This window comes from Thalassospira sp. MIT121401, from assembly GCF_047125595.1.
GTDB classification, from domain to species: domain Bacteria; phylum Pseudomonadota; class Alphaproteobacteria; order Rhodospirillales; family Thalassospiraceae; genus Thalassospira; species Thalassospira povalilytica.
In genome coordinates, this window is sequence record NZ_CP138926.1 from 3,001,714 (window position 1) to 3,232,399 (window position 230,686).

At 55.0% G+C, this 230,686-nt stretch carries 210 protein-coding genes, 9 tRNA genes, 1 pseudogene and 1 riboswitch (2 of these 221 running past the window's edge); of the genes and pseudogenes, 103 read left to right on the forward strand and 117 right to left on the reverse strand.

Features of this window, described 5'->3' with window-relative positions:
• From SIB88_RS13840 to SIB88_RS13875, 8 genes are all read right to left on the reverse strand, one after another.
• A protein-coding gene (locus tag SIB88_RS13840) for an adenylosuccinate synthase (RefSeq protein ID WP_068519339.1) crosses the window boundary here: on the reverse strand, nt 1-1,263 show its 5' portion. 33 nt of this gene lie to the left of the window's left edge; the window shows 1,263 of its 1,296 coding nt (coding positions 1-1,263); it begins with the start codon at nt 1,261-1,263; its stop codon lies beyond the left edge, outside the window.
• 49 nt (nt 1,264-1,312) lie between these two features.
• Nucleotides 1,313-2,479, reverse strand: a complete 1,167-nt coding sequence (locus SIB88_RS13845) for an ATP phosphoribosyltransferase regulatory subunit (protein ID WP_068519338.1) — start codon at nt 2,477-2,479, stop codon at nt 1,313-1,315.
• Nucleotides 2,480-2,640: 161 nt separating this feature from the next.
• Nucleotides 2,641-3,831 (reverse strand): phosphoserine transaminase, encoded by a 1,191-nt coding sequence (locus tag SIB88_RS13850; RefSeq protein ID WP_412558292.1) that lies wholly within the window; start codon nt 3,829-3,831, stop codon nt 2,641-2,643.
• Between the two features lie 186 nt (nt 3,832-4,017).
• Nucleotides 4,018-5,889 carry an SLC13 family permease gene (locus SIB88_RS13855; RefSeq protein WP_412558293.1) on the reverse strand — a complete coding sequence of 624 codons (1,872 nt, stop codon included), beginning with the start codon at nt 5,887-5,889 and terminating at the stop codon, nt 4,018-4,020.
• Between the two features lie 272 nt (nt 5,890-6,161).
• On the reverse strand, nt 6,162-6,989 hold the full coding sequence (locus tag SIB88_RS13860; RefSeq protein ID WP_412558294.1) for a PhzF family phenazine biosynthesis protein: 828 nt from the start codon (nt 6,987-6,989) through the stop codon (nt 6,162-6,164).
• Nucleotides 6,990-7,055: 66 nt separating this feature from the next.
• Complete coding sequence (locus SIB88_RS13865) at nt 7,056-8,486, reverse strand: pyridoxal phosphate-dependent decarboxylase family protein (RefSeq protein WP_412558295.1); 1,431 nt, start codon at nt 8,484-8,486, stop codon at nt 7,056-7,058.
• Nucleotides 8,483-9,445, reverse strand: coding sequence for a threonine dehydratase (locus SIB88_RS13870; RefSeq protein WP_412558296.1), 963 nt, complete (start codon nt 9,443-9,445; stop codon nt 8,483-8,485). Before SIB88_RS13870 ends, SIB88_RS13865 begins: the two co-directional genes overlap by 4 nt.
• 109 nt (nt 9,446-9,554) lie before the next feature.
• The gene (locus tag SIB88_RS13875) at nt 9,555-9,839 is read right to left on the reverse strand and encodes a DUF1127 domain-containing protein (protein ID WP_101246434.1); all 285 of its coding nucleotides are present in this window, start codon (nt 9,837-9,839) and stop codon (nt 9,555-9,557) included.
• A 79-nt stretch (nt 9,840-9,918) separates the two neighbouring features.
• Between SIB88_RS13875 and SIB88_RS13880 the strand changes: the two genes are divergently transcribed.
• The 3 genes from SIB88_RS13880 to SIB88_RS13890 all read left to right on the forward strand — a co-directional run bounded on the left by SIB88_RS13880 (nt 9,919) and on the right by SIB88_RS13890 (nt 14,821).
• Nucleotides 9,919-11,376 carry a PLP-dependent aminotransferase family protein gene (locus tag SIB88_RS13880; protein WP_412558297.1) on the forward strand — a complete coding sequence of 486 codons (1,458 nt, stop codon included), beginning with the start codon at nt 9,919-9,921 and terminating at the stop codon, nt 11,374-11,376.
• 218 nt (nt 11,377-11,594) lie between these two features.
• Complete coding sequence (locus tag SIB88_RS13885) at nt 11,595-13,979, forward strand: Lon protease family protein (protein WP_206927483.1); 2,385 nt, start codon at nt 11,595-11,597, stop codon at nt 13,977-13,979.
• Nucleotides 13,980-13,981: 2 nt separating this feature from the next.
• Complete coding sequence (locus SIB88_RS13890) at nt 13,982-14,821, forward strand: SPOR domain-containing protein (protein WP_412558298.1); 840 nt, start codon at nt 13,982-13,984, stop codon at nt 14,819-14,821.
• Between the two features lie 58 nt (nt 14,822-14,879).
• Here SIB88_RS13890 and SIB88_RS13895 read toward each other — a convergent pair whose 3' ends face one another.
• Nucleotides 14,880-15,173, reverse strand: coding sequence for a DUF5818 domain-containing protein (locus SIB88_RS13895; RefSeq protein WP_412558299.1), 294 nt, complete (start codon nt 15,171-15,173; stop codon nt 14,880-14,882).
• 161 nt (nt 15,174-15,334) lie between these two features.
• Here SIB88_RS13895 and SIB88_RS13900 point away from each other — a divergent pair, with 161 nt between their 5' ends.
• The 4 genes from SIB88_RS13900 (at nt 15,335) to SIB88_RS13915 (ending at nt 21,263) form a co-directional block, all read left to right on the forward strand.
• Nucleotides 15,335-16,030, forward strand: coding sequence for a GGDEF domain-containing protein (locus SIB88_RS13900; protein ID WP_101246074.1), 696 nt, complete (start codon nt 15,335-15,337; stop codon nt 16,028-16,030).
• Nucleotides 16,031-16,245: 215 nt separating this feature from the next.
• Complete coding sequence (locus SIB88_RS13905; RefSeq protein WP_412558300.1) at nt 16,246-18,129, forward strand: EAL domain-containing protein; 1,884 nt, start codon at nt 16,246-16,248, stop codon at nt 18,127-18,129.
• Nucleotides 18,126-19,874, forward strand: a complete 1,749-nt coding sequence (locus SIB88_RS13910) for a diguanylate cyclase domain-containing protein (RefSeq protein ID WP_068519326.1) — start codon at nt 18,126-18,128, stop codon at nt 19,872-19,874. Before SIB88_RS13905 ends, SIB88_RS13910 begins: the two co-directional genes overlap by 4 nt.
• 12 nt (nt 19,875-19,886) lie before the next feature.
• Nucleotides 19,887-21,263 carry a DUF2336 domain-containing protein gene (locus SIB88_RS13915; RefSeq protein ID WP_101246073.1) on the forward strand — a complete coding sequence of 459 codons (1,377 nt, stop codon included), beginning with the start codon at nt 19,887-19,889 and terminating at the stop codon, nt 21,261-21,263.
• A 39-nt stretch (nt 21,264-21,302) separates the two neighbouring features.
• Here the strand turns inward: SIB88_RS13915 and SIB88_RS13920 are convergent, their stop codons facing one another.
• Both SIB88_RS13920 and SIB88_RS13925 read right to left on the reverse strand, forming a co-directional pair.
• Complete coding sequence (locus SIB88_RS13920; protein WP_412558301.1) at nt 21,303-21,815, reverse strand: GNAT family N-acetyltransferase; 513 nt, start codon at nt 21,813-21,815, stop codon at nt 21,303-21,305.
• Nucleotides 21,816-21,895: 80 nt separating this feature from the next.
• Nucleotides 21,896-22,147, reverse strand: coding sequence for a sulfurtransferase TusA family protein (locus SIB88_RS13925; protein WP_412558302.1), 252 nt, complete (start codon nt 22,145-22,147; stop codon nt 21,896-21,898).
• Nucleotides 22,148-22,268: 121 nt separating this feature from the next.
• On the opposite strand from SIB88_RS13925, the gene SIB88_RS13930 reads away from it, so the two are divergent.
• The 3 genes from SIB88_RS13930 to SIB88_RS13940 all read left to right on the forward strand — a co-directional run bounded on the left by SIB88_RS13930 (nt 22,269) and on the right by SIB88_RS13940 (nt 24,722).
• Entirely contained in the window at nt 22,269-23,189 is a 921-nt protein-coding gene (locus SIB88_RS13930) for a sulfite exporter TauE/SafE family protein (protein ID WP_412558303.1), read from the forward strand.
• A complete protein-coding gene (locus tag SIB88_RS13935; protein WP_068519322.1) occupies nt 23,189-23,953 on the forward strand; it encodes a TIGR02186 family protein in 765 nt (254 codons plus the stop codon). Before SIB88_RS13930 ends, SIB88_RS13935 begins: the two co-directional genes overlap by 1 nt.
• Nucleotides 23,954-24,218: 265 nt before the next feature.
• A complete protein-coding gene (locus tag SIB88_RS13940; protein WP_068519321.1) occupies nt 24,219-24,722 on the forward strand; it encodes a universal stress protein in 504 nt (167 codons plus the stop codon).
• A gap of 30 nt (nt 24,723-24,752) precedes the next feature.
• On the opposite strand, the gene SIB88_RS13945 is transcribed toward SIB88_RS13940, so the two are convergent.
• Nucleotides 24,753-27,233, reverse strand: coding sequence for a tetratricopeptide repeat protein (locus SIB88_RS13945; RefSeq protein WP_412559413.1), 2,481 nt, complete (start codon nt 27,231-27,233; stop codon nt 24,753-24,755).
• A 257-nt stretch (nt 27,234-27,490) separates the two neighbouring features.
• A complete protein-coding gene (locus SIB88_RS13950; protein WP_068519320.1) occupies nt 27,491-28,573 on the reverse strand; it encodes a saccharopine dehydrogenase family protein in 1,083 nt (360 codons plus the stop codon).
• A gap of 165 nt (nt 28,574-28,738) precedes the next feature.
• Here SIB88_RS13950 and SIB88_RS13955 point away from each other — a divergent pair, with 165 nt between their 5' ends.
• Both SIB88_RS13955 and SIB88_RS13960 read left to right on the forward strand, forming a co-directional pair.
• Nucleotides 28,739-29,176, forward strand: a complete 438-nt coding sequence (locus SIB88_RS13955; RefSeq protein WP_412558304.1) for an Lrp/AsnC family transcriptional regulator — start codon at nt 28,739-28,741, stop codon at nt 29,174-29,176.
• A gap of 45 nt (nt 29,177-29,221) precedes the next feature.
• Entirely contained in the window at nt 29,222-31,060 is a 1,839-nt protein-coding gene (locus tag SIB88_RS13960; protein ID WP_068519318.1) for an adenylate/guanylate cyclase domain-containing protein, read from the forward strand.
• A gap of 157 nt (nt 31,061-31,217) precedes the next feature.
• Here the strand turns inward: SIB88_RS13960 and ykgO are convergent, their stop codons facing one another.
• Entirely contained in the window at nt 31,218-31,343 is a 126-nt protein-coding gene (ykgO, locus tag SIB88_RS13965; RefSeq protein ID WP_007090004.1) for a type B 50S ribosomal protein L36, read from the reverse strand.
• Nucleotides 31,344-31,491: 148 nt separating this feature from the next.
• Nucleotides 31,492-32,532 (reverse strand): methyltransferase domain-containing protein, encoded by a 1,041-nt coding sequence (locus SIB88_RS13970; protein ID WP_412558305.1) that lies wholly within the window; start codon nt 32,530-32,532, stop codon nt 31,492-31,494.
• Nucleotides 32,533-32,716: 184 nt separating this feature from the next.
• Here SIB88_RS13970 and SIB88_RS13975 point away from each other — a divergent pair, with 184 nt between their 5' ends.
• Nucleotides 32,717-34,090, forward strand: a complete 1,374-nt coding sequence (locus SIB88_RS13975) for a DnaJ domain-containing protein (protein ID WP_412558306.1) — start codon at nt 32,717-32,719, stop codon at nt 34,088-34,090.
• A gap of 69 nt (nt 34,091-34,159) precedes the next feature.
• On the opposite strand, the gene SIB88_RS13980 is transcribed toward SIB88_RS13975, so the two are convergent.
• The 3 genes from SIB88_RS13980 to SIB88_RS13990 all read right to left on the reverse strand — a co-directional run bounded on the left by SIB88_RS13980 (nt 34,160) and on the right by SIB88_RS13990 (nt 38,112).
• Nucleotides 34,160-35,620, reverse strand: a complete 1,461-nt coding sequence (locus tag SIB88_RS13980; RefSeq protein WP_412558307.1) for an aminoacyl-histidine dipeptidase — start codon at nt 35,618-35,620, stop codon at nt 34,160-34,162.
• A gap of 214 nt (nt 35,621-35,834) precedes the next feature.
• Nucleotides 35,835-36,344: an N-acetyltransferase family protein gene (locus tag SIB88_RS13985; protein ID WP_412558308.1), complete on the reverse strand. Its 510-nt coding sequence runs from the start codon at nt 36,342-36,344 to the stop codon at nt 35,835-35,837.
• A gap of 136 nt (nt 36,345-36,480) precedes the next feature.
• Nucleotides 36,481-38,112, reverse strand: a complete 1,632-nt coding sequence (locus tag SIB88_RS13990) for a diguanylate cyclase (protein WP_068519313.1) — start codon at nt 38,110-38,112, stop codon at nt 36,481-36,483.
• Between the two features lie 282 nt (nt 38,113-38,394).
• Here SIB88_RS13990 and SIB88_RS13995 point away from each other — a divergent pair, with 282 nt between their 5' ends.
• Both SIB88_RS13995 and SIB88_RS14000 read left to right on the forward strand, forming a co-directional pair.
• The gene (locus SIB88_RS13995; RefSeq protein ID WP_286884782.1) at nt 38,395-39,033 is read left to right on the forward strand and encodes an NUDIX domain-containing protein; all 639 of its coding nucleotides are present in this window, start codon (nt 38,395-38,397) and stop codon (nt 39,031-39,033) included.
• 140 nt (nt 39,034-39,173) lie between these two features.
• Nucleotides 39,174-40,172, forward strand: coding sequence for a cysteine synthase A (locus tag SIB88_RS14000; protein WP_101246065.1), 999 nt, complete (start codon nt 39,174-39,176; stop codon nt 40,170-40,172).
• Nucleotides 40,173-40,253: 81 nt separating this feature from the next.
• Here SIB88_RS14000 and SIB88_RS14005 read toward each other — a convergent pair whose 3' ends face one another.
• Nucleotides 40,254-41,519, reverse strand: coding sequence for an MFS transporter (locus tag SIB88_RS14005; protein WP_242512844.1), 1,266 nt, complete (start codon nt 41,517-41,519; stop codon nt 40,254-40,256).
• Nucleotides 41,520-41,749: 230 nt separating this feature from the next.
• Here SIB88_RS14005 and SIB88_RS14010 point away from each other — a divergent pair, with 230 nt between their 5' ends.
• The 4 genes from SIB88_RS14010 to SIB88_RS14025 all read left to right on the forward strand — a co-directional run bounded on the left by SIB88_RS14010 (nt 41,750) and on the right by SIB88_RS14025 (nt 45,713).
• Nucleotides 41,750-42,661, forward strand: a complete 912-nt coding sequence (locus SIB88_RS14010) for a LysR family transcriptional regulator (RefSeq protein ID WP_412558309.1) — start codon at nt 41,750-41,752, stop codon at nt 42,659-42,661.
• Between the two features lie 106 nt (nt 42,662-42,767).
• Nucleotides 42,768-43,787 (forward strand): LLM class flavin-dependent oxidoreductase, encoded by a 1,020-nt coding sequence (locus tag SIB88_RS14015; protein WP_228195322.1) that lies wholly within the window; start codon nt 42,768-42,770, stop codon nt 43,785-43,787.
• A 191-nt stretch (nt 43,788-43,978) separates the two neighbouring features.
• Entirely contained in the window at nt 43,979-45,553 is a 1,575-nt protein-coding gene (locus SIB88_RS14020; RefSeq protein WP_412558310.1) for an L-lactate permease, read from the forward strand.
• A 1-nt stretch (nt 45,554) separates the two neighbouring features.
• Nucleotides 45,555-45,713 carry a hypothetical protein gene (locus SIB88_RS14025; protein WP_412558311.1) on the forward strand — a complete coding sequence of 53 codons (159 nt, stop codon included), beginning with the start codon at nt 45,555-45,557 and terminating at the stop codon, nt 45,711-45,713.
• 51 nt (nt 45,714-45,764) lie between these two features.
• Here the strand turns inward: SIB88_RS14025 and SIB88_RS14030 are convergent, their stop codons facing one another.
• Entirely contained in the window at nt 45,765-46,397 is a 633-nt protein-coding gene (locus SIB88_RS14030; RefSeq protein ID WP_068519306.1) for a LysE family translocator, read from the reverse strand.
• Nucleotides 46,398-46,736: 339 nt separating this feature from the next.
• Between SIB88_RS14030 and SIB88_RS14035 the strand changes: the two genes are divergently transcribed.
• Complete coding sequence (locus SIB88_RS14035) at nt 46,737-48,377, forward strand: inverse autotransporter beta domain-containing protein (protein ID WP_412558312.1); 1,641 nt, start codon at nt 46,737-46,739, stop codon at nt 48,375-48,377.
• A gap of 137 nt (nt 48,378-48,514) precedes the next feature.
• Nucleotides 48,515-49,612, forward strand: a complete 1,098-nt coding sequence (locus SIB88_RS14040; RefSeq protein ID WP_412558313.1) for a PA0069 family radical SAM protein — start codon at nt 48,515-48,517, stop codon at nt 49,610-49,612.
• 39 nt (nt 49,613-49,651) lie between these two features.
• Here the strand turns inward: SIB88_RS14040 and tyrS (SIB88_RS14045) are convergent, their stop codons facing one another.
• The 3 genes from tyrS (SIB88_RS14045) to SIB88_RS14055 all read right to left on the reverse strand — a co-directional run bounded on the left by tyrS (SIB88_RS14045) (nt 49,652) and on the right by SIB88_RS14055 (nt 52,740).
• Nucleotides 49,652-50,971, reverse strand: a complete 1,320-nt coding sequence (tyrS, locus tag SIB88_RS14045) for a tyrosine--tRNA ligase (RefSeq protein WP_412558314.1) — start codon at nt 50,969-50,971, stop codon at nt 49,652-49,654.
• Nucleotides 50,972-51,288: 317 nt separating this feature from the next.
• Nucleotides 51,289-51,825 (reverse strand): hypothetical protein, encoded by a 537-nt coding sequence (locus tag SIB88_RS14050; protein WP_068519303.1) that lies wholly within the window; start codon nt 51,823-51,825, stop codon nt 51,289-51,291.
• An 87-nt stretch (nt 51,826-51,912) separates the two neighbouring features.
• Nucleotides 51,913-52,740 (reverse strand): hypothetical protein, encoded by an 828-nt coding sequence (locus tag SIB88_RS14055; RefSeq protein WP_412558315.1) that lies wholly within the window; start codon nt 52,738-52,740, stop codon nt 51,913-51,915.
• 271 nt (nt 52,741-53,011) lie between these two features.
• On the opposite strand from SIB88_RS14055, the gene SIB88_RS14060 reads away from it, so the two are divergent.
• From SIB88_RS14060 to rpmF, 5 genes are all read left to right on the forward strand, one after another.
• On the forward strand, nt 53,012-53,722 hold the full coding sequence (locus SIB88_RS14060) for an alanyl-tRNA editing protein (protein ID WP_288349775.1): 711 nt from the start codon (nt 53,012-53,014) through the stop codon (nt 53,720-53,722).
• Between the two features lie 226 nt (nt 53,723-53,948).
• On the forward strand, nt 53,949-54,818 hold the full coding sequence (locus SIB88_RS14065) for a sulfurtransferase (protein ID WP_289078221.1): 870 nt from the start codon (nt 53,949-53,951) through the stop codon (nt 54,816-54,818).
• Nucleotides 54,819-54,895: 77 nt separating this feature from the next.
• A complete protein-coding gene (locus SIB88_RS14070; protein WP_412558316.1) occupies nt 54,896-55,426 on the forward strand; it encodes a GNAT family N-acetyltransferase in 531 nt (176 codons plus the stop codon).
• Nucleotides 55,423-56,109: a GNAT family N-acetyltransferase gene (locus tag SIB88_RS14075; protein ID WP_206927458.1), complete on the forward strand. Its 687-nt coding sequence runs from the start codon at nt 55,423-55,425 to the stop codon at nt 56,107-56,109. The genes SIB88_RS14070 and SIB88_RS14075 overlap by 4 nt, the downstream gene beginning before the upstream one ends.
• 41 nt (nt 56,110-56,150) lie before the next feature.
• Nucleotides 56,151-56,330 carry a 50S ribosomal protein L32 gene (rpmF, locus tag SIB88_RS14080; protein WP_007090029.1) on the forward strand — a complete coding sequence of 60 codons (180 nt, stop codon included), beginning with the start codon at nt 56,151-56,153 and terminating at the stop codon, nt 56,328-56,330.
• A 196-nt stretch (nt 56,331-56,526) separates the two neighbouring features.
• On the opposite strand, the gene SIB88_RS14085 is transcribed toward rpmF, so the two are convergent.
• Nucleotides 56,527-57,483 carry a threonine/serine dehydratase gene (locus SIB88_RS14085; RefSeq protein ID WP_412558317.1) on the reverse strand — a complete coding sequence of 319 codons (957 nt, stop codon included), beginning with the start codon at nt 57,481-57,483 and terminating at the stop codon, nt 56,527-56,529.
• Nucleotides 57,484-57,693: 210 nt separating this feature from the next.
• Between SIB88_RS14085 and metC the strand changes: the two genes are divergently transcribed.
• Nucleotides 57,694-58,878 (forward strand): cystathionine beta-lyase, encoded by a 1,185-nt coding sequence (metC, locus tag SIB88_RS14090; protein ID WP_114112498.1) that lies wholly within the window; start codon nt 57,694-57,696, stop codon nt 58,876-58,878.
• Between the two features lie 81 nt (nt 58,879-58,959).
• Here metC and SIB88_RS14095 read toward each other — a convergent pair whose 3' ends face one another.
• The 3 genes from SIB88_RS14095 to SIB88_RS14105 are packed head-to-tail and all read right to left on the reverse strand — an operon-like array spanning nt 58,960 to nt 61,065.
• Complete coding sequence (locus SIB88_RS14095; protein ID WP_288349782.1) at nt 58,960-59,757, reverse strand: metal ABC transporter permease; 798 nt, start codon at nt 59,755-59,757, stop codon at nt 58,960-58,962.
• On the reverse strand, nt 59,754-60,608 hold the full coding sequence (gene znuC, locus SIB88_RS14100) for a zinc ABC transporter ATP-binding protein ZnuC (protein ID WP_412558318.1): 855 nt from the start codon (nt 60,606-60,608) through the stop codon (nt 59,754-59,756). The genes SIB88_RS14095 and znuC overlap by 4 nt, the downstream gene beginning before the upstream one ends.
• Nucleotides 60,589-61,065 (reverse strand): Fur family transcriptional regulator, encoded by a 477-nt coding sequence (locus tag SIB88_RS14105; RefSeq protein ID WP_068519296.1) that lies wholly within the window; start codon nt 61,063-61,065, stop codon nt 60,589-60,591. The genes znuC and SIB88_RS14105 overlap by 20 nt, the downstream gene beginning before the upstream one ends.
• A gap of 153 nt (nt 61,066-61,218) precedes the next feature.
• Between SIB88_RS14105 and hisI the strand changes: the two genes are divergently transcribed.
• The 4 genes from hisI to SIB88_RS14125 all read left to right on the forward strand — a co-directional run bounded on the left by hisI (nt 61,219) and on the right by SIB88_RS14125 (nt 64,823).
• The gene (gene hisI, locus SIB88_RS14110) at nt 61,219-61,617 is read left to right on the forward strand and encodes a phosphoribosyl-AMP cyclohydrolase (protein WP_068519295.1); all 399 of its coding nucleotides are present in this window, start codon (nt 61,219-61,221) and stop codon (nt 61,615-61,617) included.
• 24 nt (nt 61,618-61,641) lie between these two features.
• Complete coding sequence (locus tag SIB88_RS14115) at nt 61,642-62,781, forward strand: CobW family GTP-binding protein (RefSeq protein WP_412558319.1); 1,140 nt, start codon at nt 61,642-61,644, stop codon at nt 62,779-62,781.
• 337 nt (nt 62,782-63,118) lie between these two features.
• Nucleotides 63,119-63,949, forward strand: a complete 831-nt coding sequence (locus tag SIB88_RS14120) for an aldo/keto reductase (protein ID WP_228195305.1) — start codon at nt 63,119-63,121, stop codon at nt 63,947-63,949.
• A 205-nt stretch (nt 63,950-64,154) separates the two neighbouring features.
• Nucleotides 64,155-64,823 (forward strand): YitT family protein, encoded by a 669-nt coding sequence (locus SIB88_RS14125; protein ID WP_412558320.1) that lies wholly within the window; start codon nt 64,155-64,157, stop codon nt 64,821-64,823.
• Between the two features lie 65 nt (nt 64,824-64,888).
• Here the strand turns inward: SIB88_RS14125 and SIB88_RS14130 are convergent, their stop codons facing one another.
• Together SIB88_RS14130 and SIB88_RS14135 are read right to left on the reverse strand one after the other, a co-directional pair.
• Complete coding sequence (locus SIB88_RS14130) at nt 64,889-66,244, reverse strand: hypothetical protein (protein ID WP_412558321.1); 1,356 nt, start codon at nt 66,242-66,244, stop codon at nt 64,889-64,891.
• A gap of 185 nt (nt 66,245-66,429) precedes the next feature.
• Nucleotides 66,430-68,655 (reverse strand): TonB-dependent siderophore receptor, encoded by a 2,226-nt coding sequence (locus SIB88_RS14135; RefSeq protein ID WP_412558322.1) that lies wholly within the window; start codon nt 68,653-68,655, stop codon nt 66,430-66,432.
• A gap of 279 nt (nt 68,656-68,934) precedes the next feature.
• Here SIB88_RS14135 and SIB88_RS14140 point away from each other — a divergent pair, with 279 nt between their 5' ends.
• The 5 genes from SIB88_RS14140 (at nt 68,935) to SIB88_RS14160 (ending at nt 73,910) form a co-directional block, all read left to right on the forward strand.
• Nucleotides 68,935-69,804, forward strand: a complete 870-nt coding sequence (locus tag SIB88_RS14140) for an ABC transporter ATP-binding protein (RefSeq protein WP_412558323.1) — start codon at nt 68,935-68,937, stop codon at nt 69,802-69,804.
• A complete protein-coding gene (locus SIB88_RS14145) occupies nt 69,801-70,814 on the forward strand; it encodes a FecCD family ABC transporter permease (RefSeq protein ID WP_412558324.1) in 1,014 nt (337 codons plus the stop codon). Before SIB88_RS14140 ends, SIB88_RS14145 begins: the two co-directional genes overlap by 4 nt.
• Nucleotides 70,811-71,875 (forward strand): FecCD family ABC transporter permease, encoded by a 1,065-nt coding sequence (locus SIB88_RS14150; protein WP_412558325.1) that lies wholly within the window; start codon nt 70,811-70,813, stop codon nt 71,873-71,875. The genes SIB88_RS14145 and SIB88_RS14150 overlap by 4 nt, the downstream gene beginning before the upstream one ends.
• 10 nt (nt 71,876-71,885) lie before the next feature.
• Nucleotides 71,886-72,965: an ABC transporter substrate-binding protein gene (locus SIB88_RS14155; protein WP_412558326.1), complete on the forward strand. Its 1,080-nt coding sequence runs from the start codon at nt 71,886-71,888 to the stop codon at nt 72,963-72,965.
• A gap of 66 nt (nt 72,966-73,031) precedes the next feature.
• Nucleotides 73,032-73,910, forward strand: a complete 879-nt coding sequence (locus tag SIB88_RS14160; RefSeq protein WP_250283240.1) for a MurR/RpiR family transcriptional regulator — start codon at nt 73,032-73,034, stop codon at nt 73,908-73,910.
• An 88-nt stretch (nt 73,911-73,998) separates the two neighbouring features.
• Here the strand turns inward: SIB88_RS14160 and SIB88_RS14165 are convergent.
• The 5 genes from SIB88_RS14165 to SIB88_RS14185 all read right to left on the reverse strand — a co-directional run bounded on the left by SIB88_RS14165 (nt 73,999) and on the right by SIB88_RS14185 (nt 76,490).
• Nucleotides 73,999-74,075: transfer RNA gene (locus SIB88_RS14165), tRNA-Arg, on the reverse strand.
• Between the two features lie 147 nt (nt 74,076-74,222).
• Nucleotides 74,223-74,516 carry an ETC complex I subunit gene (locus tag SIB88_RS14170; RefSeq protein ID WP_068519286.1) on the reverse strand — a complete coding sequence of 98 codons (294 nt, stop codon included), beginning with the start codon at nt 74,514-74,516 and terminating at the stop codon, nt 74,223-74,225.
• Between the two features lie 144 nt (nt 74,517-74,660).
• Nucleotides 74,661-74,737, reverse strand: a tRNA-Pro gene (locus SIB88_RS14175).
• A 158-nt stretch (nt 74,738-74,895) separates the two neighbouring features.
• Entirely contained in the window at nt 74,896-75,342 is a 447-nt protein-coding gene (locus SIB88_RS14180) for a DUF192 domain-containing protein (protein ID WP_068519285.1), read from the reverse strand.
• Nucleotides 75,339-76,490, reverse strand: a complete 1,152-nt coding sequence (locus SIB88_RS14185) for an acetoin utilization protein AcuC (protein ID WP_258548140.1) — start codon at nt 76,488-76,490, stop codon at nt 75,339-75,341. Before SIB88_RS14185 ends, SIB88_RS14180 begins: the two co-directional genes overlap by 4 nt.
• Nucleotides 76,491-76,665: 175 nt before the next feature.
• A riboswitch (TPP riboswitch) is annotated at nt 76,666-76,777 on the forward strand.
• Between SIB88_RS14185 and SIB88_RS14190 the strand changes: the two genes are divergently transcribed.
• From SIB88_RS14190 to SIB88_RS14205, 4 genes are all read left to right on the forward strand, one after another.
• Nucleotides 76,768-77,565, forward strand: coding sequence for an ABC transporter ATP-binding protein (locus tag SIB88_RS14190; protein ID WP_412558327.1), 798 nt, complete (start codon nt 76,768-76,770; stop codon nt 77,563-77,565). It overlaps the preceding riboswitch by 10 nt.
• Entirely contained in the window at nt 77,562-78,374 is an 813-nt protein-coding gene (locus SIB88_RS14195; RefSeq protein ID WP_412558328.1) for an ABC transporter permease, read from the forward strand. The genes SIB88_RS14190 and SIB88_RS14195 overlap by 4 nt, the downstream gene beginning before the upstream one ends.
• Before the next feature lie 78 nt (nt 78,375-78,452).
• Nucleotides 78,453-79,406, forward strand: a complete 954-nt coding sequence (locus SIB88_RS14200; protein ID WP_412558329.1) for an ABC transporter substrate-binding protein — start codon at nt 78,453-78,455, stop codon at nt 79,404-79,406.
• Nucleotides 79,407-79,606: 200 nt separating this feature from the next.
• Complete coding sequence (locus SIB88_RS14205) at nt 79,607-80,653, forward strand: MBL fold metallo-hydrolase (RefSeq protein WP_412558330.1); 1,047 nt, start codon at nt 79,607-79,609, stop codon at nt 80,651-80,653.
• Between the two features lie 227 nt (nt 80,654-80,880).
• Here the strand turns inward: SIB88_RS14205 and SIB88_RS14210 are convergent, their stop codons facing one another.
• Nucleotides 80,881-82,194: an NAD(P)/FAD-dependent oxidoreductase gene (locus tag SIB88_RS14210; protein ID WP_412558331.1), complete on the reverse strand. Its 1,314-nt coding sequence runs from the start codon at nt 82,192-82,194 to the stop codon at nt 80,881-80,883.
• Between the two features lie 93 nt (nt 82,195-82,287).
• Between SIB88_RS14210 and SIB88_RS14215 the strand changes: the two genes are divergently transcribed.
• Both SIB88_RS14215 and SIB88_RS14220 read left to right on the forward strand, forming a co-directional pair.
• Entirely contained in the window at nt 82,288-83,442 is a 1,155-nt protein-coding gene (locus tag SIB88_RS14215; protein ID WP_412558332.1) for a trans-sulfuration enzyme family protein, read from the forward strand.
• Between the two features lie 35 nt (nt 83,443-83,477).
• Nucleotides 83,478-84,539, forward strand: coding sequence for a ChaN family lipoprotein (locus tag SIB88_RS14220; RefSeq protein ID WP_412558333.1), 1,062 nt, complete (start codon nt 83,478-83,480; stop codon nt 84,537-84,539).
• 58 nt (nt 84,540-84,597) lie between these two features.
• On the opposite strand, the gene SIB88_RS14225 is transcribed toward SIB88_RS14220, so the two are convergent.
• The 5 genes from SIB88_RS14225 to SIB88_RS14245 all read right to left on the reverse strand — a co-directional run bounded on the left by SIB88_RS14225 (nt 84,598) and on the right by SIB88_RS14245 (nt 87,279).
• Complete coding sequence (locus tag SIB88_RS14225; RefSeq protein ID WP_412558334.1) at nt 84,598-85,140, reverse strand: Panacea domain-containing protein; 543 nt, start codon at nt 85,138-85,140, stop codon at nt 84,598-84,600.
• Between the two features lie 142 nt (nt 85,141-85,282).
• Entirely contained in the window at nt 85,283-85,729 is a 447-nt protein-coding gene (locus tag SIB88_RS14230; protein WP_206927439.1) for a hypothetical protein, read from the reverse strand.
• Nucleotides 85,730-85,835: 106 nt separating this feature from the next.
• Nucleotides 85,836-86,363, reverse strand: a complete 528-nt coding sequence (locus SIB88_RS14235) for an adenine phosphoribosyltransferase (RefSeq protein ID WP_068519277.1) — start codon at nt 86,361-86,363, stop codon at nt 85,836-85,838.
• Nucleotides 86,364-86,524: 161 nt separating this feature from the next.
• A complete protein-coding gene (locus SIB88_RS14240; RefSeq protein WP_228195178.1) occupies nt 86,525-86,770 on the reverse strand; it encodes a hypothetical protein in 246 nt (81 codons plus the stop codon).
• Between the two features lie 245 nt (nt 86,771-87,015).
• Nucleotides 87,016-87,279 (reverse strand): hypothetical protein, encoded by a 264-nt coding sequence (locus SIB88_RS14245; RefSeq protein WP_228195177.1) that lies wholly within the window; start codon nt 87,277-87,279, stop codon nt 87,016-87,018.
• 276 nt (nt 87,280-87,555) lie between these two features.
• Here SIB88_RS14245 and SIB88_RS14250 point away from each other — a divergent pair, with 276 nt between their 5' ends.
• The 4 genes from SIB88_RS14250 to SIB88_RS14265 all read left to right on the forward strand — a co-directional run bounded on the left by SIB88_RS14250 (nt 87,556) and on the right by SIB88_RS14265 (nt 92,025).
• On the forward strand, nt 87,556-89,268 hold the full coding sequence (locus SIB88_RS14250; RefSeq protein ID WP_412558335.1) for a methyl-accepting chemotaxis protein: 1,713 nt from the start codon (nt 87,556-87,558) through the stop codon (nt 89,266-89,268).
• A 185-nt stretch (nt 89,269-89,453) separates the two neighbouring features.
• On the forward strand, nt 89,454-90,224 hold the full coding sequence (locus SIB88_RS14255) for a substrate-binding periplasmic protein (RefSeq protein ID WP_412558336.1): 771 nt from the start codon (nt 89,454-89,456) through the stop codon (nt 90,222-90,224).
• A gap of 302 nt (nt 90,225-90,526) precedes the next feature.
• Entirely contained in the window at nt 90,527-91,321 is a 795-nt protein-coding gene (locus SIB88_RS14260) for a motility protein A (protein ID WP_068519272.1), read from the forward strand.
• Nucleotides 91,322-91,332: 11 nt separating this feature from the next.
• On the forward strand, nt 91,333-92,025 hold the full coding sequence (locus SIB88_RS14265; RefSeq protein ID WP_412558337.1) for a flagellar motor protein MotB: 693 nt from the start codon (nt 91,333-91,335) through the stop codon (nt 92,023-92,025).
• Between the two features lie 87 nt (nt 92,026-92,112).
• Here the strand turns inward: SIB88_RS14265 and SIB88_RS14270 are convergent, their stop codons facing one another.
• The 3 genes from SIB88_RS14270 to SIB88_RS14280 form a co-directional block, all read right to left on the reverse strand.
• Nucleotides 92,113-92,934, reverse strand: coding sequence for an MBL fold metallo-hydrolase (locus tag SIB88_RS14270; protein ID WP_412558338.1), 822 nt, complete (start codon nt 92,932-92,934; stop codon nt 92,113-92,115).
• 88 nt (nt 92,935-93,022) lie between these two features.
• Nucleotides 93,023-93,769: an S-adenosyl-l-methionine hydroxide adenosyltransferase family protein gene (locus SIB88_RS14275; RefSeq protein WP_206927435.1), complete on the reverse strand. Its 747-nt coding sequence runs from the start codon at nt 93,767-93,769 to the stop codon at nt 93,023-93,025.
• A gap of 120 nt (nt 93,770-93,889) precedes the next feature.
• Nucleotides 93,890-95,290 (reverse strand): tetratricopeptide repeat protein, encoded by a 1,401-nt coding sequence (locus tag SIB88_RS14280; RefSeq protein ID WP_412558339.1) that lies wholly within the window; start codon nt 95,288-95,290, stop codon nt 93,890-93,892.
• Nucleotides 95,291-95,656: 366 nt separating this feature from the next.
• On the opposite strand from SIB88_RS14280, the gene SIB88_RS14285 reads away from it, so the two are divergent.
• The 3 genes from SIB88_RS14285 to SIB88_RS14295 all read left to right on the forward strand — a co-directional run bounded on the left by SIB88_RS14285 (nt 95,657) and on the right by SIB88_RS14295 (nt 100,034).
• Complete coding sequence (locus SIB88_RS14285) at nt 95,657-96,919, forward strand: EAL domain-containing protein (protein ID WP_068519267.1); 1,263 nt, start codon at nt 95,657-95,659, stop codon at nt 96,917-96,919.
• Nucleotides 96,920-97,071: 152 nt separating this feature from the next.
• On the forward strand, nt 97,072-98,439 hold the full coding sequence (locus SIB88_RS14290; protein ID WP_412558340.1) for a DNA polymerase IV: 1,368 nt from the start codon (nt 97,072-97,074) through the stop codon (nt 98,437-98,439).
• A 179-nt stretch (nt 98,440-98,618) separates the two neighbouring features.
• The gene (locus tag SIB88_RS14295) at nt 98,619-100,034 is read left to right on the forward strand and encodes a sensor histidine kinase (RefSeq protein ID WP_412558341.1); all 1,416 of its coding nucleotides are present in this window, start codon (nt 98,619-98,621) and stop codon (nt 100,032-100,034) included.
• Between the two features lie 11 nt (nt 100,035-100,045).
• On the opposite strand, the gene SIB88_RS14300 is transcribed toward SIB88_RS14295, so the two are convergent.
• The 6 genes from SIB88_RS14300 to SIB88_RS14325 form a co-directional block, all read right to left on the reverse strand.
• A tRNA-Glu gene (locus SIB88_RS14300) sits at nt 100,046-100,121 on the reverse strand.
• Nucleotides 100,122-100,160: 39 nt separating this feature from the next.
• Nucleotides 100,161-100,236, reverse strand: a tRNA-Glu gene (locus SIB88_RS14305).
• A gap of 35 nt (nt 100,237-100,271) precedes the next feature.
• Nucleotides 100,272-100,347: transfer RNA gene (locus tag SIB88_RS14310), tRNA-Glu, on the reverse strand.
• Nucleotides 100,348-100,583: 236 nt separating this feature from the next.
• Nucleotides 100,584-101,834: an MFS transporter gene (locus SIB88_RS14315; RefSeq protein WP_412558342.1), complete on the reverse strand. Its 1,251-nt coding sequence runs from the start codon at nt 101,832-101,834 to the stop codon at nt 100,584-100,586.
• 140 nt (nt 101,835-101,974) lie between these two features.
• Nucleotides 101,975-102,751, reverse strand: coding sequence for a substrate-binding periplasmic protein (locus SIB88_RS14320; protein WP_170310142.1), 777 nt, complete (start codon nt 102,749-102,751; stop codon nt 101,975-101,977).
• Nucleotides 102,748-102,954 (reverse strand): hypothetical protein, encoded by a 207-nt coding sequence (locus SIB88_RS14325; RefSeq protein ID WP_170310141.1) that lies wholly within the window; start codon nt 102,952-102,954, stop codon nt 102,748-102,750. Before SIB88_RS14325 ends, SIB88_RS14320 begins: the two co-directional genes overlap by 4 nt.
• A gap of 359 nt (nt 102,955-103,313) precedes the next feature.
• Between SIB88_RS14325 and SIB88_RS14330 the strand changes: the two genes are divergently transcribed.
• A complete protein-coding gene (locus SIB88_RS14330) occupies nt 103,314-103,841 on the forward strand; it encodes a hypothetical protein (RefSeq protein ID WP_412558343.1) in 528 nt (175 codons plus the stop codon).
• A gap of 78 nt (nt 103,842-103,919) precedes the next feature.
• On the opposite strand, the gene recJ is transcribed toward SIB88_RS14330, so the two are convergent.
• Together recJ and SIB88_RS14340 are read right to left on the reverse strand one after the other, a co-directional pair.
• A complete protein-coding gene (gene recJ / locus SIB88_RS14335) occupies nt 103,920-105,710 on the reverse strand; it encodes a single-stranded-DNA-specific exonuclease RecJ (RefSeq protein ID WP_412558344.1) in 1,791 nt (596 codons plus the stop codon).
• A gap of 85 nt (nt 105,711-105,795) precedes the next feature.
• Nucleotides 105,796-106,329, reverse strand: coding sequence for a peroxiredoxin (locus SIB88_RS14340; RefSeq protein WP_206927430.1), 534 nt, complete (start codon nt 106,327-106,329; stop codon nt 105,796-105,798).
• Nucleotides 106,330-106,530: 201 nt separating this feature from the next.
• Here SIB88_RS14340 and SIB88_RS14345 point away from each other — a divergent pair, with 201 nt between their 5' ends.
• Nucleotides 106,531-106,854, forward strand: a complete 324-nt coding sequence (locus tag SIB88_RS14345) for a hypothetical protein (RefSeq protein ID WP_412558345.1) — start codon at nt 106,531-106,533, stop codon at nt 106,852-106,854.
• On the opposite strand, the gene SIB88_RS14350 is transcribed toward SIB88_RS14345, so the two are convergent.
• The 5 genes from SIB88_RS14350 to SIB88_RS14370 form a co-directional block, all read right to left on the reverse strand.
• The gene (locus SIB88_RS14350; RefSeq protein ID WP_412558346.1) at nt 106,761-107,795 is read right to left on the reverse strand and encodes an Hsp70 family protein; all 1,035 of its coding nucleotides are present in this window, start codon (nt 107,793-107,795) and stop codon (nt 106,761-106,763) included. The genes SIB88_RS14345 and SIB88_RS14350 overlap by 94 nt on opposite strands.
• A 145-nt stretch (nt 107,796-107,940) precedes the next feature.
• Entirely contained in the window at nt 107,941-108,900 is a 960-nt protein-coding gene (gene glpX / locus SIB88_RS14355) for a class II fructose-bisphosphatase (RefSeq protein ID WP_068519258.1), read from the reverse strand.
• Between the two features lie 147 nt (nt 108,901-109,047).
• Nucleotides 109,048-110,352, reverse strand: coding sequence for a homoserine dehydrogenase (locus SIB88_RS14360; protein ID WP_101246019.1), 1,305 nt, complete (start codon nt 110,350-110,352; stop codon nt 109,048-109,050).
• 122 nt (nt 110,353-110,474) lie between these two features.
• The gene (locus SIB88_RS14365) at nt 110,475-111,716 is read right to left on the reverse strand and encodes an LL-diaminopimelate aminotransferase (protein WP_068519256.1); all 1,242 of its coding nucleotides are present in this window, start codon (nt 111,714-111,716) and stop codon (nt 110,475-110,477) included.
• A gap of 351 nt (nt 111,717-112,067) precedes the next feature.
• A complete protein-coding gene (locus tag SIB88_RS14370; RefSeq protein WP_250283187.1) occupies nt 112,068-113,405 on the reverse strand; it encodes an OmpA family protein in 1,338 nt (445 codons plus the stop codon).
• A 327-nt stretch (nt 113,406-113,732) separates the two neighbouring features.
• On the opposite strand from SIB88_RS14370, the gene SIB88_RS14375 reads away from it, so the two are divergent.
• The gene (locus SIB88_RS14375; RefSeq protein WP_412558347.1) at nt 113,733-115,535 is read left to right on the forward strand and encodes a PHA/PHB synthase family protein; all 1,803 of its coding nucleotides are present in this window, start codon (nt 113,733-113,735) and stop codon (nt 115,533-115,535) included.
• Nucleotides 115,536-115,636: 101 nt separating this feature from the next.
• Nucleotides 115,637-116,509, forward strand: coding sequence for an NAD(P)-dependent oxidoreductase (locus SIB88_RS14380; protein ID WP_412558348.1), 873 nt, complete (start codon nt 115,637-115,639; stop codon nt 116,507-116,509).
• Here the strand turns inward: SIB88_RS14380 and SIB88_RS14385 are convergent.
• From SIB88_RS14385 to SIB88_RS14400, 4 genes are all read right to left on the reverse strand, one after another.
• The gene (locus tag SIB88_RS14385) at nt 116,506-117,801 is read right to left on the reverse strand and encodes a cytochrome-c peroxidase (RefSeq protein ID WP_412558349.1); all 1,296 of its coding nucleotides are present in this window, start codon (nt 117,799-117,801) and stop codon (nt 116,506-116,508) included. The two genes, SIB88_RS14380 and SIB88_RS14385, sit on opposite strands and share 4 nt — an antisense overlap.
• 178 nt (nt 117,802-117,979) lie before the next feature.
• Nucleotides 117,980-118,879 (reverse strand): DMT family transporter, encoded by a 900-nt coding sequence (locus tag SIB88_RS14390; protein WP_068519252.1) that lies wholly within the window; start codon nt 118,877-118,879, stop codon nt 117,980-117,982.
• Nucleotides 118,880-119,038: 159 nt separating this feature from the next.
• On the reverse strand, nt 119,039-119,875 hold the full coding sequence (locus tag SIB88_RS14395; RefSeq protein ID WP_412558350.1) for a substrate-binding periplasmic protein: 837 nt from the start codon (nt 119,873-119,875) through the stop codon (nt 119,039-119,041).
• Between the two features lie 191 nt (nt 119,876-120,066).
• Nucleotides 120,067-120,594, reverse strand: a complete 528-nt coding sequence (locus SIB88_RS14400; protein ID WP_068519250.1) for a gamma carbonic anhydrase family protein — start codon at nt 120,592-120,594, stop codon at nt 120,067-120,069.
• Between the two features lie 203 nt (nt 120,595-120,797).
• On the opposite strand from SIB88_RS14400, the gene SIB88_RS14405 reads away from it, so the two are divergent.
• Entirely contained in the window at nt 120,798-121,631 is an 834-nt protein-coding gene (locus SIB88_RS14405) for a substrate-binding periplasmic protein (protein ID WP_412558351.1), read from the forward strand.
• A 56-nt stretch (nt 121,632-121,687) separates the two neighbouring features.
• On the opposite strand, the gene SIB88_RS14410 is transcribed toward SIB88_RS14405, so the two are convergent.
• The gene (locus tag SIB88_RS14410; RefSeq protein WP_412558352.1) at nt 121,688-122,572 is read right to left on the reverse strand and encodes a DMT family transporter; all 885 of its coding nucleotides are present in this window, start codon (nt 122,570-122,572) and stop codon (nt 121,688-121,690) included.
• A 109-nt stretch (nt 122,573-122,681) separates the two neighbouring features.
• Between SIB88_RS14410 and SIB88_RS14415 the strand changes: the two genes are divergently transcribed.
• Nucleotides 122,682-124,097, forward strand: a complete 1,416-nt coding sequence (locus SIB88_RS14415; RefSeq protein WP_412558353.1) for a PLP-dependent aminotransferase family protein — start codon at nt 122,682-122,684, stop codon at nt 124,095-124,097.
• A 74-nt stretch (nt 124,098-124,171) separates the two neighbouring features.
• On the opposite strand, the gene argC is transcribed toward SIB88_RS14415, so the two are convergent.
• The 4 genes from argC to SIB88_RS14435 all read right to left on the reverse strand — a co-directional run bounded on the left by argC (nt 124,172) and on the right by SIB88_RS14435 (nt 128,755).
• The gene (gene argC / locus SIB88_RS14420; protein WP_068519246.1) at nt 124,172-125,230 is read right to left on the reverse strand and encodes an N-acetyl-gamma-glutamyl-phosphate reductase; all 1,059 of its coding nucleotides are present in this window, start codon (nt 125,228-125,230) and stop codon (nt 124,172-124,174) included.
• 189 nt (nt 125,231-125,419) lie between these two features.
• A complete protein-coding gene (locus SIB88_RS14425) occupies nt 125,420-126,595 on the reverse strand; it encodes a hypothetical protein (RefSeq protein WP_412558354.1) in 1,176 nt (391 codons plus the stop codon).
• 271 nt (nt 126,596-126,866) lie between these two features.
• Nucleotides 126,867-127,640, reverse strand: coding sequence for a hypothetical protein (locus tag SIB88_RS14430; protein ID WP_412558355.1), 774 nt, complete (start codon nt 127,638-127,640; stop codon nt 126,867-126,869).
• Between the two features lie 221 nt (nt 127,641-127,861).
• Nucleotides 127,862-128,755 (reverse strand): GNAT family N-acetyltransferase, encoded by an 894-nt coding sequence (locus SIB88_RS14435; RefSeq protein WP_412558356.1) that lies wholly within the window; start codon nt 128,753-128,755, stop codon nt 127,862-127,864.
• A 382-nt stretch (nt 128,756-129,137) separates the two neighbouring features.
• On the opposite strand from SIB88_RS14435, the gene SIB88_RS14440 reads away from it, so the two are divergent.
• Complete coding sequence (locus tag SIB88_RS14440) at nt 129,138-130,301, forward strand: alpha-hydroxy acid oxidase (RefSeq protein ID WP_101246005.1); 1,164 nt, start codon at nt 129,138-129,140, stop codon at nt 130,299-130,301.
• Between the two features lie 206 nt (nt 130,302-130,507).
• Here SIB88_RS14440 and rpsI read toward each other — a convergent pair whose 3' ends face one another.
• From rpsI to SIB88_RS14465, 5 genes are all read right to left on the reverse strand, one after another.
• On the reverse strand, nt 130,508-130,999 hold the full coding sequence (gene rpsI, locus SIB88_RS14445; protein ID WP_101246004.1) for a 30S ribosomal protein S9: 492 nt from the start codon (nt 130,997-130,999) through the stop codon (nt 130,508-130,510).
• A complete protein-coding gene (gene rplM, locus SIB88_RS14450; RefSeq protein WP_008890948.1) occupies nt 130,996-131,463 on the reverse strand; it encodes a 50S ribosomal protein L13 in 468 nt (155 codons plus the stop codon). The genes rpsI and rplM overlap by 4 nt, the downstream gene beginning before the upstream one ends.
• A gap of 155 nt (nt 131,464-131,618) precedes the next feature.
• Nucleotides 131,619-132,059 carry a PaaI family thioesterase gene (locus SIB88_RS14455; RefSeq protein ID WP_412558357.1) on the reverse strand — a complete coding sequence of 147 codons (441 nt, stop codon included), beginning with the start codon at nt 132,057-132,059 and terminating at the stop codon, nt 131,619-131,621.
• A gap of 269 nt (nt 132,060-132,328) precedes the next feature.
• Nucleotides 132,329-132,616: a hypothetical protein gene (locus SIB88_RS14460; protein WP_068519240.1), complete on the reverse strand. Its 288-nt coding sequence runs from the start codon at nt 132,614-132,616 to the stop codon at nt 132,329-132,331.
• Between the two features lie 367 nt (nt 132,617-132,983).
• Entirely contained in the window at nt 132,984-133,895 is a 912-nt protein-coding gene (locus SIB88_RS14465; RefSeq protein ID WP_412558358.1) for a hypothetical protein, read from the reverse strand.
• Nucleotides 133,896-134,058: 163 nt separating this feature from the next.
• Here SIB88_RS14465 and SIB88_RS14470 point away from each other — a divergent pair, with 163 nt between their 5' ends.
• A complete protein-coding gene (locus tag SIB88_RS14470) occupies nt 134,059-134,853 on the forward strand; it encodes an enoyl-CoA hydratase (RefSeq protein WP_286888811.1) in 795 nt (264 codons plus the stop codon).
• A gap of 158 nt (nt 134,854-135,011) precedes the next feature.
• Nucleotides 135,012-135,647, forward strand: coding sequence for a LysE family translocator (locus tag SIB88_RS14475; protein WP_114112545.1), 636 nt, complete (start codon nt 135,012-135,014; stop codon nt 135,645-135,647).
• Here the strand turns inward: SIB88_RS14475 and SIB88_RS14480 are convergent.
• On the reverse strand, nt 135,619-136,497 hold the full coding sequence (locus tag SIB88_RS14480) for a sulfite oxidase heme-binding subunit YedZ (RefSeq protein WP_412558359.1): 879 nt from the start codon (nt 136,495-136,497) through the stop codon (nt 135,619-135,621). The genes SIB88_RS14475 and SIB88_RS14480 overlap by 29 nt on opposite strands.
• Before the next feature lie 237 nt (nt 136,498-136,734).
• On the opposite strand from SIB88_RS14480, the gene SIB88_RS14485 reads away from it, so the two are divergent.
• Complete coding sequence (locus SIB88_RS14485) at nt 136,735-137,157, forward strand: CoA-binding protein (RefSeq protein WP_101245999.1); 423 nt, start codon at nt 136,735-136,737, stop codon at nt 137,155-137,157.
• A gap of 95 nt (nt 137,158-137,252) precedes the next feature.
• Here the strand turns inward: SIB88_RS14485 and SIB88_RS14490 are convergent, their stop codons facing one another.
• A complete protein-coding gene (locus SIB88_RS14490; protein ID WP_068519234.1) occupies nt 137,253-137,897 on the reverse strand; it encodes a hypothetical protein in 645 nt (214 codons plus the stop codon).
• A 173-nt stretch (nt 137,898-138,070) separates the two neighbouring features.
• A complete protein-coding gene (locus tag SIB88_RS14495; RefSeq protein ID WP_101245998.1) occupies nt 138,071-138,973 on the reverse strand; it encodes an OmpA family protein in 903 nt (300 codons plus the stop codon).
• A gap of 225 nt (nt 138,974-139,198) precedes the next feature.
• Between SIB88_RS14495 and SIB88_RS14500 the strand changes: the two genes are divergently transcribed.
• The 3 genes from SIB88_RS14500 to SIB88_RS14510 all read left to right on the forward strand — a co-directional run bounded on the left by SIB88_RS14500 (nt 139,199) and on the right by SIB88_RS14510 (nt 141,680).
• Nucleotides 139,199-140,185, forward strand: a complete 987-nt coding sequence (locus tag SIB88_RS14500) for a mechanosensitive ion channel family protein (RefSeq protein WP_068519232.1) — start codon at nt 139,199-139,201, stop codon at nt 140,183-140,185.
• Nucleotides 140,186-140,626: 441 nt separating this feature from the next.
• Nucleotides 140,627-141,208 (forward strand): DJ-1/PfpI family protein, encoded by a 582-nt coding sequence (locus SIB88_RS14505; RefSeq protein WP_412558360.1) that lies wholly within the window; start codon nt 140,627-140,629, stop codon nt 141,206-141,208.
• 157 nt (nt 141,209-141,365) lie between these two features.
• Complete coding sequence (locus tag SIB88_RS14510) at nt 141,366-141,680, forward strand: ribbon-helix-helix domain-containing protein (RefSeq protein WP_068519399.1); 315 nt, start codon at nt 141,366-141,368, stop codon at nt 141,678-141,680.
• 120 nt (nt 141,681-141,800) lie between these two features.
• Here the strand turns inward: SIB88_RS14510 and SIB88_RS14515 are convergent, their stop codons facing one another.
• The 3 genes from SIB88_RS14515 to pyk form a co-directional block, all read right to left on the reverse strand.
• On the reverse strand, nt 141,801-142,754 hold the full coding sequence (locus SIB88_RS14515) for a hypothetical protein (protein WP_412558361.1): 954 nt from the start codon (nt 142,752-142,754) through the stop codon (nt 141,801-141,803).
• A gap of 5 nt (nt 142,755-142,759) precedes the next feature.
• Entirely contained in the window at nt 142,760-144,277 is a 1,518-nt protein-coding gene (locus SIB88_RS14520; RefSeq protein ID WP_068519229.1) for a hypothetical protein, read from the reverse strand.
• A gap of 476 nt (nt 144,278-144,753) precedes the next feature.
• On the reverse strand, nt 144,754-146,172 hold the full coding sequence (pyk, locus tag SIB88_RS14525) for a pyruvate kinase (protein WP_068519228.1): 1,419 nt from the start codon (nt 146,170-146,172) through the stop codon (nt 144,754-144,756).
• Nucleotides 146,173-146,459: 287 nt separating this feature from the next.
• Here pyk and SIB88_RS14530 point away from each other — a divergent pair, with 287 nt between their 5' ends.
• The 14 genes from SIB88_RS14530 to SIB88_RS14595 all read left to right on the forward strand — a co-directional run bounded on the left by SIB88_RS14530 (nt 146,460) and on the right by SIB88_RS14595 (nt 156,779).
• On the forward strand, nt 146,460-146,933 hold the full coding sequence (locus tag SIB88_RS14530; protein WP_068519227.1) for a deoxycytidylate deaminase: 474 nt from the start codon (nt 146,460-146,462) through the stop codon (nt 146,931-146,933).
• 282 nt (nt 146,934-147,215) lie between these two features.
• Entirely contained in the window at nt 147,216-147,710 is a 495-nt protein-coding gene (locus SIB88_RS14535) for a response regulator (protein WP_068519226.1), read from the forward strand.
• Between the two features lie 47 nt (nt 147,711-147,757).
• Nucleotides 147,758-148,261, forward strand: coding sequence for a transcriptional regulator (locus tag SIB88_RS14540; RefSeq protein WP_228195980.1), 504 nt, complete (start codon nt 147,758-147,760; stop codon nt 148,259-148,261).
• 267 nt (nt 148,262-148,528) lie between these two features.
• Nucleotides 148,529-148,605, forward strand: a tRNA-Asp gene (locus SIB88_RS14545).
• Between the two features lie 425 nt (nt 148,606-149,030).
• Nucleotides 149,031-149,107, forward strand: a tRNA-Asp gene (locus SIB88_RS14550).
• A gap of 183 nt (nt 149,108-149,290) precedes the next feature.
• Nucleotides 149,291-149,367, forward strand: a tRNA-Asp gene (locus SIB88_RS14555).
• Nucleotides 149,368-149,829: 462 nt separating this feature from the next.
• Nucleotides 149,830-151,419, forward strand: a complete 1,590-nt coding sequence (locus SIB88_RS14560) for an ABC transporter substrate-binding protein (protein ID WP_068518411.1) — start codon at nt 149,830-149,832, stop codon at nt 151,417-151,419.
• Nucleotides 151,420-151,435: 16 nt separating this feature from the next.
• Entirely contained in the window at nt 151,436-152,503 is a 1,068-nt protein-coding gene (locus tag SIB88_RS14565) for an ABC transporter permease (protein WP_101245995.1), read from the forward strand.
• A gap of 2 nt (nt 152,504-152,505) precedes the next feature.
• On the forward strand, nt 152,506-153,429 hold the full coding sequence (gene nikC / locus SIB88_RS14570; protein WP_068518413.1) for a nickel transporter permease: 924 nt from the start codon (nt 152,506-152,508) through the stop codon (nt 153,427-153,429).
• 2 nt (nt 153,430-153,431) lie between these two features.
• A complete protein-coding gene (locus SIB88_RS14575; protein WP_206927409.1) occupies nt 153,432-154,274 on the forward strand; it encodes an ABC transporter ATP-binding protein in 843 nt (280 codons plus the stop codon).
• 8 nt (nt 154,275-154,282) lie between these two features.
• On the forward strand, nt 154,283-155,047 hold the full coding sequence (locus SIB88_RS14580) for an ABC transporter ATP-binding protein (RefSeq protein WP_412558362.1): 765 nt from the start codon (nt 154,283-154,285) through the stop codon (nt 155,045-155,047).
• A gap of 49 nt (nt 155,048-155,096) precedes the next feature.
• On the forward strand, nt 155,097-156,104 hold the full coding sequence (locus tag SIB88_RS14585; RefSeq protein ID WP_412558363.1) for a dipeptidase: 1,008 nt from the start codon (nt 155,097-155,099) through the stop codon (nt 156,102-156,104).
• Nucleotides 156,105-156,249: 145 nt separating this feature from the next.
• Nucleotides 156,250-156,489 carry a type II toxin-antitoxin system ParD family antitoxin gene (locus tag SIB88_RS14590; protein WP_228195975.1) on the forward strand — a complete coding sequence of 80 codons (240 nt, stop codon included), beginning with the start codon at nt 156,250-156,252 and terminating at the stop codon, nt 156,487-156,489.
• Complete coding sequence (locus SIB88_RS14595; RefSeq protein WP_228195974.1) at nt 156,489-156,779, forward strand: type II toxin-antitoxin system RelE/ParE family toxin; 291 nt, start codon at nt 156,489-156,491, stop codon at nt 156,777-156,779. Before SIB88_RS14590 ends, SIB88_RS14595 begins: the two co-directional genes overlap by 1 nt.
• A 69-nt stretch (nt 156,780-156,848) precedes the next feature.
• On the opposite strand, the gene SIB88_RS14600 is transcribed toward SIB88_RS14595, so the two are convergent.
• The gene (locus SIB88_RS14600; RefSeq protein WP_412558364.1) at nt 156,849-157,274 is read right to left on the reverse strand and encodes an acyl-CoA thioesterase; all 426 of its coding nucleotides are present in this window, start codon (nt 157,272-157,274) and stop codon (nt 156,849-156,851) included.
• Nucleotides 157,275-157,567: 293 nt separating this feature from the next.
• Here SIB88_RS14600 and parE point away from each other — a divergent pair, with 293 nt between their 5' ends.
• Both parE and SIB88_RS14610 read left to right on the forward strand, forming a co-directional pair.
• Nucleotides 157,568-159,550, forward strand: coding sequence for a DNA topoisomerase IV subunit B (gene parE / locus SIB88_RS14605; RefSeq protein ID WP_101245992.1), 1,983 nt, complete (start codon nt 157,568-157,570; stop codon nt 159,548-159,550).
• 171 nt (nt 159,551-159,721) lie between these two features.
• Nucleotides 159,722-160,306 (forward strand): hypothetical protein, encoded by a 585-nt coding sequence (locus SIB88_RS14610; RefSeq protein ID WP_412558365.1) that lies wholly within the window; start codon nt 159,722-159,724, stop codon nt 160,304-160,306.
• Between the two features lie 95 nt (nt 160,307-160,401).
• Here SIB88_RS14610 and SIB88_RS14615 read toward each other — a convergent pair.
• Nucleotides 160,402-160,872: pseudogene (locus tag SIB88_RS14615) on the reverse strand (dihydrofolate reductase family protein); the annotation flags it as partial.
• Nucleotides 160,873-160,920: 48 nt separating this feature from the next.
• Between SIB88_RS14615 and SIB88_RS14620 the strand changes: the two are divergent.
• Nucleotides 160,921-161,478 (forward strand): TetR/AcrR family transcriptional regulator, encoded by a 558-nt coding sequence (locus tag SIB88_RS14620; RefSeq protein ID WP_412558366.1) that lies wholly within the window; start codon nt 160,921-160,923, stop codon nt 161,476-161,478.
• Nucleotides 161,479-161,488: 10 nt separating this feature from the next.
• Here SIB88_RS14620 and SIB88_RS14625 read toward each other — a convergent pair whose 3' ends face one another.
• On the reverse strand, nt 161,489-162,250 hold the full coding sequence (locus SIB88_RS14625) for an alpha/beta fold hydrolase (protein WP_412558367.1): 762 nt from the start codon (nt 162,248-162,250) through the stop codon (nt 161,489-161,491).
• A complete protein-coding gene (locus SIB88_RS14630; RefSeq protein WP_068518423.1) occupies nt 162,247-162,807 on the reverse strand; it encodes a hydrolase in 561 nt (186 codons plus the stop codon). The genes SIB88_RS14625 and SIB88_RS14630 overlap by 4 nt, the downstream gene beginning before the upstream one ends.
• Before the next feature lie 211 nt (nt 162,808-163,018).
• Between SIB88_RS14630 and SIB88_RS14635 the strand changes: the two genes are divergently transcribed.
• Nucleotides 163,019-164,944, forward strand: coding sequence for a DEAD/DEAH box helicase (locus tag SIB88_RS14635; protein WP_412558368.1), 1,926 nt, complete (start codon nt 163,019-163,021; stop codon nt 164,942-164,944).
• A gap of 83 nt (nt 164,945-165,027) precedes the next feature.
• Here SIB88_RS14635 and SIB88_RS14640 read toward each other — a convergent pair whose 3' ends face one another.
• Nucleotides 165,028-165,474, reverse strand: coding sequence for an Rrf2 family transcriptional regulator (locus SIB88_RS14640; protein WP_068518425.1), 447 nt, complete (start codon nt 165,472-165,474; stop codon nt 165,028-165,030).
• 3 nt (nt 165,475-165,477) lie between these two features.
• Nucleotides 165,478-165,975 (reverse strand): GNAT family N-acetyltransferase, encoded by a 498-nt coding sequence (locus SIB88_RS14645; protein ID WP_082817773.1) that lies wholly within the window; start codon nt 165,973-165,975, stop codon nt 165,478-165,480.
• A 422-nt stretch (nt 165,976-166,397) separates the two neighbouring features.
• Here SIB88_RS14645 and SIB88_RS14650 point away from each other — a divergent pair, with 422 nt between their 5' ends.
• The gene (locus SIB88_RS14650) at nt 166,398-166,877 is read left to right on the forward strand and encodes an Lrp/AsnC family transcriptional regulator (RefSeq protein WP_068518426.1); all 480 of its coding nucleotides are present in this window, start codon (nt 166,398-166,400) and stop codon (nt 166,875-166,877) included.
• A gap of 233 nt (nt 166,878-167,110) precedes the next feature.
• On the opposite strand, the gene SIB88_RS14655 is transcribed toward SIB88_RS14650, so the two are convergent.
• Entirely contained in the window at nt 167,111-168,454 is a 1,344-nt protein-coding gene (locus tag SIB88_RS14655) for an MATE family efflux transporter (RefSeq protein ID WP_228195969.1), read from the reverse strand.
• Nucleotides 168,455-169,115: 661 nt separating this feature from the next.
• On the opposite strand from SIB88_RS14655, the gene SIB88_RS14660 reads away from it, so the two are divergent.
• The 5 genes from SIB88_RS14660 to SIB88_RS14680 all read left to right on the forward strand — a co-directional run bounded on the left by SIB88_RS14660 (nt 169,116) and on the right by SIB88_RS14680 (nt 175,990).
• Nucleotides 169,116-169,742 (forward strand): LysE family translocator, encoded by a 627-nt coding sequence (locus tag SIB88_RS14660; protein WP_228195968.1) that lies wholly within the window; start codon nt 169,116-169,118, stop codon nt 169,740-169,742.
• Nucleotides 169,743-170,044: 302 nt separating this feature from the next.
• Nucleotides 170,045-170,743, forward strand: a complete 699-nt coding sequence (locus tag SIB88_RS14665; RefSeq protein WP_101245985.1) for an alpha/beta hydrolase — start codon at nt 170,045-170,047, stop codon at nt 170,741-170,743.
• Between the two features lie 316 nt (nt 170,744-171,059).
• Nucleotides 171,060-172,760, forward strand: coding sequence for a methyl-accepting chemotaxis protein (locus tag SIB88_RS14670; protein WP_412558369.1), 1,701 nt, complete (start codon nt 171,060-171,062; stop codon nt 172,758-172,760).
• Nucleotides 172,761-173,000: 240 nt separating this feature from the next.
• A complete protein-coding gene (locus SIB88_RS14675) occupies nt 173,001-174,701 on the forward strand; it encodes a methyl-accepting chemotaxis protein (protein ID WP_206927399.1) in 1,701 nt (566 codons plus the stop codon).
• 566 nt (nt 174,702-175,267) lie between these two features.
• Nucleotides 175,268-175,990 (forward strand): glycoside hydrolase family 25 protein, encoded by a 723-nt coding sequence (locus SIB88_RS14680; protein WP_412558370.1) that lies wholly within the window; start codon nt 175,268-175,270, stop codon nt 175,988-175,990.
• Between the two features lie 265 nt (nt 175,991-176,255).
• On the opposite strand, the gene SIB88_RS14685 is transcribed toward SIB88_RS14680, so the two are convergent.
• The 3 genes from SIB88_RS14685 to SIB88_RS14695 form a co-directional block, all read right to left on the reverse strand.
• Complete coding sequence (locus SIB88_RS14685; RefSeq protein ID WP_412558371.1) at nt 176,256-176,840, reverse strand: YceI family protein; 585 nt, start codon at nt 176,838-176,840, stop codon at nt 176,256-176,258.
• Nucleotides 176,840-177,436: a cytochrome b gene (locus tag SIB88_RS14690; RefSeq protein ID WP_412558372.1), complete on the reverse strand. Its 597-nt coding sequence runs from the start codon at nt 177,434-177,436 to the stop codon at nt 176,840-176,842. The genes SIB88_RS14685 and SIB88_RS14690 overlap by 1 nt, the downstream gene beginning before the upstream one ends.
• 82 nt (nt 177,437-177,518) lie before the next feature.
• A complete protein-coding gene (locus tag SIB88_RS14695; protein ID WP_068518047.1) occupies nt 177,519-178,112 on the reverse strand; it encodes a YceI family protein in 594 nt (197 codons plus the stop codon).
• Nucleotides 178,113-178,147: 35 nt separating this feature from the next.
• Between SIB88_RS14695 and SIB88_RS14700 the strand changes: the two genes are divergently transcribed.
• Nucleotides 178,148-178,462: a hypothetical protein gene (locus tag SIB88_RS14700; RefSeq protein WP_412558373.1), complete on the forward strand. Its 315-nt coding sequence runs from the start codon at nt 178,148-178,150 to the stop codon at nt 178,460-178,462.
• A gap of 135 nt (nt 178,463-178,597) precedes the next feature.
• Here the strand turns inward: SIB88_RS14700 and SIB88_RS14705 are convergent, their stop codons facing one another.
• The 5 genes from SIB88_RS14705 to SIB88_RS14725 all read right to left on the reverse strand — a co-directional run bounded on the left by SIB88_RS14705 (nt 178,598) and on the right by SIB88_RS14725 (nt 181,441).
• Entirely contained in the window at nt 178,598-179,044 is a 447-nt protein-coding gene (locus tag SIB88_RS14705; protein WP_228195963.1) for a DUF2155 domain-containing protein, read from the reverse strand.
• Nucleotides 179,045-179,052: 8 nt separating this feature from the next.
• Nucleotides 179,053-179,295, reverse strand: coding sequence for a hypothetical protein (locus SIB88_RS14710; protein WP_250285006.1), 243 nt, complete (start codon nt 179,293-179,295; stop codon nt 179,053-179,055).
• A gap of 168 nt (nt 179,296-179,463) precedes the next feature.
• A complete protein-coding gene (mlaD, locus tag SIB88_RS14715) occupies nt 179,464-179,916 on the reverse strand; it encodes an outer membrane lipid asymmetry maintenance protein MlaD (protein ID WP_068518050.1) in 453 nt (150 codons plus the stop codon).
• 160 nt (nt 179,917-180,076) lie between these two features.
• The gene (locus tag SIB88_RS14720; RefSeq protein WP_068518051.1) at nt 180,077-180,439 is read right to left on the reverse strand and encodes an NADH:ubiquinone oxidoreductase subunit NDUFA12; all 363 of its coding nucleotides are present in this window, start codon (nt 180,437-180,439) and stop codon (nt 180,077-180,079) included.
• 270 nt (nt 180,440-180,709) lie between these two features.
• Nucleotides 180,710-181,441 carry an enoyl-CoA hydratase/isomerase family protein gene (locus tag SIB88_RS14725; RefSeq protein WP_412558374.1) on the reverse strand — a complete coding sequence of 244 codons (732 nt, stop codon included), beginning with the start codon at nt 181,439-181,441 and terminating at the stop codon, nt 180,710-180,712.
• A 916-nt stretch (nt 181,442-182,357) separates the two neighbouring features.
• On the opposite strand from SIB88_RS14725, the gene SIB88_RS14730 reads away from it, so the two are divergent.
• The 3 genes from SIB88_RS14730 (at nt 182,358) to SIB88_RS14740 (ending at nt 187,057) form a co-directional block, all read left to right on the forward strand.
• Nucleotides 182,358-186,071 carry a vitamin B12-dependent ribonucleotide reductase gene (locus SIB88_RS14730; protein WP_068518052.1) on the forward strand — a complete coding sequence of 1,238 codons (3,714 nt, stop codon included), beginning with the start codon at nt 182,358-182,360 and terminating at the stop codon, nt 186,069-186,071.
• A gap of 103 nt (nt 186,072-186,174) precedes the next feature.
• Complete coding sequence (locus SIB88_RS14735) at nt 186,175-186,744, forward strand: isochorismatase family protein (RefSeq protein ID WP_412558375.1); 570 nt, start codon at nt 186,175-186,177, stop codon at nt 186,742-186,744.
• Between the two features lie 103 nt (nt 186,745-186,847).
• The gene (locus tag SIB88_RS14740; RefSeq protein WP_068518054.1) at nt 186,848-187,057 is read left to right on the forward strand and encodes a DUF3185 family protein; all 210 of its coding nucleotides are present in this window, start codon (nt 186,848-186,850) and stop codon (nt 187,055-187,057) included.
• 463 nt (nt 187,058-187,520) lie between these two features.
• Here SIB88_RS14740 and SIB88_RS14745 read toward each other — a convergent pair whose 3' ends face one another.
• Entirely contained in the window at nt 187,521-188,117 is a 597-nt protein-coding gene (locus SIB88_RS14745) for a DNA-binding protein (RefSeq protein WP_114099998.1), read from the reverse strand.
• A gap of 49 nt (nt 188,118-188,166) precedes the next feature.
• Nucleotides 188,167-188,727 (reverse strand): helix-turn-helix domain-containing protein, encoded by a 561-nt coding sequence (locus tag SIB88_RS14750; RefSeq protein ID WP_114099999.1) that lies wholly within the window; start codon nt 188,725-188,727, stop codon nt 188,167-188,169.
• Nucleotides 188,728-188,816: 89 nt separating this feature from the next.
• On the opposite strand from SIB88_RS14750, the gene SIB88_RS14755 reads away from it, so the two are divergent.
• Nucleotides 188,817-189,191 carry a hypothetical protein gene (locus SIB88_RS14755; RefSeq protein ID WP_147252103.1) on the forward strand — a complete coding sequence of 125 codons (375 nt, stop codon included), beginning with the start codon at nt 188,817-188,819 and terminating at the stop codon, nt 189,189-189,191.
• Nucleotides 189,192-189,244: 53 nt separating this feature from the next.
• Here the strand turns inward: SIB88_RS14755 and SIB88_RS14760 are convergent, their stop codons facing one another.
• Nucleotides 189,245-190,879 carry a tape measure protein gene (locus SIB88_RS14760; RefSeq protein ID WP_114100001.1) on the reverse strand — a complete coding sequence of 545 codons (1,635 nt, stop codon included), beginning with the start codon at nt 190,877-190,879 and terminating at the stop codon, nt 189,245-189,247.
• Nucleotides 190,880-191,232: 353 nt separating this feature from the next.
• On the opposite strand from SIB88_RS14760, the gene SIB88_RS14765 reads away from it, so the two are divergent.
• The 4 genes from SIB88_RS14765 (at nt 191,233) to SIB88_RS14780 (ending at nt 195,146) form a co-directional block, all read left to right on the forward strand.
• The gene (locus tag SIB88_RS14765; protein ID WP_147252105.1) at nt 191,233-191,997 is read left to right on the forward strand and encodes a hypothetical protein; all 765 of its coding nucleotides are present in this window, start codon (nt 191,233-191,235) and stop codon (nt 191,995-191,997) included.
• A complete protein-coding gene (locus SIB88_RS14770; RefSeq protein WP_114100003.1) occupies nt 191,994-193,799 on the forward strand; it encodes a hypothetical protein in 1,806 nt (601 codons plus the stop codon). Before SIB88_RS14765 ends, SIB88_RS14770 begins: the two co-directional genes overlap by 4 nt.
• Nucleotides 193,800-193,910: 111 nt before the next feature.
• A complete protein-coding gene (locus SIB88_RS14775) occupies nt 193,911-194,270 on the forward strand; it encodes a hypothetical protein (protein WP_114100004.1) in 360 nt (119 codons plus the stop codon).
• 627 nt (nt 194,271-194,897) lie between these two features.
• Entirely contained in the window at nt 194,898-195,146 is a 249-nt protein-coding gene (locus SIB88_RS14780; protein WP_412559414.1) for an EamA family transporter, read from the forward strand.
• 32 nt (nt 195,147-195,178) lie between these two features.
• On the opposite strand, the gene SIB88_RS14785 is transcribed toward SIB88_RS14780, so the two are convergent.
• Nucleotides 195,179-196,072 carry an SDR family oxidoreductase gene (locus SIB88_RS14785; RefSeq protein WP_412558376.1) on the reverse strand — a complete coding sequence of 298 codons (894 nt, stop codon included), beginning with the start codon at nt 196,070-196,072 and terminating at the stop codon, nt 195,179-195,181.
• Nucleotides 196,073-196,215: 143 nt separating this feature from the next.
• Between SIB88_RS14785 and SIB88_RS14790 the strand changes: the two genes are divergently transcribed.
• The gene (locus SIB88_RS14790) at nt 196,216-197,157 is read left to right on the forward strand and encodes an AraC family transcriptional regulator (protein ID WP_412558377.1); all 942 of its coding nucleotides are present in this window, start codon (nt 196,216-196,218) and stop codon (nt 197,155-197,157) included.
• A gap of 279 nt (nt 197,158-197,436) precedes the next feature.
• Here SIB88_RS14790 and SIB88_RS14795 read toward each other — a convergent pair.
• From SIB88_RS14795 to cysE, 13 genes are all read right to left on the reverse strand, one after another.
• Nucleotides 197,437-197,513, reverse strand: a tRNA-Met gene (locus SIB88_RS14795).
• 242 nt (nt 197,514-197,755) lie between these two features.
• Nucleotides 197,756-198,901: a tRNA 2-thiouridine(34) synthase MnmA gene (mnmA, locus tag SIB88_RS14800; RefSeq protein ID WP_068518521.1), complete on the reverse strand. Its 1,146-nt coding sequence runs from the start codon at nt 198,899-198,901 to the stop codon at nt 197,756-197,758.
• Nucleotides 198,902-199,018: 117 nt separating this feature from the next.
• Nucleotides 199,019-199,723: a thiaminase II gene (gene tenA / locus SIB88_RS14805; protein WP_412559415.1), complete on the reverse strand. Its 705-nt coding sequence runs from the start codon at nt 199,721-199,723 to the stop codon at nt 199,019-199,021.
• Between the two features lie 150 nt (nt 199,724-199,873).
• Entirely contained in the window at nt 199,874-200,071 is a 198-nt protein-coding gene (iscX, locus tag SIB88_RS14810; protein ID WP_068518522.1) for a Fe-S cluster assembly protein IscX, read from the reverse strand.
• 56 nt (nt 200,072-200,127) lie between these two features.
• Nucleotides 200,128-200,463, reverse strand: coding sequence for a ferredoxin family 2Fe-2S iron-sulfur cluster binding protein (locus SIB88_RS14815; protein ID WP_068518523.1), 336 nt, complete (start codon nt 200,461-200,463; stop codon nt 200,128-200,130).
• A 144-nt stretch (nt 200,464-200,607) separates the two neighbouring features.
• Nucleotides 200,608-202,506, reverse strand: coding sequence for a Fe-S protein assembly chaperone HscA (hscA, locus tag SIB88_RS14820; protein ID WP_412558378.1), 1,899 nt, complete (start codon nt 202,504-202,506; stop codon nt 200,608-200,610).
• Between the two features lie 31 nt (nt 202,507-202,537).
• Nucleotides 202,538-203,158: a Fe-S protein assembly co-chaperone HscB gene (gene hscB / locus SIB88_RS14825; RefSeq protein WP_412558379.1), complete on the reverse strand. Its 621-nt coding sequence runs from the start codon at nt 203,156-203,158 to the stop codon at nt 202,538-202,540.
• A 143-nt stretch (nt 203,159-203,301) separates the two neighbouring features.
• Nucleotides 203,302-203,643: a HesB/IscA family protein gene (locus tag SIB88_RS14830; RefSeq protein WP_068518526.1), complete on the reverse strand. Its 342-nt coding sequence runs from the start codon at nt 203,641-203,643 to the stop codon at nt 203,302-203,304.
• Nucleotides 203,644-203,687: 44 nt separating this feature from the next.
• Nucleotides 203,688-204,086 carry a Fe-S cluster assembly scaffold IscU gene (gene iscU / locus SIB88_RS14835; protein WP_068518527.1) on the reverse strand — a complete coding sequence of 133 codons (399 nt, stop codon included), beginning with the start codon at nt 204,084-204,086 and terminating at the stop codon, nt 203,688-203,690.
• Nucleotides 204,087-204,146: 60 nt separating this feature from the next.
• A complete protein-coding gene (locus tag SIB88_RS14840; RefSeq protein WP_068518528.1) occupies nt 204,147-205,370 on the reverse strand; it encodes an IscS subfamily cysteine desulfurase in 1,224 nt (407 codons plus the stop codon).
• A gap of 28 nt (nt 205,371-205,398) precedes the next feature.
• On the reverse strand, nt 205,399-206,526 hold the full coding sequence (locus SIB88_RS14845) for a cysteine desulfurase family protein (RefSeq protein WP_068518529.1): 1,128 nt from the start codon (nt 206,524-206,526) through the stop codon (nt 205,399-205,401).
• A 49-nt stretch (nt 206,527-206,575) separates the two neighbouring features.
• Complete coding sequence (locus SIB88_RS14850; RefSeq protein ID WP_068518530.1) at nt 206,576-207,058, reverse strand: Rrf2 family transcriptional regulator; 483 nt, start codon at nt 207,056-207,058, stop codon at nt 206,576-206,578.
• An 88-nt stretch (nt 207,059-207,146) separates the two neighbouring features.
• Nucleotides 207,147-207,884, reverse strand: coding sequence for a serine O-acetyltransferase (cysE, locus tag SIB88_RS14855; protein WP_114113630.1), 738 nt, complete (start codon nt 207,882-207,884; stop codon nt 207,147-207,149).
• Nucleotides 207,885-208,129: 245 nt separating this feature from the next.
• Here cysE and SIB88_RS14860 point away from each other — a divergent pair, with 245 nt between their 5' ends.
• Complete coding sequence (locus tag SIB88_RS14860; protein ID WP_068518531.1) at nt 208,130-208,768, forward strand: alpha/beta hydrolase; 639 nt, start codon at nt 208,130-208,132, stop codon at nt 208,766-208,768.
• A gap of 45 nt (nt 208,769-208,813) precedes the next feature.
• Here the strand turns inward: SIB88_RS14860 and SIB88_RS14865 are convergent, their stop codons facing one another.
• Nucleotides 208,814-209,938: an anhydro-N-acetylmuramic acid kinase gene (locus SIB88_RS14865; protein WP_412558380.1), complete on the reverse strand. Its 1,125-nt coding sequence runs from the start codon at nt 209,936-209,938 to the stop codon at nt 208,814-208,816.
• A gap of 187 nt (nt 209,939-210,125) precedes the next feature.
• On the opposite strand from SIB88_RS14865, the gene tyrS (SIB88_RS14870) reads away from it, so the two are divergent.
• Nucleotides 210,126-211,379 carry a tyrosine--tRNA ligase gene (gene tyrS, locus SIB88_RS14870; protein ID WP_412558381.1) on the forward strand — a complete coding sequence of 418 codons (1,254 nt, stop codon included), beginning with the start codon at nt 210,126-210,128 and terminating at the stop codon, nt 211,377-211,379.
• 132 nt (nt 211,380-211,511) lie between these two features.
• On the opposite strand, the gene SIB88_RS14875 is transcribed toward tyrS (SIB88_RS14870), so the two are convergent.
• Nucleotides 211,512-215,063 (reverse strand): AsmA-like C-terminal domain-containing protein, encoded by a 3,552-nt coding sequence (locus tag SIB88_RS14875; RefSeq protein WP_412558382.1) that lies wholly within the window; start codon nt 215,061-215,063, stop codon nt 211,512-211,514.
• Between the two features lie 269 nt (nt 215,064-215,332).
• Between SIB88_RS14875 and SIB88_RS14880 the strand changes: the two genes are divergently transcribed.
• From SIB88_RS14880 to adhP, 5 genes are all read left to right on the forward strand, one after another.
• Nucleotides 215,333-218,314, forward strand: a complete 2,982-nt coding sequence (locus SIB88_RS14880; RefSeq protein WP_412558383.1) for a bifunctional [glutamine synthetase] adenylyltransferase/[glutamine synthetase]-adenylyl-L-tyrosine phosphorylase — start codon at nt 215,333-215,335, stop codon at nt 218,312-218,314.
• 101 nt (nt 218,315-218,415) lie between these two features.
• Nucleotides 218,416-218,880: a thioredoxin-dependent thiol peroxidase gene (gene bcp / locus SIB88_RS14885; protein ID WP_068518536.1), complete on the forward strand. Its 465-nt coding sequence runs from the start codon at nt 218,416-218,418 to the stop codon at nt 218,878-218,880.
• 262 nt (nt 218,881-219,142) lie between these two features.
• Nucleotides 219,143-219,913 (forward strand): response regulator, encoded by a 771-nt coding sequence (locus tag SIB88_RS14890; protein ID WP_068518537.1) that lies wholly within the window; start codon nt 219,143-219,145, stop codon nt 219,911-219,913.
• Between the two features lie 155 nt (nt 219,914-220,068).
• Nucleotides 220,069-220,893 carry a ferritin-like domain-containing protein gene (locus SIB88_RS14895; protein ID WP_412558384.1) on the forward strand — a complete coding sequence of 275 codons (825 nt, stop codon included), beginning with the start codon at nt 220,069-220,071 and terminating at the stop codon, nt 220,891-220,893.
• Nucleotides 220,894-221,030: 137 nt separating this feature from the next.
• On the forward strand, nt 221,031-222,053 hold the full coding sequence (gene adhP / locus SIB88_RS14900) for an alcohol dehydrogenase AdhP (protein WP_228196548.1): 1,023 nt from the start codon (nt 221,031-221,033) through the stop codon (nt 222,051-222,053).
• Nucleotides 222,054-222,112: 59 nt separating this feature from the next.
• On the opposite strand, the gene SIB88_RS14905 is transcribed toward adhP, so the two are convergent.
• The 7 genes from SIB88_RS14905 to SIB88_RS14935 all read right to left on the reverse strand — a co-directional run.
• On the reverse strand, nt 222,113-222,640 hold the full coding sequence (locus tag SIB88_RS14905; RefSeq protein WP_412558385.1) for a methylated-DNA--[protein]-cysteine S-methyltransferase: 528 nt from the start codon (nt 222,638-222,640) through the stop codon (nt 222,113-222,115).
• On the reverse strand, nt 222,637-224,139 hold the full coding sequence (locus tag SIB88_RS14910; RefSeq protein ID WP_412558386.1) for a DNA-3-methyladenine glycosylase 2 family protein: 1,503 nt from the start codon (nt 224,137-224,139) through the stop codon (nt 222,637-222,639). The genes SIB88_RS14905 and SIB88_RS14910 overlap by 4 nt, the downstream gene beginning before the upstream one ends.
• 73 nt (nt 224,140-224,212) lie before the next feature.
• Nucleotides 224,213-224,818: a nucleoside deaminase gene (locus SIB88_RS14915; RefSeq protein WP_412558387.1), complete on the reverse strand. Its 606-nt coding sequence runs from the start codon at nt 224,816-224,818 to the stop codon at nt 224,213-224,215.
• A 117-nt stretch (nt 224,819-224,935) separates the two neighbouring features.
• Entirely contained in the window at nt 224,936-225,190 is a 255-nt protein-coding gene (locus SIB88_RS14920) for a hypothetical protein (protein WP_068518541.1), read from the reverse strand.
• A gap of 277 nt (nt 225,191-225,467) precedes the next feature.
• A protein-coding gene (gene prfB / locus SIB88_RS14925) for a peptide chain release factor 2 (protein ID WP_114113619.1) occupies nt 225,468-226,596 on the reverse strand; the annotation gives its coding sequence in 2 pieces (ribosomal slippage) (nt 225,468-226,526 and nt 226,528-226,596; 1,128 coding nt in all).
• A 196-nt stretch (nt 226,597-226,792) separates the two neighbouring features.
• The gene (locus tag SIB88_RS14930) at nt 226,793-229,216 is read right to left on the reverse strand and encodes a penicillin-binding protein 1A (RefSeq protein WP_068518544.1); all 2,424 of its coding nucleotides are present in this window, start codon (nt 229,214-229,216) and stop codon (nt 226,793-226,795) included.
• 289 nt (nt 229,217-229,505) lie between these two features.
• Nucleotides 229,506-230,686, reverse strand: the 3' portion of a protein-coding gene (locus tag SIB88_RS14935) for an N-acetylmuramoyl-L-alanine amidase (RefSeq protein ID WP_412558388.1). The gene runs 7 nt beyond the window's last position; the window shows 1,181 of its 1,188 coding nt (coding positions 8-1,188); its start codon lies beyond the right edge, outside the window; its stop codon occupies nt 229,506-229,508.

Here is a 230,686-nt window from a genome sequence, read left to right on the forward strand (position 1 = left end):
GTCATCACGTTCCGGGCTGGTTGACAGCAATGCCACCGGCGCTTCGATCAGTTCTTCGATGCGGCGAACATATTTGATGGCTGCTGCCGGAAGATCGGCCCAGCTGCGTGCGCCCATGGTCGTTTCCGACCAGCCTTCGATGGTTTCATAAACCGGCTTTGCCTTGGCCTGAAGGCGCTGGTTGGCCGGAAGATGATCATAGATCTTTCCGTCAATGTCATAGCCGGTGCAGATCTTGATTTCATCAAAACCGTCAAGCACGTCAAGCTTGGTCAGTGCGATACCGGTGATGCCGTTGACCTTGACCGACTGGCGCACCAGAGCGGCATCAAACCAGCCACAACGGCGTTTACGGCCGGTCACAACGCCGAATTCACGGCCACGTTCGCCAAGACGTTCGCCATCTGCATCAAACAGCTCGGACGGGAACGGACCTTCGCCGACGCGGGTGGTATAGGCCTTGGTGATACCAAGAACATAACCGACACCGGACGGGCCCATGCCGGAACCGGCAGCAGCTTGACCCGATACCGTATTTGACGAGGTCACGAACGGATAAGTACCGTGATCAATGTCAAGCATCGTGCCCTGGGCACCTTCAAAAAGGATACGCTTGCCAGCTTCCTTGAACTGGTTCAGCGATTTCCAGACGGTGTCAGAGAACGGCAGGATTTTCGGCGCGATTTCCTTAAGCTGAGCAAGAAGCTCTGCGCCGTCGACTTCCGGCTGGCCCAGACCACGCAGAAGCGCGTTATGGTGGGTCAGAAGGTTTTCAACCTTTGCCTCAAGCAGATCAACATCAGCCAGATCACCAACGCGGATCGCACGACGACCAACACGGTCTTCATAAGCCGGGCCGATACCGCGACCGGTGGTGCCGATCTTGTTGTCACCCGATGCCGCTGCTTCGCGTGCACGATCCAGATTGCCATGCAGCGGCAGGATCAGGCAGGCGTTTTCCGCCAGACGCAGGTTTTCCGGGGTGATATCCACACCCTGCTCTTTCAGGCGGCCGATTTCGGCAAGCAACGCCCAAGGATCAACAACAACGCCGTTGCCGATTACAGACAGCTTGTTCTGGCGAACAATGCCGGACGGCAGCAGGCTGAGTTTATAGGTCACGCCATCGATCACCAAAGTATGACCGGCGTTATGACCACCCTGGAAACGCACAACGACATCGGCCCGTTCGGACAGCCAGTCGACGATCTTGCCTTTACCTTCGTCCCCCCACTGGGAACCGATCACGGCAACATTGGTCATCGCAAAACTCCTTGCGCGATAAAAAGTTCGTTCAGTTAGGGTCCAGACCCTAAGCGTTCAGCGGCACGACCTGGCCGCCAAGATAAATGTAATCACAGCCCATGCGGCGCGCTTCGACGCGCGCACCGTCTTCTGTTTTGGCCTCGGCAGCACCTTCAAGGGCAGCAACCGTGTAATGGCCTTCGGCACGCAATTTGCGGGCTTCTCGCTGCGGGGTACCAAGCGGAAGGTAAACCCGTTCCACCGGTTTCGCATCCGGAAGTCCACGCAAAATACTATCCATATAAAGCGACATGCCGGTCGCTGCTTCACCCGATGCGCCACCGGCCCGGTAACGGCCGCCACGCCCGATCTCACCACGGACATTGCGGGCAAACAGGGTAAAGCTGACACCGGTCTGATAACGGAAACCGGCCATTTCAACCGGATCAATGGTCAGGGCTGCATCAAGATCAGACGCCAGAATGCGTTCCGCAACATCGATCAGACGATAAAGTTCCTCGGATGCGCCCAACGGCAGTTCGAGTTTTTTAAGCTTTGGCAATGCCGTTGTCGCCGGACCGGCCGCCTCAAGCAAGGCAACAAGCACATCGGTAACCTTGCCATCCATCACGCGAAGGGCCGCGACGTCGCGACGTTCAAGCGCCTCGGTCAGGGCTTCGCGATCATCACGCGACACACCGAATGCATCAAACAGGCGTACGGGCAATGTCGGCAGGTTCAGGTCAACCGAGACATCGGCAAGACCAATGGTTTCAAGTGCTTCAAGCGCCAGCAGAACAATCTCGGTATCGGCTGCGGCACTCGAAACGCCAATAAGTTCCGCACCAACCTGTGCGAACTGACGTTCCGGGCGCAGGTGCGATCCCTTGATCCGCAACACATCCCCGGAATAGGACAAACGCAACGGCCGCGGCGCATCGCCAAGACGGGTGGCGGCAATACGACCGACCTGCGGGGTCATGTCCGAACGCAGCCCCATCATTCGGCGCGATTCAGGATCCATAAGACGGAAGGTCTGGGTTGCCAGTTCCGGTGCTGCCCCTTCGAGCAGGCTTTCTTCAAACTCGACCAGCGGCGTTTTCACACGGTCATAGCCTGCATGCGCCAGACTGGCCATCAGCTTTTCGCGGATTTCGGCTTCCCGCGCGGCGGTTCCCGGCAGGACATCCTGCAGGCCGGCGGGCAAAAGTGCTTTCCTGGCGAGTTCGGTCATTTTGTGTGCTTTCCCGGACGAGGCGCGCAAATTCAATCAGGCTCGATAATGCCCCAAGGATTACTCAAGGCTCACTATCCGGTAGCGGTTACTACCGCGTTGTGCCGGACAGGGCAACGGGGAAAACCCCAAAAACGCAAATAATACGTACGAAATGTTTCTCAGGCAGCGGAAAATTCCGCTTTTACCACCGCATAAGCCCAATCAAGCCACGGCAAAAGTGCCTTGATATCGCTTGGTTCCACGGTCGCACCACCCCAAATCCGCAGGCCAGCCGGCGCGTCGCGATAGCCATTGATATCAAGGGCGACATTTTCCGCCTCAAGCAGCTGGGAAATCTTTTTCGGCAGTGCTGCCTGCTGATCTGCGGGCAATGCCAGTGCCCAAGGATCGACAATCTTGATGCACATCGATGTGTTTGATGCGGTTGCCGGGTCCTCGGCAAGATCGGCAGCCCAGTCACTGGTCGCAAGCCAGGCGTCAAGATGGGCGCGGTTTTCGCGGGTACGCGCCAACAGACCATCAAGGCCACCAATGTCTTCTGCCCATTTCAGGGCGTCGATCGCATCTTCGACAACCAGCATCGACGGAGTATTGATCGTTTCACCGCGGAAAATGCCATCAATCAGCTTGCCGCCCTTGGTCATGCGGAAGATTTTGGGCATCGGCCATGCCGGCGTATGGCTTTCGAGGCGCGCAACGGCCCGCGGGCTCAGGATGATCACACCATGGCCGCCCTCACCGCCCAGAACTTTCTGCCAGCTATAGGTCACGACATCGAGCTTGTCCCACGGCAATTCCATGGCAAAAATCGCCGACGTCGCATCACAAATGGTCAGGCCCTTGCGGTCATCTGCGATCCAGTCCCCGTTTGGAACACACACACCGGCGGTCGTACCATTCCAGGTAAAGACAACATCACGATCAAAATCGACAGAACCAAGATCGGGCAGCTTGCCATAATCGGCATCAAGGGTGCGGACATCATCAAGTTTAAGCTGCTTGACCACATCCGTGACCCAGGTCGCGCCGAAACTTTCCCACGCCAGCATATCGACACCGCGTGCGCCCAAAAGCGACCAAAGCGCCATCTCGACCGCACCGGTATCAGATGCCGGGACGACGCCCAACAGATAGTCATCAGGCAGGTTCAGAACGGCGCGTGAACGGTCAATGACTTCTTCAAGACGCTGTTTGCCCAGTTTGGAGCGATGGGAACGCCCAAGAATTTCCGTTTCAAGCGCAGATGCAGACCAGCCAGGACGCTTTTTGCACGGACCCGACGAAAAGTTCGGGCTTGCAGGGCGAAGTGCGGGCTTTGCGAAAGCGGTATTCTCGGCAGTTTGAGCCATCGGCATATTCCTGAGCAGCTGGAACGATCCGGCCGGATCATTCCCGATCAAATTAGGGGGCTGATCCTATTGACACAAAGGCAAAAGTCAAACGCCTTCGACACAGACAAGCCAGCCAATTTTGCATGGCTGGCCATTCTCTGAAAATCATCATGGGCTGATTGCCCATACGGGATCAAAACCCGATCAAAACGGGATGTCGTAATACCACGGCGCAAACAGGCTGAACGCAATCCAAAGCAACACAATCAACGGCGTTCCGGCCTTAAGGAAATCGATAAACCGGTAATGCCCCGGCCCCATGACAAGCAGGTTGGTTTGATAGCCGACAGGCGATGCAAACGAACAGTTCGCCGCCATCACCACGGCAATTGCAAAGACATGCGGCGGCACGCCAAGTTGCTGGGCCATTCCGATTCCAATCGGGGTAAACAGAACAGCACATGCATTGTTCGACAGCACATTGGTAAAGGCCGCCACAATCAGGAAGAACAATGACAGGATGACCGGTGCCGGGGCCCCGCGCGTCACCGTCAACAACTGATCGGCAACGAATTCCGCCCCGCCAGTCAATTGCAACGCATTGCCCAACGCCAATGCTGCTGCAACCAGCAGCACGATCTTGCGATCAATCGCGCGCGATGCCTGCCGCAAATTGAGCGCCCCGGATGCAATCATAAGCCCCGCACCGATGAAGCTTGAAACCATGATCGGAACAATGCCGGTCGCGGCAAGCGCAATCACACCAAGGAAAATGGTTGCTGCGCGGCGGGCATGGAACGGACGCGGCAAGGTGCGCGTCGACCATTCCAGCAACACCACATCACGAATGGTACGAAGTGCCTCGACATCTTCGGAACGCCCCTGCACCAGCAAGACGTCCCCGGCCTCAAGGCGGATTTCCGTCATTTGGGTACGGATCATGCGCGAACGGCGCTGAATGCCCAGAACAAGACATTTGTACTGATAGCGGAAACCGATCTGTTCAAGGTTAAACCCGATCAGACGCGAACCGGGCGGCAACATAACTTCGGCAAGAAGCTGGGTCGATTTCTGTGGCGTTTCTTCGCCATCGCCACTGACGGCAGCAGCATCGGCATGCAGAAGCCCCGGGTCCTTCTGAAGGGCCTCTGTCAGCGCCTTTCGCGTCGCCGCAACAACCAGAACATCGCCCGCCTGAATTTCCATATCACTTTCAAATGGCGGCAATTCGGCATGTTCGCGACGCACGATCATTTGAATGGTGATGTTGGGCAGGTTTTTGAAGAAGCCCGCAACCGGACGGGTTCCGATCATTTGCGATGCCGGGCCGACCGTGATCTGGGCAATGAACTGTTTGCCGCTGCTGTCCGGATTGGCAAGCTTGCTGCGCATTGATGCCAGGGCTGGCAAAAGGCGCGGCGCAATGAACAGAACATAGACAAAACCGGTAATCGCCAGAACACTGCCAACCGTCGTGAATTCAAAGAATTCCAGCCCCGGCATGCCCAGTTCGATCAGGGAACTGGAAACCAGAAGGTTGGTTGACGAACCGATCAGGGTGGTCATCCCGCCCAGAATGGCGGCATAGGAAAGCGGGATCATAAGGGCGCTTGGCGAACGTTCAATCCGCTCTGCCAGGGCCTGAATGATCGGGATAAAGATAACAACAACCGGCGTATTGTTCAGGAATGCCGACATCAGCATAACCACAAACAAGCCGATAAAAATCGCAACGGCTGCGTTCTTGCCGCCATGTTCGGTGATCAGGCCGGCGATATAACTGACACCACCGGTAAGTACCATCCCCTGCCCGACAACAAGCAGGGACAGAACCGTCAACAATGCCGGGTTGGCAAAGCCGGACATAATCGTGTCCGCACCCAGCAGGTTTTCACCATTGCTGTCAAGCAGCGGGAAGAATTCGAAAAACAGCAACAGGGTCGCAATCAGCGCCATGCTGGTCAGTTCAAGCGAAATGCGCTCAAGCCCGTACAGGACAAGCGACCCGGCCACAAGTGCCAGGACCACCCACATCTGCATTGGCGTCGCAGAACTGGCGACAACACTTTCGATCACGATAAATCTACCCCTGTAAAACCAGCACCCTTTGCGGTTTCAGGCACGGAATTTTATCCCTGCGCCCTGCCCGCATTCATCGTATTTTGCCTTTACTTAGACGAAAGCCCTATGGGCCGGTCAATAAAAAAACAGCGTCGCGGCGGTTCAATGCGGATTAATCGGTACGAACCGGCCAATGAAAAACCGCCGTTTTCCATATGGTTTTCGCAAACAAAAAGCGGACAACAATCCTGTTGCCCGCCCCGTGCCTTGAAACTGAATGCCGCATTTTACGCCGGCACGACAATTTCACCCTTAAGATACAAGACGGCCTCGCCCTTCAGTTCGACCCGGTCGCCCGCAACCTTGCATGCAACAACCCCGCCGCGTGCCGATGCCTGATATCCGACGACATCGGCCTGACCAAGCTTGCCTGACCAATAAGGGGCCACCACACAATGCATATAGCCCGTCACCGGGTCCTCATTGATCCCGATCGCCGGCACGAAAAAGCGTGAAATCATATCAAGCCCGGTCTTGTCCCCCGGTGCCGTCACGATCACCCCGCGTCCGGTCAGGCGGCCAAGCACCGACATGTCGGGCGCCATGTCCCGCACGGTTTTTGCATTGTCATAGACGGCAACAATATCGGTGTCACGACTGGCAACGACATAGGATTCAACCGGTTTGGCACCACCAAGCGCCGTCAGCACATCTTGCGGAATTTCATTGGCCTTGATCGGTTGTTTGGGAAAGTCGAGGACGATCGCATCATGATCGCGCCGGGCCGTCAAAATACCGCTTTTGCTTTGCAGTTTGAGCAAATCCGACTTGAAACCAAGATGGTTGAAAATCACAAACGCGCTGGCAAGGGTTGCATGCCCGCAAAGCGGCACCTCCACCGTCGGGGTAAACCAGCGGATGTGAAAATCGGCTTCATCCTTGTCATCACACGGAACAAAGAATGCGGTTTCCGACAGATTGTTTTCCATGGCGATTTTCTGCAAAACATCATCGGCAAGCCAACCCGACAAGGGAACAACCGCCGCCGGGTTGCCGGCAAACAGCATGTCGGTAAAGGCATCAATCTGATAGATCGGCAAAGTCTGGGTGGTCATATCTTGGTATCCTGAAGACGGAAAGTTCTGCTTTTCTCATGTTATCCGAACCTAGAGAAATTCGGATCAAAGAGCCATCTCGATTGCTTGCTTGACGATGGCAAGATCGTGATCCTGCGTCCGCCAGTTTGAAAAGGCCGCGCGGAAACCGAACCGCCCGCCATAAATCGTCGGTGTCAAAAAGGTCTTCGCGCCCGCATTGATCCGGTCAAGCAAGGCACGATTATCATCATCGCTGCCAACGGATGCGAACATCGTGACATTGAGTTTCGGTTCGCGCAGCAACTCAAGTTTTTCATGCGTGCGCACCCACATGGCCAGATCGGCCGCCTGATCGCAATTGGCCCGGATGACAGCCGCCATTCCGTCAATGCCGTAGGCCATCATCGTCATCCAAAGCGGCAAGGCCCGAAACCGTCGGGAATTTTCGACGCCCCGATTGATATAGCTGTTGCCGATTGCCTTGGTCTCAAGATACGGGGCAAAGGCACGGCAGCAGGTTTCCAATACCGAAATATGTCGCGTCAGGAATATCCCGCAATCATAGGGCACATTCAGCCATTTATGCCCGTCAGACGTTATGGAATCCGCACGGTCCAAACCGGACAGAAAATGTGCCCTGCGATCATCAAGTGCGGCAAAGAAACCGAATGCGGCATCAACATGCAACCATGCCCCAAATGCCGCACACAAATCGGCAATCGCATTCAAGTCATCAAAATCAGTGGCATTGACGGTCCCGGCCGAGGCAATGACAATCTTTGCGCGCGCGTCGCTGGCTTCAAGCTTTGCACTAAGGTCAGAAAGATCGGTTTCCTCGGTCCCCGGCAGTGTGGCAACCTTGATAAAACTGCTTCGACCAATCCCGGTTATCGACAGGTCCTTGATCATGCTGGCATGCGGACTTGCCGCTAAGATCGCAAGATCGGGCAAAACCGACGCACCATCCGCATCAATATTGACACCGACCTGCTCGCCGCACCATTGCCGGGCCGTAACCAATCCCAAAAGATTGGAAACCGTTGCCCCGGTGGTCAGCACACCATCAAACCGGGCACGGGGCAGATTGCCGATATCACACAGCCAGTTGATGACCTGTTCCTCGACGGCGGCATTGACCGATCCTTCCGGCCCGGTCGCATTCTGATCGACCGCGGATGCCAGCCAGTCGCCGACAAGGGCCGCCGGGGTGGTACCGCCGGTAACAAATCCAAGATAACGGGGTCCGATTGATGCGGCGAGCAGCGGCAGAATTTCTTCCTTGGCTGCCCGCAACGCATCAAGCGTGCCGCTTCCCTGCCTTGATAAGGGGCGCGAGGGGTCAAAAGCAGAGAAATCGCGACAGGTCACATCCATGTCATCCGCCCCCTGAATAAAGCCATGGGCGGCATCACCGGTTTCCACCAGGATACGACCAAGCTTTTCAAGGTCATCAAACATGAGATGACGCGCGTCCTCAGTGGGGCTGAGTGGCGCACGATTTGAACGATAGGTCATCTTTCGTCTCCCGAAAGGATGCGGGCAAAGTCGGCCCGGTCGATATTGGCTCCGGTCAGGACAAGGGCGACTTTTTTGCCAATATTGCGATCACGTTCGGCAATTGCCGCGGCCAGCGGCACCGCACCGGCCCCCTCGGCCAGTGTGTGACAGCAACTGAAATAAAGACGCATGGCATCTGCGATCTGATCATCACTGACGGCAACAATGTCGGCTGCCCCCTTTGTGATGATTTCAATCACCCTGGGGTCTGGACTTCGACATGCCACACCATCGGCAAATGTATCAGCAACGGGTGTATTGATCACCTTTCCGGCCAGAAAAGACCGACGCACGGCGTCTGCGCCACAGGCAACCACCCCGACAATTTCCGTATCAAGGCCCAACGCATCGCGCACCGCAATCAGCGAACAGATCCCCGATCCCATTCCAACGGGAACGTAAACGCGATCAAGCCCCTTTATATCGTCAAACAGTTCCAGCCCATAGGAAGCAACACCACGCACAAGTTCCGGATGGAAAGGCGGAACCATGACCGCCCCTTCGCTTGCGGCATAGCTATGTGCAAATTCTGCTGCGGCCTGAAAATCGTCGCCATGCTCGATCACCTCGGCCCCCCAGGCGCGCATGGCCGCATTCTTTTCAACAGAATTGCCGTGCGGAACAATAATGGTTGCCGCCATTCCGAAACGACTGGCCGCATGGGCAAGACTTTGTCCGTGATTGCCCCGCGTTGCCGAAACAATACCGCGCGCAGTATCGGGCAGCCGCCCCAGATACCGGCAAAAAGTCAAACCACCGCGAATTTTAAACGCGCCCAGCCGGGTATGGTTTTCATGTTTGACATACAGGGACAATCCCGTCGCCCGATCAAGAAGCGGCCAATGGATTGTCGGGGTCGGCGCAACAAAATTATGAACAAATGCGGCTGCATCACGCAATTCGGTCAGACTGAACATTCACATTGTATCCCTGAATTCGACAGATAAAGACAATTGACCCGAACATCGATCCCGGAACCGGACGGAGGCACGATGGGAGCACGCGCCTCCGTCACGCGCGGGGTGGCTAGCCGCGCGGTGGTAACCCGTTCCAGAATGGCTTTGACAGTTCGGTGTCAATGTCTGCACGCGACAGCCCGACATCCTTAAGCATATGATCGTCAAGCAATTGTATCGCATGACGGTTGCGCGCACGCGATTGCAGACGCGCAACAAACTCGATAGCAGAGATTGCAATACCAGCCATTGCCGCGCGCCAGGTCACAGGCTTGTTGCCCTGCTTGCCCTTGGTCAATGCGCGATCAGTGACATGAATATCGGGAAGCTGGATTGTATCGTTACAATTTACCATCCCCATCTCCTATCGGTTAATTGTCTCGATATTGTTTTGTCATTGACATTGTCATTGTGTCAATTTAAACATTGTCACCATGACAATGTGGCTCCCCAACCTTTCAGAAGCCGGCGGTCCTGTTTATCGACAGATCGCGCAGGCCATTCGCGAAGCAGTCAAGGATGGCTCCCTTAAACCGGGTGACCGACTGCCAACCCACCGCGACCTCGCCTATCATCTGGGCGTGACGGTCGGCACGATTACGCGGTCCTACCGCGAAGCGGAAAGATTGGGACTTGTCGCCGGCGAAGTCGGACGCGGGACCTATATTCTTGATAACATTCAGTCCGAACTCGACATGGCCGCAACTGCGCCTATCCCGATGGCTTTTACCAACAACCTTGCCCAGATGGGCCGCAAACCGGCCTTTGCCCATGGTGCATCTGATGACAGCGAAGACACCGGGCCGATCAATTTTCGAATGAATTGCCCCCTGCCCCCGCAGGAAGGTCACATTCGTCAGACATTGCTTGAAATTGCCGGCACCATGCCGATTGACGATATGGTGTCCTATAAATCGGAATACGGGGTTGCCCACCAGCGCGAAGCATTGGCCCACGCCGCCGGTCGGGTTGGACTTGATGACAACCCCGAACGCGTCCTGCCGACCGCGGGTGTCCAGCACGGCATGACCGTATCGCTTCTGGCAACAGTTCGCCCCGGCGATCTTGTTTTATGCGAAGAACTGACCTATCCGAACCTGCGCAGTTTGGCCAATTTGCTGCAATTCCGTCTGCGCGGTGTCGCCATGGATGATCAGGGCATCCTTCCCGAGGCCCTTGAAAATATCTGTCGCACGCAAAGTCCGCGCGCAATTTACCTGATGCCGACCCTGCACAATCCGCTTTGCAGCACCATGGATCAGCAACGCCGGATCGAAATCGCCGAAATCCTGCGCAAATATGATCTGACACTGATTGAAGACGGCATTTACCATTTCCTTGATCCGGACGCACCGCCGCCCCTGTCGTGCTTTGCCCCGGAACGCAGCATCTATCTTGATGGCGTATCCAAAAGCATCGGCGGCGGTTTGCGGGTTGGATATATCCATGCCCCCGGCGAAATGATCGGCAAACTCGCCAGCGCCATTCGATCGACCTGCTGGATGGTATCGACCATCAATCTGGAACTGGTCACTCGCATGATCATGGATGGCAGCCTTGCCCAATACGAAGCCTGGCACCGCAATGAAGCCGCCCAGCGCCTGGCGGTCATTCTTGGAACCCTTAAGGGATATGACGTCCGCTTCCACCCGACCAACTATCATATCTGGCTTGAACTGCCCGATCATATTGATCCGGGTGAGCTTGTCATGAATGCCGCCAATAGCGGCGTTCTTTTGACCGCAGCCCAACAGTTTTCTGTTGGCCATGTGCCACGCGGGTTGCGTTTGTGTTTCGGGGCTGAACGATCCGCCGAACGGTTGCGTCGCGGCGTGCAGATTGTCGACCGGCTGCTCAAAAGCAGCGACTTCGGCAATGCTGCTGTGATCTAGGGCCCGGACACCGGTTCTTGTTCCATCATCATGGCTTCGATGACGTTTGCAGGCGGCACTATCGCGCGGCAACAGCCGGGTGGTTTCGGGTTTCCTGTCGCCATTTCAACAATTTCCGCACGCAACGCTTGACCACGTGATTGCCTTGCTTCCAAGATATGCTGCGGGGCGCAAATTGCCCCGATGATTTGTTATCTTGGGCAGCAGAAAGTCAGCAGATGCCAGTTTCCCGCCTTGACGCAGAAGATTGCGGTTTTCCGCATTTCCGTATTCGCAGCCCTCATAAAGACCAGCATCCGAAAATCTTTGATTTTTCATCGCACTACCGTGCCGCAGAGGCCCTGAAATTCGGACTTTCCATGTCCGAGCCGGGCTTTAACATCTTTGTTCTTGGTCTGGATCGCGCGGGCCGCATGACCGCGACCCTTGATTATCTGAACAAGGCCATGGAAGAACGTTCAGCCCCGGATGACTGGGTTTATCTGAACAATTTTTCGCGCACCAACCGTCCGCGTCCCTATGCCCTGCCCGCGGGCGAAGGTCGCAAGCTTTTGTCTGCGATGGAAACCCTGATTTCTCATCTGCGCGAAGCATTTGCGTCGGCCTTTAACGCCCCGGCCCATCTGACCGAAACCCAGACCCAGACCGAAGAAGCCCGCACCCAGCTGCGCGAAAAATTCGATGCGCTGCGTGAATATGCCCGTGAACGGGGACTGGATGTTCAGGAAAACGAAAAAGGCGTGATGATCGTCGCCCTGAACGAAGACGGCGAACCGGTATCCCTTGATGAAATCCCCAAGGAACGCCGAAACGAGGCAGAAGACGCCTTTGAAGAGGTCGCCGAAGAAGCCCGTAAAACCCTTCTTTCAACCCGCGACCTTGAAGAACAGATTGCCGATACACTCGACAGTCTGCGTCGCAGTGCCGCCAAAGTCGTTTTGAAACCGCGCATCAAAAAGCTGCGCGACAAGTTCACAAGCCCGGGTCTTAAGGCGTGGTTCGAAGCGCTTGAAAAAGACATCCTTGATAATATCGACGCGTTCGAAGAAGCCAGCGATCAGCCCGCCATCGAAAGCGGCGATGGCAAGATCCCGGAAACCGTCGATGATCGCTATGCGGTCAATCTTCTGATTGATCATTCGCGCGATACCCATCCCGATGTCGTTCTTGAACCAAGCCCAAGCTACGACAATCTTTTCGGGCAAATTCAGTACCGCCCGATGGGCGGCGGCATGCATCCGCATTTCAGCCTGATCAAGCCGGGCGCGCTTCATCGTGCCAATGGCGGCGTTCTGGTTCTACGTGCGGAAAGCCTGCTTGAACATGAAGAATGCTGGGGGTTCCTGAAGGCAGCCCTGCGTGACCGCGAAATCCGCATCGAGGAAACCCACAAGGGCGGCGCCCCGACGGCGGGTGCCCCCGAACCGCGCCCGATCCCGCTTGACCTTAAGGTCGTGATCGTTGGCGCGCCGAAATTCTATTACACGTTCTTTTCGCTCGATGTCGATTTTCGAAACCATTTCCGGGTCAAGGCCGACATTGATGCGGATATGCCAGCCGCTGGCCGCAACATATCGATCTATACCGGCTTGTTGCGCGAGTCCGCCCTCGCCCGGTCGGGCATTCCGGTCGATAACGGTGCAATCCGCCAGCTTTTGGGTCAGGCCGCGCGCTGGGCGGGTGAACGCGACAAACTGACCGCCCAGATCGAACGGGTTGAAGATGTCGCGATCGAGGCCGGGGCCCTTGCCAAGGCCGATGGTCGCGAAAGCATCCGTGCAGCCGACGTCAGACGCGCCATCGAGGAACGCCGTCACCGCAATTCTCGTCTGGAAGACAAATCGCACGAACGGGTCCAGCGCCGCGAAATCCTGATTGACAGCTATGGCGCGGTTGTTGGGCAGGTCAATGCATTGACCGTCCTGGATTATGGGGATCATGCCTTTGGGCTTCCGGCCCGTGTGTCGGCACGGTCTTATGTCGGCAGTCTCGGGGTTCTCAATATCGAACGCATGGTCGATATGTCAGGTCCGCTGCAACAGAAGTCGGTCATGACGATTGAAGGGTTCCTGAAATCGCGCTTTGCCCAGGACTTCCCGCTTTCCTTTGCCTGTAATGTCACGTTCGAACAGAACTATGGCGGCATCGAGGGCGATTCGGCATCAATGGCTGAGCTGTGTGCCATCATATCGGCAATCTCGCACGTTCCGATGCGCCAGAATATCGGCATCACCGGATCGATGAACCAGTTCGGCGAAGCGCAGCCGGTTGGCGGTATTTCGCACAAGATCGAAGGGTTCTATCGCATTTGTGCCGATCAAGGCTTCACCGGGGATCAGGGCGTAATCATTCCGCAGGCCAATGCTGAAAATGTGGTCCTGCGCGAAGAAGTCGTTCAGGCAATCCGCCAGGGCAAGTTCAATATCTGGACCGTCGAACACATCAATGACGCGGTCGAACTTCTGACCGGCATGCCATCCGGCGATCGTCCGGACAGCCAGTATCCGGAAGACAGCGTCTATGGCAAAGCCATGGAACGTCTGCGCAGGAATGACCAGATATTGCGTGACCGGTATGCCTATCCCCCGCGCGCGGAGATGTAACAATGAAAGGACCACTCCACGATCAGCCAGACAATGTGGCAGCCATGCCGCATGCTGCTGGCAATTTTGATCGGCGGGGTGGTCTTTTTTCTTTGATTGGTCTGGTTGCGTTGCTGGCCTTGAATGTCGCTGTCATTTCCGACGTAGCAGCACAAACCAGCGAAATGACCGAATTCCCAACCGGGACGGACATCATCCCGAATGATCTTCCCGCCCATGCATCACAACCGGTCTTGCGTAATCAACCGCTCAGCCTGCTTCCGGGAACGATCCCGGCCAGTGATACCGTCATTGATGACGCGGACATCCCGTCACTTGCCAATCAGTATTATCAAGAACTTACCGGCACAACGCCAAGCAGAGCGCGCCCGGCGACAGTCCGTAAAACACCCGACAAGCCGACGCCAGCAGCCACCACCGTCATGGCCAAGCCACCGGCGGCAACAAACAACACCGTTCCCCCCGCACCCGTGGCAACCAGCCACCAAACAGCGACGACGGCTCCTGCAAAGCCGGTTATAGATACGGTTGTTGCAACACGCGCCGCGCAACCGGCCGTGACGCCGCCTGAAACGGCAAAGCATGATCCAAACGGGCGTTATCTGATCCAGCTGGGTGCTTTTCGTGACACGATTTCGGCTGAAAGTTACTGGGCAAGTTTCCTGGTGCGTTACCCCACCCTGTCAAAATCGCACACCAAACAGATCGTCACTGCCAATCTTGGCGTTAAAGGGGTTTATCACCGGCTTCAACTGACCGGCTTTGCCACCTTTGATGGCGCCAAACAACAATGCCGCCAGCTGAAAGCTGACGGCACCGATTGCTTTGCATCCCATCGCTGAGCGATCAAAAGCGATCGCAGGCACCAATGGTTAGCACAATATTCTGATTTTTTGCGGCTCAGTTTCCTGGCGACAGCATGACGATCTTGTCAACGATCAGGGTCGTTGCTTCGGTACAGGTCGTCATCAATGCCATATGTCCGGTTACACGGACCTTGTCCCCCGGACGGAATCGGCTTGCCTTGTTGGCAAGCGCATAAAGCGTTCCATCTTCGGCACGGAAAGTCACACATTCGTTGCCGTGATCCGTAATTTCACCAACAACGGTAAAATTATCTTTTTGCAGGAATGAGCATGCAGACAGCGCCAGCGCAATGCCAATTACCACAATTTTCTTAGTAAACCCAACCATCAACCGGTTTTGCATCGGTCGTTCTCCTGTGCGTGAACGATTCTCTTTGGACACAAATTCTTTCGTGCCACGTTAAGGTTCTTGTAACGCGATCAACGATACAACGATAGACATCCTTTTAAGGGTTTCACCATCCAATGTCATTGATTACAAGACGGCACATGGAAAAGTCGCAGATAGAATTGCTCATGGAACTTGCCGCTGATTTTCAGCAGCAGACCGCGATTAACAATCGCGCCAGTGAGGTTACCGAGCAAAGTAATGCTCTGTCGACTCTTGTTGATCTGGCGCGTGATATGCAAAACCGCCTGGATCAGCAGCAGAACCGCATTCGTCAACTTGAACTGATGGTCGAAACCGACGAGTTGACCGGCCTTTATAACCGCCGTGGCTTCATGCGGCGTACCCGCGAAGCATTGGCACGCGCAGCGCGCACTGCCGAACGCGGCCTGATGGTGATTGCCGACCTTGACGGGTTCAAGGAAATCAATGACGAACATGGTCATGCCGCCGGTGATGCTGTTTTGCGCCATTTCGGACAGAATTTGCGTACCCATACCCGTTCCGATGACTTTGTCGCACGGTTTGGCGGGGATGAATTCGCCATTCTGATGACCGGAAGCAGCCCGGAAGCAGCCCAGAAACGCATTGCACAGCTTCAACAGGCAACCGTGCGATTCCCGCTGATCTGGCAGGGAAAGGCATTGGCGATCAAGGCAAGCTTTGGCTACACGGTTTATAATGCCAAAAGTGACATTTCGGACCTGATTCGCGCCGCCGATCAGGCGATGTATGTCCAGAAGCATGCCGCACGTGAAAAAGCCATTCCGGCCAAAAAAGACAACGACGCGGCCTAAGCCGCGACTTGTTGCATTCTTTCCAGTCTTTTCACGACTTTACAGCTGTCTCGGGGACCGATTTTTCCCGCTATCGGGGCAATCTTTTGTGCCTGCCCGTTTTTTTTGGCTTATGAAGTGCAAATCCTTCATATCCTTAGTAAGATCGCTATCTAATAATGGCGGCAAATGCTGCAACAAGAATGATCAGGCGGCTTGAGAATGACGGTTCACAAATGACAGACAGCACCAGCTATTCTGCGGAAACAAATGACCAGGACCTTTTGGCCGCCATGGCGTTTTGCTGGGCCGACATGCTGCTGGAAGTGGATGAAAACGGCTATATCCTGTTTGTCGCCGGTGCAACCGAAAGTCTTTTGGGCTGCACGCCGGACCGACTGATTGGCGAGGCACTTGAAAAAATTGTCGTCAAATCGGAACGCCCGCTTCTGCGTGCCTATCTGCATACAAGCAACGGGCTCAAACGCCTCGAAGAACTTGATCTGGATTTCCAGCTTTGCGAAGCCGACGATCAACCCGTTCAGGAAGCGGTGCCGCTGTCGCTAAGCGGTTATATGATCGCCGATCCGTCAAGCCGCTATTACATCGCCGCCCGTCATCGCGCCATTCGCCCCCGTGCAAGATCGGGGATTGACCGCATCATCCTGCAAAACGCGGTTATCCGCCAGAATCAGCAGGCCGAAACCCGGCAAACCGCCCTTCTCAGCAACAAGGATGCCGGGTCGTATCACAGCGAAGCACTGGTGGTTCTTGAAAACCTGGCGGCATCGCGATCACAGGCGGAAACAGCGGCGACCAACGAGCTGGCACGCCTGATCGGCATCGGGGCCAAACGGCTGTCATCACTAAGCGCATCGGACCTTGTTGCCCCTGGCCGGTCGGCAAAAATTCATCCGGTTGACGAGCCGATGATTGAACTTGAACGACGGATTGTTGCCTATGCCAGCGCACTGCGTGCTGATCTTGAAGAACCGGTGACCGGCAGGACACAGGATGACACATCTGCCCCGGCCGGTGGCGGTCTGGCATCCCTGACCAACAATCCCGGTTCTGGCGAAAATACGACCCGGCAAAAGAACGCCAATGACCTGTTTGGCAGCGATTATGAAAGTGCGCGCAACATTCATCATTTCGATACCGACAATGACGAAAATGATCGCGACACCAACCTTACCCGCGCGGTTGCCTATGCGCTTAATCGCATGCAGCGCAAGGCACAGAACGATGTCACTGCCGCGCGTCTCTCGGCCAGCCTGCCGCATCTGATCAATGAAACGCTTAAATCGGTGCGCGCTTTTCGGGAAATTGTCGAAAACGGGTCATTTGCCGTCGCCCTGCAACCGATTGTCCATTTGCGCAGCCAGGAAATGCACCATTTTGAGGCCCTTGCACGCTTCAACATTGGAAACAGTCCGCTTGCGGTTGATCAGATCATCCATTTTGCCGAGGGCACCGGCCTGATTACCGAATTTGATCTGGCGATGTGCGGCAAGGTTCTTGATCATTTGCGCGACAATGCACAAAACATCCCCCATCCGGTTGCCGTCAACCTTTCGGGCCATTCACTTGAACAGGCGGGCTTCCTTCCAGCTCTGGCGGAATTGCTGGATCGCTATGACATCGCGCCGCACCGGGTGCTGTTTGAAGTAACCGAAACATCGCGCATTCGCGCCCTTGATGACGTCAATAACGGCTTGCAGGTGCTGCGCGAACGCGGCCATGAAATCTGTCTTGATGATTTTGGTGCCGGGGCTGCGAACTTTGAATATCTGAGCGCGCTTGACGTCGATATCATCAAATTTGATGGCGGGGCCATGCGCACCGCCCTTGCCAATCCCAAAGGACGTGCTTTCCTTAAGGCGACGGCCCTTCTTTGCAATGATCTTGGCATCCACACCATTGCCGAAATGATCCATGATCAGGCCAGCTATGAGATGGTCCGTGATCTGGGCATTGATTATGGTCAAGGCTATCACCTTGGCCCGCCCGTTACGATCAGCAGCAAAGCGTGTTTTGAAAAACTGCAGTCGGGCAAGTGCGATACCGACGCCGGAGAAAATGATTTGAACATTTCGACTGCAACAGGAGGAAGCCTATGACGCCGCGCCATCCTGTTGATGCCCCCGTTGATGCAAAAACCGCCGCAACCGACCCGCAAGATGATTTGACCAGATATGATGCGGATGTGTTTACCCTTGATCCCAAGGTGATGGCACAGGCCGAGGCACCGGTCATTGTAATGGATTCACATGGTGTGCCGCTTTTTGCCAACAAGAATGCTGTCGGCTTTGCCAAAGGTATCCGTGACGGGCTGTTCCCTGAAATCTATCAGTTGATCCGCCGTACCCTGACCACGCCGGGCGGGGTTGTCGAAATGATGACATTTGAAGTACAGCGGGGCACTGCGACGCTCGAACTGACCGCCCTTCCGACCACCAACAATCAGGTGATGATCCTGCCGCGTGATGTCAGCATGGATCGCAACCTTCGCGAAGCATTGATTGATTCGCGCCAGCGTTACCGCGACATTGTCGAAGTATCATCGGCCTTTGCATGGGAAACCGACGATACAGGGAAATTCATTTTCGTGTCGCCGCGCGGTGCGCTGGGATACCGTGCCGATGATATTGTCGGACGGTTTCCGCAGAACTTTCTTCTCGATACCGCCGATCAGGACAGCGAACATGTGTTTCGCAGTCAGAAGGCCGTGCGCGATGTTCCCGTCTGGTTCCGCCGGTCCAACGGCAAGGATGCCTGTCTTTCGGTATCCTCGACCCCGGTTTATTCGCGCGATGGACGCTGGACCGGGACGCGCGGGCTTGCCCATGACATTACCGAACAGCGCCGCCGCGAAAGCGAAGTCGCAACAGCGCGAAACCGCGACCGCCTGATGACCTATATCGTGCGGACCATGCGTGATGAAATCGATCCGCTTCTGGTTCTTAAGGGCGCGTCCGAGGCCAGCACGCGTGCCCTTGCCTGTTCAAACTGCATCATTTTCAAACGCAATGATGAAACAGATGAACTTGAAATTGCAGCAGGCGACGAAAACCCCGAAGCCAGCCACATTGCAAAACAGGCCTTAAGCCAGTTGCAAAATTCGACCGATACCTTTGATGCCCATATGGGCCAGTATCGTATTCATGCCCTGCGCTGCCATTATCATCAACGCAACAACGGCGCTGTGATTTTCCTGTTTTCCGCAGATCACCCCGAACCGACTGACGGCGAACGTGCCATCATGACCGAAGTATCCGATCAGGTCGGCATTGCCATTGAACAGGCAATCCAGCATGAACGTATCCTGACCCTGTCACGGACCGACGGGATGACCGGGCTTTTGAACCGTCGCGCGTTCTTCGAAGAACTCAAACGACGCCACAGCCGTCTTCAGCGTGAACGCGCCCCGGCTGCCTTGATGTATGTCGATATGGACAACTTCAAGATGGTCAATGACATTCACGGTCACCAGACCGGTGACGAGGCCATCCTCGCCCTGACCCGTGTTCTTCAGGACAATGTCCGCCCGGCCGATCTGATTGCCCGTCTTGGCGGGGACGAATTCGTGCTGTGGCTCGAAGGTGCCGATGTTTCTGCGGCTTCGGGACGCGCACGGCTGTTGATGAAGGAAAGCGCGATCCTTGGCCAGTATTCGGGCGACAAGGACCACCCGCTTGGAATATCGGTCGGGATTGCTGTTCATGAACCAGGTTCGAAAGAAAACCTGCAGCAACTTGTACAACGCGCAGATCAAACCATGTATCAGGTCAAGAAACATGGAAAAGGTCGCTTTGGCATCGCTGCCGCACCCGGCTCGGAAGAGCCGGCAAAGATCGAAGATTAGGAGGAATGCCCAATGAAGGGATTTTTACAGCGGGTATTCACCAAGCGGCGCGAAACCCCGATCACCTATGACGAAGCCAAGGAAATGGCTGCCAGCCCGGATGCCAATGTGCGCGGCAAACTTGCCCAGCGCCATGATACCCGGCCCGAAATCCTGTATTTCCTGGCATCCGACAATGATTCGTCGGTGCGTCGTCACATTGCCGCCAACGAAGCAACGCCGATTCAGGCCGATGTCCTTCTGACTGATGACGTCGATGACAGCGTCCGTGGCAGCCTTGCTGAAAAAATCGCCCATCTTTCGGCGGGTCTGACCCCCAACGAAACCGACAAATTGCGTCGCATGACCTATGAGGCGCTCGACAAACTCGCACGTGACCAGGCCGTGCATGTCCGTCAGGTCATTTCCGAGACGCTCAAGGATATTGCCGAAGCCCCGCAACCAATCATTCAGCAGCTTGCCCGCGATGCCGAAAGCGTCGTTTGCGGACCTGTCTTGCAATATTCCCCAGTCCTGACCGAAGAAGACCTTCTAGAAATTATTGAAGGCAGTTCTGGTCGCGGGGCACTGAGCTTTGTGTCACGTCGGCGCAATGTCGGCGAAAAGCTTGCCGATGCGATTGCCGCAAGCAGCGACAAGGATGCGATTTCGCACCTTCTTGGCAACAAGTCCGCACAAATCCGTGAAGAAACGCTCGATCAGCTGATTGACCGCGCACCGGATTATCCGGAATGGCACCAGCCGCTGGTCAACCGTCCGAAACTGCCTCCGACCGCAGCCGGGAAACTTGCGCGATTTGTCGCCGAAAACCTGATCAGCGTTCTGGAACGGCGCAAGGACCTTAAGAAAGATCAGCTTGAAGCCGTTCGCGAAGTGGTTCAACGCCGTATCGCATCTGGCGAGTTTGAAAAACGCGACGACGCCGCCGAAAACGCACCATCGGTCAAAAACAAAAAGGGCGAAAAAGCCCAACCGGCTTCTGCGGGCGACGCCGCGTCAAACGAAGAAGCAGAAGAAGACGGCGAACCGGCCTTTGAAAAGGCGCTTGCCCTTCATGCAAAGAAAAAACTGACCGATAAGGAAGTCGCCAAGGCCCTTGCGGCCAATGACGTCAAATTTGCCCGCGCATCGCTTGCGGTTCTGGCCGGTATTCCGCCAGAAGCCGTAACCAAGGTTCTGAATACACATTCGGCAAAAGGTGTCGTTTCACTGGCATGGAAGGCCGGCCTGCCGGCTGATCTTGCGGTGAAGATTCAGGTCAAGCTTGGTCACGTACCGCCAAGCCAGACCCTTAATCCACGCAACGGCAACCAATACCCGCTAAGCGAAGATGACATGAACTGGCAGCTTGAATTCTTTACCGGTATGGCGACCACCGGGTTGCGTTAACATCACCCCGTTGCGGATGCTGATTTCCATATGATCTGATTATCGGGACGCCTGGTCCGTGACCGGGCGTTCCATACAGATATGGGGAATGCCGTCTTCTTCATAGACGTCGCCAAACTGAACAAATCCAAGACTTTGATAGAATGCCTTCAGGTAAAGCTGCGCATTCAGATAGATCGGCTTGCCCCCGAATTCCTGCGCGCAAACGTCAATGGCACGGGCCATAAGGCTCCGCCCGATCCCCTGCCCGCGCAGTTTTTCGCTTGTGACCACCCGCCCGATGGCCGGATGGTCGCCCTGTTCGGCATGTCCCGGATCGACACCGGGTGCAACAATGCGTGCGGCAGCCAGAACGTCACGCCCGTTTGCGGCCTTGTCAACAGCCAGAAGATGGGTGCAGAGCGGATCAAGACCATCAATTTCAGGAAAAATGCAGTCCTGTTCGATGATAAAAATCTGCTGACGCAATTGCAGCAGACTGTGAACCTGGTGGGGTGTCATCGCGTCAAAATGGCAAACAATCCATTCCAGATCGCTGGAAGTCCTGGTCATCGATATTTCTTTCAAATGGCAGGGTAAATCAGGTGTGGCATGTGAACGTGGCGCTTGGTGGCAATACCATCAACCCATTGTCAGGAAACCGTTTTTTCAATGAAATAGATAAAGACATCATCTTCCTGATCCGAAGAAATCAGTCGATTGCCGGTCATTTCACAAAAAGACTTCATATCCGCAACGGATCCGAGATCCGTTGCCAGGACTTTCAAAACGCCCCCGTCCGGCACATCACGCAGGGATTTCTTCGCCTTAAGCACTGGCATGGGACAAATCAATCCTCGTGCATCGAGAATTAGATCAAATTTATCACTTGAAGATGACGACATGAACGACCTTATAAAAAAATCGGAAATCGGTCTGATATAGCGCCAATTGGCGATTGTTGCATTTGCACAATATGTTAGACTGAAAAACAACAATCAATCAAACGCTGTTAGCCTGCCCGCAATGCAAATCTATCTCCCTATTGCCGAAATATCGGTAAATATATTTCTGATTTTGGGACTGGGCGGCGGAGTTGGCTTTTTGTCCGGCCTGTTCGGCGTTGGCGGCGGTTTTCTGATTACCCCGCTTTTGATTTTTTATGGCATCCCCCCCGCTGTATCTGTAGCAACAGCCGCGAACCAGATTGTCGCATCGTCGGTGTCCGGCGTATTTGCGCATTGGCGCCGTGGCAATGTTGACATCAAGATGGGCCTTGTGCTGCTGGCGGGCGGTATTGTCGGGTCGACGGTTGGTGTCTGGGTCTTTGCCTGGTTGCGTTCACTCGGTCAGATCGACCTTGTGATTTCTCTTTGCTATGTCATTTTCCTTGGCATTATCGGCGGGATGATGTTGCTTGAAGCAACCCGGGCAATTTTCAGAACCCGGCGCAAAGGCCCGATCCGTCGATCAAAAAAACACCAGCACAGCTTTATCCATGGCCTGCCCTTCAAGATGCGGTTTTATCGTTCGGGCCTGTATATCAGTGCGCTTTTGCCACTGACTGTCGGGTTCTTTGTCGGCATGTTGACCGCCTTGATGGGGGTTGGTGGCGGCTTTGTCATGGTTCCGGCGATGATTTATCTGCTGGGCATGCCGACCGGGGTTGTGATCGGAACATCGCTGTTTCAGATCATCTTTGTCACGGCCAACGTTACCTTCCTGCAATCGGTTCAGACCCAGACGGTTGACGTTGCACTGGCCATCCTGCTTCTGATCGGTGGTGTGATCGGCGCCCAGTTCGGCGCCCAGTTCGGTGCGCGGCTCAAGGCGGAACACCTGCGTGCGCTTCTGGGGCTGCTGGTTTTGTCGGTATGCCTCAAACTTCTGTTTGATCTGGTGATCGAACCTGACGAACTTTATTCCATCATGCCGGGGGATCTGTGATGTCCCTATCGGCACGGTTCATCGCATCGATTTGTCTTTCGGCATTCGCCGTCATTGCGACTAGCACACCAATGAAACGCGCCTTGGCCGATCCGCTTGTCGTGGATTTGTCAAACCATCTGGTGGCGATCACCACCGGCTTTACAGGTACTGATGTGCTGTTGTTTGGGGCCGTCCAGAACGAAGGCGATGTCATCGTGACCGTGCGCGGCCCCGATCAGGACATGGTTGTCCGTCGCAAGGAACGTAAAGTCGGCATCTGGGTGAATGCCGAAAGCGCGCGTTATAAAAATGTCCCGGCCTATTATGCCAGCGCGTCCAATCGACCGATGGATATCATCGCCCCGCAAAACATTCTTCAGGATTACCGCATCGGCCTGGACAACCAGCGTTTTATTGCCGTGTCCGACAATCCTGATGCCGATCAGAAAGTCTATCGCGATGCGCTGGTTCGCAACATGCAGAATGCCGGTTTGTTCAATCAGCGTCCGGCAAAAATCAGCTTCCTGTCAAACCAGCTGTTTCGAACCGACATCCATTTCCCGGCCAACACCCCGACAGGCACCTATACGATCAATGTCTATCTGATCCGTGATGGCCGTATCGCCAGTGTAAAGACCACGCCGCTGGTTGTTTCCAAAACCGGGGTCAGTGCCGAAGTCTATGAATTCGCCCATCGCTATTCGGCGCTCTATGGCATTATTGCGGTGATCATTGCCGTCATTGCCGGCTGGATCGCCAGTGTGGCATTCCGCAAACGCTAGTTCCCGGTTCCACCGGCTCCACCTGCTCCAACGCCGATTTGGGCATTCTCATCTCTGGACTTTCACGGCCTCTCACAACGCAGATGCAGCATGATTTATTGTGCGGATGCACAGTATGAAACTTTCCCGATTGCGATAAAAACCACTTGGAAACCGTGCCGGATTTACGGCACACTTGATGCAACATGCTCTAATATCCGGGTGATCCATTGCCCCACGCAACCATGCATCAGACCCGGCACAGGAAACTATTCAGAGAACCCATATGACGTCATACGATGCCGATCAGGAACTCCGCGCCACGTCCAACCGAACATTTCTTGTTGTGATTGATGACAGCGATGAAATGACCAAGGCGTTGCGCTATGCATGCCGCCGTGCGCAACATACCGGCGGCCGCGTTGCCCTGCTTAGCGTCATTGAACCGGCCGAATTCCAGCACTGGATGGCGGTTGGTGACCTGATGAAGGAAGAAGCCCGCGAAGAAGCCGAATCACGGGTCAATGAACTTGCCGCCTATGTGCATGAACAAACCGGCACAATGCCGCTTCTGTTCATTCGCGAAGGCCGTCTCAAGGACGAGTTGCTGAACCTTCTGGAAGAAGAAGAACAGATTTCCATTCTTGTTCTTGCGGCCGGCACCACATCCGAAGGCCCGGGACCACTGATCACGGCACTGACCAAAAGTGACACTGTCGGTCAGCTCCGCCTGCCCCTGACAATCGTCCCCGCCGCACTGTCCGAAGCCGACATTGACGCGTTAAGCTGATTTATCAGCGCCTGTCGTGGATCGGTAAATTCATCCGACGTTTTCAGCCGGAACGGCAATGCATTCCTCAAGGAACTGCATATAGGCATCAAAGGATGATTTTTGGCCAAACAGGATATGTGACCGGCTTTTGATTGCGTGCGAGACAACGGATCGGCGACGCTTGTCCATTGCGAGTGTCAGGGCGGTATCGACGTAATCCGCGGAATGGTAGGCGACGCAATCAAACACCGATATCTGGCGGTAACAGGTGTGGCTGCGACGCGACCGCGCGGCACTGCCCGGCAATGTCACCAGCGGCACACCAAGCCCCAGACAATCAAAGGCCAGCATCGCGTCATTCCATGCCGGACTTTCAAGAACCACATCCACCGCGCAAAGCAGCGACAGCAAATCGGCGCGGCTGCGCACATTGACAAACCGCATGCGCCCGGCGACATCGGCATAGTTCACCGCAAAACGTCGTCCCCATGCCGCATCCCAGCTGTCGCGTTCCGGTGCAATCAGCAACAGCTCAGCCGTTTCATCAAGACGCAGGATTTCCGCAATCAGCGGATCAAAATCGGCCGTCAAAACATCAAGCGGTTGCGGACAGAGATAGGTATTTCTGTCCTGTGCCAAACGCCAAAGCCGTTGCAGTTCCGTCGGCGTCATATCGACATTTTCGGGCGGTGTCGCATTAACAAACAGTCCCGGCAACCGGATCAGTTTTTCACTGAACCGTTTTTCGCCACCGGCCGTTTCCCAGTCTTCTGCGATCAGGTGATAGTCAATATTTGAAAGACCACTGGTCGCGGCAATCCCGCCACCGGAAATTTGCACCGGTGCCAGACGCCAGCTTGCCAGCAACATGGTATAGGCATCGGCCTGCGGATCGGCATAATGCAACACATCAAGATCAAGCCCGGAAATCACCCGTGCCGAATGCAGCGGATCAAGCGGCAACGGCACGACCAGATCGGCATGTTCGTCAATCCGCGACGTGATATCATCTTCGCCGGTTGGCGGGCGGATCACCGTGACATCAAAGCGGTCACGATCAATCGCATCAACAAGCCCCAAAATCCAGCGACCAATCCCGTTATCACACATATTGGCCGACACGATCCCAAGGCGGATTTTGCCCCCTTGCCGGGGTTTGCCGGGATCAACATTGGGAACATCATAGCCTGAAACCAGACGTTCCCAGTAATGCCCGACGGCGCGCAACTGCTTGTCACCTTCCGGACGCAGGGCCGCACGCCAGACCGGCGGGAACCGCGTCAGGATTGCCGGGTCAATGCGATCGGATGCGACAAAGGCCAAATCGGGTTCAATGGCATCGTCATCAAGTGTGTCATCGAGCAGATCACGAATGACTTCGTCATTCTGGGCCGCAATATTGGTTGGAACCGGCGCAAACAACAAACGACGTGCGGTTCGAAACAGTGCGGTGTTTTCACCGGCTGCGATTTTGCGGTCGATACCGTTTTGCAAAACAGACTGGGCTGATGCGGTGTCGCCTTCTTCGGCAAGTTCGACTGCCAGTCTGAAAACCGCGTCATCACCGCCACCGGCCCCGATGGCCGCCCCGAACCGTTCGACGGCTTCGCTATGACGGCCGACAAGACTTAACGCCTCGCCCATCATCAGCAGCAATTGGGGATCATTCGGATTGGCCGCGACAAGCGGTTCAAGCGCACCGATTGCCTCGGTCCCCTGTCCGACCCGCAAGTTAAGGCGCGCCAGTGTGCGCCGTGCTTTGGCATCATCGGGATCAAGGGCAAGAACCTGACGCAAACAATGCTGTGCACCGGCAAACTGGCCAAGCCGGAACAAGGCATCACCATATGCAGTCAGGGCACGCTGGTTTCCCGGCTCCAGCGTCAGGGCGCGGCGCAAGGGTTCGCTTGCTGATACCGTGCGTCCCTGATCAAGCCGGATCTGGCCGATCAGCACCAGTGCATTGACAATATCGTCGCGCATTTTAAGGGCGGTCAAACAGGATGTCTCGGCACCGGGAATGTCGCCCATCGCATAAAGACATGCGGCATAGTTGGCGTGAATTTCGGCAATATCGGGGGCCAGTTCCAGCGCGTATTCATAATTTTCGCGCGCATCCTGCAATTCATCGAGTTGCCGGTATGTATTGGCGATATTGCAATATAGCGCCGGTGCATCCGGACACAGCCGAATGGCCCGCTTGAAAGCGCCAACAGCTTCGCGCAATTTGCCGATCGCCTTTAAGGCCTGCGCATGATCATGTTGAATTTCCGCACTGTTGGCATCGGCAATTGCCGCCCGCCCCATCCGTTCCGCCGCAAGAGTTTGATTTCCCTGTCGGGCTGCGACCAGGCCTGCCAGATGCATGGCTTCTGCGGCTTGTGGATAGGCATGGATCAGCTTGCGGCAGGCTTCTTCTGCCTCCGCCAGCTGGTCTGCTTCATACAAGCCCAACGCAGTTCGGTAAGGAGCGTCAAAATCAGACAAGGAATACCTGTTGCGATAAAGAGTGCGATTACCGGCCACCATAAGGGCCAAGCGTTAACAAACCACGTCTTTGCCACAAATAATCGGCCCTGACCATGCCCGGCCGATCAAATCTGTAACGCGTTTCAGGAATATGCGTCCCTTTCTGAAGTCGGAATAAACAAGATTAAAATAATCACCTGAAAACAAACAAAAATCCCCCGAACCACAGTCGGGGGATTTTTCTGGAAAATCATCACGCGGTTATCTTTGCGCCTGAAACGGCACTTGAAGCCGTCACTCAAAACCGGAAACGGCCCCTATGCCCGGTTGGCATAATAACGCCCGAACCGGTTCGAAAGCAGATCATCCAGACCGACTTCTTCCTGCCGGACATAACCGGAACCAGGCAATTTGGACGTCATCACCATATCCATCACCGCGCAAAGCCCCGCGGATGTCGTGATCTGGATCGCGGACCATTTTTTGCCACCGATTTCTGTGCCATGCACCTTGCGGATAAAGTTTTCTTCGCACAGCTCGCCATTGCGGGTCCCGACGGCATCGGCAAAGATTACAATGACATCCTGCTGGGTTACCGGCAGGGCATTTTCAAAGATTTCCTTCATCATGTCGGGACGTTCGCCAAGACGCAGATCTTCGATCAGGATTTTCAGGATTTCCTGATGCCCCGGATACCGCACGGTCTTGTAATCAAGGTTATCCACCTTGCCTTCGAGCATGTCACAAAGCGCCCCAACCCCGCCCGATGTGTTGAAGGCCTCATATTCCGTGCCATCAATGGTGAAGCGTTCATAACCTTCAAGCGGCAAGACTTCGACACGCTTGCCATTGAGGATCGCCTCGCACGGATTAAGATATTCATTGATCAGGCCATCAGTTGACCAGGTCAGGTTATATTTCAAACGGTTGGTCGGGTTTTGCGGCAATGCACCGACGCGCAGGCGCAACTTTTTAACCGTATCAAACCGTTTGAACAGATCATGGGCGGCGATTGAAATGAATCCCGGCGCCAAACCACATTGCGGTACGAACGCACCAGCCGCACCTTTGGAAATTTCACGAATAGCACGGGTGGTTTCGACATCTTCGGTCACATCGAAATAGGATGCCCCAACCGCGCGTGCGACGCGGGCAATCGCAACATTAAGATAGAACGGACATGTCGACAAAATGGCGTCGTGCCCGGTTGCCACGTCGGTCAGGGCGGCTTCATCTGTGACATCGACCTTGATCAGGGTTGCCGCATGATCCTGGGCACAAAATTCAAGCATTTCGCCATTGGCATCGGCAAGGGTCACCGCATAGTCGCCACTTTCATTGAGCATGACTGCCGCCATACGGCCGATTTTGCCCGCACCAAGAATCAAAATCTTTTTCATTTTCTCTCACTCCCGACTGAACTGACACCTTTGCGATGGATGTCGTTGCTGCCCTGATAACGTTTTGTTGTTTACCCCTTGATGCTCCGCCGCTGGACTAACGCTTGCAACCCGGCAATACTGTCAAAACAATTGAATAACCCGTCATTTTTATGGGTATCACCGATGAAACGTCGCCTTGATGAAACCGACCGCCGTCTGATCGCCAAATTGCAGGAAAATGCCCGCATTCCGACTGCCGCCCTTGCGCGCGAAGTCGGCCTGTCGCGCAGTGCCGTTCAGGAACGCCTCGAACGGCTGGAACAATCACAAACCATTACCGGCTTTACGGTGCAGCTTGGTGATGCGGCACGACCGGTTCTTCTGGCCGAAGTCATGATCCAGCTTGAACAAAAACAGTCTGCGGGCGTGGTCGGTGCCTTGCAGAAAATACCGCATTGCATTCGGTGTCTGGCGATATCGGGGGAATATGATCTGATTGCCGAAGTTGCCGCCGACACACCGGAAGAACTCGACGGTGTGCTTGACCGGATCGGCGGGCTTAGCGGGATAAAACGCACTTCAAGCTCAATCATCCTTTCAACCAAGTTCGATCGCCGCTAAGATGCCAGTTGAGGTTGGGGAACCTCTTGTCAGAAAGAAAACCGAGTGACATCCAAACGCAGATATTCTGTCCTTTCTGTTCTTCTTGCCAGTTTTATCGGCACCAGTGTCTTTGGCGTTGGCCTTGCCCTTTATGTCGGCCTTGGCACGGCCTATGAAAACACCCGCAATCTTTGGGTTATGCTGGCTGATATCGACCTGACATCGGTTCAGCGCACCATGCATGAACGCATGAGCGAAGTTGACGAACGGTCCAACTGGGTCGCCCGACAGGTTGCCGATGGCAATCTTGATCCAAGCTTCCAGTATGGCTGGACCAACGCCATGCGGGCGCTGGCTGCGGCGGATATGGATGTCATGGCCTATGGGCTGGTGACCGGTGATCGGCAATTTATCGGCTTTAATCCCGATGATATGAGCGAAATACGCCGCACCCTGCCCCAGGATGACATGCTGTTTTCGGAACTGGCGCAAATTCGTGGCCCGGTCGCCAACCGCACCGGCTTTCCGCGCTGGGATCCGTATTTCAATCGCACGGTCCTGACCAGCTGGGTGCCACTTTTTTATGACGGGCACTATCTTGGTACTTTCATACAGTATCTGTCGCTGTCCAATCTGTCGGAAAGCCTGATTCGCGGCCGTGAAGATTTACCCGGAACGCCATTTATCCTGATCGGTGGCAATCGCGTGATGGCCCATCCCGATTTGCGCGACTGGGGTGAAAATACCGCCAACAAGCTGATCAACGGGGCCGATATTGCCCGAAGCCCGATTCCATTGCCGACCATCCATGATATCGGCGATCCGGTTCTGGCAAATATCGGCAAGTCCGAACGCATCAGGACCGACGAAAAGGATGCCCGCCAGAATACCGGGCTGCGTCTGGCAGGGCTTGAAGTTGATGGCAGATACCATCTGATCGTCACCCGTCAGGTTCTCAATGCGCCGATCTCGCCGGTCATCATCGGCATGCATTTCACCGAAGAATTGTTTGACGATGAATGGGACAGGCTTGTTCTGGCCTCGATCCTGGGTGGCGGGGTGTTCATTTTGGCTGTTATTGTGGCGATCATACTGTCCAAACAATTCACCAAACCGATCCGCCGGTTTGCAGCCGCCGCGCGCGCATTTGAAGATGACGACATCGCATCAATCGATGTGCCGCAACTGTCAGGCAGCCGTATCCGTGAATATGACGATGCGGCACGATCGTTCAATCACATGATGATGGCGGTTCATGACCGCGAACGCATCACAAGCCTGTTTGGTAAATTCGTGCCCCAGTCGATTGCCAAAAAGCTTCTGGCATCGGGAAATGATTCCGGGGTCCTGCCGCCGCAACAATCCGAAGCAACGGTTCTGTTCATCGACATTGCCCATTTCACATCCATGTGTGAAAGCCTGCATCCGAACCAGATCATTGCAATGCTTAATGATTACTTTGATTGCGCAACGCAGATTATCGAATCACATGGCGGCATCATCACCCAGTTTCAGGGGGATGCGATCCTTGCGGTCTATAACGTGTTTGATGACCTTGAACATCACGCCGATGCCGCACTCGACAGCGCCATCGCCCTGCAAAACGAAGTCTCGAACCGCACCTTTGAAGGGTTGAACATTCAGGTGCGCTGCGGGGTGAATACCGGAACAATGGTGGCCGGGAATGTCGGGGCAAAGGCACGCCTGTCCTTTACCGTGCATGGGGATGCGGTCAATACCGCATCGCGCCTTGAACAGGAAAACAAGGTGCTGGGCACGCGCATTCTCATTTCAGACAGCACACGCAACCTGCTGACCGATCCGAACCGCGTCATCAAGGCCGGTGATGTTCTGTTGCGGGGCCGTCACAGCAAAACCGAACTGTTCACCACAAACGGGTAAGCACCCCCCCACACACCATCGATAAAAAAGGCGACCGCAATATTGAAACTGCGGTCGCCTTTGATTTTGCCATCGTGACAAACATGAAAAACAAAACGCCGCATTGGATGATCCGATGCGGCGTTTTGTAAAACCTTTGAGAACAAGGTACCGGGAATTAACCCTGGCGTGCCTTGAAACGCGGGTTCTTTTTATTGATCACGTATACGCGGCCACGGCGGCGCACGATACGGCAGCCTTTTTCCCGCAGCTTCGCGGATTTCAATGAGTTCCGGATCTTCATAATCTTAAACCTTAGAAACTTGGCCCCTTCGAGGAAGCCGGAAAATAGAAGTACGACATGCCCCTGTCAACACTAAAAACAGGTTGCGGCGACAGAAATTGGAACAAATCCCGTCAAAGTCGCCTGCAGCAGTCTGAAACCTGAGCGATCAGTTGATCGTTGCGTAGAACCGATAAAAGGCCAGCGAGCCATTTTCAAGCATTTTTACGCGATTCATCCACATTTCCATCTCTGGAAGCAGATAATCCATCACATCGGGGTCCAAACCGCTTTTCTGAATATCCGACAGCATGGTCATCCAGGCCTGTTTGATATGCACAAGATGGGTTTCCGACTCATCCTTGGCGATGCGGATATCAAATTTGAGTTGCCCCAGACGGGATTTGTATTCCTGTGCGGTCCAGGGGAAAAGATCATCCCCTTCGAGCTTGGCCCATTGCGTAAGCCCGTCCTCATCAAGATCGCGGGTTAGGACATAGTCCGTCAAAAGAATCTGACCCTGTTCGCGCAACGTCCCCGCCAGTTCGCCCAGAAACGTCTCTTTGCCCGGCACCTTGTAAAGTTCGCCAAACGAATAGACGACGTTGAAATAGCCTTTGCGCAGTTCGGGTTTTTCGGGATCGAATTTCTGAACGGGGACCTTTTTCTGCACACCGGCATGAACGGATCGCTCCATCCCCAACAGAGCCAGTTCCCCATCCTGCTCATAGGCGGTCACCCAAACGCCAAGCCGGTCCGCCAAAACACGCGCAACCCCGCCAAGCTTTGCCCCGATTTCAAGACAGCTGAGCGTTTCATCCAGTGCAAGCGGCTTTGCCAGTTCAAGGGCGTAATCATGCCCGCCCGGGATCATGATCCCGTGATCAAACAGCTTGTCATACAGCCTGATACGCTCGGGCGGCCACCGCCCGATTTCGTCATCAAGATCAAGTTCGCCCAGTTCCGGTTCAACCGGACGCGCCAGCCAAACACGCATTTTGCGCAACCAGTCGGCATAGGCGTCTATTTCAAGCTGAAGCAGATAATATTCAACCGGGTCGTCATAGCCTTCCCACTTGGCACGCAAACGGGTCCCAAGGCCAAGATGATGCCCGGGCGGCATCTCGAACTCGGACGCAGTCCCCTGCCCGCCATCTTCGGACAGTTCGCCGTCATCGTCGGCTTTGCGTTGCCAAAATTTGAGTTTCAAGACGGCTACCTGCTTATTCGAAATGCGCGCTTACGTGATTCTTGCAAAATATGACAAATAGGCAAAAGTGACAACGTGTTAAGATTTCAATCATATGATTGCACCCGTCACCGCCGGCAGTAAAATCCATGCTGGCTGATCGCGCGCACCGGAACGTTTGTCAGGACAGGAATCTACATAAGACATGAACAAGGATCGTCTTGGCCTCTATTACAGCATGCTGAACATTGCGCCAGGCGCGAGCGCCAAGGAAATCAAGCTCGCCTATCGCAAACTGGCATTTGAATATCATCCGGACCGCAACACCGATCTTGATGCCGAAGAAAAATTCAAGGACATCACCGAGGCCTATGAAATCCTGATTGGTGAACGCAAGCCCCCTGCACAGCCATCGGGCAATAACACCAGTCGGCCTAATGACGGCACAAAGGGCAAAACTGCCGCGTCTGAAAAGCCAACTGCATCCGGCTATGGCCCGAATGCAGCCGGTGCGCAAAATGCGAACCGCACCAGACAAGGCTTTGCCGGAACCGGACGCAAACAGGAAAAGGCCAAGACCGGTACGGACGAAAAAACCGCCCGCGCCAATCAGGCCTATCGCGAACAGCAAGCCAAAACCGGCACGCGCAAAAGCAACATCCATCCCGGCGCCCGGCGCCATAACCGCAAAAAAACCGATAGCAACGCCCAGGGTTTTATCGCCTGTGCGGCAACCGGTGTGGTTTCGGCCCAGCCAAGGCAGGTCGAATTCAAGATCGTCCGCGGCTTCCTGAATTCCTGCAAAACCGAAACGCTTACCGCCAATTTAGCCCCCAAGGGGGCAAAGCGGATGGCGCTTAAGGCAAGTTTCATTACATGGCTTCGCGGATTCTGGGGATGGCGCAGCATCGTCCCGGCATGGAAAGCCATTCTTGGCAACATGCGCGGCGGCACCTTCCCGCCCGAAGGCAACGCCAAAATGCTGTTTGCCCATGCCAATGCCTTTGAACGCGCCGGTAACAAGCCGCTTGCCCGCGCAGTATTGATGCAGGCGCTTGATTTCATCGGCACCAACAGATCGGTTCTTGCCGAGCAAATCCGTGCCAGCTTGCGCCGTCTTGAAGATGGCAGCCCAACCCGGCGTGTCCGCGATGAATGGAAACGCGCAGGGATGCTTGATGCACTTTTGCATCTGAGCCCGTTATTTGTTCTGATTTTTGCAGGCCTTCTGGCATTTGGCCCGGGTCAGGGATTTGTCACCCGCGAGATCCCCGAACTGATGGCAAAACAGGGCAGCCAGATCACCAAGCAGGTCAAACAACTGATCGGTGAGGATCGCGATCCCTATTACGTGGATCGCGAACTTCTCAATATGCGTGACGGGCCAAGTGTGAATAACAAAATCATCCGGCGTCTGACGCGTTTTGAAACGGTTTATATTGCCGGTGACAGTCAGGGTTTCTGGATTGAGGTTGAAACCACAATTGGCGAAAACGGCTTTGTGAACCTTGATGCGCTGGTTCCGGGCAACGGATCGACTGCGCGCGATAACTGGTGTGCTACAAACAAATGCGACTGACCGAAACATTCCGGTCAGTCGCACAACAGACTTCTAATCTGTAGGTCCCGTTTGCGCCCAGGCGGGCACTTACCCCTTGGTCGGGATCGCTTTCAAGGCCGCAAGCAGATAATCCCAGAAACGTGCGACACTGGGCACATGGACACATTCATCCGGGCTGTGTGCGCGCTTGATGGTCGGGCCAAACGAAACCATGTCCCAATGCGGGTATTTCGCACCAAGAACACCGCATTCAAGACCGGCATGGATCACGCGAATTTCCGGATCCTTGCCAAACATGTCGCGATGTACCGACTTCATCATTTCGACAACTTCGCTATTGGCATTGGGTTTCCAGCCAGGATAGGCATCCCCCCACGCCACACTCGCCCCAATCAGCTCAAACACCGCAGTTGCCGCTTCGCGAATGGCATCACGGGCCGAATTGATCGAACTGCGCGCAGACAAGGTCACCTTGGCCGTGCCGTCCGCTACCTTGACAATCGCCAGGTTGATCGACGTCTCAACCACTCCTTCAACCGATGTGCTCATGGCCTGGACACCATTGGGCGCACCGACACAGGCATTGTTGAATTTCTTTGAATCGGCTGGGCTCATTGCCGTTTCCGGCAAATCGGCATCTTTCGATGCAATCGCGAAATTCGGCTCAATCGCGCCAATTTCATCACGGACATCGCCGGCAAATGCCTTAAGCGCGGTATCAAATCCGCCAATCTTACTTTCGGGCAGAACAATGGTGGCAAAGGATTCACGCGGGATCGCATTTCGCGCCGTACCCGCATTGATCGCAACGATCCGGGCATCAAAATCGCGAATGGCCGTGCGCAGGAAACGTGCCATCAGCTTGTTGGCATTGCCCAGACCAAGAATGATATCGATGCCTGAATGACCACCCTTAAGCCCGGTCAGCGCAATGTCGCGGGCCACATATCCGGCACCGATTGCGTCGGGGCTGTAATTGAAGGTCGCAACAAGATCGCCCCCACCGGCACACCCGACACACAGTTCATATTCATCTTCGGTATCAAGGTTCAGAAGGATTTCACCCTTAAGACGCCCCGGCTCCAGATTCATTGCACCGGTCAGGCCGCGCTCCTCGTCGACCGTAAACAGCAATTCAAGCGGTCCGTGCTCAAGCCCGTCTTCGGTCATGAAGCCCATCATGGCAGCAGCACCAATACCGTTATCGGCACCAAGGGTGGTGTTGTCGGCCGTGATCCATTCCCCGTCCATCTGCATCCGGATCGGGTCCGTGTCAAAATTATGGGTCGAACCGGAATTGGCCTGGGTGACCATATCCACATGCGCCTGAAGGATCGTCATTTTGCGATTTTCGTAACCCGGTGTTGCCGGAACACTGATCACAAGGTTCTGGCCACTGTCACGGAAATGCGAAAGCCCCTTGTCATCCGCCATTTTTTCAAGCAGCTGAAGCACTGCTTCTTCCTTGGTTGACGGGCGTGGCGTATCACAAAGTTTCTGGAAATTTTCCCAGATTGCGACCGGCGCAAGTTTGCTGATCTCGTTCACGGTGGCGCTCTCCTGTTTGATCTGTTCAGTGTGTTTGAACTGAATATTGTCGGTTATGCGGTTTCGCGGGTTCTGACTGTTGATTACCCTATCACCGGCCGAATTTAAAGGGCATCTACGTGTTTTTACGCAACGCGCAACCAAACCGGCAAAAGGCCTTGGCCGATCGCAGAAAACCGCTCAAACCCGGCGTTTGGCGCAAATTGCTGCTGTGTTAATCAACACCAACCGTCGTGCTGCGCCGTTGCAACAGCATGACATCGCGCCACTGCCCGGCCATCGGACCGTATCCCATACGGCCGAGTCCGCGACGCAAACCGACTTCGGTAAATCCGTGCCGTTTATGAAGTGCGATACTTGCGATATTTTCCGGAAAAATACCGGCCTCAAGCGACCAGATACCTTGGTCCTCGCTTGCCGCAATCAGGGCACCAAGCAATGCGGTTCCGATCCCCTTTCCTTGGGCGTCGGGATCGACATAGACCGATATTTCGGCAACACCGCGATAAACACAGCGACTTGAAACCCCGGACAACCCGGCCCAGCCAACAACCTGGTCCGTTTGATCACAGGCAACCAGACGGCATTCATTCAAATGTCCGCTATCCCAATCATCCCACGTCCCGGGATGATCCTGAAACGTTGCGTTTCCGGTGCGGATCCCGCGCCCATAAATCTCGATCACTGATGCCCCGTCTTGTGGGGTCATGGCACGGACAATCATGCTTCGCTCTCCTGATCGTCAATGGTGTGGCACCAAAGGACGGGGCAAATCGCAACAACCTGTCGCTGGAAAAGAAAAAGCATCAATCGCGCATGTGATCAAGTCCGCCGTCAAAGGCGTCTGCCCGAAACAGCCCCTAGTTTTCAGGATCACGTTCAAAGGTTTTGAAAATCATGCGATCGCGGCCGGCATCCTTGGCCTCATACATTGCTTCATCGGCCAGTGCCATCGCATCGGCCAGATCAACAGATTTATGCCGGCCTTCACCGCCAACGGTGGCCCCGAAACTTGCCGTCACCTTGACGAGTTCCTTGCTGCCCTTGGATACCGGGACTTCAATCGCGCGGATCATATTCGACAGACGTTCACCGATCCGTTTCGTCACCGCCGCTGTTGCAGATGGCAGAAGAACGGCAAATTCTTCACCCCCGAGACGCACAACAAGATCATCGTCGCGCAGGGCCTGACGCAGGGTTTCGGCCACCTTTTCAAGCACCCGGTCACCAATCGCATGTCCATATGTGTCGTTGATGTCCTTGAAATAATCCAGATCCAGAATGATCAGACCAAAGACCCAGCTTTTATCCTTAAGATGGCGAATTTCGCGCAGGCGACTGACCGCAATTTCAAAGCCGCGCCGGTTAAGCGCACGTGTCAGCGGATCGGTTGATGCAAGGGTATCAAGCATCTGCTCCTTGCGCTTGTGATCGGTGATATCGGTCGCCGACACCATGATCCCGCCGCCATCCATCATATTCATGCGAATGTCGGCCAAACGCCCGGACGGGGTTTGCATTTCATCAAGTGTCGAATGACCGTGCCCGTTCAGCTTCATCCGCGCACAGCATTCATAAAGTGCCGATATATCAAATGCCGGTGCATCGCCATCGGTATTGGGCACACCGAACATCCTGGCAAATTCATAGTTGTGATTGATGACATGCAAATCTTCGTCAAGCATCGCCACCGCCGATGGCACAAGCCGGATCACCTCGGTCACGGCATGTTCAAGACTTGCCTTTGCACGCACAAGTTCGTCATTCATTTCGACTTCGTCGCGCACATCATGCGCTGTCGTCAAAACAGCCGGCTTGCCATCGTGCCACAAAATGCGCTCGTCCGTCAGATCGCGCCAGACGGAACTGCCATCATCAAGAATGTCGCGCACCCGGTGGCGATCGCCGTGGCGTTCCCCGCTCAGGATACCGGCAACATGTTTAAGGGCGCGCGGGCGGTTTTGTTCGGGGATAAACCGCAAAACATTGGGATTTTCCATGAATTTGCTGGCATTTTCCGCCCCCATCAGATGGGCGAACGCATCATTGACATATAACGCCGTCATGTTGCGATGAACCATGACCCCGATAAAGGACCGCCCCAGCATGTGATCAACCTGCATGGCGGTTGTGCCATTGTCGATCATTTGCGCTGTGGTCAGGACTGCATTGCCCTGATCCCATTCCACGGTTTCGTCGCTGATTTCCATCCAGACCGGGGTGCCGTCGGTACGGATGTTATAGACCTTCTTCCAGCCGTGAAATCCGTTGCTTTCCTGGAACCCTTCGGCCAGCTTTTCAGCTTCGTGGTGGAAACTTGGCGGGATATATTGACGCATGTCAGGTTCGCTCATGAAATCCTGGACATCACGGCGCCCCAACATCTTCGCATAGGCATCATTGACATACACAGCCTGCAAGTCCTTGTGTACGACAACTCCTACGCGTGATCGTCCATACAGACGTGCGATTTCTGTTGGCTCGAACCGCATCAACGTCTTGTTTCCCCCGAAACCCTGAAATCCAAAACCACATGATATGCCACCATGCGGCTTGATTGGTGCCTTAAATACTACAACAGTTCAGGTATAATTAAAACCGAGGGATGCCCTACCTATCCCTACGAACACCCCGCAAACAGCAGGTTCAGGCCGCCCACCACCTTGAGATTCACCAAATACATACATAAGAATAAAAAAATATTACCATGAGTTTAGATTGTCTTAGACCACTCTCCTTTTGCATTGTAAACCCTTTAGCCTGATATACGGACAATGACCGAACAAAAACACGCACGCCCACGACAATTTCACATTCTTGACCAAAAACGCGGCTGGGATGGATATTTCAAACTTGATGTCTATCGGCTGCAACATGACAAATTCGATGGCGGCAAAAGCGCGATCCTTGAACGCGAAGTTCTTGAACGCGGTCATGCCGTCGCACTTCTGCCCTATGACCCGGTGCGCGACGAGGTAGTCCTGATTGAACAGTTTCGCCCCGGCACCCTGTCGGTCCAAAACCATTATCCGGACATGCCGGTCTGGCTGACTGAAATTGTTGCCGGCATTATCGAAGACGGCGAAAACGCAGAAGACGTCGCACGCCGCGAAACGATCGAAGAAGCCGGTTGTGAAATCATCGGCCCGCTTGAACTGATTTCGCGATATTATGTCACACCGGGCTGCTCAAGCGAGACAGTGACCATGTATTACGGACGAGTTGACACATCCAAAGCCGGTGGCATTCACGGTCTTGCAGAAGAAGGCGAAGACATTCGCGTTTTTACCGTCAGTGCCGATGAATGCTTTGCCATGTTGCAGAATGGACAACTCTGCAATGCAACAGCGACGATTGCCGTACAATGGCTTATGCTTCATCGCGACCGCATCCGCAGAGAAGCAGGCGTCTAGGGGATTTTCCGGATATTCGGAGATATGATATATTTCACACAAACTTTGCGTTATAATTTTCAAACCATCTTGACTTTTGTGTAATAAAGCCCCAATCAACAACTAATCAAATTTTGAACTCACCACGTTTGGAGTCTGTCATGGACATTCGCAATGGCACCATCGAAGCCATTGGCCGCACCCCGCTTGTGAAACTGAAAAAGGTTTCCGAGCTGACGGGTTGCACCATTCTTGGCAAGGCGGAATACGCAAACCCGGGCGGCTCTGTCAAAGACCGTGCGGCTCTTGCCATCATCCGCGACGCAGAGGCCCGCGGCCTTTTGAAACCGGGCGGCGTTATCGTCGAAGGTACGGCCGGCAATACCGGTATCGGCCTTGCTGTTGTCGGCAATGCCCTTGGCTATCGCACCGTTATCGTCATCCCGGAAACCCAGAGCCAGGAAAAGAAAGATCTTCTGCGTCTTCTGGGTGCGGATCTGCGCGAAGTTCCGGCCGTCCCCTATCGCGATCAGAACAACTATGTTCACGTATCGCGCCGTCTGGCCGAAGAACTGGCAAAAACCGAACCCAATGGCGCAATCTGGGCCAACCAGTTTGACAACGTTGCCAACCGTCAGGGTCATATCGACACCACGGCCCCCGAAATCTGGGAACAGACCGATGGCAAGATTGATGGCTTTATCTGTGCCGTTGGCACCGGCGGCACGCTTGCCGGTGTGTCGATGGGCCTGAAAGAGCGCAACAAGAACATCCAGATCGGCCTTGCTGATCCGATGGGTGCGGCACTTTACAGCCACTATAAATTCGGCGAACTGAAATCCGAAGGCAGCTCAATCTCCGAAGGGATCGGCCAGGGCCGCATCACTGCGAACCTTGAAGGCATCGAGATTGACCACCCGTTCCAGATTTCCGACGAGGAAATGCTGCCGATCGTCTTTGACCTGCTTAAGGAAGAAGGCCTGTGCATGGGCGGTTCGACCGGGATCAACATTGCTGGTGCAGTGCGCCTTGCCCGCGAACTCGGCCCGGGCAAAACCATCGTCACCGTTCTGTGTGATCTTGGTACCCGCTATCAAAGCAAACTTTGGAACCCGACTTTCCTTAAGGAAAAAGGTTTGCCGAGCCCCGACTGGCTCTAGGACCATTTGATGTCTGAAACGCAAAACCCCGCCAGATATTCTGGCGGGGTTTTGTTATAAGTGCGCGATTTTTTTCCGCCATCAGGTCGCATCGACCAGTTCACCCTTTACGGCATTTCCACCGGCATCCTGACCGCGATCACCCGATGCCTTGGCGGCCAGCCGCCACAGATGGATACCGCACAGCAAGGCACAGAACAGCAACGCCACGGCAAATCCCGCCACCGCGTTCCATCCCCCGTGATCCCAGAACCATCCGCCAACCGATCCCATGATGCTTGATCCCAGATAATAGGCCAGAAGATACAGCGATGATGCATGGCCCTTTGACGTTTCGGCAAGACGACCGACCCAGCCACTGGCAATCGAATGGGCAACGAAAAAGCCGCTGGTCAAAACCACAATGCCGCCAATGATCCCGCCCAGACTGTCAAGCATGGTCAGAACAACACCAAGCCCGGCCAGCAGCACACCAACCACCAGCACCGGCCCGCGGCCCAGCCGGTCGGAAAGCGCCCCGGCAATCGACGACATCACCGACCCGCACAGATAGACAACAAAGATCAGGCCGATCTGACTTTGGCTCAGGCTATAGGGTTCATCAGAAAGCCGGAACCCGACATAGTTAAATACCGTGACAAAACACCCCATGGCAAAGGCGCCAATCAGAAACACATAAGGCAGGCCCGCATGTTTAAGATGCCCGCCCCAGGCCCGCAGGTGATAACGCACCTGAAATCCCGGACGCCGGACAAAGTTGCGCGATGCCGGCAACAAAACAGCAAAACCAAGGGCCGCAAGCAAACCGAACGCCCCCATCGCACCAAGGGCGGTATGCCAGCCAAACATGTCGGTCAGAAAACCGATCACAACGCGGCCACTCAAGCCCCCGATTGCGGTCCCGCTGATATAGATGCCCATCGCCATGCCCAGCCCCTTGGGGTCAATTTCTTCGGCCAGATAGGCCATGGCAACCGCAGGCACACCACCAAGAATAAGCCCCTCAAGCGCACGCAACACCAGAAAGGCATGCCAGTCTGACAAAAACGGCGCAATCAGGTTCAGGATCGATGCCACACACATTGACACCAGCATCAATTGTTTGCGCCCGGCGGCTTCCGATACCGCACCGGCCAGCAAAATGGCAAAGGCCAGGAACCCGGTCGTCAGTGACAATGCCAATGAACTTTCCGCCGGTCCGACACCAAAATGACTGGCCAGTTCCGGCAAAAGCGGCTGCACGCAATAAATCAGGGAAAAGGTCGCATAGCCTGCAAGGAAAAGGGCAACACTGATACGGCGGAATGCCGCCGACCCCGGACTGATCCAGACCGGTTCGGATGACATTTGCGCATTGGTGGACGCGAGCGGGCTTTCAGCACATTGGGGGGACGTGCTGTCATTATCCGCCGTATCAGCAGCGACGTTTGAATGTGGCTCAGGTTTTTGATCCCGAGAAACAGACATTTGCGACCTCTTTTGGAAGGGTTCGTGGGGTGTGCTTATGATTGCATTCCACGCGCCATCCGTCCAATATATGAAACAGTCATTTTTGATATGTTTTGGATATACCACCGATGGAACTGCGCCATATCCGTTACTTTCTGGCTGTTGCCCGTGAAGGCAATTTTACCCGTGCGGCTGCGCGGATCGGCATCGGTCAGCCTCCGCTTAGTCAACAGATCCGCGATCTTGAAACCGAAATCGGTACCGCCCTTTTTCATCGTGTGCCCCATGGCGCCGAACTGACCGAGGCCGGGGCAGCATTCCATGACGTGGTCGCCCAATTCCCCGACCTTGCTGAACGGGCCATTCGTGCTGCCCGTCGCGCCGGGCGCGGTGAAACCGGCACCATCCGGGTTGGCTTTACCGCATCGGCGGCCTTTAGCCCGTCGGTTCCCGGTGTCTTTCGCGATTTCAGGCGTGCCTTTCCGGCTGTTGAGATGACGCTCGAAGAAAGCAACTCGGCCCAGCTTGTCACCCGGCTTAAGGAAGAACAGCTTGATGCTGTTTTCCTGCGTCAGGATGCCATTGCCGATGACGGCATTCGTCTGCATGTGATTTCGTCCGGTCCGATGGTTGTGGTGTTGCCTGCCGGGCATCCGGCGGCAAAACGTGATAAAGTCTCACTTTCTCAATTGCGCGATGATGCCCTGATCCTGACCCCGCGCGACGTCGGCCCGACCCATTATGACAAGGTGGTCAGTGCATGCCGCAATGCCGGGTTCGAACCCCAAATGGGCCAGATCGCCCCGCAGCTTGGATCGGTCATCAACTTTGTGGCAGCTGAACTTGGTTTTTCACTGGTGCCCAAACCCATGACGCAGCTTCAGGCCAATGGGGTTGTCTATCGCGAAATTGATGGTGAAGTCCCGATTGCCGAATTGTCGCTGGCCTATCGCAGCAACGACATTTCCATCGCCCTTCGCAATTTCGTCAGCCGCACCCTGGCCGCCCATCGGTCATTTTCCGAACCCGACGATGATTGAGCCATAACAGGACTGGCAAGACGATGATTTCGGGCTAGATTAATGCCAACTGTGAAATCAGGCGCCCCGCAAATGCGATGTCGGCGCCAAACCGAAAGTCTGGCTGATGCTACGATATTCCCTTCTTGATCTTTGCCCGGTGAATGCGGGCGAACATCCCTCTGATGCGCTTCGCAATACACTTGATCTTGCCCAACATGCCGAAAAGCTTGGCTATCATCGCTATTGGCTGGCCGAACATCACAATATGCCCGGTATTGCCAGTGCGGCGACCTCGGTCGTGATGGCCCATGTGGCGGCGGGCACCAAAACCATCCGTGTCGGTTCAGGTGGCGTGATGTTGCCCAACCATGCGCCGCTGGTGATTGCCGAACAATTCGGAACCCTTGATGCACTGCATCCCGGGCGGATTGATCTGGGCATCGGTCGCGCACCGGGTACCGATCAGCGCACCGCCGCCGCCCTTCGCCGTGACATGCACGGGTCCGAAGAACGCTTTATTCAGGATGTATTGCAGGTCCAGGCGTTCCTCGCCCCGCTTGAAGGCAATCCGCCGATCCGCGCCGTTCCGGGCTACGGATCGCAAGTCCCGATGTGGCTTTTGGGAAGCAGCCTGTTTTCGGCTGATCTTGCGGCACGCCTTGGCCTGCCCTTTGCCTTTGCATCGCATTTTGCGCCTGACATGCTGATGGATGCGCTGTCGCTTTATCGTCACCGGTTCGAGCCAAGCGAACAGCTTGATAAACCCTATGCCATTGCCGCCATGGGATTCTTTGCTGCTGACACCGACGAGGAAGGCGAATATCTGGCGACCTCGATGCAGCAGCAATTCCTGAACCTGCGGCGTGGCACGCCGGGCCAGTTACCCAAACCGGTCAAGGATATGGGCGAAATCTGGAACCGGGTTGAAAAGGCCGGTGTTGATCACGCCATGCGTTATGCCGCAATTGGCGGGCGTGACACGGTTCGCAAAAAATTGCGCGAATTTGCCTATATGACAAAGGCCGATGAAATCATGGTTACCGCCAACATCTATGATCAGGCCGCGCGTCAGAAATCCTTTGCCATTGCCGCCGAACTGTTTGGTGAAATGAACGCACAAGGCGACAATAAAGACTGCGCCTGATCACGAATTTACGCAATGCGATCAATCACATCAAAACGCCGGGCTCCTTCCGAACCCGGCGTTTTGATTTCATCATACGAAATACCAGATTTCCACTACTTGCGCTTGCATCATAGCTCGGACAATATGCGCATCCCGTCGACGTCATCGACGGCAGCCCCATTTTTTCAAAAGGTTATGGTGCGCCACCCATGAGCGACTTTTTGTTGGCCGCGTTGCCGATCGCAACCATCCTGTTTCTGATGATCAAGATGAACTGGGGGGCTGCGCGTGCCGGCGCGGCTGCGTGGTTTGTCACCGCCGTCATCGCCGTGTTTTTCTTTGGTGCACCAACCGACATGCTCGTCATCGCCCAGGCCAAGGGCGTGATGCTGGCACTTTATATCCTTTATATCGTCTGGGCGGCCCTGATCCTTTACTTCGCGGCCGAAGAAGCCGGTGCGATCAAAACCATCGGGCGTGCCATCCGCTCCCTGACCGATGATCGACCGCTTCAACTACTTATTCTCGGCTATGTTTTTGCAAGCTTCCTGCAAGGGGTTGCCGGGTTCGGCGTTCCGATTGCCGTGGTCGCACCACTGCTTCTGGGCATGGGCTTTTCGCCGGTGCTGGCGGTTGCTGCCCCCATGATCGGTCATAGCTGGTCGGTGCTGTTTGGCAATATGGCAACATCGTTTGAAGCATTGATTGGTGTAACGGGTATTCCGGGCACCGAACTGACGCACTATTCGGCCATTCTGCTTGGCCTGTCCGGCTTTACTTGCGGGGCGGCAGTCTTGTGGCTTGATGGCGGTTTTCGCACCATTCGCCGGCGGATTGTCCCGCTGGTTCTGATTTCGGGCGTGATGGGCGTCGTGCAATATTGCATGGCCAATTACGGTGTCTGGACGCTTGGTGGATTGACCGGCGGTATTGCGGGGCTTGTAACATCGATCATCGTCACCCGGTTCTGGAAATCCCATCCCGATGATGTCGCCGAGCAGGTTCATGATGATCATGCCCACATGCCATTGATCGAGGCGCTGACACCTTATCTGGTCTTTATCGTGCTGGTGACCGTGGCGACCTTTGCGCCGGGGGTTGAGGACTTCCTGGGCAAAGTCCGCTTCACCCTTGATTTCCCGGAAACATCGACTTCGCTTGGCTGGGTCATTGGTGCGGAAAGTGCCAAGGCGATTGCCATTTTCGGCCATCCGGGTGCGCTTCTGCTTTATACCGCGGCCATCAGCTTTGCCTTTTTCAAATTGCGCGGTCGCTATGATGACGGGATTGGCAAGCGGATCTGGCAACGCACGCTCAAAAGCGGCCTTCCGACCAGTATTGGCATGGTGCCGGTTATTGGACTTGCCATCATCATGGATCATGCGGGCATGACCTATGCCCTTGCCGAAGGTGGTGCCGCGATCTTTTCCGGTGCCTTTGCCGTCGCCTATCCGGTGATTTCACCGGCAATCGGCGCGCTTGGTGCCTTCATGACCGGCAGCACCAACAATTCCAACGTGGTGTTTGGCATGTTCCAGCGTCATACCGCCGAACTTTCGGGGCTTTCCACGGCCCTGATCCTTGCCGCCCAGGCAACCGGGGCGTCGCTTGGCAGCATGCTGGCACCTTCCAAAATTCTTGTTGGCTGCTCAACTGTTGGCCTGTCTGGCAAGGAAGGCCCGGTGTTGTCGGTTGTCCTTAAAACCGGCGTGATCCTGACCGCGCTTTGCGGGTTTATGGCGCTTGGAATATTGCTGATTACCACCATGTACGGGGGCGCGTGACATGAAACAGAAACTGCTTAACCCGGTCTTTCTGGTTCTGGCATCAATCATTCTTCCGGTCGCCAGCTTTGAGGCAATGGTTATTGGCAGCATCGCTGCCAGCGATATCCTGTTTGCCCTGTTCTGCGCGGTCATGGCCCTGATCATTGTGCGCAAATAACAAACCCGCCGATTTAAAACCGGCGGGTCAGAATGACAACGGCATCCGTTCTTATGGGCGGAATGTCGCCAGCTTCACCCCAAACGCGATGAATACCGCCCCCGTGGTTGCCTTGAGCACCCGCTGAAAACGGCCACTGCCGGCAAAACGGGTCAGTTTGGCCAGAAGAAGAATAATCGCCCCGAACCAAACGGCATTGATCGCCGCATGGACACAGACCAGCATGAAGGCTGCTGAAACCGCCCCTTCACCGGTCGGAATGAATTGCGGAAATGCCGCAAGATAGAAAATCGACACTTTCGGGTTCAGCGCATTGGTCAGGAACCCTTCACCAAACGCCATGATCAGGGTCCGCTTGCGTTTTGCTGGCGTGACAGGCCGCACCGTTTTCACCCCGCGCCAGGCTTCGCGCAGCGCCTTGAACCCGACCCAGCACAGATACGCCGCCCCAAGCAGTTTGACGATCATGAAAGCCTGTGCCGATTGCACCAGAATGACCGAAATACCCAATATTGATAAGGTGCCGTGAATGTAAAACGCCGTGACAAATCCGGCGACATTGGCAAATCCGGCAGCACGCCCCGATGTCGGAACCGTTTTGGCAACCAGCACACCGTTGGGCCCGGGTGACATCACCAGAAGCGATGTAACAAGTGCAAAACTTAAAATATGCGTCCAATCCATGGGGCGGCTCCTTGCGTCGCGGTTGCGCGGGGTGGCTTGCGCATCTCGACTATAGCTCCGCCCTGTGTTGCGGCAAGAAAATGATTGTGACCATGACATTTTCCCTGACACCAGCCCCATTGCCGTTCAGGGAAGATGATAACTTTTGGAAAAATGATAAAGAATAGAACTGGCCCCGCCCTGCTGGCAGCATTACGGTTTTTCCGAACAAAAAGTGATTTGGCAGAAAGCCATACACGCCCGGGGCACAAATTTCCCCACGAGCTGACAGATCCCAACGCCTCATCAGTGCATCAGCAAATTGCTGTAGCACATTGAGCCCTGCTGACCAGATTGAACATGCACACCAGCCACATCATTCGCCCCGCATTCCTGTTTGCCGCAACCTTTATTGCATCCTCCGTTGCCCATGCCGATGCGTCACAAACAGCCGACAAATGGGGTGGTCACATCGACCTTGAAGGCAAGGCAGGCACCGACCGCAATCTTGGTGAAACAGACCTGTTCATTCCGCTTTGGCAGGACGATGACACCCTGACCTTCACCAGCATTCGTGCCCGCATGGATGACAATAACAGTCACGAAGGAAACTTTGGTCTCGGCATCCGTCAGATGCTTGATGCCGGATGGAACATTGGTGGCTATGGCTATTTTGACCGCCGCCACAGCCCATATGGCAACAAGTTCAACCAATTGACCTTCGGCGCTGAGGCCCTGTCACTTGATTGGGACTTTCGCGCCAATGCCTATCTCCCGGTCGGCACCACACAATATATGGAAGACAGTCTGAGCACTGTCGATGTAAGCGGCACCACCCTGATGTACCGTCAGGGCGAAGAACGGGCATTAAGCGGCTTTGACGGCGAAATTGGCTGGCGCATTCCCTTATTTGAAGATGATGCCGGACAACAGCTTCGGGCCTATGCGGGTGGATATCGCTTTACCGAAAACAATGTTGATACCGTGCAGGGACCACGCGGGCGACTGGACCTGACCTTTGACGAGGTCCCCTTCTTGTGGGAAGGATCTCGTTTCTCCCTCGGGGCTGAAATTCAGCATGACAGTCCGCGCGGTACGCAAGGCTTCGCCAGCTTCCGCCTTCGCATCCCGTTACAGGGGTTTGGCGGCGCACCAAAACCACGTCTGACGGCGATGGAACGCCGCATGACAGATCCGATCATCCGCGACATTGATGTCGTCAGCCAGGCCGGACAGTTTTCAGATGCAAGCGAAATCACCCAAACAGCGGACGGGGAGACGATCACGCTTCTGAACAGCGACTCAACATCGGCTGCCGATTTTGCCACCGCCATTGCCAATGCGGGCACAAACTCCACCGTCATATTGAGCGGCAACTACACATCCATTAATTCCATGACAACCGTTCAGGATGGTCAAACCATTGTCGGGGGCGGCACACTTGCCATTAAAACCCCGACGGGACGATCCGTGACGGTTGCCATACCGGATGCGTCAATCTCGGGCGAAGGTGACAATGGCTCTGGCGGCCCCAACCGGTTTTTTGAAATGGCTGACAACAGCAGCCTGATCGGCGTAACGGCAAGCATCAACCGCGCTGGAAGCACCGTTATCGCGCATATAGATGGCAAGCAGAATGTCACAATTCGCGACAATACGCTGACCAGCACTGTAAGTGCATCAACCGCATCAGCCTTCTTGATCAAGAACAGCCATAACATCACCATTGACAGCAATGATGTATCCATTGTCGCCAATGGCAGCACCGGTCAGTTCATTGCATTCACGGACAACAATTCGAACATAAGCGTGAATAACAACTCTGTCTCGATGACCGGATCAATCCTGACGACGGATCAACATTATATCTTGCTTGCCGGTGGGGTGACGATCAACAACCTGTCGGGCACCGGAAATACATCCAACATCGCCAGATGTTATATTGTCAGCACCTACACCATTACCGGGTCAATCACGACAAACGGCACGACTTGCCCCTGACCTGACATCGCACAGTTCGATGATCGCGGCTCTGACTTGAATGTTCCTATTTTGTTCTTTATTATGTTCACATGAAGAACAACATCGCCCATAGCCCGGATCAGCCCCCTACCGCCATTTTTGATGATGGATGGTCAATGGCAGCCACTGATCTGAACATCTTGCCTGCCCGCGGACAAAAGGGACGCGGTGCGGTTTCCAATATTGACGGGCGATTTGAACGCCATACCCATCAGGCCATTGATGATGGATGGCTGGGCACATTGATGGAAGATCAGGACGCCCCACGTACCAAAACCACCCTTGGTATCGATGGTGCGCGGTCTGTCATTACAAAGAACCAAAGCCCGGATGTGCCATTTGATCGGTCGATCAACCCTTATCGCGGCTGTGAACATGGCTGTGTCTATTGCTTTGCCCGACCAACACACGCCTATCTTGGCCTGTCGCCGGGGCTGGACTTTGAAACCAAGCTGTTCTGGAAGCCAGAAGCCGCCAGCTTGCTCCGAAAGCAACTGTCTTCAAAAAGCTATCACCCCGAACCGATTGTGATCGGCACCAGTACCGATCCCTATCAGCCGGTTGATCGCGACAAGAAACTGACCCGCGATATCATCCGCGTATTGGCCGATTGCCAGCATCCTTTTTCGCTGATCACCAAAAGCGCACTGGTGACGCGCGACATTGATCTGATTGCACCGATGGCGGCCCTGAACCGTGCGTCGGTCGCGGTATCGGTCACAAGCCTTGATCACCGCCTGTCCAATTTGCTGGAACCGCGCGCATCGGCGCCGCATCGCCGGCTTGAAGCCATTCGAAAGCTTTCGGATGCTGGCATCCCCGTCACCGTGCTGGCCGCCCCGATCATTCCCGGGCTTAATGACATGGAAATCGAAAAAATCGCCGCGGCCTGTGCCGATGCCGGGGCATCATCAATCAGCCATATCGTCCTGCGCCTGCCGCTTGAAATCGCAGATCTGTTTGAAGAATGGCTGAGTGCCCATTATCCGAACCGCAAGAACAAGGTCATGTCGCTGGTCCGCCAGATGCGCGGCGGCGAACGATATCAGTCGGAATTTGGCAACCGCATGCGCGGCACCGGCCCGGTCGCGGATCTGATTGCTCATCGATTTGCCCTGGCCCGCAAGAAATATGGACTTACCGGCCGGTCGCTCGACCTTGATTGCAGCGGCTTCAAACGTCCCAGTGCAGACGGGCAGATGTCGCTGTTCTGACACCTGCCCAGGATATATCGCACTTTCATGGCAAGACCATCATCCGACCCGTTTGATTGCAGCATGGCGTTTCTTGCCAACGGAAAGCTGCAACAGTTCCCAATCATCAAACGCGTAATTCAGGACGTGATGTTCCGGGTCGGTGATTTGCTTGTCATCAATCCGCACGGCCCCGCCTTCGACCAGACGGCGGGCTTCGCTGTTGGTTTTGGCAAATCCGGCCATGACAATCAGGGCCAAGATCCCGATGCCGTCCTTAAGCGCATGGGCGGTGAATTCCAGCGTCGGCAGGCCGTTAAGATCGCCATTCGCACCAAACACCCCACTGGCGGCGGACTTCACGGCTTCGAGTTCAAATTCGCCATGGGCCAGACGGGTCGCCTCATCGGCCAGAACAATCTTGGCTTCGTTGATTGCTGCGCCTGAAAGCTGTTCAAGCTGTTCGATATCGAGCAATGGCAGATCGGTGAACAGCCGCAGGAAACGACCAACGTCCCCATCCTCGCAATTGCGCCAGAACTGCCAGTAGTCAAAGGCACTCAACCGATCGGCATTCAGCCACACGGCCCCGGCGGCAGTTTTGCCCATCTTTACACCTGATGCGGTGGTCAGAAGCGGTGCGGTCATGCCAAACACCTCATTGCCATCAACCCGGCGCACCAGATCAACACCATTGATGATATTGGCCCATTGATCGCCCCCGCCCATCTGGGCCCGGCATCCGAAACGACGCGACAGTTCAAGGAAATCGAACGCCTGCAAAATCATGTAGTTGAATTCAAGGAAGCTGAGGCTTTCCTGCCGTTCGAGCCTTGATTTCACCGAGTCAAAGGACAGCATCCGGTTGACCGAAAAATGCCGCCCGATATCACGCAAAAGGTCAACATAGCCAAGCTGATCAAGCCAGTCGGCATTATTGACCAGAACCGCATCGCTCGGACCGTCCCCGAAACGCAGGAACCGTCCAAACACCTTGCGAATGCCATTGATGTTTGCCGCGATCTGTTCGTCGGTCAGGATCGGGCGTGCTTCGGACCGGAAACTGGGATCGCCGATGCGGGTCGTACCACCACCCACCAGCACAATCGGTTTGTGACCGTGGCGCTGCAACCAGCGCAATGTCATGATCGGCAACAGGTGCCCGACATGCAGGCTATCCGCCGTGGCATCAAATCCGATGTAAACCGGCACGGCCTCTTCACCGGCAAGAATACGATCCAGCCCGGCAAAGGATGTGCATTGATGGATAAAGCCCCGTGCATGCAACGCAAGCAACGCATCGGATGCAAAACCGTTCTGGGTTACCTCGCTGGCATTTTGCGGCGAAGCTGGTTGGTCAACAGGTTGGGATATCGTCATGTCGGTTTTCCTTGATGGTGGGGCCACCTCGGGCAAACCGGTTTATGGAAAAAACAAAGGCCGCCCTGGGGCAGCCGGTCTTGGTTTTATAAAAACACGTCAACAGGCGCCGCACTATGTGTGCAGCGGATAATACGAGTTGAACTGTGCAAATACGTTTTCCATGCCCAAATGCATATGGCGCAAATCCGGATCGGTCAAGCGTGTTTTGCGACACGCCCCGAAATAGAAACACCCGCCAAAAGATGGCGGGTGCGTGATCACCTGATGAAACCGACGGACTGTCCTGTGCCGCCAGCCTCAGCTGACAACCAGTCTTAGCTGACAACACGATAGCGCGCATGCAGGGCCGGATTGTTGTTCATCATGGTTGCGCTGATCATCGGTTTGCGTGCGACGTCGTCCGACTTTTCGGCGGCCTGAACTGCACTCAGATCATCCTGGCTGAGATTTCCATTTTCCGTAAGCGCCAGATCACGTGCGCTTTCAAAGAAGCGCAGACCGCGCTTTTCCATGACATAAAGGGTCTCACCACCCCATTCCCCGGTCCAGACAAGGCCAGAAAGGCCTTCCATTTCCTTTTCAATCCGGGCCGGTGAAATCGGCATCCCAAGGCAGGTGGTCAACAGAAATGAAAGTTCGGCCGCCGTCACCCCGTCTTCACAGCATTCTTCGGCCAGAACCGACATGACCGCCATGGTCACAACCCGAAGCGACACCTTGCTGGTTTCCAGCCCCGGGAAACGGTTTTGCTGAAGTTCGACAATGTCGTTGGCAATCCGGTCAACATCCCCGCGGATAACATATCGACCGCGCCAGACACGACAGCTTGTTCTGACTTCCCATTCACGCATTGTTGGTCCCACCCGTTTTTATCTGTCCCAATGCAAAAACGATACATCACCCATACATATAGTCAATACATTTATCGACATTTTGTATCATTTTCGACATTCCGTTTGAAACCACTGATATCCAGCCTTCGAGACAGCAAAACCGTCGTCGCCTTCCACCGGATCAAGGTAGCCACGCGTCACAGCAACATGAAAATCGCGACTGAAATTTCGCGGCATGCGAAGATGCTCCTGACGCCGCAAGACACGACGAATATCATCGCGCGTCACAATGGCCCGTCCTTCGCGATAATGCAGCCAGATCGCCGCAATCAGAATGGTTTCGGCAAAACCGCGCGGTTGCAGACGCCTGACCAGATCCCCCAGCGTCCCCATGAAACTGGTAATGAATGCACCGGGATCAATATCCATCGACGCCACGAGCCTGTAACCGACATCAAACCGACCAGGCTGCTGGTGATCGCCATACTCTTCCACCCCAACCGATGCCGGATCAGCAGCACGGGAACCAGATGCCCCGCTCGTTCCGGCCGGGGATGCACCATCAGCAAAGGATGCGCCATCAGAACCGGCAGGAATACCGTCGTACCGCGCATTGCCGGAATGCGCAAAATCCGCCCCCGGAACGGATACCGGCACGGATGCCGCAGCGGCTCCCGACGCGGATTCCGGAACAGGAGCAGCCCCCGAAGCCGACCCCGCCCGGGATGCCGGTGGGGTTACCATTGAACCCGGCGCAGTCACCCCCTGCGCCGCCGCGGGCATCCCGGGTACGGCCGACGCCATAACCGGTGCCGGCTGCCCGAACAGGGCCGCCATGACCACAGGCAACCGTGCCGGTGGGATCGCACATTCAAGATCCACCGGTCCGAAATCGCCCTCGCCCGTAAGTTTGACGTGAATTATTGCTGCCAAGGTTGCTGCCACTCCTGATTTACCCAACCAGATATCATACAAAATGTATAAATTGCAACCTTTGATCTTTATTTTACGTAACAATCACTACATCTCAGAAAATCCGATCTGGCAAATTTGATCTCGACAACACCCCCGCCGATTGCCCACCATGCCAAAATTGTCGACCGGTACCGCCTGGTGCGATTTTCCATGCGCAATCTCGTGCATGAAATTGCCCCGACCCGTAAGCAGATCGGCACAGAAACGCCACCACCAGGGGATCGAGACCATGACACGCCTTTTGTTTCGCGAAGATGCCTATGCCAGAAGTTGTGATGCCACCATCCAAAGCATTTCAGATCGCGGCATCGAACTTGATCAGACCGTTTTCTATGCCACCGCAGGCGGCCAGACTGGCGATATCGGCACCTTGAAAACCGCATCGGGGGATGTTCTTCCGGTCGTTACCACCGTCAAGGACCGCGAAACCGGTCGCATCCTGCACATCATCGATGAAAACCATCCGCTTCCGGGCGTTGGTGACGCCGTCACAGCCGAACTTGATTGGGATCACCGCCATAAACTGATGCGCTTTCACACCTGCCTGCATCTTTTATGTGCCGTGATCGAAGGCGACGTTACGGGTGGCAATATCGCCGCCCACAAGGCACGCCTTGATTTCAATCTGCCTGACAGCGCACTCGACAAGGATGAAATCACCGAAAAACTGAACGAACTGATTGCCCGCGATGCCGATGTCTATGACGGTGAAATCAGTGTGGCCGAACTTAAAGCCAACCCGGAACTTGTCCGCACCATGTCGGTTCAACCACCCATGGATGGCAATTCGATCCGTACTGTTACAATCGAAGGCATCGATTTTCAGCCCTGTGGCGGCACCCATGTGCGCAAAACCGGCGAAATCGGCCCGGTTTCTGTGGCAAAGATCGAAAAGAAAGGCCGTCAGAACCGGCGGATCAACATCGTTTTCGCCAGCTGACATCACCAATATCGGGTCATTGCGCGCATCAGGGCAACAGTTTGGCGAAAATCACGCCAAGGCGCAGGACTGCCGGTTGCCAGTTGCCATTCCTGCCATTACAAATTTGTCCTTAGAAACTTGAACGACAAGAAGTCACAAAGACCATCAGGACCCCATAACATAATGATCCCGGGACCAACCGGGATCGTGCAATACCCACCACATTGCCAACCGGAGCTTGTCCATGAATAACCCACTTTCCGCCCATGTGGCTGACGCCCTGGTTTCCACCCAGTGGCTGGCGGATCACCTCGACGCACCAGATGTGCGCGTCGTGGATGCAAGCTGGTACATGCCAGCCGACAATAAAAATGCCCGCGAAATTTATGACGCCCGGCACATTCCAGGCGCCGTCTTTTTTGATATTGATGAAATTGCCGCTGACGACAGTGCACCACTGCCGCACATGATGCCTGATGCCATCAAGTTTTCGGCCAAGGTCCGCAAACTTGGCCTTGGCGACGGGGTGCGGATCGTTGTTTACGGTCAAACCGGTTCTGCCCTTGCTGCTTGCCGGGCCTGGTGGATGCTGCGTCACTTTGGCCATAATGACGTGGTTGTTCTGGATGGCGGCCTGCCGAAATGGCTGGCCGAAGGCCATCCTGTTACCGATGCACCAACCCCGCCGCGTGAACGTCATTTTACCGCACGTGCTAACAGCTTCCTGCTGCGTGAAATTGATCAGGTGATGTCAAACGTCACGACAAAGCGTGAACAGCTTGTCGATGCCCGTGCGGGCGAACGGTTCCGCGGCGAAGTTGCCGACCCGTGGGGCAAGTCGGGCCATGTTCCGGGCTCTTTCAACCTGCCCTTCAATGTGCTGTTGAATGCGGATGGGACCTTTAAGGATGCCGCCGAAATCCGCACTGCCTTCGAAGATGCCGGTGTTGATCTGGAAAAGCCGATCGTCACCACCTGCGGATCGGGTGTCACCGCCTGCGTTCTTGCCATGGGTGCCTATATTGCTGCCAACAAACAGGTCGCGGTATTTGACGGCTCCTGGGCGCAATGGGCCACCACCGAAGACAGCCCGGTTGCCACCGGCCCTGCATGATCGCGGTTCGATCAACCCGACCAGTCGGGTTGATCACATATTTAAAGTATCGAGATTTAAAGCATCGAGAGTTTGACATGCCTGCTGCGTCACAATTTGGTTCCGGTTTTCCTGACCCCTGTCGGAAAACACCCGGTGACGAAGCAGGCATCATTCTTGAGCAGCTTAAATCCCCGACCCGCGACGATATCGCCGCAATTACCACATTGTGGATTGCAACCGGCCTGATCCCTGCCATTCGCGACGCCAGGCAAGATATCGAGAATTGCATCAATGCCGATCATGGCAGCCTGATCATCGCCCGCCACCCGTCAACCCGCCAGATCATCGCCACCATGATGACCGGTCATGATGAATTTCATGGCTGGATCCATTATCTGGCCATTGCGGCGGATGCGCAGAATCTTGGCATCGGACGCGAACTTGTCACCCTGGCCGAAGATATCCTGCGCGCCAGCGGCCTTTCAGAAGTCCGCGTCACCATCGAAAATGCCACAGCGGGTGATTTTTACGCCAAACTCGGCTATGACTGGCATGACAACGCCACCCGTCCGGAAACAACGGACAACAGTCAAAACATGATCATGCGCAAGAGTTTAGACCAATGACCCCATCCAATCCGCGCAAGCTGGAAGTTGTTGTAAGCTTCCTTGAAATGCAAAGCCCGCCTGACCGCCCGCCGGCAATCATCCCACCGGGCAAGGTCGCGGTCATCCGGGCCGAAGACCCCACATTGTCATTTTACCGCTACCTTTATAATACGGTCGGTGAACCGTGGTTGTGGTGGCAACGCCGCCTGATGAGCGATGATGAACTGGCCCCGATCCTGGCAAGCCCGCATACCCATGTGTATGTGCTGTATGTTGCCGGTGTGCCGGCCGGCTATTGCGAGCTTGATCTGACCGGCCTTGAAAATGACGGGGTCATTGACCTTCATTATATGGGCCTGATCCCGGAATTCATCGGCAAAGGCTTTGGCAAATACTTGCTGGACTGGGCGATTGACACGGCCTGGAGCCTCAAACCATCGCGGATTACCGTAAATACCTGCACACTTGATCATCCAAGTGCATTGGGGGCTTACCAAAAGGCAGGCTTTGTTGTATACGACCAGCGAACGGATATTGTTGACGATCCGCGCGATGTCGGGCTGATCCCGCATATTGATCATCATGTTGATCGTGATGGCCAATCTGGTGGTGACGCGCCTGATACCGGAAGTGGGCCGGAAAATGCAAATAATGCAGATTCTGGAACTTTGGTCGTTGACTTTCCCGACCGCGCAAGGTAACAAGCGCGCCTGAGTTTACCCAAGCCAGAGGATGATGACCCATGGCAGTGCCAAAGAAAAAAGTGACCAAGTCCCGTCAGGGCATGCGTCGCTCGCATGACAAGCTCGCCAAGGGCTCGTACCGCGAAGACAAAGAGACCGGCGAACTGCATCGCCCGCACCACATTGACCCGAACACCGGTATGTACCGTGGTCGTCAGGTGGTCGAGCCGAAGATGTAATTCCGTCCCGGAGAGCTCTTGCTCTTTGGCGGTTTGCGACGCTACAAAATTCCGCGCCACCTGATTTCAGATGGCGTCTGGTTTAAAAAGGGATGAAGCCCAACGGTTTCATCCCTTTTTATTTGCCCAACACACAAACAAAAACGGGCAAGGATACACCCTGCCCGCCGCATGATCAGCCTATGGCGATTTCGCCCTACTTGATGCCGTCGGTTCCGGTGCCACAGATGATCACACCAACCCGGCCCGGATCATCCACCCCCAGACGGTCCGTCATGATCGCGGCAATCCCGGCAGCAGCCGAAAGTTCAACTGCGATCCCCAAATCCTTCCAAAGCCAGCTTGCCGCCTTTTGCATTTCCTCGTCACTGACAAGGGCGATGCGATCGACATTCTTGCCAATCAGGTCGATATTCAATGCCGATGACTGACGCGGCGCCAGACTGGTGGCCGCTGTGTTCACGCTTGGCAAGGTCACGACTTCGCTGGCCTTGATGCTTTCAAACAGGGTGGCAGCCCCGGTGGGTTCCACCCCGATCACCCGGATCGATGGCCGCAACAGGCGCGCCGCCGTTGCCACACCGGAAATCAGCCCCCCGCCGCCAATTGCGACAACAAGCGTATCAAGATCAGGTTGCTGCTCAAGAAGCTCCAGCGCGATGGTGCCCTGCCCCGCAATTACTTTGGGATCGGCAAAGGGATGGATATAGGCCATGCCGCTTTCACGCGCATGGTCCATTGCTGCCCGGTTGGCGTCATCCCAGACCGCCCCGATCAGGGCAACATCAACGCCCTGCGCACGCAGCTTTTCGACTTTCGGCTTCGGGGTATTGGTTGGCAAAAAGATTTTGACCGGCACACCAAGGGTTCGCGCCGCATGGATCACCCCCATGCCATGATTGCCCCCCGATGCCGTGCAAAGCCCGACCGATCTTTTTTCGGCATCAAGGGCGAGTGCCGCATTCATGGCGCCACGCGCCTTGAAAGAACCGGTGACCTGCATGTTTTCAAGCTTCAGGAACAGCTCCGGCATATGTTTAACACCGCCAAAAGCCGTATTGTCGGCAAAGATTCCGGCCGCGAAAACCGGCGTCAAGCGCATATGGTCTGAAATTGCGCGGCGCGCAGCACGGAAATCCTGAAGATCGATCACGGGGCCCCCATTTGAAATCGTTATTTGATGCCCCGGCAGAAGGATTTCCCGAACAAGGCATTTGACAGAAATAACCCGGATCACTGATTTCACAATGACTTTTGCGCAAAAATCCTTGAAGGACGCCCGCCAAGATGGTTTGTCTTAACCCTAATAAAGCGGCATGAAACGACCATGTGCCAGCCAGACGATCAAGGAGATGCACCACCAATGTCCGCCAAAAGCCCCAAGAAAACGGCAACCCGACTGGTTCACGCCGGACGCCGGTCCAGTCAGTATCACGGCGTGGTCAACCCGCCTGTATTGCACGCATCGACCATCCTCTTTGACAGCCTTGCCGAACTGGAAAAGGCAGGTGCGTCTGCACCGGGCAAAGTCACCTATGGCCGTCACGGCACCCCGACCCGCTTCCTGCTCGAAGAAGCGGTTGCCGAACTCGAAGGCGGCTTTGGCACGCTTTGTGTGTCATCGGGTGTTGCAGCCATCACCAATTCGATTTTGGCCTTTGTCAAACCGGGCGATCATATTCTGGTCACTGACAGCACCTATTATCCGACTCGCAATCTGTGCAATACCTTCCTTAAGAAGTTCGGGGTTGAAACCGAATATTATGACCCGACCATCGGGGCGGATATTGCCGGTCTGATCCGCGACAATACCGCGCTTGTCTGGTGTGAAAGCCCCGGCTCCCTGACTTTCGAGATGCAGGACATTCCGGCAATTGCCGATGCTGCCCATGCTCGTGGCGTCAAGGTGCTGCTTGATAACACCTGGGCGTCTCCGATCCTGTGCCGTCCGTTTGAACTGGGGGTCGATGTTTCGGTTCAGGCCGGCACCAAATATATCGTCGGTCATTCGGATGTCATGATGGGCACCATTACGACAGCCACCGAAGAAGACCTTCTGACCATCAAAAAACAGATCATCATTTCCGGTGACGCGATTGGCCCTGATGACTGCTATCTGGCACAGCGCGGTCTTCGCACCCTTGGCGTGCGCATGAAACAGCATCATCAAAGCGGTCTTAAGGTCGCCAACTGGTTGCAGTCACGCCCCGAAGTCAAACGCGTTCTGCACCCGGCCCTGCCCGATGATCCGGGCCATGCCATCTGGAAACGCGACTTTTCGGGCGCCTGCGGCCTGTTTTCCTTTGTGATGAAACCGGTTTCCAAGCCGCAACTGGCCAATATGGTCGATCATATGGAACTGTTTGGCATGGGCTTTAGCTGGGGCGGATTTGAAAGCCTGATCCTGCCATCGGACCCGACCAAAATCCGCACCGCCACCAAATGGGACGAAGACGGCCAACTGATCCGCCTTCATATCGGCCTGGAAGATCCTGATGATCTGATTGCCGATCTTGAAGCCGGGTTCGAACGGTTGAAATCCGCCTGAAGCAAGTTTGCCCCAAACAACAAACGGCGCGGTAACTTCCGCGCCGTTTTCTTTAAAACCAATTCTGTCGGGTATGGCATTTCAGGAACGCCGCAACCCCATCATCACGATTGAACTGATCACAAACAAACCTGCCGCTGAAATAACGATGCTGGGTCCCGCAGGCGTGTCCACATGCCATGACATGGCAATCCCCGTCAGAACCGCACCCGTACCAAACAATGCCGCTCCAATCGCCATCTGTTCCGGTGTTCTGGCAAAGAACCGCGCACTGGCGGCCGGCACAATCAGAAGGGCCGTGATCAGCAACACCCCGACAATCTTGATCGCCAAGCCAATGACAAGCGCCATCAGCAACATGAAAATCAGGCGCAGCCGTTCGACCGGGATGCTTTCGGCCGCGGCAATTTCGGGACTGACTGTCAATGCCAGCAACGGCCGCCACATCCAGATCAGACCGGCAATGGCAAATGCCCCGCCACCGGCCATAAGCCAGATATCGCCCATGGTAATGGCAAGGATATCGCCAAACAGATAGGCCATGATATCGACGGCAACACCCTGGACAAAGGCCAGCGCCACCATGCCCAGCGCCAATGTCGAATGGGCCAGCATCCCCAGAACCGTGTCACTGCCGATCTTTGATTGCCGCTGTCCATAGGCCAGAAGCAGTGCACTGGCAAGACAGGTAGCAATCATGCCAAGCCGCACATCCACCCCGATCAGAAGGCCAAGCGCAACCCCGAGCAACGCCGAATGGGCCAGCATATCGCCAAAGAACGCCATGCGCCGCCAGACGATAAACGCCCCGAACGGACCGCAAACACAAGCCAGAAGAACCCCGCCAACAATGGCCCGCAAAAGGAAATCATCGATCATTTTGCTGTGTCTTCCTCTTTGTGCGCATGTGCATCGCCATGATGGTGATGATGGGCGTGATGATGATCATTGTGATGGTGGTGCCCCTGATCATGCGAATGGTCATGCCCGCATCCCCCAACAACATGCCCGGAAAGGTCATGTTCATGGTCATGTTCGTGGGTATAGATACCGATTGCATCGGCTTCACGCACACCAAACAGCGACCGGTATTCCGGATGCTGGCGCACGGTTTCGGGCTGCCCCGAACAACAGACATGACGGTTAAAGCACACCACCTGATCGGTCTTGGCCATCACCAGATGCAAGTCATGCGAAATCATCAAGACCGCACAATCAAGTTCGCGGCGGATTTCATCAATCAGACGATACAAATCGGCCTGCCCGCTGACATCGACACCCTGCGTCGGTTCATCAAGTACCAGCAATTCAGGACGCAGCAAAAGGGTCCGCGCCAGCATCACACGCTGGGCCTCGCCACCGGAAAGGCTGCTCATTTGCGCATCGATCACATGGCTGGCACCAACCTGTGCCAGGACCTGTTCACAATCTGAACGGCTTGCCGACCGGGTCAGGGTCAGGAAACGCTTCACTGTCAGCGGCAAAACCTTATCAATTGCAAGCTTCTGGGGAACATAGCCCACCCGAAGGCCCGGTTTGCGGATGACATCACCGCGATCGGGCTTTTGCAAGCCCAGCAATGTTTTGACCAATGTCGATTTGCCCGCACCATTTGGCCCGATCAGGGTAATGATTTCGCCTGCACGGATGGAGATTGATACCTGATCGAGAACCCGCTCGCCCCCGAATGACAGGGTAAGCCCCCGCCCCTCAATGAGTGGCGCAGTCATGGCACAGCCCCTTGATCTCGACCGTGGTTGCTTCGATGGTGAACCCTACACCACGTGCGGCCTTGCGCACGGCATTGCTCATGTCTTCATTCACGGCCTCGGCCACACGGCCACAATCGGTACAGATGAAATACTGCCCCAGATGTTCACAGTCGGGCCGGTCACAGCCGAAATAGGCATTAAGCGATTCAATCCGATGCACCAGACCAAGTTCGGTCAGGAATTCCAGCGCCCGATAGACCGTTGGCGGCTGCACGCGCTGCCCTTCGGCAGTCAGCGCATCAAGCAGTTCATAAGCCGTCACTGCCTTGTGCGATTGCCAGATCAGGGTAAAGACCTTGCGGCGCATATCGGTAAAGCGTGCATTTTCCGCATCACAGACTTTTTCAGCCTGCGCAAGTGCGCTATGCACACATCTGTCGTGATCGTGGCCCTTTTTCGGGAAAAGATCGCTCATATCTGGATATCTCGTCTCGCTGGCTGAACGCTTTTGATCCAATTGAATTCCCAAAAGCGCCAAAAAGCCATGGCATCTGATGAAATGTTATAATATATCATTTTCTGACGTGCCGAACATAAAAAGTCAACCTTCATCGACCGGAGCATCCCCATGACGGCTGCCAACCCGCAAATTGCCGATAAACTCAAATTCAACGAAAACGGCCTGATCCCGGCAATCGCCCAGCAGCATGACACGGGTGAAGTCCTTATGATGGCGTGGATGAACCGTGATGCGGTGCTTGAAACCCTTGAAACCGGTCGGGTGTGCTATTTCTCGCGGTCGCGCGGCAAGCTATGGCGCAAGGGTGAAAGCTCCGGCCAGGTGCAGAAACTTGTCGATTTCCGCTATGACTGCGATCAGGACACCGTCTTGGTACAGGTCGACCAGCTTGGCGTTGCCTGCCACACAGGGCGTCGCAACTGTTTTTATTTCGCCGCCCGCGATGGACAGGAAGTCGTGATTTCCGAGCCGGAAGTCTCGGTCGATGAATTGTACGGCAAGAAATAAGACAGAAAACAAGACATATACGACATGGCCATTTCCGACGAACAGTTTGAACGCATTGCCACCACCGTCATTACCGGCTTTCTGGGCAGCGGCAAGACCACCCTTCTGAATGCCCTTCTGACCCAGGACGGCATGGACAATACAGCCGTCCTGATCAATGAATTTGGCGAAATCGGGCTTGATCACCTTTTGGTGCGCGAAGTCTCCGAAGATGTGGTGTTGCTGAATTCCGGCTGCATTTGCTGTTCGGTGCGCGGCGATCTGATTTCGGGTCTGCGCGATCTGTTTGTCAAACGCACGCGTGGCGAAATCCCGGCCTTTGATCGGGTGATCATTGAAACCACGGGGCTTGCCGACCCGGCACCGATCCTTCATACGCTGATGACCGATCCGCTTCTGACCACCAAGTTCCGTCTTGATAGCGTTGTGACCACGGTGGATGCCATCCATGGGTCCGGGCAGCTTGACCAGCACCCCGAAAGCGTCAAACAGACCGCGGTCGCCGACCGTATCCTGATGACCAAATCCGATCTGGCCGATGATGCGACGCGCACCGCCCTTGAAGCCCGCCTGCGTGCCCTGAACCCCGCCGCCCCGATCTATCAGGTGATCAATGGCGATATCACGGTATCCAAGCTGTTCAATGCCGGCCTTTATGACCCCGAAACCAAAAGCATGGATGTGCAAAAATGGCTGCGTGACGAGGCCTATGACCATCACGGTGATGAGCCCCATGAACATGAACACAGCCACGATCACAGCCATTCCCGCGATGATGCACATGACCACGGTCATGATCATAGTCACGACCACGATGTGAACCGCCATGACGACCACATTCAGTCATTCTGCATCACCTTTGACGAACCGCTGCATTGGGATGCCTTTGTCACCTGGGCCGAGATTTTTACCCAGATGCGCGGCGAAAGCCTTTTGCGCGTCAAGGGCATCCTGAACCTTGTCGGTGAAGACGCCCCGGTCGCCATTCACGCCGTCCAGCATGTTTTCCATCCACCGGCATCGCTTCCGGCCTGGCCAAGTGACGACCATCGATCAAAGATCGTTTTCATCACCAAGGATCTCGGTCCCCAGGTCATTCGGGAGTCCCTTTATCACCTCAATGCGGCGGTCAGTGAAACCGGGAACACAGCACCAACATCATAAGTTGATCCGGTTTGAGCCATATCAAGGATATCGAACCGTTTCCGGTGCAGATTGGATCTTGGCTTGATACAGCCTCACTCTAAGTCCTGAACTTCGGGCGACCCGACATACCCGGTCGCCCTTTTTCTTTTCAAAAATGTCTTTTGACACAAAGACATCTGTGGCACGTCCTTCCCCATTGAACAGCGCACTTCATCCAACCGTACAGGTTGCGGTTTGGTTGCATTGCACTAAATCTGGCGCATGTTAGCGCATAATTGACACCTGATCGTCATTTGAACAGGACGATGACAGCAGCCACAATTACAACAATCAAACACAGAGGGGGTAACACATCATGATTTACCGGAACTGGCAGGGTATCGAAATTCCGGCCCTCGGATTTGGGACATACGAACTCAATAATGATGACGCGGCCACAATGGTCGCAGAGGCCGCCAAAATCGGCTATCGCCATTTTGATACCGCCCAGATGTATCACAATGAAGAAGGCGTTGGTCGCGGTCTTAAGGCATCGGGTCTTGCGCGCGATGACTATTTCCTGACCACCAAGGTCTGGTACGACAAGTTCCAAAGCGGCGATTTGCAAACGTCGGTCGTTGAAAGCCTGCGCAAGCTTGATCTTGACCATGTCGATCTTCTGCTTTTGCACTGGCCGACCGACGAAGTCCCGCTTTCCGAAACGCTGGCCGCCCTTAACGAAGTCAAAAACCTTGGCATGACGCGCATGATCGGGATTTCAAACTTCCCGACGGCTCTGATCGACAAGGCCGTGTCGCTCAGCAACATTCCCCTGACGGTCAACCAGGTCGAATATCACCCCTATCTTGATCAGTCCCGGGTGCTTGAAAACCTGCGTTCGCATGACATGCTGCTGACCGCCTATTGCCCGATTGCACGCGGGACGGTTTTGCATGACCCGGTGCTTAAGGATATCGGTGCGAAATACGGAAAATCCGGCATTCAGGTCACCTTGCGCTGGTTGATGCAGCAAGACAGCGTCATGGCGATCCCGAAATCGGGGTCTCCGAAAAATGCCGCCGCCAATTTCAACATCTTTGATTTTGAATTGTCCGATGAAGACATGGCGGCAATCAACAATCTGTCAAAACCCGACGGCCGCATGATTGACCCGTCCTTTGCCCCGAAATGGGACGAAGCCGCCTGATCGGGACGCTGTTGCGCGGACCAGTCCGCACAATGAAGCGCATGATTTTGCCAAGACCGGCTCCTTTCGGGCCGGTCTTTTGCGTTGGCCTGCACGGCAATATCAAAAACGGGCGAATTGACATTGCATTGCAACGCCAGCTTGTTTCGCACATGCGAAAAGCGTAAATTGATCCTATTCATCAGACAAAAGACTGTTGTCCGACATGGCCCAAACCAACGCATCCATGACCGATACCAACGTATCCACCGCCACACAGGCGCCGTCGAAGAAGGACGATATTTCCCATCGTCTTTACGAAGATGTGCTGGCTTTGCTGCTTGGCACAATGGTGGTATCGCTTGGCGTGACGCTTTATAGCGAAAGCGTTCTGGTTACCGGCAGTACCGCCGGGGCGGCGCTTTTGATCGAACATGCGACGGGGCTGTCCTTTGGCCTGATTTTCTTTGTGATCAACCTGCCCTTCTATTGGCTGGCGTTCAAGCGCATGGGCATTGCCTTTACGCTCAAAACCTTTATCGCGGTCGGCCTTGTATCGGGTTTTTCAAAACTGACCCCGATGCTGGTTGATTTTCAGATGCTCAACCCGGTCTATGCGGCAATCTCTGGCGGTGCGCTGATGGGGATTGGCCTGCTCATGCTGTTTCGCCACCGTGCGGGGCTTGGCGGGATCAATATCCTTGCCCTGTACCTGCAGGAACATTTCGGCATCCGTGCTGGTTACTTCCAGCTTGCCATCGATATGGTGATCCTGATTATCGCCTTTCTGACCCTGCCCTTTGACAAGGTCCTGCTTTCGATCCTGGGCGCGGTCGTCCTTAACCTGATTATCGCGCTCAACCATCGCCCGGGGCGGTATTTGGCAGCACGGTAATCGGCCGTCTCCAAGCGTCTCCATGCCCTTCCACGACCGGCTTACTGTTGGGTTGACCGTTGGGCTTAAGACGACGGCGTGATCAATTCACGAATTGTTTGACGACTGTCGGCACAGGCTGTTTGAACGTCTGTTGCCTTGGACGCAATCGGCAACCGTTGGGCAACAGCCCAAAGCAAAAGATTGCTGTCGATCCGCGTCAGTCCAAGCGCCTCTCCGGCGTCGAGAACCACCGAGCACAACTTTTTCGCCTGGGTCGGAAGTTCTGTCCCACTGGCGGCGGCAACATCCTGCAATCTTGTGCTGAACTCTGTTGACGCCAGCAAATAGCTGTAAATCGTGCTGTTTTCAGATAACGGATAATTCAAAACTCGCTCCGGCGCCAATTTGAAATCCGTCGGCAGGCTTTCGACCTGATCCTGACAGGAAACCTTGTTATTGCCCGTGGTCACTCTTTTTGCGGCAATGAAAAGCGAACGGGTCGGACAATCAAGCGACACATGCCATTCCCCGACATCCAGTGCGTCTCTGAGGCCATTGCTATCAAGGTCTTTGGGCAACCTCAACTTGACCGAGACAATCGGCATGTCTGGCGAGAACTCCTGAAGCAAACTGTCAGACAGGACTTTTTCACTCAGACTAAGCGAAAACAGTTTTCCAAGGGCGCTGTCCCAAATCTGCGCTTCCTTGTCGACCGAATTCTTGGTGAAGGTGGTCAAAAGATCGGATTCAGGTGAAATGACCTTTGTTGCCTCGCGCGCAACATTCAAAGCACTTTGCACGATCTGGCTGTCGGCACTTCTGGATCGTGCCAGTTCGACCGCAATGCTGACGCGTGACCCGGCCCGGATACGCACAAGCTTATTGACCGACTGGCCATAAATATCGGTTGACCATGCCTCGCCAACTTCAATGTTGCTGGTATGTGACATTGCGACCACCGGAATAACCGCCGAATAGGCTGGTCGTTCTCCGGCAATATCAACGCGGAAGGTCAGATTTGCCGACAGGGTCTTACCGACAAAGAAACGCGCAATCGCATTTCGACGCTCCTCGTCATAGTCGCGATTCACAACCGACGCCGCGGAACCGGTTCCACCACCGCTTCCCAATGCAACGGCTGTTACTCGCACCCGGGTATAAGTATCGTCCCAAAAACCGATCGTCGCACCGGAACTCTGACGTTCGACAAGAATGTGGGGTGTTACGTTCAAAACGTTACTGGTCGCGGCACGCGAACCGCCATCCCCGTTCCCGCCTGCTGCCGGTTGCTGTTGCCCTCCGTTACCTTGGCCACCACCTGCAACCTGTTGCGTCTCAGTACCTGGCGCGCCTGCGCCCTGCACCGGGGACTGGTTGCCAGCCGGTAAGCCCTCACATCCTGCAAGCAGCAGTAAAGTCAGTAATCCAACCCCGCGCATTTCAAGTCCCCCCGGATGCATTATCGCCGCAAAAAATAATGAATATAACAACCACATAAATCAACCCATGATTGTTTACGCTTTTGCAACGTCAAGCTGCCCCGGGGATAAGGCTTAACCAATGCCCAACGAAAAAACGGGGCGCGAACGCCCCGTTTTGGAAATCTGATTTTTGCGTGCAAATGTCAGAATTCGACTTTGGCACTTAGGATTGCCTGGAACGGCTCCCCGATCTGGTTGCCCAGATTGTTGGTGCCGATCGAGGAGGTGTAATACACCTCGTCAAAGATGTTTTTCAGATTGAGCTGGAAGGTGATCGGGTTGCTGGCATCAATCGTGTAGGACGCAAACATGTCCGCAACCGCATAAGCCGGAAGATCATAGGTATTGGTGTTGGTCCCTGGGCGATCACCGACCGCACGGACACCACCGCCTGCCCGGAAGTTGCTGGCACCGGGCACCGCAGTCCCGAAATCATAGGCCAGGAAAAGCGACCCGGTATGGCGGGCCACATTGGCAAGACGCTTGCCCTTGAGTTCGGGATCCTTTGTCACCCGTGCATCGGTAAAGCCATAGCTTGCGATAATGTCGAGATTTTCGGTAAGCGCCCCGGCCACGTCAATTTCAAGCCCGCGCGAACGCACGGTTCCCGCCGCCTTGACCACGGTTTCGCCACCGACATCTTCGGAATAGGCGACGTTGTTTTTCTCGCTGGTATAAAGGGCGATGTTGGTCGTCAGACCATTGGCGACCTGGTATTTCGTGCCGACTTCATAGGAAATACCTTCTTCCGGGGCAATATTGCCGACATAGCTGCCGATCGAGGATTGCGGACGGAAGGTCTTGGCAACATTGGTATAAAGCGACAGTTGCGGCGTCGCCTTATATACCAGACCGCCATTGGGGATCAGTTCCTGACCATAACGTTCGGTGTTGGTCACAAACGGCCGTCCCTTGCCCGCCAGAATGTCGTAATATTGCACACGCAACCCACCAACCAGGATCCACTGGTCATTCAGATGCAGGGCATCGCGCGCATAGGCCGAAACGGTCGACAATGTTTCGGTCTGGTCACTGTCGCTGGCCGAAACGTTCGTACATTCATCCAGATTGCCATAGACCGGATTATAGATATTGAAATTGGTGACGTTGCTACACCGGATCATATCCGTACGCAGCGTATCACTGTAATCATAGGACGTGCCAAACAGCAGCTCGTTCTTAAGCCCGGCCAGTTCGACCTCGCCGGTCAGATCGGCACGCACGGAATGCTTGATCAGGGTTGAATCCTGTGTCGCATCGGCGCGCCGGGTTACATCGCCGGTGCTGGCATTATAGGACCGCACACGTGCCTGGTTGTCGGCATATTTGTTACGGCTGAAGCTGTAATCAAAGCCAAGTTCCCACGCATCGCCAAGATCCTGATTGACTTCGAACTGGACCATATCGGTCTTGCCCTTGGTCACGTTATAGGGCTCGTCGAAGCGGATTTCCGGATCAACATTGACCGCCTTGCCGGTATTGAGATCAAAGATGGTCCCGCGGTCGAACGGCACACTGTATTTTTCGTGGAAGTAACTTAGCGTAATGTCGGTTTCATCGCCTTCCCAACGAAGGGACGGTGCGATTTGCTGGCGTTCGGTTTCCCCGAAATTACGCCAGTAATCGGTTTTCTCGTAATCGCCAAGCAACCGGAATGACAGGGATCCGTCTTCCACCAGCGGTCCGGTCACATCAAACCCGGCATTGCCGCCGCCAAAACTGGTCAGGCTTGTATTCACCTCGCCACCGAATTCGGATTGCGGTTTCTTGGTGACGATATTGATCATCCCGCCCGGATCAAGAATGCCATACAATGTCGATGCCGGCCCCTTGACCACTTCGACATGATCGGCCGTGATGTTGAAGCTGCGCGGTGTGGCAACCTTAAGACCGTTCACCAGAATGGAATCATCACGGTTCGATCCAAATCCGCGGCGAATGATCGCATCCTGCGTCGCGCCAAGCGTATTGGTCTGCGTCACCCCGCTGACATTGGCCAGAACATCATCAAGGCTGCGCGCATCCTGATCTTCGATAACCCGCGATCCGACGACATTGACCACCCGCGGCACATCAATCAACGGGGTTTTGGTCCGGGTCGCCACCGATGTGCTGACCGGCTGATAACCGTCAACCGCATCATCGCCATCCCCGCTTCGCTGGCTTGCTGTCACGGTGACCGGCTGGGTCGTTACCGATGTTGCAGTCTCGTCGGTTGACTGCTTTTGGGTTGGTTGCGCTTGCGCGACCTGCTGGATCTGGCTGCCGGCTTCTTGTTCGCCCGCGGCACGGGCATGGTTGACCATAACCCCGCTTATCGATACCGACGCCAGCAACAAGGCCCCGAATTTACAATGTTGCACCTTCATTCTAACCACACTCACAATTCCAGTTAATAATTATTCTTAATTACTTTGAGAGTGGTTATCATTGTCATTTATGTAGTAGTCAAACCCTAGTTTCACCGATTGCCACAAAACCGGCCTGTTTTCGACCTTTTTATGCCATCAAACACCGGTCGAAAACCGCTAAATCACCCCTGTTTTCGATAAAAAGTGAAAAAATATAACCGTTGGTTTCTTGACTACTACAGTCGCAAATGTTTCTCATTTGCTTTTGGAATCTGCGGAATCGCAAAGACTCACCCGATGATCAAAGACGCTCCATCACGCGACATTGCCCCATTGGCAGCAGAAAAACTGCATGCTGCATTCCGCGAAACACCGGTTTTGCACGATATATCATTGTCCATTCCGCAAAACCGGCTCACGGTTCTGGTCGGGCCGAACGGTTCTGGCAAGTCGACATTGCTTTCGACTTTGTCGCGTCTGATGTCCCCGGCAAAGGGCACGGTTTACCTTGCCGGCAAGGATATCCATACCCTGCCTACGCGTGACGTCGCCCGCAAACTGGGCATTCTGCCGCAAAGCCCGGTCCTGCCCGAAAGCCTTAATGTCTATGATCTGGTGTCGCGCGGTCGTTACCCCCATCAGGGACTTTTCCGGCAATGGAGCAATGCCGACGAAAAGGCCGTCCATCACGCGATGGAAATCACCGACACCGCAAGCTTTGCCCAAACACCGGTCAATGCCTTGTCCGGTGGTCAGCGCCAGCGATGCTTTATCGCCATGGCATTGGCACAGGAAACCGACATCATCCTGCTTGATGAACCGACAACCTATCTTGATCTGCGGTATCAGGTCGATGTCATGAAACTGATCGCCGAATTGTGTCGCAGCCACGGCCGGACAATCGTCACCGTTCTGCATGACCTGAACTTTGCCATGCAATATGCAGATCACCTGATTTTCCTTAAAGACGGTAAAATACATTGCACAATCGATGATCCGAAATCCTGTTCAGCCAACCTGATTTCAGATGTTTTTTCCACCGACGTCATCCGGTTGGTGGATCCGGATTCCGGCATTCCGGTTTTCATTCCGTGCCATAACACTGGCAAGTCTCCTTTGCCATCCGCATCACCATCAAATGCCGCCCCGGCCGGATGTGCACCGTGAGAACGGAACGGTTGTCAGGTGCCCATATGGTATCGCGTCCGATCCTTGGCCTTGCCGCCCTTCTGGTCCTGATTTCAACGCTTTATCTTATGGTCGGGCCGCGTCTGATCGGGTTTGACAGCCTGCTTGGCCTTGCAAATGGTTTTGATGCCGGCAGTTTTGATCACCGCGTTCTTCAAACCATTCGCATGCCACGGCTTGTCGCGGCCCTGACCACCGGTGCGTGTCTTGGCCTGTCGGGTCTGTTGTTACAGGGGCTTTTGCGCAACCCGCTGGGTGAACCCCATATTCTGGGGCTGAATGCCGGGGCGACACTTGCGGTTGTTGTTGCAACAGCGGCCCCAATGGGCCTTGGCACCGACGGCATTGCCCGCCCGCTGATGGCCGCGACCGGTGGCGGATTGCTGTTTCTGGCGACGATTGTTTTTGCCTCGGCCGGGAAATCGGGCATGACGTTGCTTAAGGTCACCTTTTGCGGGATTGCCTTTTCCGCGCTGGCGTCTGCTGTGACATCGGCCATTCTTATTCTTGACGATGACACCCTTGATCAGGTGCGTCTTTGGATGGTCGGGGATCTGGCCGGGGCCCGGATGGATACCCTTTGGGCGTCTTCCTGGTTGCTGGTGCCAGCCGTGATCGCCGTGCTTTATGTTTCAAGTTGCCTGAATGCGCTGGCACTTGGCGATGATGTGGCAACCGGACTTGGTATTTCCGTTCGTCGGGTACGCCTGATCGGTATCATTGCCGCCGCCCTGTTTTGCGGGATCGCGGTCGCAATCGCAGGTCCGATCGGCTTTGTCGGGTTGATTGTGCCCAATCTGGTGCGCCGCTTTGTCAGCGATTACCGATTGTCGGTACCGCTTGTCGCATTGGGTGGTGCGGGTTTGCTGGTCCTTGCCGATCTGGCAGCCCGACTTGTGATGCTGCCCCACGAAATTCCCACCGGACTTGCCACTGCCTTTGTTGGCGCACCGGTCTTTATCATTCTGGTGGCAAGGGCCCTGCGATGACCAAGCCATTCAAACAGCCCCGTGCCACCGGCTATCACCAGATCAGGATCGGCCGCCTTGAAATGCGCCTGCATATTGTGCGCACCATCATCCTTGTCCTTGCGACATCAGGGCTGATTGCCGGTGTATTCTGGGCGATCACACTGGGCAGTCAGGATATCCTGCCGGCTGGTCTGATCGCCGTCATGTCGGGTAATATGACATTATCACCCACGGCACAGGCGATCTTGACAGAACTGCGCCTGCCACGGGTTGTTCTTGCCGTTTTGTGCGGGGCGATGCTGGGGCTTTCGGGTGCATCGATGCAGTCACTGACTCGTAATGGTCTTGCGGATCCGGGGCTTCTTGGCGTGCGCGAAGGCTCCATTCTGGTCATTTTGTGCCTGACCCTGTTTGGCCCATCCCTGCCCGCCATTTCATATCCGCTACTGGGCACGATTGGCGGTCTGCTGGTGGCCGCAATGACGGCTGCCATCGCGCGATCGACCTCCAACCTGCGCTTTGTGCTGATTGGTATCGGGCTGTCGTGGTTTTTATCAGCACTGGTTGCCATGATCCTTGTGTCGCTTGACGCCAGCGACGCCCAGCCATTGCTTCTTTGGGTTACCGGCAGTCTGGCATCTGCCACCTGGGATATCGTCCCGGTCGCAGCGGGACTTCTGCTTGTCAATTTTGTGCTGCTTCTGGGCTGCGCACGGGCATCTGATGTGATGTCCCTTGGCGCACAGACCGCCACCGGACTTGGTGTGCGGCTTGGCCGGACGTCGGCGATCCAGCTTCTGGCGGCAACCATGCTTTCGGCAACATGTGTCTCGACCATTGGCGGGATCGGCTTTATCGGCCTGATTGCCCCGCACCTGACCAAACTTGTCATTGGCAACCACAGCCAGGCATCGGTTCTTGCGGCCAGCGCCCTGGTCGGCGGGCTGTTGTTGCTGGCATCCGATACCATTGGCCGGGTTGCGTTTTTACCCCTGCAACTGCCAGCCGGCATTGTTCTTGCCATGATTGGTGTGCCGGTTCTTCTGATCCTGCTTTGGAAACGCCGCGATGAACTTTAGGACGATCTTGATGGCAATACCCGTTGTGTTTTCATGCAATCAACCCCCGGTTGCGCGCGATCGCATTTCCCCGAACCCTCAATCCCCTCAGCCCAAATCCCGACGGGTCAAAGCCGCTATTGCCGCCTTCGTCGCAGTCCTTCTGTGGGGCATGACCGTGCAGGCAAAAACATTCACCGATGACCTTGGCCGGGATGTCGAGGTGCCGGACCATCCGACGCGGATCATTTCGCTATATGATGTGGATGTCACCATTCCGCTGATTGAACTTGGCGTTTTTCCAATCGCCAGTCACGGACGTATCGGCCTTGACGGGACGCCGTATTTGCGGTCTTCCCGGCTTTTGACCGGGGTGGATTTTGACAATTCCGACATCCGCTATATCGGATCGACCGAGATTGATCTTGAAACCATCACTGCCCTGGCGCCCGATCTGATCATTACCGCCCCGGGCCGGGCCAGTGCAATCGAACCGCTTCAGGCGATTGCACCGACGGTTTCACTTGATGCCGCGCGGCTGGGTGGCCCCCATGTTTATCAAAAGCTCGCCGAACTGACCGGACGGCAAGATGCCCTGAAATATCTAGAAGCCCGCTATCAGGCCAATATCGCCGCCCTGAAACGCAATCTGAACCCATCTGACATCACCGTCAGTGTGCTTCAGCCCCTTAATGGCAAGATCAATATCTATCATACCTATCGATCACTGGGGCGGGTGCTGCGCGATGCCGGGTTCAAATTCCCCGCACTGATTGACAATATCGCCCCTTCCGGGCGCCTTCAGGTCAGCCCGGAATATCTTCCCGATCTTGATGCCGATTACATATTCGATCCGTTCCGCGATGACCGTAACAATGGCGCCAAGGCCGAGATCAAGGCAATGAACGATATCTTTCCCGATTTCTGCCGTTTCCTGAAGGCCTGCCGCGACGGCCGCTATATCCTGGTGTCGCGTGAAATCGCGATTTCGAATTCCTATGGCGCGCTTTCGATGATGACCGCCCTGATCACGTCACACATTGTTGCCGACCGGTTCCGGCCGCCATCCGGCCCCGCGATCAAATCACCGGAAAACGCACCCAAACCCTGAATGCGGTGCGCCGCCTTACATCGGCAGCACCGCCTGTTGCATCCTTCATCAAACCGGGAGTAGCCCGTGTCCAAGAATTTCACCGAAAATCCCGTTGATCGTTTTGCCGAACGCATCAATGCCCGCGCAGACCGCCTGTCCCCCAGCATGCAACTGGTTGCCGAATATATCCGCGATAATCTGAGCGCGACCCTGTCACAATCGGCCCTTGAGATCGCCCACATTACCGATACATCCGATGCCACGGTGATCAGAACGGTTCAGGCTGTCGGCTTTACCGGCCTTCGCGATCTTAAGGAAACCATCGAAGGTTTCTTTATCGCCACCAATTCGCCAACTGCAAAAATGGCGTCGACAACATCGGATGTCGCCAATGATGCCGATACCGCCATCGATTTCATGGTCGAAGATCAGCTTAACGCCATGCGTGAACTGGGTCAGCCCCACAACCGTGCCGGAATGCGCAAAGCGGTCGAACTGCTGTCTGGTGCCAACCGGATCGGTGTATCGGGGATTGGGGCATCTGGCATCATCGCATCCTATGCCGCCCGTCTTTTTTCACGCAGCGGCTATCCCGCCTATGAATTGAACCGCACCGGCATATCATTGGCCGAACAATTGATCGAGGTCGGACCAGGTGACGTTATTGTAATGCTGGGTCATGGCCGCCTGCATCGCGAAGCCAGCGCCACCGTTGCCGAGGCCGAACGCCTGTCGGTTCCCCTGATCGGGATTGTCTCATCCGACAAAAGCCCGCTGATCAAAATCGCCGAGGCCGCAATCGTCCTGCCGCGTTCCAAAAGCGATCAGGTCGCCCTGCACGCCCCCATGATGTGCTGCCTGGAAACTATGATGATCGGCCTTGCTGCGGCCAATCCGGCCAAGCCGCTTGCCACACTTGAACGCATCGTTGAAATCCGCAACCGCATCCGCCCGAAAAAGTAAAACCGCCTCTGCTGTCACGACGCAGGATGCGCGCGGCTGGCACGGAAAGGTCGAAACATCCGGATAACAGATTGATAAATAAGAAAAATGGCGATCCCTGCAGGACTCGAACCTGCAACCTACAGATTAGAAGTCTGTTGCTCTATCCAGTTGAGCTAAGGGACCGCTGGGTGGGGGGTGGTTTGCTTATCCCCCGGGGCATGGCATTGGTCGCCTGCCCGGCATGTTTGCAGGGTTTAACGTCCCCTGTCAGACGAAACGGGGCGGATGCCCGCCCCGATGTATGGTCAGCCGGTAACAGCCAGTCCGCAATCAGACAACGCGTTTGAACGCGAAATTGTCGGCATAGGACTTGATCTGGACCTTGCGCGGCTTGGGCTGTTCGATATCGGCGATCAGCTTGTGCTTGGCGGCAAAGGCCTGGGCTTCTTCAAGGGTATCGAAATACATGCGGACCTGGCCACGGGTATCGGTTGATCCGATCCACCCCATCAGCTGATCGGCGACTTTTTTCGCACCCGGTTCAAATTCCATAACCCAGTGCTTGGTCGCAGCCTGACCGGACTGCATGGCGTTTTTGGCAGGTTTATAAACACGGACCTTCATCGGGACCCTCGTCTTGACCGTCGGGATAAGATGGTTATGGCAGTTTAACGGGCCTCTCTAACCCCTACCAATACTTCATCTTTTACACCTTTTGTCGCGAATTGGAAATCCTGTTGGATCACCGTCAGACAACAAAAAGGGAAATGGTCGGGAAGGCGAGATTCGAACTCGCGACCCCCTGCTCCCAAAGCAGGTACGCTACCAGACTGCGCTACTCCCCGACGCGGATGTGGATTTAGCACCATAATGCCGGGTGGGCAAGACCGCATTATGCGTTTTTTCCGAAAAACATGCACAAAAACCAAAGGCCGCAGATATGGTCTGCGGCCTTGCTATTGCTGATTGATCTTTTGACTGTGGGCGGGTTGGCCACAACGCCCTAGCGCGGCAGGCCTTCTACCTTTTCGCCAACCTCAAAGCCCATCTTGTCGGCCGAGCCACCATTCAGCTCAAGCACGAAACGCACCGGCTTTGGCGACGGGATGATGGTTTCCGATTGCGGTACCGTGCGCTTTTCAATGCCGACAATCGTACCACTGGCATCAATGAACAGCATATCAAGCGAAATGAAGGTGTTCTTCATCCACATTGAAATGTCACGTGCGCCGCCGAAATCAAACAGCATCCCGGCATCACTGGCCATTTCGGTGCGGAACATCAGGCCGCGCGATCGTTCTTCCGGGGTGACGGCCATTTCGACATTATAGACCTCACCATCGACGAGAATGCGCGATCGTTCAAATCCGGTTGCCTTTGCATTAAGCCCCGCAACCACTGCTGCGCTGATAAAGCACACCACCAAAGCCATCTGAATAAACGACTTCATACCCCATACCCTCTTAGTCTTCTGACGCGTTCCCGGACCTCGTCCCGGATTGCGCCGCCCCGCCATGGATCCGCCAAAGTTGTAAACAACTCGTTGGCCGGCTGTCTGCCACGACTATGCGACCATTTTATGACACGCAGGATATTTTCCGCTGTGATGGGTAACACAGGTGGTATTTCGATCCCGTTAATGGTCGCCCACACCCCGGACCAACAGCGCGCAACCCCATATGGACTATATCCTCCGCCGCCAAGAACAAGACTTCTTGGCGCCAATCTGGTCATCGCCCCCACGACTTCCCAGATCGATTGATTGCCCAAAAGCTGTTTTGAAAGCGGATCCTCGGCAAGAGTATCACATCCACATTGTAAAACAATAGCTTGTGGTGCAAAACTTAATGCAAGAGGAATCAAATATTCAAAAAGAACGAACCGCATCTCGTCGTCATTCATCCCGCCCGGCATGGGCAGGTTGCGGGCCATGCCCCCGGCCACGTCATCAATCGTACCGGTCTTGGGCCATAAATCTTCCTGATGCATGGAAACGGTCAGAACCCGGTCATCTTCGGCAAAGGCATATTGCACGCCATCCCCGTGATGGGCGTCAATATCAACATACAACACCCGATCCAGCCCCGAATCGAGAAGCGCATAAATTCCCAGAACCGGGTCGTTGAAGTAACAAAACCCCGATGCCCGGTCGCGCAATCCGTGGTGCGTCCCCCCGGCCGGATGATGGATGATGCCGCCATCGGCAATCAATTGCGCTGCCAGGATCGATGATCCGGCCGCAGTCGCCGGACGCCGGAAAATTTCCGGATAGATCGGATTGCCATTTTTACCCAGACCAAACCGGACCATGACCTCCTCGGGAAGGGACTGGTCACGTTCGGCCTGCATGACGGCATCGACATATTCCGGGTCATGAAACCGTGCCAGTTGATCGGGTGTGGCCACCGGCCCCGTCAAATAGGTGCTTTCATCCACCCAGCCCAGCGCATGCACCATATCGACCACCAGCGACACCCGCGGGATCGCCAATGGATGTTTCGGCCCGTAACTGGACCCGCGGTAAATTTCGGCGGCAATCATGCGCGGGGTTATGTCACCCCGACGATAATCAGGAAGGGTTTCGGGCAAGATGGTCACAACAGATGTCAGTCAATTTCAACGGCAGGATGCCCACAGCATTGCGTGCATTCACGCCATTCTGCAAGGGCTGATTACAGCGATCTGACACACCGATCATCGTTCTTTATCGCGCGCAGCGCCTGACACAAATTGTCACAAAACTTGACGGACGCGTTTTGACTGCGCATAGTCCCGTCATCTCCGGGGGGGCCGATCGTAAATCGGCTGAGAGGTTCGGTGTTGCCGAACGACCCTTTGAACCTGAACCGGTTAAGACCGGCGTAGGAAGGATCGAATGCGCGACACAGAACAAGCGCCCCAGCAGGCGCAAAATCCAACCAGTTTCGATATCCACCTGTCGGGTGCCCGTGTGGCATTTGGTGGCGTTGATGTTTTTGATGATCTTGATCTGACCCTTCGGGCCGGAAGCTTTACCTGTTTGCTCGGTCCCAGCGGCGTTGGCAAAAGCACGCTTTTGCGCTTTCTTGCCGGTCTGGTCGAAGGCGATGTTAGCGGTAACATCACCTGTTCTGACGGCGGAATCCTTAGGAACCGCATCGCCTATATGGCGCAGCAGGATTTGCTTTTGCCCTGGCGCACGGTGCGCGAAAATGTCGAACTTGGTGCGGTCTTGCGCGGGGAACGCCCCGATCATGCGCGCGCCGAACACCTGATCGCCGAAGTCGGTTTGACCGATGCCGCCCATCTGCGCCCGGCAAAGCTTTCGGGGGGCATGAAACAACGTGCCGCCCTTGCCCGCACCCTGATGGAAGATCGCCCGGTTGTCCTGATGGATGAACCGTTTTCAGCCCTTGATCCGGTCAATCGATTACGTTTGCAGGAACTGGCCGCACGGGTTTTGCGCGGCAAGACGGTATTGCTGGTAACCCACGACCCGCTTGAAGCATTGCGTCTTGGCGATCATGTTCATGTCCTGTCGGGTGCCCCGGCCACCCTTGCCGATGCGATCACGCCAGATGGTCAGAGCCCGCGCAACATCACCGACCCCGCCATTTTGGCCCAGCAGGCCGAATTATTGCGCCAACTTGGTGCAGATATCAGCACGGATTATGGTGCGGAGGCTTTGTCATGAGCCTTCAAAACAATCCTCATCCCCATAAAAAGCCACTGACAGAACGCCGCTGGCTTATGCTTGCGCGGCCCCTGATCATTGTGGTTGCGCTGATTGCAACATGGCAGGCGCTGGTTCTGATTACCGGTGCGCCGAAATACATGCTGCCAACGCCCGCAGATGTCTGGGCCACCCTGATTGCCCGTCATGATGTTTTGCTTGATCACGCGCAATATACCATCGCCGAAACGGTGATTGGCCTGTTTGCCGGGGCCGCCCTTGGTACGCTGGCGGCCATTCCGATGGCGCTGTTTTCGCCGGTTCGGTTCTGGCTGATGCCGATCCTTCTGGTGTCGCAGGCCATTCCGTTCTTTGCCCTGGCACCGCTTCTGGTTCTTTGGTTGGGCTTTGGTCTGGCATCCAAGATTGCCATGGCCGCCCTGATCATTTTCTTCCCGGTGACGGTCGCCTTCTTTGACGGATTGGCACGCACTGAAACCGGCTGGCTTGATCTGGCACGGACCATGGGGGCCAGTCGCTGGCGACTTTTGACCCACATACGCCTGCCCGCTGCTCTTCCGGCCTTTGCATCGGGTTTCCGGGTTGCCACCGCCGTTGCCCCGATTGGCGCGGTGATCGGTGAATGGGTTGGGTCCAGCCACGGGCTTGGCTATCTGATGTTGCATGCCAATGCCCGGGTTCAGATTGATATGGTTTTTGCCTGTCTTCTGATCCTGTGCGCCTTTTCGATCACGCAATATTTCATTGTTGATCGCGTCCTGCGCGCCGCCCTGCCCTGGCAGCCCGACAGCCTGAAACCGGTTCGGTAATACAATTCCCCGCAGCCAGATCGGCCGCGGTTTAAATCCTCATACGAATAATTTGGCGCATCTTACGGAGGTTCATCCATGTCACGCCTTAAATCCATGATCACCGCGACCGCATTGGGCGCAATGGTTCTTGGCACGTCTTCATCGGCCTTTGCCGCCGACAAGCTGGTCATTCTTCTGGACTGGTTTGTGAACCCGGATCACGCACCGCTGATCGTTGCCAAGGAAAAGGGTTTCTTTGCCAAGCATGACCTTGATGTTGAACTGATTGAACCAAGCGACCCGTCCGCGCCGCCGCGCCTTGTTGCTGCCGGTCAGGGGGATGTGGCGGTCAATTATCAGCCGCAGCTTCATGTGCAGGCCGCCGAAGGATTGCCGCTGACCCGTATCGGGACGCTAGTTGCCACCCCGCTTAACAGCCTGATCGTTCTTGAAGATGGCCCGATCAAGGAAATCGCAGACCTTAAGGGCAAGAAAATCGGCTATTCGCTGGCCGGGTTCGAAGATGCGCTGCTTGGCACCATGCTGGGCAATCACGGCGTGTCGATGGATGAGGTCGAGCTGATCAATGTGAACTTCTCGCTGTCGCCGTCGCTTTATTCCGGACAGGTGGACGCGATCATTGGCGGCTATCGCAACTTTGAACTTAATCAGATGGAAATCGAAGGCAAACCGGGCAAGGCATTCTATGTCGAGGAAGAAGGCGTTCCGCCCTATGACGAGCTGATCCTGACCGTACGCAATGACAAGGTCAATGATCCGCGCTTTGCCCGTATGCTCGCCGCCCTCGAAGAAGGCGTGCAGTACCTGATCAACCATCCCGATGACAGCTGGAAGGCCTTTATTACGGCCTATCCGAACCTTGATGACGAACTCAATATCAAGGCATGGGCCGATACCTTGCCGCGCTTTGCCCTGCGTCCGGCCGCCCTTGATAAAAACCGCTATGCGCGTTTTGCCGATTACATGGTGCAGCAGGGCCTGATCAAAGAAAGCCCGGCACTTGAAACCTATGCCACGGTGATTGAATAAAATTCAGTCCCCCTGCTTCCGCAGCGCTTTCCCGGTGGATGCGGAAGTTTCAGGAAGGCCGGAACGTGTCCCCCGCGCTCCGGCCTTTTTCATGTGGCATCCGCCGTGATACGGGTCATTGGCACTTGCGTTTACCTTCTGGTCACCAGACCTTGTGACAGACATAATCACATGATTGTTTTGATGGCAGGAACAGACGCGTGCAAACCCAATCCCGACCCGATCACCATACCGAAACCGGTTTTGAAAACCGTCATCCCCTGCCCGATCCGGTCAAACGGTCGTTCTGGCGTTTTTTGAAACTGCGTTTCTCGGGCGATTACAAATGGCCAAAGGCAACCGAGCAAATCGGCAAAATCGCGACCGAGACACCCGATTTTGAGGCCATCCAAAACCCGGACCCGACCCGTTTGCAGGTCACCTGGGTCGGTCATGCCACGGTTCTGGTGCAATATGGCGGGCTTAACATCCTGACCGATCCGGTATTTTCAGATCGCGCATCACCGTTCAAGCGACTGGGCCCGAAACGATACAGCCAGCCGGGCTTAAGCATCGATCAGTTACCCAAGCTTGATCTGGTGTTGCTGTCACACAATCATTACGACCATTTCGATCTTGCCAGCCTGACCGTTCTTGGCGATGTGCCGCGTTATGTGTTGCCGCTTAAAAACGGGCCGTTGCTGGAAAAGGCAGGCATCACTCCTGATCGCTATGTTGAACTTGATTGGGATGAAAGCCACCATCACGGGGATGTCAAAATCACCCATGTGCCGTCCAACCATTGGTCAAGCCGCACCACCAAGGACCGCAAGGAAATGCTTTGGGGTGGTTACATTCTTGAATTCGCCGATGGCTACCGGTTCTATTTTGTCGGCGATACCGGCTGGAACGAGGCCCTGTTTACCGAACTGGGCCAGCAGCATGGCGGGATTGATTTCGGCCTGATCCCGATCGGGGCCTATGATCCGCGCGATTTCATGCGCAATTCCCACTGCAATCCCGAAGAAGCCGTTCAGATCATGCAGGCAATGGGCGTCAAACAGGCACTTGCCATCCATTGGGGGACATTCGTTCTGACGGCCGAACCGGTTGATGAACCGCCCAAGCGACTGGCATCGGCCCGCAAGGAAGCGGGTCTTGGCGATGATGACTTTATTGCCCCGCCGATTGGCGCGACCCGGTTCTTTGCAGGCAAGCAGGCCACAGCTGCCCCCGAACCGCATGCCATTTCGATCAGCGCCGAATAACAAACAAAACCGGCAGCGTGTAAACGCTGCCGGTTTCGTCCGATCCACGACCACCCATTGGGAGACGGGCGATCCGCATCGTTTCTGATCTGCAAGGAAACGCCGTCCTGCACATCATTAAAGATATGTTATAACATTACATTTGTTCTGCAAGGAAATTCTGAAGAGATAACGGGATGATGTGACGTTGCTTACACCATCCCGTCCAAACTTTGATAATGCGGGATTTAGACCCGCGTGCGGGGACGACGGACCGATCCGTCTTCAAACCGCGAAAGCTCCATCCCCGCAAGGGTAATGGATGGCTGTCCGGTGGTGATCCAGTCTGCCAGAACCTTGCCGACCACCGGCCCCATGGCAAATCCGTGCCCCGAAAAGCCCGTAGCGACAAAGAAGTGCTTGGGATTGTCGAACTGATCAATGACCGGCACGGCATCCGGGGTGACATCAATATCACCGGCCCATTTGTCAACGATGCCGACCTGTTTGATCTGCGGGAAAACCTTTTGCAGATTGGCCATCGCGTTGCTGACACGCACCTTATAGGGTTCCGCCTGATTGGTGCGCCGTCCGATCATTGGTTGCTTCGATGCTTCTGATCCCGGCAGACGATCGACCAGATCATCAAAGAACCGCTTGTTAAGGTGGAACTTGAAGGTCGCCCAGTTATCAAAAAGCCCCGGCGCAAAGGCCTTGGCATATTTGAAACGGCCAAGGGTCAAATCGATATCGGTCATGAATTCATCCGCAATATTCATCGACCCGTCAGTGCGTTGACGAAAGGCCAGACCCGCAGCAAGCGTCCCGGCCGCCGAGATATCGGGCACGGGCGTTGTACGGATCACGGTGCCACGCGTGGTTTGCTGTGGCAGTCGGCGGCCGAAATTGGCAACGAATTTATGGGTGGCGGCACCGGCCGCACAGATCACATATTTGCATTTGATTTCGCCCTTTTCCGAAACCACCGAACTGATCGCACCCGCGGTTGTTTCAATCGAAAGCGCGCCGCATCCCTCGGCAATCACCGCGCCCATTTCGCTGGCACGTCTGGCGATGGCCGGTGCGGCTTTTTTCGGTTCGGCCTGCCCGTCCGATGGCGTGTAAATACCCCCGACACCGGGCGTTGTGATGCCCGGCGTTATATTCTCGACACCCTTTGGTGACAGCACCCGGGTTTCAATATCAAAACCCTTGGCGTCTTCGATCCATTGTTCGTAATCGGCCATTTCCGCGTCATCGCGCGCCACAAACAGAACCCCGCCCTGACGCCATTCAAGATCGGCATTCAGTTCCTTTTCCAACCCTTGCCAGATGCGGTTGCATTCGATCATCAGCGGCAATTCAACCGGATCGCGCCCCTGCTGACGGACAAATCCCCACGCCCGGCCTGACTGATGGGATGCAATCGTATCCTTTTCCAGAAGAACCACCTTCATCCCCGCCTTGGTCAGGTAATAGGCACTGGAAGATCCATGGATTCCGCCACCGATAACGACAACGTCGCATTCCTTTGGCAGGGTGATTTCGGGGTAATTGGTCATGTCGGGGCCTCTGGATTGGATTACAGTTTGGTGTGTGGCGCGAACCACGTTATGTTGCGCGGCAATAAATCTCAACAAAATCAGGTAGCCACCATGTCTGATCACGCAAAAAACCAAAAACCGGCCACCATCACCGCCCAGGCACTGGGCTGGGTTGATGACGCAACCAAGTCGGTCACACCGCCGCTTTATCCGTCGACCACGTTCGAGCGTAATACCGATCTCAGCTATCATGACGGGCGCTGCTATACGCGCGCCGACAACCCGACCTATGATCAGGCCTGCGAAGTATTAAGCACCCTTGAAGGTGGCAGCGAAACCCGCCTGTTTGCATCGGGCATGGCAGCGGCAGTTGCCTGTCTTCATGCCCTTAGCCCCGGCGATCATGTTGTTGCCCCCAAGGTGATGTATTGGGCGCTGCGCAGCTTCATGCTTGATAGTGGCGTGCGTGCAGGCCTGTCCTTTGACTTTGTCGATAACGCCGACATTGCTGACTGGGACAAGCACATTGTTGCGGGCAAGACCAAACTGGTCTGGCTTGAAACCCCGGCCAACCCGGACTGGCAGATCACCGATATTGCAGCTGTTGCCGAACTGGCGCACAAGGCCGGTGCAAAGGTGGTTGTCGACAATACCGTTGCCACCCCGCTTTTGACCCGCCCGATTGAATTTGGTGCAGATATCGTCATGCATTCGGCGACCAAATACCTCAATGGTCACAGTGACGTTCTGGCCGGATCGCTGACCGCTGCATCAGACAGCGAATACTGGCAACGTGTGTGCAAACAGCATGCGTCTGGCGGTGCGGTTCTTGGTGTGTTTGAAACCTGGCTTTTGCTGCGCGGGATGCGCACGCTTTCGATCCGTGTTGAACGGGCATCGGCCAATGCGATGGCCATTGCCAAACATTTCGAAAACCACCCCGAAGTCGAACAGGTCCAGTATCCGGGCCTAGCAAGCCACGCCGGGCATGATATCGCGGCCAAACAGATGATCGGCGGATTTGGCGGCATGCTTTCGATCCGGGTCAAGGGCGGCGAAAAGCGCGCGGTTGATTTCCATAATCAGTGCCAACTTTTCAAACGGGCAACGTCACTTGGCGGTGTCGAAAGCCTGATCGAACATCGTTCTTCGGTCGAAGGCCCGACAAGCCCGGTTCCGGGCGATTTGCTCCGCCTTTCGGTCGGGATCGAGGATGCAGATGATCTTGTTAACGACCTGGAAACAGCATTGCGGTTAAGCAAATAAACCGAACCATCTATCAATCTGGAATTTCACGATCGATGTCAAAGCTCCCTCTTCGCTGGCTTCACGCAAATGCATTGTTTCGCAGTGCCGGTGTGATCGCCGCAATTGCAGGGAGCTTTGTTTTTTCCGGGCACAGCATCGCACAGACGCAGGAACCAGCACTGGTACAAATACCAGCCGGCACCGGCAGTCATCATGTCGCCGACATCAATGCGCTGCCGCCTGCGCCCGGTCTTATTTTTGATCGGCGTGCTGGCGAATACATCATGTTTGATGAACTTGTGCGCCGTTTATCGGACCGGAAATATATCCTGATCGGTGAAAAACACGACAACCCGATCCATCACCATCACCAGTCCCAACTGATTGATGCGCTGACAAAATCCGATCAACGCCATCGGGCCGTGGTCTGGGAAATGTTTACCCGCGATCAGCAAGGTCTTCTTGATCAAAGCTGGCAGGAAGTTCCGATCTCCGACCTTGGGCAGACACTGGAATGGGAAGAACGCGGTTGGCCGTCATGGCATGACTATGCCCCGATCGCCGAAATCGCCAAGACACATGACCTGACGATGGTGGCGGGCAATCTGCCAGATGATCTTTTGCGGCCAATCATTGCCGAGGGCACAGCTGCACTGCCTGCGACACTGGCGACAAAGCTTTCGCTGCCCGCCATGCCCGACGAGATTATGGAGCGGTTCCGTGTTGAAATGGCCGAAAGCCATTGCAACGCCCTGCCCAAAAGCATGCTGGGTGGCTTTTCAACGGTTCAGTTCGCACGTGATGCGTCCCTTGCCCGCGCTATGACCGATATCGCCAATACCGCCGATCATGACGGGGCATTTTTGATCGCGGGCGCCATGCATGTGCGCCACACCATTGCTGTTCCCTGGCATATCAGCCGGTTCGAACCCGGTCTTGATGCCAATGACATTGCAGTCGTCAGCCTGATCGAAGCCGACGATCCAAGCGACAATCCCCCCAAACCACAGGACTATGCCGAACGGTTCGGCAATCGGGATGATGTCGATTTCATGTGGTTTACCAATGACATGGTCCGCAAGGATCCGTGCATTGATCTTACAGTCGGGCAATAGATCCCGATAACGGCCTGTTTACCGCCAAATATCCGGATATGCCGTATCCTGATCGGGATTACTTGATACGCCGCGGCAGCCAGTCGGTTGTCGCCACGGGTTTGCCCTTGTGCGATCGCATGACACGCGGGCGCACGACTTCCTTTGCCTCGGGCGTGGTCGCACTTTTGCGGACCGATGCATAAAACTCCACCAGCTCCGTATATGGAATGATGGTTCCGATCCCATCCTTATAGGCCTTGGTAAAGGGCGGATGGTTGCGCACCGTCATGCTCAGATGTTCGACCGTGTGATGACCAAATTGCGACCAGATGCTTTCAAGGAAATGGGCCGTTTTCGGGTCAATCGGTTTGAGCCGCACATCAGGACGGCTTTCTTCCATCACCGCATAAAGGTTGGGTTCGACCGGGCCGAACTCCTCAGCGACGAAGATCGCAGGCATCAGCATATTGCCGTGATAATTCGCCCCGTAATAGGCCTGGGCCAGATACAGCAAACGGTGCAATTTTTGCGGTTGCAGATATTCGTTATCGTTCAGGGCAAGATCAATGAATCTGAACGCTGCTTCGAAAACTGTGTTGAGAACCGGCTTGTTCTGCATTCCTGGCCCGATGGTCTGATGGGAAGATGCCCCATCATAAGGCCTATGTCATATGGCAACAAGCACCGGCGACTTCGATCGGGGAAATTTTGCAAGCCGATTTGATCCCGCGATGATCGCCAACAACCCGGTCAAATCCGGGTCAAACCGATGCATCAAGCTGACGACCACGTACACCAACACCATGCGCCACCGCATTTACCAGCGCATAAAAGGACGTGCCGCTATTGGCTGACAGGTCAAAGGGAATGGATGGATCAAGCATGGATGCAAAGTCCTGATCAGACTGGACGTCCATCGCACCTTCGCGGTCGCTTGCCCGCCGGGCGGCCGACAATGCGCGCTGTTCGGTTCGCTGATCCTTGTGGTCGCCCGGGTTGCCCTGCCCCGGCTGGCGCTTGTTCTTGCCGTCGATATAGGCATTGAACAAAATGCCGTCATCATCCGGGTTATAGGAATAATGCTGAGAGGATTCTTCGATCTGCGTGCTGCGATCAACTGTCGACACACCGCGCGCACCAGCAGCCGCAAGTCGGCCATACTGGCTGACTTGTGAGGTTGTCTGTGCTGTTTGGACCGGTGTGATCATTTCCTCTTTCCTGCCGCAGGGCGGCGAACCAATTCAACCCAAGCATTATACATGAATATAATGGGGAATGGCAGAAATTTAAAAGATCCGGCGGTATTGGACCTGTTCAGTCGCCTTCGAACTCGACCAGATGGAATTCCTCGATACCGCGATCACGGATCTTTTGCGCCCCGCCCAGATCGGGCAGATCAATGATAAAGGCACAGGCGGCAACTTCTGCGCCAACCTTTTCAACCAGATCAATTGCCGCCAAGGCAGTTCCGCCGGTTGCAATCAGATCATCCATGACAAGAACACGGCTGCCCGGCTTGATCGCATCCTTGTGGATTTCAATCACGTCGGTTCCGTATTCCAGTTCATATTCCACACCGATGGTTTCGGCCGGCAATTTGCCCTGTTTACGGATGGTGACAAACCCCACGCCCAGTGCAAGTGCCACCGCCGGACCAATCACGAAGCCGCGTGCTTCGATCCCGGCGATCATGTCGATTTTCTTGTCCTGAAATTCTGCGGCAAAGCTGTCGATGACTTCGCGCAGGCCGTCAGCATCTTCAAACAGGGTCGTGATGTCGCGGAACATGATCCCCTTTTTCGGGTAATCAGGAATGGTACGGATCAACGACTTAATCGACATGGGATACTCCGGCCAGCTTTCAGGTGGTTCGCATATCGCGCACACAGAACCCGGTCATATCCGGGCTTGCTGCGCATACGGCGACACTTGATGCCTGAAAGCTGCCGGAATGGCAAGCTTCATCAAAAAGCTGCACCAACGGCCGGAACGCCAAATCGCGTTCAGGCGGCGTGCGGTGTCATTGCACGTCCTTGGGTGCGTACATGGGCGCGGTGGTTTTGCGTTCGCATTGCGACGAAATCATTTGCCAGCTTTTTGCTGATTTCCGCGCGTGTTCCGCGCGGCAGTCCGGTTTGGGCGGCCTGGCGATTGCCCCAGACCGCACGATAAAGGCGGTAATCATGGTCATTGATCTGACCGAATACTTTTTCGACTTCCATCAGAGTTTGGACGTAACTCTTTTTCATGTCAGCCATCCTGTTGCTCGTTAGGCATTCGCACATCATTGCGGCGAAGGAAATGCACCGTTTGCCGATGCGCGTTTTACAGCAGCGATATAGTCCGGTGTTCGTGGCCACTCAACTGCATGACCGTGACAAGATCAGGAAGATTTTGTGACAAACTGCCCCAATTGAAAAACGGCCCGCTTTTCGCGATGAAAAGCGGGCCGTTCAGGATGTTTTTTTTCAATCGCAAACAAACGCGACGAGTATCAGTTTACGGTTTTTGCCGCCTGTATCTTGGCTTCTTCGTCGATCTGCTTTTGCAGCGCATCGCCATACTCGCCATAGATCCGCCCTTCGAGCGACAGCTCAAGAAACCGGATATAGTCGTTCTGATCGGTAATCTTGGCGCGTGCGACTTCGATCACGTCAAACGGGCTTGCGGCATCCAGATCGTATTTACGGATCAGACCCAGCATTTCCGCGGTGATCTGATCAAGCTTTTTACGGGTGTCGCTATAGGAAAGCGTCATCTGCCGGTCCTGTTCATTCCAGTAGGTTGGGTGCGATACTTGTTGGCCTGCTTATGCCTTTTCCATCACATCAAAACAAGCCCTGTGCAGTCTGTTCGGGGATCAATCGCGCACCCATTGCGCATCGAGTTGGCCCCCGAACCGTCCCGATATCATTGATGACTTGAGTCATATCAAGGCGGGACTTTGACGATCATGCATTGTTCCAACCATTCAGGACAATGCGAAACCGGCCGAACAAGGTGTCTGTTTCCGTCATCGCACCGGGGAATGAACATGAAAATTCTGTCTGCCTTCAATGCAATGGGCATACGCAAACGCTTTATGTGGGCATCGGCATTTGGCGTGACGTCAACCGTTGTCATTGCGCTTTTGATGATGACCGTGGTTGAAGAAAACGCGATGGACAGCAAGTTGCGTCAGCTCAGCGAAAATGAACTGACCTCATTGCATGCGCTGATCGTCAATGTCATGGCGGCCCGCCCCGATGATGTCGATGACATCGGCATTCATGTCTTCAATAACTGGTTTGACAGCCGCAATGCGGATTATCCCGGTGAACTTTGGTCGGCCTGGGGACCAACCACACAGGCATATATGGAAGAATACGGCGACAAGCCGATCAAAACCCCGCGCGACGACATTGATATCGAAGCCATCGAAACAGGCAAACTGATCGGGCGCTATACTGAAAACGGCACCTATCGCATGTCGATGCCGATTGTCCTTGGTGAAACCAAGGGGGCCGACCGCGAGGTCTGTTTTAGTTGCCATGGCGCGATGGATGCCCAAAAAGGCGACGTGATTGCCGTTCTGTCTTCAAGTCTTTCGGTTGCCGCCGAACAGGAAAAAACCAACAAAATTCTGATCGGCATCGTTCTTGGCGGTTTGGCCATTGCCATCGCCACCATTATTGGCATGCGCGTATTGCTGACCCGGATCGTAACCGCACCGCTTTCCGATCTTGGCCGGGACATGACCGAACTTGCCCAGGGCAATACCGATTTTGACATCAACGCCCTGTCGCGCCGGGACGAGATCGGGCGCATGGCCAAATCAGTCGAAGTGTTCCGCACCAACGCCATTGCCAAAAAACAGATGGAAGCCGAACAACAGGCCGCCTCCCAGCGGCGTGAAGAACGGATGAAAAAGCTTGAACAGCATATCGGCAATTTCGAAGGCGTCATTGCCAAGATTGTCGGTGCGGTATCAAGTTCGGCCGGTAAAATGCAAACCACCGCCAATGGTCTGGTTGAAACCGCCGACCGCGCCAGCAAAAGTGCAACCACGGTTGCCGCCGCCTCCGAACAGGCCACGGTAAATGTGCGCACCGTCGCCGATGCGGCCGACCATCTGTCTTCTTCCATTTCCAAAATTGGCGAACAGGCAGATGCCTCCACCCGGGTTGCAGCGGAGGCATCACGCGAAGCCGAACAATCATCGGAAACGGTTCAGGGTCTTTCGGAAGTTGCCGGTCGTATTGGCGAAATCGTCGCCCTGATCAGCGACATCGCCGGACAGACAAACCTTCTGGCACTGAATGCGACGATTGAGGCCGCCCGGGCCGGCGAAGCCGGCAAGGGCTTTGCCGTGGTTGCAGCCGAGGTCAAAAACCTTGCCAACCAGACAGCCCGCGCCACCAACGAAATTGCCGATCAAATCACCGCCATTCAGGAAGAAACCGGCAAAACAGTCAGTTCCATGGCCGATATATCGGATGTGATTTCGCGCATCACCGAAATGGCCCATACCATTTCAACCGCGGTCGGTGAACAGGCCGACGCCACGGACGAAATCGCGCGAAATGTCGAACAGGCCGCTGTCGGCACCCAGGAAGTCAGTAGCAATATCGAACAGGTCAGCAACACCGTTGCCGATACCGATCATGCTGCTCATCAGGTTCTTGATGTCGCGCGTGAACTTGGATCCCTGTCTGATGATTTGCGCTCCGAAGTTGACCGTTTCCTTGCCGACATTCGGGCCACCTGACCCAGACATCCGTTTTCAAAAACGGATACAATCCGATACTGACGCATCTGGCGACAGAACATCCCGCGCAGGTTGTTTTGTCGCCAGTCTTGTATTTTGCCCCCTGCAGGCAAAAATGAAGATTTATGCAAAACATTCCGGCATCTGGCACACCATACCGGGGACGGCCCCGCAGATTTTCGTTCATGCTGATTGCGATATGGGCAACCATGCTGCTTTGGGCACCTGATCTGTATGCGTCGGATAACCGGCTGCGCAAAAGCTGCCATCATCTGATTGTTTCCGGCCATATTGATTATCCGCCCTTCAACTATACCGAACATGAAACCTTTCGCGGGGCGTCGATTGATCTGATCCGTCTGATTGCCCGCAAAATCGGGGTTCGCGTTGAAATCCGAAATGTCGGCCCGTGGATACGGGCGGTAAAGAACCTGACGGACGGGGATATTGATCTTCTGGTGGCGATCTATAAGACGCCGGAACGCGAAGCCCGTTATCTTTATACCCTGCCCTATGCCGAAGACCCGATTGTCATGTTTACCATGGCCGATGCAGCATTTGACTTCCGCGACTGGTATGATCTTGTCGGCAAGGTCGGCGTTACCACGCGCGGCGACAGTTGGGGAGCTGATTTTGATCAGTTCATCGAACAACATCTGACGATGATGCGGGTCAATACAACAGACCAGATGATCGACATGATTGCCAGCAAACGGGCAAATTATGGTGTCCAGGGGCTTTATACCCTTCAGCGATCCGAACGGCGCGCATCCCTTGGCACCGACATCACCATTTCAAACACGCCGATAAAATCCGAAAAGATGTATATGGCCTTTTCCAGATTGTCGCCCTGTCGCAATCTGATCGACAAGGTCAATGCCGCGATCACCGATTTTGAAAAAGACAAAACGATCGCCCGGCTGATTTCAAACTATGTCCACCGCAACGGTTCATGAATGTTCATGACTGTTCCGGACCCTGCGGGTCTGTCTTTGCGTTGTTTTAGATCCTTTTTCGATCTGCCCAAGCCATTGAAACCAAGGCATAACGCACCGCATTAGACTTTTGTTAAATTCGAAATTAACCAGACCTCAAGCTTTTATGGACCTATTCTTACGTAAAAACTTATAGAATAATTATAATTACGGGCAGGATCGCGACAATACCCCGATACGGTTGGTCGTCGGGGGAAACGACAGCTCGACGGATCGACGGATCGAAAGGTCGACCGATCGACGCTTGGGGGATTGTGGGAACAATGTCGTTTACGACGATTTTGGGCATAATGGTTGGCCTTGGACTTTTTGTCGGATCGATCTTTATTTCGACCGACAACTACCTTGTATTTGTCAGCCTTTCGAGCGCGCTGATGGTGGTTGGCGGCACCTTGGCCGCGACCTTTATTGCCTATGAAGCGCGCTATGTTCTGTTGGCGCTTAAACTGATCTTCAAGATTTTCCGTGCCCCGCAAATGGGCCGCGGGCAACTGACCGGCGAAGTCGGCCGGGTTGTCAAATGGGGATACCTTCTTCAGAAAAAGGGCATCAACGCCCTTGAACAGGAAGCCGAACGGGTCGCCAAGGACGAACCGTTTCTGGGCTGGGCGATGGAAGTCGTGATTACCGGCTATAACGGTGATGAAACCGCCGAAATGCTTCACAACGCCATTGATAATGCCTTTGGCCGCAACCTTGTGCCGGTCTCGATCCTGAAAAGCATGGCCGCCGCCGCCCCGGCATTTGGCATGATCGGCACATTGGTCGGGCTTGTGATCATGCTTGATAAAATGGCCGATGACCCGACATCGCTTGGCGCAGGGCTTGCCATTGCGCTGATCACCACGCTTTACGGGATTGTGGCTGCGCGGTTTTTCTTTTTACCCGCGGCCAGCAAAATTCAGCAGCGCGAAGAAATCATGCGGTTTCGCAATTATCTGATTGCCGAAGGCCTGATCATGCTGGCCGATCGCAAAGGCCCGCGCGCCATTCAGGATCGCATGAATTCGTTCCTTGATCCGGCCATTCACTTCAACATCGACAAATCTGCGAAATAGGAAAATCTGTCATGGCCCGCCGCAGAAAGGGTATCCCCCGCACTGTCGAAGAAGAAGTCAACGAAGACTGGCTTGCCACCTATGCCGATGCCATCACTCTTTTGATGGCGTTCTTTGTCATGCTTGTCAGCTTTTCCAAAGTTGAATTGCCGGTGTTTGAAAAAGTCCAGGCAGGTATCGCCGAACAGATCGGCAAACGCGATGTCGTGCGTCCGACCCAGGTTCTTGAAACCGATCTCAAGGACGTTGTGTTCAATATTGCCATGGACAGTGCGGTCAATGTATCGACCGACGACGAAGGCATTCTGATGGAAATGGGAAGCGGCGCCTTCTTTCAGCCGGGATCGGCCAATCTGACCAAGGATGCTGTCCTGTTTCTCAAAGACGTCGCGGACCTTTTAAAGGAACCCCGCTATCTCGGCTTTCAGATCGAAGTCACCGGCCATACCGATGACAGCCCGATAAGCTCCCCGCGCTTTCCGTCAAACTGGGAATTGGCGGCGGGCCGTGCCATCGCCGTTGTCCGCTTTTTCGGGGCACTGGGTGTTGACCCCGACCAGAAACGCATGCGGGCGATATCATATGGCGATACCAAACCCAAACTGCCAAACAATGACGATGCCGGCAACCCGATCGAAGAAAACCGTCAGGCAAACCGGCGCATTGAAATCCGCGTATTCCCGAAATATTCACGGATGTTCTGATCTGCCTGGCATCAGCTTGCTCCACGGGTGACTTGAAAGTTCACGGAAACATCTGACGTCCCAGGCGGGCAGCAACCAGCAAGCCTATTAGATCACCAGCACCATCTCGTCACGGGCAGCAAAGGCGCCGGACCAGGTCGATTTTGCCTGTTGTTCAATGGCGCTCATCACGGCGTCATTGTGGTCCGGATCATGATGGAACAGTGCTAGCCGTTTTGCGTTGGCCGCACGACAAAGACGAATGCCTTCCTGCCAGGTGGAATGCCCCCACCCGATTTTTTGCGGGAATTCTTCGTCGCTATAGGTGCTGTCATAAATCACCAGATCCGCATCCCGGATGAAATCGAGAATAATTTCATCAGGCTTTCCCGGTTCATGTTCGGTATCGGTGACATAGCAAACCGCCTGTCCGCCATGTTCGACCCGAAATGCGGTTGCACCATTGGGATGGCGCAGCGGTGCGGTGCGAATAACAATCCCCTCGCCCGGATGAAGATCATCGCCGACAGTAAAATCCTCGAATGTCAGTTTTGACTGCATCGCCGAAAGCGGCACCGGAAATGTCGGATTGGCCATTTGCGCGGAAAACACACGTTCAACCCCGCCCTGGTCGGTCAAATGCCCGGCCATGACATGAAAGGCCGCCTTCGGGTTATAGGCCGGAACGAAAAACGGAAATCCGTTGATATGATCCCAATGGGTGTGGGTCAGAAAGATGGTGGCTTCGGTCACCTTGCGCCGGATCAGGTCCTTGCCAAGATTGCGAATGCCGGTCCCGGCATCAAAGATCAGCACCTTGCCCGCGACCCGCATTTCCAGACAGCTCGTATTCCCGCCATACACCACATGGTCGGGCGACGGACAGGCAATGCTTCCGCGAACTCCCCAGAATTTAACCTCAATCGACATTCAAAAGACCCCGTCCATCCGTTGACAGTGCGATACGGATCAATGCTGTAACATCCTTGAAAGATAGCATTTTATTTTCACAAACCAATCAGGGATTGCGCAAATTTGCCGGTGTGACGCAAACCTTTGTTCCGATCTCCGCATCAAACAGCCGGTCTGCCCGCCCGCAATTGACGGCAATTTCACATAAACCGATCGAATTGCCATAGTGGAAAGGCTTGCCCACCGGCACGTCCGAAAATGTACGCGCCATTGGAACGGCCTGACCATTCACAGCAACCGTATCATCCGGTCCGCAAGCGCGAAGTCCGGTCATGAGATTACCGTATGTATCAATGTAAATAACTTCATCAAGTTCATCGGGCCATTCCATGGCATCACCATAACGCTGATCCAAGGTCAGATCATGGCAGGTAAATTCCTGGCCGGTGGCAACACAGGCCGCGACCGGTGCGAAAAGATCCCGGCCATGAAAACTGGCCGAAAGGTTTTCCGGCTGCCAGTCGATACAGCGCAGCTGAACATCATCGGATTTGCGGATTACCATTTCAAACAGACCATTATCGGGCCCGACATATGTCACACCGTCTGCTGTGACAACGATCCCCTTGCGTGCACTGCCCACTCCCGGATCAACAACACCCAGCACCACATCACCGCGATGGAATTCACGACGAAGGGCCGCCAGAAGATAACTTGACGCCTTGGGGTTACGGTCCGGCGCATCAACCATCAGATCACAAACAGCACATTCAGGCGCATTGCGCATCAAGACCGAACGCATTGTCCCGCTATAGGGACCGTTCACACCAAAATCACTGAAGATAAAGATCATCTTGCCCGTGCCTTCCCGTCGACATGTCGACCAAAAACAACAACGCCGGTGGTTACGTTCATCCCCACCGGCGTCATTTCGATCAGTATATAGGGCATTTTGCCCGTGATGCCATGTGCACTACTTCACTTCGCAGAACTGCCCGCGACGTTTGAGTTCCGCACAAAGCGAGTTGGCCGCACTGTCACTGAGCCCCGTTGCCATCAGACGGTAAAATGTACCCTTGCCCGGAATACTGGCCCTGGTCACCCCATGCTGAAGCGGTGCAAGCTGTGCATAACGGCCTGACAGGATTTGCCAACCGCGTTCGGCCTGCCCTTCATTGCGATAGGATGCCAGATGCACCGACTTGCTGCCACTCGCAGCAACCGGTGCGGCGGCCTTTGCCATTTCCTCGCCAGCCTGGACCGGGCGACTTTCGCCTGTCGCCACACGGCGCACCGGTTCGCCGGAATTAAGGGTCACGACATTGCCCTTGGCCGGTTCGACGATTGCCGCTTCGATCGCATCACGTTCACGTTTGAACTCGTCCGGCGTGACCAGTTTCATATCTTGCAGATCCTCAATCCGCGCGATCTGGCGGGCCGCATCCATCAGGCCCTGTGGCGCGGGTGGCGGAACAGCGCGCTGGCGCGGTTGGGCGGGCAACAACGCATCAAGGATGGCGGTGCGTTCCGCCACATGTTCCTGCACCGTGATCGCCCCGATCTGAAGCGCACGGTTCAACTGATTAAGGCGTTGCTCGACCTGTGATCCATCGGGCGGCGGATTGTTCAGGAATGCCGATGGCGCGGGCTGGCTCATGGGCAGCAACGCACCAAGATTGGCCGAACGGCGTGCAGAATATTCTTCGGGCGTGATCAGGCCGGTCGATTGCAGATTGCGCAAAATCGAAAAGCGTTTTGCAATCGCCTCGTCCCCACCTGACAGTGCTGCACCGGCCGGAATGTCCATTGCGCGGGTCGGTGAACTTGTCATGACCGGCTGGGTATTGGCGGCCATCGGGGACACGGCCATCGCCGATCCGCCCCCTGTGCCAAGCCCTGACGGACCGGTAACGATCTGATCATTGATGCTGAGCGATCCGGGAAGACCGCGTTGCAACCGTTTGAGGTTGAATTCGGCGGCATCGCGCAACGGGCGCGGCTGTGTGCCTGATGCGGTTGACATCAAAACCGTGCCCGGCGGGTTCATGGCAATCAGCGTGTCATAGCCATCACGCGCACGGTCCGGGCGGTTGGTATTTTGATAAAGCACCGAACGCCACAGCATCGCATGACCGTCTTGCGGATTTTTGCGCAAGGCTTCGTCAAACAGCTTTTCGGCAGATGCATAATCCCCCGTCGCCAGTTGCTGCAGGCCAAGGGCAGTATAATTGTCATCCGCAAAGGACGTCGCTTCGTCCCAAAAGTCCTGATCCAGCAGCGGCGCACAGGCCGACACCCATGAAACCATGCCGATCACGGCAATCCCCTTGCCGATTTTCAGCCAGTTCCCGGTCCGCTTTGCGGATACCTGCATGGCGCCAACCCCCTATTGTCTAAACCATGTCCCTGGAAATCATGCGGCAACATCTGGCCCAATACCAGCGAAAAACCGGTAATGATTTCCCCATATCACATTGATTTTGCATCCTGCTTGCCAAGAATTCGTTAAAGCGGCAATCGCTGTTGCCCGGCCTTGCAAAAGCATCGATCCCGTTTGCCGATTAAATCCGTTTGGCAGTGCATCATGCCCTTGCTCTTTTATATCTATAATTCATATAAATAATGATGGTTCGCCCCATTAACCTGTGCTTCAGAACATTATGATTTGATCAAACTTCGTTCTTGGGTGTATGCAACCAACCTGTAACGATAAAAACAGTTTCTCTTTCAGGGGTCGCGCGTGATCGAACCGCAGCAATTTGGCCAACAGGCCCTTCAGGAATACCTGTTGCTGGATTATGTCCAACGGCTTGAAACCCGTAAATACGGGCACCGTGCCGTGCATATTCACCTGTCACGCATGAAACCGTTCCATCGCCGCGACTATCATATTCGCGTCGCGACCAATACCTTTGAAAGTTACGTCAAACTGTATGTCGGACGTATTTTTGTCCTGACCAACAATGATCTGATTTTCGTCTGGAAAGACAAATCGATTGCCGATGTCGAACCGGCTGTCGATACATTGCGTTATCTTTTCCGTGACGACCCGCTGTCCCAGGACGAAAGCGAAGAAACCGGTTTCTGCACCTGGTACAACCTCAATACCGAATTCCAGGAATTCCTGTTGCTGTGCCAGCATCTCGACGAGCGCGCAAAAAAGTTGCAGCAAAGCAGCAACATGCGCACCGCCATGCAGCGCGAAAAGGACGAAACCCTTAAGCCGATCAATGCGGAAAATCTCGCGCAGCTTGAAGAAACAATCCATTCGGCCGATCTGTCCGAACATATCCGCCAACAGCCGGTTTGCGTTTTTGCCCATGGCGGGTCAAAGGAACTGCACCCGGTCTTTGACGAATTCTTTGTATCGATCGCCGATTTGCGCAATGCCTTGATGCCCAATATCGATCTGGCATCGAACCGCTGGCTGTTTCAGCACATGACAGAAGTGCTCGATAAACGGATGCTCAATTATTTGTGCAAACGGACGTTCAAGACACATGCCAGCTCGTTCTCGATCAATCTCAATCTTGGCACCCTGACCTCCAAGGATTTTGACAAGTTTGACGAGACGGTCCGGCGCAAGTGGCCCGGCAACGTGATTATCGAGCTTAATCAGGTCGATCTGTTTTCAAACCTTGAGACCTATCTCAGTGTGCGTGATGACTTCCACAAGCGCGGTTATCGCATTCTGATCGATAACCTGACGGTGGAATCCCTGTCCTTTGTCGATCGCAAAAGCCTGAAGGCCGATTTCATCAAAGTCGCCTGGCGCGAAGAAATGACTGACAATGTCATCCGCAAGAAATACGGCGAAATGGATACCCTTGTTAAAAACTCGGGCCGCGAACGCGTTATCCTGTGCCGTTGTGATACGCCGACTGCGATCAAATTCGGTCAGTCACTGGGCATCACCCTGTTCCAGGGGCGCTATATCGACAATATGATCGCCCGTCAGCGTCGCGCAAAACGCGCCCAGAAGGCTGCCCAAAAGCAAAAATAATCCTGCCTTTTCCAAGGCACCGCAAACAAGCCGGGAATTTCCCGGCTTTTTGTTTGGCCTCCTGACAGTTACTGACAGGAACCTTGGGGTTTGAGGTGGCTTTGCGCATTTCGGCCCTTGGCATTCAAGGAACAAAAGAAGTACAAATAGGCATGTTGTACGCGCTTTGCCCCGACTGCCATCACAAATGGCGACTGCATATTGACCAGCCACTGCCCAAAAGCGGTGCGGGCTCCTATGTGCCCTGCCCGGTTTGCGGATGCAAACGCGCGATTGCCCATGGCGAACTGCCAGACCTGTCGATCGGGCATCTTGATTGCGATGCGTTTTATGCCTCGATCGAAAAGCGCGACCGCCCCGAACTGGCCGATCAGCCGGTGATTATTGGCGGCGGACATCGGGGGGTTGTTTCGACCTGTTGCTATGTGGCGCGCAAATACGGGGTACGTTCGGCTATGCCCGCCTTCAAGGCGCGCGAATTGTGCCCTGACGGGATATTCCTGCCACCTGATATGAAGAAATATCAACGCGAAGGATATCGCATTCGCGACATGATGCGCGCACTTACCCCCGATATCGAACCGCTTTCGATTGACGAAGCCTTCATGGATCTGACCACGGCACAGGAAACACATGGCAAGTCCGCAGCCGAATGCCTGATTGAACTGCAATCCACCATCCGCAACGAGGTTGGCATCACGGTTTCGATCGGGCTGTCCTATAACAAGTTTCTGGCAAAGATCGCATCGGACCTGAACAAGCCATTCGGTTTTTCCATGATCGGGGCGCAGGAAGCTGTGGATTTTCTTGCCGACAAGCCCGTGCGCATGATGTGGGGGGTCGGCCCGGCCATGGAACGCAAGCTCCATCTTGATGGCATCACCCGGATCGGACAGTTTCAGGAACTTGATATCCATGCCCTTCAGGGGCGTTATGGCAGTATTGGCAAACGGTTCTATTATTTCTCGCGCGGGCAGGACAATCGCCGGGTTGAACAAAGCACCGAACGCAAAAGCCTGTCATCGGAAACGACATTCAATGACGATATCGCCGATCTTGCACAACTTACCGATATTGCCACCCGCCTGACCGCACGCGTGGCAAGCGACCTTGCGCGTAAGGAAATTGCCGGTCATACGGTGGTATTGAAACTGAAATCGGCCGATTTCAAAACCCGTACCCGCAACATGCGCCTGACATATCCGACCATCCGCGAGGATGTCATTCTTGATGCGGCGCTGACTTTACTGAAAAAGGAAGTCGACGGCACGAAATACCGGCTTCTGGGTGTCGGGGTTTCCGACCTGTTTGCCGCAGACCAGGCCGACCCGGTTGACCTGTTTGCCGAACAGCCATCACCGGACAATCCCGCTGCCCCGCAAGACACCCCGACCGATGCCCCCCGCCCGCGCAAGGCCATCGAATTGCCCCGGCCCACTGCCGAACAATTGCGCGAAAGCCTGACCCGGCGGTTTCGGCTGCATAAACGCAAACCGGTCCAAAAACGGTTCCCGTTCTGAACAATTGCATCATTTAAGCTGTAATTGATTTCTCTGGTTGTTGTAATGCGGCCATTACCACCCAAAATGCAAAACAGAAGAAACTTTGACTTAGAATTATTTAATCGCGGCCACCCAGACCCGACACAGCAGGCGGCCCGCATTCGTTCGGATGGGAGTCTGAATTGTTTGGCGTTGAGTTGGATATACGTACCCTTGCCTTCATTGCCACACTGGCGGCAATTGTTCAGGCCATCACGCTGACATCGCTGTGGATGGTATCGCGGCAAGGTGCCGGCACCGTATTCTGGGCGGCTGGTGGTGTCTGTGCGGCTATCGGGTTTGTTCTTCTGGGGTTCAGGGGGGCCATTCCCGATGTGATGTCCATCATCATTGCCAATACCTTTATTGGCGCATCCCATGCCCTTTACTGGCTTGGCATTGAATTCTACACCAAACGCAAACCAAACATTCTGGCCGCTGCGGCCATCATCAGTACGGTCGCACTGCTTTTTACCTATTATTGCGAAGTGGCCCCCGACATTGCCGCGCGCGTCATCGTCATTTCCGTTGCTTTGGCGATCACGTCATTCGGATCGTTCCGTGCTCTGTGGTTTCAACGCAAAGGACAACGTTCGGCCCCGGAATCGGTTGTTGCCATCACCTTTGCGGCACACGGGATTTTTCACTGTTTTCGGGCGATCTATACATGGCTGGTCGAACAGGAAATCGCCAATTTCATGAACGCATCAACCGTTCACATGTTTGCCTTCCTTGACATCATCCTGTTCCTTTTGCTGACCGCAGTCGGCTTTACCGCCATGATCATTATTGCGCTCAACACATCCCTGCGCGCCGAGGCCAAGGCAAAAGACCGCCTGTTTACGGTTCTGGCCCACGATCTTCGCACCCCGTTTCAGGGATTGGCAGGCTTGTCGCTTTTGGCCCAGCAGGATCTGGTTGCCGGTAATCAGGCACAGGCACTTGGCAATATTCGCCAGTTGCATTCATCAACGTCCGAAACGCTTCGTTTTCTTGATGACCTTCTGATCTGGGGTCGAACCCTGTTTGATGCCGGCAAGGCGGAAAAGACCGAGATCGATATCGACGATCTGATCGAAACCACGATCAAGGTGTCCCGTCCGCTTCTGGAAACCAAATCGATCAATGTAGCCTATAGCCCGCAAAAACTTGTCGGGTTTGGCATCGCGCCGCACGCACAGATGATCTGCCGCAATCTTCTTGTCAATGCGATCAAATATTCCAATCCGCGCAGCACGATCTCGGTGTCGTCATCTGCCATCGGAAACAAGATCCATATCCGGGTTGTCGACCGCGGGGCTGGCGTCAGTGATCAGATGATTGCCGATTTTGCCAACAACAATGCCCCCTTCAACTCGGCCGAAGGCACATCAGGCGAACTGGGATCGGGGGTCGGATTGACCCTGTGTCGTGATTTGTGCTGGGAAGATGATGAACATATCTGGCTGGAACATAACCCGGATGGCGGTGTTATCGCTGTCTTCACCATTGCGGCAAAGCGGGTTGAAAATCCGGTCACGCAACAAAAAATGCCCGCCGATATATCGGACGAGCATCTGCTTATAAAGAACTGATCTTTATAAAATGGCGTCCCCTAGGGGATTCGAACCCCTGTTGCCGCCGTGAAAGGGCGGTGTCCTAGGCCTCTAGACGAAGGGGACACAAGGCACAAAGTGCTTATGTCGTGACTGTTTCGTTGGTGGCGTCCCCTAGGGGATTCGAACCCCTGTTGCCGCCGTGAAAGGGCGGTGTCCTAGGCCTCTAGACGAAGGGGACACATACGCACCAATCGAAGTCAGTCTGTTAACGAGTGGCGTCCCCTAGGGGATTCGAACCCCTGTTGCCGCCGTGAAAGGGCGGTGTCCTAGGCCTCTAGACGAAGGGGACGCAGCGCGTTAACGAGGCCGGTTTTTAGCGATTGGGTCGGGTCAGGTCAAGCGGCTTTTTCGCCCCTGTGACGTTTTTTTTAATCCCCCACCGAAAATAGGGCCATATACCGCCCTATCCCGGAAAAACCCGGCCTCACTGTTTAACCTGACGGTTCATTTCAACCATCCTTCTCGCAGATGAGGATATATGTCCCCACCTGCAAGACCGGCGCGGATGGAAAAAATAATTTCAAATCAGCTCTTTTTGCGTTTTGCCCCGAACCAGAAACTGATCCCCGCCGCGCCAAGGCCGATTCCAAGGAAGACAAACATCCATCGATAACCGTCCGGCGCGCCGTCTTCGAATTGCCCGATGATCAGACCGGCAAGCCCCTGAAGCACGAACAACCCGGCAAAGGTCGCAAGATTGACGGTGGTCAATGCCCGCCCGATCTGCCGTTCGGGCACGGCCTGACGGGATGCGGCATAACTAAGCGTCGCACTTGATCCAAGGAACCCGTGCAGCAGCATCAGTGCCGCGGCAATACCCGTGCCCCAGGGCCCGACAAAGGCCTGCAACAGGCACGTCGCAGCCCCCAGCAACACGGCAAACACGATCAGACCATGGGTCTTTGTCGGAAGCTTGCGTGACAGCTGGCCATAGGTCGGCGGTCCAAGGATCATGCCAATCGTCATCAGCAACAGGATATTGCCGACTTCCACCGCACTTAATCCGAACACATCATGCAAATACGGTCCGCCCCAAAGCCCGCGCACGGTCAGAATGGCCGGATAACTGAAAAACGCCACCCCGGACAACAACCAGACCTGACGATTCTTCCAGACCGACACCATGCCCTTAAGGGCCTCAAACACGGTTTCGCCTTTTTGATCGTCAGCCTGATAACCGGGCGGCGTATCGCGGACAAACAACAGATCAAGCATCACGGCCAGCGTGCTAAGCCCCGCCAGACCGTAATAGACCGTTCGCCATCCATGGGTCTCGACCAGGGCGGCAAGCGGCGTTGCCGATGCCAGAACCCCCAACAGGCTGAAGGAAACAATAAGTCCCGATGCCGCAGCAAACTTTTCCGGCGAGGTCCAGCGCGCAGCCAGCACCAGTGCTGCCATAAATGCCGCCGAACAGCCAAGCCCGATGATCGCCTGCCCGATCATCAGACCGAGCACACTATGCGCGCTGGCAAAGATGATGACCCCGACCACGGTCGCCATCATCAAAAACCCGTTGGTCACGCGCGGACCATACCGGTCCAGCATCACGCCAACCGGAATTTGCATCAGGGCAAAGGCAAAATGGAAACTGCCAGATACCAGACCAAGCTGCTCGGGCGTGATGGCAAGTTCAACACGCAACGGCTCGGCCAGAAGCGCCTGGGCCGAACGGAAAAACTGGCTTAATGAAAAAGCCAGAAGGATGGGCGCAAGCACCAGAATGAAATGACTGGTACGCGCAGTGTGGGGCGATTGTTTTGTGTGTTCTGTCATGATGTTATCTGGGATAATCCCATCACCGCAGAACAGCAAGCCTTTGCATCACGGCGCCCCGGATAAACACGTTTTGCGCATTTTGCCGGGCTGTTTTGCCAACAGCTTATCGGCCAGCCAATTGGATCATTTGATGGAAATTATTGGGCGGTGCGCGCGGTCAGATTGACCGACTGATCGCCAAGCCCGTATTGCCGGGCAATGACATCGGCCATACCACTTCCCTGCACGATTTCAAGCGCCCTGCGCCATGGTTCGAGCGTCGCATCGGGTGTGCTTTTGGAAAAGGCAAGATACATATCATATTGCCCCAGCTCGACCGTCGGGACCACTGATCCTTTTTCAAGGCCAAGCATCTCGCGCTGGAAATTCATGGCAATGTCGGATGCTTCCCACAGATCAATGCGCCCTTCGGACAGCATGCGCAAAGCATTCCCGGGCGTATAAAGCGATTCAAGGTTTTCAAACCCCATTTCACGCAGGCTGCGTTCGGCCGCACCGCCGGCCTGGACACCGATTGATCTGACCTTTCTGGCATCGGAAAGGTCGCTGACATCGATTTTGTTATCGGCCATGCGATAAAGCCAGCCGCGGGTGATAAAGATCGGCCCGACCCATTTGAACTCGTCTTCGCGTTCGGGGGTCCGGACAATGGAAAACAGCGCCGTGTCCGGTTCGGTCTTGACGATTTGCAATGCCCGCTTCCACGGAAGAACTTCAAACCCGGACTGATATCCGACCAGAACCGCCATGGCGCGCACGATTTCCGCCCCGGCCCCGGCCAGTCCTTTTGGCGTGACATAATTAAACGGTGCGAAATCTTCGGTATAAACTTTGACATTGCGTGCCGCGGCAAATTGAAGCGGCTCTTGCGGCGATGCCTGTGCCGGTGTTCCCAACCAAACCAGAACAGTCAAAAAACAAAAAAATCGCCGGACAAGCGACCATCGACGAACACAGAGACTATACCGCAAAGATATAATGTTCCGCCAAAGGTTGCGTTGCGGACAGTTTCGCAGAAAATATTGTTTTTGTTTGATAAATTTGCCCACAACAAAACCAGCAGGCAAACAATTTGCGCGCCAGAAACACCATACATCTGGATTGTCAGTGGACGCATTCATATCTAGACTCAATATGGACAGGAAACTGACCCGGAAAGGAAACCGCGACATCAGACCAAAAACATCAGTCAGATCGGGGCTTCACAAACCCGTTCAAAACCATAAACGCACCAGAAGCCTAAGGTTATACTGATATAACCATATTCTAATATTAACGGGATGACCCAGTCACATGATCACGCCCGAAAAGTCGAATCGTATATCCAAAGGCAGTTGGCGCAGGAACAGTTAAAGTTGAACATGAGCAAGATTTACAACGAAAAATTTCGTCATTCAACTAAAAAAATTCGATATACCAAATATCCCTGGGTTGCGGGGCTGCCAGTTCATTCTAACAAAATTTGCAGTGCCCAGCATGACGAAGCATAATCACCCCACGCCTCTTCCGGTCCTGGATGCGGAAATGGGGGAACGTATCCGTCAAGTTGTAAACCTGTTTGACCGCAAAAAGGATGCTGCCGAAATTGCAGGCGTCATTCCCGAACAATTGAACCGTTGGTGCCAGGCACAATCTGAGCCACGCTTTGTCGGCGTTTCGCGAATGGCCCTGATAAAAGGCATCAATCTGAACTGGATTGCAACCGGAAAGGGTAAAACCGATCTTTCCGACGATATCCACCCCACCGGATCATCTGTTGCGCCCGACACCATTCACCGGGACATGCTGATGGCAATGATCAGCGGTTTTCTGGCGGCCGAGGGCATCGACAATGGTGCGCAGATCGCGCTCGATATCCTCAAGGCCCATGACGAGATCGTCGAAAAGATCGAAAAAAATCGATACCCGATTGATTCCGGTTACATCCTTGCAGAAGCAATTTCGACCATCATCGCCCGCCATCGCAGCCGGGATTCGGCAACAAATTCCGACAGTTGCCCTTAATCACAGGCGAACGCATTCACCGGCATCGCGCCGGTGATTTCGCGTTGCGGATGTTTCCGCCCGAACTCGGAACAGATTTCAGACCGGCAAAGACACGTCATCAATGATCAGCTGAACGCCGTCACGGCCCTGCCATGTATCGCGGCGCAGATGCCCCAGAACATGCAACGGCCGACCGCCATGCTTGATCAATGTCTGACCCATGTCATTATCAAGGCATCTGAACGCAATCGCCTTGAGCCGTCCCTTGCCATTGGCCCCGGTCAGAATACAGCGCACATGATCGGCCCCGACCACATCGGCCTTTACCGCACGACAATCGACAAAGGCAAATCTGGGCTCGGCATTGCCCGCACCAAATGGACCAAGCTTTTCAAGCGCATCAATCAGTTCAATCGTCGCCCCATGGGCATGCAGGGCCCCGTCCACCGTGATGGTGGGACGAATATCGTTTTCTGCGATGATTTTCGCGAACCGTTCTTCAAGGAAGGCTTCAAACGCGTCCTGCTTTTCCGGATCAAGCGTAAAGCCCGCCGCCATGCCGTGACCGCCCCCGTTGATCAGAAGCCCGGCCTGACGTGCAGCAATAATCGCCGCACCAAGATCAATACCGCGCACAGATCGGCCCGATCCCTTATACACACTATCCACCAGCCCCATGACCAGTGACGGCACGTGATAACGATCCTTGAGACGGCTGGCCACAATCCCGATCACGCCGGGATGCCAGTCCTCGCCGCCCACCAGCACCATGGACCCGACTTTTGACCGGCCTTCCACCGCGCTGATTGCCTGATCAAGGACAATATCCTCGATCGCCTTGCGTTCACGGTTATATTCGTCAAGCTTGCGCGCGATATCTTGTGCCTGTGCCGGGTTGTCCCCCGACAACAAGGTTGTACCAAGGAAACTTTCGCCAACACGCCCGCCTGCATTCACACGCGGCCCCAGGACATATCCAAGATGATAGGCACTTGGCGTTTCATTGACCCCGGCAATATCGGCAAGTGACGTCATGCCGATATTGGACCGATGTTTCATGACCTTGAGCCCCTGGGTCACAAAGGCGCGGTTCAACCCGCGCAACGGCACGACATCACAGACGGTTCCCAGCGCAACCAGATCAAGCCAGTTGCGCAAATCGGGTGCCCGAACCCCTGCCTTTTCAAGCCAGCCGCGACTGCGCAATTCACGCAGGATCGCCACACATAACAGGAACGCCACACCGGCTGCACACAGATGACCAAGCCCGCTTTCATCATCAAGCCGGTTCGGATTGACCACCGCGACGGCGGGCGGTAATTCCGGTTCGGCCGCGTGATGGTCAACCACAATGACCTCGATCCCGGCGTCCCTTGCCTCTTGTAACGGGCCATAGGCCGTCACCCCGCAATCGACCGTCAGGATAAGGTTCGCACCCTTGCGCTGCAGTTCCAGCAATGCCGGGGCGTTGGGGCCGTATCCTTCGGTCATGCGGTCGGGAATATGCACCGGCACATCTGCGCCAAGTGCCCGGAAGAAACGTTTCAAAAGCGCGGTACTGGTTGCACCATCAACGTCATAATCACCAAATACTGCCATCTGCTCGCGCTTTTCGATGGCATCGGCGATGCGTGATGCCGCCATGTCCATGTCTTGCAATGACGATGGATCTGGCATCAGGTCGCGCAATGTCGGGGACAGAAAACTTTCGGCATCGTCAAGTCCGATGCCACGATTTGCCATGACCCGGCCCACGATTTCCGGCACCCCGAAGCGCTGCGAAATCGTGGTTGCCAGGCGTTCATCCGTTGCGCGCTCACGCCACCATTTCCCGGTGACGGATCGCTCGATGCCCATGAATGTCGTTTCTTTTGCGTACTCTGTCATGCCCTATGAAATAGCGCAATCTCGGGCCCGCTTAAACCGGATAATTTGCCGATCTGAAAACTTCGTTCCCGGGCACCGGATTTCATCAGCGCGGGTTTTCACCGCACCATTTCAGGACGTTTTCGGCATCGGCGGCCGGATCATCGACCGGATAGAAAACCCGGGTGATCTTGCCATCATCAATCACCATGGTCAGGCGCTTGAAAAGCCGCATGCCGCCTGCTTCGAAATCGGGCATGGCCATGGCTTCCTTGAACCGGTGATCGGCATCGGACAACAGCGCAAAGGGCAGATGAAGCCGTTCGGCGGCCTCTTTCTGATAATCCGTTGTCTGGCTCGAAAGCCCGTAAAGATTTTCAACACCGACCGCGCGCAACTCGACCGCATGATCGCGAAAAGAACAGGATTGCGGCGTGCAGCCCTTTGCTCCGGGAATTTCATCCCAGCCATCCGGCGACGGCACACCCGGCTCGGCCGTTCTGGGATAGGCATAGACAACAGTCCGCCCGGAAAGACTTGAAAGATCGACCATCTGGTCATTGGTCGCAGACATCGGCAAAGCCGGCAGGATCTGCCCCGTCAGACGTTCAATCACATGTGCATCACTTTCGGTATTCATGTGCGTTCCTCCCTGAACACCATCACGCCCGTTGTTCCATTGCGGTTCGGGCATTTATGGATTCAAGATAGGTGCGATTTCCCAAACCGAAAAGAAGGCGCGTTTGCGCATCGTGGAAAAGTTGCGGGTTCGACGATCACTTGCAGACAACTCAAAGCTGTGCAGACTGTGACAACAGCGACAAAAAAATGGATACGAGCAATGCCCCACAAAAAAGGTCTGCGGATCGGATTGACCATCCTGTCCGTGCTTGGTGCCGTCATGTCGATGCCATTGGTGATGTTTTCACCAATGATGTTTGACGCCCCCGGGTCTGAGAACAATCTTCTTACCGAACTGCTGTTTTACAGCGTTCTGGCCTTTCCGGTGCTGTGCCTTGCCGGTGGCATTTTGCCATGGATTTTCCGACGCCACCCACTTGGCATCTGGCTTTATGCCCTAAGCGGCCTTGCCATCGGGCTTCTGGTAAGCGCGATCGTGCTGTCACTATCCGAGAGTTCCGCCTTGGCCTTGGACACCGTCTGATAAAGATGGAAGCCCATTTCATCTTCGATGATGGCGACCAGATCTTCGATATCGTCAGGCCGGGTTGCCGAGCGGATCAGGCTTTTGATTTCATTGATCGTTTTGGGCTGGTTCATCATGGCAAGTTCATGCCAGCGCGAAAAGGCCGTGTAATATTGCCGCGGGATCGGCAGGGTCGCCCCCATTGATTTATATTCCGACCCAAAGCCCAGGCGCGGCCAGACGGCCTTTTGAATGATGCGATAGTCAAACCGGTCACCAGCAATGCCAAGACCGGTATGGGCAAGTGGCTGCACACCGCGAATACCAAGACCCGGCGTAAAGCGGATCAGCGAAAAGTCACTGGTACCACCACCAAAGTCGGCCACCAGAACGGTTTCGGGTTTATCAAGCTCGCGCCCGTAATAATAGGATGCAGCAAGCGGTTCATACACCATCGCCTCAACATCAAAGCCGGCCTGCTCATAGGCACCGCGCAGGCGCATTTCGGCAAAGTCGTTGTCGGGATTATTGCCCGCAAAGGCAACCGGACGTCCGGAAATCACCCGATGCCCCAGCCAGCCAAGGCTGTGCTGCGCGAAATGATGAATTTGCGTAAGAAACGTTCCGATCAGATCTTCGATCGAATAGGTCGTCCCGAAAATGTCCGTACCTTCAAAATCCTTGGTCGCCAGATAGGATTTCATCGACTGGATCAGCCGGCAATCATGGCTTTCCTTAAGATATTCGGCAATCGCAAACGGGCCGGAACAGCTTTTGGTATGGGTCGGCGCACCCGGTGCGGTAAGTTCCTGCTCTTCCCAGAAATAAAGGATGGTGCGGTATGTATCAAAGCTGTTGGCACCGACGTCAAACTTGGCTGATTGCACATTGCCTGCACTGTCTGCGACCGCAAGAACAGAATTGGTCGTACCGAAATCAAGGGCGATAATTTCAGACATCAGGCAGGCTCCGATAACAGGCTATTTTGAAGGGGGCGGAGGATGTAACCCAGACCGCCCTGCCCTGCAAGTCCTTAAACGAAAAAAGGGAGTGCCTGGATTGAGAACGCGGCACTCCCTTTTCGAAATCCGTTTTGCGGGTTTCTTACTTGTACCAGATTTTCCGGCTGAAATCGTGAACCGCGCGAACGTAACGTACGGTACCCGACTGCGAACGCATCACGATGCTTTCGGTTTCCGCACCATTGGCGAAGCGACGCACACCGCGCAGCATCGCACCATCGGTGACACCGGTTGCCGCAAACATGACATTGCCCTTGGCAAGTTCGGTCAGTTTGTATTTGCGGCTAAGATCTTCGATGCCCCATTTCTTGGCGCGGGCAACTTCGTCGTCATTACGGAAAACAAGACGCCCCTGGAACTGGCCACCAATGCAACGAAGGGCTGCTGCGGCAAGAACGCCTTCCGGTGCGCCGCCCGTCCCCATGTAAAGATCAATGCCCGAGGTTTTCTGCGAGGTCGCAATCACACCGGCAACATCCCCATCACCGATCAGCATGATGCGTGCACCTGCTTCGCGGGTTTTGGCAATGATTTCCTGGTGGCGCGGACGATCCAGAATGCAGACAACCAGATCGGCAACATCACAGCCCTTGGCAGCAGCGAGGCTTTTCAGGTTCTCAAGCGGGGTTGCGTCAAGATCAACCACATCATCGGGAAGTCCGCCGCCAACCGCGATCTTGTCCATATAGGTATCGGGCGCATTCAGGAAGCCGCCCTTTTCGGCCATGGCAACAACCGCCAAAGAGTTCGGACCACCGGTCGCACAGATGGTGGTGCCTTCAAGCGGATCAAGCGCAATGTCGATTTCCGGACCATTGCCCGAACCAACTTCTTCACCGATGAACAACATCGGTGCTTCGTCGCGTTCGCCTTCGCCGATCACGACCGTGCCCTTGATATCCATGCTGTTCAACGCATTGCGCATCGCGTCGACAGCCGCCTGGTCGGCTGCCTTTTCATCGCCACGCCCCATAAGGCCGGAGCACGCAAGTGCAGCCGCCTCGGTCACGCGAACCGTTTCAAGCGCGAGATTTCGATCCATTTTGTCTTCCTTGTCTAGTGTGCAGGGTCTGGGGGCCCTGTCTCGTTGTTGTCTTCTATTTTTTGATTTTGTTGATTTTGCGTCGAAACTTTACAACAGCGCCCCGCATCATGACAGGTGCGAGGCGCGTATATCGTGATATTCCCGTTAAGATGCGAAGCTTTCGATCCGCATCAATACCGGCGGCTGCGAGTTGCTTTCGAATGCGGCGATATCATTCACCGCCCCCGACATTGCAGCTTCGGTGGTTTCATGAGCAACAATCACTACAGGCACAACACCGCCTTCGGTTTCGGCCCGGCCATGCTGGATCATCGAGGCCATCGACACCCCATGCTTGGCAAGGGTTGCGGTCACTTCGGCCATGACACCCGGACGATCCCACACCATCAGACGCAGGTAATAGGCACCGGTATGCTTTTCGAGCGATGCACGAACGTTTTTCTTAAGCCGTTCGGCCGGCACGCCAAATACCGGCGCGCTGCGCCCGGCAGCAATATCGACGATATCGGCAACCACGGCCGATGCGGTCGGGCGTTCACCGGCACCACGGCCCTGAAGAACCACCGGACCGACGTAGTCCCCTTCAAGGGCAACCGCGTTAAACACGCCTTCAACCTTGGAAATCTGGGTTGCGCGATCCACCATGACCGGGGAAACGCGCTGCTCGATGCCTTCGGGCGTCTGTTTGGCAATGCCCAGCAGCTTGATGCGATAGCCAAGTTCTTCGGCCAACTGGATATCAAGGGCAGAAACGCTGCGGATACCTTCAACAGCAACCGCATCAAAATCGACCTCGACCCCGAATGCCAGGCTGGCAAGGATTGCCAGCTTGTGCGCGGCATCAATGCCATCAACGTCAAAGGTCGGGTCTGCTTCGGCATAACCAAGTTTCTGCGCCTCGGCCAGAACGTCGGCAAAGTCACGGCCCTGTTCACGCATGGTGGTCAGGATATAGTTGCACGTGCCGTTCAAAATACCGGTCACACGCGAAATCGCATTCCCAGCCAGACCTTCGCGCAATGCCTTGATCACCGGGATACCGCCGGCAACGGCGGCCTCATAGGCGATGGTCACATTATTGGCGTCAGCAATCTGGGCCAGTTCAACACCCTTAAGCGCAATCAGTGCCTTGTTGGCAGTCACCACATGCTTGCCATTTTCAAGGGCGGCCTTGCAGACATCATAGGCAATGCCGTCCGATCCGCCGATCAGTTCGACCAGAATGTCGATTTCATTGTCAGCAGCAAGATCACGGGCGTCGTCGTACCAGGTCAGACCTTCGGTCGAAAAACCACGATCACGAGTTCGATCACGCGCCGATACCGCTGTGACGACGATCTGGGTGCCCGAACGGTCAGCCAGAATGTCGCGATGTTCACTCAGCAGTTTAACGGTTCCGGCACCGACCGTACCCAGGCCTGCCACACCGATTTTGACGACGTCTTTCACGATAACTCCTTAGCACGTGGTTGTTTGCGCAAGCGCGCAGATGACCGCATTCGGTCAACGCGTCCTGATAAAGCAACGCCCGGGACATGTCCCGGGCGAAACACAGAATGCTTTATCGGATATCAGAAAGATTTCTTCAACAGTTCACGTGCAGATTTTGCATCCGGACATTTGGCAAAGAACTGTTTGATGTTCCGGTTGGCCTGCCGGATGCGGTGTTTGTTTTCCACCAGCGCAATCCGAACATGGCGATCACCATATTCGCCAAAGCCAAGACCCGGCGCGACAGCCACCCCTGCTTCCTGCAAAAGAAGCTTGGAAAAATCAAGCGATCCCAGTTCGGCAAATGCATCCGGGATCGGGGCCCAGGCAAACATGGTTGCCGCCGGAGACGGAATATTCCAGCCCGCACTTGCCGCCCCTTCGATAAAGATGTCGCGGCGTTCGCGATACAGATTGCGGAATTCCTCGACACAATCCTGCGGACCGTTAAGGGCCGCGGTTGCCGCGACCTGAACCGGTGTAAAGGCGCCGTAATCAAGATATGACTTGATCCGGGTCAGCGCGTTGATCAGCTTTTTGTTGCCGGTGGCAAACCCGATACGCCAGCCCGCCATCGAATAGGTTTTCGACAGCGAATAGAATTCGACAGCAATGTCCTTTGCCCCCTTGCACTGAAGGATCGAGGGCGGCGGGTTGCCATCAAAATAAATCTCGGAATAGGCAATATCAGACAGCACATAGATTTCATGCTTGCGGCAGAAATCGACCACTTCCTGATAAAATGCCAGATCAACCACAAGTGCTGTCGGGTTGGCCGGGAAGTTCAGGACCACCGCACTTGGTTTCGGGACCGAGTGTTTGACCGCGCGATGCAGCTGTTCCATGAAACTTTCGGTGCTGAACGTGCCCTGATCATCGTGGCCGATCGGAATATGACGCAGGGCCGCACCGGCAATGATGAAACCGAACGCATGGATCGGATAGGAGGGGTTGGGCACCAGAAAGATATCACCCGGACTGGTGATCGCTGCTGCCAGGTTGGCCAGACCTTCCTTGGAACCAAGGGTCACAACCGTTTCGGTTTCCGGATCGATATCCACACCAAAACGGCGGTCGTAATAGGCTGCCAGCGCCTTGCGCAGGCCCGGAATGCCGCGCGACATCGAATAGCCATGAGTGCGCGGGTTCTGAACCGTTTCGACCAGCTTATCGACAATATGCTGCGGGGTGGCCGGGTCCGGATTGCCCATGCCGAAATCGATAATGTCCTCGCCCGCTCGCCGCGCCGCCGCTTTCATCGCATTTACTTCTGCGAATACATATGGCGGGAGACGTTTTATGCGGTGGAAGTCTTGGGACATTATCCTATATCCTCATCAAATTGCCGAATTTCGAATTTTATGCGAAAAGCACATCCTCGAATTCACGAAAATTGCGTTTAGGCCATAAAAAATGGCCCTGAGCAGCGTACAATTCGAAGGATGTACCTTTTATGGAAATCAGACTCAACGAATTATTGCGCACGATCCATGGTTAATTCGCATTTGCGGCAAGCACGCGGCGCAAATTCGGCGATTTTCCCGGAAATCAGGATTATTTGCGGATGGATGGTAACCGGGCGCGAAACCGTCTTGAAACGACAACAGCGCGAAAGGATTGCTCCCTTCGCGCTGTCTGATTAAACGACACCCCGGCTGTTCCGGGACACGTGATCAGTAATCGAGATAGATTTCAACACGGCGGTTGCCGGCTTCGCCCGCCGGAACACCTTCGTAGTAACGCGGATCAGCCGATCCGTCGGCACCAACAAAGATTGCCTCGCGCGAGACGCCAAGCGACAGCAGACGCGAAACCACGGCTGCGGCGCGACCTTCGGAAACGCGGCGGTTAACCGCCAGATGATGTTCAAGCGACATATTGCCGGTCCGCATCGACGCATGGCCGATCACGCGCAGCACACCACCGGTCTGCTGCCAGGTATTGGCAACCTGTTGCAGAACCGAATAGTCCGATCCGCCCAGATTGGTCGAACCGTGGCCAAACTGGATCTGGGCGATCTGCATGCCATTGATGGCCGGCGGCAATTGATCGACAGAACCAACACCAAGCCGGGCCGCAAGCGCCCCGTTGGTCACGGTCATATCAACCGAACCGGATTCGCCATATCCCGCCTGGCTGCCACCAAACTGGCTTTCATCAACCACAACCGATCCGTCATCGGCATAAAGCGAATAGTCAAAGCCCTGCCCGGAATCGACCACAGCAGCCGGTTCGTTGGCGAACACGCCCTGCCCTTCGGCCAGGCGGCGCTGATACTGATCCATCACCGGATCACCAGATGAGGCCTGTGATGCTGGTGCAGACGCGGATGCTGATGCAGCTGATGAGGATGTTTCAGCACCACCGCCCTGATTGGCCTGGGCAGCTTCAAAGGCCGCAAGTTGCTGCGCGCGGGCTTCTTCGGCGGTCATGCCAGCAGCACCGCCCGCCGCGGCACCGGCAACCACCGCCGGACGTTCAGGTGCGGCTTCCGGGGTTGGTACCGGACCGGAAACCGGGGATTTGGCATTCCATTGATCGGCAATCGACGAGCCCGTTGGCGCCGATGTCACAGCCCGCGTTGTCGCAGGCGCGCTTGGTGCGGCCATTTCGCTTGCAGCAACCGGGGTGGTCGGTGCCGGTTCAATGACCGGCTGTGCGACCGGCACCTGCGGTGCGGACTGAAGCGCATTGACCGGCGGGCTGCTTTGACGACGGCCGGACTGGGTGTATTGGGCATTGGCACGATCGGCAGCAAGCCCCGCGATCAGCGCATCGCGTTCGGCATCACCGGTAACGATCGGCTTGCTCGGCGTATCGGAAAGATTCGGGTATTCCCCGTCCTCGCCCGGAATCGGTTCTTCGGATTTGGCACCGGCGGTTTCGTCGTCGCCGTCAAACATGTCACCGACCGATTTTCCCCATTCGATCGGGTTGATTGCGTCAGGAACAGAAGAACAGGCGCCCAATGCCAGCACAACCGCCAGCGCAGAGCCGGTCTGCAGAACCATCCGCAGCTTCCCCCTTGCAGTTTCCTGCCACGACCACTGCCCTGTCGTCGATTTCAGAACGCCCATTTGTTTTCGCTGCTCCAAATTCAGTTGGATGACCTTTGCGTGAAAATATCCGCAGAAACGTCACCTTATAATTCTTGTACTACCCCTTGGCGACGCGCTAGGCTAAGACCATGATAAGCTTGGGATCAAGCAGAGTTTCAACCCGGAGCGCCATTCAGATACCGAACACATAAAACGTCAAAAGTCTTGCGATATTGCAAAGAACCCAAAAACGTTTTGAAGTCACAAGGTAACTGCGGCGGTATCATAAGGGAATGCCCCATGAGCGATCAACAGGCCATCGAAACCGAAATCACGCACCCGGATCCCGAAAAGCTGTCTGCAGCAATGGCAGAAATTGCCGAAAGAAGTCAACGACTTGTGTCTGACTTCCTTGCAAAACAGGCAGAAGACCCGGAAATTTCCGACCCCGACCCGCTGAATATCGGTTCTGCATTCGCCGAACTGACCACCCAGATGATGCAAAACCCGGCCAAGCTGGTCGAAGCCCAGATGGAACTCTGGCAGCAATATTATACCCTTTGGCACAACACCACCTTGCGCATGCTTGGCGAAGACTCCGAGCCCGTCGTCACCCCGCAAAAGGGCGACCGGCGCTTCCGCGACGAGGCATGGGAAAACAATGAACTGTTTGATTTCATCAAGCAGTCCTATTTGCTGTCATCGCAATGGATGCAGAACCTTGTCCATGAAGTGGACGGGCTTGATGAAAAGACCGCCCAGAAAGTCGAATTCTATACGCGGCAGTTCGTCGATGCGATTTCGCCGACCAACTTCCTGATGACCAATCCCGAAGTCCTGCGCACCACGATTGAAACCGGCGGGGAAAACCTGCTTAAGGGATTGCAGAACCTTTTAAGCGACCTTGAACGCGGCAAGGGCAAATTGCAGATCCGCATGACCGATCTGGATGCCTTCAAGATCGGTGAAAACGTCGCCACCACCGAGGGATCGGTCATTGGCAGAACGCCCTTGATGGAGTTGCTGCAATATAAACCCAGCACCGATCAGGTCGCCAAGCGGCCCCTGATGATCGTGCCGCCATGGATCAACAAATACTATATTCTTGATCTGCGCCCTGAAAATTCCTTTATCAAATGGGCTGTCGATCAGGGGCACACGGTCTTTGTCCTGTCCTGGGTCAATCCCGACAGCAAACTGGCCGAAAAATCGTTCGAAGATTACGCCAAGGAAGGCATCCTTGCCGCCCTTGATATGATCGAACAGGCCACCGGCGAAGACGAAATCAACGCGATCGGCTATTGCCTTGGCGGGACGCTTTTAAGCTCCACCCTTGCCTATATGGCCAAGGTCGGGGATGAACGGATCAAATCGGCGACCTTCTTTACCACCCTGACCGATTTTGAAAAGCCGGGCGAACTTTCGGTCTTTGTCGATGATGAACAGATCGAAAGCCTTGAACGCAACATGTCCAAGGAGGGCTATCTGGATGGCCGGGACATGTCGATGTCTTTCAACATGCTGCGCGCCAATGACCTGATCTGGTCGTTTGTGGTGTCAAACTACATGCTGGGCAAGGATCCCTTTCCGTTCGATCTTCTGTACTGGAATTCCGATTCCACCCGCATGCCCAAGGCAATGCACAGCTTCTATCTGCGCAACATGTATAACAAGAACCTGTTGCGTGAACCGGGCGGCATTTCGATCCTTGGCGAACCCATTGACCTGCGCGATATCAAAATCCCGGTCTATTTCCTGTCGACCCGCGAAGACCATATTGCGCCATGGCAGGCGACCTATGCCGGGACACAGCTTATGTCAGGTCAGGTCAAATTCGTCTTGTCGGCATCGGGCCATATTGCCGGGGTGGTCAACCCGCCGGCGGCCAAGAAATATTGCTACTGGACCTATAACCGTACCCCCGCCAATCCCGATGACTGGATGGCAAAGGCCACCCAGCATGAAGGTTCCTGGTGGACCGACTGGCAAAACTGGATCAGCCGCCGTTCAGGCGGCAAGGTTCCCGCCCGCAAGGAAGGTGATGGCAAGCTCAAGGTGCTTGGTCCGGCACCCGGTGAATATGTAAAAGTCACCCTGTCCTGACCGGCAGATCGCACTTTGTTGAAAACGCGGTCTGGCATGGCACAGACCGCGTTTTTTTTATTCCATAACGATAAACATCAATCATTTGACGGGGAAACACCATGACCAAGACAATCGGCTTTCTGGGGGCCGGGCGCATGGCATCGGCGATGATCAAACGCCTGCTTTCAAAAGGCTACCGGATACAGGTCTGGAACCGCAGCCCGGACAAACTTGACCCGCTTGTTGCGCTTGGCGCGGTTGCCTGTGCCACGCCGGCCAAGGCAGCATATGGTGTGGATACCATCATCTCGTTCATGGCCGATGACAATGCTGCGCGGGCCGTATGGCTTGGTGAAAATGGTGCACTTGCGGCCATGAATGCCGGGACGGCCGCCATTGAATGTTCCACCCTTTCACATGGTTTTGTGCTTGATCTGGCCAAGGCCGTTTCGGCTGCCGGGCATACCTATATCGATGCGCCGGTTACCGGCGTTCCTTCTGATATCGAAGCGGGCAACACGATCTTTCTGATCGGGGCAGAGGCATCTGACCTTAACCGTATCAAACCGATCCTTGACGATACCGGAAAACGCACCGTGCATTTTGGTCCGGTCGGATCGGGCACGGTTTATAAGCTGATGCACAATCTTTTGGGTGCTGTTCATATCGCGGCCGCGGCCGAGCTTGTGGCTGTTGCCAGCAAAGCCGGGCTTGATGGCGCAACCGTTGCCGAAACATTTTCAATCGGTGCCAATGCCAGTGCATCCGGGCTGATGACCATGCCCGGCATGATCAGTGGCAACCATAACGAAGGCATCCATTTCACCACCGCCCTTCGCGCCAAGGACGCATCCTATGCCCTGACCATGGCCAGGGAATTCGGCATGACCGTTCCGGTTGGACAGGCGGCGGCAAATATATTTGAAACCGCCACAAAGGATGGCCTTGGCGACCTTGCCCAAAGTGCGGTGATCGAAACGCTTAAATCCTAATTCGCGGCTTTGGCCTGCTCGGCCAGCAAGGGTTCATACCGCGCATCGGTCAGCGTTTTAAGGAAGGCAACGATGGCCTTGATCCGCTTGCTGTCAAGGGCATCGCCCTGCTCCAGCTCCTTAAGCGAAATGGTTTCGGGTACTTCCGCATCGCCCCAGGGCTGACCGGTTTCCGGGTTGGTCTGGTTGGCTTTGGCCTTGCTGTTATATTTGTTATAGAACCGCACCACGGTTTCCAGATCGGCAAACACGCCGTTATGCATATAAGGCCCCGTCACCGCGACATTGCGCAGCGACGGGGTTTTGTATTTGCCGCGATAGGCCGGGTCATCAATCGCCGGATTATCCAAAAGCCCGTTATCGGTAAAACTGACATCCTTGGCATTGGCCTTGCGGGTCGCGACATTGCGCGGCACACCGATATTGTGGAACTCGTAATTGGTGAAGGTTTCGCCTTCTGCCGTCGGGCTGGTTTTCAGCATGTGGCAGGTATTGCAATTGGTAAATTGCTGCGAAAAGAACAAAACCCTGCCCAGCTCTTCTTGCGGGGTCATTTTATATTCGCCGCGCAGGAACCGGTCATATTTGGAATCGAACGGGGCGAATTCGTCCCCCTGTTCAAAGGCGGCAATCGCCTGTGTCATCGCGCCATAGGCCGTCTCGCTGTCTGACCAGACATCATCGCCAAACAATGCCTTGAAGCCCGCGACATAATCTTCATCCTCCATCAGGCGCGCAACGACACTGGCCTTGTCGGGCATGCCCATTTCAATGGGATTAAGCGGCGGCCCACCCGCCTGTTCGGCAAGATCCGCAGCACGCCCGTCCCAGAATTGACCACCCACCGCGACACCGTCATCACGTACATGGAATGTCGGGGAAAATTTCGCATAGGCCGCCATCGGCGCATTGCGATCGCCAAGGCTTTTGCCATCATCGCCCAGTGAAAAGGCACCATTTGCCACGTCAATGCGCGGATCCTTGAACCCGGCGGACGGCTCATGACAGGTCGCACAGGCCTGCGTGCGATTGGCCGAAAGATTGGGATCGAAATAAAGCGCCTCGCCAAGTTCCGCCTTGTCAGCAAATGGGGAATTTGGTGCATTCGCAACTTCTGTCGCCCCGACATCGGATGCGGACTGCATATTTCCCTGTGCTGCCAGACGATGCAAAAACGCATCAGGGGTTTCGGCCCGGGCCTTTGCCACCTGCAACACCGGCACAATGATACAGACACTCATCGCAGAAACGATCAATGCAAAACGAAACGAATGGCGGTTGTGGTGACGCATGGCAGGCACTTTGATCTGATCACGGAAAAGAATGTATATGACGGCCGCCCGCATGATCGCGAACGCAACGCATTTACGCCTACAGACTTGAACCCTGCCTTGATAAAAGTCAATGGCGGCCCGTTAACCGGCCCGCCATTGATGATATTTGGCATCAATCCGGTGCGAGACGGATCGGTCAGATGGCCACAGACGGGCGGCGGCGCATCATCGGCAACAACTGAACCCCGATAATCGCCGCCAGGATCACACCACAACCGGCATATTCCGCCGGTGCCAAACGTTCACCAAGGAACCATGCCCCGGCAATTGCGGCAAAGACCGCCTCGGCACTCATGATGATCGCGGCATCCGATGCCTCGGTATAATTCTGGGCCACGGCCTGAAGGGTAAAGGCAATCCCGGCTGACATGATCCCGGCATAAAGGATTTCAAACCCGGCATTATAGATATCGGCAAAGCTGAAGGTTTCGGTCACCGCCCCCATCGCCATGCCAAGAATGCCGGTGATAAAGAACTGGGTCGCGGCAACAAGGGCCGGTGCATTGGTGCGCGTCACCATCACCCCGATCATCACCACCTGGACCGCCCAGAAAAGCGCACTGCCCATCACCCAGAAATCACCGGTGCCAAGCCCCGAAAGATCCCCGCCACTTAAAAGGTAGGTGCCATAAACACACATTGCCCCGCCCGGCCAGACCGACCAGTGCGGTCGATTGCGAAACACCACATAGGCCAGAACCGGTACTGCGGGCACATAAAATGCCGTCAGGAAGGCCGCATTGGTAACAGTGGTGCCCATGATCCCGATCTGCTGGAAGATGCTGGCAAGATACATCGAAATCCCCGTGGCAATCATGCCAAGGATATCAACCCGGTCAAGCCGACGGCCCGCACGGTCAAGTTTGCGCAACTCGCGCAAGGCAAAGGGTAATACAGCCAGTGTCCCCAGCAAAAAACGCACGCCCGTAAAATATTGCGGGCCGATATTTTCCATGCTGGTGTGCTGAACAACAAAGGTCGTGCCCCAGATCAGGGCAACGAAAACAATAACGGCATTTGCCTGCCAACGTGTCATATTCCCGGTCCATTTCCTGTGCCCGGGCGTGGTGGCGCGCGGCAGGTTGTCTGTTAAATCCGAATGTCCTGACTTGCTAAACCAAGTCCGGCTCCTTCGCAACACAGATCAATCCACCCGCGCATTTGCGGGCATCACAAACCTGTCGGTCGAAATCAACTAATTGGTGCTAACACTTTGATTTCCAAACAGGCGCTGATATCCATCAGTGGTGATTTCGTGCTCGATCGCTTCTGACAGTTTTTGCGCAAGTTCCGGGGCAATGGTCTTGGCCGAGAACATCAAACGCACCGGCTCCTTGGCCAGGATAAACGGATGTTCTTCAACACCACCGGTAAATCCAAGCTCGTCTGCCTGCGCAACATAGGCCGCCGGAATGCCAAGCAACAGATCAACCCGGCGCGCCATCAAAAGCTGCATGCCATGCGGGGCCATCGACACATCCATAATGAACGGGGCATTTTCCACCTTCGCACTGAAAGCTTTGAAATCTTCGCCGCGATAGGCCCCGCGCACATGCCCGATCACAAGGTTTTGGCGCGCAATATCATCAAGACCTTCAATCTGAATACGTCTTGCATCGCCTTTGCGAACGGTAAATCCGATGACATCATTGCGGTATGGCACGGAAAATAATCCATATTCTGCCCGTTCCGCAGTAAAGGATGCCGATGGCAGAATATCGATATCGCCATGTTCAATGGCATAAAGCGACCGTTTCCAGGGCATGAAGACAAACCGGGCATCACATCCCGTTTCACGCAGGATCCGGGTAATGAACTGGTTATCAATGCCCGTTGCCATGCCGTTCACATCTTTCATGCTGAACGGGCTATAGGTTTCCGATGCCCGGATCACCAATGGCCGCGAACATTCCGTAATTGGTTCCGCGACACTTGCCTGCATGCCGCCCAACAAGGACACAAGCAACATCGCGATGCCAGGCATCAAATGGCGAACCGCCATATCTTCCCACGCCTCTTCACGTCGCAGCATGTCCCGTTTGTTTTGTTATCGGACATGCCTTCATTTTTGATTATTGCGAACGCTTCCCCTTTTTCGCACTTGAAGGCCATGATGCAAAAAAATATTGCGCAGTCCAAGCGTCTTGACCCGGACTACGCAGAAACCCCCAGATATATCCAGACAGACATATGCGGGCAGACATTGCCGAAAATTCCCGTACCCTATTTCAGGTCTTCGGGGATGGATTTGACATATTCCTGAGCAAGATCGGCATAGCGATCGGCAGACACCTTGAAGAATTCGATTTCTTCCTGTGTCAGATCGCGCACCTTGCGCGCAGGCACACCGGCCCAAAGTTCGCCTGCCGGAATGCGTTTGCCCGGTGCGAGCAATGCATTGGCCCCCAGCATGCCGCCCTGCTCGATCACGCAACCATCCATCACGGTCGCCCCCATCCCGACAAAGCTTCGATCTTCAAGCGTGCAGGCATGAATAATCGCCGCATGTCCGATGGTCACGTCATCCCCGATATAGGTCCCGAACTTGCCCTTGGCGACATGCACCATGGTCAGATCCTGGATATTGGTGCGCGATCCGATACGGATTTCGTGAACATCCCCGCGAATGACACAGCCAAACCAGATGCCTGTCTCTGCACCGATTTCGACATCACCGATGATGGTCGCATTCGGGGCAATAAAGGCTGTTTCATCAATGGTGGGCTTTACCCCGCGATAGGACAAACGCATGGTCACATGACCTTTCGTAACTGGTGTTCACATCTCTCGAACCAACCGCAAGCAGGATACTTCCGGTACAGCATCACTTGATTTGAGAGTTTAAATTCTAACATGGATAGAAGGAAACCCCGTCGTAACAAATCTTGCTCATGATCGCATCAATCGCCCGCTCAAAAATAGCCCGGCCTGCCGCACCGCCTTTGGCGCGTGGCATGTCTGTGGCTGTGCTGTGCCTTGGGCTTTTGGTTGGCGGGGCATTATCATCGGGTGTGGCGCACGCCCATGAACGGCAATCCCGGCATACAGACAGCGGCTTGCTGATTGCAGCATTTTCGGTCTGGGAACCCTTCGTGATCGAAGATGAAGACGGTTCACGTCATGGCATTGACGTTGCCCTTCTGGCTGCGATTGCCAATCGGCTTGGCTTGCAGCTTGATCTGCATCCCTGCCCCTGGCGGCGTTGTCTTAAAAATCTTGAAGACGGGGATATCGACGTTCTGACAAGCTTTGCCTATACCGAAGAACGCGCGCAATTCGCCCACTATATCAAGCCGCCCTATAGTCAGGTCACCCCGGTCTTTTACATCAATCGCGAAAACCCGGTCCTGATCGAGGAATATAACGACCTTCGCAATCTGACGGTCGGCGCGGTTGTTGATTCGCGCTATTTCGAACCGTTTGACAGCGATACGTCCCTCGACAAATTCGAAGCCGGCAGCGAAACCATCTTGCTGCGCATGCTGACCGCCAACCGGCTTGATGCAATTGTCGGTTCGGACTCCAACGCCGACTTTGAAATCCGCCGCAACCATCTTGAAGACACCATCATCAAGGCACCATTTCGATCAGGCCATAACAATGACATCCATTTGGCGGTTTCGCGCAAATCCCCGCTGATGTCACGCACGGATCAAATCGCCGAGATCATGCAGGACCTGCTTGATGAAGGCTTTGTCGCCAGTTTGCACAAACTCTATTGGCCAGACAAAAGCCCCGAAGACACCCCGCAATCGGCCCAATCAGACAGCCCCCAACCCAATCAGTAGGCCCCGGCCCGCAACCGGAATTCGGCACGCTGTCCTGACATTTCGATCCGTTTCCGTCAGGCAAACCGTCGCGCACCCGCCACACATAAAACAACCGCAACCGTCACCCCGATCATCGCCGGGCTGACCGGTTCGGCCAAAATCAGTGCCGCCAATATCAAGCCCATAAAGGGCTGCAAAAGCTGTAATTGCCCGACCGTGGCAATTCCGCCCAACGCCAGACCGCGATACCAGAAGAAAAACCCGATCAGCATGCTAAACAACGACACATAGCCAAGCCCAAGCCAGGCAGGCATTCCAATCACCCCCATCTGTTCGGGTAACGTCACCGCGCACAAAACCGCCATTGGCACCACCGAAATCACCAGCGCCCAGCAAATAACCTGCCAGCCACCAAGCTGTCGCGACAGCTTGCCACCTTCGGCATAGCCAAGCCCGCAGACGATAATCGCCCCCAGCATATAAAGATCACCCGAAAACGCGCCCGCTTCGCTACCTGTTGCGGCAAATCCGGCCACCAGCGCGCTCCCTATAATGGAGAAAAGCCAGAAAACGACACGTGGTCTTTCACCACCGCGCAAAAACCCGAAAATCGCAGTTGCCAATGGCAAAAGCCCGATAAAGACAATCGATCGAGCCGAGCTGATATGTTCAAGCGCCAATGCCGTCAAAAGCGGAAAGCCGACAACCACCCCCCCGGCAACCACCAACAACGATACCCATTGCGATCGTATCGGGCGCACCGGCCTTGAAACCATCAGGATCAAAACCGCAATAAACCCGGCGATTGCGGCGCGTGCAACCGTGACAAAGACCGGATCAAAATCCATGACCGCCAACCGCGTTGCCGGTAACGACCCGCTGAAGATCACCACCCCCATCAGGCCACTGAACCAGCCCGCACGCGTCCGGGAAACCGATTGCGCTATTACCTGTGTCACAAGATCCTCCATCTGAATGATGGCGATATCTTTGTCTTGTCTTGGTCGCACTTGCCAGACACAATACAGTACAAAACAATCGAACTGTACTGGATACAAGGGCAATACAGTGACCGTTCAATCCCAGCCACACATGCCTGAAATCGTGCAGGATGGTACGCTTGTTTCACAGGTAATGGCATCCATTCGCGACCGGATTTCGGCACGCAATCTTCTTGCCGGGGACAAGTTGCCCTCTATCCGGTCCTGTGCGCGTCAGATGGGTGTTTCCAATTCAACCGTGGTCGAAGCCTATGACCGCCTGGTCGCCGACGGCACCATTCAGTCGCGCCGCGGTTCGGGGTTTTACGTTTCGGGACACACCGCCCCGCTTTCGATCGCGCGGATCGGCCCCAAACTTGACCGGGCGGTTGACCCGTTCTGGGTATCGCGACAATCGCTTGATGCCAGACCCGACATGCTCAAACCCGGTTGCGGCTGGTTGCCGGCGGACTGGATGCCCGAAACATCAATCCGGCGCGCCTTGCGCACCCTTGCACGGGCTTCTGACGATGTTCTGGTTGAATATGGCACCCCGCTTGGACTTGCGCCCTTGCGGCAATTGCTGTCCCGACGGTTGGCCGGGTATGGCATCGTGACCGACCCCGATCAGATTTTACTGACGGAATCCGGCACCCAGGCAATCGACATGCTGTGCCGCTTTCTGATTGAACCGGGTGACACGGTTCTGGTTGATGATCCGTGCTATTTCAATTTCTGTGCGCTATTGCGTGCCCATCGCGCCAATATCATAAGCGTCCCCTTCACCCCGACTGGGCCTGATATTGATACCTTTTCCCGTGTCGTTTCCGACCATAAACCGCGCCTTTATATCACCAATTCCGGCATTCATAATCCGACCGGCGCGTCCCTGTCCCCGCAAACTGCGCATCGGATTTTGAACATTGCCGACCAGCACGACCTGATCATCATCGAAGATGACATTTTCGCGGATTTCGAAATCACACCCGCGCCGCGCCTGGCCGCCCTTGGCGGCATGGACCGTGTCATTCATATCGGCAGCTTTTCAAAAACCCTGTCGGCATCCCTGCGCTGTGGCTATATCGCCAGTCGCAGTGACTGGATTGACCAACTGATCGATCTTAAGGTCGCAACCGGATTTTCCGGCAGCAACCTTGCCCCCGAACTGATCCATCTGGTCTTGAAGGACGGCACCTATCGCAAGCATATGGACGGATTGCGCACCCGGCTGTCGCACGCAATGACCAGCACGGCAAAACAACTGGCATCCCGTGGCATTCGCCCGGTAATTACACCCGATGCGGGAATATTCCTGTGGTGTGCTTTGCCCGACGGGATCGATGCCGCACAAACGGCACGCAACGCCCTTGCCGATGGTGTGGTTCTGGCACCGGGCAACGTGTTCAGCATTTCGCAATCGGCTGGCAATCTGATGCGCTTTAACGTCGCGCAATGTCGGAACCCCGAAATATTCAAGGTCCTCGAACGCGCCATGCGCCCGTAACCGTACACAGCTAAAAAGGCGCACCCGAATGGATGCGCCTTTTGCAATTTCAAAGCTCTCGGGCCAGCCGTCGCTTACGGGAACAGCGGCTCGATCTCAAGCCCCATGGTTTCCGGAAGACCCAGCATCACGTTCATGTTCTGCACCGCCTGACCCGATGCGCCTTTGACCAGGTTGTCTTCGACCGCAACAATAATCACACGACCTGGCACACGGTCCTTGACGACACCCATCAGGACATAGTTCGAACCACGTACATGGCGGGTTTGCGGCGTGACACCGAACGGCAGAACACGGACAAACGGCTCGTCGGCATAACGCTTTTCAAGGGCGGCCTGAATGTCTTCGGCCGTGGTGCCATCGGTCATTTTGACATAGATGGATTCAAGGATACCGCGGCTCATCGGCATCAGATGCGGCGAAAAGTTGACCACAACATCCTGCCCCGATGCCCATGCCAGGCCCTGCTCGATTTCCGGCGCATGGCGATGCCCGCCGGTGCCATAGGCATGAATGCCTTCGGTCACCTCGGCATAAAGGGTGCCTTCCTTTGGCGAACGACCGGCACCGGTCACACCGGATTTGGCATCAATGATGATGTCATCAGCATGCACCATCTTGCCTTCAAGAAGCGGCGTCAGTGCCAATTGCACCGGGGTCGGATAGCACCCCGGATTGGCAACCACACGCGCCTTTTTGATCTTGTCGCGGTGCAGTTCGGTCAGGCCATAGACCACCTCTTTCTGCAAATCCTGTGCGGCATGTTCCGCGCCATACCATTCCTTGTAGGTCGCCGGATCAAACAGACGGAAATCAGCCGAAAGATCGACCACCTTCACATGTTCCGGAAGACCGGCGATGACTTCCTGTGTCGTGCCATGGGGCAATGCACAGAAAATCATATCGACAGTCGACCAGTCTGCTTCGGCAATCGAAATCATGGTCGGCAATTTGATATGGGCAAGATGCGGGAAAACTTCCCCGAACGGACGGCCGGCGCGTCGGTCTGCGGTCAACAGGGTAATTTCCGCGGCATCGTGATGCGCAAGAATGCGAACCAGCTCTGCCCCGGTATAGCCACTGGCACCGAGAATTCCGACTTTGACCTTCTGGTCAACCGACACGTCACTCATTTAAATCTTGCTCCTAAAGGCGTGCCTGCAAATGCGCAGGTATTGATAACGTGCGGATGTTGGCAAACAAGCCCATCAGATGCAAGCAATTAGGCGACAAATATCCCTGAGAAACCGCAATATTCCCATGCAGTTTTGACATGAGGGGTTTGACATTAGGGGCTTTGGCATGGGGGGCTTGGCCCTGCCCTATTTCTTGCGCGCCCGGCGCACTGTTGACGGACAGGCGCGTTTATCCTGCGGCAAAACGGTATAAAATTTCTCGATCTTCTCGTACCCGCTGGGTGCTGCGACCGGGTAATCGGTGACAAAGCGCTGATCGGAAAGGCCAAAGTCACTGGCCTTCAATCCGGATCGTTGCAACCACATCCGTCGATGGGCATCCGAAACAACCACCTCGGGATCATCGACCAAAAAGATCGCATCACGGGCCAGTCGGTCATTATATTTGTGATGGCTCGGAAGCCAGGCTGCAAGCTGTTTGCGCAGATTTCCGGGGCTTGGCAAATTGCGCGTGCGGGTCACAAACCTGGTCATCTGATCGACAAGCTTGCTGATATCACCGGGCGGTACCGATCCATGGGTTGCCCGGTCGATGAAAAAGGCCAGATCAATCTCGGTCGGATCGCGCTTTATCACCGGTTTTATTGATTTATACAATTTGAAAAATCGCGCTATTTTCCCGCCATCGGCATTGGCCGCATCATACACCCGATGATAGGCCGCCTGCACTTCGGGCCGCGCCCCATAGGCGGCAAAACGCCGGGTAAAATCGGCCCGCTCACGATCATTGACCCAGATCGCACATAGCACATCAAACGCCGCATCATTATTGCCAAGCGCCAGTCTGTGCATATCCTCGGTAAAGGGACCAAACACATCGCGCAACAAGCCGGGATTGGCCCGTTCGGCGGCAAACAGAATCTGCTGGATTTCAGCCCCGGCGCCGGCAGTTGCCCCGCGCGGCCCCCAGGTCAGATAGGCGCGCGGATCATTGGTAAAGCAATATGGATCCCCTTCAAGAAACCGCTTGCCGCTGCGCGGATTGGGTGACTGACAGAAATTGAACTGGATCACGTCGTAATCCGTGCCTTCCAGTGCGAATGTCAGATGATTGGCCCGTTCGATCGCGTCCGGCGGCGCTATTTGCGACGGCATCAAAAGCCGCCAAAGCCCGGTGGTTATCGCCCCGTAACTTTCCGCCCCGACCGCGGCACGCACCGCCGAATTCAGACATGGTTGCAGATCAATAATCGCCTGTCGGGTCTTTGCCCCGACAATCCCGTCCGCCTTGCCATAACTGCTGGCAGGCTTTCCCGCACAATTGGCAGCCTGGGCAAACAACCGCTGCTGAAACGTCGCCACCGACCCATACCGGCCAAGTGTCAAAGCACGGTTTTCAAACCGGTATAACACCTGCGCCAGGTCCTGAGCCTGTGCTGATATCACCAAACATGCCGACATGACCGCAACAGCCAAAACCATCGCGACGGTTTGGCGCCAAAAACCTGACATCAAATGCGATAACTGTTTTTGGATCACAACAGACATCAATCCGGTTCATATTTACCCGATACTCGGAACCCCGCCCGTGATCTACCGCTTGCAAGGCGATTTAATCAGACGCGCCCACTACTCAGGGCTCAAACGTAAACCCGGCCTTGATGGCATCCCCTGCGACCTTGGCCGGGTCAAATGTGATTTTTTCAACGATTGTCGTAACCTGCTGAACAAGTTCCTGGCTCGGCTGTGCCTTGTTTGCATTCTTTTTGGGTGGCATCACGCACGCGCCATCAATACCGAGGTCAGTCAAAAAGGCCTTCGCCCCTTCTTCATGGACCGCCTCGTCAAGTGACACATCGACCATCTTGATCTGATCGGCATATTTTTGGCGGTAATATTCTTGCCGCGTGGCCATTTCATAGCAATACCAAAGCGGCATGCCCAACGGCCCGAATTGCGAAAATGCATCAGCATTGATGATTTTTCGCGAATAGGACGGATGCAAGTACCACTGCCAGGCAAGCGTAATATTCCCGAAATCATTACGAACCAGATAACTGACGCATTGTTTGACGATGTTTCTTTTTAAAACAATCAGCGTCGTGAAATCCGCCCGACCATTCGAAATCACGTTTTCGACCAAACCGCACTTGCAAAGGGTATGGTTGGTTTCGGCATAGGTTCCATCGGGAATGGTTTTAAATTTCCGCTCCCAGAATTCCTGCACAAAGCGGGTATTTCCATGGTTGTTATAGGTCCGCATGGTTCGGATGTCGGGCATCCGGGTGCCGAAATCCTCGATACCAAGCGGTTCGTGTATCGCCTCGATCTTGAGGTTCGCCGACAGAAAATCAGCCAACCAGGCCGAGCCTGTTCGACCGGCGGTGATCACGAAGTAATTCGTCATGAACCTTCCTCTAACAACAATCAGCAGCAACACAGCCGCTTTTCACAAGTACCCTTTGCCGGCCATTATCGCCGCGCACCCTTTATGCAAGCTTAACCATTGTGCGACATGCCCATGCAGCACCGGATGGAAAAATGCCTGCCCCCGATCATACCGGACGGCAGGCACATATTCGATGGTCAAATCGGGCATTGTCATTGCGATATGCAGGCTTCTTTGAGCTATGCAGCGGACATTTTACCAAGCTGCATCGGGCTTTTCAAAAGCGCCAAGCGGTAGCGCCCGATTTTCTCAAAACCAAGAGCCTCATAGGCCTTTGCCGCAGCTTCGCTGTCTGTGGACAGGATGGCGCGGGTTACCCCGCGTGCCCGTGCGGCTAGAAGTGTTTTGGCAACCAGTATCCGGGCATAGCCGTTTGACCGGTATTCCGGCGGTGTCCAGACCGGGCCGACCTGTACCATGTCGGGCAGTTGGGCGTTAAAGCCCGAAAGGCTTACCGCCTGTCCTTCAACAATCAATGCCCACAGATTGCGCGCATCAAGGGACTGCACCAGTCGCGATGCGACCTTGCTGTCAAGAACCGGGGTGTCTTCGGCCCCCAATGCCTCGATCTCATAGGCCCGCAGCCAGCTTAGCAACGTGCTGCGTTCAACCTTTTCGGCATCAACCATCTGAAAGTCATCCGCCCGCGCATTGACCGGCACCACCAGATTGGCAAGATCCAGCCCATACAGAATATCCGATGCATTGATTGCAAATTCACTGCCCGCAAGACCAAGCTGGCCCAGCATATCCGCCGCCTGATCGGCCTCGCCGAATACCCCGGCTACGGGCCGCAACGGGTCGGCAAGAAAGGCTTCGGTCAGTTCGGTCGGAACCGTTTGGTTATCCGCTGCCTGGACAAAGACATTGCCATTGCCGAACTGCGCAATGATGGCCCGGATCGCGCCATCATTTGCCACAGCACCGAACCAGCTTCCAGAAAGCGGATGACGGCGTCGCTCGATACCGGCAGTTCGCAGGTTCCCGCGCAGGATCATGCTGGTCGCAGCATGGTCGGCAAGAAATGCGGTTGCGGCATCAAGATCGGCGTCGTGCAGCTTTCTGTACTGCATATCGGTGGTCCCTTTCTTTGGGGGTTAACTGGGATTTTCAGGATTTCGAATTGGCATAAAAAAAGACCGCTCTATTAGCGGCCCTTCACAAACAGCAAGGATGTCCAACAGAGTTTCAAAAAGCTATGTTTTGAAAATTCGTCGCATGTTCCCAACCATTTTGTGATCCTTTGCAAATCGGAAATTATCGTTCCGGAACTTGTTCTTATCACAAACTTCGCAATTTCCGACCCTTCTTTTTAAAATTCTTTTCCCGTGATCGCATCGCACTGTTTCCGGCATGTGGAAATGGTCAGTAAGGGGCTGTTTTTCAATTCGGTTTGCGATAACTTGGGAAAGTGGTATTACCATTACCACGCGCACCTTATTCGGAGTTGAACTCATGCCAGTGATTACCTGCGTCGATGACCTTAAACGTATCTATAAACGGCGCACCCCGCGCATGTTTTACGATTACGCAGAATCCGGAAGCTGGACCGAGCAGACATTCCGCGAAAACACCACCGATTTTCAGGATATCCACCTGCGTCAGCGCGTCGCAATCGACATGTCGGGCCGCACCACCAAAAGCCAGATGATCGGTCAGGACGTCTCCATGCCGGTCGCCCTTGCCCCTGTCGGACTGACCGGGATGCAGTGTGCTGATGGCGAAATCAAGGCTGCCCGTGCGGCCGAAAAATTCGGCGTACCCTATACCTTGTCGACCATGTCGATCTGTTCGATCGAGGATGTGGCCGAAAACACATCCAAGCCGTTCTGGCTGCAGGTTTATACGCTCAAAGATGATGACTTCATGCAGCGCCTGTTTGACCGCGCCAAGGCCGCAAAATGTTCGGCCGCCGTCATCACGGTCGATCTTCAGATGCTGGGTCAGCGTCACAAGGATTTGAAAAACGGCCTGTCTGCTCCGCCCAAGCTGACCATCAAATCGGTCGCCGACATGATGACCAAGGTCCAATGGGGTCTTGGCATGCTTGGCACCAAGCGCCGTTTCTTTGGCAATATTGTTGGTCACGCCAAGGGCGTTGCTGATCCGTCGTCGCTCGGCGACTGGACGGCCCAGGCATTTGATGATTCCCTTGATTGGGATCGTATTCGCGAATTCCGCAAAATGTGGGATGGCCCGCTGATCATCAAGGGGATCATTGACCCGCGTGACGCGGTCGAAGCCCTGAATGTCGGTGCCGACGCCATTATCGTTTCAAACCATGGCGGGCGTCAGCTTGACGGGGCGCTGTCTTCGATCCGCGCCTTGCCGCAAATCATGGATGCGGTCGGCGACAAGATCGAGGTTCACCTTGATAGTGGTATCCGTTCCGGTCAGGACGTGCTCAAGGCATTGGCCCTTGGTGCCAAAGGCACCTATATCGGGCGCGCCTATGTTTATGGCCTTGGGGCCATGGGCGAAGCAGGTGTCACCAAGGCGCTTGAACTGATCCATAAGGAACTTGAAGTTTCGATGGCATTCTGTGGTCACACCGACATCAACACGGTTGATCGTGACATCCTGATGGTCCCGCGCGATTTCTCGGACCGCTGGCAGTAACGCACAAGATTGTTGGGGCACGCACCAAGCACCCCCACCATCCACCGATAAGAAAACGGCGCCTTTCCTTGGAAAGAGCGCCGTTTTCTTTTTTGTGCCGGTTCTGGAGAGCCAATCGCATCGGCACCCTGCCCCGCAAAAGAAAAAGCGCCACTCGAAAGTGACGCTTTTCCAATACTGTATCGTACCAGATGTCTGGAAACGTATTAACGTTTCGAGAACTGGAAGCTACGACGTGCTTTGGCGCGACCGTATTTTTTACGTTCGACTGCACGCGAGTCACGGGTAAGGAACCCGCCAGCTTTGAGCGAACCACGCAGTGCCGGCTCGAACAGGGTCAGTGCACGGGAGATACCGTGACGAACCGCACCTGCCTGACCAGACAGACCGCCACCAGATACGGTGCAAACGACGTCGAACTGATCTTTGCGATCGGTTACGCCGAACGGCTGGTTGATGACCATGCGCAGAACCGGACGTGCGAAGTAGTCTTCGAACTCGCGGCCATTGACGGTGACTTTACCCGAGCCCGGCTTGATCCAGACACGTGCAATTGCGTTTTTACGACGACCGGTTGCATAGGAACGGCCCTGTGCGTCGATCTTCGGTTCCGGCAGGGTGCCTTCAGCAGCAGCTGCGGTTTCGCCGCCCTGTGCCAGATCCTTGAGATCTTCAAGAGTTTTGGTGTCGGCCATTATTTGCCACTCCGCTTGTTCTTTTCGTTCATAGCCGCAACGTCGAGGACTTCCGGCTTCTGAGCTTCATGCGGGTGCTCGGTACCAGCATAGACGTGCAGTTTGGAAAGAACCTGGCTGCGCAGCGGACCACGGGACATCATACGCTCAACAGCTTTGATGATCACACGTTCCGGGTGCTCACCATTCAGGAGCTTGTCCATGGTGCGTTCTTTGATGCCGCCCGGGTAACCGGTGTGCCAGTAGAACTTCTTGTTCTGAAGTTTACGGCCGGTCAGTTTGACTTTTTCGGCATTGACGATGACGATGTGATCGCCACAGTCCATGTGCGGGGTAAACATAGCTTTGTGTTTACCACGAAGACGGTTGGCAACAACAGCAGCAAGGCGGCCAAGGACGACGTCTTCAGCGTCGACCACGAACCATTTGCGCTCGATGTCGCTCGGTGTCGCAGTGAAGGTTTTCATTATTTCAATACTCGAAAACTGGGTTTCACGGAGGGAATCTTCCCTCGTTGAAAGTCGGCGCATTATGCCAGCATTCAACAGGAAAACAACAGGAATATTTCATTGTAAATCAATGAGTTACGTAAAGAGGTATTATTTTACCACACGATTTCGCGCTATTTTTCCGCCGGCGGCATGGCATATGTCCCGATCACATGCGCACAAAGACCGTTATCAACGTCTGATCGAATATGGCATTCCGCAATCAAAAGCCGCCTACCCGCCTTAAGGATCCTGGCCTCGGCAATCAGGTCGCCCGGCTTCGCCCCCGACAGGAAATGTACCGTCGCCTCGGTCGTTACAGCCAGATCCGCCTTGGGCACCACAAGCCAGGCCACCGCATAAAGCGCAATATCGGCCAGGGCAAAAATCGCCGGGCCCGTTACCACATTGCCGGGCCGCAAATAGCGTTCCCTGAACGGCAACCGCAGGACCGCCGTGTCATTTTCAAGACTTTCGGTGATAACGCCCATATCGCCGACAAACGGCACCTTTTCGCGCATGATGGCATCAAAATCGGCCGGGGTGATCCCGGTGCGGGCGTGCGAATTGTTCATGACAGCAGACCTCCCCAGATTGCCTGTTTTGCTTTGGCATTATTGATCCAGATCGACAGCCTGACATAACGTTTACGTTAACGTCAATATTTTACGGTTTCTGCATCCCTTCCCCACCATTGGATGCGGACTGTTTGCCGTGGTCGATTTTGTCACCGTGTGTTTGTCGCCATCTGTTTATTGACGTCCCTGGATCAGGCAACAATGGCGCGCCCGCAGCAAAGCCGGTTCGCACCCGGCCATATCACGGTACAGGTACGGGTTCACGATTACCGCAAAACGATCGATGCCAGATCGGTAAATGTGGCCAGAACCACACCCCCGATAACAATGGCGACAATCGCCGTCGCGCCGATATGCGGCAATTTGCGTCGCATCCATTCACCCGATGACATCGGCGGTTGCGAGGCTGCTTTATGTTTGAACCTTGCCCGGACGGGCCCGCGCGACAAATCCACAACAGGTTTGTCGACCTCATCATTGGATGCCCAATGATGGCGGTTTTCCGGAAGATAGACAGGGCGGCGGTCTTCCTGACCGGTTTCGTCACGCATCATGGCGATTTCACAGCGTCACTCGCTGCCTCCTGCAACAAGGGTATGTCGAAAATTCCGGTCATTTTCATGCTGCGATGCTGTGCATCACGAAAATGACGGCCCCCTCATTGATGGTCTGTCGCGTCTGTCCCGATGCTTTGCCTTTTCAAAGGCTGACAGTTATCCGGATGCTGTCCCCAAACAGCATGCCCCAAACAGCATATCACCGGCCGATCCCCGACTTTCAGGTGTATGGTTTTGTTATCCGCAACCGGCTTGCCTGCACACAACCTGTGGGGCAAACCGATGGGCAAAACCAGTGGGCCGGAACCGTCTGATTATCCTGATACTTATATGGGGATTACGGCAACAGTTCGACAATAGCCGACTATTTCCCCAAAATTGCCGAAAACTCGCTGACCGTCAGAACAAGCACATAGCCGATGGCAACCGCTGCAATCATATAGGCCGCGGCACGTGGCAGAAACTTATCCCAGGTGATGGGGTCGCGTGCCTTGCGTTTTGACCGCGCGGCTTTTGCCTTGGCCTTTTCCTGTTTTTCAAGGATTTCCAGACGCTTGCGGTCCATTTCTCCGCGCGCAGCCCAGTTGGCCGTGTTATCGGGCAAATCAATGCGTGACTGCCGGACTTCCTTTTCCTTGAAGTCATCAACACGTCCCTGAATGTCATTGCCCGATGATGCGTCGCCATCGTCTGTCTGTCGCACCCGATCAAGCAATGTCGCCCCGCCATTCAGGCTTGCGACATATTCGTCATATGCCGTCTTTTCTTCGGCGAATGCGGCGGCCTGGGCGGCTTCGTGGCTGGCCTGGGCGGCCGGGTTTCCATGCAATGCTGCGGCACCGGATGCGGCGTTCTGCACATGAACATGGCGGCTGGGCTTGGGCCGTGTCGCATTTTGTGCGCGCTCCGCACTGGCGGCACTGGCTGCGGCGATCTGTTTGTCGCTGACCATCGGGGACGGCTTAGGCCCCAGCATCGCGGGCGGACGGGTTTCCGTGACCTCGACCGTTTCGGGATCGGGGGTTTCGCTGTCATCATCGATGATTTTGGGCTTGGGCATCAAAAAGGGCGGGATGTCAAAACCGTTGCGAAGCAACCGCGCACGCGCTTCGGCGCGATACCGTTCAAGATCGCGCTCCATTACGTCCTTGCGATCAAACCGTTTGATCGGCGTTTCCCGGACAGGCTTTTGCGACTTTATCGTTTCCTGCCATTTACGCGCTGAAACAAACCGGTTCGGCGCCCGACCAGGACGCCGCGTTTGACTGTCACTCATCCACAACCATGCGTTTTTCACCGTTCGGTTTATTCTTCAAACATCGAATATCCCGATGCTTGTAAACGGTTTTATTGATGACCCGATGCGTGCAATTCTACTACGATCACAAGTAGAAGAAAATCAAAAACGATGCCACGCACACGCATCAAGGAGGAACACCATGACCACCGCCACCCCGTCATCCCCGCTGGTGACCCGCCATGATCACGACGGTTATGTCACCCTTGTCCTGTCCAACCCCGCCCGGCGCAACGCCCTGTCAGCGGCAATGATGTCCGCCCTTCAGGATGCCTTTGACGACATCGCCCAAAACCCCGATATCCGGTGCGTTATTCTTGCCGCCGATGGGCCGGTTTTTTGTGCCGGTCACGATCTTAAGGAAATGGGCGGCATCACCGACTGTGATCAACATGCCAGCCTGTTTGCCCAGTGCAGTCGCCTGATGATGCGGATCGTCACCCTGCCCCAGCCGGTCATTGCCCGTGTCCGCGGCATGGCAACCGCGGCTGGCTGTCAGCTGGTGGCAAGCTGCGATCTTGCCGTTGCCGCCCGTTCGGCCAAATTTGCCACACCCGGGGTCAATATCGGCCTGTTCTGTTCGACCCCGATGGTCGCTCTGAGCCGCAATATCGCGCGCAAGCACGCCATGCGCATGCTGCTGACCGGCGATCCGGTGCCGGCCGACACCGCCTTTGCGATGGGGCTTGTATCGGACGTGGTTGATGATGATGATCTTGAAACGGCAACAGATGATCTTGCCGCGGGCATTGCCGCAAGATCCGGCATGACCGTGCGCCTTGGCAAACAGGCATTTTACAAACAGATCGAAATGCCCCTGCCCGATGCATATGCCTATGCATCCGATGTCATGACCGCCAACATGCAAAAACACGACGCCCGCGAAGGCATCGGCGCCTTCGTTGAAAAGCGCCACCCGACATGGCGTCATGAATGACCGCCTGATGACGGATTGAAGGGTTGCATTCGCATCTGAACTCTGCGTTTGCTCATATATCTGCTGCCATCGCGGTTCTGCCCGGGTGCCCTGTTGCGTTTGCCCGGCATTGGTCCTGCGATGGTGGCGACCTGTCACGCCCTGATGGAGTAACTCCGATGCCGTTTGAAATGTGGCTTGCCTTTGTCGTTGCCTGCACCGTCATTCTGATCATTCCCGGCCCGACCATCATGCTGGTGGTCAGCTACGCCCTGAGCAAGGGACGGCAAACCGCCTGGGCGACTGTTCCCGGCGTTGCCCTGGGCGATCTGACTGCAATGACCATTTCGCTGGCCGGGGCCGGTGCGCTTCTTGCCACCTCGGCCGAGGCCTTTACCATCCTGAAATTCTGCGGCGCTGCCTATCTGGTCTATCTGGGCATCAAGATGTGGCGCGATAATCCCGGTGCGTTGCAGGACAACCCGGATGCCAAACGCAACCGCCCGTCACGCATGTTCCTTCAGGCCTATGTGGTCACCGCCCTTAATCCCAAGGGCATCGTGTTCTTCATTGCCTTTGTGCCGCAATTCATCACGGCCGGAAGCCCGGTTTTGCCGCAATTCGTCGTCATGACCGCAACCTTTGTCATTCTGGCTGCGATCAATGTTGCGATCTGGGCGGTGATGGCCGCCGCCCTGCGTGAACGGTTCCGCCATCCTGATGCCATGCGTCGTCTGACCCGGGTTGGTGGCGGGGTGATGATTGGTGCGGGCTTGCTGACTGCCCTTACCCGCCGCGCGAGTGCTGCGGTCTAGAACCGGCACCAATCAGCGCCGATAACATCGCCCGTCCCGCACCATCGCGGCCAAACGGGTAAATCACCACCATCACAAGACCGGCCAGCAACACATTCCATGCCGGGCGCAATGGCCACATCCATTCAAGATTGGCCGCCACCACGCGCCCGGCCGGAATACCGGTCGCCAGCGCGTACCAGCCATATTCAATGCCCGCTGTCGCAAGGCCTGCGATCACCGCAATCACAACAAGCGTCACCGCCGACCGCAATGACCAGCCCCGCCAATGCGCAAACCGATACAGCATCAGGGCCACGAACAACCCGGCCATCAGGGTGGCTTCGCTGACATCGACCTTCGACTGCGTAAAGAAATGCAGTGCCCCCAGAACCGCAATCGGATAAACCAGTTTGTGCAGGCGCGCCCATTTCGCACCAAGCCGGCGCATTGCCGCCTTGGTCGAGGTCGCGGCAAGGATCGCAAGCCCGATCAGGGCGACAAACCCGATCGTCAGATAAATCCGAAGGACGATCTCGCTTGCGATCCTCCCAAGATCAAGGTTCTGACTGATGGCATAAAGCCCAAGATGAACCATCCCGTAACAAAAGGCCGCAACACCAACCTGGCGGCGCACCTGCACCAGCTTTGAAAATCGGGTAATCCGGCGCAATGGCGTAATCAAAAGCGATATCAAAAGGATCCTGATCGTCCAGTCGCCACTTTGCAGGATGGCTTCCTTGACCGGGATCGTCGCCCCGCCCTGTGCAATCACCGGCCACAGCAAAGCCACACCGGGCACAAGCAGCGCGACAAAGACCACCAGTTTGAAAAAGGAAAACCGTCCGGACGGATCAAGCCATGGATACATGCAGTCAAGCCTATGGTGTTGTAGCGCACGCAAGCGCGCGCCAAATTCAAACACGGCATCCCGGGAAAGCCGGAAACTGCCATGACCTACTCAAAGCGCATTTGATGTACCGCGTCATTTAAACTCGCCATCAACTTTCCGCGAGCCCGCCTTTCAACCCGTGACCCGCGCCAAACAGTTGCACAGGATCGCCGATCATATAACTATCAACCAAGAACAATTGATGGATTGAACAAAATGCCCCAGTTCGAAAACCCGGATGATGCCGCCCTTAAATCGCTTCTGGAAACGACCAGAACAATCGCCCTTGTCGGCGCCAGTCCCAAGCCTGATCGCCCGTCAAACCGGGTGATGAAATTCCTGCTTGATCGCGGATATCACGTGATCCCGGTCAATCCCGGTCAGGCAGGCGGGGAAATTCACGGTCAGACGGTGGTCGCCACCCTTGCCGACATTTCCGAACCGGTCGATATGGTCGATATCTTCCGCAATAGTGACGATGCCGCTGGTGTCGTGGATGAAGCCATCGCAATCAAGGCCAAGTCGGTCTGGATGCAGCTTGGCGTGCTGAACCCCGATGCGGCGTCCAGGGCAATCGATCATGGCATGGTTGCCGTGATGAACCGTTGCCCGGCCATCGAAATTCCCCGGCTGTTCTGATCGGGTGATTTTGCGAAATTTGCGATGGCGAGTCGCCAAAATAAAAAGGCACCGGAACCCGGTGCCTTTTGCCATTCAGTCAGACAAATGCATGATCAGCCGCGACCGCATTTTGCCATCAGTTCGGGCATCAGGCCCTGATTGCCGATAAAGACCGGCTGTACGGCACTGGTCACGCTATAGGTCGTGGTCTGTTCGTCAACGATCTGGTCATAAAGCCCCGATGTTTCGAGAACCAGCGACACCACCCCGTCCGACTTGATCCGCAATGCGGCAAAGCCGTTGGCATATTCTGTGCGGGCGCATTCACGGCCAAGGATCGTGTCAAAACGTTCCACCAGCGCGTAACGCGGATTTTCCGACAGATGATCCCGGCTGGCAACAGTGCCGGGGACGACATTGGGTTTGGGGATATATTTGCTGAACCGGGCTTGTGACTGGACGATATAGCCATCCGGGAAATAGACCGCGACATCTTCGGAAAGAAGGATGCGGTCACCAACAACCTGACCCGATCGCAACAGCGCCTTGATTCGTTTCCCCGGAATTTCCCCGGAAAACGCATTAAAGCGCAGCAACTTTCCGTCACCTCGCTGATCAGCATAAAACTTTTCAAAAGGTACGATTGGGGTTTTATCCGCTGCCATCGCAGCCGGTGTAATTGCCGCTGACGCAATCGCCAGTGCAAGTGTCACGCCCCCCGAGCGTCGCGAAAAGACCGCCGCAATGGCCTTTAGCATATGTCCCCGCCTCTCACTGATACGTGTCGGAATACTTCGCTGAGATTATGCAGATTAATCCGAATTTCAACTGTAATTCCTGCGAAATTCTTCGGCACAGGTAAAAGCACATATAAAAACAACGAGGTGGCATTATGCCACCTCGTTGCCAAAGATTTGGTAAATGTCGAAGCTTAGTCGACAGAAATCGTCACACGACGGTTACGCGGCTCACGAACACCATCCGGAGTCGGGATGAGAAGTTCGCCTTCACCAACCGCGTCGCTCTCGATCATGTCAGCTTTGATACCACGACCGGTCAGCTGCGACAGAGCAGCCTGTGCACGACGTTCGGACAGTTTCAGGTTATAGGCTGCCGAACCCGATGCATCGGCGTGACCGACGATCGCAACATTACCCATCGAAGTTGCCCACTGTTCGGCCGCTGCATCAAGAACGCGCTCCGAAACCGGGGTAATTGCAACACTGTCGAAATCGAAGAAGATCGTGAACAGACGTGCTTCTTTCGCAGCAACCGGTGCCGCAGCAGCCGGTGCCGGCTCTACCGCACGAAGTTCTGCCATCGCAGCTTCGAAGTCTTTCCAGCACTGGCTGATCAGCTCGGTCTGCCAGCCTTCTTCACTTTCCTCGATCCAGCAATCGAAACGGGCCTGTGCAATTGCTGCTGTGTCAGGCTTTTCTTCGCGCTTGCCATCATCAAGCAAACCGATCAGCTCGTCACGAACTGCACGTTTCTGTGCAATTTCTTCAGCCGAGAAACGCCAGTTTGCCGGATCTTCCGGAAGAATGGTTTCGTTGCTTGCTACTTTGCCGGCCTTTTTCGCAAAGAAATCGGCATCAAAGAAGTCGTACCACTCGTCAGCTTCACGCTGTGCATAAGCAATATACTCGGCTTTCAGCGCCTTGCCGAATGCGGTCGTCGGCTCGGTGCCAGAGATCGCAGATGATACGGAATTGCTGTATGTCAGCGGGTTACCACCATACATAACCGCAGTCCCGGAATTGTCTACGCTGCTACACGCACTCAGAAGCGCAACGCCACCAAGAGCACAAAGAATAGTCGGACGAATCTGCATGTCTTACCCCTGTCTTAAGGTTGTTATTCAGCAAATACTTTATCACCAAAGATGGTGAGATTATGTCTCAAAACGACCGAAAACGCGATTTGTTCCATACGTGTAAAAAGAATTGTGTTTTGCTACACACTTTTCAAGAACACATAAACCTGTAATTCTTATTGTGTCATACTGATGTATGAGTAGCAAATAATACAACCATGACACTGAGCGCACGAGGATGAAATGATTGAAACCGATGTATCCAAGATCACACTGATGCTAAAGCAGTTCGCACTCGGCTTTGGCATGGATCTTTTAGGCGCAATTGTCATCCTTGCCGTTGGCTGGTGGCTTGCCGGACGCGCCTCGGCACTGGTACGCCACTCGCTTAAAAATGCAAAATTTGTCGATGCGACTCTCAAGCCGCTGGCAGCAAGCATTGTGCGTTACGCAATCCTGGTATTCGTCCTCGTCGCGGTTCTTTCGAACTTTGGTGTGGAAACAACCAGCATCATCGCCGTCCTCGGTGCTGCCGGTCTGGCAATCGGTCTGGCACTGCAAGGCACGCTGTCAAACATCGCCGCCGGTGTCATGATCCTGATCCTGCGTCCGCTCAAGATTGACGAATTCGTCGAAGCCGGTTCGATTTCCGGTACCGTCGTTGAAATCACCCTGTTCACCACCCTGCTCAAGACGCCGGACGGTGTGTTCATTTCTGCCCCGAACTCGCAGATCTGGAACAGCGCGATCAAAAACTATTCGCGCAACCCGACCCGTCGTCTCGATATCAAGGTCGGCATCGCCTATGACGATGATGTTGATGCGGCACTTGATTTCCTGAAAAACCTGGTGGCATCCGATCCGCGCGTTCTCAAGGACCCGGAACCGATGAGCTTCGTCGCAACCCTTGGCGAAAGCTCGGTCGATCTGACCGCACGCGGCTGGGTGGCAACGTCCGAATTCTGGCCGACCTTCTTTGACCTGACACGCAAATCGAAAACCGAACTTGAAGCTGCCGGCTTCTCGATTCCGTTCCCGCAGCGTGACCTTCACATCATCGAATCTTCGGAAACTGCAAGCACCGCGACCAAAACAGCAGCCAAACCGGCTGCAAAGGCACCGGCCAAGAAACCGGCCACCCGGTCGCGTTCAACCGCTGCAAAATCGACCACCAAAACCACGGCGGCCAAAACCACCGCTGCGAAAAAGGCACCCGAAAGCAAAAGCTGACCGGTTCCTGATCCTTGATCACATGAAAGAGGCCCCGATAACGGGCCTCTTTTTTTATGGCAATTTTCAAGGCCGGGGCCGATGCTCCGCCCGCTACCTTGAACACTGGTTACAGAGCACAAGGCACAGGGCACAGGGCACAGGGCACAGGGCACAGGGCACAGGGCACAGGGCACAGGAAGGAACACCACGCACCATGCCTGTCAAATGCCATGCCATGCCATCGCCGTGCCAGCCCGACCGCAAAGGCGCATAACTGGCCCTTCCCTGCGCCCCTGTTCTTTCCCTCGGCACTCCTGTGGCAATCCCACGGCCCGCTATATATCCCCACGGCCTTTGCACCGGTCATGTAGTAGCCCGCTGTTACCCGCCCGGCTACTTGCAGGCGTATGATTTCCATCCCTCAACGACAATCACAACACGCCCGGGAGGATATAAACCATGTCTGCCAAAAAGATTTTGATGATCACCGGTGATTTCGCCGAAGATTACGAAACCATGGTGCCATTCCAGACCCTGCTTGCGGTCGGGCACAAAGTCGATGCCGTCTGCCCCGACAAGAAGACTGGCGATACCGTAGCAACCGCCATTCACGATTTCGAAGGCGATCAGACCTATAGCGAAAAGCGCGGTCATAACTTTGCACTGAATGCCGATTTCGCTTCAGCGCGTGCCGAAAACTATGACGCCCTTCTGATCCCCGGTGGCCGTGCGCCGGAATATCTTCGCCTGAACGAAGACGTCATCCGGCTTGTGCGCGATTTCAACGATGCCGGCAAACCGATTGCTGCTGTTTGTCATGGCGCACAGCTTCTGGCGGCTGCTGATATCATCAAGGGCCGCAAGGTTTCCGCCTATCCGGCCTGCGCCCCCGAAGTCAAACTTGGCGGCGGGATTTATGCCGATATCGCGATTGATGATGCCTGCACGGATGGCAACCTTGTCACCGCACCGGCCTGGCCGGCCCACCCCAAATGGCTGGCGGCTTTCCTTGCCGTTCTCGGGACCGACATAAAATTGTGATGATCAATCGCCCATTCGCTGATTGCGCTTGGGCGATTTTTCCCTGACCATGCACTGACGGGTCTGCGCAGACTTGGCAACAGGCCCGGACCATAAGCTGCCCGGCACCTTTTTCGCGGGACGCGAAACGGGCAGCATTGCAGGAAAGGCCGTCCTCATGTGTCAAATCTATTCCGGTACCGAACCCGAACTCTATCAGTGCGTCAGCCGGTCCGTGCGGATCAATGGCGTTGTCACCAGTCTGCGCCTTGAATTGCGCTTCTGGCAGATTCTCGATGAAATTTCGGCAGGCGAAGGCTTCAGCACCCCGCAATTTCTGGGCAAGATTTATGACGAGGTTGTCGCGCAGCGTGGCGACATCCCGAATTTTGCTTCCCTGCTACGGGTCATTTGCACGGTCTATCTGGAAAAGCAGATCGGACTGCACACCACACTAAACGAAGCCCAGACACGCTCGCGCCTGGTCAGCTAGACCAAAAGACCCGGGACTTTCAAAATAAACACACCCGCCCGCCTGAAACTCACATCGCGTGACTTCGGCCATCTATCGGGACGGGATTTTGCGTGGATGTGGGGATAAACCTGATCTTGGCTAGTTCAGCCAGGATGAAAGTTCGCGCGTGCTGAACCCGCCGCTGCGCATGATTGACGGATTGGCATTGCGTCGCAGGGTCGGCTCGGCCGGCTTTATGATGCTGTTGCGCTGATGCATGCCCGCCGCAGCACCGAAATCGATCTGGGATCGCGCCACAAGATCAGCAGCACTGGGCTGCGGCTTGCTGGCATTGATCGGATGCGGGGTTTGCTGTTTCTGCTTGGTCTCGTAGATCCAGCGCAGTTCCTGTTTCAGGGTCTGATATTCCGGCGTATCGGGTGCAGAGTTAACCTCGTTAACAATCTGCAACTTCACCATCTGCGGGAACCGGTCAAGGCGTTCCAGCAACATGAATTTCACGCTCGGACGCACCGCATCGGACCGCATAAGCTTCATCACCAGACGGCGATAGATATCAATACGCAGGTTTCCGTTCGATGCCAGTTCGATGAATTCTTCGACAAATTCGCGTGCCGCCATCTTGCCATCCAGAAGCGCACGCAGATTGTCGGCCATCGCCCGGCGATATGCTTCGCGAATTTCGACAACATGGTTGGATGCGCGGGTCCGCACCAGATGGAATGCTTCGGGGCTGAAAGCGTTCTTTGTCAGAAGCTTGGCGCAATCGGCCACCAGTTCGTGTTTGGTGGCATCCGAAACCACTTCAAACACGCCGGTAATCAGTTCCTTGCATTTTGCATGCGGTCCCATGCGGATCGCCGCGGCCAGCGCCATCGGGCTTTCCGGATCGCGGGTCGCGATAACAGCAAGCGCCAGCGGATCATCATATTGCATCAAGGCCAGATCATTGCTCAGCAAATGTTCCGGCATCAAAAGACGTTGTTGCTTCGCCGCCCCGGTCACTGTCAGCGGCTCGCCACTCTGATAGCTTTCCTTGATGGTCAGCGCGTATTTCAACGCGTCATATGAGATGCCGTGATTGCTGCTCATGGCACTCAGTCCCCTTTGGGCCCCTTGCTGAGCCGCCTGTCAGAGACCAGCCCTTCAAGGCCGCCATTGTTGCGGCCTGCCCGTGGGCGAATATTCGGGTTCGGATTGCGTTTGTTCGACGCAGCCGGTGCTTGCGCACTCTCCTTTTCGGCCCGCGGGCGTGATGCCGATGCGGCGGGCTTGGTATCGTTAAAGAAGTCGATATACCAATCCATATCCGTCGATGCCATGGCATAACGTCCCCCCGCGGCCGGGCTTTCGATATTGGCTTCGGGGATACCGTTGCTGATCTGAAGCACGACCGATGACGGGGCGGTCATGCCCGCACGCCATGCCAGTGCCGTGATCGCACGCGCGCTTCCGGAATCAAGGATTTTGGAAACCGCACTGATCGGGATTTGCGCATAATGGGCCAGCGACTGCACAACCAGCGCATCTTCATTCCGCGAAACCGCGTCCAGAATATACTGGTCGATCGTCATCTTCTGGTTCGATGCCGTTTCATGATCGTGATCAAGCATCACGTCATCGGCAATCTCGACCGGCATCCCGGCATCCGCCGGATGCAGCGGCATGCGGTTTTCAAACCGTGCCTTTTCAATCCGCTGGCGAACCGACTGGCGCAACGCGCGGGCAACCTCGGTGCGCATGCGCCCCTGTTCAACCAGAGTATCAAACAGCGATGCCATGATGAAATGGGCGATACGGCGCTGGGCCTGACGCGAAATGCGGCTCTGCCCGCCCAAAAGATCCCCTTCCGGCGATTTGGGTTTGGCGACCTTGCGTTCTGTGAAATGCGGCGTCATGGCAACAACGTTGCGCGGCGCGTCATCAGATGACAGCAACCGGTTCAAAAGACTGCTTTTTTCTTTTTCGGCCTGCTGCTCGATCAGGCGTGCCTTGGCTGCGGCTTCCTGTTCTTCGCGTGCGCGTTCTGCGGCGGTCTGAACAAATTCACCGCGCCCGCGCATGATATCAAGGAAGTCGGAATCACTTAGAAGTTCGATATATTCGCCAATCGACACGCGCCCAATCGCCTGGATATCCTGACGCAGACGGCTTGCCGCCTGACGGGTCATATAGGGCGTATGCCCCAGTTCCTGCTCGATCAGATTGATGACCTGCGGACGATAGCAATCGCCCATATTGGCAATGGCTGCGACAAACTCCTCGACCATTTCAAGGCGTTCGGACGGGCTGACATCATTAAGATGACGGCGCAAACGGCGGGCAACATCCATACGGACATCGCTGTCAAAATCCGGTGCGTCTTCGTCTTCTTCGGCATAGGCCATTTCGTTCGACAAACGGGCCGCATGCTCAAGAGCAGTCTGTTCTGAAATTTCTTCGCTGGAATTCTTGCGCGGGATCGACCGCCCACGTGCGTTTCCTGCATCAGCCGAAAAAGCATCGGGTGCGACTGTACGGACAGTGTCAGCAAGATCACGCAGCTTCGCCGTGGCTTTATCGTCAAGCCCCCCGTCGCCGGTGTTTTTCTGCCGATTGAACATCCAACTCAGCATTATCGCAGCAATTCCCCTGGTCCCTTGCCTGGCGGCGGATCGGGTATCAATTAGTCAGATACCCGTCGTTTTTATGTTTTGTCAGAACAGTTTAACCAGAACTGACCGTGATAAACAACCAGACAAGACGTCTAAATTTAAATCCCCAACATCAAGGACCGATGCCATCAGACACAGCCTTGATTACCTCTAGACTATCGGCGGAAAGACTCAAAAAAACATTAACAATACAGCGCCCTAAACAAACCGCTGATATTCGCCCCCGATCATCGCCCGGAAGTTACTCTGAAGTTATCCGGTTTGGTCACCTCCCCGGTCCGCTTCGCCCCCATTTGCTGACCGTCCCGGCTTCACGGTTTTTCCAATTCCGGGCGAGCCCCCGGATACGACACGTTTGGAAATTTCGGGCATAAAAAAACGGGCGACCGTTGTGGCCGCCCGTTTTGATATCCGTTACCGGATCAAATCATATCAGATCAGTTGCTGACCCATGCGATACGCAGGATGTTGGTCGCCCCCGGAGTACCAAACGGAACACCGGCGGTAATCACCAGCGAATCACCCGGTCCGGCGAATTCTTCGCGCTGGGCAACTTCACAGGCAATGCCGACCATTTCGGCAAAGTTGGTCGCATCACGGGTAAAGACCGGATGCACGCCCCAGCACAGCGCCAGACGACGTGCGGTCTGAATCCGCGGCGTCAGGCCAAGGATCTGCACTTCCGGACGCTCACGCGCGGCACGGAATGCGGTTGAACCCGACGTGGTATAGTTGACAACTGCCTTGGACCCGATGGTTTTTGCCACCTGACGGGCCGCCGCACTGATCGCATCCGGTGCGTTATGTTCCGGATCCGGGCGGTTGGCGTCACGCATGCGGAAATACAGCTCATCCTGTTCCACACGCACCAGAATACGGTCCATGATCGAAACGGTTTCAAGCGGGTATTTACCAACCGCACTTTCTGCTGACAGCATCACGGCATCGGCACCGTCATAGATCGCGGTTGCAACGTCGGATGCTTCGGCGCGGGTCGGTGCCGGGTTGGATACCATCGAATCAAGCATCTGGGTCGCAACAATCACCGGCTTGCCGGCCTCGCGGCAGGCCTTGATGATGCGTTTCTGCAGAATCGGCACATCTTCGGGCGGGCATTCAACGCCAAGGTCACCACGGGCGACCATCACCATGTCAGACAGATCGACGATCTCGTCGAGATGCTCGATCGCCTGCGGCTTTTCGAGCTTGGAAACGATGGCGGCACGACCCTGAATGATCTTGCGGGCTTCGGCGACATCTTCCGGGCGCTGCACGAATGACAGGGCGACAAAATCAACGCCCATCTCAAGACCATATACCAGATCGGCACGGTCCTTTTCGGTCAGCGGCGACAATGGCAACATCACATCGGGAAGATTGACACCCTTGCGGTTCGACAGCGGACCACCGGTGATCACGGTACATTCGGCTGACTTGTCATCGCATTTTTCAACGCGCATGCGCAGCTTGCCATCGTCAAGCAACAGGTTCGCACCCGGCTTCAATGCGGCATAGACCTCGGGATGCGGCAAGGAGACGCGCTTATTGGTGCCCGGGGTCTTGTCCATATCAAAGGTGAAGGTATCGCCGGCTTCGAGTTCGACCTTTTCATCGGCAAAGGTGCCAACACGGATCTTCGGCCCCTGAAGGTCCATCAGAATTCCGATCGGACGGCCGAGCTTTTCTTCGACCGCGCGGATGGCTTCGAACCGGGCCAGATGTTCAGCGTGTTCCCCGTGCGAAAAGTTCAGGCGAAATACATCGACGCCCGACTTTACGATTTTCTCAAGGATTTCTGGCTTGGAACTCGCCGGCCCCAGGGTCGCGATGATTTTCGCCTTACGTTGACGGCGCATCGGCTACTACCTCTTGTTATTTGGTTTACACGTGAGCCCTGCCGCTTCGGCCTGCATCTGCGGCGAGGCGTCAAGGCGTCCTGATCTTTTTCTGGGGGTAACCCCTTAATAGTCAATCAGCCCCTATTTGAACAGGGGCTTTTCATTAAATGCCTTTACAAAAATGTGATTTTTCACTGGACAATTACAAGAAGCCCCCTCTTAAAAGGTAACCGGACACGCATCCGGGCAATGGGCAATCACCTGTCGATTGCCGCTTTTCAGTGACGCAAACAGGGCTTCTTTCGATGAGCAAATGGCACCACCGTTTTCTGGGCCTCGCCGCCCACATCGCAGACTGGTCAAAAGACCGCAGCACCCAGGTCGGTGCGGTTGTCATCGGCCCGAAAAAGGAAATCCGCGCAGTCGGCTATAACGGATTCCCGCGCGGCGTCGATGACGAAGTCGAAAGCCGCCATCAGCGTCCTGAAAAATACGCCTATACCGAACATGCCGAACGCAATGCCATTTATAATGCAAGTTATACCGGCACATCCCTTGATGGCTGTTCGCTGTATGTGACCCATTTTCCATGCTGCGACTGTGCGCGCGCCATTATCCAGGCCGGCATCGCCGAGGTTTTCGTCGATAAAACCAAACTGACCGCCGATTTTCTGGAACGCTGGGAACAGGATATGAAAATCTCGACCGAGATGTTCGAAGAATCCGGCGTTGCCGTGCAAGTCATTGATGATGATGGCACAACCGAACCGATGAAATAATCTATCAGCCCCTTTACTATTGCCCAAAGCCCCCAATATGGTGGGCGTGCAACTCGGGTACGAGCACCAATAAAAAAAAGACTATCGCGCTTTCTGTTCACAACCAGCGGCTGGTCCGGCGTCAGTATTTGTCAGATTCTCGGGGCTTCTCACGGGCGGTTTGACCTTGCTGGAAACCAGACAAAGGTATAAGGGTTTATACAACAGCAACCGAAATGATTTGCTGCTGTTGGTCCCTGAACAGCGACGCATTTCGTGATGATGCTCAGGAAACGAGGCCGGATGAACGCGAAAATCGACTTTAGTAAAATCAGTTTTCTGATCGTTGACGGGGACAAGATTTCAGCTCAAGTAGTGTACGACACGCTGGCCTATCTCGGCGCCAGTCACATTCAGCGCGTAAAGACACCGAATGACGCGTTTGATGTTCTGCGCAGTGAAAAGATTGATATCGTTGTGTGCGAATGGCGACTCCGGGGCATGGATGGCCTTGAATTCCTTGACGTCATGCGCAATTCGACCAATTCACCCAACAGGTTCATTCCTGTGATTATGCTGACTGCACATTCGGAACACCGTTACGTGACCACTGCACGTGACCTTGGCATTACGGAATTTCTTGCCAAGCCTTTCAATGCCAAGGCACTTTATAGCCGACTGGTGTCGGTCATCGCGCGGCCCAGACGTTTCATCAATACCGGAACGTATTTCGGCCCCGACCGTCGCCGCAGACAGGTCCAGTTCGACGGCCCTGACCGAAGGAGCCTTGACGAATGACCCATTATGACTGGGGAAGCGGAGCAATCGTGAAACCGGAAGAGCCTATGAAAAAGAAGAATGTTCAGATCATCCCCGCACAGACTGACCTGAAGCGGCGGGCTGTCAACTTCGTCAAGGGCTTTGACATCAATCTGTCGCCTGAACAGCTCGAAGAGCTGGAAAAAGTCGTGCAGCGCAGCTCGGAAACCTTTGTGCGTGATATCGGCAAGGATCTGATGGATTGCCGCCGCATGATCATTCAGGCGCTTGGCGACAAAACCAAACGCCAGGATGCGGTTGCGACCAGCTCCGACCTTGCCTATTCGGTCAAGGCGCTTGGCGGTACCTTCCAGTATCCGCTGATGACGCAGATCGCAAAATCGATGGAAAACTTCGTGGCGGACCGCACCACCGCCAATGAAAAACAGTTGCTGGTCATCCAGCTGCATATTGACTCACTCTATGTCATTCTTGCGGGCCGCGTGACCGGCTTTGGCTCGACCGTTGAACAGGCAACTGTTGCGGCCCTGACCAAACTTGCCGAACGCTACGAACAGCCCCGCGAATAGGCTTCTGGAAACGCAATCAACATGTTTGCGTTTCCGCCTTTCTGATCCCGATCCGAATATCCCTTCCTGATCCCGTCCGTTGCACCGCATATCGCGGCACCATGACGTCTGCCTGCATGCTGGAATGCCCGATGCAACGGAACCCTGACGCTTCTCAATCACGGCGGGTTTCTACCCACAGAAGAAACGACAAAGAAATTTGAAATTCCGGTCAAAAACCGCTTGCGCCCCCATGGGGTGACTGCTAAAAACCGCGCCACACACCATGCGGGTGTAGCTCAGTTGGTTAGAGCGCCGGCCTGTCACGCCGGAGGCCGCGGGTTCAAGTCCCGTCACTCGCGCCATTCCCTCCCAATGGGAATGACATTCAAAAAAGCACCACGGTTCATCCGCTGGTGCTTTTTTGTTTTTATCCCCGGTACAAACGCACTGCTCCCACCTCCCCTTACCATCTGGCGGTCAGACCAGTGGCAATTTCCCGCCGCCATCACGATCATCAATCTTGATTTTTCCGGCCCCGGGTTTGTTTTGGCCAACTTTTCGGGCTTGGTCCTGGCACCATGCCTTGATCGGGTCTGGGCCCTGTCCGGGTTAACCTCCCCGGTCATATGGACGGGCATCTGACGGGGCTGATAAAACCGCGCACAACCTTTTGATATCTGGCATTTTTTCCCGATCGGGATCGCCGGCCTTATACGACTGTCCTTTTTTTGCAAAAAAGCCCTTGCCAGACTGAACCGCCCCTTATATAAACCGCGCCACACACCATGCGGGTGTAGCTCAGTTGGTTAGAGCGCCGGCCTGTCACGCCGGAGGCCGCGGGTTCAAGTCCCGTCACTCGCGCCATTCCCTCCCGATGGGAATGACATTCAAAAAAGCACCACGGTTTATCCGCTGGTGCTTTTTTGTTTTCGGCTCAAAGCCGCGCCAAAGCGGCACTTTCCGGTGGCATTATTTTTCTTTGAAAAATCTGACAAAAAGCCCTTGCCAGACCGGACCACCCCTTATATAAACCGCGCCACACACCATGCGGGTGTAGCTCAGTTGGTTAGAGCGCCGGCCTGTCACGCCGGAGGCCGCGGGTTCAAGTCCCGTCACTCGCGCCATTCCCTCCCAATGGGAATGACATTCAAAAAAGCACCACGGTTTATCCGCTGGTGCTTTTTTGTTTTCTTCCTCTTTTTTCTCGGTCTTTGTTTTCGCCGTGCGGTCACACCGCATCGCGGGCAAAACCACCTCCCCGACGCCATCCTGACGGTTACAACCACATTTACGTGTAACGACTGCGCAATAATTCAACCCTTATACGAAAATCCCGCAACAAATTTCGGAATTGATCAGTTTTGGAGCAATCCTGACCGTCTGGTCATTGATTAATCGTATAAATTATGCTCAGCTTCGCAGGCATTTAGCGAAAAACTTGCAGGCCGCCCCACTTTGGGCTTGTAGGCATTGACCGCGATCCGTCGCGCTGACCCATTGGCGTCTCGCCAGCGGATTGTTGTTTGATTGTCTATCGGTCTTCGCCTTGGCCTGCAGTCCCACAACAACAAAACGGGAGGCGCATCATGCGCAAACTAATCGCAGGGCTGGTCATGGGGACCGCGCTCGCTACCATGCCGTTGGCGGCACAGGCTGAAACGCCGAAAAACGCACTTGTCATGGCATTTGCCATCGATGACATCATCACCCTCGATCCGGCACAGATCTTCGAGTTTTCCGGCGCAGAATATGCCGGTAACACCTATGACCGTCTGATCGGCTTTGATAACGACGATGTTTCAAAAATTCACGGCGTAATCGCCGAAAGCTGGGACGTCTCTGAAGACGGCAAAACCTTCACCTTCAAAATCCGTGACGGCATCAAATTCGCATCGGGTAACGACCTGACTGCAGAAGATGCAGCCTTCTCGCTTCAGCGCGTGATCCTGCTTGATCAGTCACCGGCATTCATTCTTGGTCAGTTCGGCTTTACCCCGGAAAACGTAAAAGACAAAATCCGTGCGGTTGACGATTCCACGCTGGTTATGGAAGTCGACAAACCCTACGCGCCAAGCTTCGTTCTGTACTGCCTGACCGCGGGTGTTGGTGCCGTTGTTGATAAAGAAGAAGTTCTTGCGCACGAAGTCGATGGCGATCTCGGCCATGAATGGCTCAAAACCAACTATGCCGGTTCCGGTCCGTTCAAACTGAACAAATGGACGGCTGGCGAAAGCCTCAGCCTGACCGCAAATGACGATTACTGGGACGGTGCGCCGGAAATGAAGCGCGTCATCATCCGTAACGTCAAAGAAGCCGCTGCTCAGCAGCTTTTGCTTCAGAAAGGCGACATCGATATCGCCCGTAACCTCGAAGCTGACCAGCTTGCTGCGGTCAAGGACGATGCCAACATCAAGCTTCTGTCCAAAGGCAAAGGCGCACTTTGGTATCTTGGCCTGTCCCAGAAAAACGAATACCTCTCGAACCCGAAAGTTCGCGAAGCTCTGAAATATCTGGTTGATTACAAAGGTATTTCTGAAACCATTCTTGCTGGCCGCTCCCAGATCCATCAGGGCTTCCTGCCTGAAGGTTTCCTTGGCGCCTATAACGAAAACCCCTACAGCCTTGATATCGAAAAAGCCAAATCGCTTCTTGCCGAAGCAGGCCTTGCTGACGGTTTTTCGGTAACCATGGATACCCGTAACACCACCTCGATCATGGCGATGGCCCAGTCGATCCAGGCTACCTGGGCACAGGCAGGCATCAATCTGGAAATCATTCCGGGTGATGGCAAGCAGACCCTGACCAAATATCGCGCCCGCCAGCACGACATCTATATCGGTCGCTGGGGCCCGGATTATCAGGATCCGCACACCAACGCATCCACCTTTGCCTGGAACCCGGACAATTCCGACGACGCGACCGCCAAGCCGCTGGCATGGCGTAACGCCTGGGATGCCGGTGACCTGACTGCACAAACCGATGCAGCAACCCTTGAACGTGACGATGCGAAACGTGCAGCAATGTATGTGGACCTTCAGAAGAAAGTTCTGGCTGACGGCCCGTTCGTGATCATGTTCCAGGAAACCGAAATTGCATCGATGCGTGGCAATGTGAACAATTTCGTCCTCGGCCCGTCATTCGATAACAACTATTATCGCTTTGTAACCAAGGACTAAGGAGACAACGGTCGTAATGTCCGCTGTTACACGCAAAAACCGGGACGGGCGCAAACGCGCCCGTCTCATTTCAGGCAAGGCAGGAAGCCTCCTGCGGATTGTCTTCTCGCTCGCCATCACCTTTTTCGGCCTGCTGCTTGTCACCTTCCTGATCGGTCGCGTTTTGCCCATCGATCCGGTTCTGGCCGCAGTCGGCGATCGCGCCCCCCAGGATGTCTATGACCGCGTCCGCGAAGAAATGGGCCTCAATCTGCCGCTTTGGCAGCAATTCTTTATCTATATTTCCAATGTCGTACAGGGTGACTTCGGCCAATCGGTCCTGACCGCAAACCCGGTCATCGAAGACATCAAACGTGTTTTCCCCGCGACCCTGGAACTGGCAACACTTGCGACATTCATCGGTGTGGTTCTTGGCATTCCCGCGGGCGTTTTCGCCGCGATCAACAAGGGTAAATGGCCGGACCATGTCGTACGCGTGATCGGTCTTGCCGGTTATTCCATGCCGATCTTCTGGCTTGGTCTGATGGGGCTTCTGGTCTTTTACATGAAGCTCGACTGGGTCGCAGGCCCCGGACGTCTGGACGCCTTTTATATCGACTTTATCGAGCCAACTACCGGCCTGATGCTGATTGATACCCTGATCGAAGGCGACATGGACCTGTTCTGGAATGCGGTATCCCATATCATTCTGCCCGCGTCGATCCTTGCCTATTTCTCGCTGGCCTATATTGCCCGCATGACCCGGTCCTTCATGCTCGAACAGCTTAGTCAGGAATATATCCTGACCGCCCGGGTCAAAGGCATTTCCGAACATCGCATCATCTGGCGTCACGCGCTTGGCAATGTCATGGTGCCCCTGGTGACCGTGATTGCGCTGTCCTATGCCAACCTGCTCGAAGGTTCGGTTCTGACCGAAATCATCTTTGCCTGGCCGGGACTTGGTCTTTACATCACCAACTCGCTGCTCAATGCCGATATGAACGCGGTTCTTGGCGGCACGGTTGTGGTTGGTGCGGTCTTTATCGGCGTGAACATGCTGTCTGACGTGCTTTACCGCCTGCTCGATCCCAGAGCGCGGAGATAATCATGAATACACAAACAACCATCTCCAAACCGGGCCTGAAACAGTGGCTGACTTCCGACACCCCCCGCTCGCGGCTTCAGGCAAAATGCGGTCGCGCATGGCTGGGCTGGATCAAGTTCACCGAAAACAAGCTGGCCATGATCGGGCTTTCGATTGTCATCGGCCTGATCCTTGTCACCATTTTTGCGCCCCTTCTGGCCCCCTATGATCCGCTTGCTGCCGACCTTGCCAACCGCATTCAGCCCCCCGGGGCAGATCACTGGTTCGGCACCGATCAGCTGGGCCGTGATATTCTGTCGCGTCTGATTTACGGCGCGCAATATACCCTGCTGATTGTCGGGCTTGTTGCCATTACCGCCGCCCCGCTTGGCCTTCTGGTCGGCACCGCAGCCGGTTTCTTTGGCGGCTGGGTTGATGCGACATTGATGCGCATCACCGATATCTTTCTGGCCTTCCCGAAACTGATCCTGGCACTGGCCTTTGTCTCGGCGCTTGGCCCGGGGCTTGAAAATGCCATTCTGGCAATCGCGATTACCGCCTGGCCGCCCTATGCCCGTATCGCACGTGCTGAAACGATCACGGTGCGCAAATCCGACTTCATCGAAGCCGCCCGCCTTCAGGGCACCTCGAATATGGGTCTGATTATCGGCCATATCATGCCGATGTGCATGAGCTCGCTGGTCGTCCGCGTTACCCTTGATATGGCGGGCATGATCCTGATTGCCGCCGGTCTTGGTTTCCTTGGTCTTGGGGCACAGCCGCCAATGCCCGAATGGGGTGCCATGGTGTCCGATGGCCGACAGTTCCTGCTCGAACAATGGTGGGTTGCCACGGTTCCCGGTATTGCCATTTTCGTCGTCAGCCTTGGCTTCAACCTTCTGGGTGATGGCCTGCGTGATGTTCTTGATCCGCGTGGAGGGGATTGATCATGTCAAACGAACCCCTTTTGAACGTCAAAAACCTCAAGGTCACCTTCAACACCCCCAAGGGTGAGGTCAATGCCGTGCGCGGTGTGTCCTTCAGCCTCGGGCGGGAACGCCTCGGGATTGTCGGGGAATCCGGTTCGGGCAAATCCCAGACCGGGCGGGCCATTCTTGGCCTGACGGCGGCAAATGGTCGCATCACCGCAGACGAGCTTAAATTCCACGATGTCGACCTTGCCAACCTGACACCCAAACAATGGCGCAAGGTGCGGGGCGCGCGTATTTCCATGATCATGCAGGATCCGAAATACTCGCTCAACCCGGTCATGACCATTGGCGATCAGATCATCGAGGCCTATCGCGAACACCACAAGGTCAACGCCAGGGAAGCCCGTCATCGCGCCATTGATATGCTCGAAGCAGTCAAAATCCGCGATCCCGAACGCGTCTTCAATTCCTATCCGCACGAAGTTTCGGGCGGCATGGGACAGCGCGTGATGATCGCCATGATGCTCATCCCCGAACCCGAACTGATCATTGCCGATGAACCGACATCGGCCCTTGATGTCACGGTTCAGCTTCAGGTGATGGCAATCCTTGACGACCTGGTGCGCGATCGCGGCATGGCGCTGATTTTCATCAGCCATGACCTGCATCTGGTTTCAAGCTTCTGCGATCGGGTTCTGGTCATGTATCAGGGTCACGTGGTCGAAGAACTGGCCGCCTCTGCCCTGCACGAAGCCAAACATCCCTACACCAAGGGCCTTTTGAACTGCTTGCCGAAAATGGATGGCGATCATTCCGATCTGCCGATCCTTGAACGCGAAGCAAGCTGGGCAGAAGGATAAGAACCACAATGATTGAAATCAGCAAACTCAACGCATGGTTCGATGATCATCACGTTCTCAAGGACGTCGATATCTCTGTGCCTGCAAACGGATCATTCGGTCTGGTCGGGGAATCCGGATCGGGGAAATCAACGGTCCTGCGTACCATTACCGGCCTTGTAGACGACTGGGACGGCAACATTCTGGTCAATAACAAGGAACTCGGCACCACCCGCGACAAGGCCTTTTATCGTCTTGTCCAGATGGTGTTTCAGGACCCGTTCGGATCGCTCCATCCACGTCATACCATTGACCGCATCCTGACCGAACCGGTCAATATCCACGGTCTTGGCAATTCCGATAGCCGCGTGGTCGAGGCGCTTAAACAGGTCGGTCTGGATAACTCCTTCCGGTTCCGTTACCCGCATCAGCTTTCCGGCGGTCAACGTCAGCGCGTGGCAATTGCCCGCGCGCTGATCCTCGAACCCAAGGTGCTGTTGCTTGATGAACCGACATCGGCCCTCGATGTGTCCATTCAGGCCGAAGTGCTTAACCTTCTCAGCCGTTTGCGCCGGGATTTGGGCCTGACCTATATCATGGTCAGTCACGATCTCGCGGTTGTGGCCCATATGTGTGACGATATTGCCATCATGAACCATGGTCGCATTGTCGAACGCGCCACCGCCGGTCAACTTGCCGAAGGGTCGCTTGAACACCCCTACTCCCAACAGCTTTACAAGGCTGCTGGCGGCTATGACCGTGCTGTGGTTGACAGTTTCGTCGATTGGGATTGATCCGCCCTTCACGTCGCCACACCAAACGAAGAAACGGGAACCTGTTTGAATGACGATTGCCACCAACCCATCGCGCCCGGCAACCTATCGCCCCAGCTTTACCTGGGATGCGCATGCCTGCCTGCCTTTGGATGAAAAAACACCCGAAAGCCTTCTGGACGAATATGTGAAGGGCAACGTGGATTATGTCTGTATCAATGTCGGCATGGACATGAACACCATCCCCCACATTCTGCGCGTCATTGCCGCCTTCCGCGCCAAGATCGCCGCCCATCCCGACAAATACATGCAGATCGACAGCTTTGACGATCTTGCCATCGCCAAGCAAAAAGGCCTGCTCGGCGTCGGCTTTGATCTGGAAGGCTCGGTCATGCTGCAAGACATGCCCGAAATGATCCCGGTCTTTGCCAGACTGGGGGTCAAGCAGATCCACTTTGCCTATAACCGCAACAACTCGGTCGCGGGCGGCTGTCACGATGTTGATATGCCCCTGACCGACCTTGGGGTGGAAATGGTCAAATCGGTCAATGCCAATGGCATGATCATGGATTGTTCCCATACCGGACGGCAAAGCTCGCTTGATATCATGCGGGTATCATCCAAACCGGTGGTCTTCAGCCACGCCAATCCCAAGGTTCTGGGCGGTCATGAACGCTGCGTTGATGATGAACAGATCAAGGCCTGTGCCGATACCGGCGGCGTGATCGGCATTTGCGGTTTCCAGCGTTTCATCAAATCGCCAAATGCCCCGGAAGTCCCCGATATGATCCGCCACATCAAATATGCGGTCGATCTGGTCGGTGTTGATCATGTCGGCATCGGGCTTGATACCATGCCCGAAGTTGCCGGCTGCAACGACTTCCCCGATGGCGTTGACCGTTCCTATTACTGGCCGGTCGCCAGCGGCTATGGCCCGGGTGCGGGCGGTGCTGCGGTATTTGACCCGAAAAAGCTCCCTGCCCTCGCCGATGCCCTGATCGCCATCGGCTACTCAACCGACGACGTAGACAAAATCATGGGCGAAAACTTCATCCGGGTTGCCAAGGCAAGCTGGTAGCAGCGACACACAGATAAAAAGCCTCGTCCGAGTATCTCGGGCGGGGCTTTTTCGTTATCCACCCGATGGCACAGCACAATCATTTGCCCACTGTGCTCAAAATAGGTAGGATAAAGTAGGATAAAAGAGGCTAGGAGATCACTTTATGATCAAGAAAAGCATCACCGTCACCGAAACGCAGGAAGCCTGGATTCAGGCACAGCTTGCGACGGGACAATATGCTTCTGACAGCGAAGTCGTCCGCGAAGCTTTGCGCGAAAAACAAATGCGCATGGCAGAAATGGAACATATTCGCAGCACGCTGATAGCAGCCGAAGAAAGCGGTCTTTCAACCCTGTCGAAGGAAGACATCCGCACATCTGTCAAAGCGGAACTTGAACCCTGATGGCATCTTATCGTCTGAGCAAACTTGCAGAAGACGATATCAGGCGCATTTATCGCTTTGGCATCGATACGTTCGGGCAACAGCAGGCTGATATTTACTTTGACGCGCTGTTTGATCAATTCGACAAAATCGCGCAGGCCCCTGCCATCTATCAAGCCATAGACTTCATCCGTCCCGGGTATCGCCGCTGCGTCTTTGGCGCGCATAGCATCTACTTTCGGATGGACAACGATACCGCTCTAATCATGCATATACTTGGGCGCGAAAATCCGAGCGCACTCGATATCTAGCGGGATATGCAAAACCGCCAGAAAACCGGATCGGTTCTGCACATACCCCGTAGCCTGACAATCAAACCGTCAGACCGAAACACCGTCACTTCTCACCGCACGCGGGCGGCCTTCGGCGTCGATGGCAACAAAGGTAAAGGTGGCCTCGGTGACCTTGATGCGCGGCGGCTGGTTGCGGCGCAGCACCCAGGCTTCGAGATGCAGAACGATTGATGTGTTGCCGATCCGTTCGATATCGCCATACACGCAAACCGTATCACCGACATAAACCGGACGCAGGAAGGTCATGCCGTCAACCGCGACGGTTGCAATACGGCCTTCGGCGATCTGGCTTGCCAGAACACCCCCGGCAATATCCATCTGCGACATCAGCCAGCCGCCAAAGATATCCCCGCTCGGGTTTGTATCGGCGGGCATTGCCAATGTCCGGGTACAAAGATCGCCACGCGGCATCGTGTTGTCGCTGACGTGTGTTTGCTCATTCTCTGTCGCCATCGGGCTCACTCCTGTTTCGGGCACGTTGAAAAAAGACGTGCATATTTTTTTATTGGACCTCCCGGTCTCGGTTTTCTGCGCCGCAGCTTTAAAAATGTGATCTTTGGCAAAGACCACCACTTGCATTGGACTTGAAAACACATTTTTATGGTCCGTGCTAACCGACATGTGGCACGAACCATCGAACATATGGTACTCGTTTAGCGCCGAGGCATCCAACGCTCAATATCGATCAACAGATATGCGTTGTTGGACCTTGTTTTAACACAATAAAAGAAGTTGCGTTCCGGGGCATGACCGACCTTTTTGAAGATTCAAACCAATCCACAGACAAAGCCTATTCCGCCAAGGACATCGAGGTTCTCGAAGGCCTGGAGCCTGTGCGTCGCCGCCCCGGTATGTATATCGGCGGCACCGATGATGCGGCCCTGCACCATCTGGTCGCAGAGATCCTGGATAACTCCATGGACGAAGCGGTCGCTGGCCACGCGGACTGGATCGAACTGGAACTGAAACCGGACAATACCGTACTTGTCCGCGATAACGGCCGCGGTATTCCGACCGATCCGCATCCGAAGTTCCCCGACAAATCCGCCCTTGAAGTCATTCTGACCACCCTGCATTCCGGTGGTAAGTTTTCGGGCAAGGCCTATGAGACATCGGGCGGTTTGCACGGTGTGGGTATGTCTGTCGTGAACGCCCTGACCGAAAAATTCCGGGTTGAGGTCTGCCGCGATCGCAAAATGGTATTCCAGGAATATTCGCGCGGTGTGCCGCAGATGCCGCTTCAGGATGGCGGTGCGATCAATAACCGCCGCGGCACCACGGTCATTTTCAAACCCGATCCCGAGATTTTTGGCGCCCGCGCCAAACTCAAACCGGGCACCATCTTCCGCATGGCGCGGTCCAAGGCCTATCTCTATAAGGGCGTTGAAATCCGCTGGTCGGTTGATCCGTCGCTTTTGACAAGTGATGACCCGACCCCGCAGCAGGAAGTCCTGAAATTCCCGAACGGGATTCTCGACTATCTGGAAATGACGCTTGAGGGCCGCGAACTCGTCACCGAACGCCCGTTCGCCGGCGAAGCCAAGTTTTCCGACAGTCCCGGTCGCGTTGAATGGGCAATCGGCTGGCCCGAAAGCGGCGAAGGCTATTTCCATTCATACTGTAACACCGTCCCGACCCCGCTTGGCGGCACGCACGAAGCCGGTTTCCGCTATGCCCTGACCAAGGCAATCAAGGCCTATGGTGACATGGTCGGTCAGAAAAAGGCTGCGGCCATCACCGCCGAAGACGTGTTTGGCGGCGGCTGCATCATGCTGTCGGTCTTTATTCCCGATCCGCAGTTCCAGGGCCAGACCAAGGAAAAGCTCGGCACCCAGAATGCCACCAAACTGGTTGAAACCGCGGTCCGCGACCATTTCGACCACTGGCTGACAGGGGACACCGAAAACGCCAAGCGTCTGCTCGAACGCATCATCCTGCGCGCCGAGGAACGTCAGCGCCGCAAGGAGAAAAAGGAAACCAAGCGTCAGTCGGCCACCCGCCGCCTGCGCCTTCCGGGTAAACTTGCCGACTGTTCGCGATCAATTGCCGCTGGCACTGAAATCTTCCTGGTCGAGGGTGACTCGGCAGGTGGTTCTGCCAAGCAGGCCCGTGACCGTGAAACACAGGCCGTCCTGCCACTGCGCGGCAAGATCCTGAACGTTGCCTCGGCCACCCGCGAAAAGATGATGGCCAACCAGGAAATCAAGGACATGATCGAAGCCTTTGGCTGCGGCTCCGGGTCCGATTTCCGCCTGAATGACCTGCGTTACGAACGCATCATCATCATGACCGATGCTGACGTCGATGGTGCGCATATCGCATCACTTCTGATGACCTTCTTCTATCAGGAAATGCCCGGTCTGATCGAAAGCGGCCATCTCTATCTGGCGATGCCGCCGCTTTATCGTCTGACCCAGGGCGGCAAATCGATCTATGCGATGGATGACGCCGAAAAGGAAGTCATCCTGAGCACCGAGTTCAAGAACCCGAACAAGGTCGAGATTTCCCGATTTAAAGGTCTGGGTGAAATGCCCCCGCAACAGCTGCGTGAAACCACGATGGCGCATAAAAAGCGGACATTGCTGCGTGTCACCCTGCCCGATGCGGCAGAACCCGATGAACGCGGCCAGACCAAGGACCTGGTCACCCGCCTGATGGGCAAGAAACCGGAACTGCGTTTCCAGTTCATTCAGGAACATGCCCGCTTCGTCGAAGATATCGACGTCTGATCGGCAAACCGATTGCGAAAAACCCGGCCAGTGTGCCGGGTTTTTTATTGGTCCCGCCACAGCATCGCCGCAAAAGCGCGCCTTAATGATCGTCATATCTTTCAGACCGGGTGATCACGCCTGCAATGTGATAGGCTATCTTGCCCGATAAGCTGTCAAAGGACTTGTCCAATGAACATGCGCGCATTTTCCCGTTTTTTGCCGACCGTAACCGGCATGGCGTTGCTTTTGCTTGGCGGGTGCAGTGCCGCCCTGATCGAAGCGCCCAATTACAAGGTCACCGAAGTCCAAAGCTTCAAGACCACCGGCGCGCCAAGTCAGGTCATGCTGCTTGAAATCGTTGATCCGGCCAACAGCCTTCCGGCCAAAACATGGACCGATGCGCTTTCCAATCACGGTTTTGCGCCGCGCCTGCGCTTTGTTACCGATCCCGCCGATATTGCGGCAAATGAAACCATCAAACCGGAAAACCGGTTGGTGGCTGTGGTCAACCCGTCACAAAACACCTTTGGCGATGCGATCTGCACCAACCCGCAAACCGGCGGCATGGAACACATTTCTGATCGCCTGATTGTGCGGTTCGGCTTTTGCTCCGGCGATAATGTCATCTCTGAAACCCGGGCGCGTTTTGTGCCTGAAAACTTTGAAAGCCAGCTGTTTGCCAATGCCGACACGCTAAGCTACCAACTGTTCCCGCGCCATATCCGCAACAATGACGATGACCGTTTCTGCAGCCCGTTCCAGACGGTTTGCTGATCCGGGATGCCTAAACGATCAGTCAGCAATCAACATGTTGGTGAGAACCGGTAATGCAAACGCACACATCCGCGATCAAGCATTTGCGTACTGATCAATGTCGGACTGCTGCGAAAACCTGTCTGGGGGAAAAGCGGTTTTCCCCCACCCAGAATTTCGGGCATGACGTAAATTTCAATTTCGTCAAGCGCACCTCGTTCAATGAACGCCATTTGCAGCTTTCCACCGCCCAGCATCCAGACATCCCCATCATCAAAAGCACGAAGTTCGGCAATCAATGCGTCAACGTCACTTCGCACGTCAATATCCGCGACAGGATTATCAATCGGACGGGATGTAACCACAATTACCCGCTTTCCGTGATAAGGCCATTCCGATGGTTGGCGTGCAACAAAGTCGTAGGTTCCCCGCCCCATCACCAGGGTTTGAATGCGCTTGATGAACTTGTTGTAATCGTATTCACCAAGATCCATCCCGTCATATGCAAACAACCAATCGAGATTGTCATTTCTGTCCGCGATCATCCCGTCAAGACTGGTTGCGATATACCCAAGAATTCTTGCCATGATCAAATCTCCATTGATTTATAAATGAATATACGTTTATAAATAATCATGGCAAGAAACAAGACAATTCCCGACGATCAGGTGCTCGACACCATCTTTGAAACCGTGCTTGAAACCGGACCGTCAAACCTGACATTTGCCCGGGCATCAAAAGCCTGCGGTCTCTCACCAGCAACACTTGTGCAACGCTATGGCACGCGTGATGCTCTGCTCGTTGCAACATTACTCCGGGCTTGGGACCGCCTAGATGCTGAAACGCATGCTGCGGATCAGGAAGAAGCACTTGATCCGAATGGCGCAATCGAAATTCTGCTGCGCCTGATGCCCCCGGAAACGGCAGACCGGGACAGCACCAACGGCTTGCTGGTTCTGCATGAAGACATTTGCAACCCGCAACTTCGCGCACGCGGCGCAGCTTGGGGACATCACCTTGCCGCAATCCTTGGCCGCCGCCTGTCAGACCACCCCGAAGAGGGAAAAAAGCTTGGCTGGCAAATGGCCAGCATATGGCAAGGGGCACATATATGGTGGGCTTTCACCCGTGAACAGCCAGCCGATCAGTCGATCCGGGCAACGCTCGAAGAATGGGTTGCTCGTAACATATAAAAATGCCGCCCTACCGTAGAAGAAGGTCAACCAAAGCACGGGCAAAAATCGCGGGCTGTTCAAGCGGTACATAATGCCCTGCCCCGGCGACCTCGTGATAATCTGCGCTGGCAATCCGGCTTGCCATATCCCGGTGGCTTTCCGGGCTGATCACCTGATCGGCTTCGCCCGACATCACACAGCTCGGGATATCAATCCTGGCAAGCGTCCCCTGACTGTCGGGGCGATGGGCAACCGCGATGCTTTGACGCAGAAAGACCTCCGCTCCGGCCTGCTCGGCCATATCGCCCAAAAGCTGGATCAAGGTGTCATTGCTGCGATTATCGGGATGGATCATCTCGTCAAGCAACGTGTCATTGATCCCGACAAAACGTTGCGCGCGCCCGGCAAGCCGGGCAAGAAGGACACGACGGCGTTTGACCGCCTCTGTATCGGCTGTTGCCCGGGTATTAACCAGCATCAGATGACTGACGCGTGCTTTCGCCTGACGCAGGATTTCAAAGGCGACATAGCCGCCCATCGACATCCCCACCAGCGCAAACCGGTCTGGCGCGGCATCAAGAACCGCACGCGCCATCGCCGCCACACTGTCCTGATCAAACAGATCAAAATGAAGTGGACGGATCGCAGGTTTGCCGTTCATTTCAACCCGACCATAGGCCGCAATTGCCGGCTCCCACATCCGCTGATCAGCCAGCATTCCTGACAAAAACACAACGGGCACGCCATCCATTCCGGCGTGCCCGAAATCCTGATCCGGCCCGGATGTCATTTGATCAGCGCACTCAATTCCTTGAATTCCGGGGTACCGGCAACGCGCAGCCATTCAAACATCACGCTTTCACGGGTGACGATCTTTGCCCCGGCATCGCGCATGCGTTCAAGCCCGAAAATCTTGTCCTGGGTGCTGCGCGATGTCACCGCATCGGCAACCACATAGACCTCGCGTCCGCGTTCAAGAAGTTCCAGCACCGTCTGAAGCACACAAACATGGGTTTCCATACCGATCACCACCACCTGGTCACGGCCCGGATTTTCTTCCATTTTTTCGATAAAGCCGTCTGCCGGGATTGCCGAAAACGCCACCTTGGCAACCACATTGCCGCCATCGGCAACATCACCGGGTTTTTCCACAAGATCCAGAATGGGTTTTGCCGTATGGCCAAGCCCCTTGGGATATTGTTCGGTGACAATCACGGGCACGCCAAGCCGGTTGGCACATTTGATCAGGAAACAGCAATTGGCAATGATCTGTTCGGGCTCCTGACATGCCGGATAAAGCTTTTCCTGAACATCGATAACCAGCAAACTTGCGCGTGTCGCATCCATCAGCACGGCTTTTCTCCCATGTGTGATTGTTATTTTGACAGGTTACGCTGCCAAATTGTTGCAAACAAGCCTCTCAACAGGGTGTTTATCGGTTTTCGAAGCGAATTTTGCGGCGTTTTTCTTGACTTAATTCAGGGTTAGCTTTACGACCCAAACTGATTTTTGCATATCCGCTTCACTTAACGCATTCTATTGCGGGAAAACGAACCATATGAATTTCGCCGATCTCGGTCTGAGCGAAGATATCCTCAAAGCCGTTGCAGACGCCGGCTACGACACCCCAACCCCGATCCAGGCTCAAGCTATCCCGTCGGTGCTGATGGCACGCGACATTCTGGGCTGTGCACAGACGGGCACGGGTAAAACGGCCAGCTTCACCCTGCCGATGCTTGATATCCTGCATCACGGCCGCGCGCGTATGCGTATGCCGCGTTCCATCATTCTGGAACCGACCCGCGAACTTGCGACCCAGGTTGCGGCAAACTTCGACACCTATGGCAAATACATGTCCCTGTCGAAGGCATTGATCATCGGGGGCGAGTCCGCCGCCGAACAGGGCAAAATCCTGGAAAAGGGCGCAGATGTCATCATCGCGACGCCAGGCCGCCTGATCGATACCTTTGAACGTGGCAAGCTGCTTCTGTCTGACTGCAAATTGCTGGTGATTGACGAAGCCGACCGTATGCTCGACATGGGCTTCATCCCCGACATCGAAAAGATCGTCAATATGCTGCCCAAGCAGCGCCAGACGCTTTTCTTCTCGGCGACCATGCCCAAGGAAATCCGTCGCCTTGCCGACAAATTCCTGTCCAATCCCAAGGAAATTACCGTCGCCCCGCCATCAAGCATGGCCGCAACGGTTGAACACAAACTTCTGGTCCTTGATGACTTTGACAAGCGCGAAGCACTTCGTCAGTTGATCCGCCAGGAAAATGTCAAAAACGCCTTTGTGTTCTGCAACCGCAAAAAAGACGTTGATATCCTTTACAAGTCGCTGACCAAGCACGGCTTCAATGCCGGGCGCATGCATGGCGACATGGCCCAAAGCGAACGTACCGAAACGCTGGCAAAGTTCAAATCGGGCGAGATCACCCTGCTGGTCTGCTCTGACGTTGCTGCGCGCGGGATCGATATCGCCGATGTTTCGCACGTCTTTAACTTCGACGTTCCGTTCAACGCCGAAGATTACGTCCACCGTACCGGCCGTACCGGTCGTGCGGGCCGCGATGGCAAGGCCTTCACCCTTGCCGTACCCGAAGACGGCAAACTGGTCGCAGCCATCCACAAGACGATCAACAAAGACATTCCGCTGACCGAACTTGACGGCATTGAAACGCTTGAGCTGGACTTTACCGGCAAAAAACGGCGTAACAAGAAAAGCCGCAAGTCCAATACGCGTGATGACAAACCGGCCCGTTCGGCAAAATCAAATGACCGTGGCAATGGCGACACCGCCAAGGCACAGCCGGAAACCCCGGCCCAGCCCGCCGCCGCCAAGGATGCCGATCAGAACAAGGCCCCTGCCCGCGATACCCGGGGCAGCAATGAGCGCTTTGATCGCAATGACCGAAACGATCGCAGCGACCGCAATGATCGCAACAATAACCGCAACCACCGGCGCGATCGCGATGACCGCGATGACAAGCCGGTCATCGGTTTTGGCGATCATGTTCCGTCCTTCCTGCTGACGGCGGTTCCGGCTTCAAGCCTTGGCAAAAAGCCTGAGGCAGAAGAAGAAGCACCGAAAAAGACCACCAAACGCAAAATCGCGACGAAATCGACCGCCAAGTCTGACGCCAAGTCGGAAAAGACCACGCGTGCCAAATCGCCGCGTCGTAGCGCGAAAAAGAAAACCGATGACAAGCCGGCAGAAGAAGCTGCACCAACCGCGGTTGATGCACCGATCGACGCCCCAGTAGAGGCCAAAGTAGAAGCCAAAGTAGAGGCCAAAGCAGACGCCAAGACCGAAACCCCGGTCGAAGCAGACGCCGCACCGGCCCCGGCCAAGACCGCAGAAAAGAAACGCAGCCCGCGTCGCCCGCGCAAAAAAGCAGCCCCCAAGGCTGCCAGCAGCGACACCGCCGAAAGCACCGCGCCAGCAGCAGAACCCTCTGCCCCGGCCACCAGCGAAGGCTAGGCTTGCGACATCCCCAAACAAAAGGCCGTCAGAACATTCTGACGGCCTTCTTTCTGTCTGCAAACGCTGCCCGGCTTCTGCAATCAGACCGCGCGGAACAATCCGGTTGATGTCGGCTTTTCCGGGCGACGCTTGCGCATCAGTTTGAGCATGGTTTCGATCGTGATCGACAACAGCGTCGCGTGGGTGATTTCCTCGATCTCGTCCATCACCAGCGACAGTGCCGCCCCGGCATTGGTATTTTGCACAATGCTGTTGGACGGGCCGGTACCGACCTCCTCAAACAGCTGCACCACGTCAAGAAGCGTCGTGCGCTTGGCATTGCCACAAAAACGATATCCGCCCCCGGCACCACGTACCGATTCAACAAGCCCCGCCCGGCCAAGATCACGCAGAACCTTTGCCAGATGGTTGGTGGAAATATTGTACCGTTCGGCAATTTCGGACGCCGAAAGCTGACGGTCGGTATCTTCGGCCAGTTCAAGCACGGCATAGAGGGCAAACAGGGTTGCCTTTTGCAAGGACATCATGGCTTAGGCCCCCTCTTCCATATCGGTCTCAAGCTGGATGAACGGTCCGGCCATCATGCCCTGGGATCGGAAGAATGACATCAGGTCGGTGGCATCGCGCGGGATCATGGTGCGGACCTTGGTCACACCGGCCTTGCGGAAACACCGGCAGATTTCCTTATAAAGAATGGTGCCGATCCCGCCCATGCGCAGATCCGGCTCGACACTGACGGTACCGACCCAGCCACATGGCACGGAATTGAATTCCCACGACCGCACTTCACCGAAAATACAGCCCAGAAGCGTGCTGCCTTCTTCTGCAATCAGGAAAAACCGGGAATCCTTGCGGTTGCCATATCGGGTAAACAGATCGTCCCAATAATCAGGCTTGCGCAAACCTGTTGTCCGGTCATCCAGATCGACAACATTTGGCAGATCTTCAAGGACTGCCGGACGGATATTGATTTTATGCTCGCCAATCGTAACCAGGTTATATCCCGGTGCATTTTGCGCAGCGTCCACCTTGTATGCCTTTCAGTAACGTGGTTGGCCGTGCCAACCTCTCCCGGCGTCGGATCAGGAGAATAACCACAATCAAAATAAGTAAATTGGTACGATTATACTATACTGTTCAGACCGGGCACGGCAATGATAAGTTCCGCTGCAACTGCGAGCAGTCCGGCCCGTCTATGCCAAGCATTTCAAGGAACTGAAGGACATACTTGCATTCATCTGATCTTGCAAGCATCAAGCAGATGGCTGCTTTGGCTCTTTCACCTCTGTCATATACACAGACAGCCCGTAAAAAATGCGATGCGCGATCACGCAATCATTGACAGAAACCCGAAGTCATGGCTTATCGCGCAGCAGAAAATACTTACATCGGGCCTGAAATTTGGCAAATTGTAGCCCGCTGTTTATGACCCAAAGGAGTGTGGCACGCTATGGCGCGCAACGGATTCGACGCAATTGATCGCAAAATTCTTCGTGAAATTCAGGAAGACGGTCGCATTTCGATGGTCGAATTGGCTGACAAGGTCGGCCTGTCTGTTTCTCCCTGTCTGCGGCGTTTGCGCAAACTCGAAGAAAGCGGCGTGATCCGCAAATATGTTGCCCTGCTTGATCCGGCACATCTTCATCTTGGCGTGAATGTCTTTGTCACCGTCTCCCTGACCCAGCATGACGAACCGTCGCTCCGTCGCTTTGAAACCGCGGTCCAGGAACATCCGGAAATCGTCGATTGCTATGCCATGGTCGGCAATCAGGATTACATGATGCGCATCGTCGTGCCCGACCCCGCATCCTATCAGCGCTTCCTGTCCGAAGTGATGATGAAGCTTCCCGGTGTTGCCAACATGAAATCAAGCTTCACCCTGCATGAAGTCAAAAACAGCACCACCCTTCCGGTTTCCGACATCGACTGATCTGATGTTGCTGCCCTGCGAGTGCTGATTTGCGGCTTGCGCCATCTAAGCAATGACGCAAAACGGCGGACCATTCAAACCGGCACCGTCATCCCCGCACAGGCTGGCACATCGCCCCTGGGTGCAAAACATCCCAGCTTTAGCTTAACCCTGCGGACACACTGCGCACTTGGGCACCCGGCCTTAAGACACAAGCTCGAAACGCCAGCCGTGTACGCGCATCATGCCCACTGTTACGCGCGCATCGCCGCCACACGCCGATCCGGGATAATGGTCGGGAACAGAACGGCCAGTGTCAGACCGCGCAACAGGAAAAAGGCGTTAAACGCCGCCCACAGCAAATGGTTGCTGTCCATCGCAACAGCCCCCCACGCCATCAGCGCATAAATCCCCACCGATACCAGCATCATGTTGCGCCAGTGCTTGGTTTGCATCGCGCCCAGAAACACCCCGTCAAACTGAAAGCCCAGAACCCCGGTAACCGGCAAAATGACCGCCCACAGCAAATAGGTATAGGACGCCTCGCGCACCTCGGGGATGCTGGTCAGGGCATCAATGATCCACGGACCGGTCACGGCAAAGATCGCCGCCATACACACCGCTGATACAATCCCCCAGATCGTGGTCTTGCGCACCGCCCACAGGAACTGTTTGCGTCGCTCCGCCCCATAGGCCTGCCCGACAAGGGTTTCGGCGGCATGGGCAAAGCCATCAAGGGCAAATGACCCGAACATCAAAAAGTTCTGCAACACCGCATTGGCCGCAAGGGTGACTTCGCCAAATCGGGCCGAGAAACTGGTAAACAGCGCAAAGGCCGATGTCAGCGCCATGGTGCGCACAAAGATATCACCATTGATCTTCATCAGCTTGGCAAGCTGCACCCGATCAAGAACCCCGATCCCGCGCCATGTGCCGCCCAGACGTTTCAGGTGCGGCTGCATCAAAAACCAGCCCAGAACCACGCCGGAATAATCGGCAATCACCGTCGCGCCAGCCACCCCTTTGACGTCCCAGCCGAACCCTTGCACAAACAGGATATCAAGAACGATGTTAAGCGAGTTCAGCACCACCTGGAAAATGAACACCGCCCGGCTGTCGCGCATCGCAAGCAACCAGCCCAGCATGCAATATTGCATCAATGTCGCCGGTGACGCCCAAATCCGCACATGGAAATAGTCACGGGCGGCGGCCTCGACCGCCGGTGTTGGCGCAATCAGCGACATCGCAAGCTCGATGATCGGCCATTGCAATATCATCACCGCAAGCCCGGCAGTCATCGCGATCAGGGCCGCGCGCGCAAACACCGCCCGCACCCCGTTGGGGTCACGCCGGCCATAGGCCTGTGCCGCAAGCCCGGTGGTCGCCATGCGCAGGAAACCGAAACTCCAGAACACATAGGAAAAAATCAGCGCCCCGACCGCAACCGCACCAATATAGTGCGGGCTGTCAAGATGACCGACCACTGCCGTATCAACCGCGCCAAGCAACGGAACTGTGGCATTGGACAAAATGATCGGCAGGGTCAGTGACAGAACACGTCGATCCCCCTTGCCGAACCAGCGGCGCGTGCGGTTCATCTGGGCCTCGGAATTGGACTTGATTTGGGGCGTTTTGCCGAACAGTGCCGGCAACCGGAAGATTTCTTGTCGCACAGATTAAGGCAAGACAAAAGACGGGTTGTCATGACAACCACAGGCAAAAAATCCACATCGTTGAATTTTGCCCGACCTTGCACCTATCATTTTGCAATAATCGTATTTCATTTTTGTGACATCCGTCGCGATTTTCGGAATACCAAATTCGCCAATGCGTAAAAATATCGACGCAACCATTTGATTTTAAATAACAAATAAAGTTTCACAATATCCACACTGGAAAAAAGGTCACTTTGCGAAAACCGATACCAACGGATAGATCATTCTTCAGATGATCGTAAAAATGGCGGTGGAATTATAAAAATTCGCCTATACCGGCCTTTCCATCCACACACTTATCCACAGGCTGATGATCCTGACCGGTTCGCGCACGCGAAACCCGATCGTCCCGAACCGGTCCCTGTTCCTTATCACCAGTCATCATCCATCCTGTTGCCATGACCAGCTTGATCTGGTTCCAACCATCCGGTCGTTGTGATCACGCCTTTGCGCCCTTTGCGCCCTTTGCGACCTTTGCGACCTTTGCGGCCTTTGCAAAATTTCCGATCCGTGCAACTTTATTGCCAGCACAAAGGAAACCGGCATGTTTGATCTCACCAGTCTTCTGACCATTGCCATTGCCTTCTTCATCGCCGCGGCATCGCCGGGGCCGGCGACCCTTGCGGTTGCGACGGTCTCGATGCATTCCGGGCGAAAATCAGGCCTGCTTTTCGGGGCCGGACTTGCGCTCGGACTGGCCTTTTGGGGATTGGTGGCGGCAACCGGTCTTGGCGCGATCCTCCAGGCATCAAGCTACGCGCTCTCGGTCCTGAAGCTGGTCGGCGGGGCTTATCTTCTGTGGCTGGCATGGATGTCGGCCCGTTCTGCCATGGTCAAAGCCGATATGTCTGTACCCCCCAAATCAACGCGTCACCCCGGCTTCCGCCACGGGCTGGTTCTCAACCTGTCCAATCCCAAGGCCGTGATTGCCTGGATGGCGGTTCTGGCACTTGGCCTTGATGATGGCGGGTCTGCTGCCCAGGTGATGCTGGCAACCGGCACCTGCATGGTGCTGGGCCTTGCGATCTATATGCTCTATGCGCTGGTCTTTTCGACATCGGGGGCGATGGCGCTTTATCGCAAAACCCGGCGCTGGATCGATGGCGCGGTTGCCGGGCTGTTCGCAGCGGCCGGGATCGGTTTGATCCGCTCTGCCTTTGTAAAACAGTGATCATCTTTCCCCGCTGACTTGCTGAATTTGCCGAACTTGCCGAACCTGCCAGCGGGACGGCCTGCGCAGCTCACCCTGTTCGCGCCATTCCGGCTCCTCCGCGATACCCTCACCCGGCCATATGTCGGTTATCCCGCGAACACCCGTTGCCCGACCATGGCCCCCTCCATGCCCAAGAATTCCGCAAGATTTCCCGATATTTGCCCTGCACATGACCGACAGCACCCCGGATCGCAAAAATAACTGGTGGTCAGCTGTCTGCATTGCTAATCAGGGGAAAAGGATTTTTCAGGAAAGTCATTATGAGCACTGATCATCTATTGTCTGGCCCGACACTGCCGGCGGCATCGGGAACCTCCAAAAGCGTTGTGATCCTGCTGCATGGATATGGCGCGGATGGCAACGACCTGATCGGGTTGGCCCCGCATCTGGCGCGCGCCCTGCCCGACACCAGTTTCTATTCACCCAATGCGCCGTTCCCCTGCGAAATGTCGCCATTCGGTCGTCAATGGTTCAGCCTGGCCGAATATGATCCGGAATTCCTGCGCCGTGCGCCCGAAACCATGTCCGGTGCCCTTGCCGCCATGGCCGAAGGGGCCAATAAAAGCGCATCCTACGTCAATGACTTCATTGATCATGTTATGGAAACCCATGGCATTGACGAAGACCGGATCGCGCTGGTCGGTTTTTCACAAGGCACCATGATGTCGCTGCAAACCGCCCCGCGCCGCGCCAAGCAGCTTGCCGGTGTGGTCGGCTTTTCCGGGGCACTTCTGGGCGATGGCGCCTTTGCCACCGATCTGAAATCGCGCCCGCCGGTCCTGCTGGTGCATGGCACCGCCGATCCGGTGGTCCCGATCGAGGCATCGCGCATCGCACGCGATACATTGGCCGCCAACGGCATCGACGTTTCCCTGCATGAACGTCCGAACCTGCAACATGGTATCGACGAAGAAGGCCTGGGTCTCGCGCTTGAATTTTTGCGCAAACATCTCGGCTAAGGCCGCTTCAAAACACAAAAAAATGCAAAAGCACCTGCTGTTAGACAGTCAGGTGCTTTTTTTATTGAAAACAGCCCCAACATATCACCGGTCATCGCACGGGTCTTGCCGGTGATTTCAACAACCAGGCCGCACAAAGCCCCCTGTGATCAACACCATACAGCCCGCGTGGCACGCAAATAACTGATGCACATTTTCGCGCCACACCCTATACTTTCGAGATAAGAACCTATCCATAACATTAATAAAATTCTAAACGGCATCGCTTCCTGCCGTGGCTCAAACGGAAACAATCAAGAAAACGGGTACACAGACCATGCTTCAAAACATCAGGATCGGTAAAAAGGTCGCAAGCTTGTCGCTACTGTCGCTTGTCGCTTTGCTTTTGATTGCCGCACTTGAACTTCAAACGTTGCGCAGCGGGATGCTCGAAGACCGCAAAGACAAAATTCAGACAACTGTTTCAATGCTGGTAACAGCGGCCCAATCCTATCAGGACCGCGTAAACAGTGGTGAACTCACTCAGGAAGCAGCTACAACCGAGTTCTATCGCTGGAGCACTGCGGCAAGGTTTGATGAAGGCACGGGCTATTTCTTTGCCTATGACAAAAACGGCATCAACAAGCTACATGGCGCCAAGCCGTCTCTTAACGGCACGGATATGAGCCAGGTTAAAGACCCTACGGGCAACTTCATCGTGCAGGACCTCTTGGCTGCGGCGCAAAACCCGGAAGGCGGTTTCTTCTCTTATTACTGGCCAAAACCCGGCGAGCCAGAGGAGAAACTTTTCGAAAAGCTTTCCTATTCCGCTATGCTCCCGTGGGGTGATGCAATCGGCACCGGGATCTATATTGACGATGTGGATGCCGCCTTCTGGGAACAGGCCGTTTTTGTGATGGTATTCATTGCGATCGTTGTTGCCCTGATGATTGCCTTATCTCTTGCGATAGGACGCAACATCACAGTTGGCCTGAATAAACTCTCAACCCGTATGACTGAAATCGCCAATGGCAAACTCGAAGGCGAAATCGAAGGCCAAGACCGTGGCGACGAAGTCGGCGACATGGCACGCACTGTCGTTTCCTTCCGCCAGCAAGCGCTTGAAAACCGCGAATTGCAGGATCGCCAGAAACAGCTGGAAATCCAGGCGGACAAACAGCGCCGCAAGGACATCACCGATATGGCTGATAGCCTTGAACAGCGCGTCAAAAACCTGATCCGCTCGATCTCGACCTCGATCGCAGAGATGAAGCAGGCCACCTCCTCGATGCAGGAAGCCAGCAACACCAACAGCCAGCTGTCAGCCGCTGTGGCATCTGCCACGACCCAGACGTCAACCAACGTTCAGACCGTCTCGGCCGCGACCGAGGAACTGACCGCATCAAGCGATGAAATCGCCCATCAGATCGCCCAGTCAGCCGACATTGCCAATCAGGCCAATGAACAGGCCGCACGCACCAACGAAACCGTCACCGGCCTTGCCGATGCGGCCCAGAAAATCGGGGATGTGGCAAAACTGATCGGCGATATTGCCGAACAGACCAACCTGCTGGCCCTCAACGCCACGATCGAGGCGGCCCGTGCCGGTGACGCCGGCAAAGGTTTCGCCGTCGTCGCAAGCGAGGTCAAAAACCTTGCCAATCAGACCGCCAAGGCGACCGAGGAAATCAACCAGCAAATCCTCTCGGTTCAGAATGAAACCGGCGAGGCCGTTGATGCCATCCGTCTGATTTCCGAAACCATCGCACGCGTTGCCGACAGTTCGACCGCAATTGCCGCCGCTGTTGAAGAACAGCATGCCGCAATCGGGGAAATTTCGCGCAACGTTCAGCAGGCTGCCGATGGCACCGCCGAAGTCTCCCAGCGCATTGAAACCGTCAATGACAATGCCGGGCGCGTATCTTCCGGCACCAGCCAGCTGGCCCATTCGGCCGAAAAACTGGTCGATGAAGCCCGCTCGCTTGATCAGGCGGTCGAAAGCTTCCTCGCTGACCTGCGTCAGAGCGCGATCAAATAATCGCGACACACATCACCGTGACAGGGCCGCATTCGCATGAATGCGGCTCTTTTTTTGGCAATAAATCGACATCACACCACAGAGTTGAACTCGCGCCTGGCAACTCCCATCTCAAGAAAGATCAGAAACTATACTTTAGTGGGGAGTTTTACTTGCCGTAGGTTGCAGTCTCTATTTATATATTAATTCATAATAATATTAATCATAAACCTATCGAGATACTAACGAGCCGGAGGAAACATGCTCGGGAACCTGAAGATCAGTTTTAAAATCACAGCACTTTGTGTCCTTGCATTGCTGGCCGTTGTCGTCATTGCCGTCGTCCAGTTGCTTGAACTCAGAAGTTCGCTGATCGAAGACAGAAAAGAAAAGATCCGCGCCACGACCGAATATGTTGTCTCGATTGCCCAGCGCTATCAGGACAAGGTCACCTCGGGCACCCTGTCCCAAGAAGACGCAATCGCCCAGTTTTATGCCGATGCCGCATCGGGCAGATATGATGGCGATATCGGATACTTCTTTGTCTTCTCCAAAGATGGCATGACCGAGATGCACGGGGCCAACCCGGCACTGGTCGGCAAAAACCTTGGCGAATTGCAGGATTCGGCAGGGAACTACTTCATCCGTGACCTGATCGCTGCGGGCAGCGCGCCCGGTGGCGGCTTCTCGACCTACTGGTGGCCAAAACCCGGCCAGGACAAGGAAACGACCTTCAAAAAACTGTCCTATGCCCATCCCCTGCCCTGGGGTCCGATCATCGGAACCGGCATCTATATTGATGATGTTGACGCTGTCTTCCAGAAACAGGCCCTTTATGTCGTTCTGATTGGCGGCATCATCCTGTTGATCATGGCAGCAAGCGGCCTTGTAATCGGTCGCAACATCACATCGGGTCTGCATAACCTTGCGACAAGAATGCGGGTTATCTCGTCTGGCGACCTCGAAGGCGAAATCGAAGGCCAGGACCGCGCAGACGAAGTCGGCGACATGGCACGCACTGTTGTTTCCTTCCGTCAGCAGGCGCTTGAAAACCGCGAATTGCAGGATCGCCAGAAACAGCTGGAAATCCAGGCGGACAAACAGCGCCGCAAGGACATCACCGATATGGCTGATAGCCTTGAACAGCGCGTCAAAAACCTGATCCGCTCGATCTCGACCTCGATCACCGAGATGAAGCAGGCAACCTCCTCGATGGAAGAAGCCAGCAACACCAACAGCCAACTGTCTGCGGCTGTGGCCTCGGCCACCACACAGACCTCCTCGAATGTGCAAACCGTCTCGGCCGCGACCGAGGAACTGACCGCATCAAGCGATGAAATCGCCCATCAGATCGCCCAGTCGGCCGATATTGCCAATCAGGCCAATGAACAGGCCGCACGCACCAACGAAACCGTCACCGGCCTTGCCGATGCGGCCCAGAAAATCGGGGATGTGGCAAAACTGATCGGCGACATTGCCGAACAGACCAACCTGCTGGCTCTTAACGCCACGATCGAGGCGGCCCGTGCCGGTGACGCCGGCAAAGGCTTCGCCGTCGTCGCAAGCGAGGTCAAAAACCTTGCCAACCAGACCGCCAAGGCGACCGAGGAAATCAATCAGCAGATCCTCTCGGTTCAGAATGAAACCGGCGAGGCCGTTGATGCCATCCGGCTGATTTCCGAAACCATCGCACGCGTTGCTGACAGTTCGACCGCGATTGCCGCCGCTGTTGAAGAACAGCATGCCGCAATCGGGGAAATTTCGCGCAACGTTCAGCAGGCTGCCGATGGCACTGCCGAAGTCTCCCAGCGCATTGAAACCGTCAATGAGAATGCCGGGCGCGTATCTTCCGGCACCAGCCAGCTGGCCCATTCGGCCGAAAAACTGGTTGATGAAGCCCGCTCGCTTGATCAGGCGGTCGAAAACTTCCTGGCCGATCTGCGTCAAAGCGCGACCAAATAACCGCTCTTTGATCCCTGCGGATATTTCATCCCCCGGTGCCCGCCACCGGGGGATTTTTGTCTCTCCGGAATATCTCCCTGTCCGCCCGTTTGGTGCGTATTGACCCGCTTGTCTGACCGCATTTCCGACAGCATCTCCGACGAAAATTCGGATCACGTTTCGGACGATCCCCGGACCTGTTGCCCTTGCCGTTTAGCAGGCCGTGTCTCAGGCCATTTCAATCGTCCCTTCACTGGTCGGCTTCTCTTGCCATGCTTCTTGCACGTCTCTGGCCACGTGCCCGAGCACTACCCATGAACGCACCTCAATCCGTCGCCGAAACCGCGTTCCAAACCTGCCCCACCCGCAACCACGCCCCGAACATCGCCGCCCGTCATCCTGACAGTCTCCCCACGTTCCGGGCGCGCCTAAAAACACGGATCACATCCTTTGGGTCAAACAGTTCGCCGATCCATGCGCCATATGGCTCTGGCCTGATTGTGGTCTTGGATTTACACTGAGTGCGACTTCAGTTCATTGATCGACCGGCCGCCATGCGGTCATGGCCATCGGAAGGACGGAATATCATGACGCCTTCAACCAGTCTGAACACGGCTTTTCGCCATATTTTATCGGGCATCGCGATTGCGGCACTCCTTGTGACTTTCAATCCGCTTGATGTTCGCGCCGATGACCGGAACCCGTCCCTGCATGGCATTGATACATCCCATCACAATGGCGATATCGACTGGCAGAAGGTGCAAAATAACGGCATTGCCTTCACCTTTGTAAAGGCCACCGATGGGCTGGATTATCTTGATCCGACTTTCACCGACCATTTCGCCGCCGCCCGCAAGGCCGGGCTGTTGCGCGGGGCCTATCATTTCTATGAAACCAATGATGACGGTGCCGGTCAGGCCGACTGGTTTATCAAAAACGTCACCCTTGAACCGGGGGACCTGCCGCCGGTTGTTGATATCGAACGGATCAAACCGCCGGTAAAGGGCGATTTGCATCAACAGTTCGAAACCTTCCTGACCAGACTGGAAACCCATTATGGCCGCCGCCCGATCATCTATACCGGCCCGACATTCTGGGAACATGCCATGAAGGATCATTTTCCCGGCAATCAGCTGTGGATTGCCGAATATGGTGTTGATCAACCAACCATCCCGGTGGAATGGGCCAGTTGGAGTTTCTGGCAATATACCGAAGAACTCAGCGTGCCGGGCGTACCGACCAAGGTTGACGGCACCTATTTCAACGGTGATCACGCCCATCTGCGCGCCATGCTGATCCCGGCCAAATAGCCCTCCCGCGCCAACCCCGTCACACAGCTTCAGGCACATAGCATCACACGCTGGCACGTTCACGCTGGCGCATTCACGCTGGCATCAGCCCCCCGAACGCCACAAACAACAAAGGACGGAAAGCACCCTTTCCGTCCTTCATCATCAGCAATTTTTTATTGGCAGTTCCGGGCCAGCCCCGATGCCAGATGCCCGATGCTTCACGCTTTGCCCCGGCATCCCCGACCGCATCGGCGGTCATGACAGGGGGCTGGCGTCTGCGGCGTTATTTCGACGCCGCAATCGTGATATTGATCGTCACGTCATCGCCAACCTGGCTGGTATCTGCCCACTGGCCCTGCCCGACGCCAAAATCGGTACGTGCGATGGTGACACTGCCTTTTGCTTCGGCCTGATCGCCAGTGATCACCAGATCAAATGGCAAGGTTACTTCACGCGTCACATCGCGGATCGTCAGATCGGCGACCGCCTGATAGCGGCCCGGTTCGATCTCGGAAAACGACTTGGTTTCAAATTTGGCGGTTGGCCATTGTGCGGCATCAAACCAGTCGGGCGATACGATCTGGCTGTCGCGGTCGCCATTCTGGGTATCGACCGATGCAATATCAATCAGCACCTCGACCGAGGATCCGGCAAGATCGTCTGGCGAAAAGGCAATGGTTGCGGTGAAATCCTCAAACACCCCGTCAAACCCCGCGCCAAGCTGTGATCCGGTAAAGGCAATCGTGCTTTGGCTGGCGTCAACAGTCCACTGGTCGGCGGCCTTTGCCGGGGCGGCAAATACCATAAGCGATGTCACGAACGCGGCGGCAAGCGGGCGCATCAGTGTCGATTTGAAAGTCAAACCCATCAGGAATTCTCCTTGGCAGTAGTATTGGCGCCGATATCGGCATTGTTATTGCCGCCAAACGCCGGCAACATCCGGCGCAATGTGGCATCGCGATCAATAAAGTGATGTTTCAGAGCCGCACAAACATGTCCGCCAACCAGGGCAACAATCACCCAGGACAACACGAAATGCACAGTCCTGAGACTTTCAAAAAGCCCCTGATCCGGCGCGACAAGGTTTGGCAATGTAAACAGTCCGAAAACACTGACCGGGAAATTGGCCGCGGACGACATCATCCAGCCAGTCAGCGGCATGGCAATCATCACCCCATACAGGCCAAGATGCCCGATCTTTGCCGCCAGCCGTTCAATCGCATGTTTGCCCAGTGCCGTAGGTGTCGGTTCGGACAAACGCCAGATGATCCGCAACACCGCAAGCATCAGGATCGTCACACCAAGCGATTTGTGCCGTGACATCCATTCAAGTTTGGCCATGCCAAGCGGCAGGAAATCCATATACCAGCCAATGGCAAACACACCTATAAACAGTGCGGCAACAATCCAGTGCAGGCTTTTGGTCACGCTGCCAAAACCGGTACGGTGACTACGCAATGCCATACTCATCCCCTTCCACGCAGAAGACGAAAATGGCAGGCCGGCCATCATGCCAAACCCGCCATTCTCTTTTAAAAAAGTCGGCTTATTTCTGCTTCAGGAATTCCGAAGAAATCTGCAATTTGACGTCATCGCCAACACCCGGAACCAGGAAGTTCATGCCATATTCCGAACGGGTCACGGTACCGGTCGCGCCAAAGCCGACAACATGATCGCCGGTCATCGGATGATCGCCTTCACCGGTCAGGGTAACATCAAGAACCAGCGGCTTGGTTTCGCCAAGCAGGGTCAGGTCACCGGTGATTTTGGCTGCATTGTCGCCAACCAGCTCGACCGAGGTGCTTTTGAACGTCGCGGTCGGGAATTTTTCAACATTCAGGAAATCGGCGGTTTTCATATGATTGTCGAGCGCCTCGACACCGCTATCAACCTGGTTAAGGTCGATCGTGATGATCGCAGCCGATGCTGCCGGGTTTTCACGATCAAGGGTCAGTTCGCCCGAAACACCGGCAAAACGGCCCTGGAAATTCGAAAAACCAAGATGGTTAACAATAAAGATCACGCTGGTATGGGTCGGATCAAGCTTATAGCTTTCTGCCGCCTGTGCCGAAAAAGCAGCTGCCGAAAGACCGGTTGCAAGTGCCAGTGCAAGACCGGCTTTTTTCATCGCTTTGAACATTGTCTATTTCCCTCATTTTCGGATCGCGATCCGCAATGCTGCGTCGCAAAACTTGTGGCATGAGGATGACAGTCAAACCACCGGCTCTCAAGCCGGTGCTGCGGCAACATATATTTTCTATTCAGGAAACAATATCCGGCGTTTTTGCCATATTTGGGACAACATCCAAACAATCAAATATTGGTTCGCCCGGCATCCGCGACCCTGAAACGGCGCAAAACCGCCAAAAACCGAAATCCTGCCCGCAAACCACATATCTTCACGGCCTGTCCCTGCATTCCGGCAAAATGGCACGACTGGGTCCGTTCCGTGAACGATCAAACATTCACCGCCAGACACCAAGCAGATGACGGAAAAAAACCAGGATCAGGAGCCCACTGCCCGAGTGCCCGAGAGCACAAGGCTGATGACAGCCTTACATCCATGCTTGTACGGCTGCCATATTAAGGCTGCGAACTTATGGCTGCGATCTTATGGCTGCAATCTTATGGCTGCTCGGGGGCCGGTTTGCCCTGTGCGGCTTCGGGTTTGGAGTCGCCCGCATCCGCCGGATCAAGACATTCTTTCAGCCACACATCGTAAACCGGATGTTCAAGTGCCGAAAGACCGGGGCTTGATGCAAACATCCATCCCGAAAACAGCTGTTGGCGCGTCGCATTGCCATCATCGCGCACATCGGCGATCTCAAGGAAGGTCGCGCTTTCCGGGCGTTCTTCGGGCGGGGTCCGGTAACAGGCATCCACCCGGATCGACAGGGTGCCGAAACTGGCGACCTGCCCGACCGGCACTTCAAAGGTCGAAATGCGGGCGGTAATTTTATCAAGCCCCTGAAGCTGGGCAACCGGGGCCGGACGATAATCAAGCGCGGCATAGGCCGTTCCGATCATTGCACATGTCGAACAGATCGCGGCAATCGCAAAAGATCGTTTCATCTTGTTATTCAGTCCTGTGTGTCGCTGGTATCATAGGGATTGTGCAGTTCGGCCACGAGATCGCGCATCACCTTGCGGAATTGCTCCTCGTCGCAGCCCATCAGAAGCGCATCTTCAAGCGCATCCTGCATCATCTCGCGCAATTCGCCGAAATTGTCGTTCAAAACCTTGATCTTTTCCACGCAGGACAAAGGCGACCCGTCTGTCGCCTGCCAGGTTGGAAAATGTTCAATCTGTTCGGTTTTCTTCATCGAACGCTCCGACATTTCTTGCACAGCAGACCATTTTACTGCCATTGCCCGGCACCCTGCCCGGCAAAACCGGCAAAATCATGACCGGTTTGATCTTACCCTGCGAGTTGCAAGGCCACCATTCCCGAACTGGTCACAATAGCCCGTCACAATATGGTGTGCTTGTGCCTATTCGCTGCTACTGGTCGAGGAATAAATAACCTGACCAATCAGATCTTCAAGATTGACCGACCCTTGCGTGTATTCGATTTCACCACCGGCCTGGATCATGTCGATATCCCCGCCCGGCTCGATCGATACGAACTTGCCGCCCAAAAGACCATCCGATGCCACCTTGGCCGAACTGTCCATCGGCAGCGACAGGTCCGCGCGCACCGACATTTTGACAACCGCCATATAGGTATCGGGATCAAGTTCCTGTCCGGTAACGCTGCCAACCTTCACGCCGGAAATCCGCACGTCGTTGCCCACGACCAGACCATCAATACGGTTAAAGCTGGCTTTGATTTCATACCCTTCTACCGTGTCGATCCCCGCACGGCTGTATGAATATGCTGCAAACCCGATCGCGACTGCGATCACCGCAGCACCTGCAAGGGTTTCAATCAGTCTGTTGCTCATGGACCTTATCCGATCTGTATCTCTTTGATTGGCATATTGTATTGCACAGCGCCAAAACACAACCGCCCAAAACAGAACCACTTAAACAAAAAGCGGGCCCCGAAACAAAAACGGGCGCGAGTTGCCCCGCGCCCGCCTGAATTTTCAAATTTCCGGCTGATCAGCCTTCCGGCGACCAGGCCTGATAATCGCCGGTCGCTTTCGCGCGCTTGCCACCGCTATATTCGTGACCCTGCGGGCGATATGCGTGTTTGGTCCCGGTCAGGTTCGGCAGATGCTCTTTCTGCCAGTCATAGCGGTCCTCGGCCTTTTCCGACAGCGGCGCATCAAGGGTATAATGCAGCCATGCATGCCATTCGGCCGGAACTTTCGATCCTTCGTCAACGCCCTTGTAGATCACCCAGCGCTTGGTGCGGCGGCCCTTGGCCGGAGTCTTTTCGGTGTAATAGACATTGCCGAAACGGTCTTCGCCAACGCGCTTGCCAAACAGCGCAGTATAAATACGGGTGCCGACGGTGGCCATGTTGGGTCTCTCTCCAGATTTGGTTTGTCCGCCAGACTGAAACCGGCGGAACAGGGGTCATGCGGTGTGAACCCTGTCGAACAAGTGACTTATATGTCGTGATGCGGTTTGAAAGTCAATGTTTCAACACACAGCCAATTCCAACTCGTATCCGAATTACTTTTTACGCGCTCCACGGCCTACGCTGCGGTCCTCACAAACAAACCGAAACAAACCGTCGATGATAGTAATATTGTTGCGAGAAAATTGTGACGTTTGGCCCAGAGAACTTTACGATTTTCCACTGGATGCTTTCGCAACAGCGGGGATCAAGCTATTGAGATAGACAACCTCCCTCTCAATAGCTTCGCTGGCCGACAAGGCGTAACCTTCGCTTAACAGACGTCGACTGGTTTGTAATGCCTCGGCAGGTTTTCCGGCGAGGCAAACGGCATAGTCCCGGGCCACGGAATGCACATCGGCATCCGGTTTTACGCATGAGACAAATCTATGGAGCAAAGCCTCGTCTGCGGATACTCGACGGGCACTTAATAGCCAGTCTCTAGCAACGATGTCCCCTACTCTGCGTGCTAATAGTGCTGTAGCCCCGGCTTCCGGGACGATGCCCAAATCGGCGAAAGGAAATTTGAAAACTGCACTTTCACCCGCCACAACCCAGTCGGCGTGCAAAAGCATGGTGGCACCAAATCCCACAGCCGCACCAGTAACGGCGGCAACCATTGGCTTGGATTGTTTGGCAAAGGCAGAAATACAGCGACGCACCGAACCGTCTTCGGATTGCGGCCACAATCTGGCAAATTCAGCGATGTCGTGACCCGCGCTGTAATGTGGGCCTGCTCCTTGCAACAAGACACAATGCACATTTGTATCTGCATCTGCACGGTTCATCGCATTTGCCAATGCATCAAACATTTCACCATCAAGGGCGTTGCGTTTATCGGGACGATTAATGCTGATCGTGCAGATGTTATCGCTAATTTCTGACGTAATTCTGGCTTCCACAATAGGCCCCATCCTGTAAAGACATACATCGATATTGCTTTACTTTTACGTAAACGTCAACACGCACAAAATCGAGAACAACCAAGCCACCATACTGTGCCGATTTGGGTTCAGGCTCTCGAATCACCCTCTCTCCCAAACTTAGCCAATTTTCACGACGGGAAATCAGCGTTGCATCCAACACAACCACCCCGGTCTGACAAATATTTACCGGTTCAAAACAACCCACAACTGCTTGTAGTGCGACGACTCATTGATCCGCATATATCTGGGGCGTCTGTCCACCCGGTTATCCACAATCACGCACATATATATGGTATGGGCTGTTGGCTGATATCCGCGGATTTGCGCCTGCGATAAAATCAATACTTTAATATAAATATCAAACTGTTATCATTGCCGCATGTGCTAAGAACATCATTGTTACGGCACATTTTCAGCTTCGCACTGGAAATGAAACGCAAACAGCGTTAGCTTGGGTTCGTGTTCGGGAAAACCGATCCTTCCCACACAACATCTAGTCCGAGTCTTAGGACAGGCACACAATCTCGCGGCAACAGAAACCGCAGTTTTACAGGCCCTTAGCCCTGATTCAGAGATTGTTAACACGAATCCCACCAGCATCGAATCAGCAAGACAGCAACCGACCCACTACATGTTGTGGTAAAAATTGCTGTCAACCACAAAGATTAGTGGACTGTGGCGAAATTTTGCCATTATAGTCTTCCCCACGGACCGGATGGTTCCAAGGGGGGACCACACCACCGAATTCAGATAGATGCGAGGCGCCAAAAACACCGGAAAATATCGGGTATTGGGGCAGCGCAAGAGCGATGAGCAAACTATATAAAGTCAGGCGATGTTGGCGCATTACCAGATAGCGCCCCCTCACGTCTGATCAAAACCGGAGCAGACCATGCGGATTACCAGAAAGTTCACTCAGGACGGTGTCAGCCCTTACGCCGACATCGAGTTTCGTAAGTCATCTTCTGTCATCAAAAACCCGGATGGTTCCGTTGTTTTTGCGATGAATGACATCGACATGCCCGCTTCCTGGTCACAGGTGGCGAGTGACGTTCTGGCTCAGAAATATTTCCGCAAGGCCGGTGTTCCGGTTGCCCTCAAACCGGTCAAGGAAAAGGACGTCCCGTCCTGGCTGTGGCGCAAGACTGCCGACACCGCCAAGCTTGACAAAATGCCGGCTGAAAAACGCTACACCAGCGAAACCAGCGCGACCCAGGTCTTTGATCGCCTTGCCGGCACCTGGACCTATTGGGGCTGGAAAGGCGGCTATTTTGACGCCGAATCTGACGCGCAGGCCTTCTTTGATGAAATGCGTTATCAGCTCTCCCACCAGATGGGTGCGCCGAACTCTCCGCAGTGGTTCAACACCGGTCTGCATTGGGCCTATGGCATTGACGGCCCGGCACAGGGTCACTCCTATGTTGATTTCAAAACCGGCGAACTGACCAAATCGGCCAGTGCCTATGAACATCCGCAGCCCCATGCCTGCTTCATCCAGTCGGTTGCCGATGACCTGGTCAATGAAGGCGGCATCATGGATCTGTGGACCCGTGAAGCCCGTCTGTTCAAATTCGGTTCGGGTACCGGTTCGAACTTCTCGAACGTTCGCGGTGCGGGCGAAACCCTGTCGGGTGGCGGTCGTTCTTCGGGCCTGATGAGCTTCCTGAAAATCGGTGACCGTGCTGCTGGCGCGATCAAGTCGGGTGGCACCACCCGCCGTGCGGCCAAAATGGTCGTGGTTGATATCGACCATCCGGACATCGAAGAATATATCGACTGGAAAGTCGTCGAGGAACAGAAAGTTGCCGCCCTTGTTGCCGGCTCCAAACTTGCTGAAAAGCACCTGACCGCAGTTCTTGCGGCCTGCACCAACTGGGACGGTGCCGCTGATTCGGAAGACCGTTTCATTCCGCGCGCCAACCCGCAGCTCAAAGAAGCTGTGCTGGCAGCCCGCGCTGTGATGATCCCGGATTCCTATATCAACAAGATCATCGAATTCGCCCGTCAGGGCTTCACCGAAATCAGCTTCAAGACCTATGACACTGACTGGGATTCCGAAGCATATCTGACCGTTTCGGGTCAGAACTCGAACAACTCGGTTCGTGTGTCGAACGACTTCCTTCAGGCTGTTCTTGATAACGGTGACTGGAACCTGATCCGTCGTATCGACGGCAAGGTCGCAAAAACCATCTCTGCCCGCGAATTGTGGGACAAGGTTGGCGAAGCAGCCTGGGCCTGTGCCGATCCGGGCATCCAGTACGACACCACCATTAACGAATGGCACACCTGCCCGAATTCGGGTCGCATCAATGCGTCCAACCCGTGCTCGGAATACATGTTCCTTGATGACACCGCATGTAACCTCGCATCGCTCAACCTGATGAACTTCCGTTCCGATGATGGCGGCGTTGATATCGAGGCCTACGAACATGCCGTTCGTCTGTGGACTGTGGTTCTGGAAATCTCGGTTCTGATGGCACAGTTCCCGTCCGACCGTATTGCCGAACTGTCCTATCGTTACCGTACCCTTGGCCTTGGCTATGCCAACATTGGCGGCCTGCTGATGAGCATGGGCATCCCTTATGACAGCGACGAAGGCCGTGCGATTGGCGCGTCCCTGACCGCGATCATGTGTGGTATTTCCTATGCGACCTCGGCCGAAATGGCTGGCGAACAGGGTCCGTTCCCGGGCTATGCCGACAATGCCGATGAAATGCTGCGCGTCATGCGCAACCATCGCCGTGCGGCTTATGGCGAACAGGAAGGCTACGAAGGCCTGTCAATCAATCCGGTTCCGCTGGTTGCAGCTGACAGCCCCTATGCCGATCTTCCGGTTGCAGCGCGTGCTGCTTGGGACAAGGCACTGGAACTGGGTGAAAAGCACGGTTACCGCAACGCCCAGACCACCGTTATTGCGCCGACCGGCACCATCGGTCTGGTCATGGATTGCGACACCACCGGGATCGAGCCGGACTTCGCCCTTGTGAAGTTCAAAAAGCTTGCTGGCGGCGGTTACTTCAAGATCATCAACCGCACCGTTCCGGTTGCACTTGCGACCCTTGGCTATACCGAAAACCAGATCCGCGACATTGAAAAATACGCGGTTGGTCACGGTACGCTGGTTGGTTCGCCGGCCGTCTCCCATGACGATCTGCGTGCCAAGGGCTTCGATGACGACGCCATTGCCAAGGTCGAAGGTGCGCTTAAAAACGCATTCGACATCAAGTTCGTCTTTAACAAATACACCTTTGGCGATGATTTCTGCGTCAACACCCTGGGCCTTGATGCCAAAGCCATCAACTCGATGGACTTTGACATGCTTGCCGCTCTTGGTTTCGACAAGAAACAGATCGAAGCAGCCAACACCTATGTTTGCGGTTCGATGACTCTTGAAGGTGCCCCGCATCTGCGTGACGAAGACCTTCCGGTCTTTGATTGTGCAAACCCGTGCGGCCGTATCGGCAAGCGTTACCTGTCGGCTGAAAGCCACATCCGCATGATGGCAGCAGCCCAGCCGTTCATCTCGGGTGCGATTTCCAAAACCATCAACATGCCGAGCAGCGCCAACATTCAGGATTGCAAGGACGCCTATATGCTATCCTGGCGCCTGGGTCTGAAAGCCAACGCTCTGTATCGTGATGGCTCGAAACTCAGCCAGCCGCTGAACGCTGCCCTGGTTGAAGAAGACGATTACGCCGATCAGCCGACCGCTGCCAAGGCAACGGCCGTGTCTGAACAGATCGTTGAAAAAATCATCGAACGCGTCATCCGCGGCGAGCGTCGCTCGCTTCCGGGTCGCCGCAAAGGTTACACCCAGAAGGCCACCGTTGGCGGTCACAAGGTTTACCTGCGCACCGGTGAATATGAAGACGGCAAGCTTGGCGAAATCTTCATCGACATGCACAAGGAAGGCGCTGCTTTCCGCTCGCTGATGAACAACTTCGCAATCGCGGTTTCCATCGGCCTTCAGTATGGCGTGCCGCTCGAAGAATATGTCGAAGCCTTCACCTTCACCCGCTTTGAACCGTCGGGTATGGTCTCGGGCAACGATGCGATCAAGATGGCAACCTCCATCCTTGATTACATGTTCCGCGAACTGGCCATCTCTTACCTTGGCCGTAACGACCTCGCCCACGTTCAGCCGTCTGACATCCTTCCCGATGCCGTTGGCGAAGGTGTCGCCGAAGGTGATCTTGGCGAAACCGCCCAGAAAGCCGGCGATCAGGCGATCGAAACCATCCGCAAGGTCGCATCAAGCGGCTTCGTGCGTCGCAACCTCTACGTTGTCGATGGCGGCGCCCAGACCGAAGAACGCGTTGTCGAAGTAAAGTCCACCGGCACGGACGGTCATGGCCATAACCACAGCCATGAAACCACCGCAAGTGCCGCAACCACCGCAACCCCGTCCGCACCGCAGACCTCTGCGATCCTGACGGCAAGCGAAGAAGTCATCGCCAAAACCGATGACAAAATGGACAAAATTCGCGAAGCCCGCATGAAGGGCTACGAAGGCGACGGTTGCCCCGATTGCGGCAACTTCACCCTGGTGCGTAACGGCACCTGCCTGAAATGCGACTCTTGCGGCGCGACCACCGGTTGCTCCTAAGGGTTACGGCCCGAGCGACTTTCTGATCTGATCAGCAAAACGGCCGGGATTTTCCCGGCCGTTTTTGTTTTGCACGCAGTCCGTCAGACAAGGAAACACCACCATGCCCCTTCCATCGCTTGGCCAAGACACCGCCCTGATCATTCTTGATGTGCAAAAGGCAATGGATCATCCGCGCTGGAATGCCAAAAACAATCCCGGTTATGCCGATGTGATTGCCAAACTGCTCGCGGCCTTTCGCGCCGCCGACCTGCCCGTGATCCATATCCGCCACGAAGAAGCCAATCCGGCTTCAAGCTTCTATGTCAACGGCCCCGGACAGCCGTTCAAGGACGAAGTTGCGCCCATTGCCGGTGAAACCGTCTTCGCCAAGCAGCAAAACTGCGCATTCGTCGGCACCACGCTTGAAAAACACCTGCACGATCAAGGGATCAAACGCCTGATCTTTACCGGTGTGGTCATTCATAACTCGATGGATGTCACCATCCGCATGGCCCATTGTCTGGGCTTTGATAACTGGTTACCCCTCGATGCGACCACGGCAATCGATGTGACCGATGCCAACGGCAAGACCTTCCCGGCACAGGATGTGTTTGACCTTTATGCCGCCGTTATGGCCTCGGAATATTGCCAGCTGACCGACGCCGATACCGTGATCAAATCCCTGTCCTGACATCGTGTTTTTGACGCGTCGGGAACAAGCTTCCCGATTGCGCGTTATCAACCCTGTTCAAAAGTTCTGGCAAACGGAACCGAAAAAAACAGGAGCAAACATCATGTCGATTGGCCGCATTCTTGGCGTTGTTATCCTTGTGATTGGCGTTGGCCTTCTGGTGACCGGCTATAACGCATCGGAAAGTGCTGTGGATCAGATTTCCGAAACACTGGTTGGTCGCTATACCGACGAAACCATCTGGTATCTGATCGCCGGGATTGCCGGCATCGTCGGCGGTGTCTTGCTGATGCTGTTTGGTCGCCGTCGCTAATTCTCCCCCCGACAGCCTGTTGCCATCGCCCTCGGCCCTCCCCCCACTGAAACGCGGGCCTTGGCGACAGGCTGTTACCCTTTTTTCCTGACCTTCTGACCTCGGGATCTGATCGCGACACTGTTTCGCAAATGGAAACACGCATCATCCCAACGTCCCCCGGTCACCCCCCGGACTTCCCGACCGATCCCGGAATTGGCAAAGTGTAGCCCGCCACATGTTTCTGGAGTGTTCGTCACTTGTATCTGGAGGAAGCGGAAAAACGTTTTCTTCCGATCTGAGAGCATTCTCAGAGGCCTTTTATATCACTCTCAGAAGGCTCAAAGAAACGGCCACAGCACTGTACCACTGTGGCCGTTCCGCGTGTAGGAGTAGAGGTTGGTAACAGCAACGGCTCACGCGATGAACTTATTGGTATTTTTAGAGATAAATTGCCATGCCGCCAGTTATGTCTCTCGACCAGCTATCCATCCTTGATCAAACCCAATCTGACTATCGTTTCTGCCACCTCTCGCTTTGAAGGCACAGGGACGCCCTCTGGCAAATGCTTTGGCAAACTTAGCCATGCCTTTCCTATATTGCCTTTAGCGCCTCCTTTCAGGATACGCATGAAAGGTAAAACCCACGGCGGTGCGGTATTATCCTCTTCCGGCTCAAAATACTCAGGTGCCGGTTCTATTTCGGGCAAGATCTCCACCTCAACGTCCACATCGTCATAGGACCTCGGCACAGCCAATATCCGCGATATCAGCGCATCGAAAGCACGAGCCGGAAGATCCGAGTAATGATATTTGAATCGCTTGCCGCCTAGTCCCTTCGCATCAAGTCTGCGCCAGCCACGGGCGTTTGCAAGCCGGGTAATTGCGGCCTTTGAGGCAGGCATCCCCGGCAACCGCAAATCAAGCAATTCCTGTGCATCATACCATTCCTGAATACGGTTTTTATCGTGCAAAACCTGAACCAGCACGGCCTCAAGATATGTTGTCCGACGCTGGCAATAGGCCCATTCTTCTATGGGCACCTGCACTGTCAGGTCGAAACTATCGGTTTTGTCCGTCATGCAACCTCCATAAAACCGAAGTGCCGGATAAACCCGGCACCGGTACAGGTCAGGCAGTAGCGGCCATATCCGTGCCGCTACTATCCGGATCAATGTCGGAGATTGCACCGCTGTCGCGGAGTTGTTCGATTATCCGCTGGACGGTCTGTTTTTTAAGATTAACCGCTTTGGCGATTTCCTCGACTGGATGACCTTGGCGATAGGTCGCAATGATTGCATGGTCACGTACAGAGAGCTTTGGATAGCTCTCATCAGCACTTGATGTTGTCGCATTTTCCTGCTGACTGCTGTGTTCTGTCGAGGCCATTTTATGCATCATCATCCCGGCTCGCAGTCCCCGTTGCTCAGCTTCCCGCAACTGATGATCCAGATTTTCCGTCCCGGTACGATGGAATTGTTCGTCAAGTTCATCTGTTGCAATCGCTATGTTTTTACGGATTGCGCCGACCAGCGTCACGAGCCCGGAAATTGAATTATTCAGAGGATTGCGGTCCAACATGCTCAAATCCTGACTGCCAGAGATCAGGCAATCTATCAGGTCCAAAACATCCATTGAGTCCTGAAGCCCTTCCATAGGGCTGTGGCTATTGAACGGATAAGGGTTTTCCATAGGGTTTCTCCAGTGTGCTTTCTAGGGCATCCACTGTCTGCGACCACCGCAGACAGCCGGGGGCTAGAAACCGTCACTGGTACGGCACCATGACCTTTGGGCTTACGCCTTGGACATTCGCCATGGTCCCCCGGCCTGAAATCCGCAAATGTAGGCCTGTCGGAATTCAGGCACAAAAAAACACCTTCAACGACCTCAATCTAGGAAGCCGTTCGGCGGTGTTTGCCGCCAGTGGATGGGTTTCTAGGCCCGATGAAAAGATATTCGCATGGGCCGGTTTCGTCAACCTGTTTGAGAACGCAATGATTGCGTTCTCCATAATGGAAAACGACACAATGTCGTTCTCCATATTTTCTGAGGTGCCTATTGAGAACGACATCGTGTCGTTCTCGCAGCGTGGTCGATGCAAACGACACGATGTCGTTTGCAAACTTGCTATGAGCTACCTTGAATGTTTGATTTAACAATGGACACGGTGTCCGTTGCTAAACGCAATCATTTCGTTTAGCAGATTTCTTTACGATCCACCCATTGCGTAGCCTGCATAGACGGATGGCACAAAATCGGGGTTGTCGGATTTGACTTCCTTGACCCGCATGTTTGACGGGGCGTTCTCGAAGGAAACCTTAACCTCACCACCAAAGCGGCCCTGAGGCTGCCCATTTTGCCGCCCGATCGCGGGTGCTATCGCCGACGCGGCATTGCCCATAGCACCGGGCATCTGACCAAAGCCGCCGGCATCGACACCAATCCGTTCTTTGACCCAATCAGGCATCCAGTCCATCAATTCGGTCACGGCAGAACTTAGCCAGGCAATCAGTTCGGACATTTTTGCCTGCATACCTTGCAAGAGACCATCAATCCATTGCCCGCCAATGGCCGAAAGGCTGAAACCGGAGAAGGTCGAAAAGACGCTTTTGACGAATGAATTGAATGTCTCTTTGACACCTTCCCACAACTCAGAGAAGTACTTTCCGATAGGTGCCCATGCCCGCTTGATGGCAATCGATGCGCGTTGCATCGCCTCAATAAAGAACGTCGAAACGGCTTCCCAGTTGTAAACAACGAGGGCCAACCCAGCCAATGCCGCGACCACCGCAGCAATCGGGGTCAAGAGTAGACTGAACCCTGTGGCAAACACCCCAGCGGCAGAAGCCGCAAGCCCCAGACCGAAAACCAATGGCCCAATTGCAGCCGCCAGAACACCCGCAACAAATGCAACCTGTGTCAGCAAGGGATTTGCCTTTGCGAAATCCCGGAAACCAGCAGTCACGCGCTGAATCGTAACGATCAAGCCATCCAGCCCGCCTTTGATGCCAAGCATTTCGGTCATTACTTCGCCGATCTCGGTAAAGAACAGGCCGATATTATCCATCAATGTTGAGAGTTTGCCGAATAGGGTTTTGGACTGTTCTTCCATCTGTTTGTGGAATACGCCGCCCTGCGCTGTCATGGTTTCCATTGCTCGGGTGAGAATGTCGAAGCTGATCCGCCCCTGAGACGCAAGTTCGAATATCTCGTCTTTCGATTTTCCCAGCCCTTTTGCCAGTACGTCAATGACTGGAACGCCCCGGTCAGAAAGCTGCAAAAGCTCCTCGGTCATAGCCTTTCCTTTGGCCTTGACCTTGCCATAGATTGCGGCCATTTCAGTCAGTGGGATATTCGCACCAGCCGAGATATCGCCCAGCATGGTGAGCTTTTTGATTACCTTGCCACCTTCAACGCCGAACGCGAGAAGTTGTCTCGCGGCCTGTCCGATCCCTTCCATCTGGAAGGGTGTGCGTGCAGCGAACTCAGACAACCCCTGAACCATTTTCTTGGCAGCGTCTCCACTGCCCAACATAGTTCGGAACGATGTTTGAAGTTGCTCCATTTGCCCGAATGCTCGCAAGGCAAAGCCACCAATTGCCGCAAGAGGCGCTGTCACCTTCATAAGTGCTTCGCCACCAAAATCGCGGAACCGCTGCCCCACATTACGGGCAGCTTGACCAAGCGCCTGTAACCGTTCCCGCGCGGCAGCAAGATTTGCCTGAAGACGATCCAGACGCGCTCGGCGAGCAATATCGCCTAGTGCAGCGCCGATCTGGCGGGCCGGTTTGGTTACCCGATCAACGGCCTGAATGATCATCTTGAGATTCAATTCGCGAGACATGGTTGCTCTCCAGTGTTTTTTCCAAAGCGCACAAGCCCGAAAATCGCCCCGTCAGTGCGCGTAACATGATTTGATAGGGATGGGTGCGAAAACATCGGACACACATCTCTTAGCGGCTCTTATCGCCTCTTAAGCAATGGAATAGGCATTGCCAGAAGGATTATGATCCCTTAACGTCAAGCATCAGGATCGAAGAGTGCAATCTGGTCACGGCGAGACGCCCAACCTCGCTACGATCTAGTGGTCGCATCTGGACGATATTGCACCGACCAGATTGCAATATTGAAGCATACTTCAAAAATAATGGATGATAAGGCTGCGTATCTCCCGGAACAGTTCCGGGAGTTTTCATTTTGTCTATCCGTGAAATGTTCCGGTCTATTCAAATGGATCGGAATAACATGCGCCATTTACCGGATATCTATTACCATCAATCTTTTTTGGCATTGGCCGATATTATCGGGTTTCATGCGGCCTTCACATTTGTGAATGCGATGCCTCAGTCAGACCGTTTCTATATCCCGAAGAAGTTTGTGGCTGACCACAGGATTTCCCTGACTGTTGGTGATGATAATTTCCGTAAGCTCATTGATGCTTTCGGTGGCTGTCATATTCTGATCCCGAAATCACCAGAAGTCTCCAGTAAGAAACATCGCATCATCGGAGTACTGATGGAGGGCAACCTGTCTCAGCAGGCAATCGCTCAACGGTTTAACGTCACTGAACGTTACGTGAGGAAAATCTTCGCTGAATTGCGTGACATCGGGGTTGGACGCCCCGAAACACCTGACACCCGCCACCCTCAAATTTCACCTGAACTATTAAGAATACTGGGATGGAATGCTGACAGCCCCGAAAGTTTAATTGCAAATTGCAATGAACAGACTGCCGCTCGTGTCGCGACTAAGCTCAATTTGCCACAAGAAAAGTGCAGCAGCGTGCGGAGCCTCATCAACTCGATATTGAAAGATACGCCTCTCACCAAACGGGCGATATCCTGCCTTTCGGCTTCCAATCAGATCGCGTACCGGGAAAATCCCGTACAATTTCTGGCAAAACTTAGAGCCGCTGCCGAACCAAATGGCCACGCCATCCTCCAAAAGGATACTGTAAAATGACCGATACCCTGATGGCGATGCAGACACCGCAAGAAGATGCATACAAAGGGCGCTTCAAAGTGCGGGTTATCCGGGCAGGGTTGTCGGGTAACATGAATTTTTATCCCGACGAAACTTTGAAAAAAGCGGTACCTCTTTTTGAGGGTGTCCGGGTTTTTGTTAAATCTGACAACGAACATCTGAAGAGCCAAGGTAAAGATGTTCGCAATTTGATCGGTAGAATTGTTGATGTGTCTTTCTCTGACGGACAATCTCCTGACACCGGTCAGATTGAAGGCACTTTGGAAATGATCGATCCGACCGCTCCTGAATCCCAAAAGCTGAAGTCAGCGTGGGACCGAAAAATGACCGACCTAATGGGTCTCTCCATAGATGCAAAAGGAAAATCTACAGTCGGCAAAATTGGGCGGCAGCGTGCACGCATCATTACCGATTTTTCGGCTGTTAGTTCCGTGGATTTGATCGTTGAACCCGGTGCCGGTGGTCAAGTCCTCAACCTGATTGAAAGCAATGGAGCTCAAGAAATGGACCCGCAATACCTGAATGATGAAGACGTCAAAGCCACCGTCAATGCCACTCGCTTGCCTTTGGTCGCCAAACAGAAATTGATCAACCAAAATTCGTCCCCCTCTCAGGTGACCTCCGATGACTTGCGGGAAGCCATAAATACAGAGGCCGACTATTTGGCATCGGTATCCGATAGCGGGAAAGTTAAAGGCTTGGGTGATGACGCTTACCACTCAAATAGCCGCGTCCAGATCCTCGAAAGCCGGGATGAAAAGGTCAGCAAGATGCTCGATGCGTTTTTTGATCCTTCGGACCGTTCAGTTATTTCAATCCGCGAGTGCTATCTGGATATCACTGGCGACCGAACTTTTTCCGGAATTTTGCGCAACTGCGATCAGGCACGGCTTCGGGAATCTCTTGGTAGTCAGAGTTTTGGTGATGTTCTGGGTGACAGTATTTCTCGTCGTCTTGTCGCCGAATACAACAATCCCAGCGTTTATGACGTTTGGCAAAATCTTGTCAGCATTGTTCCAGTGAATGACTTCCGTGCCCAGGAGCGCACGCGGTTTGGTGGCTATGGCGACTTGCCGAAAGTTCTAGAGTCAAATCCATACACCTCGCTGTCCTCTCCAACCGACGAAAAAGCCACCTACTCGGTAGAAAAGCGTGGCGGCACTGAAGACCTCACTCTCGAAATGATCACCAACGATGATGTCGGCGCGGTCCAACGCATCCCGACAAAATTGGTACGATCAGCCAAGCGAACTTTGTCAAAGTTTGTTCTGGATTTCCTGAAAAACAATCCTGTCGTTTATGACGGGGTTACCTTGTTCCATGCCACTCACAACAATCTGGGTACGTCAGCACTTGACGCGGCATCGGTTGCTGCTGGAAGGCTTGCTATCAAAAGTCAGCCAGAGAAGGATTCCGGCGAAAAGATCGGGATCGGGCCGCGTTTTCTCTGGGTGCCGGACGAACTGGAAGAAGAAGCTGTCAATCTGTTTCGTAGAAATACGGAACAGGACAAAACTTTCATCCAATCTCTCAGCCTTGACGTTATCCCGGTTTGGTACTGGACAGATGTGAATGATTGGTGCCTGTCAACTGACACCAATGACGTTCCCGTTATTGAACTCGGTTTCTTGGGTGGAACAGAAGAGCCGGAAATTTTCGTTCAAGACAGTCCGACCAGTGGATCAATGTTCACGCACGACAAAGTGACTTACAAAATCCGCCATATCTATGGCGGCACGGCGCTTGATTATCGCGGGGTCTACAAATCCGTAGTCGCCTAATCGACCTTGGGCCACTGGCAGCTTCTGGCCCAATGCCGCCACCATGTAGATTGTGCTTCTCACGTGGTGGCGGCTTCCCTTTTCATATCTTGGCAAATCAATAGGATCGTAATGGACTTCGCAGAACACAACTACGCAGACGCCGCAGTCGATCTAGCGGAACAACTAGATGATGTTCCTCTGATGATCGCCGATGTGGTACTTGACGATGTGCGGCGGTACTTGTGGCTGCGACAATTCTCCGGTGCCTCGAAACAGGCATTAATTCTTGGTATGACAACCGAAGAAACAGAGCAGGCCATCCAGATTGCCAACTCATTGGATGGATCAGTGACCTTGAATGAGGCCGAAGAAATCATCCACGAAGCAAGGGCGATAATGTGGGGGGCAACCTTCTCTCAGATACCTCGTTCACACTTTGCTAAGAGCATTCTGGCCAATGCCGGAAAAAAGGGTGAGAGTGTCCATTAATCTGTGCTGACGAGAAGTTTTTATTTACTCTTCAGCATGCACCAGAAAATGAAACTTCCTGAATTTTAACAAGTCATATCAGCTACATACAAAGAACCGTAAACATAGAGAGAACCAGTAAGCAGACTTTACGGTTGCGGTTCTAAACCGTAAAACCGAAACTTCTGTCAATCCGAATGAATGGTCAGGTAATTTACCCAAATTCGTTCCGGGTTGGGCGAAAGTTATCGACCGAAATACCCACTCGTCAACAGTGTTTAAGCATCTGAACTATAACAATAATTATTGAAATTTTGATCAACTCGGAAACTATCGCTGAAGTGGGAAAGTTCGTTCCGACTTCTCTCGCCCAACCCGGAACCACCGACAATGGCCGCGACTACCTTGATCCCGCGCAAACATTAGATTAAGAGCCGATTTAGAGACCGTTCAGTGCGCACTGACTTTCTCCAACTTCAACTGGCGAAAACTGTGACTTTCCGTTTTACTCCAGATTCAAACACCTTTTGGGTGCGGGCCAATGCAACACCGCATAAGATGTTTATTATCAATGCCATCCCACTAAGTCCCGCCTTATCCCGGTATATCCCGGATTACTCTAAGAACAAGTGACGGTTAACATTTGGCATCGCCGCCCTTTCGACATCGCTTGCCTATATCCTCTATTTCGCGATCCTCAAACGCGCCGGGGCATCCAACCTTCTGCTCGTCACCTTCCTGATCCCGGTCAGCGCGATATTGCTCGGTGTCGGTTTCCTTGGTGAAACGCTTCTGGCCCAGCACATCATCGGGATGGGCGTGATCGGGGTTGGGTTGGCGGTGATTGATGGGCGAGTTAGAAAGCTCTTGCCCGCAGGAACCCGAAAACAACCTTAAAAAGTAAGGACCGGTTTTACCGGTCCTTTTACTTATGGCACAGGGTCAAAATATCCACCTGTTTTCATATCATCAAACAACCCGATCTGTGACGGAACCCAGCCTAACTTTTCACGGGTTATGTCACTTGATGCCGGGCAATCAATTGCAGCAAAGTGGCTAAACCAATTGAAATAGCCATGCGCTTCCTCGGTCGTGAGTGCCTTCTTCGCTATACCAAGTCCGCTGGCAATTGTGGCTGCTATATCACCAAAGGCAAGCGCGCCCTCGTCCACTGCATGATAGACCGCATTTGGTTCCGCCCGTTCCAACGCCAAACGAAACGCACAGGCAGCATCAAACCGATGGACAGCCGCCCAGCAATTGGAGCCGTCATTAATACAGGCAGCATAACCATGTTGCCGGGCCATGTTGATCAAGATTGGTACAAAACCGTGGTCACCTTTGCCATGAACCGAAGGTGGCAGCCGCACAACAGATGCATTCACGCCCTTGGCAACAATGGCGGCAACGGCGTCTTCGGATGCCTTGCGCGGGGAATGTTCGCCGACTTTGTCGGTTTCAACCACCGGGCGATCTGCACGCAAAAGCCCGATCCCCGATGTGACGACGATCGGACGATTTGAACCTGCAAAAACCGATCCCATGGCCTCGATAGCACGGCGATCATTTTCACAATTTTCGGCAAATTTTGAAAAATCATGATTGAATGCGGTGTGAATCACCCCATCACAGGATGCTGCACCGCTCTTAAGGCTTTGGAGATCCTCAACATCACCGCGGAAGATACTGACGCCGGTTTTGGCAAGTCGTTCGGCTGCTTCATCGGAACGCACCAGACCGAGAACCTCGTGTCCCGCGCTCAAAAGCTCCTTCAGCACTGCTGATCCAACAAAACCCGTCGCCCCGGTTACAAAAACACGCATGGCTACTCCATCAAACTTTGACTGGTTGAAAATTTTGCGGGAAATCCATTTTCCCGATGGAGAAACCATATCGGCTGTCAATAGGACGATCTATGCGCTATGATCCATAAAATCTTTTTAATCGTCCAAATTCGGAAAAGAATATGGATCCACTTTCCGATATTCTGTCACTGATCAAACCCGACAATTACCTGTCAGCCGGATTTGATGCCGGTGCACCATGGGCCATCCAGTTTCCCGATCAGGGTAAAAACATCAAAACCGGTGCTGTCGTAAAAGGCGAATGCTGGATTTCGGTTGACGGGATTGCCGAGCCCGTCCTTTTACAGACCGGGGATTGCGTGCTTCTGCCCCATGGGCGGGCCTTTTTGATGGGGAGCAGCCTTGATCAGCCACCAATCCACGCACAAGGTACCTTCAAGCCCGAACGATACGGCCATATCCGGACGATTAATGGTGGTGGCGATTGTGTCGTGGCCAGCAGCCGCTTCGGCCTTGCAGGCCCGCAAGCCGACCTATTGCTCAATATGTTGCCTCCGATTGTCGTGATCCGCGACAGGCACGAGAGCACCCGGGGGCAAAGCAGTCAGCTTCGCTACTGCATCGAATGCACCATGGCGGAAATGCGCCGTAATGATCCGGGTAGCAAACTGATCTTGCAGCATCTCGCCCATATGATGCTGATCGAAGCCTTACGTCTTTATATGAATGATGATGCCAAGGGAGTTGGCTGGTTCTTCGCACTGGCCGATCCGAAAATCAGCATCGCCATTTCGGCAATCCACGCAAATCCAGCCCATGGCTGGACCGTTGAAGAACTGGCACAGACAGCCGCCATGTCCCGATCCGCCTTTGCAGCCAAATTCAGGGACAAGGTCGGCGAAAGCCCGATGGCCTATCTGACGCGCTGGCGTATGTTGCTCGCTGGCGAAAAACTCCGCACATCACGCGAACCGATCTCGCAAATCTCGCTGTCCTTGGGATATGAGTCTGAAAGTGCATTTAGCACGGCATTCAAGCGCGTTATGGGCTGTTCGCCAAGAGGGTATGGCAAAGTTGAAACAGCACCTGAATTGAAGGAATGACGAGCTTGCCTCATGGCTTCTTTATGAGACTTCACCTGATGGATTATACCCAATCCCGGTCGGTCGTTGGACCCCGAGGAGGGAATTGTAAAAATCAGCCTTTGGGCTGCTTTTTATCCTTGGGCTTTCGCCCGGCGGACCGTTGCGCGGTTCGCGCAACGTCTCTAGAAAGCTGCGTGCCTCGCTTTCTCGCGAACCACTATTTTTTAGGGGGGAAGCCCGATCCTGGGCGTACAAATGAAATAAGGCCTGCATCATGGGATGCAGGCCTTATTTAGTTGGTAGCGGAGGAGGGACTTGAACCCCCGACACGCGGATTATGATTCCGCTGCTCTAACCAGCTGAGCTACTCCGCCACAAGCATTTTGTGGTGTTCCGTATCGTTCGGAACGAGGCGGTTTTTAAGTCAGGGAGCCGTCCCCGTCAAGCGCCTTTTTGACGTTTTTGTCAAAAAAGATTTCACCTCAATCAACAGATGAAGTTTATCTGCCCTAGCCCGCCTTTCCGTATGAAAAGGCGGGCATTGGTAGCGTTGGAACGACTTGAACCCCCGACACGCGGATTATGATTCCGCTGCTCGCCCTGCCACTATGCGACCCTATGCCGCCGTCGCGGTATTGCCGATCAGCTCCTCGCGGGTGATCCAGCCGCCACCAAGGACACGTTCGCCCTGATAGAACACACCGGCCTGCCCCGGGGCGATGCCGAACTGGGCATCATGGAGTTCGATGCGGGCTTCGCCGCGGGCTTCGGGGAAGACTGTTGCCGTGGTCGGCTGCATGGCCGAGCGCAGTTTGACTTCGACCTCGACCCCGTTTTCATCGATCTGGTCGCCATCAAGCCAGTTGAGCTCTTTGACATAGACCATTTTCTTGGCAAGGGCGGCCTTGGGGCCAACCACGACCTGACGTTTTTCCGGGACCAGCTTGACGACATAAAGCGGTTCTGCCGTACCGCCGATATTAAGACCGCGACGCTGCCCGACCGTGTAATGGATCAGGCCACGGTGATCGCCCATGACATTGCCGTCAAGGTCAACGATCTGGCCCGGCTCACCGGCTTCGGGACGGAGGCGTTCGACCAGACGGGCATATTTACCATCCGGAACAAAGCAGATGTCCTGGCTGTCGGGTTTGTCGGCGACCTCAAGACCGAATTTGGCGGCAAGGGCACGGGTTTCGGCCTTGCTCATCAGATGGCCAAGCGGGAAGCGCAGGAAATCAAGCTGTTCCTGGGTGGTGGTGAACAGGAAGTAGCTTTGATCGCGGTTCGGATCAGCCGCACGGTGAAGCTGCGCGCGCCCATCAGCACCGAGTTTACGCTGCACATAATGGCCCGTCGCCATGCAATCCGCGCCAAGGTCATAGGACGTTTCAAGCAGATCACGGAATTTGACGGTCTGATTGCATTTCACGCACGGGATCGGGGTTTCGCCGCGCATATAGCTGTCGGCAAAATCATCAATCACTTCTTCGCGGAAGCGTGATTCGTAATCGAGCACGTAATAGGGAATGTCGATATCCTCGGCCACTTTGCGCGCATCATAAATATCGCGCCCGGCACAGCAGGATTTCGCACGGGTCGGTGCATTGGCACCCATATCATAAAGCTGAAGCGTGATGCCGACCACGTCATAGCCTTCCGATTTCAGAAGGGCCGCAACCGCAGAGCTGTCCACACCACCCGACATGGCCACAACCACGCGCGTGTCTTCAGGGGCCTTATCAAAGCCAAGAGAGTTCATTTTTCCCACCCATCTGCGGGTCAAGGCCGCAGCGACAAGAAGTTAATCCAAAAAGGCAACGGGCGGCATTTCCGCCACCCGCACGCAATATTTCGAGCTTATATAAGCGATGTTCGCCTATTTTGCCAGATCAAGTCCCATCTGCCAGAAATCGGCTTCAAGGCGGCTTGCCATGGCAAAGGTATCGACCAGACCATCGATGCGATCATGACCGCCGCGCTTGGCGACAGTATGTTCCAGCAAATCAATTTCGGCCTTGGCCACGTCCTGGAATTCGGCGGACGCATACATTTCAATCCATGCCCGGTACGGATTGCCGTCCAGCCTTGTATCAGAACTTGCCATCAGGCGGTTTGCGATTTCGGCATAGCCAACCATACAGGGCATCAGGGCAACCTGAAGATCAACCACATCGCCCTGCACACCGCGATCCAGCACATAGCGGGTATAGGTCACGCACGCACGTGCTTCGGGTTCGGCAATGATATCGTCCTCGGACAGGCCCCAGCCTTTGCAGAATTCAAGATGCAGGCTCATTTCCATATCAAGGATCGCATGCACGGTGCCCGAAAACTGGCGCATGGCGGTCAGGTCTTCGGCCTTGTAGACCGCAAGCGCATAGGCGCGCGAAAACTGGATCAGAAACAGGTAATCCTGGATCAGGTAATGCTTGAAGGCCGCTTCGGGCAATGTACCGGCACCAAGCTGTTTGACGAAGTCATGGCAGACATAGCTTTCCCAGGCGTCGGTTGCGCGCGCACGCAATTTGCCAAACAGGCTGTCGTCCGGAATGATATCGGTAAAGGTGGCGGTCTGGCTCATGGCTGTTTCGTCCCGTTTTGCGGTATCGGCCATCATGGCGGTGATGGCGGTCATTCAAACAAAAACAGACCAGCCCGCGCAAAGCAGGCTGGTCTGATATTTCGTGGTCAGGGTGCAGGCCGAAAGGCGCACGTCTCAACCCTTTCGAAATCAGTCTTCGCGTTCGTCGATCCAGGCCATCTGGATGGCTTCGAGAATCTTTTCGTTCGATTTCTCGGGATCGTCTTCGAAACCTTCAAGCTCGCAGACCCATTTATGCAGGTCGGTAAAGCGAAGGTTGAGGTTATCCTTGTCAGGATGGGCTTCCTCAAGCTCGATCGCGATGTCCTGAATATCTGTCCAACGCATATCCGTCTCCTTTGGTGCCCGGGGCGCAAAACACACCGGTCAAAAGAAGGTCAAACTTACTTGTCGACCATCATGTTGCGGGTCGCAGCCGGCAGCATAACGCGCAGGCCGTCGAGTTCGTCGCTCATGATGATCTGGCAGCCAAGACGCGACGTCTCGGTCAGGCCGAAAGCAAGATCAAGCATGTCTTCTTCGTCTTCGGACGGTTCGTCAAGTTTGTCGAACCATTCTTCGTCCAGAACAACGTGGCAGGTCGAGCAAGCCAGCGAACCTTCGCATGCACCTTCAAGGTCAATGCCGTTCTTATGGGCAGCTTCCAGAACGGACAGGCCGTCGGCAACTTCGAATTCCTTTTCGGTGCCATCGGTCTCAACAAAAACGATCTTAGGCATCTGTGCCTTTCTCCTCGGTAATACTTTTCGTTCGATCTCTGTTTGCTGCGCTGCTTGTCACAACGCAATTGTCCGGCCCTGACCTTGGCGGTTGTTCGGGACAATCGCCGTACTTGACCGGTTTGTCAATTCCACCGGTGCCGATTAATTCACTTCATCGACATTTTGACCGGCAAGCGCCTGTCTGATCCGGCTATCCATTCGGGTTTCGGCAAAGGGTCGTGACGCATTTTCAAGGGCCTCGGCGGCCTCGTTAATCGCATCGCGATCATCGCCGGCCATCGCCGTCTCAAGGGCGGTGATGGCGTTGTTGATACTGGTTTCGTCCTCGGCACTCAGAAGTGCTCGGTCGGCCGCCATGGCCGCCCGGACCGCAAGGATATTGCGCCGTGCCTCGACCCGTGCTTCGGTCAGGACGCGCATTTCCATATCTTCGCGGGCATGGACCATACTGTCGCGCAGCATGTTGGCCATATCAGTTTCATTGATGCCATAGGTCGGCTTGACCGCGACTTCCTGTTCGGTGCCGGTGGTTTCTTCGCGTGCCGACACGGTCAAAAGACCATCGGCATCAACATTGAACTGCACACGGATCCGCGCGGCACCGGCCGCCATTGACGGAATGCCGGTCAAAACGAACCGGGCCAGTGACCTGCACTGATCGACCATTTCGCGTTCGCCCTGCACCACATGGATCATCATGGCCGACTGGCCATCCTGATAGGTGGTGAATTCCTGGGCCTTGGCGACCGGGATCGGGGTGTTGCGGTCGATGACCTTTTCAACAATCCCGCCCATGGTTTCAAGACCAAGCGACAGCGGCGTGACATCAAGAAGAAGGTTGTCAGAGCCCCCCGTCAGCGCCTCGGCCTGAAGGGCGGCGCCAAGGGCCACGACCTCGTCCGGGTCGATATCAGACAGCGGTTCCTGTTCGAACAGATCGGCCACCGCCTTGCGCACCGCAGGCACACGGGTTGACCCGCCGACCAGCACCACGCCCTTGACGTCTTCGGGCAGGATATCGGCATCATCAAGCACCTGTTCGGTGATCGCGATGGTACGCGACACCAGCTTGGCGATCATTGCTTCGAACGCGGCGCGGGTTACAGTATGGCTGGTCACCGATCCGTTCAGATCGACAGACACCTCGACCGCATCCTGATCGGTCAGGCCTTCCTTGACCTTGCGTGCAGTTTTCAAAAGCCGTTTGGCATCCGACGCATCAAGGGAATCGGCTGCACCACCGTCCTTGCGCTCAGCCAGAAGATGTTCGGCAATGGCGTGATCGAAATCATCCCCGCCAAGGGCGGCGTCACCGCCGGTCGCCTTGACCTGGAAAACGCCCTTTTGCATTTTCAGAAGCGAGATATCAAACGTCCCGCCGCCAAGATCGTAAACGGCGTAAAGCCCCTCTGCCCCGTTATCAAGGCCATAGGCAAGGGCGGCTGCGGTCGGTTCATTGACCAGACGCAGAACTTCGATCCCGGCAAGCTTCGCCGCATCCTTGGTCGCGGTACGTGCCCCGTCATCGAAATAGGCCGGAACCGTGATCACCGCCTTTTCGACCGGCTTATCAAGACCTTCTTCGGCGCGTGCGCGCAGGGCACGCAGAATATCGGCTGACACTTCAACCGGGGTCAGAACCCGCCCGCCGACATTGAGGCGCACCATCATCGGTTCACCCGCACCATCATCGGTGCCTTCGGGGACTTCGACGTCATAGGGCAGCGTACCGGCAACGGATTTGACATCCTCAAGCCCGCGCCCCATCAGGCGCTTGACCGAGGAAACCACGCGATTGGCATCGGTATTGATATGTTCACGGGCGTCTTCGCCAACCACCGGTGCGTCATCGCCATAATAGACAACAGACGGCACAATCGCATTGCCACCGGATTTGTCGCGCAGGACTTCGGGTTTTTCGCCGCGTGAAATCGCAACGACCGAGTTGGTGGTACCCAGATCGATACCAACAGCGATCTGGCGCTCGTCCTCGTGGGGGAGCGGCGTTTCGCCCGGTTCGTGGATTTTAAGCAGAGCCATGAATTCTATCCGTATCGGTTATTTGAAATGATCAGGCAGCGGCAAGGCGCGATTTCTTCCCGCGCGCTTCCTCGGTCATTTTCATCAGGTATCTCAGGCGGGTGGTCAGTTTTTTGGCAACGTCATATGACTGTTGATCAAGTGCCTGGCCAAGGTCCTTTTCACAGGCGCGCGCCTGTTTGCGGGTATCCTTGATCATTGCATCAATGGTGATCCTGTCATCGGCATCATCAAGTGCCTCGCGCATTTCCATCGCTTCCATCAGAAGTTCCGGATCATTGACAGTATGGCCTTCGCCGCCTTCGGGTTCGATCCCGGCCAGACGCAACATGTAATGGGCGCGCGACACCGGGTTTTTAAGAGTCTCGAAAGCCTCGTTCAGGCTGGCAGCCTGCTGGGAAGACAGAGCCTGCTCGCGACCGGATTTCGATGCAAAACGGTCGGGATGCAATTGCTGCTGCTGTTTGAGGTAGGTTGCCTCCATCGCGTCGATATCAACGTCAAAGGACCGTTCCAGACCGAACCGTTTGAAATGGTCGAGCTGACCCGGGGCCTGAATGGCGTTGCAGGTATCACAAAACAGTGCGCTGACTTCGACCGGCCCCTTGCAGGACCAGCAAGCTTTGTGTGCCGGATGTTCTGTATTGCTCACGCGATGCACTTCCGAGGATTAAAACAATAACAAATCAGTCAAAAGGCAGCCGGGACTATGGATCAGGCCGCCCTTTTCAGCCGATGGCCCCGGCGATGAAACCGGGGCCATGACCAAACAGAAAGCAGGGAAAGCCCGGCCGATCAGACGTGGAAGGATTCCCCGCACCCGCAACGACCTTTTTCGTTGGGGTTACGGAAGACGAAACCTTCTTCCATCTTGTTGACCTCGTAATCCATCTCCGTGCCGAGCACGAACATGATGGCTTTCGGGTCGATCAGGATTTTCACGCCGTCTTCCAGCTCGACAACTTCTTCGAAGCCGCTGGCATCGTCAGCATATTCAAGCGTGTAAGACAGGCCCGAACACCCTTTGCTGCGCACACCAAGCCGAATGCCATGCGACGGTTTGCCGCGGCTATCAAGCAACGCCTTGATGTGATCAAGGGCAACTGGCGTGACAGAAATCGGTGACGGTAAAGCCATGGTATTCTCCCAAATTCCGGAAAACGTGGCGGTTGGGACGCTGCTTATTCAGCAGCGTCAGCCGCACCGTTTTTGGATTTGTAGTCGCTGATGGCTGCCTTGATGGCATCTTCAGCGAGGATCGAGCAGTGAACCTTGACCGGCGGAAGCGCCAGTTCTTCGGCAATCTGCGAGTTTTTGATCGAACCGGCTTCATCAAGCGACTTGCCCTTGACCCATTCGGTGATCAGCGAGCTCGACGCAATCGCCGAACCGCAACCAAAGGTCTTGAACTTTGCGTCTTCGATGATGCCTTCCGGGGTGACCTTGATCTGCAGCTTCATGACGTCGCCGCAAGCCGGTGCACCAACAAGGCCGGTACCAACAGACAGTTCGTTCTTGTCCATGGAACCAACGTTGCGCGGGTTTTCGTAATGGTCGATCAGCTTTTCACTATAAGCCATGATTTCTCTCCAATCTTCTTGTGGTCTCTCGCGAGACAATGACGTTTATTCAGGCGCTTCTTAGTGCTCAGCCCATTCGATCGACTTGAGGTCGATACCTTCCTGGGCCATTTCCCAAAGCGGGCTCATCTCGCGGAGACGCTCGACCGCAGTGCAGATCGCATCAACAGCGGTATCGAGTTCTTCCTTGGTGGTGTAACGGCCGATGCCGATACGAAGCGAGGTATGTGCAAGTTCTTCGTCAACGCCAAGCGCACGCAGAACATAGGACGGCTCAAGCGATGCAGAAGTACATGCCGAACCCGACGAAACCGCAATGTTCTTGATGTCCATCAGAAGGCTCTCGCCTTCGACATAGGCAAAGGAAACATTGAGGTTGCCACAAACGCGTTCTTTTTCGTCGCCATTCAGATAAATGTCGGCAAGACGATCACGGAAACGCTGCAAGGTGTAATCACGCAGTTCAGCGATACGGGCGTTTTCTTCGGCCATTTCGTTGGACAGGATGTCACATGCCTTGCCAAGACCCACGATCAGCGGGGTCGGAAGCGTACCCGAACGCATGCCGCGTTCCTGACCACCACCGGTGATCTGGGCGATAACGCGAACGCGCGGACGACGGCGGACGAACAGCGCGCCGATGCCTTTCGGGCCATAGATCTTGTGACCGGAAATCGACATCAGATCGATATTCATGTCTTCGACATCAAGATCGATCTTGCCAACGGCCTGTGCGCAATCAGTGTGGAAGAACACTTTGCGTTCACGGCAGATGGTACCGATTTCTTTCAGCGGCTGAATGACACCGATTTCGTTGTTCACGCCCATGACGGAAACAAGTGCGGTTTCATCGGTGATCGCAGCCTTGAGTTCTTCAAGGTCGATCAGGCCGTTTTCCTTAACGCCAAGATAGGTCACTTTGTAACCTTCCTGCTCAAGGTGACGGGCACTGTCGAGCACGCATTTATGCTCGGTCACGACCGTGATCAGATGCGGCTTTTTCTTGCCATAGAACTTCATCACACCTTTGAGTGCGAGGTTGTTCGATTCAGTCGCACCAGAGGTAAAGATGATTTCCTTGGCCGATGCGCCAATGATCTTGGCAACCTGGGCACGGGCGACTTCAACGGCATCTTCGGCTTCCCAGCCAAAGCTGTGGTTGCGGGAATGCGGGTTACCGAACTTCTCGGTGAAATACGGCAGCATCGCTTCGACGACACGCGGGTCGGTCGGCGTCGTGGCCTGGTAGTCCAGATAGATCGGCTTTGCTTTAAGCTCGTTCATATTTAAGGCTTCCTCACTCACTCTCTTGTCAGGCAGCGTGACGCGCTTTCTTACGCGCTGCATTGCCCCTCATCCGGCTCCAAACACGGATAAATGTATCAATATCTTCGTCGGTGGTTTCCAGTCCCAGACTGACCCTGATGGCCGATCCGGCATCGGAAACCCCCATTTCCTTAAGCACGTGGCTTTCACGTACCTTGCCTGACGAGCAGGCTGATCCCGAACTGATGGCCACACCTGCCAGATCCAGCGCCATAACCTGGGTTTCCCCCGGCATTCCCGGCAAGATCAGGCAACTTGTATTCACCAGTCGCTCCGTTCCCTTACCAGCGATCAGAAGCTCAGGCGCCTCTGATGCCAATTCCGTTTCAAGGCGGTCGCGCAAGGCCGCAACATTCGCCATATTCGCCAACTGGGCCCCTGCCCGTTCGGCCGCGGCGCCAAAGCCCGCAATGCCCAGAACGTTTTCGGTGCCGCCACGGCGGTATTTTTCCTGTCCACCGCCCCGGATCTGCGGCACCAACATTACGCCGGGCGCGATCGCCAAAGCGCCAATTCCTTTGGGTCCGCCGATCTTATGGGCCGAAACCGACACCATATCAACCAGCAAGCGCCCCATATCCACCGGCAGACGGCCCAATGCCTGAATGGCATCACAATGGACCTTTGCCCCGTATTCACGCGCCAGCAGCGCCACTTTGGCCACCGGCTGGATCACGCCGGTTTCATTATTGGCCAGCATGACCGATACCAGAACCTTCTGCCCGGCAGCAGATGCTTCCTTCAGCATCGCCTCAAGCGCATCAAGATCAACCACACCATTGCCATCAACCGGAATGCGTTTTGCATCCACGCGCCCCTCTATGACAGAGGGATGTTCGATGGCACTGGTAAAGACAGTGACGTCTTCAAGTCCGTTCAGCGCGAGGTTGTTGGCCTCGGTCCCGCCGCTGGTGAAAATGATCCGTTCGGAATCACCGCCCACCAGATCCGCGATGGTGCGCCGGGCATGATCGACGATCTTGCGCGCGGCACGTCCGCTGGCATGAACCGATGACGGATTACCTGCAACATCCATCGCAGCGATCATGGCCTGCCGTGCCTCGGGGCACAGCGGCGCGCTTGCGTTGTAGTCGAGATAAACCTGGTCGGCCATCAGTTTGTAATCATCCTTATTCGCATCTGCTCTCGATATAGAGGAGCATTTACTGTGCCGCAACCTGTGACGGCTCTTCTATTTGAGTTGTTTTGCCCGGGAAGACCCGAAGCGATCCGCTGACATTGCGATCCACAACATCAGCAAGGCTTACCGATGCAAGATACAGATAAATCTGGTTGCCCAGTTCTTCCCACAATTCATGGGTCTGACAGCGGCCCTTGTTGGCCTTGCAGCCCTTAGGCGATCCGGACTTGCAACGGGTTGCGCGGATCGGCTCGTCAACGGCCAGAATGACATCGGCCACACGGGTTTCATCGGCCGTTCGGGCCAAAAGATAACCACCACCCGGGCCGCGCACGGAACGGACAAGCCCGCCTTTGCGCAATTTGCCAAACAGCTGTTCAAGATAGGACAGCGAAATTTCCTGACGGTCCGCAATATCGGCAAGTGCGACCGGTCGGTCCTTGCTGCTTTCAGCGAGATCGACCATCGCCATAACGGCATAGCGGCCTTTGGTACTCAGCTTCACGGTGCGTCCTCCTGCCTTGCTGCCTGGGTTCGGGTTTACCCGGACCTGACAGCGGGCTTTTCATTCGACTTTGCGCGATAGGCGCCAATTATTCCGACGATGCGACGATGCGCGGTTTTTCCGGCGTCACATCACCACCCGGTGTTCCCGCTGCGCCGGACTTTTCGGCTTCGAGTGCCGTTACCTGATTGCGCAGCGACTGTACCTCGCGGCCAAGCTCTTCAAGGGCGCGCGCCACCGGATCGGGCAGATCACCAAGCGGCGTACCATAGGCACAGAAACGATCATCGGCCTCGCGGCGAACGATCTTGGCGGGGATACCCACCACAGTTGCCCCTTCGGGCACTTCGGAAAGCACAACAGCATTGCCGCCGACACGGGCATTCTTGCGCACGGTGAACGGACCAAGGATCTGTGCCCCGGACCCGACAATCACACCATCTTCAAGTGTCGGATGGCGTTTCAGGCCGCGCTGCCCGTCGCTATTCACACTGGGCGACGTCCCGCCAAGGGTTACCCCCTGATACAGGGTTACGTCATCCCCGATCTCGGCGGTTTCGCCAATCACGACACCCATGCCGTGATCAATGAAGAACCGCTTGCCGATGGTCGCACCCGGATGGATTTCAATTCCGGTCAGCCAGCGCATGATCTGCGAAAGAAAACGCGCCGTGATGCGGAAACCGCGCTGCCAAAGCCAGTGTGTGCCACGATATCCCATGATCGCATGAAACGCCGGATAACAGAGCGCGATCTCCCAGCGGGAGCGTGCCGCGGGGTCGCGGGCAATCATCGCGTCAATTTCCTGACGAATTAGCTTGAACATGGGGCGGTCCACTGTGTAATTAGTACCTTCGATTCCCGGCAGCCACGCCTACGCCCGGCCTCGCGACACTCGCAAGATCGGGTTTTGTCGGCACCATCGGGTTAGCCGGAATATAGGATAACCGAGTAACTTGGTCAAGTATTTGCCCAAAGCAATTTATGCGCAAAGACGAAAAAACTTACAAAAAGACTCGGATATTTTTGTTACACACTTCATTCCATTCGTGGACAGGAGCAGTCTGATCCATGCCTGAGGTCATTTTTAACGGCCCCGAAGGTCGCCTTGAAGGTCGCTATCACCATAACGGCGCTGACGATTCGCCCATCGCACTTATCCTGCATCCGAACCCGCAGCAGGGTGGCACAATGAACAACAAATTGTGCTTTAACATGTTCAACATGTTCAAGGATCGCGGATATTCCGTCATGCGGTTCAACTTCCGCGGCGTCGGACGTTCGCAGGGCGTTTACGATCAGGGCATCGGTGAACTCTCGGATGCGGCATCTGCGCTTGACTGGATGCAGACCTATAATGCCAATGCGCGCGCAACCTGGGTTGCCGGCTATTCGTTCGGTTCGTGGATCGGCATGCAGCTTTTGATGCGCCGCCCGGAAATTGACGGCTTTATTTCGGTTGCAGCCCCGGCAAGTGAATATGACTTCACCTTCCTGGCCCCCTGCCCGTCGTCGGGCATCCTGATCCACGGATCACAGGATACCAACATTCCGGTTGCCTCGGTCAACAAACTTGCCGACAAGCTCAATGCCCAGAAAGGCATCGAAGTCGACATGTGCACGATTGACGGTGCCGATCACTATTTTGCCAAACAGCAAGATGACGTGATCAAGCATTCGATCGCCTATCTCGACAAGCGCGGCGCATAACCGTCCGCCAGCATGTCTGACGATCTCGAAATCAAGGCCGCCTGATCAGGCGGCCTTTTTCGTTGGATAAAGCTTCCCGCCACAGCACGGCGCAGGCACCCCGGTCGTCCCCGGAAAACTGAGCGGCAAGCCGCGCAAGTGACGCACGGCAAGATAGCCAAAGCATTCCGCCTCGACCGCATCGCCATCCCAGTCAAGGTCATCGACCGGACGCACCGGCACGCCAAGACGACTTGCAAGCGTTTCCATCACATATTGATTATGCCGCCCGCCCCCACAGACAAACCAGCTTTTGGGCGCGACAGGCAAATGGTTTACCCCCGCAACAATGGCCGCAACCGTGCAATTGGCAAGCGTTGCCGCACCGTCAGAAACATTCAGCCTTGCCTCGGCCACCAAACCGTCAATCCGCGCAGCCATGTCTTCGCGGTCCAGTGATTTTGGCGGCACACGGTCGAAATACGGGTCTTCAAGGAACTTGATTTCGACCATCGGGTCCGCCGTTCCGGACGCCGCCGTCGCACCATTCAGATCAACCGGATTACCGGTATGGCGCAACATCCAGTCATCAAGACGTGCATTGCCCGGCCCGCAATCAAATGCCAGAAGATCCGCGCCGTCCGCACCATCGCCAATCCAGGTGACATTTGAAACCCCACCGATATTAAGCACCGCCATCGGCGGTTCAACCCCGGCACTTTTCATCAGGGCGGCATGATAGATCGGGGCAAGTGGCGCGCCTTCGCCCCCCGCGGCAACATCAGCCAGACGGAAATCAGCGACCACCGGAATGCCGGTTTTTTCCGCCAGCATATGCGGCGTTCCGATCTGACGGGTCAGCCCCGATGCCGGTTCATGAAATACGGTCTGCCCGTGAAAGCCGATAATCCCGATATCACCGGGCAACATACCCGCCTTGGCCAGCAACATGTTAACAGCATCAACATGAACCTGTGTCAAATCATCCGCCACGACATGTTCGGAATTGGTGGCACTGCGATTGCCGAAACATTCGCGCATCCGTTCGCGCAGTTCCGGCGCATAGGGCACAAAAACAGACTGATCAAGACGACGCACATCAATGCCATCGGTTTCAATCAGAGCCGCATCGACACCATCAAGTGACGTGCCGCTCATCATTCCGATTGCCGTGATCCAGTCTTGCGTCATGTCGTGCTCCGCATGGTATTTTCGGGTTGTTTGCGCAGGTTAACGCCAAATTCTGGTGAAATCGTTACCCGGATTGCAGATCTGCGCGCCGATGCGTTGCCCAGCGCATGTTTTCTGTGCTAGATCATCGCCTCCGCACTTTGGGCGGGTCGAATTTTCTATCACAACCAACATAGCGCAAAAAACCATGACTGAACTTAAGTCTGATTTTCTCCGCGTCATGCATGACCGCGGTTACATCCACCAATGTACTGATCTTGAAGGCCTTGATGCCTATGCATCGGAAAATACGGTGGTGTGCTATGTGGGTTATGACTGCACCGCAGACAGCCTTCATGTCGGATCGCTTGTATCGATCATGATGCTGCGCTGGCTGCAGAAAACCGGTCACAAGCCGATCGTTCTGATGGGGGCCGGCACCACGCGCGTTGGTGACCCGACCGGCCGTGATGATGCGCGCCCGGTGCTGACCGACGAAGTCATTGCCACCAACATGGCGGGCATCAAAAAGGTCTTCCAGCAGTTCCTGACTTTTGGCGATGGCCCGACCGATGCGGTCATGGTCAACAATGCCGACTGGCTCGACAAGCTGAACTATATCGAATTCCTGCGTGATTTCGGTCGCCATTTCTCGGTCAACCGGATGCTGAGCTTTGACTCGGTCAAGCTGCGTCTGGAACGCGAACAGTCGCTGAGCTTCCTTGAATTCAACTACATGATCCTTCAGGCCTATGACTTTGTCGAACTGAACCGCAACTATGGCTGCATGTTGCAGATGGGCGGATCGGATCAGTGGGGCAATATCGTCAATGGTGTTGAACTGGGTCGTCGCGTTGACGAGAAATCCCTGTTTGGTCTGACGACCCCGCTGATGACCACCGCATCCGGTGCAAAGATGGGCAAAACCGCGGCCGGTGCCGTGTGGCTGAACGAAGAACGCCTGTCGTCCTATGACTATTACCAGTTCTGGCGGAACACCGAAGATGCCGACGTCATCAAGTTCATGCGCCTGTTCACCGAGATGTCGCTTGAACAGATCGACGAATACGCAAAACTTGAAGGCTCGGAAATCAACGAAGCCAAGAAAGTTCTGGCATTCGAGGCCGTCAAACTTTGCCGCGGCGAAGAAGCAGCCCTTGCCGCTGCTGAAACCGCACGCAAAACCTTTGAAGAAGGTGTTCTGGCTGACGATCTTCCGACCGTGGAAGTCGCCAAGGCCGATCTTGATGCCGGTATCCCGGCCTTCGATCTGTTCCGTCGTGCCGATCTTGCCAAATCCGGTGGTGATGCACGCCGTCTGATCAAGGGCGGCGGTGCAAAGATCAATGACGAAAAAGTCAGCGACGAAAATGCCAACATCACCGCAAATGCAGTGAATGCCGATGGCGTGATCAAGGTGTCTGCTGGCAAGAAACGCCATGTCCTGATCAAGCCGGTCTGATCACACATATCCGGTCAAAATTTAAAAAGCCCCGTGCAATTTGCGCGGGGCTTTTTTCATGTGTTAGCGCTAACATCATCCCGTTTCCGGACCGGTCCACTTGATTGGTCCGGGCCTTAGCCGGTCTGGGCCTTAGCCGGGCTCGGCACCGGTGATCAGGTTGCGAAGCACGCCGGGCACGAATGTCGAAAGCGGATTGACCGTCACATCAGGTTCGCCAAGGTCGCCTTCGATGGTGTAGGTCGGCGCAAAGATGCCCCCGCCTTCTTCCCCCACCAGAAGATCGCCAAGGATCGGGATCACGCCAAGGGCCGAATTGATGGCATAGATCGGCACAATCGACCCGGCCAGACGGATTTCGGATTTCGCCAGATCAATCGATCCGTTCGCGGTAACACCAACCGCGGTGCCGTTGGCAGCGACCTTTGACAAGGTCAGCACGTCATTCACATAGGTGAAATCGCCATTCAGTTCGGTGAAGGAAATGCCGTTTCCTTGCAAAACGTCGCTGAGCCCCGAAAGAGATGCTGCCCCCAGGACACGTGCGGCAATCGGTGCGTTGACGACACGGAAATCGCCGATCTTGACCGATCCGGTAAAGGGCTGGGCAAAGTCGCTTTCATCGACCGTGCCTTCGACCGTCATGTTCCCGCCCAGAAGGTTTTCATACATATCAAGCGCCCGCAGGAATTTACCGGCATCTTCGGCCGTCAGACTGACCTTGCGGGTGGAAAAATCATCGCGGCTGACCTGTGCAAATATGGTGGCCCGGTCCGCCAGCGAACCATTCAGAACCAGCCGGTCCCATTCCTGTCCGACAACATGGATCGATCCTTTTACATCGCCAAACAGTTCGCCATTGGCCATCACCATCTGTTCGATATCGAGGAAGATCTCGGTCGTTCCGCCTTCGCGGCTGGCGCGTTGTCCTATGCCGCCACTGTTTGGTGCCTTGGCATCCTTTGGCTTGCCGGTGTCTTCGGCGTCATCCGACAGGATCCAGGGGGTCGCGATCAGCTGACGGGCAGTGATTTCGATTTCGCGATTTTCATTATTCTGCCGGAAGGTGACCTTGCCATCATTGAGCAGCGGCTCCGCCCCCTTAAGCAGGAAGCCGCCACCGGTCAGATTGACAATGACATTGCGTTTTTCCGACGGCTGGGTGTCGCTGCTTTCTGCGGGCTCAGGCGATGTTTCATCCTCGACAAATGGTCGCAAGTCAAACTGCGCCCCGCGCAGATCCACCAGCATCCTGTCATCATTGGCAAGCCTGATCGTTCCCGAAAGACCGGTATTTTCACGAAAACGGGTATTGTCGATTTCAAAGGACCATTGATCGGCAATCGGGTTTTCACCGCGCCATTTGCCCGTGCCGGACGCCACCAGTGCCGGTGCCATCACCGCAAAGGATTTAAGCGTGCCGCCACCTTCATAACGCACAGCCACATCAAAGCTTGCCTTGGCTTCGGCACCGGGTTGTTTGGTGTAGTTGACCCGTTCCATCGGAAGCGTGATGGCAACATCATTAAGCGCCACATCCCCCTTGATCTCGACCCGGTCATCCAGAACCCTGATTTCGACCTTGCCCTTGCCCATCCCGGCAAGATAGGGCGCAACATCAAGTTCCACATCGGGCATCACCGCCAGATCGAGATCGCCAGACAGGCTATAATGGCTGCGGATTTTGGCCGCGGTATCAAAACTTTCAACCCAGTTGATCGCGGTTTTGCCCTTGCCGATCGATGCCGTACCGGTCAGTTCCAGCCCCTTGGTGTTGACCTGAAGTTCGAAACTGCCGTTATTGACATCAAGTTCGCGGAACGCGTTGGTGATGCTGGCCTTTTGAATGCGCGATGCTGCCGCGACCTCGACATCGTCGAATGTCACATCGCGCAGCAACGGGAAATTCAGGCGCACGCGGGTCGCCTGTTCACCAGCAATCTGGGCCGGATCAATGCCAAGGCGGGTGGCAAATCCAAGCGGCTGAGCTTCGATCAGTTCAAGCGCCTTGCGCGCACTGCCATTGGCGACCACTTCGATTTCGGCAAGCGGAACCGGTTCGTCTAGCTTGGTGAACAGGATGCTGGCATCCGTTACAGTCAGCCCGTCTGCCTGTCCGCGATCAACATAGATATTGAAACTGGTTTCATCGAATTCGGCGCGGCCACCGGCATCATGCACATCGGGCATATCCCCCAGATAATGCACAGTGACACCGGACATCGTCATCTGTCCGCCCAGCGCATCAAGCGCCACGTCGCCGGCGTCATCCTGATGAAGTTCGGTATGCAGGGTGGCCTGATGAACAATGCCGTCCGACAGGTTGGTTACAACCCAGATACGGGCATCTTCGCCAACCGATTCCGGCCAAAGCCGGTCCAGATCATCTGTGGCCACATCGGTTGCCTTCGCATCCAGGCTAAGCTGCCATTTGCCAAACGGATCAAGCACGACACCGGTAACCGATGCCGTGGCATCCCCGACATTGAGCGTCACGTCATCAACACTGAACCGGCCCGGTACATAGCTTGTGACGATCTTGCCGTCATTGACCCGATAGGTCGCGCGGATTTCGGATGGCAGTGAAATCACCCCGCTTCCGACTTCCAGATCGGTCGCAGCAGAAACCAGTTTTCCACTGACATCATATTTGGCACGGATTACCCCCGAAACCGGGACATAGGCATCGCGCATCGGTTCAAAGATGTCAGAGATGCTGACCAGATCGGAAAGCTCCACCTCGCCGATGCGGGCTTCGAGATCGATTTCACCGCTGCTTGTGCTGTAATCACCGGTCACATTGACCCGGGTCGACAAGGCACCAGCACTGACCTGCAAGGAGGCTTCGGCCCCGATGCCAAGCGGCTTGCGCGACAACAGAATTTCAGCCTGCGGCGCGGCCCAGACGATGCCAAGCTGTTCATCGCGCACCTGCAGGTCGGCATTTACAATCCCGAAACTTTCGAAATAGGCCGCAGCCGGAAAATCGGTGCGTTCGCCAGACAGGATCGAGACCACATCGCGCAGGATTTCGCTGCCGGATCTTTCAATCGGCGCGGTTGCCACATCGGTTTCATCATCGGGTGTTTGCGGTGCAGGCTGTATTTCGGTGGTTTCGGGAAGAACCGGCTGCGCATCGTCACTTTCGGGCAAATCGATCGTGACCGACGCCCCCCGCCCGCTGTCATAAACCGGGTCTTGCGGTTCGACGGATGTGTCTTCGTCCGGTCCGGCAAGTGGTGCTGTCCCATCGGAGTTTTCGGCGACATAGCCGATATCGATCTGCCCATTGGCGCGGCGTTCCAGGCGAATGCGCGGCCCGATCAGGTTCAATTCACGAAGTGCCAGAACCCCTTCAAACAGGGCCTTGCTGGAAAACACCACGTCTGCTTCGGGAATATGGAGCAGTTCACGATCATCCCCGCCAATGATCACCACATCGCGCAAACCGACATCAAATTTTTCGGCCCATCCGCGCCAGCGCAAAACGACGTCACCAACCGACAGCCGGTTTTCACCCATCGACTTGTTAAGATGATCAACGATATAGGGGGTAATGCGGTGCAGGGACACAGGTTCCTGAGACAGTCGCCAGATGGTGACTGCTGCAAATACGCCAACAAACAGCACGATCGCCGACAAAATCAGCGCCAGCCATCCAGCAAAGCTTTTAACGAGGCGCACCCTTATTTATCCTGTTTTCCTGATATCATATGTCGCAATAGCACCACTGCACACGTTCTGGCCGGTGTTTCCGTTCTGCAAGAAGAAACAGATATCACCGGAACTGCCAGTATTGATCTAATCCCTTTTTGTCCGATCGCAGAAAAGCTACATAGAGACAGTCACCCGTATGATCGGGGTTGCAATCTCCTTGCCAAGAGCATGCAATCAGGCACAAGTTTGTGCATAGCCCGGTTCGTTACCTTTTCGCAATACAAGGAAAGCAAAAAGTGTCTCTTTCCTGGATTTCACAGGACCTGCCCCAACCCTTTGATGCCGAACGTGTTGCCAATGCGTTTGAACGATGGAACGCCCTTGGCGATCGCCCGGCATTTGAAAGTCTGGCATCCAAAATTGGCGATATTGCGTCCGATCCCCAAAGCAAGGCGGTTTTGGCAGCCCTGTTTGGTAACAGCCCCTATCTGACCAATTTGTGCCTGCGCGATCCCGACATTGTTTGCGAAGTATTCGAAAGCGGCCTTGATCATGCCTTTGCCACCGCACTGGATCCGGTGCGGCAAAGTGCGGATGCCCGTGATCTTGATCAGGCGACAACAATGTCCACGGTGCGCAAGGCAAAACGCCGGGCTGCACTGGTGATTGCGATGGCCGATATCTGCAAGGCCTGGCCGCTTGATAAAGTCACATCCGCGATCAGCGATACTGCGGAAACCACACTTGATTTCACCATGGCCCATTGCCTGTGTGCGATGGCGCGCCAGCGCAAATATGACCTGCCCAATCCCCAGAACCCGCTTGAAGGATCGGGGATCTTTGCGATCGGCATGGGAAAACTGGGTGCGGGTGAACTGAACTATTCATCCGATATCGACCTGATCTTCCTGTATGATCAGGATATTGTCACCTATCTTGATGAAGATCGCCTGCAACAGGATCTGGTGCGCATGGTGCGTGACATCACACGCGTGATGGAAGAACGCACCGGGGACGGCTATGTGTTTCGAACCGATTTGCGCCTGCGTCCCGATCCGGCATCGACCCCGCCGATCCTGTCGATGATTGCGGCTGAAACCTATTATGAAACGGTGGGGCAGAACTGGGAACGTGCGGCCATGATCAAGGCCCGCATTGTTGGCGGCGACCGGGCGGCCGGCAACGAGTTTCTGGAAATCCTGCGACCGTTCGTCTGGCGCAAACATCTCGATTTCCTTGCCATTCAGGACATTCATTCGATCAAGCGCCAAATCAATGCCCATAAGGGCGGCAGCAAGATCAATATCCCCGGCCATAACATCAAGCTTGGCCGCGGCGGCATTCGCGAGATCGAATTTTTCGCCCAGACACAGCAATTGATCTGGGGCGGGCGCGAAGTTGCGCTGCGTGGCAAGGCGACATGTGACACATTGCGCGCACTGACCAAATTCGGACAGGTATCCGAGGAAGTCCGCGATGAAATGCTGGCGGCCTATGAATTTCTGCGCACGGTCGAACACCGGCTTCAGATGATCAATGATCAGCAGACCCAGACTCTTCCCGATACGGATGACGGGCTGCGCGCCCTTGCGACATTCCTTGGCTATGCGACGCTTGATGCGTTCAAGGATCATTTGCTGCTTCATCTGCGCAATGTTGAAAACAACTATGCCGAACTGTTTGAAGATGACACGCCGCTGACCGGCGACAGCACGACCGGCAATCTGGTCTTTACCGGCACCGAAGACGATCCCGACACGCTTGCCAATCTGCGTGAAATGGGGTTTGAAAATGCCGAAAATGTATCGGTTACGGTGCGTGGCTGGCATCACGGGCGTTATCGCGCCACCCGGTCACGCAGGGCGCGTGAAATTCTGACCGAACTGATGCCGACACTTTTGGGGGCACTGTCGAAAACCACCAACCCGGATATGGCATTCCGGGCCTTTGACGAGTTCCTGAAAGGTCTTCCGGCCGGGGTTCAGCTGTTCTCGCTGTTTACCGCGCACCCGGAATTGCTTGAACTTCTGGCCCAGATCGCCGGAACCGCCCCGCGTATGGCCAAATATATCGGGCGCAACGCGTCGGTTCTCGATTTCGTCCTGATGTCGGGCTTCCATGAAGAATTGCCTGATGCCGACAGCATGCTGGCAGAACTTGATGCGCGCCTGTCACGCGAAGACATGGTCGAAGACTGGCTGGATGTCGCACGACGCTGGGCCAATGACCAGAAATTCCAGATTGACGTTCAGACCATCCAGAACCGCCAAACCCCGCACGAGGCCGGTCGTGCACTGGCCGATGTCGCAGATGTTGCCATTCGCGCCCTGTTCCCGCGCATTGCCGATGATTTCGCCGCAAAGCACGGTACCTTTGCCGATGGCGGGCTTGCGGTATTTGCGCTTGGCAAACATGGTGGGCAGGAACTGTCCCCGGGGTCGGACCTTGATATGGTGTTCATCTATGATGTGCCCGAAGAAGCCGAAGAGTCTGATGGGGAAAAACCGCTGTCACCCGGGCATTATTTCATCCGGTTGAGCCAGCGTTACATCAACGCCCTTTCCGCCCCCACCGCCGAAGGTGTTCTGTTTGAAACCGACCTTCGCCTGCGGCCCAGCGGGTCAAAAGGCCCGCTTGCCACCCATTTCAAAAGTTTCGAAGCCTATCAGAACAATGAAGCCTGGACGTGGGAGCACATGGCGCTTACGCGGTTGCGCCCGGTTTATGGGCCGCAATCGCTGTGTGACAAGGTGATTGCCACCACAACGGCCGTTCTGCGCAAGGAACGTGACCCCGATCAGCTGGTGCGCGCGGTCTATGACATGCGCAACCGCATGGAAGCCGGCAAAGGCGACAATCACCCCTGGGCGATCAAGATGCGGCGCGGCGGGCTGGTTGATCTGGAATTCATCGCGCAATATTTGCAACTGCGTCACGCCCATGACCATGCCGACATCCTGTCGCCCACCACACGCGACGTGTTCAAACGGCTTGGCACGGCCGGCATTCTTGAAAATGACGAGGCAGAATTTTTGGCCAATGCCGGATCATTCTGGCTGGCACTTCAGGCAATGCTGCGCCTGACGACCGAAGGACCGTTTGATCCCGCACGGGCCAGTACCGACCTGCAACAGATGCTGGCACGGGCCGGAAAATGTGACGATTTCGCAAGCCTTCAGGACAAAATCGAAACCACGGCAACCCGGATCAAAACGATCTATGACCGGATCATCGCCGATCCGGCCGAAAAGGTCAGCCCGCCCGAAACCACACAATAGCCGGATCGAAATGATCCGGCTGGCCTTGCCATCCTTATAAAGGATTGTATTTTCAGTGCGGAGCGGATCGCACAGCGACACAGACAGACAAAGGATGGAACATGACACTTGAAGTAGGTGACAAGGCCCCGGATTTCGAATTGCCAACCGATGGTGGCAACAGCATCAAGCTGTCCGATCTGGCAGGCAAACCGGTGGTGATCTATTTCTATCCCAAGGACATGACACCGGGCTGCACCACGGAATCCTGTGAATTTCGTGATGCCGAGCCGGACTTCAGCGCCGTTGATGCCCAGATCATCGGCATTTCCAAGGACAGTGTCAGCCGCCATGACAAGTTCAAGGCCAAACATGACCTGAACTTCATTCTGGCATCGGATGAAAACGGTACCGTGTGCGAAGATTTCGGCGTCTGGAAAGAAAAAAGCATGTATGGCAAAAAATTCATGGGCATTGAACGGTCCACCTTTGTCATTGATGGCAGCGGTGTCATCCGCAATGCCTGGCGCAAGGTAAAGGTCAAAGGCCACGTGGCAGAGGTTCTAGAAGCCGTTCGCGCCCTTTGATCAAAAAAATGACACTCGTAGCAGACCAATTGGTCCCGTTACCCCGCAAGGCCCGGCAACTGATTGCCGGGCCTTTGTTTTTTGGCCTTCGCCGACTTTAAAATTTAACCCGCCAAACTGCCAAAACGGCCATTCCAACACATTGATTTTGTTGCCTTGGGTTACATGTCAGGATAACAATTTACATATGGGAGTTTGGGTGAAGGTGCTTTTCACCTGTTCAGAGAAAACAAACCGGCACGCCGGCAAAGCAGGTATTGCTATGAACAAAAATGTTGTTGATCTCGACGATCAGATGCTTGCGGATTTTCGCGATGAGGCACATGACATCATCAGTGCGATTGATGTCCATCTGCAAAATGCGCGTGGCAAAAGCGATCCCGCACACCTGACCTCTATCCAGCGCGAAGTTTTCAACTTGCGTTACAAGGGCAAATCGGTTGCGGCACCACTGATCAATCTGACCAGTCATCGTCTGGCCGATTATGTCACCACCTGCAAGGAACTGAATGAAGGTTCCATCGAAGATATCCAGGCCTTTGTCGACAAGATCCAAAGCCTGCTTGAAGGTGACATGACCGCCGGCGGCACCGATACCGCGGAATTTGTCCGTGAATTGCCGTCCAAACGTGCCCCTGACATTGATCCGAACTGGCTTAAAAAGGCCAATGTCGAAGCATTGCTGGTGATCCCGCAGCGCTCCATGGCAACCATTCTTGAACGCGAACTCGCCGCATGCGGTTATCGCAGTTCCGTGACGCAAACCTCGTTCGAGGCCATCGAACTTGCCGTTCGCACCCGCCCCGACTTCATCATTGTTGCCAAAACCATTGATGAGCTGAGCGGTGTTGATCTGGCCAATGCGTTGCAGGCCATGCCAAAAACCCGCGCCATCCCGACGGCTGTTCTGACGTCTGATGCACCGAACCACCCGTCCTTGCAGGATCTTCCGTGCCGCACGGCAATCATCCGCAAGGGCAATGCATTTGGTGAAGATCTGGCCGAGGCACTGGCACGGTTCAACATCACCTGATAACGACATATCCGTAGGCAGCACATTATCTGTCACGATGTATCACAGGGGCGGCGCGCAAATTTGCAGGCCGCCCTTTTGTTTGGCCATTGACCATATCCCCGGCAGATGGCAGACAAAGCCGATCTGAAAATCATTCTGAAAACCGGGCCGTCATGACCAAGCTTACCCTCGCCGAAGCAGCCAAACGTGCGCTTTTGACCGAAGATGCGACCGAAAAAGCCGATGTTACGGCCGAACTCGCCGCGATGTGGCGCAATGGCGAGATTACCGAGGTCGGGGCAACCGACCTGCCCGATCGTCCCGGTCGCCCGGCCAAGCCGGAACTTCTGGCGCCAAACAAAATGCCCAAGCGCAAAAAAGGCAGTGTCCAGGGCCGCATCGGGCTTTTGCATGCGCTGGCCCATATCGAGCTTAATGCCATCGACCTGGCCTGGGATCTTTGCGTGCGCTTTCCCGAAGCTGACATGCCGCGGGACTTCCACGATGCCTGGGTACAGGTCGCCGATGACGAGGCCCGACATTTCAAAATGATCAACAAGCGCCTTGGCGAAATGGGCGCGACCTATGGTGATTTGCCCGCCCATGACGGCCTGTGGCAAACATCGATGGATACGGCCTATGACATTTTGCCACGTCTGGCCGTGGTGCCGATGGTGTTTGAGGCACGCGGGCTTGACGCCACGCCGCCCACCCTTGAACGTCTTTTGGCACATGGGGATACGGAAAGTGCCCGTATCCTTAAAATCATCGCCCATGATGAAATTGCCCATGTGGCTGCGGGGCGCAAATATTATGAATATGTCTGCGACCAGCGTGGCCTGCCCTATTACACCACCTGGCATGACATGCTGCGCAAGCATTTCCGCGGGCCTCTCAAACCGCCATTCAATGACGAAGCCCGTTACGAGGCCGGTATGCCGCCGGATTATTATCAGGACTATGTTCTGGAACTGCCGGGCGAGGCAGACGATCTTTAGGCCCGATGTCGCGAACTGGGATTTTTAAAATTTGACCCAGCGCAAAGCGTGCATAAGCAATCAGGTTTAGCCTTTTTCCGAGAATGAGACAGCCGCACCGGTGCGGCACATATTCCATTCCGTCAGGAGGCACGACCATGCCACGCACTATGAAGGCCGCCGTCGTTCGCGCGTTCGGCAAACCGCTTTCCATCGAAGAAGTGACCGTTCCGAAAGTCACGCCGGGAAAAATCCTTGTGAAAATCGAAGCATCGGGTGTCTGTCACACCGATCTTCATGCCGCCGAGGGTGACTGGCCGGTCAAGCCCAATCCGCCCTTTATCCCCGGCCATGAAGGTGTCGGCATTGTTGCCGAAGTTGGCGAAGGGGTTACGTCCGTCAAGGAAGGTGATCGGGTTGGCGTGCCGTGGCTGCATTCGGCCTGCGGACATTGCCATCACTGCATTACCGGGTGGGAAACCCTGTGTGGCGAGCAGCTTAATACCGGTTATTCGGTCAATGGCGGCTTTGCGGAATATGTTCTGGCTGATCCGAATTATGTCGGGCATCTGCCCAAACCGCTTGAATTTGGCAATGCTGCCCCGGTTCTGTGTGCCGGTGTAACCGTCTATAAGGGGTTGAAGGAAACCGAATGCAAACCCGGTGAAACGGTTGTGATTTCCGGGATTGGCGGGCTTGGTCACATGGCCGTGCAATATGCCAAGGCCATGGGCATGAAAGTCATTGCCGTGGATATTGCCGATGACAAACTGAAACTCGCCCGTGATCTTGGTGCGGATTGGACCCTGAATGCATCCGAGATCGATGTGGTATCGGAAGTCCAGAAACAGATGGGCGGTGCCAACGGTGTTCTGGTGACCGCAGTTTCACGCGCCGCCTTCAAACAGGGTGTCGGCATGCTGGGTCGTGGTGGCACCATGTCGCTGGTTGGTCTTCCGCCGGGAACGTTCGAACTTGATATCTTTGATACGGTTCTGTCGCGCAAAACCATTCGCGGTTCGATCGTCGGCACCCGTGCCGACCTTCAGGAAGCGCTGGAATTTGCAGGCGACGGCAAGGTGCATTCGCACTTTACGACCGAGCCGATGGAAAACATCAATTCGATCTTTGACCGCATGCGCGATGGCAAGATTGATGGCCGTATCGTGATGTCGATCTGATCAATCTTCATATCCCAAGATGCAAAAGGCTGCCATCTGGCAGCCTTTTGTTTTCAATGTCACGCGGCACGCGCCAGCATGGCGGCCTCGTGATCAAGCAGCCATTTCTTGCGATCAAGCCCCCCGGCATAGCCGGTAAGCGTGCCGTTTGATCCGATCACGCGATGACATGGCACAATGATCGACACCGGGTTCAGCGCATTGGCGCGTGCCACCGCGCGCACGGCCTTGGCATTGCCAAGCTGATCGGCCAACCCGCGATAGGATATGCTTTTGCCACTTGGGATCGTGATCAGGGCATCCCAGACCGATTTCTGAAAATCCGTACCGATCATGTTGATGGCATCAACCGGAAGCCGCACCACATCACCATTGAAATAGGCATCAAGCCAGTCGATCACCAATTTTGGGGTGGCAGTGCGATCTTCGACCCAGTCGAGTTTTTTGAACCGCCGGGTCTGGATGGTTTTCAGACGGTCATCATTGTTTTCGAAGTCCAGATGCACAAGCTTGCCGTCAACGGTCGCCAGGGACAATTGGCCAATCGGACTGGCATAGCGGGTTACATAGATTGTCGTTGTCATCATCCTTCTCCTTCGAGTGCCGACCACAGATATTGCGCGGCATAGGCCCGCCAGGGGCGCCAGCTTTCAGACAGGGCATCAAGCGCCTTGGCCTTGTCCGGTCCGCCGCCCATCGCCGATGCCTTAAGGATGCCAAGATCAGCCGCCGGAAAGGCATCCGGATCGCCAAGCCCGCGCAGCCCGAAATAATTAAGCGTCCAGGGGCCGATCCCCTTTATCCCCGTTAAATCGGCAATCAGGGTTTCGCCCGATTTCTGATCGGATGCGCGATCCGCAAACAGTTCAATGACATCGGCCAGTGTTTGCGCACGACGGGTGGTAAGTCCGATGGAAATCAGTTCCTGACCGACAAGCTGTGGCGCATCGGGAAACAGATGCGTCACTCCGGTTCCGGCAACAAGATCGCCCGGCAATTCGGCACCGAACCGTGCGACAAGACGGCCCGCCAAGGTGCGCGCCGCGGCAACCGAGACCTGTTGACCAAGAACGGCCCGCATGGCCAGTTCAAAGCGGTCCCAGCATCCCGGAACGCGCAGCCCCGGGCGCTTTTCAATCAGGGGGGCAAGCAGCATGTCTTCGGCAAACTGTGCCGTGATTGATGGCACATCAGCGTCCAGATCGAACAGGCGCCTGACCCGCGCGCCGATTTCAAGCACCGCTTCGCGGGCCGGCCCCCGCAAGATCACATCCACCCCGCTTTGATCCGGACTGAAATGACAGATCATAAGTCCGACCTGATCGCCCATGGCGAAGCCACGCGCATAGATGCGGTCCCGGACGGCTTCCAGCCCCGGAATGGCGCGGGCCCGGAAGAATGCCAGAAGATATTCGGCATCAAACGGCTGACGGGCACGCAATCGCAAAATCAGATCGTCATTGCGCGGCGCAAACGGATCATCATCGCCCCTGTCATCGGAACGGGCCTGCGATGATTTAAGTTTGATCCCCCGGCGAAAGGCCGTCGGGGCCTGTCCATAGGCCTGCTTCATGGCATCATTGAACCGCCGCAAACTGCCATATCCGGCAATATCAGCAATTTCAATCATGGTCAGGTTGCTATCAACAATCAGCTGGCGCGCCCGCAAAAGGCGTCTGGCCTTGGCATGTTCCTGTGGCGTTACACCGGTATGTTCCTTGAATATCCGGCGCAAATGCCGGTCCCCGACCCCAAGCCGGTCGGCCAGATCGGCAATCGATCCAGTTTCAAGCACGCCCTGATCAATCAGGCGCACGGCACGGGCCACCGTCGCGTGGACACCGGCACTGGCCGGACTTCCCGGCGCTGCTTCGGGCCGGCATCGCAGGCACGGACGGAACCCGTGGGCAATTGCGGCCTCGGCACTGGGATAGAATTCCACATTGGCACGCTTTGGCGTGACCGCGGGGCAGATCGGGCGACAAAAAATCCCGGTGGTCAGAACCGCGGTATAAAACCGTCCGTCAAACCGGCGATCACGGGTTTTGAGTGCCTGATAGCATATATCGTTATTGAGCTGTTCCATGCCCGGCAGTGTATCAGAACCGGCAATCAAAACTCGCCAGATTCGGACTCAGACGTCAAATCCCCCGATACCGTCAGTTCAACGGGATGTCATTGTCGGATTTGCCATTCTGATACTGGGCAGACAAGCGGTCATATTCATGGGAAAGCGCCTTGGCCCGGGCGATATAATCCGCCCGCTGATTTTCAGGAAGATCGGCAATCATGCCCATGATCGAATGGCTTTCCCAAAAGGCATTCGATTTGTTGTATTCGCCGTCCTTCAGGGTGAAGACTTCCTGCATGATTTTCAGATCATGGGGAATGGCAAAGGCATCGCGGGAATCTTCGTAAGAAAAGAAATAATAAAAATTGTCAAAACCCGCCCAGGTGATGGCGGACAAACACATCGAACAGGGTTCGTGGGTCGACAGGAAAATCAGATCCGAAGTCGCCGGGCGCTGATCTGCGGGGATTTCATAGAACCGTTTAAGACAATGCACCTCGCCATGCCATAGCGGGTTTTCGGTTTCATTGTTGGTTTCGGCAATCACCAGCGCCAAATCGGCCTTGCGCAGGATCGCCGCCCCGAAAAGCTTGTTGCCATCAGCAACCCCCATCCGGGTCTTGGGCAGAATGTCGTTTTCCAGAACAGAAAACAGCTTGTCGAGAATGTGCTGATCCGGGGTGATGTCTGACATGTTGGCGGTCCCTGATGAACTGGCGTGTTGTTTCAACCATTTCACCGGTTCAGGACCGCCATGCCAACTGTTTTTAAGCACTCCGGGCGCAAAACAGTGATGCGCCCCACATGACAATCAGATGCCACGCAAGATCCCGTCATTATCGGGGACCTGGCGACGTTCAGGGGGAACAGGAACATAAAAATCACGGTTCAAAAGGGTTGTGACCGCGATCAATGTCGGGGATTTCGTGTCACGTACCTTGGTGATCAGGGCATGATCCACCGGTTTCATTTCACGAATTTTGACAACCTCGAAAACCGGACCGTTGGGAGTAGCAAGTTTGAACTGGTCGCCGACTGCGACCGGACCAAGGGACTGTTGGGCCATTTGGGACTTCACCTGACAATAGATGTTTGCTCTGAGCAAGCCTGCCAGTGACCAGTCGATGTCTGGAATTTTGTTTATAGGCGGCAGGTCTCGCTTGGCCACACCATGGCAAAGCTATTCGGCAATTCTGTGACAGAAATTGGATTTTTGGGGGCAAACCGCCTTTTTCCGCCGCCTGGCACCCTGCCCGATTGCAGCGACTTGGGGTCCGAATCAAAACACCCCGCCGGGAAATTGGCGGGGTGTTTTGTAATTTCAACCGGTTAAGGGCAACCGATCAATCGATATCTTCGATCTCGCCAGCCGAACCGGTAACCTTGGCGGCAAGGGCGGCTGCCATAAAGGCATCAAGATCGCCGTTCAGAACGCCCTGCGTATCGGATGTTTCGGTACCTGTGCGCAGGTCCTTGATCATCTGATAGGGCTGAAGAACATAGGAGCGGATCTGATGGCCCCAACCGATATCGGTTTTGCTGTCTTCGACGGCCTGTGCTTCGGCTTCGCGTTTTTGCAGCTCTGCCTCATAAAGACGGGCTTTGAGCATCTTCATCGCGGTGTCGCGGTTTTTGTGCTGAGAACGGTCGTTCTGGCACTGTGCGACAATACCGGTCGGAATATGGGTAATACGAACCGCAGAATCGGTACGGTTAACGTGCTGACCACCGGCACCCGATGCGCGATAGGTATCAACACGAAGATCCTTATCGAGGATTTCGATATTGATATCGTCATCAATCACCGGATAGACCCAGACCGACGAGAAGCTGGTATGGCGGCGTGCCGAACTGTCATAGGGCGAAATACGCACCAGACGATGCACGCCCACTTCGTTCTTGAGCCAGCCATAGGCATTGTGACCGGTGATCTTGTACGTCACCGATTTGATGCCGGCTTCCTCGCCCGCGCTTTCTTCGAGCATCTCAAGCTTGTAGCCCTTGGACTCTGCCCACCGGTAATACATGCGCGCCATCATCGATGCCCAATCCTGTGCCTCGGTACCACCGGCACCGGCATGGATTTCAAGATAGGCGTCATTGGCGTCTGCCTCACCCGAAAGCAGGCTTTCGAGTTCACGCTGGGATGCGATTTCACGAATGGCACGCAGACCTTCCTCGGCCTCGGCAACCGTTTCGGCATCGCCTTCGGCTTCGCCAAGCTCGATCAGTTCTATATTGTCTTCGAGCTCCTGGGCGAGCTTTTTATAGCCATTGATGGCATCATCAAGCTGGGTACGTTCACGCATGACTTTCTGCGCATTGGCGGCGTTGTCCCAAAGGGTCGGGTCTTCGGCCAGTGCGTTCAGTTCGTCGAGGCGTCTAAGAGCGTTATCCCAGTCAAAGATGCCTCCTCAGCAGTGCCATCGACTGCTTGATTTCATCGACCAATGCCTGTGCTTCGGCGCGCATTGATGTCTCCGTTATTCATCAGAAATTTGTTGGGCCCCAGACCGGTTTGGACAAACCGGCTGCGGCAAACTCGGCGCAGCTTATAGCAGTTTTTGCCGCGGTTGAAACCCCTGCAACCATGCAAAAACCCGGCAAGATTTCCCTGCCGGATTTTAGATGTCTTCATTCAGGCCAGATCGACCGGTCAGCAAATCCGTCAGTAAATGCCGCCCGGTCCTGAAACCGCGCCATTGCCACTGTCAGAACCGCCAACACCGCTGTAGCCGCCATCAATGACATTGTCATTCGATGCCGGAATGGTCCCGGGTTTGAAAGCTTCCCAGATCACGTCCTGATCACCCGGACGGGCCGGAATGCCGGTACGGGCTTCGACGCGGACCATGCGAATGCCCGGCGGGGTACGGAACGGAATGGCTTTGGTGCCTTCGAGGGCACCGCGCATGAATTCCTTCCAGATCGGGGCTGCGGCACTGGCACCCTGTTCCTTGTCACCAAGGGAACGGTTGTCATCAAAGCCGACATAAACACCGACCGCAAGGTCAGGCGAGAACCCGACAAACCACGCATCGCGTGAATCGTTGGTCGTGCCGGTTTTACCAGCCAGCGGATAACCAAGTTCGGCAATCGTGCGGCCCGTGCCACGCGACACCACGCCTTCCATGATATGGACCATCTGGAACGCGCTTGCCGGGTCGGTCAGCTGTTCACGGGTATCGGGAAGATCAGGCGGCATCTGATTGCGGAAGGCAACGTCCTGGCACTGGGCGCAATCGCGTTCGTCCCGGCGATAGATCACATTGCCCCGACGGTCCTGAATACGGTCAATCAGGGTCGGTGTAATTTTCTTGCCACCATTGACCAGTTCGGCATAGGCCGCGGTCAGGCGCATCACAGTCGTTTCCGCCGCACCAAGCGACATGGACAGAACTTCGGGCAGATCATCGACAATACCGAACCGTTCGGCATAATCGGCAACAATCGGCATCCCGATGGTCTGGGCAAGACGCACGGTCATCAGGTTACGCGACTTTTCAATCCCCAGACGCATGGTCGAAGGACCATAGAAATTGCCGCTATAGTTACCCGGTTTCCACTTGCCAAGTCCCGGCCCCTGATCGATCACGAAAGGCGCATCAAGCACCAGGGTCGAAGGGGTAAAGCCCTGATCAAGGGCGGCAAGATAGACAAACGGCTTGAAGGCCGAGCCCGGCTGACGACGGGCCTGGGTTGCGCGGTTGAATTTCGACAGATCGTGCGAAAAGCCGCCCGACATTGCAAGAACGCGACCGGTATGCGGGTCCATCGCCACCAGGCCCCCGTTGGCATTGGGGATCTGGCGCAGGCCATAGGTGTTTGGCGGCAGTTTTTCGCCATCAAGTTCAGCGAAATGTTTGACGTAAACAACATCACCGGGCTTGAGAACATCAGACGGACGATTGACCACCGGGCCCAAAGTCTGACCTTTTTGCCAGGGCCGTGCCCATGTCAGGAAGCGCAACGGAATGCGGCCCTGCTCGCCCGATTTAAGGCCAAGGGTCGCCTCATTGGCATCGGTGCCAAGCACAACCGCGACATCCCAGGGAATATCGCCCGGGGTTTCGACTTCGCGCAATTTCTGCTGCCAATTGTCATTCAGATCGATCTGGGTGATCGGCCCGCGCCAGCCATGACGACGGTCATAGGCAACGAGCCCGTCAAACAGGGCCTTGTCGGCAACACTTTGCAAGCGCGGATCAACGGTCGATCGCACCGAAAGACCACCGTCATAGAGCATGCCTTCGCCGTAACGATCAACAAGCTGGCGACGGACTTCCTCGGCAAAGAAATCAGCCTGATAGGTATCCACCGATTCACGGGATTTTCCTTCAAGCGGCGCAGACCATGCGGCCTGTGCTTCGGCCTCTGTGATGTATTTTTCTTCAAGCATCCGGCCGATGACCCAGTTACGACGTGCCTTTGCCTCGTCATGGTTGCGGACCGGATGGTAATTCGAAGGCGCCTTTGGCAAGGCAGCAAGATAGGCTGCTTCTTCGATATTAAGCTCATCAAGCGACTTGTCGAAATAGCGCAGCGACGCCGCCGCAACACCATACGCCCCGCTGCCCAGATAAATCTCGTTCAGATACAGCTCAAGGATATGTTCCTTGGAAAATGCCCGTTCGATACGGAAAGACAGGATCGCTTCCTTGATCTTGCGTTCATAGGACACTTCGTTGGTCAGAAGAAAGTTCTTGGCGACCTGCTGGGTGATGGTCGATGCGCCAACCGGGCGACGACCGGTGCCGATATTGACAACGTTGGTAACCGCGGCACGCAAAACAGACGCGAAATCAATCCCGGGATGGGAGAAGAAGTTCTTGTCCTCGGCCGCGACAAAGGCATCAATCACCTTGTGCGGGATGGCGGTGATCGGCACAAAGACACGTTTTTCGCGTGCATATTCTGCAATCAGCGCACCGTCAGATGCATGAACACGTGTCATGACCTCCGGCTCGTAATCTTCAAGCTGGGTGTAATCGGGCAGGTCCTGACCAAAATGCCAGAAAATCGCCAGAACGCCGGCGCCGCCTGCGATCCCCATCAGAAACAGAAAGCCGAAAATACTAAGTAAAATGCGCATATAAGCAGGTCTTTTTTCGTTTTGTTGGCCTGAGGTTGCGCATATTCATGCACAATCATCAGAAATGCAATGTCCCAACGGATAACCGTTTCCCGCAGGGCGATCCCCGCACTAACCACTATTATAGCGGCAAAAAAGTGACGAGGTTGTGACAGCTCTCACTTAAGGGAACTTTTAGTTTAGCAAAACCTGCATATGACTGACCATCTGCCCGCTTAAAAAATGTCGATGCCGGCAAACGGAGCAGACCGGAAGCGTTCAGGGAATGCAGTTCCCGTGAACATCGCTGCTAGAATTTGTGCTTTTCGAAATAGATATCAATTGCCCGCAAGACGGCCTCGGCAATCTTTTTGCGATGGGCCGGGCTTTGCAGCAGCTTGGCATCGGTCGCATTGGACAGATAACCCATTTCAAATAGGGCCGACGGGATGTCAGGCGCCTTCAGAACGGCAAATCCGGCAAAGCGGTGTGTTCTGCGTTGCAGTTCGATGCTTTTGGACAGCTGGCTGACCATGTTGGCGGCAAGCGTTGCCGACAGGTTCATGGTTTCGCGCTGGGCCAGATCGATCAGGATGCTTTGCACCAGCGAATTTTCATCGGAAAGATCAATACCGGCAATCACGTCGGCCTTGTTTTCCTTTGACGCCAGGGCGGCGGCTTCTTTGTCCGATGCGTTTTCAGACAGAGTATAAACCGAGCCACCGCGATGTTTGGGATTGGCAATTGAATCCGCATGCAGTGATATGAACAGATCGGCACCGTTTTTGCGGGCGATTTCAACGCGCTGGCGCAGTTTCAGGAAGACATCCTTGTCACGTGTCAACAGCACGCGATAGCGCCCCGATGCCGTCAGGGTATCGGCAAGCTGCCGGGCCGCGGCCACTGTCAGGTCCTTTTCATAGACATTGCCAACCCCGATTGCGCCCGGATCAACACCGCCATGACCGGCATCAATCGCAATAAGCGGCTTTTCATCGCCACCACGACCGGATTTGACCGCCACATCCACACTTTGTTCTGTAGCGCTGGTATCATTGCGGCTGCGTGCGGAATAGGCTTCCATGCTTTCGCGTGACGCGGTCAGGAAGGCGTCGCGTTTTGCCGGTTTCAGATCGACAACCAAACGGTTGGGTTTGCCGCCTGATGACGGCAATGCGAAAATTTTGGACACCAGTGACGGTTCGGCAACATCAAGAACGACACGGAACGTACCGGGTTTGAACAGGCCATAGCGCAATCCCGAAATAAGCCCGCCCCCCGATGTCACCTTGCCGGGCGGGGCGCTCCAATCGATTTCGGGCATGTCAATGATGATGCGATAGGGATCGGGCAGCAGGAAATAGGTAAATTCGACATCGCGATCAAGATCGATGACAAAGCGGGTATAATCCGGATAAACGCCCAGACGCGCCCCCAGAACCTTTGCCGCCTGTGCATTGGCAGTCGATGTTACAAGCTGGACTGAAAACA

Excerpts from the sequence above, each read along its gene's own strand:
- SIB88_RS13845 (WP_068519338.1), bottom strand. The coding sequence starts at position 2,479 with ATGACCGAACTCGCCAGGAAAGCACTTTTGCCCGCCGGCCTGCAGGAT.
- SIB88_RS13850 (WP_412558292.1), bottom strand. The coding sequence starts at position 3,831 with ATGGCTCAAACTGCCGAGAATACCGCTTTCGCAAAGCCCGCACTTCGC.
- SIB88_RS13860 (WP_412558294.1), bottom strand. The coding sequence starts at position 6,989 with ATGACCACCCAGACTTTGCCGATCTATCAGATTGATGCCTTTACCGAC.
- SIB88_RS13865 (WP_412558295.1), bottom strand. The coding sequence starts at position 8,486 with ATGACCTATCGTTCAAATCGTGCGCCACTCAGCCCCACTGAGGACGCG.
- SIB88_RS13870 (WP_412558296.1), bottom strand. The coding sequence starts at position 9,445 with ATGTTCAGTCTGACCGAATTGCGTGATGCAGCCGCATTTGTTCATAAT.
- SIB88_RS13875 (WP_101246434.1), bottom strand. The coding sequence starts at position 9,839 with ATGGTAAATTGTAACGATACAATCCAGCTTCCCGATATTCATGTCACT.
- SIB88_RS13880 (WP_412558297.1), top strand. The coding sequence starts at position 9,919 with ATGACAATGTGGCTCCCCAACCTTTCAGAAGCCGGCGGTCCTGTTTAT.
- SIB88_RS13885 (WP_206927483.1), top strand. The coding sequence starts at position 11,595 with ATGCCAGTTTCCCGCCTTGACGCAGAAGATTGCGGTTTTCCGCATTTC.
- SIB88_RS13890 (WP_412558298.1), top strand. The coding sequence starts at position 13,982 with ATGAAAGGACCACTCCACGATCAGCCAGACAATGTGGCAGCCATGCCG.
- SIB88_RS13895 (WP_412558299.1), bottom strand. The coding sequence starts at position 15,173 with ATGGTTGGGTTTACTAAGAAAATTGTGGTAATTGGCATTGCGCTGGCG.
- SIB88_RS13900 (WP_101246074.1), top strand. The coding sequence starts at position 15,335 with ATGGAAAAGTCGCAGATAGAATTGCTCATGGAACTTGCCGCTGATTTT.
- SIB88_RS13905 (WP_412558300.1), top strand. The coding sequence starts at position 16,246 with ATGACAGACAGCACCAGCTATTCTGCGGAAACAAATGACCAGGACCTT.
- SIB88_RS13910 (WP_068519326.1), top strand. The coding sequence starts at position 18,126 with ATGACGCCGCGCCATCCTGTTGATGCCCCCGTTGATGCAAAAACCGCC.
- SIB88_RS13915 (WP_101246073.1), top strand. The coding sequence starts at position 19,887 with ATGAAGGGATTTTTACAGCGGGTATTCACCAAGCGGCGCGAAACCCCG.
- SIB88_RS13920 (WP_412558301.1), bottom strand. The coding sequence starts at position 21,815 with ATGACCAGGACTTCCAGCGATCTGGAATGGATTGTTTGCCATTTTGAC.
- SIB88_RS13925 (WP_412558302.1), bottom strand. The coding sequence starts at position 22,147 with ATGTCGTCATCTTCAAGTGATAAATTTGATCTAATTCTCGATGCACGA.
- SIB88_RS13930 (WP_412558303.1), top strand. The coding sequence starts at position 22,269 with ATGCAAATCTATCTCCCTATTGCCGAAATATCGGTAAATATATTTCTG.
- SIB88_RS13935 (WP_068519322.1), top strand. The coding sequence starts at position 23,189 with ATGTCCCTATCGGCACGGTTCATCGCATCGATTTGTCTTTCGGCATTC.
- SIB88_RS13940 (WP_068519321.1), top strand. The coding sequence starts at position 24,219 with ATGACGTCATACGATGCCGATCAGGAACTCCGCGCCACGTCCAACCGA.
- SIB88_RS13945 (WP_412559413.1), bottom strand. The coding sequence starts at position 27,233 with ATGGTGGCCGGTAATCGCACTCTTTATCGCAACAGGTATTCCTTGTCT.
- SIB88_RS13950 (WP_068519320.1), bottom strand. The coding sequence starts at position 28,573 with ATGAAAAAGATTTTGATTCTTGGTGCGGGCAAAATCGGCCGTATGGCG.
- SIB88_RS13955 (WP_412558304.1), top strand. The coding sequence starts at position 28,739 with ATGAAACGTCGCCTTGATGAAACCGACCGCCGTCTGATCGCCAAATTG.
- ykgO (WP_007090004.1), bottom strand. The coding sequence starts at position 31,343 with ATGAAGATCCGGAACTCATTGAAATCCGCGAAGCTGCGGGAAAAAGGC.
- SIB88_RS13975 (WP_412558306.1), top strand. The coding sequence starts at position 32,717 with ATGAACAAGGATCGTCTTGGCCTCTATTACAGCATGCTGAACATTGCG.
- SIB88_RS13985 (WP_412558308.1), bottom strand. The coding sequence starts at position 36,344 with ATGATTGTCCGTGCCATGACCCCACAAGACGGGGCATCAGTGATCGAG.
- SIB88_RS13990 (WP_068519313.1), bottom strand. The coding sequence starts at position 38,112 with ATGCGGTTCGAGCCAACAGAAATCGCACGTCTGTATGGACGATCACGC.
- SIB88_RS13995 (WP_286884782.1), top strand. The coding sequence starts at position 38,395 with ATGACCGAACAAAAACACGCACGCCCACGACAATTTCACATTCTTGAC.
- SIB88_RS14000 (WP_101246065.1), top strand. The coding sequence starts at position 39,174 with ATGGACATTCGCAATGGCACCATCGAAGCCATTGGCCGCACCCCGCTT.
- SIB88_RS14005 (WP_242512844.1), bottom strand. The coding sequence starts at position 41,519 with ATGTCATCCGAACCGGTCTGGATCAGTCCGGGGTCGGCGGCATTCCGC.
- SIB88_RS14010 (WP_412558309.1), top strand. The coding sequence starts at position 41,750 with ATGGAACTGCGCCATATCCGTTACTTTCTGGCTGTTGCCCGTGAAGGC.
- SIB88_RS14015 (WP_228195322.1), top strand. The coding sequence starts at position 42,768 with ATGCTACGATATTCCCTTCTTGATCTTTGCCCGGTGAATGCGGGCGAA.
- SIB88_RS14020 (WP_412558310.1), top strand. The coding sequence starts at position 43,979 with ATGAGCGACTTTTTGTTGGCCGCGTTGCCGATCGCAACCATCCTGTTT.
- SIB88_RS14025 (WP_412558311.1), top strand. The coding sequence starts at position 45,555 with ATGAAACAGAAACTGCTTAACCCGGTCTTTCTGGTTCTGGCATCAATC.
- SIB88_RS14030 (WP_068519306.1), bottom strand. The coding sequence starts at position 46,397 with ATGGATTGGACGCATATTTTAAGTTTTGCACTTGTTACATCGCTTCTG.
- SIB88_RS14035 (WP_412558312.1), top strand. The coding sequence starts at position 46,737 with ATGCACACCAGCCACATCATTCGCCCCGCATTCCTGTTTGCCGCAACC.
- SIB88_RS14040 (WP_412558313.1), top strand. The coding sequence starts at position 48,515 with ATGGCAGCCACTGATCTGAACATCTTGCCTGCCCGCGGACAAAAGGGA.
- tyrS (WP_412558314.1), bottom strand. The coding sequence starts at position 50,971 with ATGACGATATCCCAACCTGTTGACCAACCAGCTTCGCCGCAAAATGCC.
- SIB88_RS14050 (WP_068519303.1), bottom strand. The coding sequence starts at position 51,825 with ATGCGTGAATGGGAAGTCAGAACAAGCTGTCGTGTCTGGCGCGGTCGA.
- SIB88_RS14060 (WP_288349775.1), top strand. The coding sequence starts at position 53,012 with ATGACACGCCTTTTGTTTCGCGAAGATGCCTATGCCAGAAGTTGTGAT.
- SIB88_RS14065 (WP_289078221.1), top strand. The coding sequence starts at position 53,949 with ATGAATAACCCACTTTCCGCCCATGTGGCTGACGCCCTGGTTTCCACC.
- SIB88_RS14070 (WP_412558316.1), top strand. The coding sequence starts at position 54,896 with ATGCCTGCTGCGTCACAATTTGGTTCCGGTTTTCCTGACCCCTGTCGG.
- SIB88_RS14075 (WP_206927458.1), top strand. The coding sequence starts at position 55,423 with ATGACCCCATCCAATCCGCGCAAGCTGGAAGTTGTTGTAAGCTTCCTT.
- rpmF (WP_007090029.1), top strand. The coding sequence starts at position 56,151 with ATGGCAGTGCCAAAGAAAAAAGTGACCAAGTCCCGTCAGGGCATGCGT.
- metC (WP_114112498.1), top strand. The coding sequence starts at position 57,694 with ATGTCCGCCAAAAGCCCCAAGAAAACGGCAACCCGACTGGTTCACGCC.
- SIB88_RS14095 (WP_288349782.1), bottom strand. The coding sequence starts at position 59,757 with ATGATCGATGATTTCCTTTTGCGGGCCATTGTTGGCGGGGTTCTTCTG.
- znuC (WP_412558318.1), bottom strand. The coding sequence starts at position 60,608 with ATGACTGCGCCACTCATTGAGGGGCGGGGGCTTACCCTGTCATTCGGG.
- SIB88_RS14105 (WP_068519296.1), bottom strand. The coding sequence starts at position 61,065 with ATGAGCGATCTTTTCCCGAAAAAGGGCCACGATCACGACAGATGTGTG.
- hisI (WP_068519295.1), top strand. The coding sequence starts at position 61,219 with ATGACGGCTGCCAACCCGCAAATTGCCGATAAACTCAAATTCAACGAA.
- SIB88_RS14115 (WP_412558319.1), top strand. The coding sequence starts at position 61,642 with ATGGCCATTTCCGACGAACAGTTTGAACGCATTGCCACCACCGTCATT.
- SIB88_RS14120 (WP_228195305.1), top strand. The coding sequence starts at position 63,119 with ATGATTTACCGGAACTGGCAGGGTATCGAAATTCCGGCCCTCGGATTT.
- SIB88_RS14125 (WP_412558320.1), top strand. The coding sequence starts at position 64,155 with ATGGCCCAAACCAACGCATCCATGACCGATACCAACGTATCCACCGCC.
- SIB88_RS14130 (WP_412558321.1), bottom strand. The coding sequence starts at position 66,244 with ATGCGCGGGGTTGGATTACTGACTTTACTGCTGCTTGCAGGATGTGAG.
- SIB88_RS14135 (WP_412558322.1), bottom strand. The coding sequence starts at position 68,655 with ATGAAGGTGCAACATTGTAAATTCGGGGCCTTGTTGCTGGCGTCGGTA.
- SIB88_RS14140 (WP_412558323.1), top strand. The coding sequence starts at position 68,935 with ATGATCAAAGACGCTCCATCACGCGACATTGCCCCATTGGCAGCAGAA.
- SIB88_RS14150 (WP_412558325.1), top strand. The coding sequence starts at position 70,811 with ATGACCAAGCCATTCAAACAGCCCCGTGCCACCGGCTATCACCAGATC.
- SIB88_RS14155 (WP_412558326.1), top strand. The coding sequence starts at position 71,886 with ATGGCAATACCCGTTGTGTTTTCATGCAATCAACCCCCGGTTGCGCGC.
- SIB88_RS14170 (WP_068519286.1), bottom strand. The coding sequence starts at position 74,516 with ATGAAGGTCCGTGTTTATAAACCTGCCAAAAACGCCATGCAGTCCGGT.
- SIB88_RS14180 (WP_068519285.1), bottom strand. The coding sequence starts at position 75,342 with ATGAAGTCGTTTATTCAGATGGCTTTGGTGGTGTGCTTTATCAGCGCA.
- SIB88_RS14190 (WP_412558327.1), top strand. The coding sequence starts at position 76,768 with ATGCGCGACACAGAACAAGCGCCCCAGCAGGCGCAAAATCCAACCAGT.
- SIB88_RS14195 (WP_412558328.1), top strand. The coding sequence starts at position 77,562 with ATGAGCCTTCAAAACAATCCTCATCCCCATAAAAAGCCACTGACAGAA.
- SIB88_RS14200 (WP_412558329.1), top strand. The coding sequence starts at position 78,453 with ATGTCACGCCTTAAATCCATGATCACCGCGACCGCATTGGGCGCAATG.
- SIB88_RS14210 (WP_412558331.1), bottom strand. The coding sequence starts at position 82,194 with ATGACCAATTACCCCGAAATCACCCTGCCAAAGGAATGCGACGTTGTC.
- SIB88_RS14215 (WP_412558332.1), top strand. The coding sequence starts at position 82,288 with ATGTCTGATCACGCAAAAAACCAAAAACCGGCCACCATCACCGCCCAG.
- SIB88_RS14220 (WP_412558333.1), top strand. The coding sequence starts at position 83,478 with ATGTCAAAGCTCCCTCTTCGCTGGCTTCACGCAAATGCATTGTTTCGC.
- SIB88_RS14225 (WP_412558334.1), bottom strand. The coding sequence starts at position 85,140 with ATGCAGAACAAGCCGGTTCTCAACACAGTTTTCGAAGCAGCGTTCAGA.
- SIB88_RS14230 (WP_206927439.1), bottom strand. The coding sequence starts at position 85,729 with ATGATCACACCGGTCCAAACAGCACAGACAACCTCACAAGTCAGCCAG.
- SIB88_RS14235 (WP_068519277.1), bottom strand. The coding sequence starts at position 86,363 with ATGTCGATTAAGTCGTTGATCCGTACCATTCCTGATTACCCGAAAAAG.
- SIB88_RS14240 (WP_228195178.1), bottom strand. The coding sequence starts at position 86,770 with ATGAAAAAGAGTTACGTCCAAACTCTGATGGAAGTCGAAAAAGTATTC.
- SIB88_RS14245 (WP_228195177.1), bottom strand. The coding sequence starts at position 87,279 with ATGACGCTTTCCTATAGCGACACCCGTAAAAAGCTTGATCAGATCACC.
- SIB88_RS14250 (WP_412558335.1), top strand. The coding sequence starts at position 87,556 with ATGAAAATTCTGTCTGCCTTCAATGCAATGGGCATACGCAAACGCTTT.
- SIB88_RS14255 (WP_412558336.1), top strand. The coding sequence starts at position 89,454 with ATGCTGATTGCGATATGGGCAACCATGCTGCTTTGGGCACCTGATCTG.
- SIB88_RS14260 (WP_068519272.1), top strand. The coding sequence starts at position 90,527 with ATGTCGTTTACGACGATTTTGGGCATAATGGTTGGCCTTGGACTTTTT.
- SIB88_RS14265 (WP_412558337.1), top strand. The coding sequence starts at position 91,333 with ATGGCCCGCCGCAGAAAGGGTATCCCCCGCACTGTCGAAGAAGAAGTC.
- SIB88_RS14270 (WP_412558338.1), bottom strand. The coding sequence starts at position 92,934 with ATGTCGATTGAGGTTAAATTCTGGGGAGTTCGCGGAAGCATTGCCTGT.
- SIB88_RS14275 (WP_206927435.1), bottom strand. The coding sequence starts at position 93,769 with ATGATCTTTATCTTCAGTGATTTTGGTGTGAACGGTCCCTATAGCGGG.
- SIB88_RS14280 (WP_412558339.1), bottom strand. The coding sequence starts at position 95,290 with ATGCAGGTATCCGCAAAGCGGACCGGGAACTGGCTGAAAATCGGCAAG.
- SIB88_RS14290 (WP_412558340.1), top strand. The coding sequence starts at position 97,072 with ATGTTGTACGCGCTTTGCCCCGACTGCCATCACAAATGGCGACTGCAT.
- SIB88_RS14315 (WP_412558342.1), bottom strand. The coding sequence starts at position 101,834 with ATGACAGAACACACAAAACAATCGCCCCACACTGCGCGTACCAGTCAT.
- SIB88_RS14325 (WP_170310141.1), bottom strand. The coding sequence starts at position 102,954 with ATGCGTCCACTGACAATCCAGATGTATGGTGTTTCTGGCGCGCAAATT.
- SIB88_RS14330 (WP_412558343.1), top strand. The coding sequence starts at position 103,314 with ATGACGAAGCATAATCACCCCACGCCTCTTCCGGTCCTGGATGCGGAA.
- recJ (WP_412558344.1), bottom strand. The coding sequence starts at position 105,710 with ATGACAGAGTACGCAAAAGAAACGACATTCATGGGCATCGAGCGATCC.
- SIB88_RS14340 (WP_206927430.1), bottom strand. The coding sequence starts at position 106,329 with ATGAATACCGAAAGTGATGCACATGTGATTGAACGTCTGACGGGGCAG.
- SIB88_RS14345 (WP_412558345.1), top strand. The coding sequence starts at position 106,531 with ATGCCCCACAAAAAAGGTCTGCGGATCGGATTGACCATCCTGTCCGTG.
- SIB88_RS14350 (WP_412558346.1), bottom strand. The coding sequence starts at position 107,795 with ATGTCTGAAATTATCGCCCTTGATTTCGGTACGACCAATTCTGTTCTT.
- glpX (WP_068519258.1), bottom strand. The coding sequence starts at position 108,900 with ATGGATCGAAATCTCGCGCTTGAAACGGTTCGCGTGACCGAGGCGGCT.
- SIB88_RS14365 (WP_068519256.1), bottom strand. The coding sequence starts at position 111,716 with ATGTCCCAAGACTTCCACCGCATAAAACGTCTCCCGCCATATGTATTC.
- SIB88_RS14370 (WP_250283187.1), bottom strand. The coding sequence starts at position 113,405 with ATGGTTCTGCAGACCGGCTCTGCGCTGGCGGTTGTGCTGGCATTGGGC.
- SIB88_RS14375 (WP_412558347.1), top strand. The coding sequence starts at position 113,733 with ATGAGCGATCAACAGGCCATCGAAACCGAAATCACGCACCCGGATCCC.
- SIB88_RS14380 (WP_412558348.1), top strand. The coding sequence starts at position 115,637 with ATGACCAAGACAATCGGCTTTCTGGGGGCCGGGCGCATGGCATCGGCG.
- SIB88_RS14385 (WP_412558349.1), bottom strand. The coding sequence starts at position 117,801 with ATGCGTCACCACAACCGCCATTCGTTTCGTTTTGCATTGATCGTTTCT.
- SIB88_RS14390 (WP_068519252.1), bottom strand. The coding sequence starts at position 118,879 with ATGACACGTTGGCAGGCAAATGCCGTTATTGTTTTCGTTGCCCTGATC.
- SIB88_RS14395 (WP_412558350.1), bottom strand. The coding sequence starts at position 119,875 with ATGCTGCGACGTGAAGAGGCGTGGGAAGATATGGCGGTTCGCCATTTG.
- SIB88_RS14400 (WP_068519250.1), bottom strand. The coding sequence starts at position 120,594 with ATGCGTTTGTCCTATCGCGGGGTAAAGCCCACCATTGATGAAACAGCC.
- SIB88_RS14405 (WP_412558351.1), top strand. The coding sequence starts at position 120,798 with ATGTCTGTGGCTGTGCTGTGCCTTGGGCTTTTGGTTGGCGGGGCATTA.
- argC (WP_068519246.1), bottom strand. The coding sequence starts at position 125,230 with ATGAGTGACGTGTCGGTTGACCAGAAGGTCAAAGTCGGAATTCTCGGT.
- SIB88_RS14430 (WP_412558355.1), bottom strand. The coding sequence starts at position 127,640 with ATGACGAATTACTTCGTGATCACCGCCGGTCGAACAGGCTCGGCCTGG.
- SIB88_RS14435 (WP_412558356.1), bottom strand. The coding sequence starts at position 128,755 with ATGCAGTACAGAAAGCTGCACGACGCCGATCTTGATGCCGCAACCGCA.
- SIB88_RS14440 (WP_101246005.1), top strand. The coding sequence starts at position 129,138 with ATGCCAGTGATTACCTGCGTCGATGACCTTAAACGTATCTATAAACGG.
- rplM (WP_008890948.1), bottom strand. The coding sequence starts at position 131,463 with ATGAAAACCTTCACTGCGACACCGAGCGACATCGAGCGCAAATGGTTC.
- SIB88_RS14455 (WP_412558357.1), bottom strand. The coding sequence starts at position 132,059 with ATGAACAATTCGCACGCCCGCACCGGGATCACCCCGGCCGATTTTGAT.
- SIB88_RS14460 (WP_068519240.1), bottom strand. The coding sequence starts at position 132,616 with ATGATGCGTGACGAAACCGGTCAGGAAGACCGCCGCCCTGTCTATCTT.
- SIB88_RS14465 (WP_412558358.1), bottom strand. The coding sequence starts at position 133,895 with ATGAGTGACAGTCAAACGCGGCGTCCTGGTCGGGCGCCGAACCGGTTT.
- SIB88_RS14470 (WP_286888811.1), top strand. The coding sequence starts at position 134,059 with ATGACCACCGCCACCCCGTCATCCCCGCTGGTGACCCGCCATGATCAC.
- SIB88_RS14475 (WP_114112545.1), top strand. The coding sequence starts at position 135,012 with ATGCCGTTTGAAATGTGGCTTGCCTTTGTCGTTGCCTGCACCGTCATT.
- SIB88_RS14480 (WP_412558359.1), bottom strand. The coding sequence starts at position 136,497 with ATGTATCCATGGCTTGATCCGTCCGGACGGTTTTCCTTTTTCAAACTG.
- SIB88_RS14485 (WP_101245999.1), top strand. The coding sequence starts at position 136,735 with ATGCCCCAGTTCGAAAACCCGGATGATGCCGCCCTTAAATCGCTTCTG.
- SIB88_RS14490 (WP_068519234.1), bottom strand. The coding sequence starts at position 137,897 with ATGCTAAAGGCCATTGCGGCGGTCTTTTCGCGACGCTCGGGGGGCGTG.
- SIB88_RS14495 (WP_101245998.1), bottom strand. The coding sequence starts at position 138,973 with ATGCAGATTCGTCCGACTATTCTTTGTGCTCTTGGTGGCGTTGCGCTT.
- SIB88_RS14500 (WP_068519232.1), top strand. The coding sequence starts at position 139,199 with ATGATTGAAACCGATGTATCCAAGATCACACTGATGCTAAAGCAGTTC.
- SIB88_RS14505 (WP_412558360.1), top strand. The coding sequence starts at position 140,627 with ATGTCTGCCAAAAAGATTTTGATGATCACCGGTGATTTCGCCGAAGAT.
- SIB88_RS14510 (WP_068519399.1), top strand. The coding sequence starts at position 141,366 with ATGTGTCAAATCTATTCCGGTACCGAACCCGAACTCTATCAGTGCGTC.
- SIB88_RS14515 (WP_412558361.1), bottom strand. The coding sequence starts at position 142,754 with ATGAGCAGCAATCACGGCATCTCATATGACGCGTTGAAATACGCGCTG.
- SIB88_RS14520 (WP_068519229.1), bottom strand. The coding sequence starts at position 144,277 with ATGCTGAGTTGGATGTTCAATCGGCAGAAAAACACCGGCGACGGGGGG.
- pyk (WP_068519228.1), bottom strand. The coding sequence starts at position 146,172 with ATGCGCCGTCAACGTAAGGCGAAAATCATCGCGACCCTGGGGCCGGCG.
- SIB88_RS14530 (WP_068519227.1), top strand. The coding sequence starts at position 146,460 with ATGAGCAAATGGCACCACCGTTTTCTGGGCCTCGCCGCCCACATCGCA.
- SIB88_RS14535 (WP_068519226.1), top strand. The coding sequence starts at position 147,216 with ATGAACGCGAAAATCGACTTTAGTAAAATCAGTTTTCTGATCGTTGAC.
- SIB88_RS14540 (WP_228195980.1), top strand. The coding sequence starts at position 147,758 with ATGAAAAAGAAGAATGTTCAGATCATCCCCGCACAGACTGACCTGAAG.
- SIB88_RS14560 (WP_068518411.1), top strand. The coding sequence starts at position 149,830 with ATGCGCAAACTAATCGCAGGGCTGGTCATGGGGACCGCGCTCGCTACC.
- SIB88_RS14565 (WP_101245995.1), top strand. The coding sequence starts at position 151,436 with ATGTCCGCTGTTACACGCAAAAACCGGGACGGGCGCAAACGCGCCCGT.
- nikC (WP_068518413.1), top strand. The coding sequence starts at position 152,506 with ATGAATACACAAACAACCATCTCCAAACCGGGCCTGAAACAGTGGCTG.
- SIB88_RS14575 (WP_206927409.1), top strand. The coding sequence starts at position 153,432 with ATGTCAAACGAACCCCTTTTGAACGTCAAAAACCTCAAGGTCACCTTC.
- SIB88_RS14580 (WP_412558362.1), top strand. The coding sequence starts at position 154,283 with ATGATTGAAATCAGCAAACTCAACGCATGGTTCGATGATCATCACGTT.
- SIB88_RS14585 (WP_412558363.1), top strand. The coding sequence starts at position 155,097 with ATGACGATTGCCACCAACCCATCGCGCCCGGCAACCTATCGCCCCAGC.
- SIB88_RS14590 (WP_228195975.1), top strand. The coding sequence starts at position 156,250 with ATGATCAAGAAAAGCATCACCGTCACCGAAACGCAGGAAGCCTGGATT.
- SIB88_RS14595 (WP_228195974.1), top strand. The coding sequence starts at position 156,489 with ATGGCATCTTATCGTCTGAGCAAACTTGCAGAAGACGATATCAGGCGC.
- SIB88_RS14600 (WP_412558364.1), bottom strand. The coding sequence starts at position 157,274 with ATGGCGACAGAGAATGAGCAAACACACGTCAGCGACAACACGATGCCG.
- parE (WP_101245992.1), top strand. The coding sequence starts at position 157,568 with ATGACCGACCTTTTTGAAGATTCAAACCAATCCACAGACAAAGCCTAT.
- SIB88_RS14610 (WP_412558365.1), top strand. The coding sequence starts at position 159,722 with ATGAACATGCGCGCATTTTCCCGTTTTTTGCCGACCGTAACCGGCATG.
- SIB88_RS14620 (WP_412558366.1), top strand. The coding sequence starts at position 160,921 with ATGGCAAGAAACAAGACAATTCCCGACGATCAGGTGCTCGACACCATC.
- SIB88_RS14625 (WP_412558367.1), bottom strand. The coding sequence starts at position 162,250 with ATGACATCCGGGCCGGATCAGGATTTCGGGCACGCCGGAATGGATGGC.
- SIB88_RS14630 (WP_068518423.1), bottom strand. The coding sequence starts at position 162,807 with ATGGATGCGACACGCGCAAGTTTGCTGGTTATCGATGTTCAGGAAAAG.
- SIB88_RS14635 (WP_412558368.1), top strand. The coding sequence starts at position 163,019 with ATGAATTTCGCCGATCTCGGTCTGAGCGAAGATATCCTCAAAGCCGTT.
- SIB88_RS14640 (WP_068518425.1), bottom strand. The coding sequence starts at position 165,474 with ATGATGTCCTTGCAAAAGGCAACCCTGTTTGCCCTCTATGCCGTGCTT.
- SIB88_RS14650 (WP_068518426.1), top strand. The coding sequence starts at position 166,398 with ATGGCGCGCAACGGATTCGACGCAATTGATCGCAAAATTCTTCGTGAA.
- SIB88_RS14655 (WP_228195969.1), bottom strand. The coding sequence starts at position 168,454 with ATGAACCGCACGCGCCGCTGGTTCGGCAAGGGGGATCGACGTGTTCTG.
- SIB88_RS14660 (WP_228195968.1), top strand. The coding sequence starts at position 169,116 with ATGTTTGATCTCACCAGTCTTCTGACCATTGCCATTGCCTTCTTCATC.
- SIB88_RS14665 (WP_101245985.1), top strand. The coding sequence starts at position 170,045 with ATGAGCACTGATCATCTATTGTCTGGCCCGACACTGCCGGCGGCATCG.
- SIB88_RS14670 (WP_412558369.1), top strand. The coding sequence starts at position 171,060 with ATGCTTCAAAACATCAGGATCGGTAAAAAGGTCGCAAGCTTGTCGCTA.
- SIB88_RS14675 (WP_206927399.1), top strand. The coding sequence starts at position 173,001 with ATGCTCGGGAACCTGAAGATCAGTTTTAAAATCACAGCACTTTGTGTC.
- SIB88_RS14680 (WP_412558370.1), top strand. The coding sequence starts at position 175,268 with ATGACGCCTTCAACCAGTCTGAACACGGCTTTTCGCCATATTTTATCG.
- SIB88_RS14685 (WP_412558371.1), bottom strand. The coding sequence starts at position 176,840 with ATGGGTTTGACTTTCAAATCGACACTGATGCGCCCGCTTGCCGCCGCG.
- SIB88_RS14690 (WP_412558372.1), bottom strand. The coding sequence starts at position 177,436 with ATGGCATTGCGTAGTCACCGTACCGGTTTTGGCAGCGTGACCAAAAGC.
- SIB88_RS14695 (WP_068518047.1), bottom strand. The coding sequence starts at position 178,112 with ATGTTCAAAGCGATGAAAAAAGCCGGTCTTGCACTGGCACTTGCAACC.
- SIB88_RS14700 (WP_412558373.1), top strand. The coding sequence starts at position 178,148 with ATGCTGCGTCGCAAAACTTGTGGCATGAGGATGACAGTCAAACCACCG.
- SIB88_RS14705 (WP_228195963.1), bottom strand. The coding sequence starts at position 179,044 with ATGAAACGATCTTTTGCGATTGCCGCGATCTGTTCGACATGTGCAATG.
- SIB88_RS14710 (WP_250285006.1), bottom strand. The coding sequence starts at position 179,295 with ATGAAGAAAACCGAACAGATTGAACATTTTCCAACCTGGCAGGCGACA.
- mlaD (WP_068518050.1), bottom strand. The coding sequence starts at position 179,916 with ATGAGCAACAGACTGATTGAAACCCTTGCAGGTGCTGCGGTGATCGCA.
- SIB88_RS14720 (WP_068518051.1), bottom strand. The coding sequence starts at position 180,439 with ATGGCCACCGTCGGCACCCGTATTTATACTGCGCTGTTTGGCAAGCGC.
- SIB88_RS14730 (WP_068518052.1), top strand. The coding sequence starts at position 182,358 with ATGCGGATTACCAGAAAGTTCACTCAGGACGGTGTCAGCCCTTACGCC.
- SIB88_RS14735 (WP_412558375.1), top strand. The coding sequence starts at position 186,175 with ATGCCCCTTCCATCGCTTGGCCAAGACACCGCCCTGATCATTCTTGAT.
- SIB88_RS14740 (WP_068518054.1), top strand. The coding sequence starts at position 186,848 with ATGTCGATTGGCCGCATTCTTGGCGTTGTTATCCTTGTGATTGGCGTT.
- SIB88_RS14745 (WP_114099998.1), bottom strand. The coding sequence starts at position 188,117 with ATGACGGACAAAACCGATAGTTTCGACCTGACAGTGCAGGTGCCCATA.
- SIB88_RS14750 (WP_114099999.1), bottom strand. The coding sequence starts at position 188,727 with ATGGAAAACCCTTATCCGTTCAATAGCCACAGCCCTATGGAAGGGCTT.
- SIB88_RS14755 (WP_147252103.1), top strand. The coding sequence starts at position 188,817 with ATGACCTTTGGGCTTACGCCTTGGACATTCGCCATGGTCCCCCGGCCT.
- SIB88_RS14760 (WP_114100001.1), bottom strand. The coding sequence starts at position 190,879 with ATGTCTCGCGAATTGAATCTCAAGATGATCATTCAGGCCGTTGATCGG.
- SIB88_RS14770 (WP_114100003.1), top strand. The coding sequence starts at position 191,994 with ATGACCGATACCCTGATGGCGATGCAGACACCGCAAGAAGATGCATAC.
- SIB88_RS14775 (WP_114100004.1), top strand. The coding sequence starts at position 193,911 with ATGGACTTCGCAGAACACAACTACGCAGACGCCGCAGTCGATCTAGCG.
- SIB88_RS14785 (WP_412558376.1), bottom strand. The coding sequence starts at position 196,072 with ATGCGTGTTTTTGTAACCGGGGCGACGGGTTTTGTTGGATCAGCAGTG.
- SIB88_RS14790 (WP_412558377.1), top strand. The coding sequence starts at position 196,216 with ATGGATCCACTTTCCGATATTCTGTCACTGATCAAACCCGACAATTAC.
- mnmA (WP_068518521.1), bottom strand. The coding sequence starts at position 198,901 with ATGAACTCTCTTGGCTTTGATAAGGCCCCTGAAGACACGCGCGTGGTT.
- tenA (WP_412559415.1), bottom strand. The coding sequence starts at position 199,723 with ATGAGCCAGACCGCCACCTTTACCGATATCATTCCGGACGACAGCCTG.
- iscX (WP_068518522.1), bottom strand. The coding sequence starts at position 200,071 with ATGCGTTGGACAGATATTCAGGACATCGCGATCGAGCTTGAGGAAGCC.
- SIB88_RS14815 (WP_068518523.1), bottom strand. The coding sequence starts at position 200,463 with ATGCCTAAGATCGTTTTTGTTGAGACCGATGGCACCGAAAAGGAATTC.
- hscA (WP_412558378.1), bottom strand. The coding sequence starts at position 202,506 with ATGGCTCTGCTTAAAATCCACGAACCGGGCGAAACGCCGCTCCCCCAC.
- SIB88_RS14830 (WP_068518526.1), bottom strand. The coding sequence starts at position 203,643 with ATGGCTTTACCGTCACCGATTTCTGTCACGCCAGTTGCCCTTGATCAC.
- iscU (WP_068518527.1), bottom strand. The coding sequence starts at position 204,086 with ATGGCTTATAGTGAAAAGCTGATCGACCATTACGAAAACCCGCGCAAC.
- SIB88_RS14840 (WP_068518528.1), bottom strand. The coding sequence starts at position 205,370 with ATGAACGAGCTTAAAGCAAAGCCGATCTATCTGGACTACCAGGCCACG.
- SIB88_RS14845 (WP_068518529.1), bottom strand. The coding sequence starts at position 206,526 with ATGGCCGACCAGGTTTATCTCGACTACAACGCAAGCGCGCCGCTGTGC.
- cysE (WP_114113630.1), bottom strand. The coding sequence starts at position 207,884 with ATGTTCAAGCTAATTCGTCAGGAAATTGACGCGATGATTGCCCGCGAC.
- SIB88_RS14860 (WP_068518531.1), top strand. The coding sequence starts at position 208,130 with ATGCCTGAGGTCATTTTTAACGGCCCCGAAGGTCGCCTTGAAGGTCGC.
- SIB88_RS14865 (WP_412558380.1), bottom strand. The coding sequence starts at position 209,938 with ATGACGCAAGACTGGATCACGGCAATCGGAATGATGAGCGGCACGTCA.
- tyrS (WP_412558381.1), top strand. The coding sequence starts at position 210,126 with ATGACTGAACTTAAGTCTGATTTTCTCCGCGTCATGCATGACCGCGGT.
- bcp (WP_068518536.1), top strand. The coding sequence starts at position 218,416 with ATGACACTTGAAGTAGGTGACAAGGCCCCGGATTTCGAATTGCCAACC.
- SIB88_RS14890 (WP_068518537.1), top strand. The coding sequence starts at position 219,143 with ATGAACAAAAATGTTGTTGATCTCGACGATCAGATGCTTGCGGATTTT.
- SIB88_RS14895 (WP_412558384.1), top strand. The coding sequence starts at position 220,069 with ATGACCAAGCTTACCCTCGCCGAAGCAGCCAAACGTGCGCTTTTGACC.
- adhP (WP_228196548.1), top strand. The coding sequence starts at position 221,031 with ATGCCACGCACTATGAAGGCCGCCGTCGTTCGCGCGTTCGGCAAACCG.
- SIB88_RS14905 (WP_412558385.1), bottom strand. The coding sequence starts at position 222,640 with ATGATGACAACGACAATCTATGTAACCCGCTATGCCAGTCCGATTGGC.
- SIB88_RS14910 (WP_412558386.1), bottom strand. The coding sequence starts at position 224,139 with ATGGAACAGCTCAATAACGATATATGCTATCAGGCACTCAAAACCCGT.
- SIB88_RS14915 (WP_412558387.1), bottom strand. The coding sequence starts at position 224,818 with ATGTCAGACATCACCCCGGATCAGCACATTCTCGACAAGCTGTTTTCT.
- SIB88_RS14920 (WP_068518541.1), bottom strand. The coding sequence starts at position 225,190 with ATGGCCCAACAGTCCCTTGGTCCGGTCGCAGTCGGCGACCAGTTCAAA.
- SIB88_RS14930 (WP_068518544.1), bottom strand. The coding sequence starts at position 229,216 with ATGCGCATTTTACTTAGTATTTTCGGCTTTCTGTTTCTGATGGGGATC.